The organism is Haloferax massiliensis, assembly GCF_001368915.1.
Lineage (GTDB): Archaea > Halobacteriota > Halobacteria > Halobacteriales > Haloferacaceae > Haloferax > Haloferax massiliensis.
Map to the genome: position 1 here is coordinate 162248 of NZ_CSTE01000002.1, position 226801 is coordinate 389048.

Annotated in this window: 215 protein-coding genes, 9 tRNA genes, 3 rRNA genes and 5 pseudogenes (1 of these 232 only partly in view); 107 read left to right on the forward strand and 125 right to left on the reverse strand. The window is 64.9% G+C overall.

The genetic code is table 11. From position 1 onward, the window contains the following. A pseudogene (tmcA, locus tag BN996_RS04930) lies at positions 1 to 774 on the reverse strand (tRNA(Met) cytidine acetyltransferase TmcA); the annotation flags it as partial. A 369-nt stretch (positions 775 to 1143) separates the two neighbouring features. Here tmcA and rpl7ae point away from each other — a divergent pair. The 5 genes from rpl7ae to BN996_RS20775 all read left to right on the forward strand — a co-directional run bounded on the left by rpl7ae (position 1144) and on the right by BN996_RS20775 (position 3024). Further along, the gene (rpl7ae, locus tag BN996_RS04935; RefSeq protein WP_004042964.1) at positions 1144 to 1506 is read left to right on the forward strand and encodes a 50S ribosomal protein L7Ae; all 363 of its coding nucleotides are present in this window, start codon (positions 1144 to 1146) and stop codon (positions 1504 to 1506) included. 6 nt (positions 1507 to 1512) lie between these two features. Further along, entirely contained in the window at positions 1513 to 1737 is a 225-nt protein-coding gene (locus BN996_RS04940) for a 30S ribosomal protein S28e (protein ID WP_004042966.1), read from the forward strand. A 2-nt stretch (positions 1738 to 1739) separates the two neighbouring features. Next, complete coding sequence (locus BN996_RS04945; RefSeq protein WP_004974594.1) at positions 1740 to 1940, forward strand: 50S ribosomal protein L24e; 201 nt, start codon at positions 1740 to 1742, stop codon at positions 1938 to 1940. Next, on the forward strand, positions 1940 to 2404 hold the full coding sequence (gene ndk / locus BN996_RS04950) for a nucleoside-diphosphate kinase (protein ID WP_089777438.1): 465 nt from the start codon (positions 1940 to 1942) through the stop codon (positions 2402 to 2404). The genes BN996_RS04945 and ndk overlap by 1 nt, the downstream gene beginning before the upstream one ends. A 215-nt stretch (positions 2405 to 2619) precedes the next feature. After that, on the forward strand, positions 2620 to 3024 hold the full coding sequence (locus BN996_RS20775; protein WP_226908702.1) for a hypothetical protein: 405 nt from the start codon (positions 2620 to 2622) through the stop codon (positions 3022 to 3024). On the opposite strand, the pseudogene BN996_RS04960 reads toward BN996_RS20775, so the two are convergent. The 8 genes and pseudogenes from BN996_RS04960 to BN996_RS04995 form a co-directional block, all read right to left on the reverse strand. Next, positions 3020 to 3946 (reverse strand): annotated as a pseudogene (locus BN996_RS04960) (methionine synthase); the annotation flags it as partial. The gene BN996_RS20775 and the pseudogene BN996_RS04960 overlap by 5 nt on opposite strands. Next, a complete protein-coding gene (locus tag BN996_RS04965; protein ID WP_089777439.1) occupies positions 3943 to 4950 on the reverse strand; it encodes a 5-methyltetrahydropteroyltriglutamate--homocysteine methyltransferase in 1008 nt (335 codons plus the stop codon). The pseudogene BN996_RS04960 and the gene BN996_RS04965, both read right to left, overlap by 4 nt. Before the next feature lie 59 nt (positions 4951 to 5009). Next, positions 5010 to 5606: a HemK2/MTQ2 family protein methyltransferase gene (locus BN996_RS04970; protein ID WP_089777440.1), complete on the reverse strand. Its 597-nt coding sequence runs from the start codon at positions 5604 to 5606 to the stop codon at positions 5010 to 5012. Further along, positions 5603 to 6841, reverse strand: a complete 1239-nt coding sequence (locus tag BN996_RS04975) for a mechanosensitive ion channel family protein (RefSeq protein WP_089777441.1) — start codon at positions 6839 to 6841, stop codon at positions 5603 to 5605. The genes BN996_RS04970 and BN996_RS04975 overlap by 4 nt, the downstream gene beginning before the upstream one ends. A gap of 3 nt (positions 6842 to 6844) precedes the next feature. Further along, on the reverse strand, positions 6845 to 7708 hold the full coding sequence (locus BN996_RS04980; protein ID WP_089777442.1) for a 16S ribosomal RNA methyltransferase A: 864 nt from the start codon (positions 7706 to 7708) through the stop codon (positions 6845 to 6847). Between the two features lie 42 nt (positions 7709 to 7750). Further along, entirely contained in the window at positions 7751 to 8344 is a 594-nt protein-coding gene (locus BN996_RS04985) for a DUF655 domain-containing protein (RefSeq protein ID WP_089777443.1), read from the reverse strand. 53 nt (positions 8345 to 8397) lie between these two features. Beyond that, positions 8398 to 8754, reverse strand: coding sequence for an RNA polymerase Rpb4 family protein (locus BN996_RS04990; RefSeq protein WP_004042989.1), 357 nt, complete (start codon positions 8752 to 8754; stop codon positions 8398 to 8400). Positions 8755 to 8757: 3 nt separating this feature from the next. Continuing rightward, positions 8758 to 9048, reverse strand: coding sequence for a 50S ribosomal protein L21e (locus tag BN996_RS04995; protein ID WP_004061361.1), 291 nt, complete (start codon positions 9046 to 9048; stop codon positions 8758 to 8760). Positions 9049 to 9171: 123 nt separating this feature from the next. Here BN996_RS04995 and BN996_RS05000 point away from each other — a divergent pair, with 123 nt between their 5' ends. Beyond that, complete coding sequence (locus BN996_RS05000; RefSeq protein ID WP_089777444.1) at positions 9172 to 10332, forward strand: cystathionine gamma-synthase; 1161 nt, start codon at positions 9172 to 9174, stop codon at positions 10330 to 10332. 167 nt (positions 10333 to 10499) lie between these two features. Continuing rightward, positions 10500 to 10757 carry a glycine zipper domain-containing protein gene (locus BN996_RS05005; RefSeq protein ID WP_089777445.1) on the forward strand — a complete coding sequence of 86 codons (258 nt, stop codon included), beginning with the start codon at positions 10500 to 10502 and terminating at the stop codon, positions 10755 to 10757. 62 nt (positions 10758 to 10819) lie between these two features. On the opposite strand, the gene BN996_RS05010 is transcribed toward BN996_RS05005, so the two are convergent. From BN996_RS05010 to BN996_RS05045, 8 genes and pseudogenes are all read right to left on the reverse strand, one after another. After that, a complete protein-coding gene (locus BN996_RS05010) occupies positions 10820 to 11086 on the reverse strand; it encodes an elongation factor 1-beta (protein WP_089777446.1) in 267 nt (88 codons plus the stop codon). Positions 11087 to 11088: 2 nt separating this feature from the next. Further along, positions 11089 to 11268 carry an HVO_2753 family zinc finger protein gene (locus tag BN996_RS05015; protein ID WP_004042997.1) on the reverse strand — a complete coding sequence of 60 codons (180 nt, stop codon included), beginning with the start codon at positions 11266 to 11268 and terminating at the stop codon, positions 11089 to 11091. Positions 11269 to 11351: 83 nt separating this feature from the next. Further along, positions 11352 to 12582: pseudogene (locus BN996_RS05020) on the reverse strand (tripartite tricarboxylate transporter permease). A 202-nt stretch (positions 12583 to 12784) separates the two neighbouring features. Continuing rightward, positions 12785 to 13123, reverse strand: coding sequence for a 50S ribosomal protein P1 (gene rpl12p, locus BN996_RS05025; protein WP_004974573.1), 339 nt, complete (start codon positions 13121 to 13123; stop codon positions 12785 to 12787). A 21-nt stretch (positions 13124 to 13144) separates the two neighbouring features. Continuing rightward, on the reverse strand, positions 13145 to 14191 hold the full coding sequence (locus tag BN996_RS05030; RefSeq protein WP_089777447.1) for a 50S ribosomal protein L10: 1047 nt from the start codon (positions 14189 to 14191) through the stop codon (positions 13145 to 13147). Next, on the reverse strand, positions 14188 to 14826 hold the full coding sequence (locus tag BN996_RS05035) for a 50S ribosomal protein L1 (RefSeq protein WP_089777448.1): 639 nt from the start codon (positions 14824 to 14826) through the stop codon (positions 14188 to 14190). Before BN996_RS05035 ends, BN996_RS05030 begins: the two co-directional genes overlap by 4 nt. 305 nt (positions 14827 to 15131) lie before the next feature. Then, positions 15132 to 15611, reverse strand: coding sequence for a 50S ribosomal protein L11 (locus BN996_RS05040; protein ID WP_089777449.1), 480 nt, complete (start codon positions 15609 to 15611; stop codon positions 15132 to 15134). A gap of 99 nt (positions 15612 to 15710) precedes the next feature. Then, positions 15711 to 16775: a zinc-binding metallopeptidase family protein gene (locus tag BN996_RS05045; RefSeq protein ID WP_089777450.1), complete on the reverse strand. Its 1065-nt coding sequence runs from the start codon at positions 16773 to 16775 to the stop codon at positions 15711 to 15713. Between the two features lie 152 nt (positions 16776 to 16927). Here BN996_RS05045 and BN996_RS05050 point away from each other — a divergent pair, with 152 nt between their 5' ends. The 3 genes from BN996_RS05050 to BN996_RS05060 all read left to right on the forward strand — a co-directional run bounded on the left by BN996_RS05050 (position 16928) and on the right by BN996_RS05060 (position 19207). Continuing rightward, positions 16928 to 17269 carry a hypothetical protein gene (locus tag BN996_RS05050; protein ID WP_089777451.1) on the forward strand — a complete coding sequence of 114 codons (342 nt, stop codon included), beginning with the start codon at positions 16928 to 16930 and terminating at the stop codon, positions 17267 to 17269. 118 nt (positions 17270 to 17387) lie between these two features. Further along, positions 17388 to 18464, forward strand: a complete 1077-nt coding sequence (gene mvk / locus BN996_RS05055; RefSeq protein ID WP_089777452.1) for a mevalonate kinase — start codon at positions 17388 to 17390, stop codon at positions 18462 to 18464. Beyond that, a complete protein-coding gene (locus BN996_RS05060; protein ID WP_089777453.1) occupies positions 18461 to 19207 on the forward strand; it encodes an isopentenyl phosphate kinase in 747 nt (248 codons plus the stop codon). Before mvk ends, BN996_RS05060 begins: the two co-directional genes overlap by 4 nt. Positions 19208 to 19231: 24 nt before the next feature. Here the strand turns inward: BN996_RS05060 and BN996_RS05065 are convergent, their stop codons facing one another. Next, complete coding sequence (locus BN996_RS05065) at positions 19232 to 19978, reverse strand: MBL fold metallo-hydrolase (protein ID WP_089777454.1); 747 nt, start codon at positions 19976 to 19978, stop codon at positions 19232 to 19234. Positions 19979 to 20082: 104 nt separating this feature from the next. Here BN996_RS05065 and BN996_RS05070 point away from each other — a divergent pair, with 104 nt between their 5' ends. Then, positions 20083 to 22839, forward strand: a complete 2757-nt coding sequence (locus BN996_RS05070; protein WP_089777455.1) for an ATP-dependent helicase — start codon at positions 20083 to 20085, stop codon at positions 22837 to 22839. 25 nt (positions 22840 to 22864) lie between these two features. On the opposite strand, the gene BN996_RS05075 is transcribed toward BN996_RS05070, so the two are convergent. Further along, the gene (locus BN996_RS05075) at positions 22865 to 25519 is read right to left on the reverse strand and encodes an AAA domain-containing protein (protein ID WP_089777456.1); all 2655 of its coding nucleotides are present in this window, start codon (positions 25517 to 25519) and stop codon (positions 22865 to 22867) included. A gap of 120 nt (positions 25520 to 25639) precedes the next feature. Here BN996_RS05075 and BN996_RS05080 point away from each other — a divergent pair, with 120 nt between their 5' ends. Next, positions 25640 to 26212, forward strand: coding sequence for a hypothetical protein (locus tag BN996_RS05080; protein WP_089777457.1), 573 nt, complete (start codon positions 25640 to 25642; stop codon positions 26210 to 26212). 103 nt (positions 26213 to 26315) lie between these two features. After that, positions 26316 to 26543: a hypothetical protein gene (locus BN996_RS05085; protein ID WP_089777458.1), complete on the forward strand. Its 228-nt coding sequence runs from the start codon at positions 26316 to 26318 to the stop codon at positions 26541 to 26543. A gap of 6 nt (positions 26544 to 26549) precedes the next feature. Here BN996_RS05085 and BN996_RS05090 read toward each other — a convergent pair whose 3' ends face one another. Then, positions 26550 to 27512 carry a zinc-dependent metalloprotease gene (locus tag BN996_RS05090; protein ID WP_089777459.1) on the reverse strand — a complete coding sequence of 321 codons (963 nt, stop codon included), beginning with the start codon at positions 27510 to 27512 and terminating at the stop codon, positions 26550 to 26552. A gap of 110 nt (positions 27513 to 27622) precedes the next feature. On the opposite strand from BN996_RS05090, the gene BN996_RS05095 reads away from it, so the two are divergent. Further along, positions 27623 to 28441, forward strand: a complete 819-nt coding sequence (locus tag BN996_RS05095) for a VOC family protein (protein WP_089777460.1) — start codon at positions 27623 to 27625, stop codon at positions 28439 to 28441. 27 nt (positions 28442 to 28468) lie between these two features. On the opposite strand, the gene BN996_RS05100 is transcribed toward BN996_RS05095, so the two are convergent. From BN996_RS05100 to BN996_RS05165, 14 genes are all read right to left on the reverse strand, one after another. Beyond that, on the reverse strand, positions 28469 to 29629 hold the full coding sequence (locus tag BN996_RS05100) for an MBL fold metallo-hydrolase (RefSeq protein WP_089777461.1): 1161 nt from the start codon (positions 29627 to 29629) through the stop codon (positions 28469 to 28471). Positions 29630 to 29806: 177 nt separating this feature from the next. Continuing rightward, complete coding sequence (gene rpsB, locus BN996_RS05105; RefSeq protein ID WP_089777462.1) at positions 29807 to 30592, reverse strand: 30S ribosomal protein S2; 786 nt, start codon at positions 30590 to 30592, stop codon at positions 29807 to 29809. Next, positions 30589 to 31788, reverse strand: coding sequence for a phosphopyruvate hydratase (gene eno / locus BN996_RS05110; RefSeq protein ID WP_089777463.1), 1200 nt, complete (start codon positions 31786 to 31788; stop codon positions 30589 to 30591). Before eno ends, rpsB begins: the two co-directional genes overlap by 4 nt. A gap of 4 nt (positions 31789 to 31792) precedes the next feature. Continuing rightward, complete coding sequence (locus tag BN996_RS05115; RefSeq protein ID WP_004043021.1) at positions 31793 to 31969, reverse strand: DNA-directed RNA polymerase subunit K; 177 nt, start codon at positions 31967 to 31969, stop codon at positions 31793 to 31795. Then, on the reverse strand, positions 31966 to 32160 hold the full coding sequence (locus BN996_RS05120; RefSeq protein ID WP_004061330.1) for a DNA-directed RNA polymerase subunit N: 195 nt from the start codon (positions 32158 to 32160) through the stop codon (positions 31966 to 31968). Before BN996_RS05120 ends, BN996_RS05115 begins: the two co-directional genes overlap by 4 nt. A 12-nt stretch (positions 32161 to 32172) precedes the next feature. Beyond that, on the reverse strand, positions 32173 to 32571 hold the full coding sequence (locus BN996_RS05125; protein ID WP_004969360.1) for a 30S ribosomal protein S9: 399 nt from the start codon (positions 32569 to 32571) through the stop codon (positions 32173 to 32175). Continuing rightward, on the reverse strand, positions 32565 to 33002 hold the full coding sequence (locus tag BN996_RS05130) for a 50S ribosomal protein L13 (RefSeq protein WP_089777464.1): 438 nt from the start codon (positions 33000 to 33002) through the stop codon (positions 32565 to 32567). Before BN996_RS05130 ends, BN996_RS05125 begins: the two co-directional genes overlap by 7 nt. Then, positions 32999 to 33349, reverse strand: coding sequence for a 50S ribosomal protein L18e (locus BN996_RS05135; protein WP_004043025.1), 351 nt, complete (start codon positions 33347 to 33349; stop codon positions 32999 to 33001). Before BN996_RS05135 ends, BN996_RS05130 begins: the two co-directional genes overlap by 4 nt. Before the next feature lie 26 nt (positions 33350 to 33375). After that, positions 33376 to 33460 (reverse strand) — tRNA-Leu (locus BN996_RS05140). 144 nt (positions 33461 to 33604) lie between these two features. Next, on the reverse strand, positions 33605 to 34384 hold the full coding sequence (locus BN996_RS05145) for a DNA-directed RNA polymerase subunit D (protein WP_089777465.1): 780 nt from the start codon (positions 34382 to 34384) through the stop codon (positions 33605 to 33607). Positions 34385 to 34390: 6 nt separating this feature from the next. Next, positions 34391 to 34783: a 30S ribosomal protein S11 gene (locus BN996_RS05150; protein ID WP_004043027.1), complete on the reverse strand. Its 393-nt coding sequence runs from the start codon at positions 34781 to 34783 to the stop codon at positions 34391 to 34393. After that, positions 34780 to 35307, reverse strand: a complete 528-nt coding sequence (locus BN996_RS05155; RefSeq protein WP_004043028.1) for a 30S ribosomal protein S4 — start codon at positions 35305 to 35307, stop codon at positions 34780 to 34782. Before BN996_RS05155 ends, BN996_RS05150 begins: the two co-directional genes overlap by 4 nt. Beyond that, on the reverse strand, positions 35304 to 35807 hold the full coding sequence (locus tag BN996_RS05160; protein ID WP_089777466.1) for a 30S ribosomal protein S13: 504 nt from the start codon (positions 35805 to 35807) through the stop codon (positions 35304 to 35306). The genes BN996_RS05155 and BN996_RS05160 overlap by 4 nt, the downstream gene beginning before the upstream one ends. 23 nt (positions 35808 to 35830) lie before the next feature. Beyond that, positions 35831 to 35915: transfer RNA gene (locus BN996_RS05165), tRNA-Ser, on the reverse strand. Positions 35916 to 36121: 206 nt separating this feature from the next. Here BN996_RS05165 and BN996_RS05170 point away from each other — a divergent pair. Beyond that, on the forward strand, positions 36122 to 36469 hold the full coding sequence (locus BN996_RS05170; RefSeq protein WP_089777467.1) for a thioredoxin family protein: 348 nt from the start codon (positions 36122 to 36124) through the stop codon (positions 36467 to 36469). Positions 36470 to 36528: 59 nt separating this feature from the next. On the opposite strand, the gene BN996_RS05175 is transcribed toward BN996_RS05170, so the two are convergent. The 3 genes from BN996_RS05175 to moaA all read right to left on the reverse strand — a co-directional run bounded on the left by BN996_RS05175 (position 36529) and on the right by moaA (position 39074). Continuing rightward, complete coding sequence (locus tag BN996_RS05175; RefSeq protein ID WP_089777468.1) at positions 36529 to 37002, reverse strand: zinc ribbon domain-containing protein; 474 nt, start codon at positions 37000 to 37002, stop codon at positions 36529 to 36531. Positions 37003 to 37187: 185 nt separating this feature from the next. Then, positions 37188 to 38057 (reverse strand): universal stress protein, encoded by an 870-nt coding sequence (locus tag BN996_RS05180; protein ID WP_089777469.1) that lies wholly within the window; start codon positions 38055 to 38057, stop codon positions 37188 to 37190. 54 nt (positions 38058 to 38111) lie between these two features. Beyond that, entirely contained in the window at positions 38112 to 39074 is a 963-nt protein-coding gene (moaA, locus tag BN996_RS05185) for a GTP 3',8-cyclase MoaA (protein ID WP_089777470.1), read from the reverse strand. A gap of 193 nt (positions 39075 to 39267) precedes the next feature. On the opposite strand from moaA, the gene BN996_RS05190 reads away from it, so the two are divergent. The 5 genes from BN996_RS05190 to BN996_RS05210 all read left to right on the forward strand — a co-directional run bounded on the left by BN996_RS05190 (position 39268) and on the right by BN996_RS05210 (position 42424). After that, positions 39268 to 40308 carry an Mrp/NBP35 family ATP-binding protein gene (locus tag BN996_RS05190; RefSeq protein WP_089777471.1) on the forward strand — a complete coding sequence of 347 codons (1041 nt, stop codon included), beginning with the start codon at positions 39268 to 39270 and terminating at the stop codon, positions 40306 to 40308. Then, complete coding sequence (locus BN996_RS05195; protein ID WP_089777472.1) at positions 40305 to 40604, forward strand: DUF7976 family protein; 300 nt, start codon at positions 40305 to 40307, stop codon at positions 40602 to 40604. Before BN996_RS05190 ends, BN996_RS05195 begins: the two co-directional genes overlap by 4 nt. Before the next feature lie 217 nt (positions 40605 to 40821). Continuing rightward, positions 40822 to 41457: a uracil-DNA glycosylase gene (locus BN996_RS05200; protein WP_089777473.1), complete on the forward strand. Its 636-nt coding sequence runs from the start codon at positions 40822 to 40824 to the stop codon at positions 41455 to 41457. An 81-nt stretch (positions 41458 to 41538) separates the two neighbouring features. Further along, complete coding sequence (locus BN996_RS05205) at positions 41539 to 42294, forward strand: hypothetical protein (protein ID WP_089777474.1); 756 nt, start codon at positions 41539 to 41541, stop codon at positions 42292 to 42294. Between the two features lie 46 nt (positions 42295 to 42340). Further along, positions 42341 to 42424 (forward strand) — tRNA-Ser (locus tag BN996_RS05210). Between the two features lie 205 nt (positions 42425 to 42629). Here BN996_RS05210 and BN996_RS05215 read toward each other — a convergent pair. Further along, positions 42630 to 43361, reverse strand: coding sequence for a GNAT family N-acetyltransferase (locus BN996_RS05215; protein WP_089777475.1), 732 nt, complete (start codon positions 43359 to 43361; stop codon positions 42630 to 42632). A gap of 146 nt (positions 43362 to 43507) precedes the next feature. Here BN996_RS05215 and BN996_RS05220 point away from each other — a divergent pair, with 146 nt between their 5' ends. Then, positions 43508 to 43828, forward strand: a complete 321-nt coding sequence (locus BN996_RS05220; RefSeq protein ID WP_089777476.1) for a DUF5785 family protein — start codon at positions 43508 to 43510, stop codon at positions 43826 to 43828. 36 nt (positions 43829 to 43864) lie between these two features. On the opposite strand, the gene udk is transcribed toward BN996_RS05220, so the two are convergent. Then, entirely contained in the window at positions 43865 to 44560 is a 696-nt protein-coding gene (udk, locus tag BN996_RS05225) for a uridine kinase (RefSeq protein ID WP_089777477.1), read from the reverse strand. A gap of 186 nt (positions 44561 to 44746) precedes the next feature. Between udk and BN996_RS05230 the strand changes: the two genes are divergently transcribed. Both BN996_RS05230 and BN996_RS05235 read left to right on the forward strand, forming a co-directional pair. Next, on the forward strand, positions 44747 to 46057 hold the full coding sequence (locus BN996_RS05230; RefSeq protein WP_089777478.1) for an ABC transporter substrate-binding protein: 1311 nt from the start codon (positions 44747 to 44749) through the stop codon (positions 46055 to 46057). 168 nt (positions 46058 to 46225) lie between these two features. Next, positions 46226 to 47404, forward strand: a complete 1179-nt coding sequence (locus BN996_RS05235; RefSeq protein ID WP_089777479.1) for an Ig-like domain-containing protein — start codon at positions 46226 to 46228, stop codon at positions 47402 to 47404. A gap of 41 nt (positions 47405 to 47445) precedes the next feature. Here BN996_RS05235 and BN996_RS05240 read toward each other — a convergent pair whose 3' ends face one another. From BN996_RS05240 to BN996_RS05255, 4 genes are read right to left on the reverse strand one after another with little or no spacing between them, the layout of a single operon-like run. Continuing rightward, positions 47446 to 48207, reverse strand: coding sequence for an ABC transporter ATP-binding protein (locus BN996_RS05240; RefSeq protein WP_089777480.1), 762 nt, complete (start codon positions 48205 to 48207; stop codon positions 47446 to 47448). After that, positions 48204 to 49067: an ABC transporter ATP-binding protein gene (locus BN996_RS05245; RefSeq protein WP_089777481.1), complete on the reverse strand. Its 864-nt coding sequence runs from the start codon at positions 49065 to 49067 to the stop codon at positions 48204 to 48206. The genes BN996_RS05240 and BN996_RS05245 overlap by 4 nt, the downstream gene beginning before the upstream one ends. Beyond that, entirely contained in the window at positions 49060 to 50427 is a 1368-nt protein-coding gene (locus BN996_RS05250) for a branched-chain amino acid ABC transporter permease (protein WP_089777482.1), read from the reverse strand. Before BN996_RS05250 ends, BN996_RS05245 begins: the two co-directional genes overlap by 8 nt. Next, entirely contained in the window at positions 50424 to 51362 is a 939-nt protein-coding gene (locus BN996_RS05255) for a branched-chain amino acid ABC transporter permease (RefSeq protein ID WP_193310942.1), read from the reverse strand. Before BN996_RS05255 ends, BN996_RS05250 begins: the two co-directional genes overlap by 4 nt. A gap of 328 nt (positions 51363 to 51690) precedes the next feature. Here BN996_RS05255 and BN996_RS05260 point away from each other — a divergent pair, with 328 nt between their 5' ends. Continuing rightward, on the forward strand, positions 51691 to 52218 hold the full coding sequence (locus tag BN996_RS05260) for a GNAT family N-acetyltransferase (RefSeq protein ID WP_089777484.1): 528 nt from the start codon (positions 51691 to 51693) through the stop codon (positions 52216 to 52218). A gap of 11 nt (positions 52219 to 52229) precedes the next feature. Further along, positions 52230 to 52303, forward strand: a tRNA-Thr gene (locus tag BN996_RS05265). 83 nt (positions 52304 to 52386) lie between these two features. Here the strand turns inward: BN996_RS05265 and BN996_RS05270 are convergent. Next, the gene (locus BN996_RS05270) at positions 52387 to 52806 is read right to left on the reverse strand and encodes a DUF8133 family membrane protein (protein WP_089777485.1); all 420 of its coding nucleotides are present in this window, start codon (positions 52804 to 52806) and stop codon (positions 52387 to 52389) included. A gap of 276 nt (positions 52807 to 53082) precedes the next feature. Between BN996_RS05270 and BN996_RS20895 the strand changes: the two genes are divergently transcribed. Further along, a complete protein-coding gene (locus tag BN996_RS20895) occupies positions 53083 to 53241 on the forward strand; it encodes a DUF7563 family protein (RefSeq protein WP_449271625.1) in 159 nt (52 codons plus the stop codon). Positions 53242 to 53253: 12 nt separating this feature from the next. Here the strand turns inward: BN996_RS20895 and BN996_RS05275 are convergent, their stop codons facing one another. The 7 genes from BN996_RS05275 to BN996_RS05300 all read right to left on the reverse strand — a co-directional run bounded on the left by BN996_RS05275 (position 53254) and on the right by BN996_RS05300 (position 58642). After that, the gene (locus BN996_RS05275; protein WP_008094913.1) at positions 53254 to 53472 is read right to left on the reverse strand and encodes a helix-turn-helix domain-containing protein; all 219 of its coding nucleotides are present in this window, start codon (positions 53470 to 53472) and stop codon (positions 53254 to 53256) included. A gap of 234 nt (positions 53473 to 53706) precedes the next feature. Beyond that, a tRNA-Cys gene (locus BN996_RS20020) sits at positions 53707 to 53804 on the reverse strand. Between the two features lie 151 nt (positions 53805 to 53955). Then, positions 53956 to 55803 (reverse strand): FAD-binding protein, encoded by a 1848-nt coding sequence (locus tag BN996_RS05280; RefSeq protein WP_089777486.1) that lies wholly within the window; start codon positions 55801 to 55803, stop codon positions 53956 to 53958. 55 nt (positions 55804 to 55858) lie between these two features. Beyond that, on the reverse strand, positions 55859 to 56740 hold the full coding sequence (locus BN996_RS05285; protein ID WP_089777487.1) for a succinate dehydrogenase/fumarate reductase iron-sulfur subunit: 882 nt from the start codon (positions 56738 to 56740) through the stop codon (positions 55859 to 55861). Then, complete coding sequence (locus BN996_RS05290; RefSeq protein WP_089777488.1) at positions 56740 to 57111, reverse strand: succinate dehydrogenase hydrophobic membrane anchor subunit; 372 nt, start codon at positions 57109 to 57111, stop codon at positions 56740 to 56742. Before BN996_RS05290 ends, BN996_RS05285 begins: the two co-directional genes overlap by 1 nt. Next, positions 57111 to 57506: a succinate dehydrogenase, cytochrome b556 subunit gene (gene sdhC / locus BN996_RS05295; protein WP_089777489.1), complete on the reverse strand. Its 396-nt coding sequence runs from the start codon at positions 57504 to 57506 to the stop codon at positions 57111 to 57113. Before sdhC ends, BN996_RS05290 begins: the two co-directional genes overlap by 1 nt. 110 nt (positions 57507 to 57616) lie before the next feature. Next, positions 57617 to 58642 carry a succinylglutamate desuccinylase/aspartoacylase family protein gene (locus BN996_RS05300; RefSeq protein ID WP_089777490.1) on the reverse strand — a complete coding sequence of 342 codons (1026 nt, stop codon included), beginning with the start codon at positions 58640 to 58642 and terminating at the stop codon, positions 57617 to 57619. A 131-nt stretch (positions 58643 to 58773) separates the two neighbouring features. Here BN996_RS05300 and BN996_RS05305 point away from each other — a divergent pair, with 131 nt between their 5' ends. The 5 genes from BN996_RS05305 (at position 58774) to BN996_RS05325 (ending at position 64401) form a co-directional block, all read left to right on the forward strand. Next, entirely contained in the window at positions 58774 to 60135 is a 1362-nt protein-coding gene (locus BN996_RS05305; protein WP_089777491.1) for a putative ATP-dependent zinc protease, read from the forward strand. Between the two features lie 115 nt (positions 60136 to 60250). Then, entirely contained in the window at positions 60251 to 60832 is a 582-nt protein-coding gene (locus BN996_RS05310) for a DNA-3-methyladenine glycosylase family protein (protein WP_089777492.1), read from the forward strand. A 141-nt stretch (positions 60833 to 60973) separates the two neighbouring features. Further along, the gene (locus tag BN996_RS05315; protein WP_089777493.1) at positions 60974 to 62950 is read left to right on the forward strand and encodes a 3-hydroxyacyl-CoA dehydrogenase/enoyl-CoA hydratase family protein; all 1977 of its coding nucleotides are present in this window, start codon (positions 60974 to 60976) and stop codon (positions 62948 to 62950) included. An 86-nt stretch (positions 62951 to 63036) separates the two neighbouring features. Beyond that, a tRNA-Glu gene (locus BN996_RS05320) sits at positions 63037 to 63111 on the forward strand. A gap of 186 nt (positions 63112 to 63297) precedes the next feature. Beyond that, positions 63298 to 64401 (forward strand): tyrosine-type recombinase/integrase, encoded by a 1104-nt coding sequence (locus tag BN996_RS05325; RefSeq protein ID WP_089777494.1) that lies wholly within the window; start codon positions 63298 to 63300, stop codon positions 64399 to 64401. 518 nt (positions 64402 to 64919) lie between these two features. Here the strand turns inward: BN996_RS05325 and BN996_RS05330 are convergent. Next, positions 64920 to 66023: a hypothetical protein gene (locus tag BN996_RS05330; protein ID WP_089777495.1), complete on the reverse strand. Its 1104-nt coding sequence runs from the start codon at positions 66021 to 66023 to the stop codon at positions 64920 to 64922. Positions 66024 to 66275: 252 nt separating this feature from the next. Here BN996_RS05330 and BN996_RS20345 point away from each other — a divergent pair, with 252 nt between their 5' ends. Further along, complete coding sequence (locus BN996_RS20345; RefSeq protein WP_209446884.1) at positions 66276 to 67202, forward strand: hypothetical protein; 927 nt, start codon at positions 66276 to 66278, stop codon at positions 67200 to 67202. Positions 67203 to 67460: 258 nt separating this feature from the next. Here the strand turns inward: BN996_RS20345 and BN996_RS05340 are convergent, their stop codons facing one another. Continuing rightward, complete coding sequence (locus tag BN996_RS05340) at positions 67461 to 68573, reverse strand: tyrosine-type recombinase/integrase (RefSeq protein ID WP_089779835.1); 1113 nt, start codon at positions 68571 to 68573, stop codon at positions 67461 to 67463. Positions 68574 to 69136: 563 nt separating this feature from the next. Here BN996_RS05340 and BN996_RS05345 point away from each other — a divergent pair. The 8 genes from BN996_RS05345 (at position 69137) to BN996_RS20475 (ending at position 86488) form a co-directional block, all read left to right on the forward strand. Continuing rightward, positions 69137 to 71695 (forward strand): N-6 DNA methylase, encoded by a 2559-nt coding sequence (locus tag BN996_RS05345; protein WP_089777496.1) that lies wholly within the window; start codon positions 69137 to 69139, stop codon positions 71693 to 71695. A 958-nt stretch (positions 71696 to 72653) separates the two neighbouring features. Continuing rightward, positions 72654 to 73922 (forward strand): DNA repair exonuclease, encoded by a 1269-nt coding sequence (locus BN996_RS05355; protein WP_226908703.1) that lies wholly within the window; start codon positions 72654 to 72656, stop codon positions 73920 to 73922. After that, complete coding sequence (locus tag BN996_RS05360) at positions 73919 to 77188, forward strand: AAA family ATPase (protein WP_089777499.1); 3270 nt, start codon at positions 73919 to 73921, stop codon at positions 77186 to 77188. The genes BN996_RS05355 and BN996_RS05360 overlap by 4 nt, the downstream gene beginning before the upstream one ends. After that, positions 77189 to 78478 (forward strand): DNA double-strand break repair nuclease NurA, encoded by a 1290-nt coding sequence (locus tag BN996_RS05365; protein ID WP_089777500.1) that lies wholly within the window; start codon positions 77189 to 77191, stop codon positions 78476 to 78478. It abuts the gene before it with no gap. Then, positions 78475 to 80346, forward strand: a complete 1872-nt coding sequence (locus BN996_RS05370; RefSeq protein WP_089777501.1) for an ATP-binding protein — start codon at positions 78475 to 78477, stop codon at positions 80344 to 80346. Before BN996_RS05365 ends, BN996_RS05370 begins: the two co-directional genes overlap by 4 nt. Before the next feature lie 91 nt (positions 80347 to 80437). Continuing rightward, positions 80438 to 81262, forward strand: coding sequence for an IS5 family transposase (locus BN996_RS05375; protein WP_089777502.1), 825 nt, complete (start codon positions 80438 to 80440; stop codon positions 81260 to 81262). A gap of 202 nt (positions 81263 to 81464) precedes the next feature. Beyond that, positions 81465 to 85670, forward strand: a complete 4206-nt coding sequence (locus BN996_RS05380) for an NACHT domain-containing protein (protein ID WP_089777503.1) — start codon at positions 81465 to 81467, stop codon at positions 85668 to 85670. Between the two features lie 449 nt (positions 85671 to 86119). Continuing rightward, a complete protein-coding gene (locus tag BN996_RS20475; protein WP_226908704.1) occupies positions 86120 to 86488 on the forward strand; it encodes a hypothetical protein in 369 nt (122 codons plus the stop codon). A 109-nt stretch (positions 86489 to 86597) separates the two neighbouring features. Here the strand turns inward: BN996_RS20475 and BN996_RS05390 are convergent, their stop codons facing one another. The 11 genes from BN996_RS05390 to BN996_RS05435 form a co-directional block, all read right to left on the reverse strand. Then, positions 86598 to 87389 carry a DUF6339 family protein gene (locus BN996_RS05390; protein ID WP_209446885.1) on the reverse strand — a complete coding sequence of 264 codons (792 nt, stop codon included), beginning with the start codon at positions 87387 to 87389 and terminating at the stop codon, positions 86598 to 86600. After that, positions 87379 to 88449, reverse strand: coding sequence for a hypothetical protein (locus BN996_RS05395; RefSeq protein ID WP_089777505.1), 1071 nt, complete (start codon positions 88447 to 88449; stop codon positions 87379 to 87381). Before BN996_RS05395 ends, BN996_RS05390 begins: the two co-directional genes overlap by 11 nt. Then, on the reverse strand, positions 88449 to 90338 hold the full coding sequence (locus BN996_RS05400; RefSeq protein WP_139043105.1) for a hypothetical protein: 1890 nt from the start codon (positions 90336 to 90338) through the stop codon (positions 88449 to 88451). The genes BN996_RS05395 and BN996_RS05400 overlap by 1 nt, the downstream gene beginning before the upstream one ends. 138 nt (positions 90339 to 90476) lie before the next feature. Continuing rightward, positions 90477 to 92000: a DUF8048 family protein gene (locus BN996_RS19715; protein WP_139043106.1), complete on the reverse strand. Its 1524-nt coding sequence runs from the start codon at positions 91998 to 92000 to the stop codon at positions 90477 to 90479. Beyond that, positions 91997 to 92773: a hypothetical protein gene (locus tag BN996_RS05405; protein ID WP_089777507.1), complete on the reverse strand. Its 777-nt coding sequence runs from the start codon at positions 92771 to 92773 to the stop codon at positions 91997 to 91999. The genes BN996_RS19715 and BN996_RS05405 overlap by 4 nt, the downstream gene beginning before the upstream one ends. A 250-nt stretch (positions 92774 to 93023) precedes the next feature. Beyond that, a complete protein-coding gene (locus tag BN996_RS05410) occupies positions 93024 to 94076 on the reverse strand; it encodes a hypothetical protein (protein WP_089777508.1) in 1053 nt (350 codons plus the stop codon). Beyond that, the gene (locus tag BN996_RS05415) at positions 94077 to 94784 is read right to left on the reverse strand and encodes a DUF6339 family protein (protein ID WP_089777509.1); all 708 of its coding nucleotides are present in this window, start codon (positions 94782 to 94784) and stop codon (positions 94077 to 94079) included. It abuts the gene before it with no gap. Then, positions 94781 to 95764, reverse strand: coding sequence for a hypothetical protein (locus BN996_RS19720; RefSeq protein ID WP_139043107.1), 984 nt, complete (start codon positions 95762 to 95764; stop codon positions 94781 to 94783). The genes BN996_RS05415 and BN996_RS19720 overlap by 4 nt, the downstream gene beginning before the upstream one ends. Further along, entirely contained in the window at positions 95761 to 97713 is a 1953-nt protein-coding gene (locus BN996_RS05425) for a hypothetical protein (RefSeq protein ID WP_139043108.1), read from the reverse strand. Before BN996_RS05425 ends, BN996_RS19720 begins: the two co-directional genes overlap by 4 nt. 228 nt (positions 97714 to 97941) lie before the next feature. After that, on the reverse strand, positions 97942 to 98571 hold the full coding sequence (locus BN996_RS05430; RefSeq protein ID WP_089777512.1) for an HhH-GPD family protein: 630 nt from the start codon (positions 98569 to 98571) through the stop codon (positions 97942 to 97944). A gap of 10 nt (positions 98572 to 98581) precedes the next feature. Continuing rightward, a complete protein-coding gene (locus BN996_RS05435) occupies positions 98582 to 99697 on the reverse strand; it encodes a DNA cytosine methyltransferase (RefSeq protein WP_089777513.1) in 1116 nt (371 codons plus the stop codon). A gap of 191 nt (positions 99698 to 99888) precedes the next feature. On the opposite strand from BN996_RS05435, the gene BN996_RS05440 reads away from it, so the two are divergent. The 10 genes from BN996_RS05440 (at position 99889) to BN996_RS05485 (ending at position 112342) form a co-directional block, all read left to right on the forward strand. Then, on the forward strand, positions 99889 to 101790 hold the full coding sequence (locus tag BN996_RS05440; RefSeq protein ID WP_089777514.1) for a hypothetical protein: 1902 nt from the start codon (positions 99889 to 99891) through the stop codon (positions 101788 to 101790). Further along, positions 101787 to 102827, forward strand: a complete 1041-nt coding sequence (locus BN996_RS05445) for a hypothetical protein (RefSeq protein ID WP_089777515.1) — start codon at positions 101787 to 101789, stop codon at positions 102825 to 102827. Before BN996_RS05440 ends, BN996_RS05445 begins: the two co-directional genes overlap by 4 nt. A gap of 1 nt (position 102828) precedes the next feature. Beyond that, on the forward strand, positions 102829 to 103518 hold the full coding sequence (locus BN996_RS05450; protein WP_089777516.1) for a DUF6339 family protein: 690 nt from the start codon (positions 102829 to 102831) through the stop codon (positions 103516 to 103518). 535 nt (positions 103519 to 104053) lie between these two features. Continuing rightward, positions 104054 to 104356 (forward strand): hypothetical protein, encoded by a 303-nt coding sequence (locus BN996_RS05455; protein ID WP_089777517.1) that lies wholly within the window; start codon positions 104054 to 104056, stop codon positions 104354 to 104356. Next, the gene (locus BN996_RS05460) at positions 104353 to 104736 is read left to right on the forward strand and encodes a DUF7344 domain-containing protein (RefSeq protein ID WP_089777518.1); all 384 of its coding nucleotides are present in this window, start codon (positions 104353 to 104355) and stop codon (positions 104734 to 104736) included. The genes BN996_RS05455 and BN996_RS05460 overlap by 4 nt, the downstream gene beginning before the upstream one ends. Continuing rightward, complete coding sequence (locus BN996_RS05465) at positions 104726 to 105520, forward strand: HNH endonuclease (protein ID WP_089777519.1); 795 nt, start codon at positions 104726 to 104728, stop codon at positions 105518 to 105520. The genes BN996_RS05460 and BN996_RS05465 overlap by 11 nt, the downstream gene beginning before the upstream one ends. A 58-nt stretch (positions 105521 to 105578) precedes the next feature. Next, positions 105579 to 106397: a hypothetical protein gene (locus BN996_RS05470; protein ID WP_089777520.1), complete on the forward strand. Its 819-nt coding sequence runs from the start codon at positions 105579 to 105581 to the stop codon at positions 106395 to 106397. Positions 106398 to 106498: 101 nt separating this feature from the next. Next, the gene (locus BN996_RS05475) at positions 106499 to 107635 is read left to right on the forward strand and encodes a PD-(D/E)XK nuclease family protein (RefSeq protein WP_226908705.1); all 1137 of its coding nucleotides are present in this window, start codon (positions 106499 to 106501) and stop codon (positions 107633 to 107635) included. Further along, complete coding sequence (locus BN996_RS05480) at positions 107625 to 111152, forward strand: UvrD-helicase domain-containing protein (protein ID WP_089777522.1); 3528 nt, start codon at positions 107625 to 107627, stop codon at positions 111150 to 111152. The genes BN996_RS05475 and BN996_RS05480 overlap by 11 nt, the downstream gene beginning before the upstream one ends. Positions 111153 to 111391: 239 nt before the next feature. Next, on the forward strand, positions 111392 to 112342 hold the full coding sequence (locus tag BN996_RS05485) for a hypothetical protein (protein WP_089777523.1): 951 nt from the start codon (positions 111392 to 111394) through the stop codon (positions 112340 to 112342). 291 nt (positions 112343 to 112633) lie between these two features. On the opposite strand, the gene BN996_RS05490 is transcribed toward BN996_RS05485, so the two are convergent. From BN996_RS05490 to BN996_RS05505, 4 genes are all read right to left on the reverse strand, one after another. After that, positions 112634 to 113251, reverse strand: coding sequence for a tyrosine-type recombinase/integrase (locus BN996_RS05490; RefSeq protein ID WP_089777524.1), 618 nt, complete (start codon positions 113249 to 113251; stop codon positions 112634 to 112636). Positions 113252 to 114780: 1529 nt separating this feature from the next. Further along, positions 114781 to 115677 (reverse strand): hypothetical protein, encoded by an 897-nt coding sequence (locus BN996_RS05495; RefSeq protein WP_089777525.1) that lies wholly within the window; start codon positions 115675 to 115677, stop codon positions 114781 to 114783. Then, on the reverse strand, positions 115678 to 116628 hold the full coding sequence (locus BN996_RS05500) for a winged helix-turn-helix domain-containing protein (protein WP_089777526.1): 951 nt from the start codon (positions 116626 to 116628) through the stop codon (positions 115678 to 115680). 116 nt (positions 116629 to 116744) lie between these two features. Next, complete coding sequence (locus tag BN996_RS05505) at positions 116745 to 117383, reverse strand: HhH-GPD family protein (protein ID WP_089777527.1); 639 nt, start codon at positions 117381 to 117383, stop codon at positions 116745 to 116747. Between the two features lie 597 nt (positions 117384 to 117980). Between BN996_RS05505 and BN996_RS05515 the strand changes: the two genes are divergently transcribed. Both BN996_RS05515 and BN996_RS05520 read left to right on the forward strand, forming a co-directional pair. After that, the gene (locus BN996_RS05515) at positions 117981 to 119354 is read left to right on the forward strand and encodes an MgtC/SapB family protein (RefSeq protein ID WP_089777528.1); all 1374 of its coding nucleotides are present in this window, start codon (positions 117981 to 117983) and stop codon (positions 119352 to 119354) included. A gap of 164 nt (positions 119355 to 119518) precedes the next feature. After that, positions 119519 to 119947: a disulfide bond formation protein B gene (locus BN996_RS05520; protein ID WP_089777529.1), complete on the forward strand. Its 429-nt coding sequence runs from the start codon at positions 119519 to 119521 to the stop codon at positions 119945 to 119947. On the opposite strand, the pseudogene BN996_RS20780 reads toward BN996_RS05520, so the two are convergent. From BN996_RS20780 to BN996_RS05550, 6 genes and pseudogenes are all read right to left on the reverse strand, one after another. Further along, positions 119889 to 120044, reverse strand: a pseudogene (locus BN996_RS20780) (deoxyribodipyrimidine photo-lyase); the annotation flags it as partial. The gene BN996_RS05520 and the pseudogene BN996_RS20780 sit on opposite strands and share 59 nt — an antisense overlap. A gap of 104 nt (positions 120045 to 120148) precedes the next feature. Continuing rightward, on the reverse strand, positions 120149 to 120688 hold the full coding sequence (locus BN996_RS05530) for a DUF7344 domain-containing protein (protein ID WP_089777531.1): 540 nt from the start codon (positions 120686 to 120688) through the stop codon (positions 120149 to 120151). Positions 120689 to 120696: 8 nt separating this feature from the next. Further along, the gene (locus tag BN996_RS05535) at positions 120697 to 122706 is read right to left on the reverse strand and encodes a SpoVR family protein (RefSeq protein WP_089777532.1); all 2010 of its coding nucleotides are present in this window, start codon (positions 122704 to 122706) and stop codon (positions 120697 to 120699) included. After that, positions 122703 to 124022, reverse strand: coding sequence for a YeaH/YhbH family protein (locus BN996_RS05540; RefSeq protein ID WP_089777533.1), 1320 nt, complete (start codon positions 124020 to 124022; stop codon positions 122703 to 122705). Before BN996_RS05540 ends, BN996_RS05535 begins: the two co-directional genes overlap by 4 nt. Next, positions 124013 to 126286, reverse strand: coding sequence for a PrkA family serine protein kinase (locus BN996_RS05545; protein ID WP_089777534.1), 2274 nt, complete (start codon positions 126284 to 126286; stop codon positions 124013 to 124015). The genes BN996_RS05540 and BN996_RS05545 overlap by 10 nt, the downstream gene beginning before the upstream one ends. A 2-nt stretch (positions 126287 to 126288) precedes the next feature. Continuing rightward, a complete protein-coding gene (locus BN996_RS05550; RefSeq protein WP_089777535.1) occupies positions 126289 to 128361 on the reverse strand; it encodes a PrkA family serine protein kinase in 2073 nt (690 codons plus the stop codon). A 545-nt stretch (positions 128362 to 128906) separates the two neighbouring features. Between BN996_RS05550 and BN996_RS05555 the strand changes: the two genes are divergently transcribed. Genes BN996_RS05555 through BN996_RS05565 form a run of 3 tightly spaced genes read left to right on the forward strand, consistent with a single transcriptional unit; the run spans position 128907 to position 130442 of the window. Beyond that, positions 128907 to 129287, forward strand: a complete 381-nt coding sequence (locus BN996_RS05555) for a DUF5820 family protein (protein WP_089777536.1) — start codon at positions 128907 to 128909, stop codon at positions 129285 to 129287. A gap of 24 nt (positions 129288 to 129311) precedes the next feature. Then, entirely contained in the window at positions 129312 to 129761 is a 450-nt protein-coding gene (locus BN996_RS05560; protein ID WP_089777537.1) for a UPF0179 family protein, read from the forward strand. 33 nt (positions 129762 to 129794) lie between these two features. Then, a complete protein-coding gene (locus tag BN996_RS05565; protein ID WP_089777538.1) occupies positions 129795 to 130442 on the forward strand; it encodes an HAD family hydrolase in 648 nt (215 codons plus the stop codon). A gap of 23 nt (positions 130443 to 130465) precedes the next feature. Here the strand turns inward: BN996_RS05565 and BN996_RS05570 are convergent, their stop codons facing one another. Together BN996_RS05570 and BN996_RS05575 are read right to left on the reverse strand one after the other, a co-directional pair. Further along, positions 130466 to 131335, reverse strand: coding sequence for a M14 family metallopeptidase (locus BN996_RS05570; RefSeq protein WP_089777539.1), 870 nt, complete (start codon positions 131333 to 131335; stop codon positions 130466 to 130468). Between the two features lie 119 nt (positions 131336 to 131454). Then, positions 131455 to 131940, reverse strand: coding sequence for a DUF309 domain-containing protein (locus BN996_RS05575; protein WP_089777540.1), 486 nt, complete (start codon positions 131938 to 131940; stop codon positions 131455 to 131457). Between the two features lie 88 nt (positions 131941 to 132028). On the opposite strand from BN996_RS05575, the gene BN996_RS05580 reads away from it, so the two are divergent. The 3 genes from BN996_RS05580 (at position 132029) to BN996_RS05590 (ending at position 133100) form a co-directional block, all read left to right on the forward strand. Then, the gene (locus BN996_RS05580) at positions 132029 to 132217 is read left to right on the forward strand and encodes a hypothetical protein (RefSeq protein ID WP_089777541.1); all 189 of its coding nucleotides are present in this window, start codon (positions 132029 to 132031) and stop codon (positions 132215 to 132217) included. Between the two features lie 94 nt (positions 132218 to 132311). Next, positions 132312 to 132971, forward strand: a complete 660-nt coding sequence (locus BN996_RS05585; RefSeq protein ID WP_089777542.1) for a sulfite exporter TauE/SafE family protein — start codon at positions 132312 to 132314, stop codon at positions 132969 to 132971. 45 nt (positions 132972 to 133016) lie between these two features. Next, a tRNA-Leu gene (locus BN996_RS05590) sits at positions 133017 to 133100 on the forward strand. 802 nt (positions 133101 to 133902) lie between these two features. On the opposite strand, the gene BN996_RS05595 is transcribed toward BN996_RS05590, so the two are convergent. Then, positions 133903 to 134172 (reverse strand): DUF8101 family protein, encoded by a 270-nt coding sequence (locus BN996_RS05595; protein WP_089779837.1) that lies wholly within the window; start codon positions 134170 to 134172, stop codon positions 133903 to 133905. A 91-nt stretch (positions 134173 to 134263) separates the two neighbouring features. Here BN996_RS05595 and BN996_RS05600 point away from each other — a divergent pair, with 91 nt between their 5' ends. The 3 genes from BN996_RS05600 to BN996_RS05610 all read left to right on the forward strand — a co-directional run bounded on the left by BN996_RS05600 (position 134264) and on the right by BN996_RS05610 (position 136856). Next, entirely contained in the window at positions 134264 to 135061 is a 798-nt protein-coding gene (locus BN996_RS05600) for an inositol monophosphatase family protein (protein WP_089777543.1), read from the forward strand. Between the two features lie 87 nt (positions 135062 to 135148). After that, positions 135149 to 135619 (forward strand): Lrp/AsnC family transcriptional regulator, encoded by a 471-nt coding sequence (locus BN996_RS05605; protein ID WP_089777544.1) that lies wholly within the window; start codon positions 135149 to 135151, stop codon positions 135617 to 135619. 118 nt (positions 135620 to 135737) lie between these two features. Continuing rightward, entirely contained in the window at positions 135738 to 136856 is a 1119-nt protein-coding gene (locus BN996_RS05610; protein WP_193310943.1) for a DUF63 family protein, read from the forward strand. A 239-nt stretch (positions 136857 to 137095) separates the two neighbouring features. On the opposite strand, the gene BN996_RS05615 is transcribed toward BN996_RS05610, so the two are convergent. Both BN996_RS05615 and tbsP read right to left on the reverse strand, forming a co-directional pair. Beyond that, positions 137096 to 138784, reverse strand: coding sequence for a YcaO-like family protein (locus BN996_RS05615; RefSeq protein ID WP_089777546.1), 1689 nt, complete (start codon positions 138782 to 138784; stop codon positions 137096 to 137098). A gap of 49 nt (positions 138785 to 138833) precedes the next feature. Continuing rightward, on the reverse strand, positions 138834 to 139661 hold the full coding sequence (gene tbsP, locus BN996_RS05620) for a transcriptional regulator TbsP (protein WP_089777547.1): 828 nt from the start codon (positions 139659 to 139661) through the stop codon (positions 138834 to 138836). Between the two features lie 367 nt (positions 139662 to 140028). On the opposite strand from tbsP, the gene glyA reads away from it, so the two are divergent. The 5 genes from glyA to BN996_RS05645 all read left to right on the forward strand — a co-directional run bounded on the left by glyA (position 140029) and on the right by BN996_RS05645 (position 143760). Further along, on the forward strand, positions 140029 to 141276 hold the full coding sequence (gene glyA / locus BN996_RS05625; protein ID WP_089777548.1) for a serine hydroxymethyltransferase: 1248 nt from the start codon (positions 140029 to 140031) through the stop codon (positions 141274 to 141276). A gap of 106 nt (positions 141277 to 141382) precedes the next feature. Beyond that, a complete protein-coding gene (locus BN996_RS05630) occupies positions 141383 to 141682 on the forward strand; it encodes a DUF211 domain-containing protein (protein ID WP_007273284.1) in 300 nt (99 codons plus the stop codon). Continuing rightward, complete coding sequence (locus BN996_RS05635) at positions 141682 to 142251, forward strand: VIT1/CCC1 transporter family protein (RefSeq protein ID WP_007273285.1); 570 nt, start codon at positions 141682 to 141684, stop codon at positions 142249 to 142251. Before BN996_RS05630 ends, BN996_RS05635 begins: the two co-directional genes overlap by 1 nt. A gap of 99 nt (positions 142252 to 142350) precedes the next feature. Next, entirely contained in the window at positions 142351 to 143244 is an 894-nt protein-coding gene (gene folD / locus BN996_RS05640) for a bifunctional methylenetetrahydrofolate dehydrogenase/methenyltetrahydrofolate cyclohydrolase FolD (protein WP_089777549.1), read from the forward strand. Positions 143245 to 143253: 9 nt separating this feature from the next. Then, the gene (locus tag BN996_RS05645) at positions 143254 to 143760 is read left to right on the forward strand and encodes an NUDIX domain-containing protein (protein WP_089777550.1); all 507 of its coding nucleotides are present in this window, start codon (positions 143254 to 143256) and stop codon (positions 143758 to 143760) included. Between the two features lie 37 nt (positions 143761 to 143797). Here the strand turns inward: BN996_RS05645 and BN996_RS05650 are convergent, their stop codons facing one another. Next, entirely contained in the window at positions 143798 to 144031 is a 234-nt protein-coding gene (locus BN996_RS05650) for a DUF7385 family protein (RefSeq protein ID WP_089777551.1), read from the reverse strand. Between the two features lie 59 nt (positions 144032 to 144090). Further along, positions 144091 to 144801, reverse strand: a complete 711-nt coding sequence (locus BN996_RS05655) for a DUF7117 family protein (RefSeq protein ID WP_089777552.1) — start codon at positions 144799 to 144801, stop codon at positions 144091 to 144093. Between the two features lie 124 nt (positions 144802 to 144925). Here BN996_RS05655 and BN996_RS20025 point away from each other — a divergent pair, with 124 nt between their 5' ends. Together BN996_RS20025 and BN996_RS05660 are read left to right on the forward strand one after the other, a co-directional pair. Next, entirely contained in the window at positions 144926 to 145072 is a 147-nt protein-coding gene (locus BN996_RS20025; RefSeq protein WP_004061251.1) for a hypothetical protein, read from the forward strand. 629 nt (positions 145073 to 145701) lie between these two features. Beyond that, a complete protein-coding gene (locus BN996_RS05660; protein WP_004044685.1) occupies positions 145702 to 145989 on the forward strand; it encodes a PadR family transcriptional regulator in 288 nt (95 codons plus the stop codon). A 15-nt stretch (positions 145990 to 146004) separates the two neighbouring features. Here the strand turns inward: BN996_RS05660 and BN996_RS05665 are convergent, their stop codons facing one another. Then, the gene (locus BN996_RS05665) at positions 146005 to 147273 is read right to left on the reverse strand and encodes an AI-2E family transporter (protein WP_089779840.1); all 1269 of its coding nucleotides are present in this window, start codon (positions 147271 to 147273) and stop codon (positions 146005 to 146007) included. Between the two features lie 220 nt (positions 147274 to 147493). On the opposite strand from BN996_RS05665, the gene BN996_RS05670 reads away from it, so the two are divergent. Continuing rightward, positions 147494 to 148846, forward strand: a complete 1353-nt coding sequence (locus tag BN996_RS05670; protein ID WP_089777553.1) for a class-III pyridoxal-phosphate-dependent aminotransferase — start codon at positions 147494 to 147496, stop codon at positions 148844 to 148846. 9 nt (positions 148847 to 148855) lie between these two features. Here BN996_RS05670 and BN996_RS05675 read toward each other — a convergent pair whose 3' ends face one another. The 3 genes from BN996_RS05675 to BN996_RS05685 all read right to left on the reverse strand — a co-directional run bounded on the left by BN996_RS05675 (position 148856) and on the right by BN996_RS05685 (position 151975). Beyond that, a complete protein-coding gene (locus BN996_RS05675) occupies positions 148856 to 150280 on the reverse strand; it encodes a transcriptional initiation protein Tat (RefSeq protein WP_089777554.1) in 1425 nt (474 codons plus the stop codon). Positions 150281 to 150346: 66 nt separating this feature from the next. Next, on the reverse strand, positions 150347 to 151327 hold the full coding sequence (fen, locus tag BN996_RS05680) for a flap endonuclease-1 (RefSeq protein ID WP_089777555.1): 981 nt from the start codon (positions 151325 to 151327) through the stop codon (positions 150347 to 150349). Between the two features lie 27 nt (positions 151328 to 151354). Beyond that, the gene (locus BN996_RS05685; RefSeq protein ID WP_089777556.1) at positions 151355 to 151975 is read right to left on the reverse strand and encodes a GNAT family N-acetyltransferase; all 621 of its coding nucleotides are present in this window, start codon (positions 151973 to 151975) and stop codon (positions 151355 to 151357) included. Between the two features lie 60 nt (positions 151976 to 152035). Between BN996_RS05685 and BN996_RS05690 the strand changes: the two are divergent. Together BN996_RS05690 and BN996_RS05695 are read left to right on the forward strand one after the other, a co-directional pair. Then, positions 152036 to 152462, forward strand: a pseudogene (locus tag BN996_RS05690) (class I SAM-dependent methyltransferase). Positions 152463 to 152483: 21 nt separating this feature from the next. After that, positions 152484 to 152900, forward strand: coding sequence for a DUF3054 domain-containing protein (locus BN996_RS05695; protein ID WP_089777557.1), 417 nt, complete (start codon positions 152484 to 152486; stop codon positions 152898 to 152900). An 89-nt stretch (positions 152901 to 152989) separates the two neighbouring features. Here BN996_RS05695 and BN996_RS05700 read toward each other — a convergent pair whose 3' ends face one another. Further along, positions 152990 to 154369, reverse strand: a complete 1380-nt coding sequence (locus tag BN996_RS05700) for an MFS transporter (protein WP_089777558.1) — start codon at positions 154367 to 154369, stop codon at positions 152990 to 152992. Positions 154370 to 154595: 226 nt separating this feature from the next. Between BN996_RS05700 and BN996_RS05705 the strand changes: the two genes are divergently transcribed. Together BN996_RS05705 and BN996_RS05710 are read left to right on the forward strand one after the other, a co-directional pair. Next, positions 154596 to 154844, forward strand: coding sequence for a DUF8015 family protein (locus BN996_RS05705; protein WP_089777559.1), 249 nt, complete (start codon positions 154596 to 154598; stop codon positions 154842 to 154844). 72 nt (positions 154845 to 154916) lie between these two features. Then, positions 154917 to 155915, forward strand: coding sequence for an ornithine cyclodeaminase family protein (locus tag BN996_RS05710; protein ID WP_089777560.1), 999 nt, complete (start codon positions 154917 to 154919; stop codon positions 155913 to 155915). 102 nt (positions 155916 to 156017) lie between these two features. Here BN996_RS05710 and BN996_RS05715 read toward each other — a convergent pair whose 3' ends face one another. The 6 genes from BN996_RS05715 to rqcH form a co-directional block, all read right to left on the reverse strand. After that, positions 156018 to 156569 (reverse strand): hypothetical protein, encoded by a 552-nt coding sequence (locus BN996_RS05715; RefSeq protein ID WP_089777561.1) that lies wholly within the window; start codon positions 156567 to 156569, stop codon positions 156018 to 156020. A 182-nt stretch (positions 156570 to 156751) separates the two neighbouring features. Further along, entirely contained in the window at positions 156752 to 157186 is a 435-nt protein-coding gene (locus BN996_RS05720; RefSeq protein ID WP_089777562.1) for a DUF8215 family protein, read from the reverse strand. Positions 157187 to 157275: 89 nt separating this feature from the next. Beyond that, complete coding sequence (locus BN996_RS05725) at positions 157276 to 158346, reverse strand: mRNA surveillance protein pelota (RefSeq protein WP_004969282.1); 1071 nt, start codon at positions 158344 to 158346, stop codon at positions 157276 to 157278. A gap of 67 nt (positions 158347 to 158413) precedes the next feature. Further along, positions 158414 to 159109, reverse strand: a complete 696-nt coding sequence (locus tag BN996_RS05730) for a DUF4013 domain-containing protein (RefSeq protein ID WP_089777563.1) — start codon at positions 159107 to 159109, stop codon at positions 158414 to 158416. A gap of 63 nt (positions 159110 to 159172) precedes the next feature. Then, entirely contained in the window at positions 159173 to 159880 is a 708-nt protein-coding gene (locus tag BN996_RS05735) for a DUF4013 domain-containing protein (RefSeq protein WP_089777564.1), read from the reverse strand. Between the two features lie 180 nt (positions 159881 to 160060). Next, positions 160061 to 162169, reverse strand: coding sequence for a ribosome rescue protein RqcH (gene rqcH / locus BN996_RS05740; protein ID WP_089777565.1), 2109 nt, complete (start codon positions 162167 to 162169; stop codon positions 160061 to 160063). Between the two features lie 108 nt (positions 162170 to 162277). On the opposite strand from rqcH, the gene BN996_RS05745 reads away from it, so the two are divergent. Both BN996_RS05745 and BN996_RS05750 read left to right on the forward strand, forming a co-directional pair. Next, positions 162278 to 163627, forward strand: a complete 1350-nt coding sequence (locus BN996_RS05745; RefSeq protein WP_089777566.1) for a hypothetical protein — start codon at positions 162278 to 162280, stop codon at positions 163625 to 163627. A 96-nt stretch (positions 163628 to 163723) separates the two neighbouring features. Then, entirely contained in the window at positions 163724 to 164167 is a 444-nt protein-coding gene (locus BN996_RS05750) for a GNAT family N-acetyltransferase (RefSeq protein ID WP_089777567.1), read from the forward strand. Between the two features lie 13 nt (positions 164168 to 164180). On the opposite strand, the gene BN996_RS05755 is transcribed toward BN996_RS05750, so the two are convergent. From BN996_RS05755 to BN996_RS05780, 6 genes are all read right to left on the reverse strand, one after another. After that, entirely contained in the window at positions 164181 to 165404 is a 1224-nt protein-coding gene (locus BN996_RS05755) for a mechanosensitive ion channel family protein (protein WP_089777568.1), read from the reverse strand. A gap of 264 nt (positions 165405 to 165668) precedes the next feature. Beyond that, positions 165669 to 167327, reverse strand: a complete 1659-nt coding sequence (locus BN996_RS05760) for a tRNA uridine(34) 5-carboxymethylaminomethyl modification radical SAM/GNAT enzyme Elp3 (RefSeq protein WP_089777569.1) — start codon at positions 167325 to 167327, stop codon at positions 165669 to 165671. Positions 167328 to 167456: 129 nt separating this feature from the next. After that, a complete protein-coding gene (locus BN996_RS05765; RefSeq protein ID WP_089777570.1) occupies positions 167457 to 169688 on the reverse strand; it encodes an exonuclease RecJ4 in 2232 nt (743 codons plus the stop codon). Positions 169689 to 169814: 126 nt separating this feature from the next. Further along, positions 169815 to 170342: a YIP1 family protein gene (locus tag BN996_RS05770; RefSeq protein ID WP_089779842.1), complete on the reverse strand. Its 528-nt coding sequence runs from the start codon at positions 170340 to 170342 to the stop codon at positions 169815 to 169817. Positions 170343 to 170425: 83 nt separating this feature from the next. Next, complete coding sequence (locus BN996_RS05775) at positions 170426 to 171013, reverse strand: thymidine kinase (protein ID WP_004061202.1); 588 nt, start codon at positions 171011 to 171013, stop codon at positions 170426 to 170428. Positions 171014 to 171131: 118 nt separating this feature from the next. Continuing rightward, positions 171132 to 171710 (reverse strand): NADPH-dependent FMN reductase, encoded by a 579-nt coding sequence (locus BN996_RS05780; RefSeq protein WP_089777571.1) that lies wholly within the window; start codon positions 171708 to 171710, stop codon positions 171132 to 171134. A 97-nt stretch (positions 171711 to 171807) separates the two neighbouring features. Here BN996_RS05780 and BN996_RS05785 point away from each other — a divergent pair, with 97 nt between their 5' ends. Further along, positions 171808 to 172149 (forward strand): DsrE family protein, encoded by a 342-nt coding sequence (locus tag BN996_RS05785; protein WP_089777572.1) that lies wholly within the window; start codon positions 171808 to 171810, stop codon positions 172147 to 172149. Positions 172150 to 172162: 13 nt separating this feature from the next. Here BN996_RS05785 and BN996_RS05790 read toward each other — a convergent pair whose 3' ends face one another. From BN996_RS05790 to BN996_RS05805, 4 genes are all read right to left on the reverse strand, one after another. Continuing rightward, the gene (locus BN996_RS05790; protein ID WP_089777573.1) at positions 172163 to 172807 is read right to left on the reverse strand and encodes a helix-turn-helix domain-containing protein; all 645 of its coding nucleotides are present in this window, start codon (positions 172805 to 172807) and stop codon (positions 172163 to 172165) included. A gap of 34 nt (positions 172808 to 172841) precedes the next feature. Then, positions 172842 to 173843: an alpha/beta fold hydrolase gene (locus BN996_RS05795; protein WP_089777574.1), complete on the reverse strand. Its 1002-nt coding sequence runs from the start codon at positions 173841 to 173843 to the stop codon at positions 172842 to 172844. A 108-nt stretch (positions 173844 to 173951) separates the two neighbouring features. Further along, on the reverse strand, positions 173952 to 174869 hold the full coding sequence (locus BN996_RS05800) for an HhH-GPD family protein (RefSeq protein WP_089777575.1): 918 nt from the start codon (positions 174867 to 174869) through the stop codon (positions 173952 to 173954). A 51-nt stretch (positions 174870 to 174920) separates the two neighbouring features. Continuing rightward, entirely contained in the window at positions 174921 to 175844 is a 924-nt protein-coding gene (locus BN996_RS05805; protein WP_089777576.1) for a DUF7979 domain-containing protein, read from the reverse strand. Positions 175845 to 175976: 132 nt separating this feature from the next. On the opposite strand from BN996_RS05805, the gene BN996_RS05810 reads away from it, so the two are divergent. After that, the gene (locus BN996_RS05810) at positions 175977 to 176300 is read left to right on the forward strand and encodes a ribbon-helix-helix protein (RefSeq protein ID WP_004969267.1); all 324 of its coding nucleotides are present in this window, start codon (positions 175977 to 175979) and stop codon (positions 176298 to 176300) included. A gap of 46 nt (positions 176301 to 176346) precedes the next feature. On the opposite strand, the gene BN996_RS05815 is transcribed toward BN996_RS05810, so the two are convergent. From BN996_RS05815 to BN996_RS20030, 4 genes are all read right to left on the reverse strand, one after another. After that, on the reverse strand, positions 176347 to 176802 hold the full coding sequence (locus BN996_RS05815; RefSeq protein ID WP_089777577.1) for a DUF7988 family protein: 456 nt from the start codon (positions 176800 to 176802) through the stop codon (positions 176347 to 176349). Positions 176803 to 176870: 68 nt separating this feature from the next. After that, positions 176871 to 178190: a class-III pyridoxal-phosphate-dependent aminotransferase gene (locus BN996_RS05820; protein WP_089777578.1), complete on the reverse strand. Its 1320-nt coding sequence runs from the start codon at positions 178188 to 178190 to the stop codon at positions 176871 to 176873. 274 nt (positions 178191 to 178464) lie between these two features. Continuing rightward, a complete protein-coding gene (locus BN996_RS05825) occupies positions 178465 to 179268 on the reverse strand; it encodes an IclR family transcriptional regulator (protein WP_089777579.1) in 804 nt (267 codons plus the stop codon). Continuing rightward, positions 179265 to 179429: a hypothetical protein gene (locus BN996_RS20030; RefSeq protein WP_167344109.1), complete on the reverse strand. Its 165-nt coding sequence runs from the start codon at positions 179427 to 179429 to the stop codon at positions 179265 to 179267. Before BN996_RS20030 ends, BN996_RS05825 begins: the two co-directional genes overlap by 4 nt. A gap of 106 nt (positions 179430 to 179535) precedes the next feature. Here BN996_RS20030 and BN996_RS05830 point away from each other — a divergent pair, with 106 nt between their 5' ends. From BN996_RS05830 to gatE, 6 genes are all read left to right on the forward strand, one after another. Further along, complete coding sequence (locus BN996_RS05830; RefSeq protein WP_089777580.1) at positions 179536 to 180576, forward strand: N-acetyltransferase DgcN family protein; 1041 nt, start codon at positions 179536 to 179538, stop codon at positions 180574 to 180576. Next, positions 180573 to 181628, forward strand: coding sequence for a dipeptide epimerase (locus BN996_RS05835; RefSeq protein ID WP_089777581.1), 1056 nt, complete (start codon positions 180573 to 180575; stop codon positions 181626 to 181628). The genes BN996_RS05830 and BN996_RS05835 overlap by 4 nt, the downstream gene beginning before the upstream one ends. Positions 181629 to 181706: 78 nt before the next feature. Next, positions 181707 to 181970, forward strand: a complete 264-nt coding sequence (locus tag BN996_RS05840) for a BolA family protein (protein WP_089777582.1) — start codon at positions 181707 to 181709, stop codon at positions 181968 to 181970. A 124-nt stretch (positions 181971 to 182094) separates the two neighbouring features. Further along, positions 182095 to 183504, forward strand: a complete 1410-nt coding sequence (locus BN996_RS05845; protein ID WP_089777583.1) for a class II fumarate hydratase — start codon at positions 182095 to 182097, stop codon at positions 183502 to 183504. 235 nt (positions 183505 to 183739) lie between these two features. Then, entirely contained in the window at positions 183740 to 183904 is a 165-nt protein-coding gene (locus BN996_RS20740; RefSeq protein ID WP_013035362.1) for an HVO_2901 family zinc finger protein, read from the forward strand. Positions 183905 to 183951: 47 nt separating this feature from the next. Next, positions 183952 to 185826: a Glu-tRNA(Gln) amidotransferase subunit GatE gene (gene gatE, locus BN996_RS05850; RefSeq protein WP_089777584.1), complete on the forward strand. Its 1875-nt coding sequence runs from the start codon at positions 183952 to 183954 to the stop codon at positions 185824 to 185826. Between the two features lie 43 nt (positions 185827 to 185869). On the opposite strand, the gene BN996_RS05855 is transcribed toward gatE, so the two are convergent. Both BN996_RS05855 and BN996_RS05860 read right to left on the reverse strand, forming a co-directional pair. Beyond that, on the reverse strand, positions 185870 to 186397 hold the full coding sequence (locus tag BN996_RS05855) for a hypothetical protein (protein WP_089777585.1): 528 nt from the start codon (positions 186395 to 186397) through the stop codon (positions 185870 to 185872). A gap of 1 nt (position 186398) precedes the next feature. Next, positions 186399 to 187319, reverse strand: coding sequence for a M48 family metallopeptidase (locus BN996_RS05860; RefSeq protein WP_089777586.1), 921 nt, complete (start codon positions 187317 to 187319; stop codon positions 186399 to 186401). Positions 187320 to 187492: 173 nt separating this feature from the next. Here BN996_RS05860 and BN996_RS05865 point away from each other — a divergent pair, with 173 nt between their 5' ends. After that, positions 187493 to 187954 carry a MaoC family dehydratase gene (locus BN996_RS05865; RefSeq protein WP_089777587.1) on the forward strand — a complete coding sequence of 154 codons (462 nt, stop codon included), beginning with the start codon at positions 187493 to 187495 and terminating at the stop codon, positions 187952 to 187954. A gap of 16 nt (positions 187955 to 187970) precedes the next feature. Here the strand turns inward: BN996_RS05865 and BN996_RS05870 are convergent, their stop codons facing one another. Genes BN996_RS05870 through BN996_RS05890 form a run of 5 tightly spaced genes read right to left on the reverse strand, consistent with a single transcriptional unit; the run spans position 187971 to position 192998 of the window. Further along, complete coding sequence (locus BN996_RS05870) at positions 187971 to 188750, reverse strand: RNA methyltransferase (protein ID WP_089777588.1); 780 nt, start codon at positions 188748 to 188750, stop codon at positions 187971 to 187973. Beyond that, a complete protein-coding gene (locus BN996_RS05875) occupies positions 188747 to 189337 on the reverse strand; it encodes a DUF8114 family protein (protein ID WP_007273325.1) in 591 nt (196 codons plus the stop codon). The genes BN996_RS05870 and BN996_RS05875 overlap by 4 nt, the downstream gene beginning before the upstream one ends. 44 nt (positions 189338 to 189381) lie before the next feature. Next, positions 189382 to 190389, reverse strand: a complete 1008-nt coding sequence (locus BN996_RS05880) for a PstS family phosphate ABC transporter substrate-binding protein (RefSeq protein ID WP_226908707.1) — start codon at positions 190387 to 190389, stop codon at positions 189382 to 189384. Positions 190390 to 190441: 52 nt separating this feature from the next. Then, positions 190442 to 192406, reverse strand: a complete 1965-nt coding sequence (locus tag BN996_RS05885) for a HAMP domain-containing sensor histidine kinase (RefSeq protein ID WP_089777590.1) — start codon at positions 192404 to 192406, stop codon at positions 190442 to 190444. Between the two features lie 22 nt (positions 192407 to 192428). Beyond that, on the reverse strand, positions 192429 to 192998 hold the full coding sequence (locus BN996_RS05890) for a response regulator (RefSeq protein WP_007273328.1): 570 nt from the start codon (positions 192996 to 192998) through the stop codon (positions 192429 to 192431). Between the two features lie 180 nt (positions 192999 to 193178). Here BN996_RS05890 and BN996_RS05895 point away from each other — a divergent pair, with 180 nt between their 5' ends. Continuing rightward, positions 193179 to 194318, forward strand: a complete 1140-nt coding sequence (locus BN996_RS05895; protein WP_089777591.1) for a dihydropteroate synthase — start codon at positions 193179 to 193181, stop codon at positions 194316 to 194318. A 188-nt stretch (positions 194319 to 194506) separates the two neighbouring features. Beyond that, the gene (locus BN996_RS05900) at positions 194507 to 195190 is read left to right on the forward strand and encodes a 6-hydroxymethylpterin diphosphokinase MptE-like protein (protein WP_089777592.1); all 684 of its coding nucleotides are present in this window, start codon (positions 194507 to 194509) and stop codon (positions 195188 to 195190) included. A gap of 48 nt (positions 195191 to 195238) precedes the next feature. Here the strand turns inward: BN996_RS05900 and BN996_RS05905 are convergent, their stop codons facing one another. Beyond that, positions 195239 to 196006 (reverse strand): DUF8054 domain-containing protein, encoded by a 768-nt coding sequence (locus BN996_RS05905; protein ID WP_089779844.1) that lies wholly within the window; start codon positions 196004 to 196006, stop codon positions 195239 to 195241. Between the two features lie 387 nt (positions 196007 to 196393). On the opposite strand from BN996_RS05905, the gene BN996_RS05910 reads away from it, so the two are divergent. The 3 genes from BN996_RS05910 (at position 196394) to sod (ending at position 199428) form a co-directional block, all read left to right on the forward strand. Then, positions 196394 to 197848 carry a cryptochrome/photolyase family protein gene (locus BN996_RS05910; RefSeq protein WP_089777593.1) on the forward strand — a complete coding sequence of 485 codons (1455 nt, stop codon included), beginning with the start codon at positions 196394 to 196396 and terminating at the stop codon, positions 197846 to 197848. An 84-nt stretch (positions 197849 to 197932) separates the two neighbouring features. Further along, the gene (locus BN996_RS05915) at positions 197933 to 198538 is read left to right on the forward strand and encodes a DJ-1/PfpI family protein (RefSeq protein WP_089777594.1); all 606 of its coding nucleotides are present in this window, start codon (positions 197933 to 197935) and stop codon (positions 198536 to 198538) included. 137 nt (positions 198539 to 198675) lie between these two features. Beyond that, positions 198676 to 199428, forward strand: coding sequence for a superoxide dismutase (sod, locus tag BN996_RS05920; RefSeq protein WP_089777595.1), 753 nt, complete (start codon positions 198676 to 198678; stop codon positions 199426 to 199428). Between the two features lie 116 nt (positions 199429 to 199544). On the opposite strand, the gene BN996_RS05925 is transcribed toward sod, so the two are convergent. Next, a complete protein-coding gene (locus BN996_RS05925; protein WP_089777596.1) occupies positions 199545 to 199970 on the reverse strand; it encodes a DUF7522 family protein in 426 nt (141 codons plus the stop codon). A 158-nt stretch (positions 199971 to 200128) separates the two neighbouring features. Here BN996_RS05925 and BN996_RS05930 point away from each other — a divergent pair, with 158 nt between their 5' ends. After that, complete coding sequence (locus tag BN996_RS05930; protein WP_058826157.1) at positions 200129 to 200419, forward strand: DUF5827 family protein; 291 nt, start codon at positions 200129 to 200131, stop codon at positions 200417 to 200419. A gap of 104 nt (positions 200420 to 200523) precedes the next feature. Next, positions 200524 to 201282 (forward strand): SDR family oxidoreductase, encoded by a 759-nt coding sequence (locus tag BN996_RS05935; protein ID WP_089777597.1) that lies wholly within the window; start codon positions 200524 to 200526, stop codon positions 201280 to 201282. 36 nt (positions 201283 to 201318) lie between these two features. Here BN996_RS05935 and BN996_RS05940 read toward each other — a convergent pair whose 3' ends face one another. Beyond that, on the reverse strand, positions 201319 to 201897 hold the full coding sequence (locus tag BN996_RS05940) for an MBL fold metallo-hydrolase (protein WP_089777598.1): 579 nt from the start codon (positions 201895 to 201897) through the stop codon (positions 201319 to 201321). A gap of 116 nt (positions 201898 to 202013) precedes the next feature. Here BN996_RS05940 and thyA point away from each other — a divergent pair, with 116 nt between their 5' ends. The 9 genes from thyA (at position 202014) to BN996_RS05985 (ending at position 208316) form a co-directional block, all read left to right on the forward strand. Further along, entirely contained in the window at positions 202014 to 203012 is a 999-nt protein-coding gene (thyA, locus tag BN996_RS05945) for a thymidylate synthase (protein ID WP_089777599.1), read from the forward strand. Next, positions 203009 to 203641, forward strand: coding sequence for a dihydrofolate reductase (locus BN996_RS05950; protein ID WP_089777600.1), 633 nt, complete (start codon positions 203009 to 203011; stop codon positions 203639 to 203641). Before thyA ends, BN996_RS05950 begins: the two co-directional genes overlap by 4 nt. Beyond that, positions 203634 to 203849: a DUF4177 domain-containing protein gene (locus tag BN996_RS05955; protein WP_089777601.1), complete on the forward strand. Its 216-nt coding sequence runs from the start codon at positions 203634 to 203636 to the stop codon at positions 203847 to 203849. The genes BN996_RS05950 and BN996_RS05955 overlap by 8 nt, the downstream gene beginning before the upstream one ends. 122 nt (positions 203850 to 203971) lie before the next feature. After that, a complete protein-coding gene (locus BN996_RS05960; RefSeq protein ID WP_089777602.1) occupies positions 203972 to 204886 on the forward strand; it encodes a DUF8054 domain-containing protein in 915 nt (304 codons plus the stop codon). Positions 204887 to 204957: 71 nt separating this feature from the next. Then, positions 204958 to 205140 carry an HVO_2922 family protein gene (locus tag BN996_RS05965; RefSeq protein ID WP_089777603.1) on the forward strand — a complete coding sequence of 61 codons (183 nt, stop codon included), beginning with the start codon at positions 204958 to 204960 and terminating at the stop codon, positions 205138 to 205140. A gap of 160 nt (positions 205141 to 205300) precedes the next feature. Further along, positions 205301 to 206059, forward strand: a complete 759-nt coding sequence (gene psmA2 / locus BN996_RS05970; protein ID WP_089777604.1) for a proteasome subunit alpha — start codon at positions 205301 to 205303, stop codon at positions 206057 to 206059. Beyond that, on the forward strand, positions 206060 to 206899 hold the full coding sequence (locus BN996_RS05975) for an MOSC domain-containing protein (RefSeq protein WP_089777605.1): 840 nt from the start codon (positions 206060 to 206062) through the stop codon (positions 206897 to 206899). 100 nt (positions 206900 to 206999) lie between these two features. Further along, the gene (locus BN996_RS05980; RefSeq protein ID WP_089777606.1) at positions 207000 to 208157 is read left to right on the forward strand and encodes a metal-dependent hydrolase family protein; all 1158 of its coding nucleotides are present in this window, start codon (positions 207000 to 207002) and stop codon (positions 208155 to 208157) included. An 84-nt stretch (positions 208158 to 208241) separates the two neighbouring features. Then, positions 208242 to 208316: transfer RNA gene (locus BN996_RS05985), tRNA-Glu, on the forward strand. Positions 208317 to 208455: 139 nt separating this feature from the next. Here BN996_RS05985 and BN996_RS05990 read toward each other — a convergent pair. Beyond that, positions 208456 to 209175: a helix-turn-helix domain-containing protein gene (locus tag BN996_RS05990; RefSeq protein ID WP_089777607.1), complete on the reverse strand. Its 720-nt coding sequence runs from the start codon at positions 209173 to 209175 to the stop codon at positions 208456 to 208458. 364 nt (positions 209176 to 209539) lie between these two features. Here BN996_RS05990 and BN996_RS05995 point away from each other — a divergent pair, with 364 nt between their 5' ends. Together BN996_RS05995 and BN996_RS06000 are read left to right on the forward strand one after the other, a co-directional pair. Then, positions 209540 to 210853, forward strand: coding sequence for a 5'-deoxyadenosine deaminase (locus BN996_RS05995; RefSeq protein WP_089777608.1), 1314 nt, complete (start codon positions 209540 to 209542; stop codon positions 210851 to 210853). 102 nt (positions 210854 to 210955) lie between these two features. Next, positions 210956 to 211561, forward strand: coding sequence for a GNAT family N-acetyltransferase (locus BN996_RS06000; protein WP_089777609.1), 606 nt, complete (start codon positions 210956 to 210958; stop codon positions 211559 to 211561). Positions 211562 to 211615: 54 nt separating this feature from the next. On the opposite strand, the gene BN996_RS06005 is transcribed toward BN996_RS06000, so the two are convergent. Further along, the gene (locus BN996_RS06005; protein ID WP_042664393.1) at positions 211616 to 212026 is read right to left on the reverse strand and encodes a hypothetical protein; all 411 of its coding nucleotides are present in this window, start codon (positions 212024 to 212026) and stop codon (positions 211616 to 211618) included. 54 nt (positions 212027 to 212080) lie between these two features. Continuing rightward, entirely contained in the window at positions 212081 to 213271 is a 1191-nt protein-coding gene (locus BN996_RS06010; RefSeq protein WP_089777610.1) for a redox-regulated ATPase YchF, read from the reverse strand. Positions 213272 to 213538: 267 nt separating this feature from the next. Between BN996_RS06010 and BN996_RS06015 the strand changes: the two genes are divergently transcribed. Continuing rightward, positions 213539 to 213916, forward strand: coding sequence for a DUF8124 family protein (locus BN996_RS06015; protein ID WP_089777611.1), 378 nt, complete (start codon positions 213539 to 213541; stop codon positions 213914 to 213916). Between the two features lie 16 nt (positions 213917 to 213932). Continuing rightward, positions 213933 to 214331, forward strand: coding sequence for a hypothetical protein (locus BN996_RS06020; protein WP_089777612.1), 399 nt, complete (start codon positions 213933 to 213935; stop codon positions 214329 to 214331). A gap of 139 nt (positions 214332 to 214470) precedes the next feature. On the opposite strand, the gene BN996_RS20350 is transcribed toward BN996_RS06020, so the two are convergent. The 5 genes from BN996_RS20350 to BN996_RS06045 all read right to left on the reverse strand — a co-directional run bounded on the left by BN996_RS20350 (position 214471) and on the right by BN996_RS06045 (position 221523). Further along, positions 214471 to 216027, reverse strand: coding sequence for a hypothetical protein (locus BN996_RS20350; protein WP_089777613.1), 1557 nt, complete (start codon positions 216025 to 216027; stop codon positions 214471 to 214473). A gap of 488 nt (positions 216028 to 216515) precedes the next feature. After that, positions 216516 to 216637: ribosomal RNA gene (rrf, locus tag BN996_RS06030) — 5S ribosomal RNA — on the reverse strand. Between the two features lie 113 nt (positions 216638 to 216750). Further along, a 23S ribosomal RNA gene (locus BN996_RS06035) occupies positions 216751 to 219663 on the reverse strand. A gap of 217 nt (positions 219664 to 219880) precedes the next feature. Then, positions 219881 to 219952 (reverse strand) — tRNA-Ala (locus tag BN996_RS06040). Positions 219953 to 220049: 97 nt separating this feature from the next. Continuing rightward, positions 220050 to 221523: ribosomal RNA gene (locus BN996_RS06045) — 16S ribosomal RNA — on the reverse strand. Together the 16S, 23S and 5S rRNA genes with 1 tRNA gene alongside form the textbook arrangement of a ribosomal RNA operon. A 796-nt stretch (positions 221524 to 222319) precedes the next feature. Here BN996_RS06045 and BN996_RS06050 point away from each other — a divergent pair. Together BN996_RS06050 and BN996_RS06055 are read left to right on the forward strand one after the other, a co-directional pair. Then, positions 222320 to 222880 (forward strand): TATA-box-binding protein, encoded by a 561-nt coding sequence (locus BN996_RS06050; protein WP_004970502.1) that lies wholly within the window; start codon positions 222320 to 222322, stop codon positions 222878 to 222880. 84 nt (positions 222881 to 222964) lie between these two features. Then, the gene (locus BN996_RS06055; protein ID WP_226908708.1) at positions 222965 to 223747 is read left to right on the forward strand and encodes a helix-turn-helix transcriptional regulator; all 783 of its coding nucleotides are present in this window, start codon (positions 222965 to 222967) and stop codon (positions 223745 to 223747) included. Between the two features lie 170 nt (positions 223748 to 223917). Here BN996_RS06055 and BN996_RS06060 read toward each other — a convergent pair whose 3' ends face one another. Continuing rightward, complete coding sequence (locus tag BN996_RS06060; RefSeq protein WP_089777614.1) at positions 223918 to 225123, reverse strand: Cdc6/Cdc18 family protein; 1206 nt, start codon at positions 225121 to 225123, stop codon at positions 223918 to 223920. A 1323-nt stretch (positions 225124 to 226446) separates the two neighbouring features. Between BN996_RS06060 and BN996_RS06065 the strand changes: the two genes are divergently transcribed. After that, positions 226447 to 226801: the 5' portion of a hypothetical protein gene (locus BN996_RS06065; RefSeq protein ID WP_042664402.1), read on the forward strand. The gene runs 128 nt beyond the window's last position; 355 of the gene's 483 nt are visible here — the first part of the coding sequence; the start codon lies at positions 226447 to 226449; its stop codon lies beyond the right edge, outside the window.

The window sequence follows — 226801 nt, forward strand, 5'->3', positions numbered from 1 at the left end:
GACCACGTCCGCGCCCTCGCTGGCGAGACTCCCGGCGGCGAGGCCCGCCACGCTCGACTTCCCGCGGCCGCGGTCGGCCTCCACGACGACGGCGGTGCCCGGTTCGGTCAGAGCTTCGAGCGCGGCGAGCGCGTCCGACTGGTCGGCGGTGAGGCAGTCCTCGTAGGCGCGCCGCGGGAATCTGCGGTCCCCCTCTCTCGGCACCCGCGGCGGCGCGGCGTCGAAGCTGATTCCCTGCCGGTACGCGCCGTCGCGCTCGACGGTCCCCGAATCGAGGGCGACGAGCGCGATGCCGGGGTGGTCCCGGAGCGTCGAGACGAGTCGGCCGCGGAAGCGACCGGCCACGTCGTCGACGGAGAACGGCGGGACCGCCAATCGCTCGTCGAACGAGTCGCGGCGGGCCGGCCAGCCGTCGAGAGAGGGGGTGAGCAAAACGAGCAGGCCGCCGCCGTCGACCGCGCCGGCGACGCGGCCGAGCGCGTTCGCCGAGAAGTCCTCGTGGGCGTCGAGGACGATGAGCGTCCGGGTCGTTCCGAGGAGCGACGAGGCGCGCTTCGGTTCGACGCGGTGGAAGCGAAAGCCCTCGCGGGCGGTGACGAACGTCACCTCGTCGTCGGGCACGTCGGCCCCGCGAACCGCGTCGAAGGCGGCGTCGATACCGGCGTCTCGGTCGCCGGCGAGGACGAGGAGGCGTCGCTGGTTCGTCGCCAGCGCCTCCTCGCGACGGGCGGCGGCGAGCGCCTCGACGTCGGGGTCGTCGCCGAGTTCGGTCATAGAGGCGATACGCCGGCGCGGCTATTCACTTCCTTCGGTCGGGCGAGGGCCCCGCGTTCCGGTCGACACAGCGGTGGTTCCGGTGCGGCGTCACGCTCCGCCGAAAGTGGATTGCGCGAGCAATCGACACGAAAACCCGGGCGCTGTGGTCGGCGAGAGATCGGGCGATTCGCGGGTCGTGCGGACGCGTCGCACGGCGCTACGATTTTGAAAGCGCTTTTATGGGGGCCGGAGCAAAGGATGGTTACAGCCTGTCCGGGGTTGATGAACCTCCTCGCCGTAGGGAAATCGTTGACCGGTCGCGACCGACCGACCGGTGTGATACCGGCGAGGGAGTCGAGCCCGCGAGCAGGATATAGGTGAACAACAATGGCTGTCTACGTAGACTTCGACGTACCGGCCGACCTCGCTGACAGCGCCGTCGAGGCGCTTGAGGTCGCCCGAGATACTGGTATCGTGAAGAAAGGAACCAACGAAACGACCAAGTCCATCGAGCGGGGCAACGCCCAGCTCGTCCTCATCGCGGAAGACGTTTCCCCCGAGGAAATCGTCATGCACCTGCCCGAACTCGCCGACGAGAAGGGCATTCCGTTCATCTTCGTCGAGACGCAGGACGACATCGGCCACGCCGCCGGCCTCGAAGTCGGCAGTGCCGCGGCCGCCATCGTCGACGCCGGCGACGCGTCCGACGATGTCGAGGACATCGCGACTAAGGTCGAGGACCTTCGATAACCGACCATGAGCGCGGACGAACAAGCCAGCGACTCGACGCCTGCCGAAGTCATCGAAGTCGTTGGAAAGACTGGGATGCACGGCGAGGCCATGCAGGTCAAGTGCCGCATCCGCGAAGGCTCCAACCAGGGCCGTATCATCACGCGAAACGTGCTGGGTCCCGTCCGCGAGGGCGACATCCTCCAGCTCCGCGAGACCCAGCGTGACGCCGACTCCATCGGAGGGCAGTAACAATGGTCGAGAAGCGCACGTGCGACTACAGCGGTGAAGAGATCGAGCCCGGCACGGGCACGATGTACGTCAAAACCGACGGCACCATCCTCCACTTCAAGGACTCGAAGGCCGAGAAGAACTACTTCCTCGGCCGCGAGGCCCGCGACCTCGAATGGACGGAGGCCGGCCGCCGCGCGAGCGGCAAGTCGGAGGACAACTGATGTCCGACGCTGAGCGCACCTTCGTGATGGTCAAGCCCGACGGCGTCCAGCGCGGCCTCATCGGAGACATCGTCTCCCGCTTCGAGGACCGCGGTCTCAAGATGGTCGCCGGCAAGTTCATGCAGATCGACGAGGAGCTCGCCCACGACCACTACGGCGAGCACGAGGGCAAGCCCTTCTTCGAGGGTCTCGTCGAGTTCATCACGTCCGGTCCCGTCTTCGCGATGGTCTGGGAAGGACAGGATGCGACGCGACAGGTCCGCGGCATGATGGGCGAGACGGACCCCGCAGAGTCCGCCCCCGGCACCATCCGCGGCGACTACGGTCTCGACCTCGGCCGGAACGTCATCCACGGCTCCGACCACGAGGACGAGGGCGCGAACGAGCGCGAAATCGCGCTCTTCTTCGACGAGGACGAACTCGTCGACTACGAGCGCGTCGACGAGACCTGGCTCTACGAGTAAGTCTCGTCTCGCGGTTCTCACGCTTTCTTCCGAGAGGAGCGACGGCCACGTCTCCCCTCTCGTCCGCGCTCCAGCCGTCGAGAGGGTGTTCTCGTCGGTCCAGTGTGCGGGATTCTACCACTGGTCATCCGCGGTCGACGGCGACCCTCACCGCGCCCTGACCGTCATCCCCGCGGCGAACAACGGTTTTCTCGCCGCCCGGCGAAACGTGTCACATGGTCGAAGTGGAACTCGTGCTCCTCGCGCTCGCGGTGGTGTTCGTCGGCGGTGCGGTGGCGATGCTCGGCGCGACCGCGGTTGCGGCGTGGACCGCTGCGCGGCTGGCGGCGACGCTCTCGACGCTCGTGCGGCCGGTCGTCCTCGGGCCGACCGACATCCGCGACGTGGAACTCCGCGTGGCCGGCCTGCGCGCGCTCGACCACGTCGACTCGGGGGTCGTCACGAACGTCGTCCCCGAGCGGCGGCGGGGCGCGAGCGGCCTCGCCCGGCTCTCCCGGAGCGACGGCGTGCGGTTCGACCTCGCGCTCGCGACTCCCGACGACCGGACCGCGACCGTCTGGGTGCCGGTACCGGAGGCGCTGACCGGCGGGTCGCGGTTCGAGCGCATCGCCCCGGCGTGAGCTTCTCCGGCGGGACGACCTTCAGGCCCTGCTTGATGTTCTCCTTTATCTCCTCGACGGTCTCGACTTCGGCGGTATGCACGTCCACGACGCCGAGCGCGAGGTCCGGCTCGAACTCGGGGTCGGTGAACACGTCTATCTGCTCGTAGCCGCCGTTGCAGAGTTCCACGTCGAACTCGTCGATGGGGTAGTCGTTGAGTTCGGGGTAGATGCGGGAGTAGTCGCCGTAACAGACGTGGAGGCCGATGCGGACCTCGTCGGGGACGCCCGCGACGATGCGTTCGAGACACTCGCCGACGATGGCGTGGTCGTCGGGCGTCGTCGCCAGCGCGGGCTCGTCGATCTGGATGTAGGTCGCGCCCGCCTCGACGAGCTGTTCGATTTCCTCGTTGACGAGGTCGGCCAGCGCGTACGCGAGGTCCGCCTCGGAGTCGTAGTGTTCGTTGAACGACCAGCTAGCCAGCGTGTACGGGCCGGTGATGGGCACCTTGACCGGCTTGGAGGCCACGTCGCTCGTGAACTCGAACTCGTCGACCAGCCACGGCTCGTCGTACTCGACCTCGCCGACGACGGAGGGCTTGTCGAAGTAGTTGTGGCCCCACACCTTCACCGGGCCGTTGAACTCGTAGCCGGGGATGCGGTGGGCGAAGTACTCGACCATCTCTTCGCGGCGCATCTCGCCGTCGACGACGGTGTCGAGGCCGGAGCGCTCGTGTTCGTGGGTGATGACGCGACAGGCGTCGTCGTGGGCCTCGTGGAGGTGCTCCTGGGTGAACTTGGAGTCGGGGTCCTCCGCGAGGTCGTTGGCGCGGTTGAGCCACTTGGGCTTGGGGTAGGAGCCGACGACGGTCGTGAGCAGGAAGTGCTCGGTGTCGTGGCCCTCGGGGCGGAACTGCTCGCGGTTCTCGGTGTCGCGGCTCATGCTTCCACCTCCAGTTCGTCCTCCGTGGCGGCCGCGAGCGCGGCCAGTTTCTCCGTCGCGCGGTTCTCCGGCAGGTAGAACAGTTCGGTGTTGGAGGTCACGTAGGCGGTGTCGAACGTCTGGCTCTGGATGTTGTCGAGGGTCCACTCGACGCGCTCGCGGACCGTCTCGGGGTCTTCGACCAGCGTGTTCTGGCCGTCGACGAGACCCAGGGCGATGTCGTCTTTCGTACCGTACTCGTTGATGTTGTAGAGCGTCTGGTCGCGGTCGCCGGCGACGAAGTCGAAGCCGATGGCGTCGACGTCGGCGTCCATGAGGTGCGCGTAGACCTTCTCGTCGAGCGCGCCCCAGTAGGTGTGGACGACCACGTCGGCGTCGGTCGCGTCGGAGACGGCCGAGATTGCCTCGGCGACGCGCTCGTCGACGTCCTCGCCCGGCGGCGAGAACACGAGCGAGGGTTCGAGGAGGAACAGCGTCTCGTGGTCGGGGAAGGCGTCGACCTCGCCCGCGAGGAACTCGCTGACGGCGTCGAGGAAGTCGGCCTCGTCGCCGTAGTGCTCGTCGGTGGCGAGGTCGGAAAGCGAGTACGGGCCGGGGAGGACCGCCTGCAGCGACTCGTCGCCGAGGAGGTCGGCGGTGGCGTCGAGTTCGGCCGCGACGTCGCCGGAGAAGGTGAGTTCGCCGCGGACCTGCGGGTCGCGGTAGAAGTTGTTGTTGTCGTAGTAGCGGACGATGCCCCCGGTCTCGACGTTCTCGTGGACCGTCAGCGGGTGCGCGAGCATGTCGTCCCAGCGGAGTTGCCCCTCGACGACGCGGTCGAGGCCGGCGTCGCGCTGCTCGGAGACGACCTCCTCGCGGGCGCGGTCGTACGCGCCCACGATGTCGCCGCTCTCGTTACCGGAGATGAGGTCGTGTTTCTGGTGACCCTTGAGGTCGGAAAGCTCCTGCTTCACCCAATCCGGGAGGGGATACAGTCCCGGTGTCGTCGAGACGAGTTCAGTCATCACTCCTGGCTAAGAAATGACGGTGTATAATATTTCCTGTATCAACATATGCGCATTGGTTATCCCAACGCGAGCACCGTGAGCGTCTCGTAGGGGTACGACTCCCGAACGACGACCTCGTGGTCGAAGCCGTTGGCCTCGGCGCGCGCGAGCACCTCGTCGTAGCCGGTGAAGCTACTCACGAGGAGGAAGACCGTGCCGCCCGGTTTGAGGACGCGCCCGACCGTGTCGAGGAAGGGGTCGATGATTTCGCGGCCGTCCTCGCCGCCGGTGAGCGCGACCTCCATCCAGTCGTCGCGCGCGGCTTCGAGGTCTTCTGGGAGGTACGGCGGGTTGAACGCCACCGCGTCGAAGGCGTCGTCGCGGAACGGTTCGACGAGGCTCCCGCGGACCACCTCGAACCCGCGGTGGCCGTCGGCCCGGAGGGAAGCGGCGCGGTCGGCGGCCTGCCGGCAGGCGTGGGGGTTGAGGTCGCTGGCGACCACGTCGGCGTCGGTCTTCGTCGCGAGTTGTTCTGCGACCCAGCCCGACCCGGTCCCGACTTCGAGGACGCGCCCCGAGACGCGGCCGACCGCGGCCTGTGCGAGCAGGCCCGAGTCCTCCGCGGGCTGATAGACCGAGGTGTTCATCCCGCGTCGCTCGGCGAGGTCGGTCATCGGTCCGCCTCCGCGGAACCGGGCGAGGCGTCGTCGCCTTCCCCGCCTTCCTCGCTCTCGCCGCCGCCGTCGGCCTCGGGACTCGCTTCGGGCCGCGCGTCGGTGAGCGGAACCGGACCCGAGGGGTCGCGCTCGGACAGCGCGCGCTGCGGGAACGGGATGGTGATTCCCTCCTCGTCGAACGCCTCGCTGACGGCCGAGATGGTCGCGGTGCGCGCGCGCCACCACCGGCGGGCGCTCGGGCGGTCTATCCACGGGCGCACCCCGAGGACGACGGCGGAGTCGCCGAACCGCTTTGCGACGACCTGCGGCTTCGGCACCGAAAGCACCTCGTCGAGGTCTTCGACGGCCGCCTGCGCCACCTCGGCGGCGCGGTCGACGTCGGTGTCGTAGTCGACGCCGACCTCGATGTCGAGGCGGAGCCGCCCCTTTCGGCTCCGGTTGACGAGGCTCTCCGAACTCACCACGTCGTTCGGAATCATCACGAACTCGCCGTCGAACGTCTGGATGCGCGTGTTCACGACCGTGATTTCGGTGACGATGCCCTCGTGGTCGCCGAGCTCGACCCAGTCGCCGATTTCGAACGGCCGGGAGAACATGATGACGAAGCCCGCGATGAGCGCGCCGAGAGTCTGTCTCGCCGCCATCCCGACCACGATGCCGAGGAAGCCAGCCCCGACGAGGAAGCCGCCGAGGTCGGCCCGCCAGATGCCGAGGATGACCGCGAGCGTGGCGAGGTAGGTCGTCACCTGCGCGATTCGGTAGATGACCTCGCGCTGGTGGTCCGAAATCTCCGGGCGCGTGCTCGCGATTTCCTTGATGAACCGGCCGAGGACGCTCGTGAGGACGTACGCGCCGACGATGAACGCCGCAGACAGCACGATGCGGACGAACGTCTGCCGGTTGACGTCGTACTGCTCGGAGAACGTGCCGATGTCGCCCGACAGCGACCAGACCGCGAAGACGAACGCCCCGCCGCCGGCGACGACGACGAGGCGGAGAACCGTCACCGAGAGGTGCCACACCGGCATCGAGACTGCCTCTACCTCCTTGTCGTGGAGGCGGGCACCGACCCGCCAGACGGCGACGACGGCGACGGTCACGAGGACGCTCGCGGCGACGCGGAGTTCGAACGTCGGGAACAGCGACGCGATGTCGAGGACGGCGTCGCTCTGGAGGGGCGTTCCCGTCGAGGCGAGGCGGAGAAGCACCGCGGCGAGTGCGGGGAGCGTCATGGATTACAGGCCGACCGACGCGGCGAGTTGCGCGAGTTCGGCGAACTCCGCGGGAGCCATGTTGCCGGCGCGCTTTCGGAGGACGTCTTCGTCCGCGGCCTCGACGACCGCTTCGGGGTCCGACAGCCCGGAGATGTGCGCCGTGTTACGGATGCCGTTTCTGATGGTCTTGCGTCGCTGGGTGAACAGCGCCTTCACGAAGTCGAGGAAGAACGCCTCGTCGTCGACCTCGTAGTCCGGGTCGCGCGGCGTGATGCGGACGACGACGCTCTGGACCGCGGGCTTGGGGTCGAACGCCTCGCGGGGGACGTGCTCGCAGACCGCCACGTCGCCGTAGTGTTGGGTGCTCACCGAGAGGCGACCGTACTCCGAGGTGCCCGCCTCGGCGGCCATCCGCTCGCCGAACTCCTTTTGGAACATCAACACGAGCGGCTTGCCTCGGGGGAGCAGGCGGAATGAAATCTCCGAGGAGATGCCGTAGGGGAGGTTCGAGACGCACGCCGTGAACTCGGGCAGGTCGACGTCGAGCGCGTCGCCCTCGACGACCGCGAGTCGCCCCGCGTCGACCTCGTCGGCGAACTCGCGGCGCAGGTGCTCGGCGAACGTCCGGTCCTGTTCGACGACGGTCACGCGGTCGGCGACGCCGAGCAGCCGGTCCGTGAGGACGCCCGGCCCGCCGCCGATTTCGAGGACGTGCGAGCGGTCTGCCTCCTCGGGGAGATACGTCGGGATTCGGTCGACGACGCGGTCGTCGACGAGGAAGTGCTGGTCGTGGTCCGGGTTCCCGCGAGCGCCCGCCCGCCGGATGAGGGCGTCCGGGTCGCGCGCGGCGGCCCCGCGGACCTGTTCGCTGCCGTCGCTCGTCATTGGGAGAGGTATCGTGCGGGAGCGGGTAAAAGTCCCGTTCCGCTACCGCCCGTCGCGTCCGACGAACGTCTTGTACTTCACGTCGTTGTCGCGGAGTTCGTCGAGGATGCGCTCGACGATGACCTCCTTCGGGCGGTGGAGCCCGGAGACGCGCTCTTCGAGGTCTTCGAACGACTCGAACGGCCCCTGTCGCTTGCGCGATTCGAGAATCTTGTCGCGGAGCTTCTTCCCGATGCCGGGAAGCAAGTTGAGTTGGTGGAGCCGAAGCGTGATGGGCTGTGCGTCGTTGTAGAAGTCGACGAACCGCCGTTCGTCGGCCTCGACGATGTCCTCGACGACGTAGTCGACTTCGGCCGTCGCCGTGTTCGAGAGGTCGCCGTACGAGAGTTCTTCGACGGACTGAATCAGCTCGCGGTCGGCGGCCGGCGAGACGACGAGCCGGTCGCCGATACTCACGTCGGCGTCTTCGACGAGGGTCAACTCCAGGAGACGGAAATCGGACTCTCCGAGCGCGTACGCGATGGGTGCCGCGTCGAAGCGCCGTCGGTCGTCCCCCTGACGCCCGTGGCGGAGTACGTCGAGTACGACGACGTACTCGGTCGTGGCGTCGGCGTCACCGCTCTCCGTACGTGTCATACCAGTAGTTACGGCGAGCCGATATTTAAAGAGTTGGCCGCGCCGTCACGCGGTCAGACGTACTTCGCGACGACGTTGAGGATTTCGTCGAGTTCGTCGCCCGACAGCGCGTAGCGCTGCTGAGCGAACACCGCGCGAAGCTCGTCGCGCGACTGCGGAAGGAGGTCCGCGATTTTGATGGCGGTCGGACCGTCGACCTTCTCCAGTTCGGCGAGCTCCTCGACGAGTTCGCGAGACTCCTCGGGGTCGAGGTGGGCGAACCGGTTGACGTGTTCTATCGCACGGGCCAGTTCGTAGCGCATCTCGCGCTCTTCGTCGGCGGCGCGTTCCGCCTCAACCTCGGCGAGCAGTTCCTTGACCTCGGAGGTCGTCAGATACTCCTCGTCGAGCTTTTCTTTGAAGATGGTCATCGCTTACTGCTGGGCGCGCAGGTGAGCGGGACGGACGATGACCGTCTTCTCTTTGCCGCCGTCGTTGATCTGCACCTTGAATGCGCGGCCCTGCTTCCCGGTGACTTCACCGGTGAGACCGTTGAAGCGCGGGTGGAAGCGACCCTCGCGAACGCTCGGGTCGATGTTGAGGTGGACCTTCTGGCCCTCCTCGAATTCCGCGATAGCGCGCTGCGGCGGCGAAGTGCCGCGCTCGCGCGGCTTGTTCGAGAGCTTTCCTCGCGTCCCCTTCATCGGACCGTTGGAGCTCGGCATAGTCGTGAGAACGAATACTTGCGTCGCCATTATAAATTGCACGTTACGAACCGCGCGTGTGTGTCTCCCGCGTGGTCGCGCGGGAGGGACGGACTTAACCCGAGTCGGCGCGGCGCTCTTTGTATGTCCGAAGACGAGCGACGCATCGAGACGCGCGCCATCCACGCGGGTCAGGAGCCCGACGAGGAGACGGGGGCGCTCATGACGCCCATCTACGCGAACTCGACGTACGCCCAAGACGGGCCGGGCGACCACCGCGGCTACGAGTACTCCCGCACCGGGAACCCGACGCGGACCGACCTCGAATCGAACCTCGCGGCGCTCGAACACGGCTCGCACGGCCGCGCCTTCTCCTCGGGGATGGGGTCGATAAACACCGTGCTCAACCTCCTCGAAGCGGGCGACCACGTCGTCGCCGGCAACGACGTCTACGGCGGCACCCACCGCATCTTCACGCAGGTGTACGAGAAGTACGACCTTGAGTTCGACTTCGTCGACACCACCGACCACGACGCCGTCCGCGACGCCGTCCGAGAGGAGACCGAACTCGTGTGGGTCGAGACGCCGACGAACCCCCTCATGCGCGTCAACGACATCGGCGCGCTCGCCGACATCGCCCACGAGGTCGACGCGCTCTGCGCCGTCGACAACACCTTCGCCACGCCGTACCTCCAGCGGCCCCTCGACCACGGCGCGGACATCGTCTCGCACTCGCTGACGAAGTACCTCGGCGGCCACTCCGACGTCGTCGGCGGCGCGCTCGTCACCGACGACGCCGACCTTGACGAGGAAATCGGCTTCTACCAGAACTCCGTCGGCGCGACGCCCTCGCCGTTCGACTGCTTCCTCGTCCTTCGGGGAACGAAGACGCTCCCGGTCCGGATGGACCGCCACTGCGACAACACCCGCGAACTCGCCGCGTGGCTCGACGACCACGAGGCGGTCGCCGAGGTGTTCTATCCCGGCCTCGACTCCCACCCGCAACACGACCTCGCGGCCGAGCAGATGGACGACTTCGGCGGCATGCTCTCGTTCGAACTCGACGGCTCGCTCGAACAGGCCTCGACCGTCGTCGAGGAGACCGAGGTGTTCACGCTCGCCGAGAGCCTCGGCGGCGTCGAGAGCCTCATCGAACAGCCCGCGGCGATGACCCACGCGGCCATCCCCCGCGAGGAACGGCTCGAAGCCGGTCTCACCGACGGCCTCATCCGCGTCTCGGTCGGTATCGAGCACATCGACGACATGAAGGACGACCTTCAGCGGGCGTTCGACGCGGCGTTCTGAGGTCGCCCCGCGTCCGCCGGGCGTTCGACGCGGCGTTCTGAGGTCGCCCCGCGTCCGCCGGGCGTTCGAGCCGCGCGATTTCACTCATTCCCGCGTTCAGGTTCCAGCGTTGCCGGAAACTGGGAACGCGAGTAAGGGTTATTGAATAGCACGATGAATAATGAGGTATGTCCCAAGAGACGTTCACCCTGAGCGCGGAGTCCGCACAGCGACAGAGCTACGGCGAACCCGCAGACCGCGTGACGGTCGATTCCGACGACCACGAGGGGTCGAGCCACAGCGCCGAGCAGTTCGGTATCGGGCTGGCCATCGGCTTCCTCCTCGGCGGCGTCGCGGGGGTCATCGGCAACTCCCTTCCCATCGGCGTGATGCTCGGGCTCACGTTCGGCGTCGTCCTCGGCGTCTACCTCATGGAGCACCGCTGACGGCGGGCGAGCGCGGCGGCTCCGGGGACGAGACGGAACTGCGAAAAAGGTCGGTCGTCAGTTCAGATACGGCCGACGTTCTCGACGGAGACGCTCTCGACGCCGTCGACTTCGATGAACGCTTCCTCGACGGCCTCGGTGCCGCCGGCGTCGTCGGGGACGATGACGGTCGGCAGGAGGGCGACGAGACCGAACGCGACGTCGTCGCGTTCGAAGCCCTTGATTTTCGCACCCTCGGGCAGGGAGTCTTCGAGCGCGTCCTCGAGGTTGTCGAGGTCCAGCTCGGGACTGTTCGGCATGACCTTGATTTTGGCGGCTACCTTTCCCATGATTATGGACCCATGAACCCGCAGTCGGGGCACTCGTAGAGGTTACTCTGCTTGCGGCACTTGGAACAACGCGAAATCTCCTGGCCACAGTCGGGGCACTTGAACGTCGCCGCGCTCATGCCGGCGATGTTGATGCCACAGGACACACACTGGTGCGCGTGTCGCTGTTCGGACTCGCTCATACGCTCATAAACCGGCGCGCGACTTTTAACCGTTGTCTTTCCGGGTTCCCGCGGGGGAAATCCGTGTCCCGCGTGGACACGTCTCACCCGAGTATCAGCGGCCCCATGAGGACGCACATCAGGTGGACGCGCCGACAGCCGAACCGGACGGGGATGTGACCGACGACGCCGGCGACCGCGAGGACGACGACGCCGGCGACGCCCGCGAACGCCCACGAGAGAACGACGAGGAGGGCGCAGACGGCGGCGACGAGTCGGCGCTGGTCGAGCCTCCCGACGACCGCGAGCGCCCGGTCGCCGACGACCGGCACCAACACCGCCCCGCAAAGCCCCGCGACGACCGTCACCGGCACCGCGAGGCCGAGTCCGGTCGGGAGCTCCGCCTCGGTGAGCGCGACGAGCGCCCCCGTTCTGGGCGTCCCCAGCCCGGCGAGCGCGAACAGCGCGAACACCGTCGTCGCCGTCGTGGCGGCGCTGGTCGCTGTGACGTAGGCCCGCGTCGATTCGTCGGGGTCGCGGCCGGGGAGAACGGCCAGCGCGAGCGTGCCCGCGACCCCCGCGGAGACGCCCGGGAGGTAGCCGACGAACGCGCCCCCGCCGGTCGCCCTGCGGCGGCACGCCCCCGCCGCGTCGCGCCGCCAATAGAACCGGTACGCCGAACAGGCCGGCCAACAGCGGGGCCAACACGCCGCCGACGGGGAGCGGCCCCCCGAACGACCTGTCGAGGACGGCGAGACCCAGCCCCGTCGAGGCGGCGATGGTCACGCAGGCCGCCAGCGTCGCCCGACGGCTCGGTTCGGTCCAGACGAGCGCGACGACGACGCCCGCGAGCACCAGCCACAGGTGGTCGCGGACGACGGGGTAGCCCTCGACCAGCACGTCGGTGAGCGGCACCGCGACCGGCACGGCCAGACAGAGCGCCGCGCCGCTTCCGAGCGCCGACAGCCGAAGCGCCTCTCGCCCTCGCCCGCCGAGGACGAGTTCGTGCGCCGGCAACGCGCCCGGCGCGAGCGCGGCGTCGGGCACGCCGAGCGTCAGCGCCGGCACCACGTCGAGGAACGTGTGGACCGTCGACGCGGCGAGCACGGCGGCCGCGACGGCGACGGGCGGCCCCGGCGCGTCGGACGCGACGCCGGCGAGAAGCAGGGCAAAGGCGTTCGCGTGGAGGCCGGGGACGAGACCCGAACAGGTCCCGAGCAAGACGCCGACGGCCACGCCGAGGAGGGCGGCGGTCGTCGGGTCGACCGCGGCGGGAGCCGCGAGCGCCGCCGCTCGGCCGAGGAGAGACACGACCGCCCCGCCGGTGAGGAACATCGCGCCGGAGTGGCCGCGGCCTCGGGTATGAAGCTACGGGGTCGGCACCGACGCTGACGGCGTCGTGGCCCGTATCCGAGTCGGCGGGCGTGCGACCGGGGTCGTCAGATGCGCGGACAGAACCGCCGCTGGCGGGTTGCGTCGAAAGAAAGCGGAGTTTCGAAGCGAGCGTCGCCGCGGACGCGGCGGGGTCTCGCGGGAGTTAGCCGAAGAGCGCGCCGAGGCCCTCGCCGTCGGCCTCTTCGTCGTCGTCGTCGTCGTCGCCGCCTTCGTCAGCGGCCTCTTCTTCGGCGTCTTCCTCGTCGTCGTCGTCAGCGGCCTCGACTTCGCCACCGGCGGAACCGCCCGCGGCGGGCGCGGGGGCGGCGGCGGCCGTCTCGATGGCCTCTTCGATGTCGACGTCCTCCAGCGCGGCGACGAGCGCCTTGACGCGGGATTCTTCGACATCGACACCGGCGGCTTCGAGGACCGCGGTGATGTTCTCTTCGTTGACCTCTTCGTCCGACTCGTTCAGGATGAGCGCAGCGTAGACGTATTCCATTGTTGTGTACCTTGTGTGTTGTTAGAACAGGGAGCCGAGGGCGTCGCCGGCGTCTTCGTCGTCGTCGCCGTCGTCTTCGGCGGCGTCGTCGGCGTCGGCGTCTGCCTCGTCGGCGTCCGCTGTTTCTTCGTCAGTCGATTCTTCTTCCTCGGCGGCACCCGTGTCAGCCGCGGACACGCCGCGGAGTTCCTCGGGAAGCGCCTCTTCGTCGTCGATGTTCGCCGCGAGCGCCCGAAGCTGGGCGTCCGCCTTCGAGATGAGCTCGGGCATGAAGTCCGGGCTCTCGATGTTGGCGAACAGACCGACGGCCTTGGCCTCGCTCGTCGCCTTGGCGATGAGCGTCGGCGCGGTCTGGGCGGTCGGGTAGACCGCGTTGACCGACAGGTTCGTCGCGGCGGAGACGGCCGACTGGATGTCGGCGCGGTACTCGTCCACGTCGATGGCGAGTTCGTCGGGCTCGAACAGGACGCCTTCGGAGAAGACGCCGCGGAGGTCGAGACCGACCTCCTTGGGCTCGATGCCGAGTTCCGCCAGGACGTTCGCGAGTTCCTCGGAGACTTCCTCGCCCGCCGAAAGGACGTTGGAGTCTTCCGTCACCTTGATCGAGCCGTCCATGATGCGGGCGGACGCCCCGACCTGCTGGAGTTCGCCGACGAACGGACCCGGGTCGACACCGGTGTCACCCTCGGGGATGACGATGTCGTTCGGGGCGACTTCACCGGCGTTGATGGGCGCGGGCGTCTTCGACGCCTCAAGCTCCTTGAACAGGGCGAACGGGTTGTCGTTCGTGCCGATGAGGGCGACCTGCCCGGCGATGTACTCCTTGAGTTCCTCGAAGCCGTCGTTGACCTCGTCGAGCGCGCGGTTGACGAGCGTGTTACGGCTCATGCGCACCGCGGCCGAGCCGTGAAGCTCGCGGCGCATGGCCTGGAGCTGGCGGCTCGGGATGCCCGCGACGCCGACGACGCCGACGGATTCGTAGGATTCGATGAAGTCGACGAGCTCGTCGACCTCTTCACGCTTCCACTGCGGGATGACCTCGGTCTGCCGAACCTCGGATTCGCTCATTCGGGCACCTCCACGGACGGCCCCATCGTCGTCTTCACGTAGACGGAGTCGATGTTGAGCGGGCCCTTTTCGAGCGTCGCTTCGAGACGACGGACGATGACGTCGATGTTCTCCGCGATCTCGTCGGGCGTCATGTCGTCTGCGCCGACGCGCGTGTGGAACGTGCGACGGTCACGCGAGCGGAGCTGCACCGTGTTCTTCATCCGGTTCACCGTCTCGACGACGTCGTCGTCGGGCTGAAGCGGGGTCGGCATCTTACCACGGGGACCGAGCACGGTACCGAGGTAGCGACCGATGTCCTGCATCAGTCCAGCCTCGGCAACGAAGAAGTCGGTCTCGTCGGCAAGGTCTTTCGCCGCATCGGTGTCGTCGCCGAAGTCTTCGAGCTCGTCGGGCCCGAGAACTTCGTCGGCGACATCCTCTGCGCGGAGCGCGGTTTCACCGGTCGCGAACACCACAATCTGGGTGTCCTGGCCGGTGCCAGACGGGAGCACGATGCTCTCGTCGACACGCTTCGACGGGTCGTTAAGATCTAAGTCTCGCAAGTTCACGGCGAGGTCAACCGTTTCGCGGAAGTTCCGCCCGGGTGCCTCGTCGAGTGCGCGAGAGACTGCGTCAACTATTGTGTCTGCCATTATTCACCTCCGTAGTACGCAGGATTGCTCCTACGGGTCAGTGAAACAGGCTACTGCCTGCCTCGTCCGGCAGGACGAGTAGGCTCAACTTAAGTCCGTCGAACCACGGGAGCCGAAACCCCCGAATTCGGGGGTTTCGCGTGCCACAGCCACACATGCGAACCGGCGGGCACGCGAGCGACGTGAGGCCGTCGACGGTCGGGCCGCTCCGGGTCGAGTCGGGTCCGTGGAGAGAAGAAAGCGGGCCGAGTCGGCTCGGCCCGACGGAAAGGGCGGTTCGAACCGCCGAGGCGGGTCCGAGACGATTACTCGTCGTCGTAGTAGTCGTCGAACTCGCCGCCGTCGATGCGCTCTTTGAACGTGCGGGCGTCCTCGCCTTCGACGGTGACGCCGAGGGACGCGCACGTGCCGGCGACTTCCTTCGAGGCGTTCTTGAGGTCGTACGAAAGCAGGTCAGAGGACTTCTGCTCTGCGACCTTCTTCAGCTGTTCGATGGACATGTCGGCGACGAAGTTCTCCTGGGGTTCGCCGCTGCCGGTGTCGAATCCGACTTCGTCCTTGATGAGGGCGGCCGTCGGCGGGACGCCGACCTCGATGCTGAACGAGCCGTCGTCGTCGTATTCGACGGTGACGGGCACTTCCATGCCGTCGAACGCGGACGTCTGGTCGTTGATCTGGTTGACGACGTCCTGCACGTCGACGGGGGTCGGGCCGAGTTCCGGGCCGAGCGGCGGACCGGGGTTCGCCTTCCCGCCGGGAACGAGTACTTCGATAGTTCCAGCCATACGTGGAAACACCGTGTGGCGACTTTTAACGGTTTTCTTTCGGCCGGAGCCGTATGCGACAACTACGCACAGGCGAGACGCCGCTCGGCGACGTCCCGCTTAGAGGTCGACGCCGAACGAGTCCACGTCGCCCGCGAGCGCGGCCATCGACCCGAGGAGCGCGGCCACGTCGTCGAGGTCGCTCGTGGAGACGACCTCCACGGGCGTGTGCATGTAGCGGTTCGGGATGCCGATGTTGAGCGAGGGGATGCCGGAGCGACTCGTGTAGAAGGCGTCCGCGTCGGTGCCCGTGCGGACGCCGGCGGCCTGCAACTGCACGCCGATGTCGGCCTCCTCGGCCGCGTCGCGGGCGAGCGAGACGACGTTCGGGTGGTTCGCGCTCCCGCGGGAGACGACCGGTCCCTCGCCGAGTTCGACCGGGCCCTTGCGCTTGCCGGGCACGTCGGGGTTGTCCGTGGCGTGGGTCACGTCGACGGCGACCATCGCGTCGGGGTCGAGGTCGTAGCCGACCATCTTCGCGCCCTGCACGCCGACTTCCTCCTGTACCGTGCTGACGGCGTACACCGTCGCGTCCACGTCGGCCTCGACGGCGGCGCGGAGGCCCTCCGCGGCCGACCACGTGCCGACGCGGTTGTCCATCCCGTTGGCCGCGACGCGGTCGCCCGCGAGGTCGCGGACCCGCGCTTCGACCGTCACGGGGTCGCCGACTTCGACGTGGTCCTTCGCGTCGCCCTTGCTCGTCGCGCCGATGTCGACGAACTGCTCTTCGAGGTCGTCGTACTCCTCGCTCCCCACGTCGCGGAGGTGGATGGCCGTCTGGCCGATGACGCCCGCCACGTCGCCGTCGTCGCCGTGGACCGTCACGTGCTGGCCCTTCGAGACGGTGCGGTCCGCGCCGCCGATGGGGCCGATGCGGACGAAGCCGTCGTCGTCGATGTCGCGGACGATGTAGCCGATTTGGTCCGCGTGGCCGGTGAAGGCGATTTCGGGGCCCCCGCCGGTTCCCTCGTGGACCGCGACGGCGTTGCCGTAGTCGTCGACCGTCACGTCGTCGGCGAACTGCGAGACGTAGTCCACCCACACGCGCTGGCCGGCGACCTCGTAGCCGGACGGACTGGGTGTGGTGAGCAGGTCTTCGAGGAAGGCGCGTCGGTCGTCGTCCATACCGGACGTTCGCGGGCGGCGGGACAAGAACACAGCGAATCCAGCACACCCCACCGGAAGCCGGTCTGGGCGTCGCGGTTCGGAGCGTCCCGCGAGGCTCGAATCCCCCCGTCGCCACAAGGCATATCCATCTTGTGAGCGTACTGATGGGTATGGCCGACTTCACCCTCTTCGAGGTTCACCTGCACGACGGCTTCGAGTTCAGCCCGACCAACAGCGCGCCGCTGCTCTCCAAGGGCGCTGACGCGGAACTCGAAACCGACGACGAATCGAACGACGACTACGACGCCGAATTCGACGCCGACGAGGCTGACGAGACCGACGAGGCCGAGTCGGGCGGCCGTCCCGGACTGGGGCTACTCGTCGGGCTGGTCCTGCTCGTCGGCATCGCGGCGGCGGTCCGCTACATCCGCGGCGACGGCGACGACCTCGACGAACTGGCCGACCTCGACGATTCCGACGAGGAGCGCGACGAAGTCGAAGTCGACGCCTGAACCGGCGTCCCGAACACCGTTTTTCCGCGGCCGTCCCCCGACCGTTACCGCCGACCACCACCGCCGAGTTCGGCCGCGGTCGGATACCCTTAAGCGAATCCCGTAGCAACTCCGGGGTATGACCGTTTCGAGCGCTCCCGGCAAGGTGTACCTGTTCGGGGAGCACGCAGTCGTCTACGGCGAACCGGCGGTCCCCTGCGCGGTCGAGCGCCGGGCGACCGTCACCGTCTCCGCCCGCGAGGACGACCACGTCCGCGTCCGCGCCGAGGACCTGAGTCTCAACGGCTTCACCGTCGAGTACCGCGGCTCGACCGGCGACCGGCCCGACGTGGACGTTCCGGCACCGCTCGTGGAGGCCGCGATGGGCTACATCGACGCCGCGGTCGACGAGGCCCGCGACGCCGCCGACGCGCCCGACGCCGGCTTCGACATCACCGTCGAAAGCGACATCCCGCTCGGGGCCGGCCTCGGCTCCTCCGCGGCGGTCGTCGTCGCCGGCATCGACGCCGCGACCCGCGAACTCGGCGTCGAACTCGCGCCGCGCGAAATCGCGGAACGCGCCTACCGCGCCGAACACGAGGTCCAAGACGGACAGGCGTCCCGCGCCGATACCTTCTGTTCGGCGATGGGCGGGGCCGTCCGCGTCGAGGGCGACGACTGCCGGACCATCGACGCGCCGCCGCTCCCGTTCGTCATCGGCTTCGACGGCGGCGCGGGCGACACCGGCGCGCTCGTCTCCGGCGTCCGCGCGCTCCGCGAGGAGTACGACTTCGCCGCCGACACCGTCTCGACCGTCGGCGACGTCGTCCGCCGGGGCGAGGAACTGCTGGCCGAGGCGGTCCCCGACGCCGACGAACCCTCCGAGGAACTCCTCTCCGAACTCGGCCGCTTCATGAACTTCAACCACGGCCTGCTCGAAGCTCTCGGCGTCTCCTCGCGCTCGCTCGACTCGATGGTGTGGGCCGCCCGCGAGGCCGGCGCGTACGGCGCGAAACTGACCGGCGCGGGCGGCGGCGGCTGTATCGTCTCGCTCGACCCGACGCCCGAGACCCAGACCGCGCTCCGATTCACCCCCGGCTGCGAGGACGCCTTCCGCGCCGAACTCGCCACCGAGGGCGTCAGAGTCGAGGTGCCGCCCGGGGCCGAGGTTGACGCCGAGGGCGACTCCGAACCCGACCGGGGGGACTCGGCGTGAGTCTCGTCGTCCTCAAACTCGGCGGGAGCGTCGTCACCGACAAGGACGAACCGGAGACCGTGGACGAGGCGGGGCTGGCGGCCGCGGCGGACGCGGTTTCGACCCTCGCCGAGTCGGGCCGCGTCGTCGTCGTCCACGGCGGCGGGAGCTTCGGCCACCACCACGCCGCCGAACACGGCGTCTCCTCGGACTCCGGGAGCCGCGACGCCCGCGGCGTCCGCGCCATCCACGACGCGATGAAGCGCCTCAACGACGCCGTCCTCGACGCCCTCGCGGACCGCGGCGTCGCGGCCCTGCCGGTCCACCCGCTTTCGGCCGGCGCGCGCGAGGCCGACGGCTCGCTGTCGCTTCCTCTCGCGGCGACCGAAACGATGCTCGACGAGGGCTTCGTCCCGGTCCTCCACGGGGACGTCATCGCGCACGCGGGGAAGGGCGCGACCATCGTCAGCGGCGACGACCTCGTGGTGTCGCTCGCGTCCGGTCTCGGCGCGGACCGCGTCGGGCTCTGTTCGACCGTCCCCGGCGTCCTCGACGCCGACGGCGACGTGATTCCCGAGATTACGGCGTTCGCGGACGCGGCCGACGCGCTCGGCGGGTCGGACTCGACCGACGTGACCGGCGGCATGGCCGCGAAGGTCAGAAAACTGCTCGCGCTCGGCGCGCCGGCGCACGTGTTCGGCCCCGAGGGGCTGTCGGCGTTCGTCGCCGGCGAGTCGCCGGGGACCGTCATCCGCGGGGAGTAGCGCGTAGCCGGCGTCGAACGCGACTCAGAGTTCGACGACCAATCCGTCTTCTGCGACTCGGACCTCGCCGTCGAAGCGCTCGCTCACGCCCGCCCGGAGGTCGTCGGTGACGCGGTCGGCGTGGGGGTAGAGATGCGTCAGGAAGACCGAATCGATGTCCCGACCGGCGAGCGCCTCGCCCACCTGCGACGGCGTCGGGTGGTTCGACACGTCCACGTCGTCCGGGAACGAGCAGTCGTGCGCGAGGACGCTCGCGCCGTCGGCGAAGTCGCCGAGGGCGGAGAACGCCTCGGTGTCTCCGGAGAAGACGAAATCGGCCTCGCCCCGCTCGTTGCTGAAGCGGTAGGCGAGCGTCGGCATCGAGTGGCGGACTTCGAACCCCATCACGTCGAAGCCGGCGACGCCGAACTCGGTCGGGCCGACCTCCCGAATCTGCACGTCGAGGCGGCCCCGCAGGTAGTCGTGGACGTCGAACAGCCCCTCGACGAGGGCTTCCGTCCCCTCCGGCCCGACGATTTCGAGGCTGTCAGCGCCGGCGAGCCACCGGGCTTTCACGAGCGCCATGAGGTCCGACACGTGGTCGAGGTGGTGGTGCGTGAGGAGGACCGACGAGACGCCCTCGTAGCCGACTTCCGTCTCGGCGAGGCGGGCGAGGACGCCCGACCCGCAGTCCACGAGGAGGGCGTTGCCGTCCGATTCGAGGAGGAGTCCGGTCTGGGCGCGGCCGGTGACGGGCATCGCGCTGCCGGTGCCGAGGAACGTGACGCGCATGCGCAGAGCTACCACGGCGGCGGCGTTAGTCCTTGTGCTCGCCGGGTCGGTCGTCCGCGGGGACAGGCACAACCCTCATACCCGCGCGGGCTAACCCCGAGGTAATGACCCGGCGCGGCCGCTCGCTTCTCGCGTCGAGAGGCGGCGACTACGAGTTCGACCCCGAGTCGGTGTCCGTCGCCGACGAGGACGTCCTCGACCTGCTGGAGCCCGCCGTCCAAGCGTGGTGGGTCGACCGGTTCGGGGAGTTCGTCCCCGGCAACGGCGGCTTTTTCACCCCGCCGCAGCGCGGAGCCATCCCGCACATCCACGACGGCGACAACGCCCTCATCTGCGCGCCGACGGGGTCGGGAAAGACCCTCGCCTCCTTCACGGCCATCATCAACGAGCTGTTCCGCCGCGACCGGGGGTCGCCCGACGGCCTCGACAACTCGGTGTACTGCCTCTACGTCTCGCCGCTGAAGTCGCTCGCGAACGACATCCACCGGAACCTGACCGAGCCGCTTTCGGGCATCGCCGACATCGCCGAGGGCCGCGGCGAGACGGTTGACATCAGACACGCCATCCGCCACGGCGACACCTCCTCGGCGGACCGCCAGAAGATGCTGTCTGAGACGCCGCACATCCTCAACACGACGCCCGAGACGCTGGCGATTCTGCTCAACTCGCCGAAGTTCAAAGAGAAGCTCCGAACCGTCGAGTACGTCGTCGTCGACGAGATTCACAGCCTCGCGGAGAACAAACGCGGCACGCACCTGTCGGTGTCGCTGGAGCGACTGGAGGACCTCGCCGAGTCGTCGCCGACGCGCATCGGCTGTTCGGCCACCGTCGAACCGCTCGACACGGTCGCGGAGTTCCTCGTCGGTTGCGAGGGCGGCGACCCCCGCGACTACGAACTCGTGGACACGCGGTTCGTCCGCGACTTCGACGTCCGACTGGAGTGCCCGACCGACGACCTGATTCGGACGCCCCGAAGCGAGGTCCAGAGCCGGTTTTACGACCGCCTGCACGACCTCGTCGCCTCGCACACGAACACGCTCGTGTTCACCAACACCCGGTCTGGCGCGGAGCGCGTCCTCCACAACCTCCGCGAGGAGTTCGACGACATCGACGAGTCGAACTCGGGCTGCCACCACGGGAGCCTCTCGAAAGAGCGCAGACAGGAGATCGAGTCGAAGCTGAAGGCCGGCGAGCTTCGCGTCGTCACCACCTCCACGAGCCTCGAACTCGGCATCGACATGCCCCACATCGACCTCGTGGTGCAGGTCGGCTCTCCCAAATCCGTCGCCGCGCTCCTCCAGCGGGTCGGCCGCGCGGGCCACCAGCTCGGCCAGACGGTCGAAGGCCGCGTCATCGCCCTCGACAGGGACGAACTCGTCGAGTGCGCGGTGATGCTCTCGAAGGCCGAGTCAGGGTTCGTCGACCGGGTGTTCATCCCCGAGAACGCCTTCGACGTGGCCGCCCAGCAGGTGTACGGCATGGCCATCAACGCGATTCGCCCCGAGTCGGAACTCCGCGAGACGCTCCGGCGGGCCTACCCCTATCGGAACTTCTCGGACGACGACTTCGAGCGCCTCTTTCGCTATCTCACCGCCGACTACGACGGCCTCGAAGACAAGAACGTCTACGCGAAAATCTGGCGCGACACCAACGACCCGCCGGACGGCGAACACCACTACGAGGAGTACCCCGTCGGCGAGCCGCTCATCGGCAAACGCGGTCGGATGGCCCGCGTCATCTACATGACCAACATCGGCACGATTCCCGATTCCTTCACCTGTGACGTGCTGGTCCGCGGGGCCGACCAGTGGGTCGGCACGCTCGACGAGGGCTACCTCGACACGCTGGAGAAAGGCGACGTGTTCGTCCTCGGCGGCGACCACTTCGCGTACCGCTACCGCCGCGGGTCGAAGGTGTACGTCGACCGCACCGCCCAGCGCCCGACGGTCCCCTCGTGGTTCTCCGAGCGCCTGCCGCTTTCGTACGACCTCGGCCGCGAACTCGCGGCATTTCAGGCAGACCTCGTGGACCGACTCGACGCCGGCGGCGCGCCCGCCGTCAGGTCGTGGCTCCGGGAGTTCCCGCTCGACGAGAACAGCGTCCGCGCCGTCACGCGGATGTTCGACGAGCAGGTCAGATACGCCGGCCCCGAGAGCGTGGCGACGCCCGACAGACTCGTCGTCGAGACCGAACTCGACCGCGAGGCCTACCGCCGGCATTTCTACGTGCATTGCACCTACGGCCGGCGGTTCAACGACGGGCTCTCGCGGCTCCTCGCGTACCACGCGGCCCGCCGGACGAACGCGAACGTGCAGGTCGCCGTCGCCGACAACGGCTTTTCGCTGTCGATGCCGCTCAACCGCAAGGTCGACCTCGCGGGCGTCCTCCGCGACCTCAACCCCGAGGAAGTCGAGGACGACCTGCGGGCCGCCCTCGACGGGACCGACCTCCTGAAGCGCTACTTCCGCATCAACGCGACGCGCTCGCTCATGATTCTCAAGCGCTACAAGGGCTACGAGAAGTCGGCCGCCCAACAGCAGGTCTCCTCGGAGATGCTGCTGTCGTTCGCACAGGACCTCGACGAGTTCGCGGTGATAGAAGAGACCTACCGCGAGATTCTCGAAGACAAACTGAACCTCGACGCCATCGAGGACGCGGTTGCGGCGATTCGGGCGGGCGACGTGGACGTGGTCGGCCACCAGGTCTCGTCGCCGACGCCGCGGGCGTTCGGCCTCGCCACGCTGACGGCGAGCGACGTGGTCCTCGCCGAAGACGAGAGCGCGGCGCTCAGGGAGTTCCACGAGCGCGTCAAAGCGGAAATCGACGACGACGAGGCGGACCTCGATATCGACGTGAACTGAGAGTCGATTGGCCGCCGAGACGCCCTTACCGCCGCGCCCACGCGAGCATCCGGTCGTAGAACGGGTCGGATTCGAGCGCGTCGGCGTCGCCGACGAGACACAGCGCCTTCTTCGCCCGCGTGAGGGCGACGTTGATGCGGCGGTGGTCCTCGAACAGCGGGCCGTCCAACTCGCCGGTGGCGACGAAGGAGACGACGATGACCTCCTTCGAGGAGCCCTGGAACCGGTCGACCGTGTCGACGGTGGCGTCGGTTCGGCGGGAGATTTCGGCGACCTGCGCCCGGAACGGGGCGATGACGCCGATGTCGTCGGTGTCGACGCCGGCGGCCTCGTAGGCGGCGACGACCTCGGCCACGCGGTCAGCCTCGACGGGGTTCGTGTTGCCGACGCGACGGCCGTCGGGGTCGACGAAGGAGACTTGGTCCGCGAGTTCGGCGGGGAGGTCCGCGGTGTCGACGCCGAGGTCGCGGAGGTGCTGAGCCGCGACGGCCCCCGTGGCCGGGCGGAGCGCGCCGTCGTAGAACTCCTTGGAGGCGAACGCCTGAATCCGCTGGGACATTCGGTACTGGCGGTCGAGCATGACCGAGGCGTCGGGGTAGGTCTCGATGAGCCGCTGGAACAGCGATGTCTGGAGGTCGTTTTCGGCGCGGACGACCGGCGGAAGCTGTTTGTGGTCGCCGACGAGGACGAACCGGTCGGCGAGGTTGACGGCGGCGAGCGTCCCCGGTTCGGTTATCTGCGACGCCTCGTCGACGAGCGCCGCGTCGAACGACTGCTCGCGCATCACGCGCGACCCGCAGGAGGCGGTGGTCGCGGCGACGACCGGCGCGTCGCGGAGGGCGGCGGCGAGCGCGTTCGGGTCGCCGCTCCGCGAGAGGCGCACGTCCTGCATGTCCTCGCGGACGCCCGATTCGGTGCCGACGCGAACAATGTCCTCGAAGCCTTGGTCGCGCAGGGCTTCGAGCGCGTTGTCGACCGCGCGGTTCGTGAAGGCCGAGAGCAAGACGCGGTTGCCGTCCTCGACGAGCGCGCGGATGGTCCGGGCGATGGTGTAGGTCTTGCCCGTCCCCGGCGGCCCGTGGATGAGCGCGAGGTCGTCGGCGTCGACCGCGAGGCGCACCGCGTCGTCCTGCGCGTCGTTGTTGTCGATGAACGTGCGACCCGCAGAGCGGTCCGCAAACTCGGGGTCGCGGCGGCCGAACAGGGCGTCCTTGCGCTCGGGCGAGCCCTTGAGCACCGCGTCGTGGAGGGCGGTGAGCAGGCGGTCGACGGTGAGTTCGGAGGGGTAGGCGTCGAGGCGTCGGAGCGGGACGGGCTCGTCGGTCGTGACGACGATTTCGTCGCCGAGTTCGACGATGCGCGCGAGTTCGGCGTGCCCCTCGACGGGGTGGCCGTCGCTGGCGAGCGCCACGTCGCCCGCGCGGAGTTTCGACACCGCGTCGTCGGTCTGCTCCGCCCGGAGTTCCCACGTGCCGTCGGGGCGCTCGGTCCGGCCGAGTGGTTCGAGGCCGATGAGCGCCCGGTCGTCGTCGGCGCGCTCCTCGGCGCTCTGGTCCCAGAGTTTGCGGTACTCGTTGTGGACCGCCCGGCGCTCCTCCTCGACCGCGCGGTAGAAGCGGTCGAAGTAGTCGCGTTCGTCATCGGGAACCGGAGTCCCGATTGCGCCGGCTTTCGACTCCTGTCCGAGCCTGCCGGAGACGACCATGCAGGTGTCCTTCTCGAAGCAGTACTCGCACTTCGAGTTCACCTCGTAGCCGGTCGGCACCGACATGTCGTGTTCCATCGCCGCGATTTCGTTGCGGGTGCGGACGACGAATTCGAGGAGGCCGCGACCGATGGAGAAGTCCTTCGCCGGCGAGAGGTCGCCCGACTCCTCGGTGCGGTCGAGCGTCGTGTTCTTCGTGTAGAGGAGCGTCCCCGTGTCGACCGGGACGCCCCGCTCTTCGAGGATGAGCGCGTAGGAGGCGGCCTGAATCTTGTCCTGAAACCGCGGGTCGCGGTTGAGGTTCTTACCGGTCTTGAGTTCGACGGGCGACCCCCGGCGGAGGGCGTCGGCGCGGCCCTTGATGCCGAACGTCGGCGAGATGAGGGTGTACTCCGAGCGCCACTCGTCCTCGTCGGTGAGGACGCCCTGCGAGAGCCAGCCCTCGATGGCGGCGGCGTTGCGGCGCACCTCGTCCGCGACCTCGTCGACCTCGCGGCCGAGCAGGCCGAGTTCGAGGCCGCGCTCGTCGATGCGCTCGTCGATGGACGAGTCGAGGTCGCGGCCGCGGAGGAGGTCGCCGAACACGTCGTGGACGATGGTCCCTTTCACAACCGGGTAGTTCAGCGGGATGCCCGAGAGCTTGTTCAGGTAGTACATCCGCGAGCACTGCACCCACGAGCGGACGTCAGTCACGTCCACGAGGAAGTCGGGCTCGACGACGACGAACGACTCCGAGCCGGTCGAATACGTCGTCTCGCCGCGGTACTCGGACTCCTCGGCGTCGGTGACGAGGAGGTCCATGCCCGGTTCGGCGTGTTCGGCGGCGTGGGTCCACTTCCCCCAGAGGGTGACGGTCACCGGCTCTCCGGTCCCGCGCTCGGGGCGGAGCGTCACCTCCGCCAGCGAGCGCTCGCCGTGCTTCGTTTCGACGTCGCGCGGCTCGCCGACCTCGACGAGCGGACCGCGAAGGTTCACGTCGAAAGCGTGGGTGAGGCGCGGGCAAATAGCCGTCGGTGGGCGCGGGCAGTTCGGCAGGTCGCGTGTGTGAATCCCCCGACCGTCACGCTCTTTCTCTCTCGCGCGGTACGCACTCCCATGCGCGTCAGAGATTGGCAGGACATCCTCTCGGAGGTCGTCGACGACGACCGCAACCGCGACCCCGACGGGTGGCGGGCCGTCGCGGGGAGTCGCCGCCGAAGCCTCGGCGAAGACCTCTTTCTCGCCCACCCCGACGCCGGCGTCTACCAACTGAAGACGTACGCGAAGAACCCCTACGAGGTCCGCGGCGTCGGCGCTCGCGTCGCCCGCCGCGTCGACGACGACCTCGACCCGCTGTTCCCGCGCCGGCGCGACGGCGGCGAGGGCGACGCCGGCCGGTTCGCCGTCCAGCGACCGCCCGAAGACGAGTCGCAGGCCGAGTCGATGGCGCGGCGACTCGAAGAGACCGTGAAGGTCCACGCCGACGCGCCGACCACCGCCGACGACTTCTTCACCGACGTGATGGAGGCGCTCGAAAGCCCGGCGTTCGGCCCGATGGACTACGAGTTCGACGCCCGGCCCGACCGCCTCGACGACCTCTCCGATGAGTTCGCGGACGCCGACGAGTTGCTCTCATCGGACCTCGACGACCTCATCGAGTCCGACGGCATCGACCGCGGCTTCCAGTAGGAGTCATCGGTTTCAAACCCTCGCACTCCCATTAGCCACGCATGGACGATAGGCTCCGCGGGCGGGCGCGACGACCGCCCCACTGCGGGACTTCGGAGGGACGATGGTCGGGTCGAGCATGAGCGACGACGAGACGCGGCTCGCCAACAACCGGCTCAAAATCGGCTTCACCCTGCTGGTCGGCGTGTCGGCCGCGCTCGTCGCCGCGCAGGCGGGCGCGACGCTCGTTCAGGGCGCAATCGCGCTCCTCGCCGGACTGGTCATCGGCGGCCTCCTCACGTGGTACATGAGCCGGTGGGCGCGCGAGTTCACCGCCGTGAACCGCCGGTAGGGGGACTCAGGGCGACACCCGAGCGAGCCATCGCTCGGGGGCGTCCAGTTCCGCGTCGGTCGGTAAGTTCTCCGGATGGTCCCACACCCGCGACGCGGCGGCGACGCCGCGCTCGTCGGCGACGTGCTCGAAGAAGCGAGCGCCGCGTTCGTACTGCCGGCGCTTGAGTCCGAGGCCGAGGAGTCGCCGCGCGAGTTTGGCGACCGGGCCGCCGCCCTGCCGACGCTCGTCGAGTTTCCGGCGGAGGTCCTCGTAGTCGTCGTCGAACGCTCGGTCCATCAGCAGTTCCGCGTAGCCCTCGACGGCGGTCATCGCCGTGTCGAGTTCGCGGAACGCGTCGCGGTCGATGTCGCCGTCGACGAGGGCGTCGACGCCGCGTTGCATCCGCGATTCGAGGTGCGTCGAGAGCCACGGGGCCGCGCCGAACTCCGCGGCGTGCGCCACCTCGTGGAAGGCGATCCAACGGCGGAACCGCGGGTAGTCCACGTCGAGGCTGTCGGCGACCCGGCGGATGTTCGGGTGGACGAAGTACAGGCCGTGGTCGTCGTCGCCCTCGGCGAGGAGGAGCGGGTCGTACTGCCCGAGGACGTTGTTGCCGAGAAACGAGAGGACGAAGGCGAACGACCCGGTGTTGACCGCGCGCGTGACGCCGGGGAGGACCGCGGGACCGTGTTCTTCGAACGGGGCCATCACCCGGCGGAACGTCGCCACGTTCGCGTCTATCCAGTGGTGTCGGTTCTGGACTTCGACGACCTCGGGCACGTCGAACTCGACCTCGGCGACGGCCGACAGTCGGTCGCGCGCGTCGCGAACGTCGGCCGCGTAGCCCGCGCGCTCGGCGTCCGTGAGGTCGAGCGACCCGGGCTCGGTCGCTGACTTCGCGGCCTCGGTGACGGCGTCCCAGTCGATGGTGCCGGAGCCGGTCGCCGAAGCGTCCGCGACCGCTCTGACGCTCCGAAAGAGGTTCATACCGTATCGTGGCGGTCCGGACGCAAAACGCTTCGGTCGGGGTGTTCGAACCCGCCGATTCGCAGACACGACGACCCTAGACACTATATCGAGTCAGACGTGGGGGGCGTATGGACCGAACCATCGACCACGTCGCGTTCGGTGGTACCGAGCTGTACGAACTCCGGGCGGCCGCGAACGAGGTCGGTCTCACGCCGACCTACGGCGGCGAACACGGGACCGGAACGACCCACATGGCCGTCGTTCCGTTCCCCGACGGGTCGTACCTCGAACTCATCGCGCCGACGCTCGGGACCGACGCCGAGGACGCCGGCTTCTGGCCCGACCACCTCGCGACCGACGCCGGCCCCGCGGCGTGGTGTCTGGAGACCGACGACGCCGCCGCCAGCGCCAAGGCCGCCATCGACGCCGGTCTTCCAGTCGACGGCCCGCACGAGGCCTCCCGCGCCCGCCCGGACGGCCGCCTCGTCGAGTGGGACATGTGCTTCGAGGGCACAGACCAGCGACTCCCCTTTTTCATCCGCGACCGCACCCCGCGGGGCTACCGCGTTCCGACCGCTGTGCGAAACGCCGCCGTCCGCGGACTCCGCACTGTCGTCGTCGCAACCGCCGACCGCGAGGCGACCGCGGCGCTGTTCGCCCGGCGACACCGCTACCCCTCGCCGGTCGATATCAACGGCCCGTTCTCGGCGTTCGCCACGCTTCCCGGCACGCCGCTCGCCCTGTGCGAACCCGGCGACGGCGCGCTCGGGGAACGCATCGAGGCGGTCGGCGAGGGGCCGTGCGCGTTCCTCGTCGGCGTCACCGACCTCGACCGGGCACGGAACTCGCTGTCGCTCGGCCCCGAGATTCGCTACAGCGACCGCCGCATGGCGTGGTTCGACCACGACCTGTTCGACGGTCGGTTGGGTGCGGTGGAACTCCCCTGAACCGCCGATTGAATCCGGACGACGGGCTCAGGCGGCGCAGTTGTTCGGGCCGAGTTCGAGTTCGGTCGCCTCCTCCTCGTCGCCGACCGCGGCGCGGCCGGTGTTGATGTCGATGACGCGCTCGTAGTTCGCCGGCTTTTCCGGCGTGTCCTCGGAGACGCGAGAGACGAACGCCGCCTCGTCCATCGACAGGAGGTCGAGTTCCGAACGCAGGTCGCCGAGCGTCGCGCTCACGAGTTCGCCCGGCGCGGCGACCCCGTAGCGCCCGTCCGCCCCGACGGAGACGTGGCCGGGGAGGACGCGCGTCTCGTCGGGAAGCGACAACAGCGTGTCGTGGAGCGTCTCGTAGAGGAGTTCCGCGCCCGTCGACGCGTCCGCATCGCCGAACTGGAGTTCCGTCCGGCCGACCGACTCGACGAACAGCGTGTCACCGGTGCAGAGGAACCGCCCGTCGACGAGGTAGTTCGTCATGTCCGAGGTGTGCCCCGGCGCGTGAATCGCCTCGACCTCGTAGTCGCCGACGGCCAGCGTCTCGCCGTCGTCCAGCGCGGTGAACTCGTAGGCCACGTCGCGGTCGGTTGCCTCCGACCCGAGGTAGTACGGCACGCCGAGTCGGTCGGCGAGCGCGCGTCCCCCCGAGACGTGGTCGGCGTGGATGTGTGTGTCGAGCACACCAGTGATCGTCAGCCCCGCGTCGGCGGCGACGAGTTCGAACTCGTGGGTCTGACGGGTCGCGTCCACGACGACCGCCTCGCGGGCCGACCGCGAGCCGACGACGTAGCCGAGACAGCCCTTCGCGCGGCGCTGGACCTGCGCGACGAACAGGTCGTCGTCGCCGGTGTCGAGTTCGACCACCTCGTACAGTTTGCTCCAGTCTTCCATGCCGCCTTTGACGACCTCCACGTCGTCGTAGTCGCGCGCCGCGAGTTCAAAGCCGAACGACGTCGAGGACAGTCCTTTCCCGCAGATAGCGACGACCGGCCCCTCCGCGGCGAGGTCGCCGACGCGGTCCCAGTCCCAGTCGCCGCCGAGCCCGTCGACGGGGTGGAAGGGGACGTTGACCGCGCCCTCGATGTGCCACGACTCGAAGCTCTCCGGCGGCCGCGTGTCGATCACGGTGAACGAGTCGCCCGCGTCCAGTCGGTCGGCGAGTTCGCCCACGGTGAGCTGGTGGAGGAGTTTGCTCATGTGCCTAGCTATGGGAACGACGCACAAAACCGTTTGTGGCGGGCGCGGCTGACACGGCTCTCGCGCGGCGGCGAATCGACGCGCGGTCGGCGTTTCGCAACCGCGGCTGACCCGAAAGAGAGCGCCGCCGCTCACCGGGCGGGCGTCAGAAAAGTCGAATCGAAAGGTCGTCCCGAACTACAGTTCGGCCTCGAAGTCTTCGAGGGCGTAGACGGTGTCGGAGCCGCGGCGGTCGAGCGTCTCGTTGGCCAGCAGCCAGTAGACGACCGACAGCGCGCGCCGACCCTTGTTGTTCGTCGGGACGACGAGGTCGACGTTCGACGTCTGGTTGTTGGAGTCGCACATCGCGATGACCGGGATGCCGACCGTGATGGCCTCCTTGACGGCCTGCGCGTCACCGATGGGGTCGGTGACGACGACCACGTCGGGTTCGATGTAGCCGGCGTAGTCCGGGTTCGTCAGGGTTCCCGGGATGAAGCGGCCCGTGCGGGCGCGAGCGCCGACGGCGTCGGCGAACTTCTCGGCCGGGAAGCGACCGTACTGGCGGGAGGACGTGACCAGAATCTGCTCCGGACTGTAGTTCGCGAGGAAGTCCGCGGCGGTGCGGATTCGCGAGTCCGTCTGGCTGACGTCGAGCACGTAGAGCCCGTCGTCGCGGACACGGTGGATGAACCGGACCATGTCCTTGGTCTTCTGCTGGGTACCGATGTGGACACCGGCGGCCAGGTAGTCCTCGACCGGGATGAGCAGGTCGGCGTCTTCGTCGGGCATGACGTCCTCGTCGAAGGCCGGTTCCGGCTCTGCTTCTTCTTCGGCCTCGGCGGCGTCGTCGGCCGCCTCGGCGGTCTCTGCTGTCTCGTCTTCGGTGGCGGCCTCGGCGGGTTCCGTCTCGGCGACCGCTTCGGTCTCCGTCTCGGGTTCCTCGTCGGCGACCTCCACCGCGTCGTTTTCGTTGTCGCTCATACTGCGTCGTCCGCGATGCGGATGAGTTCGTTCAGTTTGGCGGTTCGCTCGCCCTGCACCGTGCCAGTCTTGATGAACGGCGCGTCGGTTGCGACGGCGAGGTGTGCGATGGTCGCGTCTTCCGTCTCACCGGAGCGGTGAGAGATGACGGCGTCCATCCCGTTTCGGGAGGCCAGTTCGACGGCGTCGAACGCGTCGGTCAGCGTCCCGATCTGGTTCGGCTTGATGAGGATGGAGTTCGCGGCGCCCACGTCGATGCCGTCCTGCAGACGGTCGACGTTGGTGACGAACAGGTCGTCACCGCAGATGAGCGTGCGGTCGCCCACGCGCTCTGTGAGTTCCGCGAAGCCCTCGTAGTCGTTCTCGTCGAGGGGGTCTTCGACGTAGACGAGGTCGTACTCGTCGACCATCTCGGCGACGTAGTCGATCTGCTCGTCGGTCGTCTTCGTCTCGTCACCGTAGTGGTAGACGCCGTCTTCGAACATCTCCGAGGCCGCGATGTCGAGACCGAAGCCGATCTCGAAGCCGAGTTCGTCCTCGACGTCGGAGACCGCTTCGCCCATGATTTCGAACGCGTCGGCGTCCGACACCGGCGGCGCCCACGCACCCTCGTCGCCCTTCGCGGCGGGCACGTCGCGCTCGTCGAGAATCTCGGACGCGCGGGCGTGGACCTTCGCGTTGGCGAAGACGGCTTCGGAGACGCTCGGCGCGCCGACCGGCGCGGCGAGGAACTCCTGGATGTTCGTCGCTTCCTTGGCGTGTTCACCGCCACCGATGACGTTCCCGAGCGGCGTCGGGAAGTTGTCGCCGCGGAACGCGCCGCCGAGGTGCTGGTACAGGGGCGCACCGAGCACGTCGGCACCGGCCTTGGCCGCCGCCATCGAGATGGCGACCGCGCTGTTCGCGCCGATTTCCGAGAAGTTCTCGGAGCCGTCGGCGGCGCGGAGCGTCGCGTCGACCTCGCGCTGGTTGCCCGCGTGGACCTCGTCCACGAGTCGGGGAACCGCGTGTCGCCGCGCGGCGGCGATTGCTTCGGTCGGCGGCAGTTCGATTGCCTCGTACTCGCCGGTGGACGCCCCGCTGGGGGCCGCAGCGCGACCGAACCCACCGGATTCGGTGAGCACGTCGGCTTCGACAGTCGGGTTCCCACGGGAGTCGAGCACGCGGCGCAGAGCTACGGATGTGATTCGTGTCATGTTGTCACTTACCCTCTCGTTTGACGGTGAACGGAAGTACACCTGCGTCGTACTCCTCGGCAGCGATTAATATCGGTTCTGTCTGTTCCGAATCGACGAGAACCGGTGCCCCGTAGGAGACCTGCAGCGCTCGCGCGCCGAGGATGCGTGCCTTCTCGTATCGGTTGTACCGTTGCATCATTGGTAGGGGGATACGACGTCCACGAGGTCCTTGTGCGACACCATCATCCGCCGGCAGCAGGCACGCGTGACCCCGAGGTCGTCGAGGACATCAGCGGGGTCCTCGTCTCCCTCGCGAGCACGGGCTTTGAACTCGTCCCAGTGTTCGCCGATCACTGTGCCGCAGGTGAAACACCGGACGGGAATCATCATGGTTAGATCACCTCAGCGGTAGGACTTCTGGTAACGAGCGCGCGCGCCCGGTCCGCCCCACTTCTTGGGTTCGGACTGGCGAACGTCGTTGACCAGAAGCGAGCGGTCGAACTCCATGTACGCGTCGCGAAGCTCCGCGTCGTTCAGGTGCTGCACCAGCCCACGAGCGAGCGCGGTGCGGACTGCGTCGGCCTGACCGGCCACGCCGCCGCCGTTGACGCGCACGTCGATGTCGACCTGCGAGCGGAGGTCCTCGCCTGCGATGCGGAACGGCTCCAGCATCTTGAGGCGGGCCATCTCCGGCTCGACCAGCTCGACCGGCTGGGAGTTGATTCGGACTCGACCCTCGCCCTCGCGCACGGTGGCGCGGGCGATTGCGGTCTTCTTCTTACCGGACGTGTTCGTTACCATGTGACGTTAGCACCCAGCTTCTCGGAGACCTCTCCGAGCGAGATGAACTTGATGTTCGAAAGGCGGTCCAGCGAGGTGTCTTCGAGCATCTCGCCGTCTTCGTCGTACGGATTGCCGACGTAGACGCGGACGTTCGAGAGCGCCTCGCGGCCGCGGGGCTTCTTGTACGGAAGCATGCCGCGGATGGCACGCTTGAAGATGCGGTCGGGACGCTTCGGGTAGTACGGACCCTGGTCCGAACCGACTTCGACGCGCTTTCTGTACTTGGCCATCACGTCCTCTTCCGAGCCCGTGATGACGGCGTCTTCCGCGTTGACGACGGCGACCGTATCGCCCGCGAGGGCGCGCTGTGCGACCTCCGAGGCGACGCGGCCGACGATGCAGTTTCGAGCGTCGACAACGACGTCTGCGTCGAATTCTGCGAGGCTCATCGGATCACCCGTACGTTGGACCCGTCGGGGTTCTGTTCAGCGAGTTGTTCTAGCGTCACGGTGTCGCCGACCTGCTCGATCTTCTTTCGAGCGGTGGACGAGAAGTCCACGGCCGCGACTGTGACGTTCTTCTGCAGCACACCGCTACCCAGCACCTTGCCGGGCACGACGACGGTCTCGTCTTCCTGAGCGTATCGTTCGATACGACCAAGGTTGACTTCCGCGTGGGTGCGCCGTGGCTTTTCGAGACGGTCCGCGACATCCTGCCAGACGTTGGCACCGGACTCACGCGAGACCGCCTTCAGCTCGGCGATGAGACTGTTGAGTCTCGGGTTCGTCTTACTCATTGTCTACCTCCAGAGAGAAAGCGGAGTGCAGGGAGCAGGATTTGAACCTGCGGACTCCTATGAGACAGCGCCCTGAACGCTGCGCCGTTGGCCAGACTTGGCTATCCCTGCAAGCATTCCGCTGTACTTCATGCCCCGTAAAAACACCTTCGGTCCGACCCGCCGTCGTGAGGGAGTCACACGCCACGCTATCGGTGGCAGTGACCCCTCGCGGGGCGGGCGAACGTCGGTGTTGAGACGGGGCAGCGTTCATTCTTACAGTGCGACCTTCTCTTCGAGTTCGGCCGCGCGGTCGCCCAAGGAGGCGACGGCGCGCGTCACGAGCTCGTCGACGTCGAACGAACCGTCCGTCTCCACACTGAAGACGAACGCTCCGGGCACGTCGTGTACTTCGACCTCTTTACCGGGGTACCGCTCCGTCAGGTCGTTGCCGAACGTCTCCGTCGCGACGAGGTCGCCGTCTGCGGCGTCCCCCTCGGCGTGCTCCGCCGCGGCCTCTTCGATGACGCCGCGGAGGATGTTCGGCTCCTGTTCATCGAACTCGCCGGCGTCGCCGACGACCTCCACGCGCTGGAGGTGTCGGTAGCCGACGGCGACCCCGCCTTGGTTCTTGGCGTGGTCCTTTCCGTAACCGAGGACGGCGTCGGCCTCAAATTCGAGGCGCTGGCCCTCCTTCAGCTCGATAATGGGGATGTTCTCGTCCGCCGGGACGACCATGTCGTCCGCGGATTCGATGTCCCCGGAGTAGGCGGTTGCCGGCCCGTCGACTTCGAGCGCGACGGTGACGGTGTCACCGGGCTCGAAGTCGTCGAGAGGCGTGGTCAACGGAACCAGACCGAGACGAAGCCCGATCATCTCGTCGAACATGACCGAGGTGTTCTCCACGAACCGAACGGTGTCGATGGAGAACGTCGGCACGTCGGCGACCATCGCCCGGCGAATGCCGTTGGCTAGCGCCGGGGTCAGACCGCGCGCGACGAAACGGGCGCGTCGGTCTTCGCGTTCGATGAACTCGACCTGGAAGTCGTTTACCATGGTGTGTTAGAGTCGGCTGTTTTTCGGCGCGCGAGTTCCGTCGTGCGGAATCGGCGTCACGTCCTCGATGCGACCGATTTCGAGACCGGCGCGAGCGAGGGCGCGAATCGTTGCCTGTGCGCCGGGTCCGGGGCTCTTGTTACCGTTGCCACCGGGACCGCGAACGCGGACGTGCAGACCGGCGATGCCCGCCGCCTTGATCTGGTCGGCGACGCTCTCTGCCATCTGCATGGCCGCGTACGGAGATGCCTCGTCACGGTTCTGCTTGACGACGGAACCGCCGGACGACTTGACGATCGTCTCGGCGCCCGTGATGTCAGTCACCGTGATGAGCGTGTTGTTGAACGATGCGTGAACGTGGGCGATGCCCCACTTGTCACCGGTTTCGGATTCGCTCATTCTTGGGCCTCCGCGCGCTCAGGGTGCAGTTCGTCCGCGAGCTTCGACGTCTCGTCGAACGCCACGGTGTCCTCTTCGTCGACCTCGACCTTGCGGGAGGGGACGGTCGTCCGCGCACCGTCGACGGTCACGTGACCGTGGACGATGAACTGACGGGCCTGCTGGGGCGTCTGTGCGAGCCCCTTGCGGTAGGCGACCGTCTGGAACCGACGTTCGAGGATGTCGGTCACGTCGAGACGCAGCGTCTGGGAGATGTCGTCCTCCGCAGAGAGGATGCCGTAGCGGCGCATGCGCGCCATGAACTCGGCACCGAGCGACTCGGCTTCTTCGACGTCACCCTGGGCCTCGCCGAGGAGGCGTCGCGCCTCGCGGCGGAGGTTGCGCAGTTCGGACTGCGCGCGCCAGAGTTCTTCCTTGTTCTTGAGACCGTACCGAGAGAGGAGGTCCGATTCCTGCGCGATGCGCTCGCCCTGGAACGGGTGGTTCGGGGTCTCGTAGAACTTGGTGTTGTTACCCGTCGTCATTCTTCAGCCTGCGCCTCCTTGATCTCCTCGACGTTGACACCGATGGTGCCTTCGGTACGTCCAGTGGACTTCGTCCGCTGGCCGCGAACCTTCTGGCCGCGCTGGTGTCGAACGCCCTTGTAGGAGCTGATCATCTTCATGCGGTTGATATCATGCCGCCGCTTCTCTTCGAGGTCCGAGCCCGTGATGTGGTCGGTCTCACCGGAGAAGAAGTCCTTCCGTCGGTTTGCCATCCACTCGGGGGCGTGGTCCTCGAAGTTCTCGACGACATCGACAACGGAGTCGATCTCGCCTTCGGGGAGCTTACCGAACAGCGCCGTTCGGTTCACTTCCGCGGCGTCGGCGATGATGCGCGCTGTGCGCTTGCCGATACCCTTCATGTCCGTCAGACTGCGCTCTACCGTCTTCGTTCCGTCAAGGTCGGTCTGACCAATTCGGATGAAGTAACGGAGGTCCTCTTCCTCCTCCGGAGAGCCGTCCTGTGGTTCTTCTGCACTCATGACTTTGGAAGTCGTGTTGTGAGCGTTGCGGCGGGGATTCGAACCCCGGGGGCTTGACGCCACTGAGTTAGCAACCCAGCGCCTTGGGCCAGGCTTGGCTACCGCAACACTTCGGTCGTGTTAGTTTCGCCCTTCCGGACTCGGGGACGACATTCCCCTACATCGATTGCATCCGTTACGAGACGGGGGCATTACTTAAACATCACGAAAGGGACCTCGCGTGACAGCCCGAGTCACCGCCGCTCGCCGCCGAACTGTGGCGTGTTACACAATCTCACCAAAATCATAATAACTGCGGTTACGTATTCCCGCCAATGAGTTCGACAGAGTCCGCGACCGCGCCGACGAAGCCCGTGCGAATCGACACCGCCGAGGAGCTCGACGCCCTCGTGGCCGAACACGACCGCGTCCTCCTCGACATCTACACGAAGGGCTGTACGCTGTGTCAGAGCATCGAACCCGTCCTCGGCAACGTCTCGAAAGCCACCGACGTGGTCGTCGCGATGCTGAACCCGCAGACGGATATGTCGGTCGCGGAGCGGTACACGATTCGGAGCGTCCCGACGCTCCTCCTGTTCGAAGACGGCGAACTCGTCGACCGCCTCGCCGACGGCTTCCAAGGGGCGCAGGCGGTCGTCGACTTCGTCGAGAAAGAGCGGTAAGGTCGGTCGCGTCGGTTCGGCCTCCGTGGGGGCGCTCTTTCGACCCCGCGGTGGCAGTCTCAGCGGTCGGTCGGTTCGTCGAGGCGGGTCGTACACCAGTGACAGAAGCCGAGATCAGCGTCGACCTCACGGCCGCACTCGGGGCACGTGACGGTGTCCGAATCGGGGTCGGCGACGGTCGCCGCCGAGGCGTCGGTGTCGGCGTCTTCGGCGGCGGAGCGGTCGGCCTGCGCCTGCGCTTCGGCGGCCTGTCGCAGGCCGAGGAAGAAGGCGTCGAGGACGCTCACGAAGCTCACCGCGAGGATGGGCACCAGTTCCGAGAGGACCGCGACGAACTCCGACGGCGGTATCGCCTCCCCGACGGACAGCGGGTCGAACGCCTCCGGCGGAACGAACAGCGCGGACACCGCGAACGTGAGAAGCACCCAGAGAGCGGCCCGCCGCCAGCGTCGCAGATACAGATGCCCGAGCCCCGTGAGTATGAGGCCGAGTATCGCGGCGAGCCAGGGGCGGTGTTTCGTGAGTGCGGACATACGTGGATTGGGTTGGTTCTCGCTCATGAGAGTTCCGTTCGTGAGACGCGGCGAGCGAACGCGGTCGCACGTCCGCCTCTGACGCCGAGTGACCGAACGCACATGGACACGTGAACCGACGTGGAGCGGACACATAAAGTGAGCCACGCGAACCGGCGCGGCGCTCCCGAAACAGTCTCAGCGAGTTATCGTCGCCCGGGCGAGTCGATGGTATCGCCGTCGCCCGCGCTCGGAACGACGAGCGCCGGAACCCCGACGTGGCGGACGATTCGCCCGGCAACGGTTCTCGCGGTGCGGTCCCCGCCGCCCTGAGCCTCATCGGCCCCGTCGACGCCGACGACGACCACATCGGCTCCCGTCCGTTCGACGTGCGCCAGCAGTTCGGCCGCGGGAACGCCGGTTCGGACGGTCCCACCGGACTCGACGGCGTCTCTCGCGGCCGCGGCAGCGACGGCGTTCACGCGGCCTCTCGCCTCGGTTTCGAGCGTCCGGCGCGTGTCGGGCGACGCCGTCTCGACGGCGCGCTCGTCGATGACCGCGAGCGGTTCGAGAACCCCGCGAGTCGCCGCGGCGATGCGGCGAGCGAACGTTGCGGCCGGCTCCGCCGAGGGCACGTCGTCGGCGAAGAGCGCAATCCGTCGGTACGTCGGTCGAGGCGACGCCGACGGGACCACGAGCGTCGGGACCGGCGGCGCGTCGAGGACGCGCTCGGCGACCGACCCGACGAGGAACCGACCGGGGCCGGACCGGCCGTGGCGACCGAGGACGACGGCCGGGCCGCCGACGACTGCCGAGGTCAGACGGACGCCCGCGAGGAGCGCCCGACGCGTGACCGCGCCGACGGCCTCCTCCGCTTCGACGGCGGCGCTGGCGGACGGCCCGGCGGTCTCGGTTTCAGTCGTCCCGGACGCGGCGGTGGACGGCACACCGGTCGCGGAGACGACGTGGAGCGGCGCATCGAGGACGCCGGCGAGAAACAGCGCGTGGGCCGCGGCGGTCGCCGCGGCGGCGCTTCCGTCCGTCGCGAGGACCACTCGCTCGGCGGTGACAGTCATGCGCCCCGAGAGGTCGTCGGAGGAGAAAAGTTCGCGCGTCGGGGCGACCGACGCTCAGGCGCCGATGTACTCCTCGTTTATCGTCCAGCCGTCGTCGCCGTCGCGGACGAGGTACTCGCCGTAGTACGGGACGCGGTTGGCGACGACCGCCTCGAACGTCTCGCGGATGTCCTCCCGGGTCATCTCGCCCATCGGGCGCAGGTCGTCGTTGCGGTTGAGACAGCCCTTCAGGTATCCCTCGTGCGTCACGCGCACGCGGTGGCAGTTGGCGCAGAACTCGGGGTTCTCGACGGGGTCGACGATTTCGACCATGCCCTTGCCGACGTAGTAGCGGCGGCGGTGGTGCATGTCGCGGACCTCCACCTCGTCGGCGAGGTCGGCCAGCCACCGGTGGACGCGCTCGATGTCGATGTTCCACTCCGGGCGGCCCGTCAGTTCGGGCATGTACTGGATGAGTTGGAGCTGTAGCCCCTCGTTTTCGGCGACGTACTCGACCATCTCCTCGACGTGGCCGGCGGTCTTCGTGAACACGACCATGTTGAGCTTCACGGGCGTGAGGCCGGCGTCGACCGCGGCCTTGACGCCCTCCATCACCTTGTCGTACGCCCCGGACTTCGTGATTTGCGCGAACGCCTCGGGGTCGAGGGCGTCCTGCGAGACGTTCACGCGGTCGAGGCCGGCCGCGACGAGGTCCTCTGCGCGGTCGCCGAGGAACGTCCCGTTGGTGGTAAGCGAGGTCTCCATCGAGTCCGGCGTCCGCCGGATAATCTCTTCGAGGTCCGCGCGGAGCATCGGCTCGCCGCCGGTGAATTTCACCTTCTCGACGCCGTACTCCTCGACGACTTCGAGAAAGCGGACCACGTCGTCGGCGCTCATCTCCTCGTCGGAGGCGTCCATCGGCCCGCGGGTGTCGCCCAGTCCCTCGTTGTGGCAGTAGACGCAGTCGAAGTTACACCGGTCGGTCAGAGAGATTCGAACGCCAGTTACCTCGCGGTCGAAGTCGTCCACCAGCACCATATACCGAATCCTGGGAGTGTACGTTGATAAATTCGCTGTCGATGACCGGAACGGAGTAACTGGAACCCGTTACGTTCTCGGGGTCTCGAAGTCGGTGGCGGTGTGGGCGGCGATGCGGGTCGCCACCTGCGACCGTCACCGCGCGACGAGACCTTACAAAACCCTTATCGGCCGCACCGCCGGAGTGACGGACATGGACGAAGCCGACGTACGCGACCGCTTGCGGTCGGTCGAGGACCCCGACCTCGGAGACGATATCGTCTCGCTCGGACTGGTGAACGCCGTCGAGGTGGACGGCGACACCGCCCGCATCTCGCTCGCGCTCGGTGCCCCGTACTCCCCGGCGGAGACGGACATCGGCCGTCGAATCCGCGAGGTCCTCGCCGAGGACGGGTTGGAGGCCGACCTCACCGCCAAGATTCCGACCGACCGCGACCCCGACGAGGAGGTGCTCCCCGGCGTGAAGAACATCATCGCCGTCGCCTCCGGGAAAGGCGGCGTCGGGAAATCGACGGTCGCCGTGAACCTCGCGGCGGGCCTCTCGAAGCTCGGCGCGCGCGTCGGTCTGTTCGACGCCGACATCTACGGACCGAACGTCCCGCGCATGGTCGCCGCCGAGGAAGCGCCGCAGGCGACCCAAGACCAGACCATCGTCCCGCCAGAGAAGTACGGGATGAAGCTCATGTCGATGGCCTTCCTCGTCGGCGACGACGACCCGGTCATCTGGCGCGGCCCGATGGTCCACCAACTGCTCACGCAACTCGTTGAGGACGTGGAGTGGGGCAGTCTCGACTACCTCGTCCTCGACCTGCCGCCGGGCACCGGTGACACACAACTGTCTATCCTCCAGACGCTCCCGCTCACGGGCGCGGTCATCGTCACGACCCCGCAGAACGTCGCCCTCGACGACGCCAACAAGGGGCTTCGGATGTTCGGCAAGCACGACACGAACGTCCTCGGCATCGTCGAGAACATGAGCACGTTCCGGTGTCCCGACTGCGGCAACCGCCACGACATCTTCGGCGCGGGCGGCGGCCGCGAGTTCGCCGCGTCGAACGACCTGCCGTTCCTCGGGGCGCTCCCGCTCGACCCGGCCGTCCGCGAGGGCGGCGACGGCGGCAAGCCCATCGTCCTCGAAGACGACGACGAGACGGCCGACGCGTTCCGCGTGATGACCGAGAACATCGCCGACATGGTCGGCGTCGTCCAGCGGCGGACCGTCAGCGAGCGATGAGCGACGACGGCCGACTGGACGGTGACGCCGACGTGAACGGCGACGCCGACGAAGTCGACTGGGAGATGGCTCCGGACTCGGACGCCGATTTCCCCGCGGACCCCGAGCGCGTCGCGTTCCTCCGCGACATCGCCGACGACATCTACGGCGAGTCCTCCGAGAGCCGACAGGTGTCGGCCATCCTCTACCGCGTCAGCGACCTCTACGACCCCGACGGCGACACCTCGCCCGAGGAGATATACCTGAACGTCCGTCACATCATGGACATCAAGGCCCAGGGCGGCATCGACCGCTGAAGCGTTCGAAACCACGTCTCCCAAGCCCCCGACGGGCGTCCGCCCCCGGACGTTCACTTCCGCTTTCTTCGAGTCCGTGATTCGACCGCCAGCGTCGCCGCCGGCGACTCATCCGCCCGGTCGCCTCGTGTTCACTTTCACCGCGGACTGGAGGTCGGACGAACTGAGAACCTGCGCCGACCGGGCGGGTTTTGGTTCCGGAGCCGAATTCGAGGGTGTGGACGCACACCAACGCCAGTTCCGGAACCCCTTCTCGATGGACACCGATTGCACGAACTGCTCGGCGCTCTGCGAGACGCGCGAGCGGGTCGTCCACGGCTACGGCGACGTGGGCGCGGAGTTCCTGTTCGTCGGCGAGGCTCCGACCGCGGCCGCGGAGCGGGCGGGCGTTCCCTTCACCGGCGACGAGGCCGGCCAGCGCGTCCAGCGCGTCCTCGGCGACCTCGGGTTCGTTCGCTCCGACCCGGACGCCGACGAGCCGGACGTACAGAACGTCTTTTTCACGTACCTCACGCGCTGTCGACACCCCGACCGCGGGCCGACCGACGACGAAGTGGCGACCTGCGAGCCCTACCTGAACGCGGAGATTCGGATGATAAACCCGCACATCATCGTCCCCGTCGGACAGGCCGCACTGGAGGCGCTCGCCTTCGATTACACCACGCGCGCGGCCGACAGTTTCGACGTCGACGCGGAGCACGCGACGACCATCCGCGGCCGCGGCTTCGAACTCGTCCCGATGAAGGAGCCGGAGCGCCTGACCGACGCCGACGCCGAGGCATTCGTCGAACACGTCCGCGAGTCCGTGTTCGCCCGGGACTACCGGCAGACGAAGGGGCGGCAGAGTCGCTGAGGCGGCCCGCCGGGTTCGAGGCGTCCGCGACTGCGCCCCGCAAGCGGCGGGTTCAAGGGTTCCCCGGCGCGAGGGGAGGGTATGACGGTCATCGCCGTACTCGCCGAACCGCCGCGGCCGGGACTGGTGCTTTCGGAACTCGCTGAGACGAGTCCGCTCTCCGAGTCCGAAGCCGCGGAGCTCTACGCCGCGATGCTCAAAGACGTCTGTATCGCCGTCGAGCGGTCGGGCGGCGACCTCCTCGTCAACTACCGCGCCGAGGACGACATCCCCGACGAGTTCGCCGGGGACCACGACTCGGAGGCCGAGGTTCGGAGCGTCGTCGCCGACGCCCTCGGCGGCACCGACGACGCGCGGTTCGAGCCGCAGGTCGGCTCGACGTTCTCCGCCCGAGCGGGCAACACCGTCTCGCACCTCCTCACCGAAGAGGAAGTTCACTCGGTCGCCGTCGTCCGCCCGGTCGCGCCGCTTCTCGGCCGCACCCATATCGACAGCGCGGCGATGAAGCTCCGGAGCACGCCGGTCGTCCTCGGTCCCTCGACGGAAGGTCGGGTCTACTTCTCGGGCTTCCTCGACCCAATCGACTTCACCGACGCCTACGCGGAGCCGGAAGTCGAGACGCTCGCCGAGGCGGCCGACGACGCGGGCCACGGCCTCGACTACGTCCCGATGTTGCCCGTCCTCGAAACGGGCGCGGACCTCGCCACGGTCGTCCCGATGCTCCGCTCGCGGGTCGAATCCGAGCGGCTCGTCCCCGAGCACACGACGACGTTCGTCTTCGAGAAGGGGCTTCGGGTCGAATCGACCGACGGCGTGTTGGAACTCGTCCGCGACTGAGCGAAGCGACAACACTTAGGTGTCCGACTCAAAATTCCCGTGTGAAGGTGGGATGGCGGAGTGGCCTAACGCGCCTGCCTTGAAAGCAGGTTTCCTCACGGAATCCTGGGTTCAAATCCCAGTCCCACCGCATTCTCAGAGAACCGAGACGCGCAGGTTTAGCTGCGCGTCTCCGGTGAACGCGTGACGCGGAGACGGACTGTGATTTGAACGAGACGAGTCGCAGCCCGAGCGGGGCGAGGGACCGTCTCGGCGTTGTTCAAATCCCAGTCCCACCGCACTTACTACGCGACACCAACGACCCCACAAAAAGCGACTAACAGCCCCCGACCAACTCAGAACTGATACGCCATCATCACCTCGTCGATGTGTTCGTCGCCGATGGTGTAGTGGTCTCTGCGAATCGCCTCGGTCTCCCAGCCGTGGTCGCCGAGGAACTCCAGCGCGCGGTCGTTCGTCATCGGAACGCTGTTGTACACCTTCCGGAAGCCGTTGGCCTCGGCCCAGTCGAGGCCGCGACGAAGCAGGAGGCTCCCGATGCCCGACCCGCGGTAGTCCTCCTTGACGCCGACGGTCTGCTGGGCGGTCTCGCGGATGCGCGACACCTGCGGGAGGTCGAGATGCGTCCAGCCGACGACCTCCTCGCCGATGGTGGCGACGAAGAACACGCGGGACTCGACGCGGTTGTGGCGCGTGACCGCCTCGTCGTAGAGGAGCTGTTCGGCGATGGTCTCGGCGACGACGTACGTCTCCTCGGAGGTCACGTCGCGAATCGCGTCGATGAGGCCCTCGAAGTCGCGCTGGCGGCCCGGCCGGATGGTGACGACGCCGGCGTCGGTCTCGTGTTCCTCGATAGCGCCCACGTCGAGCGCCAACTGGAGCGTGCCGCCGTCTTCTTCGAGATAGCCGCGGGACTTCAGCCGGTCGAGTTCGCTCCGGAACTCGTCGGAGGGAACGGGCGCGACGTCGAGGAGGACGTTTCGCTTGGCGGTGCCGTGCCGCTCGACGTACTCGTAAATCAGCTTGCTGGCCTCGGATTCGAACGTCGGGCGCTCGGTCGCTCGCATGACTCCAAGAACGATAGTGTGCCACGCGTATATTTCTTGTTCATGGATAGCAAACAGCATAGTCGGCGCGGCTCGGCAGCGGCGTCCCGCATGACAGATATCAACAGATGCGTAACGGCTTTGAATCGGCCTGCCAACACTCGGGTATGGATTGGCCACACGACCCGGACGGCGAAGAGGGGAGCGAAGGCGGACGCAAGTACGGCCAGGCGGTCATCGCGAAGAAGATCGACGAGGACGAGGACTTCCCGCTGAACAAAGCGGCGTTCGTCGAGGAGTTCGGCGACCACCCCATCCGACTCGACTACGAGCGCGTCGTCTCGCTTTCGGACATCTTCGAGCACGTCGAAGGCGAGGAGTTCGGCGACTTCGTCGAGCTCCACAAGGCCGTCGGCAAGGCGATGCGCGAGAACGGCTTTTGGTTCTACGAGGGCGCGGAGCAGTTCGTCACCGGCAAGAAGGCGTAATCTTCGCGGCCCGGACTTTCGACCCGCGACGGCGAGTTAGTTGCCGGACCCGCGGAACGAGGTCCGCTCTTTGACCTCCCGTTCGATAGCGTCGCGCTCCCACGTGCGCGTCTCGTCGCCCTCCACTTCGGCTTGGACCTTCTCTTCGAGCAGCGTGACCGCGACGCTGTTGGCTCCCTCGGGGATGATGAGGTCCGCGTGCTTCTTCGTCGGCTCGATGAACTGCTCGTGCATCGGCTTGACCGTCGAGAGGTACTGGTCGATGACGCCCTGCAGGTCGCGCCCGCGGTCGATGGCGTCGCGTTGGATGCGCCGGAGGATGCGCACGTCGGCGTCGGTCTCCACGTAGAGCCGGAGGTCGAGCATCTCGTTTACGTCCTCGTCGTAGAGCGCGAGAATCCCTTCGAGGATGATGACGTCGGTCGGCTCGACGGTCTCCCGCTCGGGCTTCCGGTTGTGAATCTCGAAGTCGTACTGGGGCATTTCGACCGCTCTTCCCTCCAACAGCTCCGAGAGCTGTTCGTACAGCAGGTCCCACTCGAACGCCGAGGGGTGGTCGTAGTTCAACTGCTCGCGTTCCGCCATTTCGAGATGGCTCCGGTCTTTGTAGTAGTTGTCAATCGGAATCCGCGTCACGGACTCGCCGACGTTCTCCGTGATGAGTCGGGCCACGGTGGTCTTTCCGGCACCGCTCCCCCCCGCGATACCGATGACGAACGACGGGATAGTCATTGTCCCAAAGACGCCCGCGAACGGGTTTGAACGCAGCGGTTCGCCGGCTTCACCGCCTTGGTACTTAAAGGAGGATGTGTGGTAGTTTCACGCAACCGATTCTCGCACCGCCGTCGGTCGCAATTATCATGGCTTTTCAAACGCAGGGAGTAAGGCTTATAAGTAGTAGTTGCTATTGCCTTTCACATGGTACGTGATATCGTACGCCGCGACTTCCTCAAGGGAGTGGGAGCCGCGGGCGCGGCAGGCTTGACTGGCTTATCCGGATGCATCGGTGGCGGCGGCGGCGGCGGCCCCGAGGGGCTCGTCGTCATCGGCTACCCCGAAAGCGGTATTCAACTGTTCCGTGACTACTACAGCGCGTCCGACGGGAGCCAGGAGATTCTCGTGCCCGACGGGATGCGCTCCGGGTCGATGCCCGGGCAAGTCGGTAACGACATGGCGAACGTGACCGGGACGGCGCCCGCGGCGGGCGGCCCGAATCAAGACACGTTCAATCAGCTGTTCGAAGACGAGTACGATGCGGCACCGGGCGTCTTCACGTCGCAGACGTACGACTCGGTCGCGATTCAGTTGCTCGCGAACGCCGCCGCCGGGGAGAACTCCGGGCCGGCCATCAAAGATCAGATGCGCCGGATGGCGAACCCCGGCGGGATGACCGTCGGACCAGACAACCTCGTCGAGGGTATCGAGGCCGCCGCGAACGGCGAAGACATCGACTACCAGGGCGCGTCGTCGTCGGTCAACTTCGACGAGAACGGCGACCCGGCGGAGGCCGCGTACGCCATCTGGACGTTCGACGCCGACAACAACGCGACGAGCCAAGAGGACGTCCAGAGCTTCGAGGGCGAGAACCCGGACGGCTCCGGGCCGGCGGCCGACAGCGGCCCGGGCGGTTCCGACCGCGAGATGTCGATCGGTATCCTCCTACCGGAGACCGGCGACCTCGCGGCCGTCGGTGCGCCGATGATTCAGGCCGGACAGATTCCGGTCATGCAGGTCAACGACGCCAACCCGGCCGGCCTCTCGGTCAACGCGCAGATCGAAGACACCCAGACGTCCCCTGACGCCGGTGTCTCCGCCGCGAGTTCGCTCGTCTCCGCGGGCGTTCCCTCGGTCTGTGGGTCCGCGTCGTCCGGCGTGAACGTCCCCGTCTCACAGCAGGCGTTCATCCCGAACGAAATCGTCGGCTGTTCGCCGTCCTCGACGGCGCTGTCCGTCTCGAACCTCGACGACAACGACTTCATCTTCCGGACCGCGCCCTCGGACTTCCTGCAGGGCCGCGTCATGGCGCAGGTCATGGCCGAGCGCCTCGAAGCCAGTTCGGTCTCGACGCTGTACGTCAACAACGACTACGGCCAGCAGCTCTCCGAACGCTTCGCGAACGTGTTCAGCGACTCGTTCGACGGCGAGGTGTACAACCAAGTCGCGTTCAACATCGGCGAGTCCTCGTACTCCTCGGTCATCGAGACGGCGCTGTCCGGCCCGGAGAACTAACCCGACGACAACCCCGGATTTTCTTTCGTCGCCGCCGACGCGAGCGGCCGCGCCCGGTCGTCGCGCCCGCGTTCCGGTTCGCGTCTCTGTTCGTGATTCTGTTCCGCTCTCGCCACACGCCCCCGGGGGACACAAGACATACATACCCCCGTTGACAGATTCGAGTCGATGAAGCGACGCGCCCTCCTCTCGACCGTCGCCGGGTCGGCTCTCGGACTCGCCGGCGGCTGTCTCTCCGACGCCGACGAAGCGACCGAGACCCCCGCGAACCCACAGACCACCGCGACCGGCTCTCCGACCGGTTCGCCGACCGAGACGGACACGTCGGACCCGGAGGCCGACCCCGACGTCGGCCTCTCGGTCGTCAACGAGGACGACGAACCGCACGCGCTGTCGGTTCGAGTGACCGACGGCGGCGGGACGCGCGTCGACAGTTCGCTCGACGTCGGGGCCGGGCCCGGCTACGGGCGGAACGTCGCGAACGACCTCGTCGGCGACGGCAGCTACCGCGTCGTCGCGGAACTCGAAACGGGCGCGACGCTCGACTACGAGTGGACGGTCACGAACGAGGCGCGCCGCCTCGAACTCGTCGTCACGCCCGACGCCGACCTCGAACCGCGGCAGCGCGTGACGCCGGCATTCGACGACGCCGACCTGCCGTACTCGGTGCCGGATGCGGCGGACATCTTCTCGCCGCCGACCGCGGGGATTCGGAACCGGAGCGACGCCGACGCCCGGCTTACGGTCGCCATCGAACACGACGGGACCCTCTTTTTCGAGCACGCGTTCGACGCGGCGACCGACAGGGAGATTTCGACGCCGTCGCTCGTCGAGTCCCACGGCACCTACGAGGTGTTCGTGGAGGCCGAAGACGGGCGCACCGCGACCCACGAGTGGCGCATCCCCGAGAAGTGGGCGTGGCCGACGCTCGCGGTACTCGTCGCGGACGACGGCTCGCTCCGGGTCGGCTCTGGATGGCCCAAGATGGCCTCGGTCCACGTCGAAAACGAGGGCGAGGCGGAACGCGACCTGACGGTGACGCTCGTTCGACCCGACGACGCGGACGCCGCCGGCGACGACGCCGGCGGGACCGGCACCGGCTCTGGTGGCACGGTCGTCTCGGAGACGAGCCGGACTGTCTCGCCCGGTGAGTCGAATCTCGCGTTCGACGTTCCCATCGGCGACGAGTACGAACTCAGTATCGAGACGCCCGCGGGCTCGGAGACGGTCGACTACCCGGCGTGTTACTGCTGGAGCACGAACGTGACGGTGACGCTCGAAGGTGGTTCGAGCGGCGGTAATGGCGGCGGCCCGTCGGTCGAGTCGTCCCAGTACGTCTGCGAGTGACCGCCGAAACATAACGCGGCCTCCCGGAGGCGGGAGACGGACTATCCGCCGAGGAAGTCCTGCCGGACCTGTTCGTCTTCGAGGAGCGCGGTCCCGGTGTCCATGTAGCGGTTCTGCCCGTTGGCGAGGACGTAGCCGCGGTCACAGCGCCGGAGCGCCTCCTTGGCGTTCTGTTCGACCATCAGGATGGCCGTGCCGGCCTCGTTGATCTCGTCGATTTTGTCGAACATCTCCTCGACGAGGTCGGGCGCGAGCCCCGCCGACGGCTCGTCTAACAGCAGCAGGTCGGGGTCGAGCATGAGCGCGCGACCCATCGCGAGCATCTGCTGTTGCCCGCCGGACATGGTGCCCGCCTTCTGGTCTTTCCGCTCTCTGAGGATGGGGAACCGCTCGTAGACCGCCTCCATGGCATCCTGCGGCACCTCGTCGAGGATGTACGCGCCCATTTCGAGGTTCTCTTCGACCGTCAGCGTCGGGAAGATGTTGTCGTTCTGCGGGACGTAGCCGATGCCGACGTGGATGATGTCCTCGGGGCGACGGCCGGTGATGTCCTCGTCTTTGAACCGGACGTTGCCGCCCATGTGGGCGGTCAGTCCGAAGACGGATTTCATCGTCGTCGACTTGCCGGCCCCGTTCGGCCCGACGATGGTGACGTACTCGCCGTCGAACACGTCCATGTCGACGTCGGTGAGTATCTGGAGGTCGCCGTAGCCGGCGTCGAGGTCGCGGACGCGCAAGAGCACGTCGTCGCGGCCCTCGACGCCCGCGCCGCTCGTCGCGTCGGTGTTGGCGTCGACGCTCATACGTTGCCTCCGAGGTAGGCCTCGATGACCTCTTCGTTGCTCCGAATCTCGTCGGGCGTCCCCTCGGTGAGCACTTTGCCCTGGTGGAGGACGATGACGTGTTCACAGTTGTCCATGATGAGGTCCATGTCGTGTTCGACGAGCAGGAACGTGTAACCCTGTTCGCGGAGTTCGTGTACGTGTTCGAGCAGCTTCTTCTCCAGCGTGGGGTTGACCCCGGCGAACGGCTCGTCCAAAAGCAGCATGTCGGGGTCGGTCAGAAGCGCCCGCGCCATTTCGAGGAGTTTGCGCTGACCGCCGGAGAGGTTGCCCGCGTACTCCTCCGCGATGTGGGCGATGTCGAAGAAGTCGAGCACCTCCCAGACGCGTTCGAGCAGTTCTTCTTCCTGTTCGCGGACGTCGTCGCGGACGCCCGGCATGACCGAGCGCCACAGCGCCTCGCCGCGCTGGTGTTTCGGCGCGAGCATCATGTTTTCGAGGACGGTCATCTCGCTCAGTTCGCGGGCGATTTGGAACGTCCGGACCATCCCGCGGTTGGCGATTTGGTGGGGTTCCTCGCCGGTGATGTCCTCGCCGTTGAACGTGACCGTGCCGGCATCGGGCTTGAGCATCCCCGTGATGAGGTTGAACGTCGTCGACTTACCGGCCCCGTTCGGCCCGATAAGCCCCGTGAGCGTCCCGGATTCGACCTCGAAGGTCGCGCCGTCGACGGCGGTGATTCCGCCGAAGGACTTCTCCAGTCCCTCGACCTGAAGCGGGTAGTCGACCGACGTGTCGACGCCGGAGGCGAACGCGCCGAGCGCGCCCTCGTCGACCTTGTTCGCCACGTCTTCGACGGGCTGGTCGGCGGCGTCACTCATCGGTCTCACCCCCCTCGGCCGCGGCGTCGACGCCGCCGTCGGTGCGGACCGAGTCGTCGTCGCCGCCGTCCGCGGCCATCGACTTCGGCCGCGACAGCGGGATGACGGACGCCGTCTCCTTGCGGTAGCCGAGCATCCCCTCCGGCCGGTTGTGCATCAGCCAGATGAGCACGAGCCCCATCACGACCAACTGGAGCTGCCGGATGCTGTCGACCGTGTACAGGAGGAACGGCACGGGGTCGAACTGCGAGATGAGCGGCGAGATAGCCTGTCCGAAGCCGGACGGCGAGTCGAGGTTGGGGAACACCGCCGTCACGAGGTTCTGGAAGTACCGCGGCCCCTGGTAGAGCACCGCGGCGAAGACGGCCCCGCCGAGGACGCTCCCCGTGTTCGAGCCGGCACCGCCGATGATGAGCGCGATCCAGACGAAGAACGTCACGCGCGGCCGGAAGAAGTTCGGCGTCACCGCGCCCTGCGGGACGAGCCAGAGGATGCCGGCGAGCCCCATGAGCGCACAGCCGAGCATGAACGACTTGATTTTGAACCGGTCGGTGTTCTTGCCGAGGGCGTTCGCCACGTCCTCGTCCTCGCGGATGGCCTTCAGGACGCGACCGAACGGCGACTCGCCGGTGCGCTTGAGCAGCCAGTAGAACGCCGCGACGAAGCCGAGGAGCAACAGCCCGTAGATGAGGCCGTCGACGACCGGCTTGGGGTTCCTCGGCACCACCACTTGGAAGGCGTCGACGAAGCCGAGGTACGCGTTCCAAAGGCCGACGCCGCGGAGCAGCGCCTCCAGCGGCGGGGCGAAGTCGAGGATGAGGCCCGACCCGCCGCCGAAGCCGACGCGGTTGCCGAACAGCTGGAACTGCTGGAGTTCGCCGGAGAGGAAGCTGAACCGGACGATTTCCGACATGGCGATGGTGACGATAGCGAGGTAGTCGGCCCGCAACCGGAGCGCCGGGAGCGCGACCACGAGCCCCAAGAGCGCGGCCGCGAGCATCCCGGCGAGGATGCCGACCCAAAGCGGCAGGCCGAGGCCGCCGACCTGCGCCGCGCCGCCGGCGACGTACGTCGGTTTCGTCACGATTGCCGTGACGTAGACGCCGACGGCCATGAAGCCGACGATGCCGATGTTGAACAGCCCGGTGTACCCCCAATGGAGGTTGAGCGCGAGCGACAGCATGGCGAAGACGCCGATGTAGAACGTCAGCGTCGCGATGGAGTTGAGCTGTCCGCGGAGCGTGTAGCCGAGGACGAACCCGGCGAGGACGTACGCGAGGTACGTCGCGAGGAGGACCAGCACGATGAGGCCCGCGTCGCCGCCCGGAATGCGGTCGGTGAAGTCGTCGCGGACGCTCATGCGGTCGCCCTCCCGCTGAACAGCCCGGACGGTTTCACGAGCAGGATGACGATCATGACGACGAAGGCGGCGGCCCGCGAGAACGCCGAGGGAATCCACAGGACCGACATGGACGCCGTCAGCCCGATGACGAGGCCACCGGCGATGGCCCCGTAGATGGAGCCGATGCCGCCGAGGATGACCGCGGCGAAGATGAGAAGCAACAGGAGCCACCCGTCGTTGAACCCGAGTGTCCCCTTCCAGAGGATGAACATGTACCCGGCGACGCCGGTCAGTCCGCCGCCGATAATCCACGTCGCGCGGACGACGCGCTCGGTGGAGATACCGGTGATGAGCGCGAGGTCCTTGTTGTCGGCCATCGCGCGCATCGCCTTCCCGAGTTTCGTCCGCTGTAAGAGGACGTGAACGCCGAGCATCAGACCCGAGGCGACCACGAGGAGCGTGATGTCGTGGGCGTTGATGAAGACCGTTCCGTCGACGAAGTACAGCGATATCGAGGGCGGCTGGGCGGTCGTGCCGCGAACGTCGGAGCCGAAGACGAACTGCATCAGGTAGCGGAGCGCGAACGCGACCCCGATACTCGTGATGAGGAGCGTGATACCGTCCTCGTTCCGAATCGGTTTGAAGATGGTTCGGTCGACCGCGAGCGACAGCGCGATGGCGAAGCCGCCGGAGACGACGATGCCGGCGACGACCGCGAGCGGCGTCGAGAGCATCCCGATGCCGAGCGTCCCGCCGTAGACCGACCCCCCGGCCCCGACGAGCAGGAGCGCGCCGACGTCGGCGCGACCCAGTCCGGCGATGAGATACGTCGTCGCCCACCCCGAGAACGCTCCGGCCGTGATGTAGTCGCCGTGCGAGAAATTAGCGAAGTTTAGAATGCTGTACGTCATCGACAACCCGATGCCCGCGAGGCCGATTACGAGCCCCCGCATCAGACCGTCCCAGACCAGCGTGCCAATGTCGGCAAACTGCGTCTGCCCTGTTGCTAACCCGAGAAGCAAGTCACCGAGTAGTACGACTGCGATGACCGCCAAGACGAGCGCGAACGGACGCTCGATGGCGAGCTGCCTTCCCCGAGTGTAGGTTTCGGCAATACCCATTGATAACTATCCTCATGATATGTGCGGACCATAAACATAGATAAATCTTTCCTCATCGGTCGTCTTTACTGACCCCACTCGGCACCCCGCAGGAATGCGATTCCCCGATTTGGAGTCGAATCGTCGACACTTAAAAGCGGATAGAGCCACGACAGACACCATGCGCGTCAGTTCGGCGGCGTTTTCGGACCTCGACGCCCTCGCCGACCTGTGGGTCGAACTCGCCGCGGACCAGCGGGCGTTCGGGTCGCACCTCCGGGCCGACGCCAACCGGACGTCGATTCGGGAGGCGCTGGCTCGGCACGTCGCCGCCGACGGCGTGCTCGTCGCCCGGGAGGGCGATGAGGCGGCCGGTTCGGGGTGCGGGACGGAACCCGCGGACGCGGACGGCCTCGTCGGGTTCGTCATGTTCGACATCGAGGCGGGGGCGTACGAACAGGACGCGACCCGCGGGATGGTTCGGAACCTGTTCGTCCGTCCGGCGTACCGGAACGCCGGCGTCGGCACGCGACTGCTGGCGGCCGCGGAGGACGCGCTCGGCGAGGCTGGAGCCGACACCGTCGCGCTGGACGTGCTGGCGGCCAACGACGCCGCCCGCCGGTTCTACCGACGACACGGCTATCGACCCCACCGCGTCGAACTGGAGAAATCGATGCGAAGCGATACACACTCAAAGGAGGACGGGTAACCGGCAGACGCGCCAGGAGAGCATGGGCGGTTCATGCACTCGACTTGTAATCGAGACTTCGTGGGTTCGAATCCCACTCCTGGCTTCCCTCGGCGGTTCGCTCGGTCCTCTTGCGTCTCGTCGCCCACCGCGAGCCACCGCCGCGACCGGGGCCGAACCGCCGCGCCGTCAGTTCCGCCGGGCGGGCGACCGCACGCGGATGAGGAGGAGCGTTCCCGGGACGCCGAGGACGAGCGCGCGGAACGGGTTGTGCTTGATGATGACGTCGGGGTCGAGCGGCTCCGACTGGAGGTCGGTGATGCGGATACACGAGTAGTAGACCGTGACGTGAGTCAGTACGTACGCGAACGCCGCGGGGACGACGACCGGATACCGGATTCCCAGCATCATCAGCCCCTCGAACGCGAAGGCGGTGAGCGCCGAGATGAAAAGGAGATTCCCCAGTTGGAGCGTGACGCCGGTCAGCGCCGTTATCGCGGTGTCGAACAGCGACGCGCCGTAGGGCGTGTACGTGAGCGCGGTGACGACTGCCACCGCTCCGAGGAAGAGCCCGGCGAACAACCCAGACAGCGCGTACACGAACTCCATTGGAGGACCGTTACGGGACCGACGGGTGCGAGGAATTTAGTTCTACCCCCCTCGTTATCGCGGTCGAAAATCAGAGAACCCCCACGAGAGCGGCGTGGACGCGGCGTCGAGACGGAATTTTATCTTTATCGGGAACGTCGTGCTCGGTATGAACGGGACCGACCAATTCATGCTCGCCGTGACGCTTCTCATCTTCGCGCTCCTCGTCGTCGGCCTGCTTCTCGCAGTCGCGTAGGGAGAAAACTTATGTGATATTCATGGAGGATACTAGATACCATGCCGGAATGTCAGAACTGTGGTTCGTTCGTGACGCCCGCATACGCCCGAGTGTTCGCTCCAGATGGCATGGAGAACCCGCGTGTCTGCCCGAACTGCGAGGATATGGTCCGCGACGGCGCACAGGTGCGGGCGGCGCGTTCGCCGAGAAATCACTGACTCGCCGAGCCGTCACTGCGCGACGTGGTAGCGTTCGGCGTCCTGCCGGACGAACCCGCGCTTCGAGAGCGTACTGAGGATGCTGTAGAGGGCGATTTTCTTCATCTCCAGCCCGTTTTGCAGGTCGGTGATGGACGCGCCGTCGTGCGTGGTGAGATAGAGGTACACGAGCTTGGCCGAGGGCGATTCGAGTTCGCCGGGGACTTCGATGGTCGGAACCGTCTGTTGCATGGTCGTTGTCATCCTGTTTGCTTCGACGATAATAAAACTCTCTTACAACAATCGTCGAAGAACCGAGGTTGGGGGTGAGGCGGCGAACGTCTCGAATTCGGGAGAATCGTCGAATTCGTCACGAACGTACATCGGGTGAAATCCGCCGTTCGACGGCTCCAACTTCGACTGTCGTCGAAGGAATCGGGCCGGGGCGGTCGAGGAGCGAACGCCCCGAAGCGTCCGGTTCCGAGACGGAAGGGGCGGGAGTCGAACCACGCGAAGCCATTGAAAACCACCGGTCCGACCGCGAGGGCCTGTACCGGTGTGCTCTACCACTGAGCCACCCTTCCGGCCGGGCGTAGGGGTCGAGCGGGCAAATAGCCGTTGGTGGTCTCGGTCGCTGTCGCGCGGTTCGGCGGCGGTGAGCGCCCGCCGATGCGCCACTGAGCGGTCGAAGTCGAAAGAGACGTCGGTCTGGGACTCTGAGCGGTCGAAGTCGGCTCAGTAGCTCCGGACCTTCGGCTCGTAGGTCTTGTTCTCGCCTTCGAGGATGACCGGCTTGAACCAGAGTTCCGGGCGGCCGTCGTTCCACGAGAGCATCGTGTGCTTGAGCCACTCCTCGTCGCGGCGCTCCTGGTACTCCTTGCGCCAGTGGGCACCGCGGAACTCGTTGCGCGCGAGCGCGCCGAGCGTGATGGCCTCCGCGATGTCGAGGATGTTGCGCGTCTCCAGCGTCTGCAGCAGGTCGGTGTTGAACGTCCGCGACTTGTCGGCCACGAACACGTCCTGATAGAGTTCGCGCGCCTCGCGGATGTCGCGGAGCGCGTCCTTGAGGGCCGACTCCTCGCGGAAGACGTTCACGTTGCGCGTCATCGACTTCTGGACGCGCTCGCGGATTTCGGCCTGCTGGATGCCGTCGTCTCGCTCCAGGAGCGTCTCGATGGTCTCGCGCTCGTCTTCGACGGCGCGCTGGACGAGGTCGGTCCCGGAGGCTGACGCGCCGGCGTCGGCGGCCGTCCCGCCGTCCGCGACGGCGTCCTCGCCGATGCCCGCTTCGCCGAGTTCGACCGGCGAGTCGACCTCGCCGAGTTCGTACTCGCCTTCTTTGCCGGTCGTGATTCTGGCCTCCTCCATGTCCTTGCCCGCGGCGTGGTGGCCGGCGCGCTTGCCGAAGACGATGAGTTCGGGGAGCGCGTTGCCGCCGAGGCGGTTGCCGCCGTGGACGGAGGCGCAGGCGCACTCGCCGGCCGCGTACAGGCCGGAGATACACGTCTCGCCGTTCTCGTCGGTCTCGATGCCGCCCATCGCGTAGTGCTGGCCGGGCTTGACCGGCATCGGCGCTTCGAGCGGGTTGACGCCCTCGAAGTCCTCCGAGAGGTGGACGATGTTTTCGAGGCGGTCGATGATGCGCTCCTCGCCGAGGTGGCGCATGTCGAGGTGGACGTACTCGTCTTCGATGCCGCGGCCCTCGTTGACCTCGGTCAGTTCGGCCCGGGAGACCACGTCGCGGGACGCGAGTTCGCCGAGGTTGTTCGCGTAGCCGTACTCGAACATGAAGCGCTCGCCGTTCTCGTTGTAGAGGATACCGCCCTCGCCGCGGACGCCCTCGGTGATGAGGACGCCCGTCGAGGGGAGCGTCGTCGGGTGGAACTGGATGAACTCCATGTCCTCCATCGGCGCGCCCGCGCGGTAGGCCATCGCGACGCCGTCGCCGGTGTTGGCGACCGCGTTGGTCGTGTGGTCGTAGACCTGTCCGAGACCGCCGGTGGCGAGGATGACGCCGTTGCGGGCGCGGAAGCCCTCGACCTGTCCGGTCTGAACGTCGTAGGCGACGATGCCGTGACAGTTTCGGTCCTCGGGCTTCTCCTCGTCGGAGACGGCCAGTCGGGTCACGTGCCACTCGTCGTACACCTTGATGCCGCGCTTGACGAGCTGCTCGTACATCGTGTGGAGCAGTTGGTGGCCCGTCTCCGCGCCCGCGTAGGTGGTCCGCGGGAACGAGAGTCCGCCGAACGGCCGCTGACTCACGCGACCGTCGTCGTCCCGGGAGAACGCCATTCCCCAGTGTTCGAGCTGGATGGTCTCTTTCGGGCTGTCCTTACAGAGGGTCTCGGCCGCCGGCGCGTCGGCGAGATAGTCCGAGCCCTTCATCGTGTCGTAAGCGTGGTCCTCCCACGAGTCGCCTTCGCGGAGCGCGGCGTTGATGCCGCCCTCCGCCGCGCCCGTGTGACTTCGGACCGGGTGGAGCTTCGACACGATGGCCACGTCGGCTCCTTCTTCGTGTGCCGCAATCGCCGCGCGCAGGCCCGCCCCGCCCGCGCCGACTACGATAACGTCGTGTTCGTACATGGTGTGTTTGGGTGTGTCGTAGGGTTGGTCGAACTTCAGGGTTTCACCGGGAAGTTCACCAGAACTTCAGGTTGTTCTTGATCGCCTCGCGCTTGAGCTCCTGGATGTGCTCCGTGAGGGGGATGTCCTTCGGGCACACCTCGGTACAGGAGAACTGGGTCTGACAGCGCCAGACGCCGTGTTCCTGTTCGAGGATTTCGAGGCGGCGCTGTTTCATGTCCTCGCCCTCGCGTTCGTCCATGGCGAAGCGGTAGGCCTTGTTGATGGCCGCGGGACCGAGGTACTCGTTGTCGCCGGCGGCGATGTTACACGAGGACATACACGCGCTACACCAGATGCAGCGGGTGGACATCTTGACCTTCTCGCGGTTCTCGCGCGTCTGCCGCTGCTCGTCGAGTTCGTCGTCCGGAAGCGAGTTCGTCTGGAAGTACGGCTCGACGGCCTCCATCTGGTCGTAGAAGTGCTCCATGTCGACCACGAGGTCCTTGACCACGTCGGCGTGCGGGAGCGGTTCGACCCGAACCGGCTCCGAGAGGTCCGACAGTTGGGTCTTACAGCCGAGTCGCTGCGAGCCGTTGACGAACAGCGCGTCGGACCCGCAGATCGCCTGCCGGCAGGAGTGCCGGAAGGTAAGCGAGGAGTCGTAGTGGTCCCGCGCCCACATGAGGGCGTCGAGAATCGTCATCCCCTGTTTGTACGGGACGTGGAAGTCGTCGAAGCGGGGCTCCTGTTTCTCCGGCACCTCGGGGTCGTAACGGAAGACCTTGAGGTGGTAGGTGTCGTCCGCGGAGCGCGCTTTCTCGGCCGCCTCGGCCTCGCGCTGTTCTTGGACGCGCTCGGCGCGCTCGCGCTTTTTCGCGTCGCGCTTCTGCTTGCCGGCGGACGCGGTTTCGGTGGCCGATTCCTCTTCGACTGATTCGGGAACTTGCGTGCTCATTAGATGGGAACACCTCCGGCCCACGCGAGGGCCGTGCGGACGCCCTGCACGATGAGGAGGACGCTCGCGAGACCGAGAATCGCCTTGACCGCCGTCTTCCGGGTGCCCGAGAGGCCCTGGTTGACGAGGGCGTTGTAGACGCCGTTGACCCCGTGGAACGTCGCGGTGACGAGGAACAGGATCATCAGCGAGAAGTACGTCAGTCGCTCCATGCGCGCCTGCGAGAGCGCGAACGTCACTTCGTCTGCGTGGTTGAGGAAGTGGAGCAGGAAGAAGTGGAACGCCAGCACCACGACGAGGAACGCGGCGGTCAGCCGCTGCCAGAGCCACCGCCGGCCGCCGGGCTCGAAGGACGTGTATCGCTCCGCCATCAGAGGCTCACCCCCGAGAGGAACGTGGGGACGCTCGCGACGACGATGACACCCGTGAGGATGAGCGACGCGTAGAAGCTCCTGTCCTGTGCTTCCAGCCCGACGCCCAGGTCGACGAACAGCAGTCGCAGTCCGTTGAGGATGTGAAACACCGCCACAGCGAGCAGTCCGACTTCGAGAATACGCACGACCAAGAGGCTCTCCAGCGCCTGAATCGTGTTCGTGTACGCCGTCGCGCCCGAGAGGGCCGTCGACAACACGGCGATGTGGGTGAAGAGATACCCCACAAGCACCCAGCCGGTGAACTTGTGGAATATCCAGGCCCACATACCGGCCGAGAACTCCCGCCATCTGCTGAAGTCCTCGATGAGGCCCCGATTGTAAGACTGACTCATGCTCTTGTGAGTGTCGGGAAGGGGAGGGTATAGAACTTACGTGTATGGAGTTTCGTGAGGGTCGGCAAAAATCGCCGGACTCCGTGTGTCTCGGTTCGGGTCGAACGGTCTCACCGCGTCGTCTCGGGGGAGCCGGACTGCTCGCGCTCGACGACGCGCCGAACCTTGTCCTTCAGTTCGACGAGGTGGCAAAGCGGGTTGCCGGGGTAGACGACTGGGTTTTCGAGGACGCCGACGAGCAGGCCCGTGAAGGGGGCGACGACGGTCACGTTGTCGTCCTTGAACGGGTTCGTAATCGTACAGATGCGGTCGCCCTCGTGGACGAGCGCGCCGCGGTCGTGGTGCATGTCGACGATGCCGCCCACGTCGGCGCGGAGCCACGTCTTTTCGTTTTCGTCCGAGATGACGGTCCGCCAGCCCGGCCAGTTGACCGTCGAGGTTCCCCGGAGGCCGTACTCGGCGAAGACGCTCTCGACGCCCGCGAGCGCCTCGTCGATGAGTTCGCGCTGGAAGCGGTGGGCCTCGCCCATCTCGACGGTTATCGCCGGCGTCCCGTTCGCCGACGACTCGGTTCGGAGCATCCCGCTGGACCCGGAACTGTCGATGATGACGTGCGAGCCGAAGGCGTTGGCGAGGCGCGCGACCGCGGGGTCGGACATGTCGGCGCGGACGTGGAGCATGTTGGTTCGCCCCCGCGTCGAGGTGTGGAAGTCGATGCCGAGGTCGCAGGGCGCGATGAAGTTCTGGTAGATGCGGTGGGCCATCCGCTTTGCCCCCGTCGAGGTCTCGGAGCCCGGAAACGACCGGTTCAGGTCGCGGTCGTAGATGGGGAGGTACCGCTGTTGGGCGAGGAAGGCGGGGACGTTCATCACCGGCATGCAGACGAGCGTGCCCGCGAGGTCCGCGAGGTCCCACTCGTAGGCCACCTCGCGGACGACCTCGATACCGTTCAGTTCGTCGCCGTGGGCGGCGGCGGAGAGGAACACGGTCGGCCCCGCCCGCTCCCCGTTGATGATGGTGACGGGGATGCGAACCGGGTCACCGAGATACGTCTCGGAGATGCCGTACCGGATGTCCTGTGTCTCGCCCGGCTCGACCTTCCCGCCGTTGTAGGTGAAGGCCTCGTTGTCGGCCATGTGATGCGATGGGAGGGCCGGGGTTATAAACGGTCGCGACGGACCGCCCGACGCCGTCCTCGCGGGGTCGAACCACGGAGGCGCGGGTCTCGACCGTCATGTCTTTGAAACCGGAAGGATATCAACTGAGTATGTCCACCACAGACGACGCCGTGCGTGTCGGCGTGCTTTCTCTGCACAACAGCAAGGAGACGAAGGCAATCCTCAACGCGGTCGAAGACCTCGGCCACGAGCCGGTGTGGCTCCGTCGGGAGAACGCGGCGGTCAGCATCGAAGACGGCGAGGTGACAGTCGAGCCTGAGGTGGACATCATCGCGAACCGACTGCTCCTGTCGAACACCGAGGAACCCGCGGAACTCCTCGGGCTGGCGACGACGTTCAACCGCATCCGACCGATGCTCAACGAGCCGGACGCGGTCCTCGCCGCCATCCACAAGTTCGCCACGGCCGCGACGCTCGCCAACTGGAACATCAAGGTGCCCGACGCGCTGCTCGCGCTCTCGAACGACCGGCTGAACAAGGGCCGCGAGCGCTTCGGCGACGTGGGCGTCTACAAGTCCGCCATCGGCACCCACGGCGGCGGGACGTGGAAGGTCGACCTGACCGAGCCCGTCAACCCGAAGGTCGGCAACCGGCAGGCGTTCCTCCAGAAGCTCATCGACCGCGACGGCGACCGCCACCGCGACCTGCGCGTCTACATCGTCGACGGCGAAATCGTCGGCGCGATGTACCGCTACGCCCCGGAGGGCGACTGGCGGACCAACGTCGCCCTCGGCGGCGACGTACTCGACGCGACCGACGAGATGCCCGAGGAGGCAAAGGAGACGGCGCTCTACGCCGCCGAAGTGATGGAGATGGACTACGTCGGCGTCGACCTCGTCGAGGGCGACGACGGCTGGTTCGTCCTCGAAGCCAACCCGACCGCCGGCTTCAAGGGCCTCTATCAGGCGACGGGCAAGAGCCCCGCGCCGCACATCGCCAAGCTCGCAATCGAGCGCGCGGGCGGCGAGGTCGACGAGACGCGCGTCGAGGAACTGTCGGCGACGCTCGACGACTCCGTCCCCTCGTGTGCCCCCAACGAGTCGCCCATCATCGACGGCGAAGCGCCCCTCATCGGCTACATCGAGGAGGTCGTCGTCAACGGGACCAGCGGCTCCCAGCAGACTCTCGCCAAGTCCGACACCGGCGCGACCCGGACGAGCATCGACACGAGCCTCGCCGCCGAAATCGGCGCGGGGCCGATTAAGAGCATGACGCGCGTGAAGTCCGGGAGCCTCAAGAGCGGGAAGGCCCGCCCCGTGGTCGACCTCGTCATCGGTATCGGCGGCACCCAGCACACCGTGACCGCCAGCGTCGAGGACCGCTCGCACATGGACTACCCGCTGCTGCTCGGCCGCGACATCCTCGAACACTACCGCGTGGACGTGCGCCGCCGCGCCAACGCCGACCGCAACGACAGCGACGACGAAGAAGAGGAACTCCTCGAAGAGTAAGTCGGTCCGCCACGCCGCGGCCACCGGCGCGGTCACCGCCGTCGAACCGACCGGCGCCGCATCCGAACAACCGAGACACGCGCACTTTTCTCCCCGACGGCCCAACCACGAGTCGATGAGCGACGACGCCTACCGCGAACTCCGGGCGGACCCCCACCTCGGCGACGTGGTCGACGAACACGGCCCGCTCTCGCTCGACCCGGCCGACGACCCCTTCGAGCGACTGGTCGTCTCGATTGTCAACCAACAGCTCTCGACGACCGCGGCGGCGACGATTCGGGACCGCCTGTTCGACCGCGTCGAGGTCACCCCCGAGGGGATACTGGCCGCCGACGAGGCCGTTCTGCGCGACTGCGGCCTCTCGAACCAGAAAGTGGGCTACGTCCGTAACGTCGCCGACGCGTTCCGAGACGGACTGTCGGCCGAATCGCTCCGGGCGATGGACGACGACGAAGTCGTCGCGGCGCTCACCGAGATTCGCGGGGTCGGCGACTGGACCGCGAAGATGTTTCTCATCTTCGTGCTCGCCCGCGAGGACGTGTTCCCGGTCGAAGACCTCGGGATTCGCCGCGGCATGGAACACGTCTTCGGGTTCGAACGCGACGCCGTCTCCCGCGGCGAGATGCGCGAGCGCGCCGAGCGATGGGCCCCCTATCGGAGCTACGCCAGCCGGTATCTCTGGCGGTGCGTCGACTAACCGTCAGTCGGTGGAAAGCCGACTCGACCGGAGTAATCGACAGACTGCGTCGGGGTTACCCACCGATAGAATAAACGCGAGTTTTGTTTATTTTTCCTGCGAGGGAAACGTTGAAACCGCGACGCAGTATAACGTTCTTCCATGAACGTAGATGACGTCGACAGCATCACCGTTCTCGGAGCGGGCAACATGGGCCACGGCATCGCGGAGGTCGCGGCACTCGCCGGCTACGACGTCGTGCTGCGCGACATCGAAGACGAGTTCGTCCGAAAGGGCTACGACCAAATCGAGTGGTCGCTGAACAAACTCGTCGAGAGAGACCGACTCTCGCAGGAGGACGCCGACGCCGCGCTCGCCCGCGTCTCGACTGCGGTCGACCTCGGCGAGGCCGTCGCCGACGCCGACGTCGTCATCGAGGCCGTCCCCGAGAAGATGGCCATCAAAAAGGAGGTGTACACCGAGTTGGAGGACCACGCCCCCGACCACGCGGTGTTCGCCACCAACACCTCCAGCCTCTCTATCACCGAACTCTCCGAGGTGACGGCGCGACCCGAGCGCTTCTGCGGGATGCACTTTTTCAACCCGCCGGTCCGCATGGACCTCGTCGAGGTCATCTCCGGCGCGCACACCGCCGACGAGACGCTCGACCTCGTCGAAGACCTCGCCGAGTCGATGGACAAGACGCCCGTCCGCGTCCGTAAGGACAGCCCCGGCTTCATCGTGAACCGCATCCTCGTCCCGCTGATGAACGAGGCCGCGTGGATCGTCCACGCCGGCGACGCGACGATGGCCGAAGTCGACGCCACGACGAAGTACGACATGGGCCTCCCGATGGGGAGCTTCGAACTCGCCGACTACGTCGGCATCGACGTGGGCTACCACGTTCTCGAATACATGCACGAGGTGCTCGGCGACGCCTACGAGCCGTGTCCGCTCCTCTCGGAGAAGGTCGAGGCGGGCGACCTCGGCCAGAAGACCGGCAAGGGCTTCTACGACTACGAGGACGGCGAGGGCGCTGAGGTCCCCCACGACGAGGGGAGCGAGGCCGTCAAGAACCGCCTGCTGGGCGTCATGGCGAACGAGGTCGCCGGTCTCGTCGAAAACGACGTGGCCGACCCGGCCGCCATCGACCGCGCGGTCAAACTCGGCGGGCGCTTCCCCGACGGCCCGGCGAAGATGGCCGACGGCGCCGGTATCGACGCCCTTGTCGACGCGCTCGACGACCTGCACGACGAGACCGGCGAAGAGCGTTACGAGGCCGTCGCGTACCTCCGCGACCTCGCGCAGTCCGGCGAGGGCTTCTACGGCGGCGAGGGGTCGTCCGACGACGCTCCCGCGTTCGACGACATCTCCGTCGAGGTTCGCGACGGTATCGGCCACATCACCCTCGACCGCCCGCACCGTCTCAACACGATTAGCATCGAACTGATGGACGAACTCTCCGAGGCGCTCGACGCCCTCGCCGACGACGACGAGGTCCGCGCCGTGCTTCTCACGGGGGCCGGCGACCGCGCGTTCTCCGCCGGGGCCGACGTGACGAGCATCGCCGCGGGCGGCGGCGACGCCGTCTCGGGCGTGGAAATCTCCCGGAAGGGCCAACAGACGTTCGGAAAGCTCGAAGCGCTCGACAAGCCGGTCATCGCCGGAATCGACGGCTTCTGTCTCGGCGGCGGAATGGAACTCGCCATGTGCGCCGACCTCCGCATCGCCACGGAGCGCTCCGAACTCGGCCAGCCAGAACACAACCTCGGGCTCCTCCCCGGCTGGGGCGGCACGGTCCGTCTCCAGCGCATCGTCGGTACCGGCCGCGCGAAGGAGATTATCTTCAGTGCCGACCGCTACGACGCCGAAACGATGGCCGATTACGGCTTCATCAACGAGGTCGTCGAGAACGACGGCTTCGAAGAACGGGCCTACGAGTACGCGAAGCGGTTCGCACAGGGACCGCCGGTCGCCCAGCGCTACACCAAGCGCGCCATGCACAACGGCTGGGAAGACACCGACTCCGGACTGGAAGTCGAAGCACAGGCGTTCGGCCTGCTGTTTACCACCTCCGACCTGATGGAGGGCATCGCGGCCTTCACGAGCGACCGCGACCCCGAGTTCACGGGCGAGTAAGCCGCCGTCGTGGGTGGGTTCCTCTCACTTACCCACGATGGAACGCAACGCTTAAAATAGTCCAACGACCACTCGTGAATGCAGACGCTCGGTTGGTGTAGTCCGGCCAATCATCTTGGCCTTTCGAGCCGAGGACAGGGGTTCAAATCCCCTACCGAGCATACCATTCTACCGCCGTCCCGCGTTTTCGAGCCGTGAATCCGGTTGTGATAGCCAATGTTTCAGGCCAAGCCGATTCACTCGACTCGACGAACTCGACGCCGTCTTGCGATTAGCCGTTTTGTCCGGCCACGTAGATTCGCCGGGTTCAAACAGAACCGCAGGTACGGCCGCTGGAGGCGGCGTTCATGAGCGATCTGGACGAGCTACCGGTCGTCACCGACGCCTCGAAGGAGTACCTGAACCCCCGCCAGTTACTCGACTACCGAGCCGAACGAGAGGCGTGTCTCGACTGGCTGCTCACCTTCGGGAAGAAGCCCGACGAGGCGAAGGGGTACGCCCTCGGGACCATCAAGACGGGTGCATACCGGATGGACCGATTCTACCGGTTCGTCTGGGAACGAGAGGGTGGGTACACCGCGAACGTCACCCATGAGCACGCCGACGCGTGGATGAAGCACCTCGCACGCGGCGAATCCGGTGCGGCGCACAAGCGCAACTGCCAGAAATCGACCAAGCGACTGTTCAAATGGCGACAACACGAGCACGGCCTCGGAGAGTGGAAGCCCGATATAACGTTCGCCGCCGACTCAAGCACGAACCCTCGTGACTACTTGACACGCGACGAGCGCTCGGCCGTGCGTGAAGCGGCACTCGAATACGGATCCGTCCCACACTATGACAGTCTTACACCAGCTGAGCGTGACCGCTGGAAGCGGTACCTCGCCCAGCGGTTCGAGAAGCCGAAGTCCGAGGTGACGCCGGACGACTGGGGCCAAGCAAACGGGTGGAAGATTCCGTCGCTCGTCTGGACGAGCCTCGACGCCGGACTCCGGCCCATCGAGGTAGAACGCTCCACGGTTAGTTGGATCGATACGGACAACGCGGTGCTCCGAATCCCGAAAGAGGAGAGCTCGAAGAACCGCGACCACTGGGTCGTCGGACTCACGTCACGTACCGCGCAGGCGCTCGACAACTGGCTCGAAGAGCGCGAGACGTACCCCGTGTACGACGACACGGACGCGATCTGGCTGACGCGGAAGTCGAACCCGTACAACACGAAGACGCTCGCGTACCTCTTGCGGCAGCTCTGTGACATCGCCGACATCGACGCGACCCACCGGCAGATGTCGTGGTACGCGATCAGGCACTCCGTCGGGACGTACATGACCCGTGAGGAGGACCTCGCGGCGACGCAGGCACAGCTCCGCCACAAGAGCCCCGAGACGACGATGAAGTACGATCAGGTGCCGGTCGAAGACCGGCAGGACGCGTTGGACCGGATGGGGTAGCGCTGGACGCGAGAAACAACGTTTCCTATCATAACTATTACTTGATGTGGTCACGGGGGGTGTCCAGAATTATTTTGGGTCTACAGCCGTTTTCAAGCGATACCTATCGGTAGTCTCACGGGGTTGTCCAGAAAACCTCCCAGATAGCTGTTAGAAAATGGTGATTCTACGCTGGGCGATTTCGAGCATTCCGCTGTAGGACCGCGTAGGACGAATCACGCGTCGGTGGAATAGTATTATTTTGAGTCGATCTCCGCTCTAGAATTGGTAATTCAGGTAGGCTACAGATGTTTGTTGGCAGAACTTTGAACCAGGAGATCTGTTGAAAGCCACAATCGGTGATAGTTTTTCGAGGCCGTGCTGAATACAGCGCGCGTACCTTGTACCCGAAGTCTGTACGAAAACACCGATTCCTAAGCCTACATAGCGACGACACATTATGAGATGAGCCGGACTAACAGCACTTTAGTGAGGTACTGGATGAAGTAAATGCATAACGAGACCCCAAAATTATTGAATTACTCAGCTGGGTCATCCGATGAAAGACTCGACACCTTGTCGAGCGTAATAAACAAGAACCCCATCGCCGCTGCAATGTTTCCAGTGTATAAGAAGAGAATCGTCGTTATCGCAGCAATCGCTGCGATTCTACCGTCGGAGATATGGGATCCAATTGCGGCGGCACCCGCATGGGTTGAGCTCCAAAAGGTCAAATACAATTTCCCGGCTGTTTCCCTATCGATGTTGCCGAGCTGGGCAACGGCCTTCGCCCCCTGTTCCTCGTAGCTTTCTCGAACCTCTGGTTCTTCCTGAAGTTCCTCTTCGTCGATCTCATCGATAACTGAGTACGCTTCCCAATTATCGGGTGGGGACGACGCTGCAGTGGAAATCGCTCCAATGAATTCTTCATCGAAGTTGAGATTGGCTTCTTCGAAGACGCGTAACGTGGGAAGAATTGCTTCCCGCATCTCTTCAACTTGGAGACTAAAGCTTTCAATAATCGGTGCGACCGGAAACTCGATTTCCGGCATTATCACGGGGAGAATTGGTTCAATTGTCGGTATTTCAAATCGGATTCCTTCCAAAAAGGAACCCATCATGTCCTGTAGTGGTTCGAAGAGTTCTCGATATGGGCGATATGGATTGTTGGGGAGTGATTGATCCAGGTCAATCCCGTCAACATCGTGTTCCCGGAGATATGCACCAACGAACTCCACTACATCCTCCCGAGCTTCCTCGTGAGTTCGATCGTTGTTCTCGGCGATCTCCTCTATGCTCCGCCCCGAAAAGAATTCCCGACCGGCGGTATCAGCGTGACCCGAAGCGTAGCCCGAGAGTTCGGTGAAGATACGTGCATAGATTGAAAGGAGCCAGGTAGCTTCCTTTTGATCGAGTTCTAGAATCTCGCTTACGAGGTCAATCGCATCAGCGGGGCTTTCAAACTCTGATTTTTGGTACAGGTCCCCCGCTTGCCTTATTAGTTCACAATCCTCAAACTCGGCGTAGGCCAGGTTCTCTTTTCGACGTTCTTCAAAGTTTGAATCGAGCAATTTGTCCGCAACCTCTTCCGGGGTGGATTCCAATTCTTCCTCGTCTTCTGGTTCCTTATTCTCGTCTGTCATTAAAGGCCGGTCACATCCAAGTTGGGAAAATGTTTCTCTCAACCATTCTTCATTTACTGGCTGATCTCGTTCCCAATTTCTACTCCACCTATTGATCCCACGTTGCTGAATGTATCCTCTATGTGTCAGGCACTTCCTATCAAGGTCCAGAGGATTCAACAATGCCTCGATTCTCTCTTTTCTCGGTCATTGGACCTCTGAATCTGTCTGTAGAGCATGATTAATCCGTGCTGGACTGTAGATTCATGCTAGATGCTACTCGGTACGTACAAGCAGTCTGGGGGAAGGCATCACGACCACCTCGTCTTCGTCATACTGAACGCCGAGGGCCACGGCCTTCGTCGAACCGAACACAGATACTACAAATGTGACTGCGGTAATCCGCTAAGCCCACGAGAACTGGACCTCGGGGACCGTCAGAAGCAGTCTTGGCCGGATTGCATGCCGTGGCGAGAGGGTGGACAAAAGCGGTGTCCAGAATGTGGCGAACGGTTTTCCACGTCTCAGGAGCAGTGGGTGCGACCGCGTGGATACGACGTCGTCCCGGACGACGAGTACGACGAAATCACCGACGAGGCTCGGGGCGTTGTCTTCGACCAGTACGATGGAGAGTGTATCGCCTGCGATCAGTCCGCCGATGCGGTTCACCGGATAGTTCCCCCGCGGTACGGGGGGTCTGGTGACCCCGACAATTTAGTCCCGGTATGTGACGAACATCGTCACCGGCGAGGGCACATATTCCTCGACATTCTAATGCCGTGGGAGTGGGAGGACGTGAGCGGTTTAGATTGGGAGTCGTACGTGGAGCGTCTGCGTGAACAGTATTCCAGCGGCGACTCGACCGCCGCAAATAGAGTTGTGAGCCTCTGTGATGACATGCTCGAACGGGGAAAGCCACAGAATCCGAACCCCTACGCCGAGAGCAATCTCGATGACCCGGTCGAGATCGACGACGCGGTCGACGAGGGTGAGTCAGCTACTCCAGAGAACGTCAAGGTCATCATCAAACGCGTCGGTGAGCAGTATCCCGACGCTGCTGGAGCACCTGAGCGAGATGTGTTGTTCGTAATGCGAGACCGATTTGACATGGATAGAGAGAGGGCGTCATCTACCATCGAATCGCTGCAGAGTAAAGGCGAGGTCTATCGTCCAACCGACACGACTCTGGAAGTCGTATAGAGGGCGAGAAACACGTTGACGGGTCGAATAGACGATTTATCGGTTCTAGGCACGTCGCAACAGATCAAACATTGACGGCCTAACTTCGTCGAGTGGTTTACGCCGCAAGGTCGATGATTACGGCTTTGACGGTCCGATAATTCAGCACGGACTCTCTGGGCTCTCACCTACCGAGGATTTCGATGGCATTCTGAGTACCGGATTACCGGTGGACAACTGACCTCACGGTTAAGCGGATGAGGTCACCGAGGGCCCGCATCAGAGAATGCTCCCGACTTCACGCTTCATTTCATCAGTCGGGTGAACGTACCGCGCAGCCGATTCCGTACTGTTCTGTCTGAGCGTTTCGGCGACGATTTTCAGATCCCGGTACTCCTCGTACGTGTACGTGGCGAGCGTGTGCCGGAACGAGTACCACGTGAGCTTTCGGCCTCGCTCGCTAATCCCTGCCTCTTCCATGAGGTTACGGAGGAGGTAGTTGAGGTTCTGAGACGAGTACGGGTTCCCCTTCCGATTAAGCCACACGTGGTCGTCGTCGTCGTATTTGGCGATGTTCGACCGCTGCTCCAGCCACCACTCCAGCGTGTTGGCCGCTTCGTTCGGAAGGGGCTGACGCCACTCCGAATCGTTCTTCACCGCGTACTCTCCCGGGATTACAATCGCTTGCGTACTCGGGTCGTACCAACCCGCACGCATTCGTCCGACGAGCGCAGGTCTCCAAGCGGCGGCTTTCTCGGTCGCAATCAATGACGGGATTTTCCAATTCTCGTTGAGCTTGTTCCAGTCCGCCGGTCGGACGTCGGCCTTCGGTTTCCCCAGCTCTTGGGCCAAGTACGCGTACCACCGGTCCCGTTCGTCGGGGGTGAGGTCGTTGTACTTCGGGATGGATTTGTACGTGAGCGAGGTCTCGTACAGCAATCTCACTTCTTCCCGCGTGAACGGATCCGAGTTGTTCTTCGAGGGCTCGTCGCGGAACACGATCTTGGGTTCCCAATCGACTCCCCGGAACTCGAACCAGGTCACCAGCGCGTTCGAGATCTTGCGCTTGCTTCCCTCGAAGTATCGCTCACCGTCCCGACGGCGGAATTCGTCCGTGTCGAGCGCTTCGATCGCTCTGTCCGCCTGATCTGGATTGATTTCCGTGGACACCTCGTCCTCGACTTCCCAGAGCCACCGGACGACTTGTAGGACTCGTGAGACGCGTGTCTCGACTGATTTATCCGCGTAACCTATCCGTTTCCGTGGATTCCTTCCCTCCGACCGGAGGTACCGCTCGAACTCCGAGAGCGTCGATCTGAACACCGTCTGTTGCCGCGAATTCAGCTGCGGGAACGTCCACCTCTCGTCGCGGTCGAAGGGACCGGTCACCATCGTGACCACCGAGAGTTGCCTCGCCTCGGCTGATGGATGACCGTTTTCGGTTCCGCGTGTGGGAATCGGATCTCTCCCGACCCCGCGCGGTTGCGGCCACCAGTTCGATTATACGCTGTATACATTGGAGTGAAATTCTTCAGAAACCTGCCCGGTTTAAACGTTAGTGTTGGCTGGCTGATTGCTCCCGATTGGGTGATAACTGAATTCCACGGAATCAAGGAGGTAGAAGCAGTTTACCGGGAGATATCATATTGAACGAACGATGCCGCGGAGGGGAATCGGCTCTCGATTCTGCGGGTCCTTTCCACGGATACTGCGGTCTACAAACGATCCATCAACGCCAGCACTACGTCCTCTCTAATACCGGCACGAACTGCGATCGTCCCGCGCGTTCAATTAGTGGATTTCGCTGGCATCCACGATATGGTCGTGCTGTCAGTCTGTCGGTCGGGCCGTCAGTGCGGATTTCGGTTTCTGCTCCCCTTTCCCCCTCCCTCTCGGCGGGAAATGGCCGAGTCTGGGGCGAGGTTTCTTCCCTGAGTGGCGGTTTTGCCGGTGTGATGAATCACGCACTCGACGGTGACGTCGTCGGTGAGTCCGAGCACTCGACCGAACCCGCCGTCAACGGCACACGTCTTCGCAGAACGAGTCGCGCCCAAACGTACCCCTCGGGTGGTACCCCGAGACTCACAACGACCGGAGAAATAGACGATTCACCGGTCTCGCCGGCCGGTCTGGAAGCATTGAGACGCGAACAGATAGACGGCGTCATCGACCGTCTCACGGGAGACGACCGAGAACTTCCACCGCCATTCTCGAAGTTTGAGCTCTACCGAGCCGCCGCAGAGATCGGCGTCCCCGTCTGGGAACCAGACGCGAAGAGTCAGTTCAAGGACCGCGTCCTCGACCGCCTCGATTACGAGTGGGACTCGGCGTCGGGGTCGTTCGTCCCGATCGTCGGAGACCGACTCGTCGAGAGCATCGAACGCGTGGCTGAGACCGTCGTCTCGGCTCTCGATTCCGACCTGCCACAGTCACTCAGCGAGCAGCTCGACAAGTGGTGCGACCTGCACGGGTTCGATTCGGTCGAGAGCGAGACGATACGAACGACCGTCGCACGGCAAGCAGTTTTGAGTGTCCTAGTCAAAGCGACGTTGTACGAATGGTACCACCGGAGGGGCGACGTCTCGCCCCTGTCGAGGGACCCGCGGCGAGACTTTCAACGGGCCCGGCACCGAACGGACGATCCGGCTTTCGAAGAGTTCGTTCTCGACCGAGTCGCGGCGTTCGCGGACGATGACGCACTGGAAGCCGTCTTAGGGGGCCGATTCCGACTGCTTCACTCCGTTCGACCAGCTGACGACTTCGGGTCGGTCTACGAGTCCGTAACTCCGAACGAGGCTCGAAAGGCGGCGCTCGGCCAGTTCCGAACTCCCGCCGAGATCAGCGACGCTATGTACTCGTGGGTGACGAACGGTGACGCCACCGTTCTCGACCCGGGGATGGGAACGGGCGCGCTGTCGGTCCCGCGCCACTCGCGCTGGTCTCTGTCCACGGACCCGTCACACGTCGACGGGATCGACCGCAGCCCGCTCTCGCTGTTGATGGGTCACACGGCACTGACGCTGTGCGGACAGGACGGCGAGATGCGCTCGACCGATTTCCTGGACCTCGTTCCGGAGGATCTTGGGACTGACATCGACGGGATCGTCAGCAATCCTCCGTACACGGCCGGCGACGCGCTCCCGCCCGCGTACAAAGAATCCATCAACGCGCGGCTGGAGCAGTCCACCGGCCTCGATATCAGCGTGCGGTCGGCCCTGTACGCGTACTTCGTGTACCACGCCCGCGAGTTCCTCTCCGAGGGAGACCGGGCGGTGTTTCTGACTCCGCAAAACTACCTGTGGAACGACTACGGGAAGTCCCTCAAGCAGTTCTTGCTTGATGAATTCGCCATTAAAGCGCTCGTGCAGTTCGATTCGGACGGCGATTCGGTATACGATACCGCCCAGTCCACCGCGCTACTCGCGTTCTTAGAGGTGCAGTCTGAAGGCGAGAAAGACGAGCTCACTCGTTTCGTCCGGCTCGACGAGTCCGTCGACGAGAGTACGCTTCGAGACGCTGTGAGAACAGATAACCACGGAGAAACTGAGTGGGGGTTCGTCAACTGCGTTAAACAGGCGGAGCTCGACCGGTGCGAGAACTGGGCACGGTTTTTCGATCCGTGTCCGATCGACACCAGCGGTCTTCCGTCGCTCGGGGAGTTCGTCGATATTCACCGGGGAAAGACGACCGGAAGCACCGCGGCGTTTTGCTTGTCACAACAGGACGTCGACGAATACGGAATTCCGGAACGCCACCTGACCAGACTGATACGTCGTCCAGAACTCGTTTCGGGGTACGATTTCCGCGAGGAAGACTGGGAAGCGTTACGAGAAGACGGAGATGATGTCTGGTTGCTGGACCCCGACGATCTCCCCGAAGTACCGGAATCGATAGCGGAGTTCGGTGAGGAAATCGCGTCCGTGACGGAATTGGACTTGGAGACCGAATCCACCGGATCGAAAAATACGGTTCAGTACTTGCAACATGCGGCGGTCGAACACGACCTGTTCGAGACAGAAGCACTCGAAAACCGGGCGTGTTGGTATCGTCCTCGTCGTCAGGCGTCGCCCCGAGTTCTAGTTCAAGACGCCGGCCGAGACGGGTTCGATTTCGTCTCAAACGAGACTTGCGCACGGAACATCAACAACTTCCGCGGGATCTACAACGCGAACCTCACTGACATGGAACTCAAGGCCTTACTCGCGTATCTCAACAGTCACATCGGTCAACAGATCATCAACCATCACACGGAACCGAAGCAGGGAGGATACGAGAAGCTCAGCATCTCGGCACTCAAGGAACTACCCGTGATCGACCCCACCACCTTGGACGATGAAACCGCGAGAGACCTCGCGGCGGCGTTCGACGATCTGTGTCAAGCAGCTCGGTTTGAGGTCGATCAAGAGCCGGTTATCGATCGCGTCGACAAAATCCTTGATCGAGTACCCGAGATAGCGTCTGCTTCTTCTATTGAGGAATCTCCTATCGAGTATCCGATCGAAGAAACCCTGTGAGTCAGGTCTGTCGTCGTCTTCCCCATCACTTGTCGAACAAACCTGGCCCTTGGCTCTAGCACGATACGCTAAAGCCCAATACGACCTTGTCTTGGGGCTCTCCGAACTTTCACAGCCATATCTATAGATGTTGATAAGAGAAACTGGTTTCTAAAGGACGGCACTCGCTGCGACCAGCGTGAGCAAATCCCACCTTGCAGAACTCTCTTCCATTGATAAGTACCTACTCACGTACGTCTGTACGTACGCTCGTGAGTACACGGACGAGTATGGAGAAAAACAAGCCCTCTACACGCGACCCGTAGGGGAGATTTGTTACGTACCGTGAGTCACCACTTGTCTTTGGGATACCTGATTCCCAGCCGTGCCACGATTTCCTCGTGATTGTTTAGCCACTGAAGCGCTTGATCGATCCCATCTAAAGCTGCCTGGATCTCAGTCGTGTCGACGGAGTCTAGATCCTCAGCTAGCAATCGGTCATCCTTACGAACGTACGACGCACAGAGTTTCGTGATGAGCTCATCCGCTTGACGATGGAGAGCCTCATCTAGAGTTTCTCCGTAGTCTGCGATGGAGTTTCGCATCGAGTCGCCGTGTTCCACCTGTGGCTCACGGGCGGTAACAAACTACCGAGATTGTTCTGACAACACTAGGAGACCACGGAACTGCTCGTCGCTCCTCAGTTCCTCAGCAATAGTCTCGCGCAACGGCCGATAGCAGAACTTGTCCTGTTTCAACTCGACGAGCTAATTAAATCGATCTTGGTCCTGGTCCGTTGATCTAAAACTCATCGCTGACTCACCTCAAACGCGGTTCTTTCGCGTTCCAGTGAGTGCATCTGGCTCCGGTTTTCTTTCCTCATATGAGCGGTCCCTCACTATGATTAATAAACTACGCAAAATACCGACGGCCTGCCTCCTGCGACTCACTTGCCAGAAAAATACTGTAGAGATTACTGTTGACACTCGTATATTCTAGTTCTGTAGCTATTACTTTCACTTCGGTCACCACACGTTATTGTACCTTCAACTGTCAGGTTAGGGTAGTTCAGAAATCTATGACGAGGATCCTCCATCTAAGCGATACACATCTCGGGAATCGCCAGTACGGAAGCGATATCCGGCGAGACGACTTCACGAACGCCTTCGACGCGGCCATCAACCGCGCAGTCAGTGAAGACGTGGACGCCGTCATACACACGGGCGATCTGTTCCACCGTCGGACGCCCTCACTGCCGGTCGTCACGGACTGCATCCAAACCCTCCGGAAACTCTCCGACGCGGACATCCCGTTCTACGGGATCGTCGGGAACCACGACCGGAAGATGGACGAACAGTGGCTGGACCTCATCCGAGAGACAGGCACGGCCGAACGCCTAGACCGCACGCCGACGACGGTAAACGATGACGTCGCGCTCTACGGGATTGACGCCGTCACTAAACCCGCGTGGGAGGCCACTGACTTCACGCTTGACGAGCCCGAGAACGACGACACGTTCTGCCTGCTTGGTCTCCATCAACTGTTCGAGCCACTCGTCCCCGAGTTCTACGCCGACCACGACCTCGTAGAGGTGCTCGAACGAGTGAACATCGATGTCGACGCGCTCGCACTCGGTGACTATCACCAGACTGAGAGCGGCATTATCGACGGCGTCCCTGCGTGGTACGCTGGCTCGACCGAACGCTGTGCGACGGACGAAGTAGAGCCGCGGACCGTCAGCCTCCTCGAAATCGAGGACGGTGAACTCGACCGACGAGAGATCGAACTCGACACGCGGGAGTTCGTCTCGATCCGAATCGAGTTCGACGAGGAGGACAGTCACGGGTACGCACGCGACCAGATCGCACGACACCAGCTCGATGACACGGTTGCTATCGTCACGCTCGCCGGTGAGCGGACACCCGTCACGTCGAGCGACGTCTACGAGATGGTCGTCGATAACGGCGCGGCGGTCTGCAAGGTCGACGACCGTCGTGGCCGAACACAGTTCGATCCCGAGGACGGCCCGCAGGGCGCGATTCAGAGCGCAGACAAACTCATCGAGGAGAAACTCGCCGAGCAGAACCTAAGCGAGATCACGACCGCCGTCGAGGAACGCATTCGGAGCGATGACGATCTGGCGACCAACGAAATCGACGACGTCATCGAAGGGATGATCCAAGACGCCCAGACGGACGCCTTCGCGGATTTGGACGACGCGGATAATGACGAGGTGAGCGAACAGTGAAGATCAACTCGCTCACGCTCCAGAACATCCGGAGCTACGAGGACCAAACCGTCGAATTCCCGGAAGGAACGATCCTCATCCACGGTGAGAACGGAGCCGGGAAGACCTCGCTCCTGATGGGAATCTTCGGCGGGCTGTTCCTCTCGAAGATCCGCAACGTCGGGACGAGTAACTTCACGCTCGACGACCTCGTGCGACGCGGCGAAGACAAAGGAACGGTAGAGCTCGTCTTCGAGATCGACGGCACCGAATACACCGCGACGTGGAAGCTGTACACCACAAGCACGCCGAACAGCGCCACACTCGACGCGCCTTCGTTCTCCGAGCCAATCACCGGGATTGGTCCAGTCCGCGAAGAAGTCATCAGCCTCCTCGGCATGGATGAGGACGACTTCTCCAGTTCGGTCTACGTGAAACAGGGCGAGATCGACCGGTTGATCGACGCCGGCAACCGCGCCGAAATGATCGACAGCTTGCTCGGCCTCGACGAGATCGACGAATACATCGACCGGATGAAACTCGCGCGCCGCGGAGCCGGGCGCGTCCAAGAGCGAAACAAGAACAGCCGTGAGAACTACCAAGAGGACCTCGACGGCTTCGAGCACACCGAACCGGAGTACGAGGACGAAATCCAGTCACTCACCGACCGCATTCAGGAACTGGAAGACGAGATCGAAGAATACGACGAGTTCATCGACCAACTCAAAGAGCAACGCAACCGCATCGAGGGCGACATTGAGGATTACGAAGACCTCGAAGCACGACGCGACGACAAGATCGAACAGATCGAGTCCGCACAGGAAGACCGCACAGACGCGCAGTCCACCATCGACGATAGCGAGTCCACAATCGAAGACGCCCAGGACGACATCGAAGCCCTTGAAGACGAGATCGCCGCCCTCAACGACGAGGTCAAGTACGACCTCACCACGGCAGATAGTGCTCGTGACGCCCGCGAGGAGGCACAGAGCGAGTACACGACCGCGTCCACAGAGCGGACGGAGCGGAAGAACGACTTCGAGAACGCACAAGCCGAGCTAGAACGCCTCGAAGAACGCCTCACCGAAGCCCGCGACGAGCGCGAAGCACGCGTGAACGAGCTCGACGAACTCGAAGCACGCCTCGAAGAGGCAGAGGCAGACCTCGAAGACGCCGAATCGGACCTCCATACTCGGCTCAACGACCGGAACGAGCGCGTCGCGGCGTTCCTCCCTGCGGTCGACGACCCCGACGAGGTCACTGACGAGCACGAGCGCGCCGTCACGGACCGTATCGAGGAGCTCCGCGAGCAGCGCGAAGACCTGACCGGGACGAAACGCGAGGTCACAACGACACGCGAGCACACCAGCAAGGATCTCGAAGACGCGCGGTCTGAGCGAGACGACGCCGAAGACGAGTTAGCCGATGCCGAGGTCGAACTCGCTGACATAGAGGACGACATCGAACGCGCCGAGGACGACCTCTCGGAAGCCGAGGACGAGTTCGAACGCCGTCTCGACGAGCTCGCTTCGCTCGGCTCCGACCTCGATATCGACGTTACCTCGGAGAACCTCGGCGAGCTCCGCGACACGGTCCTCCCGACCCGACTCGAACAGGTCAACACCGAGTTGAACGACGTCGGGAACACTATCGCCGGCCACGAGAACGACATCGAGCGCTACGAGGAGGAGATCGCTGAACTCCAAGCCCTCGAAAACGAAGGGACGTGCCCGAAATGCGGACAGTCGGTCGACGAAACACACGTGACTGATGAGGTTGCGGACCTCGAAGCGCAGATCGATAACGCGGAGTCTGCCCTCGAAGACACGAGAGAGACCGAGGCAGCGCTCCAGTCGGAGAAAGAGTCACTACAGGACCTCCGTGATGATGTCATCGATGTCATTCAGTTCCGCGAGAACACGCTCGTCGAGGCACGGGAGGACGTGACGTCGCTCCGAGACGAGGCGGCCGACGTAGAGAATCACATCGATGATCTTGAAGAGACTATCGAGGCCCGTGAGGCGACGATCACCGAACTGGAGGCTGAAATCGACGAGTTCGACGACCGCGTAGCGGACCTTGACGACGAGATCGAAACCGTCACCGCTGACGTCGAGACCGGGGACGAGGTGCTCGGCACGTTCGACGCGGTCCGTGAGCAGCGTGACGTGGTCGACACGCTCGAAACCGAGATCGAAGACCTCCAGAGCGATATCGAAGACGTGGTCGATACCATCGACACGCTCGACGAGGACATCGCGGACCTCAACGGCGACATCGCTGACCAGGAAGCGGCTGTCGAGGACGCGGAAGCCGCCCTCGAAGCTGCGGACGAGCGCGTCGAACAGCTCGACGACGCTCGGAAGACGGTCGAAGACGCAGTCGAACGCTACGACGACATCGCCGACCTTCGAACCACGATCCAGCAGGAACAGCAGTCTATTCAACACGCGCGTGACCGGATCGAGGATCTCAACAGCCAGATCGCCCGTCTCCGCGAGGAGAAAGAGGACATAGAGGACAACCTCGGCGAGAAGGATATCGAGGATCTCCGGGACGACCTGGACCAAGTCGAGGAACTCGTCGAGAAGCGCCAGGACCAGCGCGACGACCGGCAAGAGGAACTCCAAGATACCCGTGACGAGCGGACACGCCTGGAAGCAGACCTTGAGAACTTCCGTGGGAAGAAGGCGCAGATCGACCTCTTGGAGCGGAAAGAGCGCTGGGCGCAGGAAGTCCACGACGAGCTGGACTCGACGATTGCCATCTACGAGAGCACGAAGTCCGACCTCCGCGAACAGTACCTCGCGTACATCAACGAGTACACGAACGACATCTTCAAAGAGATCTACAAGAACAGCAGCTACCAGCAGGTCCTCATCGAGGAAGCGTACAACGACCGCAGCGGGAGCTACGAGTACGACATCCGTCTGCTGCGCGACGACGGAACGACCGAGGACCCGAGCAACGCCAGCGGCGGCGAGCGCGCCATCGTGAATCTCGCGCTCCGCGCCGGCATCTACAAGCTCATCGCTGAACTCCACGGCGGCAACCAGGGCCAGCTCCCGCCGTTCATCCTCGACGAGCCCACGACATTCCTCGACGAAGGCCACGTCGGCCAGCTCGAACAGATGCTGACGACGATCCAGGAGTGGAACGTCCCGCAGATCATCGTCGTTTCACACGACGAGAGCCTCATCCACGGCGCTGACCACGAGTGCTACATCACCATCGACGAGGCGTCGAACACGAGTCAGATCACGATGCGGACTGCGGGGAACGACTGAATGGACGCGGACGCGCTCGGCATCGTCCGCGAGATGTTCGACCACATCGACACGAACATTCCGCGCGACGTCACGTCACAATCCGAGTACGCGCGCGAGCTGTTCGCTCACCTCGCACTCGACGGCGGCCGCGTGAGCGCGCTCGACGACCCGTCATACCGAAAGACACGGATCGACGAACTTGGGACGTGGACTGGCGACCCGTGGGGCAGTCCAACGTACGGGCTCGACGCGAGCACCACCCGGCCCTTAGAATTCAACAACGGACTCATCGTGGACACAGCGTACGCCAAGATCGGCGTCGCCGGCGCGAACGCGGACAAACGCATCGAGGACACGGGCACCATCGAAACCGTCGTCTACCTCGCCGACAGCGAGAGCACGCTCCACCCCCAGCAGTTCGAAACGAACCACGTCGCCGGTGAAGTCGTCCAGTTCCCGTCGACCCAACGCTCGGCGACGCTCTCGAAGTCCGTCGCCACAGCCGCACAAGGCCTCGCGGAAAGCTCGCACGCCGCTGCGAACGTGGATGCGTTCGATGGCGTGTTGTTCATCGACGGCGCGGTCTACCCGCTCGGCGTGCTCTACTGGGTTCTTCTCGACAAAGTCGGCCGGACGACACCCGTTGGGACGTGGAAGAAACCCGACGAGATCGTCCGCAACTACATCGACGTGATCGACACCCAGTACGAGCAGGGATTCCCCGTTGTCGGCGTCGTCAAGACCTCCACCATCAGCCAACTCCTCGACGCCCTCGACGAGAAACTCGGGGCGAACGATATCACGGGTGAGCGCGGGACAACTCCGGACGTGCCGTGGACGCGCGACCACCAGTTCATCGCAGAGGTACTCCGCGACGAGAGCCTCGAACACCTCACGTACACGTCCTGGTTCGTCCACGAACAAGCCCCGGTCAACGGCGAGGCGTTCGAACTCCTAGAGCCCTACAGCAGCGAGCTCTCGCACGGCGCACCGGAAGACTACCGCCGTGCGTTCTTCTACGTCCGACTCCCGAAGACCGGCGGTGTCCTCCGCGTCGAAACGCCGCAGCTCATGATCGCCGACGCGGCGACACGCGACGAACTCCAGTACAAGGTACTGAAAGAGATTGCACAGACGCAAGACGTGCCGCGTGCCGTCAAGCGCGCCGACCGCATCGCCCGAGTGAGCCCCGAGAACCGCGACACGATACGCGACTTCCTCACGACCGCCGACTACGCCCACGACTACAACTGGGACGGCCGCTGGAACGACATCGAACAACCACCAGAAACCCAATTCCAACAATGAGCGACGACCTAGACGATCTCCTCGAAAACGACCCCGGCGCAGACGACGAATCAACTGAAACCGAATCCACCGCCATGACCAAACAGGCCACGGATGGTAGTGCTGACGTCGAATCCGAAGCGAACGTCCCCGAGACATCCGTCCCGAACGCGCTGACCGATTCCGACGAAGACGAGCTCGGCCACATCGTCGCCAGCGAAGAAATCCACGTCACCCGCAGCGACTACAAAGTCAACGCGTTCGTGAAAACCAACTGCCGTGACGACGTCCGCGTCGGCGACTACGTCCAAATCCCATACCCCGAACCAGACCCGACCGAGCAACCCGACGAACTCTTCGCCATCGTCGACGGACTCCGATACGAACCCTACACCGAACTCGACGATAAATCCGACACCCACAACCGGATTACGGCAGCCCACACCCTCGACGAGACAGAATTCGTCCTCGTCGCCGAACTCGAACCAATCGCCATCATCTCCGCCACTGACGATGACCTCGAACGCAGCATCGTCAACAAAATCCCGAAACCCAATACGCCCGTCGCACTCTCCCTCGACGAAGAATACCTCCGAACCGGCCTCAACATCCCGCACGACGGCGTGTTCGCCGGATACCTCTCTGTCGGCGGCGACCGAATGACCGTCGACGGCGACCCACTCCCCTACTTCATCAACAACCCCGGCATCGACCCCGTAACCAATGAAATCGAATCCGGTGAACCCGCGATCTTCCGGCACACCCTCGTCGCCGGCTCAACTGGGAAAGGGAAAACACACTTCACGAAGAACCTGCTCCGCCAGTTCGCCACCGATAAGCGATACCCGATAGAGAACCACCAGACCGGCGACACTGAACACAGCCGCCTCAACCTCGTCATCCTCGACCCCGAAAACGAATACTCCGAAATGCGGAACGACAACCCCGAACTCCGCAACGAGGACGAACTCATTCAACGGCTCGAACGGCAAGGCATCGAAGTCGGCGGCATCGACAACTTCGAGACATTCATCCCGGACATCGGGAACACCAACGACCCGAGTACCGGTGAGAGTCGAAGCCTCACGATCCCCTTCTCGCTCGTCGAGCACCGCCCGCAGCTCCTCATGCCGTACTCTCCGACGGAAGTCACACGCGGTGCCCTCGAAAACTGCATCGACGCGTACTTCTCCGACACTAACACGCCGACGTACGACGGGTTCCTCCAGTACCTCCGCACCAACGAAGACTCGGAAAGTCCGCTCCGCCAGCGGTACAACATCGAAGACGGCACATGGGGCGCAATCATGCGTCGCGTCACCGACGCCGCCTACCGCGACGTCTTCGACCACGGCACCAACCCCCTCCCCGACGTGTCAAACGCCGTGTTCCGCGAAGGCCAAGTCACCGTCATCCCAACCAGCCACCTCCACGGCGCAAAAGAAGAACTCACCGTCCTCTCCATCCTCTCCTACATCATCGACAACAAAATCGACGACTACGACGTTGATCCCAACGTCAAAGACACCCCACTCCTCGTCGCCGTTGACGAAGCCCACAACTACGTCTCAGACCCGGGAACCCTCCGCGAACAATACATCGTCAACCGCGCCCGCGACGCCGTCAAACAAGGCCGCAAAGACAAACTCGGCCTCTTCATGATCACCCAAAACCCCGAAGACATCGACGGCGACATCCTCAAACAAACCAACACCAACATCTTCCTCGGCCTCCGCGAAGAAGTCATCACCAAAGTCCCCTCCATCCCCCGCGGCTACGAACAAGACCTCCAAAAATACGGAAAAGGCCAAGCCGTCATCAAAGCCCCCGACGTCGAAGCCGTCGAAGTCAAAGGCCTCCCCTACTGCCTCACCCAACACAGCAACTGAAAAGCCTTGGAAGGGCTCTGGTGAATCACTAGACGGCGTCGGTTTCGGCCGTTAGAATTTGGAAGATGAAGCGGGAAACCGTCGATGCTCTATGTCGAAAATTTCCCGCTTCACGAGCAAAGCGGTCACGTTGGCTAAAAATGTTGTTGGTGACCGAGGCGAAGTCGCCGCCCCCGAAGGGGGTGGCGGCTTCGCCGACTACGCCCTTGTATCGCTCCACTGTCTGCGGATTTACCACGATGAGTCGTACCGCAACGCCCTCGATCTGCTGAGCGAAATGCCGCATATTTGTGGGGAGATCGGCCTCGAAGAGGGCGATCTCCCTGACCACTCGACGTTGGTTAAGGCGTTTGATAGGTTTCAGATGAAGGTCTGGCGAGTGCTGCTGCGCCTGTCGGCGCAGCTGCACGACCCCTCGGGTCACGCCGCCATCGATGCCACGTTTTTCGACCGCGAAAACGCTAGCAAGCACTACTGCCGCCGCACGAATCACCGCGTTCAGACACTCAAAGCGACGGCTCTCGCCGATACGCAAACCCAAGCTGTTCTCGACGTTCATTGTACGACCGAGAAAACCCACGACACACAACTCGGCTGGCAGGTCGCCTCCCGCAACGCAGGCGACCTGCACAGCCTCGCCGCCGACAAAGGCTACGACTGGATGCAGTTACGTGAAAGACTCCGCGAAGAAGGCGTGAGACCGCTGATTAAACATCGCATCTTCCGGCCCATCGACCACGCGCATAACGCGCGGGTCGATGGGCCTCGATACCGTCAAAGATCGATGTGTGAGACGGTTTTCTCGTCGATCAAGCGCACGCACGGCGACGCCGTGCGAGCGCGAACGTGGTACCGTGAATTTCGTGAACTCGTTTTGAAATGTGCCGTTCACAACATCAAGCGTGCCGCAACATAGCCAAATCAACCGCTGTATGGCGATTCACCAGAGCCCTTGGAAGGAGTTTCTCTATTGCAGCATCTATATTCTATCAAAAACCGAGAGTTCTGAAAGAGTCAGCACATCCTCTTTTCTTAGAAGTGTGAGTGACTGGCGGTCGGACTTTTTATACTCATTGACGAGAAAAAGTTTGCCGACAATATCAATTCAGGTTACCTCCATGAGTGTCTCTGTAGACTTTAGCAATATTAGACCGGTTGAAGACTCGCGTAGGAAGGGGTTTGAAGAACTGTGTAGCCAGATAGCACATCAGTTCGAAGAGGTGTCTGATTCTTGGAATTATACACGTCTTGGAGATCCTGATGCAGGGATTGAATGTAAGTGGGAATCTCCCAGGGGCGAGGTCTGGGGGTGGCAAGCCAAATATGTCGACAGTATTGACAGCAGTAGTCTGTCACAGATTGATGATTCAATTGAGAAGGCATTAGATACGTATAACGACCTAAGCCGGTACTTTGTATGCGTCCCTTGTGATCGACCGCATAGTCCAGACGACGACGGCAGAACAAAGACCGCTCTGCAAAAGTGGAATGATCGAAAGGAAAAGTGGGAGCGATGGGCTGATGAACGGGACATGGATGTTGAGTTCGTTTTCTGGGGTCAGTCACAGCTCTACGAGTTTTTAAGCGATGAAAAGCACAAAGGTCGGCTTTACTTCTGGTTTGATTCGGAACAACTCACAGAACCCAAGCTGAGTGAAGAACTGGAGGTGACGATCTCAAATGCTAATGATCGGTATAGTCCGGAGCTTCACGTGGATACCGGAAGCGCAGATATATTTGAGCCATTAGGTCGGACCCCCTGTTTTGTTGAAGATGTTGAGGAGCGCTTGGAAGAACTGAATAATAAAGCAGGAGACTTGTTCACAGAAAGTTCGATTGAGAGATTGAAAGAAGCTGATGAAGAGGCATTCCTTGACCTGCGTGACGCTATTGAGAAGATCCCCGTTCTGCTTGAAGATATTGAAGAGATTCAAAAGGAGATCCCAATTTCAGAGTTACAAGATGTAAGTGAGACTGCTCATGATGCAATTTGGGATTTGGATTCTGCACTGCAAAAGTTGCAGGAGGAAGGCGAAGAAGGGGATGAAAATGCTTCAGATGACTATACATCCTACTCTTTCCGCCAGCTTCGGAGTGAAGTCTATAATTTCAATAATTTTGTAGAAACTAGTGATTTGGAGGTGGCAGAAACGGCAGGACTGAAGCTGCTCGGCGACGCCGGTATGGGGAAGACCCACCTACTATGTAACGTAGCTAAAAGGCGAATGAAGAACGGTCACCCCACCGTTCTAATGTTAGGAGAGAATTTCACTAACAGGAGTATCTGGTCACAGATAATTGAACGCTTAGGGTTAGACTGTACTACTGAAGAGTTCCTGGGTGCGTTAGATTCCTTTGGGGAGTCGCGCGGTGTCCGATCCCTGCTAATGATTGACGCCCTGAATGAGAGTCCTGATCCACGGATTTGGAATAGTCGGCTTCCGGGCTTATTGAAAAAGCTTGATAGCTATCCACACATCGGGCTGTGCGTCAGCTGCCGGTCAGGGTATGAGGATCTGGTCATCCCTAGTAGCATTGGTGATGGCTTAGTGGAGTCCCGACATTACGGATTTCACGAGGTCGAATATGAAGCGGTGCGGAAGTTCTTTGATGAACACAGCATTGAGCATTCCTCGATTCCTGTTCTCCAACGTGAGTTCCGAGTTCCTTTGTTCTTGAAGTTGTTCTGTGAGAATCTGGAAAATCAGGGGAAGAGCCGGGTATCCCACGGTCCAGAGGGTCTGAGTGAGATCTTTGAGGGCTATATTGACGGGATCAATGAGCGGCTACGCTGGCGATTGGATTATGATCCCCGCGCTAACCTGGTCAAGCGATCCGTCGAAGCATTGGCTAGAGAAATGGCAGAGCGAGGAAAAGGGACAAAGCGTCTACCCAAAGAGGTGGCGAAAGAGATCGTTGATGATATCTTTTCTGGTACATCCTACTCTGAGAGCCTCTATGGGAATATATTGAGTGAAGGTTTGATCTCGGAGGTCGTTAATCCGATTGGGGGCGATGTGAGTGAAGCAGTCAGATTTTCCTACGATAAATTTGCGGATCATATGCTGGCGCAGCAGTATTTAAAGATATATGTGGACGGAGACTTTGAGCAGGCTCTTGCAGAAGAGGAGGAGTTACAGAAGATCTTTGAGAGCCCTAAGCAGTATCCTGGCTTGATCCAGGCATTTGCAATTCATCTTCCTGAGCAGGAGGGCGTCGAAGTCTTCGAGTTTATTGATTCAGAGGAGGTTCTAAAGCCGTTTATCAAGAGCCTGGGGTGGAGACATCCTCAGTCACTAACGGGTTCTGACGGTGAGTTGAAAGAGGATATAGAGGAGTATCTGTGGGAGGAGATGCATCTTTTAGAGGATTTGTATGAATTATGGCGTGTTCTTCTCACATTAGCCACCAGCCCGGATCACCCAATGAATGCAGAATATCTCTATCAAGTTCATATGGGGCAAAAAGTGGCTCAACGCGATTTCAACTGGTCTACGTTCCTTCACAAGGAGTGGAGCGATGACACTTCTGAGGTGTTCCGTTTGGTAAACTGGGGATTCTCCTTGGAGAACAACCCGATTGAGTCACGCGAGTCAAAGCGTCTGATCTCACTTACTCTTTCCCTGTTCCTCAGTTGCCCTAACCGGTTCGTCCGCGACCGTGCGACTAAAGCAATGGTCAATGTCGTAGGGTCCGACATTGACCTGTTTATTGAACTGATCGAACGCTTCCAAGGCGTAAGTGATCCGTACATCTTGGAGCGTGTTTATACAGCTGCATATGGTGCCGTCCTCCGCAACAAGGACCACGATGCAGTAGCTGAAATTGCCAATACAGTATTTGAGATAGAATTCTCAGAGAACGACCCTATCCCGCATCTACTGGCAAGGGACTATGCACGAGGAATAATTGAATTAGCGGATTACCGGATCGGTGATTTCGAGGTGGACATAGAGAAGGTGAGACCGCCTTACGATAGTTCGTTCTCTATTGAGGTGCCTTCACCGGAGGAGTTGCAGGAGAAAGTTCAGACGTGCCTTGAGGAGTCTGAAACGGATGTGAATGCGCGGTTCTGGTGGGGATTAGTGGGATCTGATTTTGAGGGTAGAGGATCGAGTGATTTTGCCCGGTATATCGTTGGTAGTAATCATAGTGCTGGCAAGGTCCATGGGTTTGACTTTCCTTGTGATAAGGCTCTTCGCTGGATAACTAAACGAGTATTTGACCTCGGTTGGACCCCTGACAACTTTGGACAATTCGATGACCGCGTCAACAGAGGCTTCCATGGGAGAATGGGAAACAGGAAGCCTGAGAAGTTCAGTAAAAAGTATCAGTGGATCGCGTACCATGAGTTAGTTGCCTGGGTTACCGATAACTATGGTCTCTCTGATTCTCGAAGAGGAACTCCGTACACCGGTCCTTGGACGTATTTCCGGAGGGATATCGACCCATCTGTTCTAGACCCTGTTTCGGAACCGGAGCGATCTCTGGACAACGTCGTTGATTTTGACTGCCTTGTTGATGAGGTGCCACTTGATGAGTGGGTCTCAAATCACGAGGATTTCCCGGAGCTAACAGATCTACTTGAGGTTTCTGTGGATGGTGGGGAGTGGCTGCCATTAGATAGTACGTATAAGTGGAGAGCCGATGAGAGTCCTGAATCAAGTATAACGCGGGAAACGGTTGTTTGGATTGAATCTGTTCTCGTTCACGAGGATGACGAGGAGACTCTTCGAGATTGGATTAGAAGGGATTGGATTGAGAGTGGTGAGATTGAGAGTAACTTGGTGTCTCTCGGTCAGGTGACCCAGATTCTTAGAGGAGAATATCCATGGCATCCTGTAGTTGAAGACCGGTGGGAGGAGAGTGGTGATGCAATTAGAGGTGCTCCGATTGATACGGAGAACACCACGCTTGACCTGATCTGGGAGGCGGAATATGATTGTTCTATTCAGGAGAAATACGGGATGTTTGCCCCGACTCCGTATCTCTGTGAATTACTGGATCTAGAATGGATCATAGATACGAGAGAATTCACGCAGGATACGGAAGCTCCAATTCGGGTAACCGATCTCTCTGAATCAGGGGGTTTGATGGGGAGAGTAGATTCCTTATCGATGCTTGCCGCAGAGAATGGCATTCGCGGTGAGTTAGAGAATGAAGGGTTATCGCTTGTCTGGATTGTGAAAGGTGAAAAGAGAGTGTTAACCGGGGATCCCGCAGGCAACCAGCTCGGTAAGAGTCAAATCCGGGCAGCATATTCACTTAACGCTGACGGGGAGTTCGTTGGAGAAGCGACAAGCGACTTCCATAGCTGGGATTGATCTGATGACCGCTACGCTCACTGAACCGACTGTTCTCGCTGCCGCGAAGGACACGCTCTACCCGACTCTCCATGATAGCGCAAATCACTACGCTGTCACGGAAACACAGTTCACACAGTCAACTTGGGGCGGATGGACAATCCCGGAAGAACTCCGAACCCGACTCTCACCTTACAATACGATACGTCTCGCCGAAGGTGAGCCCGATTTGCTCGGGGTCGGTATGCCAGCACTCGAAGTGTTGAATGGGGACGCCGCATCCACTCCTGTCGCAGTCATCGAAGCGAAAGGCCACAACTCAGACCCAGGTGCAGCGGACGTGACTCGCGGTATTAACCAAGCACACGCGCATCTCTCCGAAGTCAACCTCGGGTACGTCGCTGCCCCGATCCAGAGCATTACTGACACAGCACGCGCACTCGCCCGCGATCTCAACGTCGGTATCATCGGTGTCGAAAACCGCTCACGACGCAACACTTGTCGAACCCGCTCGCGTCACCGGAGCCGGTGACTTCTCAACCACCATTGACGCCATCCGGTTCCAAGCAACCACGCACCACCTCACCGAAGGCAGCTTCCCAGTCAACCACCCGAAAAACTACCTCGGCTGCGTCCTCGCCCTCACCGCAGACGGCAATACACGAGACATCTACGCCGATAAGATAATCAACAGCGTGTCAGGCGGCCGCCGCGTCGCAATCCTCCTCGGATTAGTAGATGATCGTCCCGATGGAGAGACGCTGACACACCTCGGGCTTGACCGGATGCGAACAAACGGCCTTGTCCGTCCCGTCGTTCGCCCTAGTATCTCTTGTTGACGGAGTACAGTCTGAACCAAATTTCATCCACAGCACTCTCAACGAACTTCCATCAATATCTCACTCTGCTATATGAGACCACTGTGAGAGAGCACAAACCACCAGCCCGTTACGACCAACCCGCATCTTTACGCATCACGTCGTCACGGAGATTCTCTATCGTCTCTACGACGTCATCTTCCTCCATCATCTCCACACGCCGAACCGTCAGTTCCTCCCGTAAGAGCGTCGTCGTCCGGCTCACGATGTTACTGTTAGACGGTGGGTCGTCGTACGTACCTTCTTCTTTGATTTCGTTCAGTGTGTCGTGACATAGGAGATCACCGCAAGTATGTGTAACGGGGACGTACCGTGCAAAGTCGTGGTCCAAGATGTCGTTGGCGAGTTCCTGGAAACTGAGGACTTGCTTCGTTCTACTGTAGTCTCGATCATCAACGTCTCCTGATTCACCTTCCTCGTAAGTGAGCTCAGCACCCCACCAGATCCGGTGAAGTGCGTTGGAGTAGGCGTCGGTCCCTGCCTTCAGGAACTTCTCCTCCATGTTGCCCGGACTTTCTGGATTGAAAACGTGGTCCCACCGATAGTGGACGAACTCCGGAAACCGAACGACACAGAGGTAGTGCCACAGGCCCGCGTCTGCCGCCTCGTTCCGCGTTAGATCGAGAGTACGGTGAAGTGTTGGTGCTAGCTCGGCGTCTATCAGCGAGTCCTGAGCGTCGATATCTTCGTCAGCACGGATCTCCTCAATCCGCTCGTCAACCGGACTCAAGTCTATGGAGCGACCGAGCGGTTGTAAGTACGGACGGAGGTCATCCTCCGTGAGGTTTCGCTCGCCAGCGAGGAACCGATTGTCGATCATCGGATGGGCTGCACTCTGCAGGTGGAAAAGCTCAGTCGTCACTTTGGATCGCCTCCTCGATCAGGTTCGTCGTATCGGACGGAAGGTTGTACTGCTGATGCACCGCACGTTCGATCCGCTGAACGAGGTCTGGGACATCAACGTGACTACGAACGTCCTCGGCGAGTTGGATCTTCGCCTCGTCATCACCGAGATCTGGGTACAAATCGTCCAAAAAGATGCCCAATACGTCTTCCTGCCAACTGTACTCTGGTTCGCCCGTGTCAGGGCTCGTGTCACGTGCCGTCTGCATCAGTAGTTGCGTCCAAACGGAATGTTCGACGTAATCGTAGAGTACGTCACGCAGCCGGGGTGGTCCGCCTGTCGCCCCCGTGTTGTTTAGAACATTGATTATTTGCGGGTGTTCCTTGTTCAGATATAGCTGTGGGTTCCGAGGTGCCTCCAAGCTAAGGTAGTGGATATGGTTCTCGTCGGGGAAGCGGTCGTAGTCGCTGAAGTCTTCGATGATCGGCATGAGAAGACTTCCACCGTCGTCCCTCTCGTCAAGTCGAACGATCCACGAGAGCCCGTCAGCGACTCGCGCGCCGACCTTGGACGCGTGCTTCGATCCACTGGAACCACCTTTCTCAGTTCTTGTGAGGAACGGCTTGATCTTCACTCGTCCACGGTGGTCGTCACGGTTGATGGACAAGGTGAACTCGTGGGTTCCTCCTTCCAGCGGTGAGTCCGTGAGGATCTGCCGGTCTCGACTCATTGCGAGTGGATTCTCCTTCACTAGTGCAAGCCGCCCCGGCGTCTCATCCCACTCGTTGAACGGGAATACGTCTTCAACAGTGTCCTGATTGATGGTCACGGCACCTTCCAGCTCCAACGTCTCCCAGTTACTCTCGTCCACCAGCGATAGATATTGGTCTTCCTCGTCAAGATCGCCTCTCTCACCGAGAAGAGCGCCATCCAGGCGGAACGATTCGACGTTGAATTCGAGCGCCTCTTTTTGATACTCGTGCGGGAGTGATTGGCTGACTAAACTACCCGTCCGGACGTCTTGTTCCTCTTTTTCGTCCGGCTCAGCTCCTTCAACCTCTCCGTTGACCGTCGCCATTACTTGTCCCTCCGTTCTGCTACGTCAACCGACACTTTCATTCTGGTCTCTACCTGTCTGTGATCTTCTGTCGACACGCCCTCGAAGGACACCTTTGACGTGCCAGGAACTGGCTCCAGCCGTCCCACTTGGACGCCCTTCTGCTCGGGGAGCGATATCGAGACACCCGCCGTATCTGACGAGATGTTCTGGACGGGCAAGCGATCCGACGTTGCTCTCTCCTCTGCCATCCGGATCAACGAAACGGTGACCGCTCGTATCTCGTTACTATCGCTCAGAGGCTCCACCTCTCCGTCGAACGACCAGTGTGTGTACACCTCGTCGAACGAGATGTTCGTATCTCCGGTGACGCGCTGACTGCTAGGCGACTCACGCTCAGCACTTCCCCCTCGTGATTCGTTCCCGATCTTGAATCGGTTTCCCAGACGCTGAGGTCCGGTCGTGCCTCGGTCTACGTTGGGTGCGACGAGTCCGCGTAAGGTCTCCGTCACGTCAGATTTGATACCCTCTACTGCGGTTCTGAATCCCCGAGAGTAGGTGTTGGCCAGTGTCTCAGTTCGCACCCATTCGTCGTGCTGAGGTGGCTCTGCAGCAGTCAGGAACTCCTCTACGATAGTTTCTGCCTTTCCTGGAGCTTCGTCGGTTCCCCACGGTCGCGCGCGCCCACCGAGTAGAACTGCGTGGAAGTCTTGGTTCCCTACGACGACTCGATCTCGGTCGTAGTACTCGACGACCATCCCCGCACCCCGGACGAACGCCACCTGGTTCCGATGCTGATACTCACCCGTATCTGCACGCCGAACCAGCAAGTCCAGTTGGCCATCTGTACCGTCCCCCCCGTCGCTCTTTTCAGGTACATCGAGCGATATGCTCGCCTGCGCGACGTCTTCTGGATCGTCCAACTGGCTGACCGAGTCGTCACGGTCGTCCAAGCAGTCCGTGAAGGGCTTGTACTGTGGATACTCGCCGATACTTGCTTGCTTCGTCTCACCGTCCACTTCGACTGCGACCTCTAAGTCACCACGATAGACTGCAGGCCAGAACCACTCGATTGCCATCTCCGTGATCTGGTTTGCTAACTCCTCGTCGTCAAGTCGTTCTTCGGCTGTAGGCACGCGGAAATCAACGACCTGGATGCTCGTTCCCGGTGCGTCTGGACGCTCCAACTGGAGGTTGTCCGCTATCGATTCGGCTTCGTCTCCCCAGATGGACTCCGGCCTCGCACCCTCCTCGTCCCCGTTCAGATTACCGTACCAACCGTGTCCTTGAAAGACCGTATCGCCGTCTTCGGACTTGTGCGTCGGCAATCGCGTTCGACCGATCAATCGGGGGGACTGGTCTGTCGGGTCGGGTTCGCTCAGCGTCGAATTGAACATGACGAGTGAGAGGCCCGAGTACAGCCAGAGGACAGCCTTCCCCAGACCGTAACTCCCCCCGGCGGTGTCCCCCGACTTACTGCTGAATAGCACGTCACGGACCAGCGCGGTGAAGTTCGACTCGTCGGCGTTCTCCTCACCGAGGAGTCCCTCCGTGTTCTCGTCCTCGATGGTCAGAATGCGGATTTCCTCGTCGTCCTTTATTCGCTGGATCGCCTCAGCGATGTGTTTCCCGCTCTTCGTGTCTGTCGCTAAGTTGGCGTGCTCGGACCACGTCTCGATGTCGAGTGCTCTGAGGTACTCTATTGCCTCGTCACCCTGTAAAGATTCCAGCTTGAACGTCACCCGTGCCGGTTGATCGTTTTCCAACCGTGCGTCGTTCGAGTTCTGCAACACCTCCCGAACGAAGGTCTTCAGCCCGGGTTCACCGTGTGACATCGCGTACTTTGCGACGTCGTCTCCGTATCGAGCATCAGTCGGTCGAGACGTCGTGAATCCCCACTTACCGCTCATCACGACTGCTCACCGGTACTAGCGAATGTGGCCGCAGACATATCGGAGAAGCATGCGATACGATTCATAATTGGCACAAATCTCCCGTGCCGACATAAATGTGTGCGGTGTGTTGTCGGCGTAGTCACTCGATTAAGTTCAGAACTGTGCCTTTGGGGGAATGCCGGTGGCCAAGTAGTGTGCGCCGACGAGGTCGTGACGGACTTCGCTGAGCTCACGCGACCGACGGTGGGTGTCAGAGCTTAGCCCGTCAAGGCTGACGACAGAGAAACGCATATCCTCTCCGTATTCACCCTGCAACTTGAAGAGGCGGCTTGATATCGACCCGGTCGTACCCACCTCTTGAACCGTTCGATTCCACCGTTCCCCGGTTCCCTCCCACCACAGTCGAAACGCGTGTACTCCACTACTGTCAATCACGCCCCGCTCGGAGAGTGGGCGACTCTCGGTCCAGTTGAGTCCCAACCAGTTCTGGGCGGTCACGTCACGCCAAGGTTGCCACGACGGGATGGTGTACGATGACCGTTCTGCGGCGTCCTTCAGCTCCCGGTGCAACTTGCCGTGGGACCTGCTTACGTGTTCAACTGGCTTTCGGTTCAGTTGGACCATAGGAGTCCAGCCAACCTCTCGCCGACAGATGGCCACCAGGGTTGCTTCGATTGCACGCCGATGCCTCCGATTTGACGATATCGGGGGTGTCGTGACAGAAACCTCCATCTCACCTCCCACAAGATCAGTAATCTGCCGAAGGGCACGGGCCGCGCCGTGTTTGTCTCCAGTCTGTTGATTCGATCCGCTCACCCCAGCTGACAGACCAAGCCCTACGCGCTGTCGCACACCTCCTTCTGATCCCGACTCTCCGACGTACATCAAACCCGGAATTTCTGAATGGCGAACTCGGTAGAGACCTGGGCGGCGTGGCAGTTCGTTACGAAGCGTTTTGTGGTCCCGAAGGTCGAACCATCTCGACCAATCGAGTCCCATCCAATTCGGGGACTGCGGTTCCGGTTCAAGACGGGTGAGTGGTCCAGGGACGTCTAGGGTTCGTGTCTCCACCGCAATCCGCCGGGTAGCCCGGTCAACAGTAGCGATTTCCGACTGAACAACTGATTGAGGAATCGAGAGTAAGCGGGCGATTGCGCCACTACCTGGGACGTACTGTGAGAGGATCCATATCGTCGCCTGCCGATTCGTCAGTCTGGTCCTGTCCGACACCGCTACGATGTCACCGATAGCGTCTGCAGGGAACTCTGAACACGAGACGACGAACCCACCACTGCTCCCCTCAGTTCTGTCTCTAACTACTTTTTCGACCTGCTGGTCGTGAGCTGCCGCCACGGCGTCACGACCGCCTTCGGTGAGTCCGATTTGACTGGCAGCAGCATCCCAGCATCCGTCACCCTCGGCTAGTACGTACAACAGCCCGTCGTCACTACGTCCTACCGGCAGAGGGTCGAACCCCGTGAAGAGAGTCTCAACATTGATGGCGGGCGCATTTCGTACTTCTCGAAGCGCTCTAGCAAGTGAATCGGCCTTGATGGAATACTGAGTTGCGACGGATTCGACGATGTCACGAGACACGGGTACCCCTACGAACGGATCTCCAACGTACGACGTGTTGGACCCCCGGTCCAAATACACGTGACACTCGTCGTCGCTCATCGGAACTCGTCTAACTGGCGATTGTCCGCACTTTTGCGTTTAGTGTCCATCCGCTCGTCGTAGTCGGAGTAGTCAACCCGACCTTCCGAGATGCCTTGCTCGTCCTCGTACACCATCAGCCACAACCGAACCAGATAGTAAATGTACGGTGCAGGTATCGCGTTTTTCGCCAGATGACTCTTCGGATACGGCCCCGGTGGGTAGTTCTTGACTGCCGCCCACCACTCTCTGGAGCGCTCCGAAAAAAAGAACGACGAGGTTTCCGCCTTATTAGACGATCCATCTGTCGTCAAAAACTGGCGCTCACGAGGGGGTTGTGGCACCTTGAACGAGGTCTCGAAGGCGCGCTCGTACTCAATCGGCATACCGAACATCCGCCCATTCAGAACGGCGGGGTCGTTGAGTGGTGCGCGCGGAACGTTTTCGATGATATGGTGGTCACAGTACTTCTCCGCGAGTATCCGCGCACTCGGGATCATGTTTTCGTGCTTGTCGGGGTCTCCTGAGATGCTCGTCGTCGCAGCCCATCGGGAACAGACCGGGTGGAACAGCCCTAAATCGAACGTGACGTCGTCCTTGACAGGAAGGTCCCACTCCTTGTCCTTGATGTGGGCATCTGCTTTGATCGGTGTGCTCTCGTTCGTGTCTTTGGGATCGATCCCGACACGAATTACATTCCCGAAGTCGCTGAGTACCTCTGATTCCGTGCCGTAGTCCGCGAAACAGTGGAGGATGAGTGGTTCTTCACTCGGTTGGCCCTCGTTAGACGTCATTGGCGATCACCGACCGTTCGCTCGTCACAACGGTCCATGTTGAGAGGACCGCCCCGAAACCACAGATGTACAGCAGTTGCGTAGATAGTCACTGGCTGGCAATAAAACACGCGAGCGAATAAAAACCACCATATAGAGACAGCCTTCCGCCCTCCCTCTATTTGATTCCAGAGGCTAATTTCGGATTTATTCCAATACAAGATCGTTCAGAGTTCAAATCCTTCGCTACGAGTCGTGGTCTCGATATTGGTTACAACAATTCTCGCTCACCATCCACCGTTAACTCGTACCCGACACCCCGAGTTCCGACGCGCTTTCGAGAGACTAGACCGAGCTCGTTCATTCTGCCGATGAGTCCAGAACGGATTGTACTTGCCTGTGCCGAGGTCCAGTCTTCGGAGAGTTCTGCCACACGCTCACTGAGGGGATCTGGTCGATTGACGCCTCCTACAATCGCTTCGGCGACCAATTCCATTGCGTTGTACTCCGCGTGTAGTTCACTATTTACGTGGTCTAAGTAGAATCGTCGCTCACTTTCGGAGAGTGGGTTATCGCTCCGAAGACTCTGGTCAAGGACGGGGTTTTCGACTCGGGCGAAATCGAGGCCTGCATCGGAGAGGCCGAACTCACGCGTGCTTGGGGAGATGTTCACGAATTGGAGGTTGGGTAGCGAACCAGTTAGGCTGCCAGTCGAATCGATTTGGCCCACGAAGTGTGTTTTGAACCGATTCAGGGAGCTCTCAACTTTATCACCCGTCGGAAATCCAGCCGAGAACTTTTCACCACGACCTCGGCCCGCTTCCTTATCGATCTCTTTCAACTTGTGACCATACGCTCGCGCAACCGCTGCTGTCTGCTCACGAAACTCGTCGTAAGCGATCCCCCCCGCACCCGCCTTATCTAATTCGATGGCGAGTCTCCTTACAGAGACCTTCATCGGGAGGATGCGGTTGTACTGTCCCCACAGCGGACCAGTATCGATTCGACTCGGAGAGGGTGGATCAACCGTCAAGACGTCGAAATCACGAACGGAAAGATCTTCGAGTTCAGAACTATCCTCGTTGGTACCGGGCGTTTGCTCGCTAGCCAAAGTCTCTCCGAAGGAACTTTGCTCAACCTCCTGACTTCTGGGTTGAACAGCCTCACTGAACGACATCAGTGTCTGTTGTTCGTCGGATTCTAGCCTCAACTGTGTGTGGAGTGCCTGCTCCAGAAACTCCTCCGGACCCGCGTAATTACCCTGCTCTATCGCGGATCGAATCTGATCGACGAGTTCTGAAGGGATATCTACAACGACTCGCATTTATTTGCTCTCTTGATATATTTCGCCGATAATCTCTCTAAGTTGCTGATCTGTGAGGTGTTCCTCACTCGTCACCGACCATTGATGACTGACTGCTTTCGCGGTTCTTTCGACGATCTCGTTATCCGATTCGCGGTTCGCTATTCGAGAGAGAACGCGACCAGTACGAGGTCGCCTGAGGTCCATCCTGTCGAATATGCGTTCGGATTTGTACGTCGTTTTAAGTATCGCCTCTGTCTCGCTATAATCCTCGCCATCTCTGGTAAACTCGGCCATGAACCAGAGGCGTGAAAACGCGTTCGTGTAGAGATCTTGGGTCGAGCCGAGGAACTTCTCAGTCATCGACTTCTTAGTCCGGTTGGGACCTGTGCGTGGCCAGCGGTACCGAACGAAGTCTGGACGCCACCCAATCGACAGATAGTGCCAGATCCTTGGATCGCCGGCATCCCGGAGCGGAATATCGATGTATTTTCGCACAGCCGGTGCGACGACCGCGTCTATAGCTTCTTCACCGGGATCTAGGTCACTCTCGGTGATGACGTAATCAAGGACTCGTCCAAGGTTTGTAAGATTCGCAGTGTGTCCGGTGTCTGTACGATACTCTCTGAGGCGGTCCTCAGAGTAGCGAGGCGTGTCTCCGTGCATCAGATCCTCTGTGACGAGGACTGAGGCGTCAGTACCCAGTCTGTAAAGTGTTTCTTGGCTCATATGTTTAGGTCAAGGACGCGTTCGAGGGATTCGTGTGGAGCGCGGCGGCGCTGAACAGTCGTGGTGATTGAATTGAGCGTGTCCGATAGATTACCCGGCTCGATCATCTCGCTGACCTCGTCCGGAGTCTTCCCTTCGAAAACATCACTGCACACGTCGGTCAGCATGCGGTCTTGCCAATCGAATCTCGTTTCGCCGTCGATGGCGTACAGTTCTGCTGCTTGAAGCACGAACTGTGTCAGGATCTGGGTTCCCTGAAGATCGACGACTAGCTGCCGAATCCGACCGCGAGAGTGTTGTCCTTCGTCCTCAAAGAATGACTGAAGGAACCCGTGGTCGGAGTTAATGAAGAGCTTCGGTTTGGCTGGGTCGGTCAACTGGAGGTACCACATATTCCCATCATCGGCGGGGAAGGGAGCATCAGCAAACGACCGGGGGATAGTCGGCAGATTCTTCGACCGACCGCCAAGTGGATCGTCGATATCGAGGTGTCCCGAGATACCGTGGGCGAGTTTTCGTCCTACGCGCTCCGCGAATGGTGGTCCTGAGTGGCCAGATGGTTGTTTCTTCAGTCTCTTCGTCCGTACCAGTAGCGGTGTGAGTTCAACTCGCCCCCGGATGCTATCGTACTCAAGATCGATTGTGTTGCTGTAGGTTCCGTCAGTGAGTGGTGGACCCTCAACGACAGTCTCGAACCGATGGTGATTCGTGGGGCAGTACGCAACGACGACTAACGCTCCGTCGTAGGGGTCAGAAGAGGGGAACACCCTGTTTAGACTATGCTGAGTGACCGACACTTCGACCGTAAGTTCGCCCGTAGCCCAGGTTTCCTCTGATGCGAGATTTAGATTCAGAGTGTCACCGAGGGACCGACTCACCCCGGTGTTAAGATCGTACTTTACGAAGTCGAAACCTAATACTTCACCGGCGTACCGATAGGGGTACGCGTCTACACGTTTGTGGCCAGAGTTCGTGCTCATGGTTGACCTCCCGGGGAGAGGTCGTACTCAAAGTCTAGACGAGTTCGTCCTGCGAGAATCTCGTCACCGATAGCGACCGACGAAAGCTCGAAAGTGGTTCGAGTCGTGTGCTTCGTGAACTCGTAAGTTATCTCTCCGTCACGCACCGTGGGTGCCGAGTCGTCGGGAGACGACCCCCTATCGATATCGATTTGATCGATGGTCTTGTTGGACCCATCAACTTCGTCAATCGAGATCGTCAGCGTCCAGTTGTTCTCCGGTTGTGTATCGAGTTCTATCTCCCCTTGATAGCGATGTGCACCGTCGAACCAGCTGTCCAGCTGGACGACGTTGAATGGTGAGTTTCCGCCCCCGCCCCCGCCACCGTTTCTTTCACCAGAGGTCCCGTGATCGTCTTCGAAAAACGGGAACTCCTCCCCCAGGTTCTTGACTCGTTCGTCATCGTCGGTTTGAGCGCCACCGAGTATCTGTTGTAGCTCTTTCTTTACTGTCGTCTTGAGGAAGGAGACGATACGTTTAGAGGGATTTTCGTCGTCGTAGGCGTTCGCCAATCTCGGTGTGGGCTCTTCCCAGGTATCGTGGGCCTCGGGCTCGGCATCACGGAAAAAGAACTCGATGGCTTGGTCGCCTGGATCCGGTATGTCTTCGGCTTTGAGGCCCGGTGGATGTTTGGCCCCTCCCGCAAGCAGGAGTGCGTGGAAGTCTTTGCCCGTTGTGCGAGAGGCTGACCCGTAGTTCCTATACTTCACGACGTGACGTGGACCGCGGAACATCGCCACTTTGTTCCGATACTTTTCGAGATCGTTCTCGTCAACAAGCCTGACCACAAGGACGAGTTCTCCCGTTATCTCTGGTTCTGAATCGGTTGGGGGGACCTCAAACTCAATTTCTTCGACCGCGACAGTGCCTGGATCACCAAAGTCGTCGTCCGGGTTCTGCCAAGCCTCGTAGGCTTGGGCGTAGGGAGACACGCGTGGGACTGACTTCGGATTGACCTCACGGGGTGTTGAGTCGTTCGGGCCTTCAACAGTTACCTCAATGCCGTCATCAACGATGAGTGGCCAGTAGTAACGCGCTGCGGCTTCATAAATAGCGTCAACGATATCTTCCGGCTCTCTCGTCGCTCGTGTTCGCTCTCTGAAACCGACGACGAGCGAAGTCGTCCCGTTTTCGCCAGTTCGGTCCAGCCTAAGCGTCTCGGCGAGGTTACTTGGGACTGGCTGAAGTGCGACCGACCGGTCGTGCGAACCGTCGTCAACACCGAGCCAGCCGCCGCCCTTGTACTCTTCGCCTCCGAGTACGTGGTCAGGGAGGTCTAACCGGCCAACGAGTTTCGAATCCGTTTCAGATGCGGCGAGACTATGGAAGAGAACGAGTTTGAACCCAGAGAACGCCCACAAAACCGAGGCACCGACACCGTGGATGCCACCACCTTCTTTCTTGCCAGAGCTAGCGAAGTCTTTGACGAGATCTGCGTAATTGGTGTCTCGACTATCGTCGTCTCCGTCTAAACCTACTGCGTGAGTATCTTCGATGCCGAGTATGTAGAGTTCCCCTTCGTCAATCTGGTCAAGGGCTTTCTGGACGCCGAGCTTCTCGTCGTTCTCCGCGACGGCTTCGAGATGGGGCCGAAGTTGTTTCCAATCGATTGCATTTTTGAAATCCTGCAGTTCACTTCCCTCAAGACACTCGAAAAAGAAGTTGATCTGTGGTTTCTCACCGGTCTCTCTCGCGTCGTAGGTGTTCTGGATGAGTTCTCTGGGGAGGGTTCCCAGTACTGAATTTAGTGCGAACTCGGTTTGTGGTGTCCCGACGAACGTCTCGTCCGAATCCAACTCCTTGAACGTTGCATCGAGCTTTGTGTGCGCCATGTGTTTTGTGTGTATGTCTGTGTGAACCGTGAATATATCAATGTTTGCCTGAACTACATGAGACCGGAATATCACCATACCCACCCGAAGATCGGCTAATATCGGTTATTCTGTCGATTCCAGAGCCCGTGAGGTTGTCAACGCTTCAGTGTATCGGGTTGTTCAACTAACCTGATTGCCGTAGACCAATCTACACATAGGATTATGGTGTGTTTGTCGGGTTTCCCATTGTTGGCACGTACACTGAGACTCAGTCGTCAAAGTGCTCACAACCTGTGGGCGTGCCCACACGGTAGAACAGCTGGCTCACTCCTGTAAAGATTGGAAATAGACGCAGTACTCGTTAGCGAAACAAGCACCACACAATGGATCTGGCCCACATACTATCGCTCCGAAGTCTAATAGCGCAAGGTTGTATGCTCGTGCGTCTCCGGGGACCAACCTCTCAGTATAACTGAGTTGATCTGCTTCTGTCTCGGGCCACGCGTCTCGAAATACCCGACTGTACACCCTCTCGACGTTCCTATCAAGTATCGGCAACTGGTCCCCACGGGCGAAGCACAACGTGGCGTTCGCCACGTAGCGGCCCACTCGCGGAAGTTCCATCAGTAATTCTGGTTCAGCAGGGAGGTGGTCGTGTGTCGAGGCAATTTGCTTCAGTGCCGCTGAGCGCATATTTTGGAATCCGAGAGGCTCGATAACTTCGACGAGTTCGTTCTCGTTGGCCTCCGATATCGAGTCCAGCGTGGGGAACCGTTCCAAGAACCTCGGATAGACCGCTGCGACGTTGTCAGCCGGCGTCTGGGTCAGGAAGAACTCCGCTACGAACACTTCGTACAGCGTTCGGTTCGATTCGCGCCACGGGTACTCACGACGGTTCTCCTGCCACCATTCAAGCAGGTTCGTCCGAAACCGGCGCTCCGCCTCAGACAACATCGGCTCTCACTCAGTCGTCGGCGACAGAGGACTCGACAGACGGAGTTGCGGCCCCGACGTGCGAGAAAATCGCTTGTCCCATGTACTCACCGAGCTTCGGGGGGACAGCGTTTCCGATCAGTCGGCCCAGATTCGACACACCGACGTCTTCCCACTCGTCGTAGAAGTCGTAGTCTTCCGGGAACGTCTGCAACAGTGCACCCTCAAGCAACGAAAGTGCCCGGTTCTGGTCTGTATCGTAGTGACCAAAGCGGCCGCTGCCGTAGTTGTAGAACTGCGTCGTGATCGTCGGAGAGGGTTCGTCGGGCCGCATCCTGCTGTAGGGGGCTTTGTACGAGCGTCCGCTCGCTTTCCGGTGGCAATCCGCCAAGAGATGGTTGAGGCCTTCCTTCTCCCAGAGAGTCCAGTCTCCACCAGGTTCCATATTGTCGATACGCTCTAAGTTCTTTGCCGAAAGGGAACGTGCTCTATGTACGTCGTTCTCGTCGCTGACTTCCCCTGCTTCAAGTGGTGGCAAGTGATCAATCGTATCTCTGACCGTAGGATAGTCATCCTCGCTCTGAATCGGTGGATCGGGCAGCGACAGAGGCCCTCGCTTAGACGCCATGACCACCCACCGCTTCCGCTTCTGTGGGATCCCGTACTTTGGGCAGTAGACGTTCTTGTTCTCGTCGCTATTGACGTGGTAGCCCTGTGATTCCAAGCTCTCGATGAACGCGTCGTAAACGCCGTCCTCCTGCTTAACTTGGAGTACGTTCTCGGTGACCACCACATCCGGCTCGACGTACTTTGCGATTCGTGAGACCTCGTTCAATAGCCCCCACTTTTGATGATCTTCGTGACCTTTCCCCTTCGAGTGCCCCATCGTGGAGTACGGTTGGCAAGGCGCACAAGCCGCGAGGACCTTCAAATCCGCATCCCACGGGTACATCTGTGCGATTGGTTCTGGATCCTTTGCCAACGAGCGGATGTCCGCTCTGACGTACTTTCCGTCGATGTTCTGCTCGTACGGGTACTTGCAGTCCCGATCCTTATCGATCCCTGCAACGACCGAAACACCGGACTCCTGGAGGCCATAACTGAGGCCGCCTGCTCCGCAGAATAAATCCACCGCAGCTACCTTCATAAGCATCTTTCTCGCGTATCGTCACATAAGCGTTCGGCAACTACACCATTCTGACTACTCCCACCGCAAGAGGAGCACGTCGGAGTGACCCGGTTAGAACTGGTATCCGTTCCGAGGGACGGATCTCATCGACGCGTAACAGTAATACTAACTAGGTGGTCTTAGTTCCGTACAGACATACCGGTTTATACATGGACCAGGAACAGATTCAAATCAACGAAGCGGCTAAGTGGTTCTTCTTTAGTGGTGGGCCAGGAGCCCCACGCTACGGCGACGACCCCACAAAACACGCCGTAGATCACGATTCGGAGGCATTCGTCCGTGAGGTCCTTCAAAATGCGAACGACCAGGGCCTCCCGAACGGAGATCCAGTCGAAGTGACGTTCCGTTTCGTCACGCTAACCGGTGACGAGAAAGAGGTATTCCTTGACGGACTCGGCTGGTACGATGGGCTCGGAGAACGGATGCGAGCAGTCGCGGACACACACAATGGCCATCGTTACGAACGTGTCGTCAAACGGGTCAACGATCCCGAGGCCGAACTCCGCCTCCTCGTCGTCGAAGACAGAAACACGACCGGATTGACTGGAAGCTGGAACGGAGATTCCAACTACGCTGCACTGGTGCGTGACGAACTCTACAGCAGTAAGCAAGACGACACTGCAGGCGGCTCGTACGGCCTCGGTAAGTCCGTTCTCTGGACGTTTTCGGGGGCTTCGACAGTCGTCTTCAATTCACATCTCACTAGCAAGCGTCAGGACGACTCGCCCCGTCTCATCGCCCGTTCTAAGTTCCCCACGCACCAACTTCGGGAGGACGATACGACGTACCAAGGTGCGGGGTGGCTCTGCAAACCAATCGAGACCGACGACGGACCCCGCCCGGAATCCTTCTGGGGAGAGCACGCGTCGCAACTTGCAGAACAACTGCACGTGGAACGGCCCGCAGTCAGCGGAACGAGCGCCATGGTCGTTGAGTTCCAGGATCCGACTCGGGACGAGCGACCGGACGTCGAAGATCTCGCACAGGAGTTCGTTGACGCCTCTGTCAAGTACTTCTGGCCAGCCATCTATCGAGGCGATCTCGAAGTCACGGTCGAAACGCCCGAGGAAACACTGGCCGCCGACGTCGAGAGCGTTCCTGCGATCCGACCGTTCGTCGAGGCTTATGAGGAGAGAACTACGGAGGTTCAGACGCTGGTGAACCCAGGAGACGTTGCTGGACTCGATATCCCAGTCAATCTCCCGCCTCGTGCCGATGGAACCGAGACCCCCGACGGATCGGTTCGGTTGTCGGCTCGCCTCGCTTCTCCCGCGGACGACGATTCGTATCTGAATAACATCGCATTGTTCCGAGGGGCGGGAATGGTGGTCAAGTACTACGACCAGAGTCGTGTCGCCTACGGTGACCGGAACTTCTTCGGCGTGATAGCCGCTGGCGAAGCGCGGTCAGAAGGGATCCCCTCGGATAGTGATCTAGAGATCGACCGATTCCTGCGGTTCGCCGAACCGCCAGAACACGACGAGTGGGAATCCACTGAGAACCTCCGTGAGCAGTACCAGCGTGGATTCCGGATGGCACTTGACGATATGTTCGGAACGCTCCGTGACGGGCTCCGTCACCTGATCTCGAAGGGTAACAGCGGCGACTCACTATCCGACAACGTTCTGAATCGGTTCCCTATCCACGGGAGCGGAAATCCACGGTCCACGACGTCGCCCGCCGATCCTGTCTTCGAAATCGACAGTTCGTCGCGCTTCGACGGCGATGCGTGGGTGATCTCTGGTCGAATTAAAACACTCCCAGAACAGTTCGACGGGTGGAGTGCCGACATCTCACTCACCGGTGTTGGTGAGGACGGATCCCGTTACGACGACATCCCCATCGACTACGTCGAAATCGAACAATCCGGCGTAACCGTGTCGCAAGACGACGGATGTGTTCGCCTGGTCGCCGATGAAGACGTCGATGATCTCTCGTTCTCGGGCCGTTCTCATTCCGACGAACATGCTGACTTAGTGCACGGTGATGTCGGTGCAACACAACTGGAGATACTCGCTGAGTTACAGACTTCGGAGGAGGATCAAGCGTGACCAGACACTCTCAACGACACCGTACTACGACACTTCCGTTTAGCTACCGAGATAAGGGGATAGACTTTGATCTGGACTCGTTCGCAGTTGATGATGGGGAGCGAACAGTACTTGACCTGAATCCATCACAGACAGAGATCAACGTCGCATCGGCTGTATCGTCGTCTGGCAGTAGCAGTGACGAGTCGGATTGGGACACTATTACTCTCCACGGAAAACTGCGCCTAGCCGAAGAGACGGTTCAAGCAGTCTTTCCACGGGACGAGTGGGCACAGCCTCCAGCCAAGCTCTACGTTACCCTCCGCTGTCACGAGACAATCTATCGTGACCGAGTCGTCATCTCCGAAGCTCCCACCACACCCGGTGAATACGAGGTCAGGCTAGAGATTCCGAAGAATATCGTTCGCGGGACCGTCGAACTGCGCCCGTATCTGGTTCGCACCGATGCTCGTCCGGGAGAAGAACCGAACGACTATGCCGATCAGAAGAACTTCCGCGTTGCCAGTGGGACGCTGTACTACGTCGTCGTTGACGGCCACGAGGAAGAAGAGCGAGCCGCCATTGATGGTGAGCGAGTCCGGTTCTCCCAAAACGCCCACCTCCCAGATGGGAACAAGCTGTACTATCTCGACTTTCGGAACGAAACTCGACCTAAACTGTGGATCAACTCCGACCATCCCCGTATTGCCGAAGTGCTACAGAGTAGAGGATCTGTGGGTGCTGAGGCTCGGATGCGTGACGTGATACTCGACCAGGTGAGCTACGGCGTGTGGGTACAACTACTCGTTCGTGCTGGGAGTGTTGTAGACGCAGAGGGCGAGGTTGAACACGAGTGGCAGGAGATGGTACTCCAAACTTTTGCTCGAAACCTCTACGAGACCAATGAGGTATCAGAAGCGATTCACCGTCTCAGAGACGACCTCTCTGACCCACAAACCCTACCCCACGTGATGCAGAAGATCGATAGCGAACTTCAAGAGTATATAAATCCCCGAGAGCAACTGATCCATCTCATGGAGGAGGGCCTCCAGATCTAACGTGACTGAGACAGAATTACAGCGACTGACCGAAGACGGACGTCGCCTTGTGGGGCAGTCGTTCATGAAAGGTGAGGCGACGTTAACCGAGGAACAGCTGAACGAGTACGTAGAGCCTATGCCGGGACGTCCGACGGCCGACCTTGACAGGATCGATTCCGCAGTACAGGACGTTCTGGAGGGGTACCCAGAGTACGAGACAGCTATAGATGGCGCACTCGCTGAAGAAATTCACCGTTCCCTCGACATCACGAGACGAACTGCCGGTGATCCGGGCCTCTGGCATTGGCTAGCAGTAGTCCGATACCCAGATCTCGTCCGACACCGATGGGAATATCGCTCCGAAGAGGCGATGAGAGAGAAGTTCCTCGGTGCGGGCTCCGACTTGTACTCGAACGCCATCCACAGGCTCTGGTGGATAGCGGAGCTCACTTCGCGTGGCAACGATTATTCGACGACTGACGCGGTCTTTGCCAATCAGACGATGGTCAACAAGGTGTTTGACCGCTGGTTCGCGCGCTACCAACCCGCCGTTCGAGCTATGTGTGACGAACTCGCAGACGAACCGTCGCGTGTCATAGACGAAACGACACGGCGGTTCAACCACGCACTGACGAACGTGCAGCTTGAAGGGCTCTCAGAGACCGAGGCACGAGAGATGATTAGACAGATCGTCACCGAATCTCGATAAACGCCTCTTTACCGGTGTCGTCACAACTACGTTTCCGAACTCATTCTTGTAACGGAGCGTTCACGAGACCCTGGTTTGACCACACGACATTAGCTGGTATGGACGTACTCTTAATCAGAGTGCTTGACTGTGAGTCCCAGTACATCACAACGCTGGTTAGTTGAGACGGCTGCTGAAGGTGTGTCTACGACCAAGCAAACACACAGTGAACTCCATGGGGCCAACTTCTTAGCTCACTCGTCCTCATCTATGAGGTGGAATTTCCTCTCAATCTTGCAAGCAATACCGAATTTGATTCTGAGGGCCTAGATTTCGATGCCGTGAGATTCTATGTACTCTGAGTATTTCGACAGACCACCTGACTATAGACTTCTCCTTAGCGACGACGGCGGTCCGACGCGCACGGCCCTTGAAATGGCTGTTTATCTTACCACTCACTAATTATACAAATAGTTTTTATACTCCATCAAGTACCCTGAGATGGCGCAAAACCGCCGCCCGGTGGTGTGACACCGGGCAACAGGTGCTGCCTGGTATGACAGCAAGAGACACTAATCGTGTCGGGAGTGATAACTCTGACCCTCGGTCGGTCGAGGACGCGGAGATCGTCACCGAGCACGATACGCGAAACAGGCGAATCGTCCAACACGCGCGGGAGAACGGCGGTACGACGACCCGCAGAGACCTCGTTGCGAAGACGGGTCTCACCGCGAGTGAACTCGAAGAACACCTACAGACGCTCGCAGACGGCGGGTGCGTGGACCTGATCAGCGACGGGGAACACGAACTGATCGCGCTGACGTTCCGCGGAGAACACCTCGCCGGAGGGTACCGATGAGTGAGGCCGACCACGCCTACGCGATCCCAATCGACCCCGACGACGCGTTCCGGGCGATCTCGAACGGCAGGCGTCGGCAAGTGATCCTCTCGCTCGCGCAGTCGGAGAGCGCGCTCACCGCGTCGGAGCTCGCGGTGGAGATCGCCGCAATAGAGAACCTCGTCGATCCGTCCGAGGTGACGAGCGAGCAGCGGACCCGAGTCTACGTCTCGCTGGTCCAGTCTCACCTTGAGACGCTCGACCGGGCGGGCGTCGTCGAGTACGACGAGCGGGGGAAGCGAGTCTCGCCGACCGACGCCACGGAACCGGTCGCCGGACACGTCCGCCGGATCACGACGGCGTGTTACAGGCCGGACGCGGGGAGGGTCGATGAGTCGTAGCGACGGGTACCGAACCTTCCCGACGAGCGTTCGGAGAGAAATCCTGAAGCGGGACGATTTCCAGTGCCAGGTCTGCGGACGCCTCGGCCCCGAGCGCGGCGGGAACATCGACCTCGAAGCGCACCACATGCGGGAGGACCCCGAGTACGTAGATCGGGACCACGCGGACAACGGCACGACGATGTGCATCCCGTGTCACCACCTGATCACCCACCGGACGACGGCCGACGACCTCCCGTTCGCCCTCGACGACGTCGCCGCCGAGGTCAACCTCCTGTACAAGGACATCGAGATCCTCGTGTACCTGTACGAGCACGGCCCCGCGACGACGAGCGAGATCCGCGAGGCGACGAGCGGTTCCGCCCGGACGTCGATCATCGAGCGGCTCTGGACGCTGATGTCCATAGACAGGGACGTCGATTCCCTCGACGGGCCGCTCATCGACAAGGACCTCGACACGGACGAGTGGGGGTACCCCGGCGACATCGGTCGGACCGTCCGCGGACGCGTTCCCGAGGGTGAAGAGGAGTTAGTCAACCGGTTGCGGGACGAACTGCTCCGGCGGCTCCTCGACGCGGGTGTGAACCGATCGACCCTCGCGCTGTTCTTCGGACGTTCTCGGAGGGCCACCTTCTACATCGCCAAGCGGGCCGGAGCGATCCGGGTCCCGTTCGACGACGAGTCTCACCCTGACGCACTGATGGACGAAGACGAGTTCGACCGGGTGGTCGATGGGATGGAACGACTGTTCAGGGGAATCGACCGGAGTCGGGATGACCGGTAATTGTTCAAGGGTGATGTGTGTAGCGACTGAGAGAACGACAACGAGTCGGAGCCGATCGATGGAACACGTACACGCGCGACACGACGAACTGCCCGGGCAGTTGACGCTGCACGTCGGCGACGAGGAACTGCTGTTGGACCGGGCTCGCCCCCGCGTTCGACCGAACGAGCTGGTGGTCGCGCCCGTCGAGTTACACAAGCGGAACGTCCAGCGGAGACTTCGTGAGCGGAGCGCGTCGAAGGGTGCGTTCGAGTTCGAGGACCCCGTCGGAGCGAGCCGGAGCGTTCTCGACGAGACGAACGTGCCGAGCAAGGCGATAGACCGAATCGACCGCCTCGCGCTCGTGCGCTCGCTTCTGACGGAGAGTGAGTCGCGGGAGGCAGCCAGGGTATCGTTACCTCCGGGAGTCCCCTCGCGCGACCCGCAGTCCGTCGAACAGCTTCGCACCGAGGTGGAGGCGTTAACCAACTTCCACCCGGAGCGGGTCGGGGCGTGGAGGAGCGGGGCCGAGAGCCTGTACGAACCGATCGACGCCGAGAGCGAGAGGCAACTAGACGCCGCGCTCGACGTGGAGCGCGCGCTCCGTGAGCGGACGTCCAAAGCGGTTTCCGAGGCGGAACTCGTCCGGCGAGCGACCCGAGCGATCACGGCGACTGAGGGCTCCGCGTGGAGTGACGCCTACCCCGAGATCGAGCGCCTCACGCTCGTCGGAGTGAGCAGTCTCTCCGCGCCGCACGCCGACCTCGTTCACTCGCTGCTGCTGGCGACGTCGCTGGAGATTCACGTCCACTTCCGCCGAGGAACCGGCGAGTTCCTCCGAAGTCGGACGCCGGCGTTACTCGACGTCACCAGTCCCGGTAGGGAGGTGTTCGAATGACCTCGTCGAACCGACTCGCGCTCTCGCGTCCGCTCGAAGAGACCGAGACGCCGGTCGTCGAACTCGTGGCGACGACCCGCCGCGAGGAAGCGCGGAGCGCGATGGCGGTCGTCGCGGCGCTGCGCGACCGGGACGTACCCGTCCGCGATATCGCGGTGGTGGTTAGAGACCTCGACGCGTACGAACCGCCGTTCTTCAGGGCGGCGATTCAGTACGGGATTGCCCCGGTGTTCTGGACGCAGCTCTACGTCACCAGGACCCGCCCGTACGCGCTCATCGAATCGGTCTGCGACGCGCTCGACGCGGAGGAACTCGACTCGGACGCGCTCCTCCGCCCGCTCGAACACCGGTGGGCACCGGTGGAGACGACGACGGACGAGTGGCCCGTCGAACCGGCGGCACTCGACCGGGTGAGACGAGCCCTCCCCGGGGGCTCTCGGACGCTCGAAGAGTGGACCGAGGTGCTGGAGGCGAGCGGCGCGGACCCCCGCGTTCTGACGTTCGCGGACTGGCTCGATACCGCTCCGGACCCGAGTCCTGAAACCGTTCGGTCCGTCCTGAGCGACGTCGTTGAGGGGTACGCCGAACACGGGCTCCCCGTGACGAAGGAGGCGGACTCACCGGCACTGCTCGACACGGAGACCGACGCCCGGGCGGTCGTTCGGGTTCGGACCCTCGTCCAGCAGCTCCGTCACAAGTTCGACGACAGGCTCGACGAGGGAGCGGTCGAACGCTCGTGGGGCGACGTGGCGGAACTCGCCAACGTGATCGCCACGCAACGCCCGGGGCGACGCGAGCACTCCAACGCCCGCGCGCTGGACGTACTGGAGGCGAACGACGTGTGGGCGCTCGATGTCCCGTTCGTCGTGGCCGTCGGTCTGACTGCCGACGACTGGCCCAGAGTGACCGACTCGATGGTCCCACCGGAGTTCCAAGAGACGGTGTTGAGGGGAGACGGCGACGTCGGGAAGCTCGCGCCGAGACCTTCGTGGGTGAACGGACGCGACCGCGACCAGTTTCTTGACATGCTCGGTGCTGCCGGCGAAGCGGTCATCGTGACGCGGCACACGCAGACCGTCGACGGGAACGAAGTCTACCCGTCGCCGTTTCTCGACCGGATAGACGCCCGGAGGATCAACGAATCCGACAGACAGCGGCTGGTGAGTGAGGAACGAGAGCTGCCACCGGAGATACGACGGTTACTGCCACCGCAAGCGGAGGTGAGCGATGGTGAGTGAGGAGGAGGAGGCGACACCCGACGGCCCGCTCCGGTTGAAAGGGGCACAGCGGGAGATCAGGGACGAGTACTTCGCCTGCGACGCGGGGCTGTTCACGCTCAGCTGCGTTCCCGGTTCCGGGAAGTCGGCGACCGCAACTCACATCGCCGCAGAAGACCTCCTCCGTCGGTACGTCGACGGTGATCCGACCCCCGAGCTGCACGTCGCGGTGGTCTCGTTCAACAGGGACGAGGCCGCCTCGATCGTTCCCGCGGTCTGTGAGCGGCTCCGAGTCATCGTCGAACACGAGCTCGTTCCGGCCGCGTCGGAGGTGTCCGAACCGGAACTGGAGTACCTCCTCCAGCGGGTTCGTCGAGCGCCGTTCATCGGGACCATCGACAGCCTCCTCAGGGGAGTCCTCCGAGAGGTCGTTCACGACGTTGGGTTCGAGACGATGCCGTCGGTCGGAAACGAGGCGCTGTTGAAACGAGTCCACGCAGAGTGTTACGACCGAATCTCCGACGACCCGGCGTGCGCACGCCGACTCGAACGGCTGGAAGCCGCGTATCCGCCGGGCGATCACGACGCCGGCGTCGCGGAGATGCTCGAACGGGCGCTGACGTACTGCCGCGACCGGGGGCTCACGACGGGAGCGTTTCGGGTCGAGCTCGAACGGACGCGCGGCGCGGTGTACGGAGACGGCCAACCGGACTCGTTCGAGGATGTCGTATCGAGCGTGGAGCGCTGTCTGGGCGACGACGAGACGGCCGGAGAGCGAGTCCGCGATTCGGTCAGCGACGTGGACCGTGGCCGCATCGTCGAGGCGGACAACGCGCTGTACCACGCCTGGGGCGCGCGTATCGAAGACCTCTGCGAGGCGCTCTCGACGTACCGGGAGACCTATCAGGACGCCGTTCGTGAGTTCGGCGTCCTGTCCCACATCGACGTCTCGTACCTCGTCGACGCGTACTTCGGCGGCGAGTTCGACGACTTCGACCGCGAGCTCCGGGACCACGTGCTCGGGAAGTACCGGTCCCGGATTCGGAGCCTCATCGTCGACGAGGCGCAGGACGTCTCCGAGATTCAGCACGCCGCGCTCTCGCACCTCGTCACGCCCGAAGTGCGCGTTCTCGGCTGCGGGGACGTCCTGCAGGGAATCTACCTGTGGCGGCACGCGGACCCGTCGCTGTTCGAGTCGGCCACTACGTCCGGTCGGTACCTGGGTATCGACTGGGACGTCCACGAGAACCGGACCGCGGCGACGACGTACCGCTGCGTGCCGGCGATCGCGTCCGCCGTCAACACCGTCTCGGAACCGATATTCAGCGATCCCGCCCGCGGGAACATCGGCGACCTCGATGCGGGATACACTCCGCTGGAGGCCGCGCGAGACGAGGTCGACGAGACAGCGGTGCACGTCTCCTCGTTCACCGGCGTCGGCCATCCCGGGACGTCCACGTGGGCGAATCCCGAGGGAGGACAGGGAGAGGCGAACCTTTTGGCGACACACCTCTCTCGCGGTATCTCCGACGGGACGTTCGCCGACGAGAACGGAGATCCGCTCGGGATCACCGTCCTGTTCAGGCGCAAATCGAGGATGAGCGATTACGAAGCCGCGTTCGAAGCGGAGGGGCTCCGCGTCCGAAACGCGAGCGAGAACCTCTTCGACTGCCCCGCGGTTCGGGCCGTGTTCGACGTCTGCGACTGGCTCGTCGATTCGGCTTCGCCGGAGGGAACGAGGCGACTCATAACGGAGTCGGGTCTCGGGCTCGAATCTCTCGAAGGGATCTTCGAAGCGAACGCGTGGAGTGTCGATCGCGTGCTCGACAGCGCCGACGAGGGCGCTCTCACCGAAGCACAACGAGAAACGCTCGCGGCGCTTCGTCGGCTCCGCGACCGCCGCGACGTCTTCGAGACGTTCCCCGCTCGGACGTACGTCGAGGAGGTCGTCGGAGCCCTCGCGCTCAGGGCGGACCCTCACGGTGACTTCGGAGACGTCGATCCCGCGCAGCGGGTCGCAAACGCGGACGCGCTCGTCGAGACGATAGCGCAGTGGGCGGGTGACGAGCACCACTCTCTCCCCGATCTACTGGAACTCGTCGAGCCGTTCCGAGAGGAACCGGACGCCGGGCCGACACGGCCGAGTTCCGTCGACGCCGATTACGACGTGCTCTTCCAGACGGTGCATCGCGCCAAGGGCGACCAGGACGACGTCGTCGTTATCGCGGACCCAGGGTTCGATATCTGGACCCAGGGCCCCCACGCCCAGCGCTTCGTCGCACAAGGCAACATCGCGGGGCTCGCGCCGCCGACGGACGCGAGCGCTCCCACCGACGTCACGATCCCGCCCTTCGACGGTGGGCTGTACGACCCGAGCGACGGGTGGCAGCGCGACGTCGGGCTCCGTTGGGCGACCGCTCGATGGCGTGATACGGCTGTCCCCACTGCAGATCCCGACGTCCTCGTCGGTCCTCCGAGACTCCGCCGGTTGGCCGAGAACGAGCGGGCCGAGTCCTGGCGGCTGCTGTACGTCGCGCTCACGCGTGCGATGGACCACTTGATAATCCCGTTACCGAGGACTTTTCCCGGGGGACGCCCGCGAGACCGCTGGCTCGACTCGATCCGTGACGGGCTCCGCTTCCCGGACGGGTGTACAGAGACGTACACGCTCGCGCCGATCGAGTCGGACCTGAACAGCGAGCGGATACGGATCGGCGTCAACGACGCCGACCTGCTGGCCCGTCGGCACAGGAAGGGGAGCTCGACGCCGCTTCCCGAGGTCGCCGTGAGAGCTCCCATCTCCGATCGACTGGCTCCGTGGGTTCCTCGTTTCGTCAACCCGAGCACGATGTATCCCCTCACGAAGGACAAGGACCGATACGCGCTCGCTCACCTGCTCGGAGAACCGCTCCACACCGAGACGAACGACGTCGCGGAGGACCTGCCACTCGTCTTCGAGCGGATGGGCCCCGACGAGGTCGGGTCCTGCGTGCACGGGGTACTGACCGAACTCGTCAAACGCGAGGTGTCGGAGCGCGCCGTCCGATCGATGGGCGACGAGGTCAGAGACGTGTTCGACGAGGTCGTTCACGAACGCGAACCGGGTATCGGCGTCGACGAGCGGGACGGGCTGTTCGCCTTCTTCTCGGATGTGCTCGACGATTTCTTGGAATCCGACCTCTGGGCGCGGATCGCGGAGGCGGAGACAGTCGTCGTGGAGCGACCCATCGACGGCCTCGTGTCGGTCGGGGACGTCGAGATCGAAGTTCACGGGGAGGCGGACTTCCTCACCGTTTCACCCTCCGGTGAGCGCCACGTCACCGACGTGAAGGTGTCGCTGACAGACCTCACAGAAGAGACCCGACGTCGCTACGAGCTTCAGGTAGCCGCCTACGGATACCTCTTCGACCAGCAAGGAGACTCGGGGAGACAGGTGCGACGGACCGTCGAGACGTTCGGCGCGAAACGCGAGACCGTCACGTCGTCGTGGTCGCCGTCGGTCGTCGAACGCCGATTGTCCATGCTCACGGACGACTGACCGGTACATGACCGATAAGGAAATCGAGATTGCGGAAATCACAATTTCTAAATCCGGGCCATCGGCCCGGAACGGTCTCTGGAGGCGAACGTTCGAGAGACGGTTCTCTCCGAGCGTGGACCCCTTTACCCGGAGTCTGAGCTCCTGCTCCGTACCCAACTCAGCCAGCCGAACACGCACTTCAGTAATCCGGTTTCGGGCGGTCGTGGACTTATGACCGTTCGGAAGAATTAGCGTGTATGACCGAATCGGACCCCGCGGAACTCCCACCGCTGAACGAGGGGACGCCGCCGCTCGACGCCGCGGTCGCGGTGGAGTGGTGGTTCGAATTCAAGGAGGACGGAGGGCCGAAGCTCGATACGTTCCACGGCTTTCACGACGCCGAGAAGATAGCTGACGGAGACCCCCCGGAAGTCGAAGACGGCGAGGTCGTCACCGCGACCGGTGACCCCGTCGATTCGGACGGTGTGCTCGAAGGGGACGCGGGAGACTCCCGCCACGTGTTCCTCACGCACCGAGACGCGCTTTCGCGCGGTATCGACCCGTGTACCAGTTGTTTCCCGCGGTACGCGACCGACCGTCGTATCGAGAGGGAGCGAGGAGACGACGGGCTCCTCACCGAGCCGGGCGTCGAGGGTGTCGTGTTCAAGCTCTCCACCCGGTACGACTTGGAGTCCGACTGGACCGTCGATTCGGTTCACGACTCCTACACGTCGATGCTGTACCGCGCTCGCGCGGTTCGCAAACAAGTCGGGTCCGCCGGTGGGCGGCTTCGCGTCTCGTACATGCCGATTCGTCGGTGTGACTACGCGTCGTTCTCGGAGGCGATGGCCGCGGAGCCGTCGATGGCGCACGTGTCCGAACTCAGGTCGATACAGCCCGACGAACTACCGGCAGTTCGTGATCGACTCGGCGACGACGCGCTTCGAACGCAGGTTGTCCACGAGCACCGCGTCACGGACACGGCCGACACGAGACCGCCGATACTCCACGAGTCGGAGAGTCCGCCCTGTGGATACGAACGCGATTCGCCCCTCTGGGGCGGGGAAGAGGACGAAGATATCCGGGAGATGTTCGAGGATGTCCGACCGACGGTCGCCGACGTCGTCGAACAGGGTAACGTGGTCCGGTTCTGTGAGACGTGTTTCCCGGAGCTCGCGTCGTGGGACGAGGACGCAAGGGACGATTAGTTCCCTCGACCGCTCCCGTTTGATAGAAGAGCGCACCTCGTTTCCTCACTGAGGGGTAACCCCGTTTCCGCACTGAAGACGATGTCAGGTACTCGACGCCCCTCTGAAGGCATGACCTCGTTTCCGCACTGGGGGTTTTTTGGCACCTTGTTTCCGCACTGAAGGTAACCCCGTTTCCTCACTGGAGGTTCTGGGGCACCTCATTTCCGCACTGAAGCGTGACCTCGTTTCCGCACTGGAGGTATCCGGGCACCTCGTTTCCTCACTGGGACATCGAGTTCAAGCGCACGATCACACTTTCAACAGATGGTCATAGATGCGCTCGGTCGTCTGGATGCTCCTGTGCCGGAGACGGTTCCGAACGTCGTAGAGCGTGTTCCCCTCCTCTTCGTTCATCATCCGGTAGGCGACGCCGTGTCGGAGGGCGTGCGGCGTGACGTCGTCGGGAGTACCCCTACTCCCATCAAGCCTGAAGGGGCGAACCTCTGCCTTCTCGGCTATTTTGTGGATCATATTACGGACACCCTGTTCGGAGATGCGGTCGGAAGAGCGCGACGGGAAGAGCGCCGGCGTGTCTTTCCACCGGTTGGTGAGATACGAAGACAGCAGTCGCGTGGTGTCGTCGGCGAGCACGAGCGTGACCGGCGGCGGCGAGTGCTCGTTGGGGTAGTCCTTCTGGACCTCCGTCGGCAGGTAGAGTTCCGAGTTGTCGTTCCGGAGGAACTCAACGTCGACGCTGACGAGTTCGCCGACGCGGAGTCCCGTGTCGAACATCGTGGTCACGATGGCTTCGTTGCGTTGCTGTAGGTACTCGGCACCGGTCTTGTAACACGCCGAGCGGAGTGACTCGACTTGGTCGGGCGTCACCCACACTTTCGCTCGAACTTTGGAGTTTGCGTATTCGCTCATTCTGGCACACCGACTTTATAAACAGTAACGCTCCAACCCTCTTTGAACTTTGGAGTCTACAAGAAGATTCCAAAGTTCAGTATGTCTCCGCTGGATAAGAAAGAACACCGCGCCGAAAAAGAGGACATCCACATAGCCTGTCCAGACGAAAGAGTGGACTAGTTGAATCAACCATCAACTTTCCGGGAAAGATACCATGGATCACCACGCCAGAAAATTCAAAAGAAACAGACAGGTTCGACGATCGTTTGAGCCGTCACTGTCTGGCGCTCGAAGGACGGTAGCCATGCTGGCTTGAACGTAATCCCGGTTGGAGGGTAAATCCCTCAGGGTATATCACCGTACGTCTTAGGACGATACACCCCCCTGAGCGGAGTGTCTACAGACCGATTCGCAAGTTCATATCTCCGTAGACACTCTCTAAGGAGTGTAGAAAGTGTCTACGGTCTTTGAGCAAACATCAATGTATTGATAAACATCCTGGAAATGTACATTGAAAAGTGCACGATCTATTTGGAATCGTAGGACGGCAAGGGGAGACGTTTCTGAAAATCCTCTGTATGTGTGAGAATTTTTAGTTTATCTGGGTCGAATTTGAGTGGAGTCCGCAAATCCGCAGGTCAATCCATGCAACGAAATCACGATGATCTGTTTGGAACCAAAAGACGGCGATAGATCCGTCCATCACATTGATTTCTGCACGTGTTCTTTGGGATCGAAAGACGGCGGAGAGGCGGAAAGAAAGTTCCATTTCCCGGCCGAACTCCGCTTGTGCGGCTACTTTCGGTGTCAATCCGGATCTGACCCTTCTGGACGCGATTATAGTCAAATTACTGAACTTTTGCCTACATTGAAATCCGCACGATTGATTCGTAATCCGGAGACAGGGCTCACTTCACGCTTCGTTGTAAAATCGACACGATCCGTTGGGAATCGCTATCCCGCAGCTCGGATACCGGATCTCGACGTGGCATCGGAATACTGATGATTGAGATGATAGGTTCCTAAACCACGGATCTCCCGGGTACTACCGGCGAATACTTACATTGAATTTCGCACGACTTTTTCGTGTGGCAAGTAGAAGCGCCAGCATCCCCAGCTAGCGGTGTTTGAATTTCTGCCATCCGTATCAAATATTTGTCTTGACATAATTCTACCATGTAATCGAATAACTCTCTCGAATACCATCATAGAACCCGCGCAACTGCTGAGTGGATATATAACATAGATGTGTGTTCTTATCAAGAGTTTTGACGGATTCAATAAGAAATCTGATAGCTTGTCCGAGCAGACCGGAGTTGGTGGGATTCTAACCAATCATCGAATTTGAAATACCAACAGAGAGTGTTCTGAAAATATGTTCTCTGCTGGTATGCAGAGTCGGTGGTCGCGGTTGGGAGGTTCGATGCGCTTAGTCGAACGCCCCATCTTCGACGTCCGGAACCCCCCGAACGAATTGACGCGACGGATGTCTCAATGGTTTCGTTCTCTATTTGGTTGGCTGTACTGGTCCGGTCTCTGCTGCGCAGTCATTCTGTCCCGGGGTTCGATTCCGTGGTCTTGAGACGCAGCGAGTCGCCGTCACGTTCGATGACCTGCTTATCGACGAGGCGGGTGATCGCATCGGTCACCGCCCGTTCGTCACCGTCCGAAAGCGACCGCACGTTCGACAGGACGAAGGACCGAATCGAACTCGTTTCGCGCCTCCCGTCGTCGATCGCCCCCAGAACGAAGTACTCGGCCTCGAATTCGGTTGCGAATTCCGAAACGCGTTCAGTGAACGACGCCGGTAACCCGGAGAGCATCTGCACCGCGGTCTCGATGGCGAATAGCGGGTGAGATCGGTCGCGGATGTGTCGCGCCTCCGTCGAACCCGTATTGAACGGGCGCTGTTTCTCGATCTCCTCCAGGATCGACTCGTACTCCAGCCCGCGTTGCGCGTACAACCGCATGTCCTCGATGTCCCGCCGCCTTCCGCTCCCCAAGTCACCGCCCGAGACGGCCTTCAGCAGGAACATGTCTTCGTCGGAGAGTACGTACGCCGTCGCGTGCTCGCCGACCCAGAACTCCTCCGCCCGCTCGTGCATCCGAGTCGTGATCCACACCTTCCCGACTACCTGCCGTTCGAACAGGTCGATTCGGAGCCCTCGCTCGGGATGACGCGTCTCGACCGTTTTCCCGACGCCGTCGAAGGGCTCGGTGGGCTCGTCAATCACCTCGAACCCGTTCCGTTGCAGCGCTTCGTACACGTGCTCGAATTCGGTCGTCACGGCGAGGGCCAAGTCGATGTCCTCAGTCTGGGCTTTGAGTCCCTGAACCGTCATCGCCGACCCACCCAACAGGTACACGTCGACGGGTTCCGAGAGCCATCCGTCGAACTCCGACAGGAACTCCCTGATGGCGTCGCCGCCGGTGAAGACCGCCATTCAGGCGACCCCGTACTGGTCTTTCAGCGCCGCGTACTCTCCGGGACTCGGTAAGCGAACTCCTCCCTCATCGCCCGCCTCGATGTTCTCGTCGATGAAAGCGTACATCTGAGAGATCGTCTGCTCGACCCCGTACCAAGTCGCGGTCTCCGTGAGCGCTTCCCGGTCGATCCCCTTCTGTTCGATGAGGAGTAACGCGTAGCTCGTCCGCCGCGAGTCCGCGTCTAGAACGAGCGTGTGGCAGACGACCTCTGCGGGGGTGAGAGGTTCGTCCGGCGCGTACCAGAACGCCGGCTCGCCCGCGAGGAAGAATCGCAGGCCGTACGCCCGAAATCTCGCCAGCCCCGTCAGTTCCCAGTCTTCCGCGCTCTGGAGCGTGTCCGTGTCCTCCGGGTCGTGGACTCTGACCAGAGCCCGCTTCGGGTCGCACCACTCCACGGTCGCGCTCGGCGCGAGAGCGCGAACTCGGACTCGGTGTTCGTGCGCGACGACCGCGCGAGCGAATTCGAGCAGCGGTCGCAGGTCGTCGGCGAGCGCGTATTCCGGCCCTGCCGGATCTAACATCGCCCGGTTCTTCAGCGGTGAGAGGGCTTTGTGAACGGCCTGTCTCGTGATCCCCAGACGGTCGGCGATCGCCGTGACGCGACGCGGTTCGTCGAGGAACCAGCAGACGCGTATCGTCGCGGGGGAGAGGAGCTCAGGCCATTCGACGTGTGCGAGTTTCGAGGCGAGGCGGCGGTACGCTTCGACGACCGGATCGTCCGTCGCTCTCACGACGCGCAGGTTGTGATGGCCGCGCGTCTCGCGCACCAGTCCCGCCTCGATCATTTCGTCGACGACGCGATAGACTTGCTTCCTGCTGTTCCCCGTGTCCGCCGCGAGTTCCCGGGCGGTGGCTTCCCGACCGGAGGAGAGCGCGTCGAGAACAGCGATCCCGGTCTTCGAGAGCATCTTTGTAAACCATATTGTCCGAACACTCAAAGGTGTTCCCACGGTTTGGTTTACGATTTGGCCCATAGTCTGAGTGCTCCCGGTGCGGGCAGAGCTATATTGCGTCACGCGCCAGCTCAGACCGCGCGCTCGGAGCTTCGGCAGTGTTCCCCGAACGGGCACGTCTCGCACTGCGGAGTGCGTGCGGTGCAGACGTCGGCCGCGAAGTCCAACATAGCGTGCTGGAAATCGCTCCCGCGTCGAGAGGGTACGAGCCCGTCGGCGAGATGCGGGAGAGTCCCCGAGTCCGGGGGTAAGTCGAAGAAGCGGGAAATCAGACGCCGAACGTTCGTGTCCACCGCCGCGATGTCCTCGTCGAACGCGTGTGTCAGGACCGAGCGCGCGGTGTACGCGCCGACGCCATGGAGTTCCAGAAGGTCAGCGTATCGGCGGGAGACGTCGCCCGAGTGCCGCGCGACCAACTGCTGTGAGGTCCGTCGGATGAACTCCGCTCGTTTCGCCAGACCGAGCGGAGCGATTCGTCGTTCGATCGCCTCCGGGTTCGCGGCGACGACGGTTTCGGGCGACGGGTACCGCGCGACTATCGGGAGATACGCACCGGAGACTGACGCGGCGGTCGTTCGCTGAAGCAGTATCTCCGCGATCAGGATCTCGAACGCCGACCGGCCGGGCTCGCGCCAGGGTAGCCGATGCCGGCCGTTCTCTTCGTGCCAAGCAAGTAGCGGTCCGACGAACGACTGCTGAGGGTTCAACACGTGACGCTCTGCCGCGTCATCGATGAAATACGTTCGTCGGGGACGTCGGTAGTTCGATTCTCCTCGATGGTGGGTTCAGCTTCGCCCGGATCGTACTTCAGAGTATGATACTTTGAAGTACGATAATCGTCTCGCGTCGCTACCGGGACCACCCGTTCGACGACACAGAGACAGAGATATCAGGTCGAATCGAACTTGGCCGGTGGACAAGCGTCTGGTGATTTAAGTAGATAGCCCGCGTTTGTCCAGCCAGTAGCGGCCGAAAACCGCAGATGCGCGGAGGCGGGATGCGCTCGAACGGGCCGAGCTCGCGGCGAACGGGGGAGCCCTTTCGAGCCGAGGACCAGGGTTCAAATCCCTGACCGAGCACTTCTCTGAGGAACAATGTGACGAAGAAGAGCGCACAGTGTAGGGATTTGAATCAGGGAGCAGCTTGCTGCGACTGAGGTTCAAATCCCTGACCGAGCACTTCTCTGCTGAACTTCCTTTCAAGCGACCGCCATCTCCACGCCCAATTAGCTTACACGTTTTTAACGATAGCAATTAAAATACGAACGATAGCATGGAACACGAACGTCCCGAGACGAGGGGTCGGTGATGCTCGAAGAGTTCGTCTCGCAACTCGACCCCGTGGTCGTCCGCCTGTTCGTCGCGGCGGCGTTGGGTATGTTCCTCGGCTTGGAGCGCGAGCGGTCGAAAAAGAGCGCCGGCGTTCGGACGTTCACCCTGACGAGTCTCCTCGGAGGCATCGCCGTCGCGGTCGGGAGCGACGTGCTCCTCGCGGCCGGCGGGTTGTTGGTGGTCGTACAGGCGGTGTTGCTCGGGAGTCGCGGGCTGTTCGACCGCGGGCCCCACGAAAGCGACGCCGGCGGAGCCGACTCGCGGGACGACCGCGACGCCGTCGGTGCGTCCGATTCACACCGCGATGGGAACCACCGCGACGACGCCGAAGTCGCCCGGTTAGACGACCTCGGCGTGAGCCTCTCGCTCACCACGTCCACGTCGCTTCTGGTCGCGTACGCGGTCGGCGCGGCGGTCGTCAGCGGCTTCGTCATCGAGGGGGTCGTCGTCGCGCTCACCTCGTCGCTCCTGTTGGTCCTGCGGCGCGAACTCCACGGGTTCGCCCGGCGACTGACGGCGGACGAGGTCCGAAGCGCCGTCGAGTTCGCCATCATCGCGTTCGTCGTCTACCCGTTGCTCCCCGAGGGGCAGGTCGGCCCGTGGGACGCCGTCAGCCCCCGAACCGTCTGGCTACTCGTCGTCGCGGTGAGCGCCATCGGCTTCGTCAACTACGTCATCATCCGTCGGTACGGCGAGCGCGGCATCGCCATCACGGGGTTTTTCGGCGGGCTGGTGAACTCGACGGCCGTCATCGGCGAGATAGCCGGACGGACCAGTCGAAACCCGTCGATTCGGCCGCTCGCGGCCGGCGCGATTCTCATGGCCGACGCGGCGATGGCGCTCCGGAACCTCTCGCTCGTCGCCGTGTTCGTTCCGGAACTCGCGGTCGAGGTGGGCGTCCCCCTCGGACTCATCGCGCTCGTCGGGGTGAGCTACGCGCTGCACTCCCGGGAGTGGGGCGTCGACCTCGACGTGGCGTTCGAGTCGCCGTTCAGCCTCGAAAGCGCCCTCCGGTTCGGCGTCTTCTTCCTCCTCGTGTTGATCGCCTCCGCGGCCGCACAGGAGTACTTCGGCGCGACCGGGTTCGTCGTGACGAGTTTCCTCGGCGGACTCGTGTCGAGCGGGTCGGTCGTCACGACCGCCGTCACGCTCTACGGCGGCGGCACCATCGGCGAGACGACCGCCGTCGTCGGCGTCCTCGCCGGCACCGCCGCGAGCATCGCGGTCAAAGTCGCGCTCGCGGCGAGCGTCGACCGGGAGCTCCTCGGGCCGGTGGCCCGCCGGAGCGCGCTCCTCGTGGCCGCCGGCGTCGTCGGCGTCGTCATCGTCACCACCGTCGCCGTTCGCTAGGCGAGCCGATGGCTTGAGGTACGCCGGGGGCTATCGTCGCTCCACGTCCAACAAGCGATGATACTCGACTCGACTCGACGTGACCGTGGCGAACCGCGGGGGGAGCGACAGCTACCGGCTCCGGAGCCGAACGGAACGAGGCACGTCCTCGGGAGCGCCTGACCGTGTCGGACGCGACGCGCGCCGCGCTCGCCGCGGGAACCCTCGTCGCCCTCGCCGCGACGAGCGGGAGTCTGTACTTCAGCCTCGGCCTCGGACTGACGCCCTGCGACCTCTGTTGGTACCAGCGCATCCTGATGTACCCGCTCGTCGTGGTGCTCGGTGTCGCCGCGGTCGAGGACCGACCCGGCGTCTGGAAGACGGTACTGCCGCTCTCGCTCGGGGGCCTCGCGCTCTCGGGGTATCACTCCTATCTGCAGGTCGCGCCGGGCGCGACCTGTACCGTCGGCGGCCCGTGTACGTCTATCCAGTATCCCATGCTCGGCGGTCTCCTGACCATCCCGCGACTCGCGTTCATCGGGTTCGCGCTCGTGACGGTCCTCGCGGTCGCCGTCGCCCGCCTCGGCGGGGCCGACGACGCGTGGGGGATGTGACGTGACCGCGGTCGGCCGCACAGGCGGCCGCGAGCGCCGCGTTGTCGTGCAGGCGGAGGTCGCGGCGGAACCACGCGAGCGAAGTTGACTCGGACATCGTCGGCGGCGCTTAGGATGGGGGTGACTTGAGTCGAACGGCAGATTCGGGGCTGGTGGAATCGGGGCGGGTGGAATAGGACGGACCGCGACCGCGTCACCGACCTATGTCCGGCTTCGCGTCTGTAAGCCGAGTTCCGCGCCGGCGACGACCGCGACGGCGGTGAGCGCGAGGCCGGCGACGAGTCGCGGGTCCACGCCGTCGATGACGGGGACGCCCATCCACCCGGCGACGAGGAGCGCGAGGCCGGCGAGACACGTCGCCAGCGACAGGAGCGCCAGCGGCGGCTGTGTCGGCTCCGGGTCGGCCAAGAAGTGGTCGAGTTCCGCCGCGGCCGAGCCCAGCGAGACGGTCTTCGCCCGCGAGTCGTACGCGACGATTCGGAGCGAGTCGAGTTTGGGGAGGTGCGTCTGGTGCAGCGAGATGTAGACGCTCTGCCGGACGTTCTTGGGGGGCGGCGACTCGCCGGACTCTACCTCGGCGATGTGTTCCGCGAGGTCGCCGACCGACTCCGGCCCCGGCGCGTCTCGCAGTCGGTCGAGCGCGAGCCGTCGCCGCTCGTTTCTGAGCACGTCGTGGATGTCGGCCTCGTCGAGCGAGTCGTCCGCCGGCTCGTCCACCGACGGCGGCTCAGCGTCGCCCATCGCCCCGCTCAGAGCCAGTCATCGGGCTTCGTGTCGTAGTCGACCTCGCCGGCGGCGATGCGCGCTTCCAGTTCGGCGTCGAGGTCGTGTTCCTCGAACGACTCGCCGTCGTACCGAATCCGGATGGCCCGCTCTTCGGGCGTCGGCTCGCGCCCCCGTCGCCGGGCGACTTCGACCTCGTGTTCGTCGAACTCCTTCGTGATGGTCATCAGGTTCACCGGGCGACCCCAGAGGTGGTAGACGCGCTCTAAGACGCCCTTCGCCTGCTTCATGTCGAGGATGACGCCGTTGTACTGGTGGCCCAAGAGGAGCTCCCCGCGGTTGTCGAAGTTGCCGTCGTACACCGCGATGGTCGGCTTCCCGAAGTTGGTGAACTGGAACAGGAGCTTCTTTTTCACGTCGCGGTACTCCGACGACGAGACGCGGAACTGCTGGGACGACTGGGAGTACTCGTAGGCGAAGTAGTGATTCGCGCGGACGAACTCCTCGGAGAGGAACGCGTCGAGGAACGTCACGTCGTTGTGGCTCTCGCGAATCTCGCGCATGCGGTCCCAGCCGGCGGTCTTGTCCACGTCGGCGACGGCGTCCGCGACGCTGTCGTACACCTCGTCGTCGAACATGTACCGCGAGAGCTGTTCGAGCTCGGAGCGCCGAATCCGGCTGAGGAACCCGCGGTTCTGCGCTTTGACCAGCGAGTAGTGTCGCTCCGCGAGCCCCTCGTAGGTGAGGAGCTTCCACGGGTACGCGTCGAGGTCGAGCGACTCGTCGCCCGACAGCGCCCTGTCGAGGGTCTCGTGGTCGACTCTCGGGTCGTCGGGGCCGAGTTCGGACAGTTCGTCGAGGGAGTCGGCGCTGACGCCGTCGATAGCTGGGTGTGCCCGGAGGAGTTCCTGCACCTCGTCGAAGTCGATCGTCTCGCGGAAGTTGCGCCACGTCACCCCCTTCACGCGCAGGAGCTTGTCGGCGACCGCCGCGCGGTTCGTCGAGTTCTCGATGTACTCCCACAGCTCCTTGCCGAGCTTGTAGGGGTTGAGCCCGGGCGACCCGAGGACGCGCGATTGGTGGTCGGCGTAGGTGATGAACTCGTCCGTGCCCGCGAAGCGCTCGTCGCCCATCATGAGCGACTCCCAGTAGGCCGCCCAGCCCTCGTTCATCACCTTCGTCATCTTCTGGGCGGCGAAGTAGTACGCCTCCTCGCGGAGCATGTCGAGGACGTCCTTCTGCCACGGCTCCATCTCCTCCGCCTTGCCCGTCTCCTCGTCGTACCGCATGCCGTGTTCGCGGACGTACGCGAGCACGTCCTTCCGGGGGTCGGTGAGCTTCGCGGCCTCGCGTTCGGCCTCTTCGACCCCTTCGAGCCACGCGTCGTCGAAGACCTCGCGGCGCACGTCGTCGGAGATGTCGAGGCTGTCCAGTTGGGCGCGGATGTCTCCGGGGATGCGGCCGTCCTCGTCGGCGGCGGCCTCGCGGATGGTCCGGTGCTGGTCGATGGTGTCTTCCAGACAGAGGACGGCGTCGATGAACTTCTCCACGTCGTCCCGGCTGATTTCGGGGTTTTCCACGTACCGCTCGATGGTCTGGGCGTGGCGTTCGAGCATCGCGGCCGCGGCGAACTGCCCCTCGTCCGAGAACAGCCCGAACCACTGGTTGTTCTTGAAGAAGTCCGAGTGCGCCTCGACGTGGGTGATGACGGCCTTCTGGTCGGCCAGCGAGTTCGACTCCTGCAGGAAGGCGTTCGCGGGGTCGTCGTTGTTGACGATTTCGAACGCCTTGCCCATGCCGAACTGGTCGGTCTTGCGCTGGCGGTCGTAGGTCATCCCCCACCGCCAGTGCGGGTAGCGCTCTTGGAACCCGCCGTAGGCGATGAGCTGGTTCATCTCGTCGTAGTTGACCACCCAGTAGTTCACCGGGTAGGGGTCGAGTCCGAGCTTCTTGGCGAGCGCGCCGGCCTCCCGGACGGGCTCGTCGAGTCTGGCGGCCTCGCGCTGTGCGTCTCTGCGGTGTCGTCTGAAACTCATTCTGCTGTCGCCTCCGTGCTGAGGATGGTGTAGATGGCGTCGATGACGTCGTCGGGCTCCGAGACGTACGCGACCACGACGTTGCCCTGCTCGCCGAGGCTCCGTTCGACCTCCTCGGCGTGCGTGGCGTTGATGGCGGTCCCGCCGGGCTGGGTCTCCACGTAGGCGTGGAGGTTCGCGTCTATCTCCTGCATGAGCGGGACGACACGCTCTTTCGTGTCGTTCGAGGAGTTCTCGGAGTCGCCCGCGGCGAAGACGTAGCGGTTCCACTCGCGCCACGGGTAGCGCTCGTCGAGCACTTCCTTCGCCAGCTCGTAGGCCGACGAGATGCGCGTCCCGCCGCCCGAGCGGATGCCGAAGAACTCGTCGCGTTCGACCTCCCACGCCTCGGCGTCGTGGGCGATGTAGACGAACTCGGCGTGGTCGTACTTGCCCGTGAGGTACCAGTCGAGCGGAGTGAAGGTGCGCTCGACGAGTTCGCGCTTCGTCTCCCGCATCGACCCCGACACGTCGCGGATGTTGACGACCACGACGTTCGACTGCTTCTTCTCGATGACCTCGGGGTGGCGGTAGCGCTCGTCCTCGCGGCGGAACGGAATCTCGCGGAGCCCCTCGCGGCGGATGCGCTGGGTGGCCGTCGTCCGCTCGACGTTCTCCTCCATCTCTTCGAAGGAGGCCCACGCCCCGCGCTCGTCGTCCGGGATGCGACCCCACTCGTCTTCGATCCACGCCATCGAGACGAGGATGTTCTGCTCGCGGCACCACTCGAACACCTCGCGGGCGGTGGTGCCCTCGACTTTCATCGCCTCGCGGACGAACTCCTCGTCGAAGTCCATCGCCAGCTTGCGCTTCAGCCCCTCCTTGAACAGGCGCTCGAAGTCGAGGGTGCTGTGGGGGCCGCTCCGGGTGATGTCGGTGAAGTCGCCTTCGACCTCTTCTACGACCTCCTTGCCCTTCGGTTCGAGTTCGAGGCCGAGTTCCTCGTCCAGCGCCTCGGCGAACTGCTCGGGGTCCATCTCGTAGTACTCGTGTTCGGCCCCCTCCTCGCCGGGTTCGCCGTCTTCGCCGTCGCCGTCGCCGGGTTGCGGCTGGCCGAGCGGCTGGCCCACGTCGGGCGTGCCGCCCTTCCCCTGCCCGACGCCGCCCATGTCGAGGCGGTCGTATTTGAACTCCGGCAGGTCCACGACCTTGATTGGAATCTTGATGTCTTTCGAGCCGGACGCGCCGAGGTCGCCGTAGGAGATGAACTCCTTGAGGTCTTCGCGGCGCTCTTCGCCCACTTCGCGGAATCGTTCGAGGTCGTCTCTCAGTCCCATGTGTGGCTCACCTCCTTCATCACGGCGCGGCTGGTCAGTTCGGCCGACGCGGCGGTGTAGCCGCGGTCGACCAGTTCGTCGATGGTGCGGGCTTTCACCCGCGCCGTCTCGGTGTTCGCCGGCGGGTCGTCCCACTGGCGGGGGTCGAGGTCGGAGAACAGCCGGCGCACGTCCTCCCAGTCGTGGGTTTCGAGCACCGTCCGGATGACCGGAATCTCGGTGAGGTCCACGTCGGAGACGGTGAATCCCTCGTCGCGGTTCTCCCACGCGTAGCGGTTGAGCGCGGTGATGACCTTCTCGTTGCGGAACTCCTCGACCGACTCGGAGGGCTCGTTGCCCTCGTAGTCGTCCGGCGAGAAGCGCCCGAGGTGCTCGGTCTCGAACAGCTTCATCAGAAGCGGGTCGGGGTCGACCGGCCCTCGCTCGGTCTCTATCTGCCCCTCGGACGCCCACGCGTAGACGTGTTCGACGTACTCCTCGACCGTCTCGCGCTCGACGCCCTTGTCGGCGAGGAGCGCGTCGAGCACGTCGGCCTCCTGTCGGTCGAAGATGTACTCTTTGACCATCGCGATGCGGCCCTCGTACTCCGAGGACTCCGCCCGCGAGAACACCGGCGCATCGGAGAGTTCGGCGACCATCTCGTCGAGCACGTCGGTCGGCATCACCACCGACGACACGTCGAGGTCTGGATGCCTGCGGTCGACGCGGTCGTGCAGCAGGTCGGCGATGACGTCGCGGGTGAACGTCACGGGAATCCCGTGGGTCCCCTCGGCGTCGCCGACGAACTCGAACGCCGACACCTCGCGGCGCTGGTCGCCGACTTGCAGGTAGCCGCGGTCGAACAACAACGCCTTGTCCACGAGGTCGAACTCCATGTCCGGGTCGCGCGGCACGTCGTCGCCGTCGAGACGGGTCACGACGCTGTAGAGCGCCGCGGCCTCGACCGTGTGCGGGGCGAGTTCGCGGGTTCGGACCTCGCCCGGCCCCTCGCGGACGTCCAATGCGACGGCTTCGGCGACTCGGTCGGCCATCGCCTCGGGGTCGTCGGTCCAGACGCTCGTCTCGTTCGTCAGCTCGCGGCGGATGAGTTCGGCCTCCAGCGAGAGGTTCGTCAGGTAGCGGAACTCGTGTTTGTTGAGCCGGCGCTTGAGCGCCTTCAGCGGGTCGCGGCCGTTCCTGTCCGCGTACTTGTCGAGTTCGGCGTCGAGGTCCGGGTTCGAGATGATGACGAGCTGGGTGTCGATGTCCATCCCGATTCCCTTGTCCAGTTTGACGTGGCCCTCGTCGGGAACGTTCAGGAGTTTCTGGAGCAGGTCGGCGTGCTGGGTGGCGTCCTCGACGATGGTGAGGAGTCCGTTGCCCTGCGAGAGCACGCCGTCGTAGCTGAACGCCTGCGGGTTCTTCCGGCCCCGGGAGTTCAGTTCGCGGAGCATGCTCGGCATCCACGACCCGACCAGTCGCTCCTTGGGCGAGCCGTCGTCCTCCGAGTGGAGGACCCCGACGCCGCGGCCGACGTCGACGACGTAGTTCTTCACCCGGAGGTGTTTCGGGTCGGTGACGGCGCTGAACAGGTCTTGCTTGCCCGCTCTGCGGAACTCCTCTTCGAGGTAGGTGTACGCCTCCAGACAGAACGGGTCGAGGTCCTCGTCCACGTCGACGGGGATGTGGTCGCCGTTCCTGCTGTTGAGGTCGGACAGCAGTCGCTTGCGCACGTCGGCGGGGAACACCGAAAGCGGGTGCGACTGGACCGGGCTCTCGTACCAGTCCTCGTCGGCTGCGTCGACCTCGCCGCCGTAGGACAGCCCGCGGGTGTCGTCGGCGTTGGCGACGTTCCACTCGACGGTGTAGCGCCGCCCCGCGTCGGTCTTCGAGTACTCCCGGAGGCCGTTGATGAGACAGCGTTTCAACTCGGATTTCCCCGTGGCCGTCGGGCCGTCGAACCAGATTATCTTCTCGGCTTTGCCGCGGTCGGCGGCGATGGTCCGCAGGTCGTCGACGAAGGCGTTGAGCACCTCCGTGTTGCCGAGGACCGCGTGCTCGCCGTCGTTGGCGGGGTCGTCGAAAAAGCGGTAGCGCTCTTTCTCTTCGCCCTGTTCGACCACCTGTCTGGTCCCCATCGACTCGATGGCTTCCAAGAGGTACTTCGACGCGTGGGAGGCGATAGACGGCGACTCGAACGCGGCGTCGACGTACTCGCCGAGGCTCATCGGCTCCTCGTAGGTGCCGCGGAGCGCCTCGTCCGCCTCGCGGATGTAGTCTCGCATGGTCACCCTTCGAGCTCGGTCTTCGCCACCTCCGCACCGGCGAACTCAAGCACCTCCCGTGCGCCGTCGCGCGAGTAGCCCTGGTCGACGAGCGCGTCGATCCACGCGTTGCGCTCGTCGTCGTCCAGTTCGTTCGCGCTCACGAGCGCCGAGAAGTTGATGTTGTGCTTCTTGTCCTCCCAGAGCTTGCGTTCGAGGGCGCGGCGGAGGCGGTCGTTGTCCTGCGGGTTGAACGACGTTCCCTCGCGGGCGCGCCGGGAGACCCAGTTGGAGACCTCCTGTCGGAAGTCGTCCTTGCGGTCCTCGGGGATGTTGAGTTTCTCCTCGACGGCGCGGAGGAACTTCTCGTCGGGGTCCTGGTCGCGCCCCGTCAGTTCGTCTTCGACCGTCGCGTCGTCGATGTAGGCCATGACGTGGTCCATGTACTTCTCGCCCTGCCGGCGAATCTCGTCGATGTCGTAGGCGAGGGCGTGGCGCACGTCCTCGATGGCGCGCTCTTTGTACTCCTCGCGGACCATTTCGAGGTAGCGGTGGTAGCGTTCGAGGTTCTCCTCGGGAATCGACCCGTGGTTTTCGAGGTTCTCTTCGAGGTGGGTGAACGAGGACAGCGGCGAGAGGTAGCCCCGGCCGCGGTGGGTCGCGTCCATGATGGCCTCGGCGATTTCGTCGCCGATGAACCGGGCGGAAACGCCGTCCATCCCCTCTGCGATGTCGGCTTTCTTCTCGCCTTCCTCGCGGAGTTTGCGCACGTCGACGTCGTCGCCGTCGTCCAACTCGCCGTTGTAGGCCTTCGCCTTCTGAACGAGCGAGATGGTGTCGGAGTCGGGTTCGACGATGCGGGTGAGGACGCCGAACAGCCCGGACATCTCCAGGGTGTGGGGCTCGACGTGGATGTCTGGCACGTCGGCGTTCCGGAGCATTTTCCGGTAGATTTCGGCCTCCTGTTCGTATTCGAGGACGTACGGGAAGTCGATGCGCTTGGTCCGGTCGTTGAACGCCTCCATCTTCTCGTCGCCCTTCTTCTCGCGGTATTCGGGCATGTTCGTCCGCCCGACGATGACCTGGTCGATGTCGATTCGGGGGTTGTTCTTCGGCTTGATGGTCTGTTCCTGCGAGGCGTGCAGGAAGTCGTAGAGGAACTCCCGCTGGAGCTTCAGCAGTTCCTCGCCGGAGAAGATGCCGCGGTTCGCGTTACAGAACGCGCCGGCGTAGTCGAACGCCCGCGGGTCGGACTCGCCGTACACCGCGAGCTTCGAGTAGTTGACGTCGCCGGTGAGTTCGGTCTCGTCTTGGTTCTTCTTGTCCTTCGGCTCGAACGTCTCGATGCACTGGCGTTTGTTCTCGGAGGCGACGAGCCGGATGATTTCGATGTGGTTCTCGACGACCTCCTCTAGGTCGTCGTCGTAGTGGGCGAGCAGTCGGTCCATGTAGAACTCCGAGGCGGGGTCCAACGCCTGGTCGTTCCGGATGGTGTAGGGCGCGTCGAGGTTCTCGTTCAACTGCTCGATGACCACGTCGCGCTGTTCCTGCGGGAGCAACACGAGCGGGTCCTGATTCATCGGCGACTGGACCACGTCGTCGGACGGGTCCTGGTCGCGGATGACGTCGCCGAGGTTCGTCCACCGGAAGGTGTACATCCGCCCCTCGTCGGACATGGTGTAGTCCTCGAAGTAGCGGCGGGAAATCCAGTCGAAGTGCGACTTCCCGGAGCCGACGGGACCCAAGAGGAGTTTGATGCGCTTTTCGGGGCCGAGGCCGCGGGCCCCCGATTTCACCTTGTTGACGAACTCGTGAATCGACTCGTGGACTTCGCGGCCGTAGAAGACGTTCTCTCCGTCGTGAAGGGGGTCTTCCGAGGCCATGAGGTACTCCACGACGCCCGCGTCCTCGTCGTAACGGGTGCCGTAGAAGTCGAACATGTCCGCCACGCGCTGGTGGGCGTTGCGAGCGATCTTTGGGTGGGCGTAGACCTCTTCCAAGTACCACTCGAAGCTCTTCGCCTCGCGGAGGTCCGCGGGCACGGAGTCTTTGTAGTGCTTGCTCAGGTCTGCGAGTGTTTCAATTTCGCCGGTCATTGTTCGTGGAGCCTCGTCGGACCAGCCGTCCGGAGACGACCGAGGGCGACGCGCCCGCGTTCGCGGGTCGCAGACGACACACCGCGAGCCACGGACCCGCGGCGACAGACCGCGGGGGGTGAATCGAAGTGCGCCGCCGCCGCTACACGCTCACGACGGGTCGGCGACGGGCGACAGAATCGGCGATTTGCGGACGATGCGTGACGGCTCGCTCGGCCCGGGGACCGAGACTACCAATCAATGAGAGACGTTAACATATAACGCTTTCTGTGAAAGTAGTCAACTGATTGTCTCGAACGCCGACCAATCCAGATACGTACCACCTCGGGTGACCCTCCGACTGGCCAACGTATGTCGATTTAATCGGCGATTCAGTCGGTTGGCGGTCCCGTTAATCGGGTCGGTTGGGATTCATGTCGTCTGCGACGGGTCGCTTTCGAGGGGGAAACCACCCCGGTCGAGGCGGCGTCGCGGCGAGCGCGAGCGCGACCAGCGGGCGCGGCGGAAGCGGGAAGGCTTAGGACGCGCGGCGGACTAGCACGCCCATGACCGACCTGCCCGACGGGTGGACCCTCTGGAACGACGAACCCGAGGGGCGGCGCATCCTCGCGTATCGCCCGGACGTGTTCAACGAGAGCGCCTTCCCCGCCGAGTGCATGCCGACCGTCTTCGTGTGGAACGGGTCGCGGGCGAACCGTCCGGGCGCGACGCAGATACGCACCGATACGTGGCACGCCGTGCTCTCTCTCGAACCCGAAATCGAGGTCGTCGTCGAGGCGTTCGACTCCCGCGAGGCGGCCGTCGAGGGCGCGGCCGACATCGCCGGGCGGTTTTCCGACGGCGAGATAGACTACCGGAGCGCCTACCAAGTCCCCCGCGAGGAGTACTTCGAGAAGCTCGACGAACTGACCGGGCGGGAGCCTTAACCGCCTCGCAGGAGAATCCCCGCTATGACCTCCGTCACTCTCGTCGGTGCCCGCCTGACCGACCCCGGCACCGAGTTCGTCTACCACGGTGAATCGAGCGCCTGCGAGGGGTGTCCGTATCGCCGCCAGTGTCTCAATCTCACCGAGGGCGTCCGCTACCGCGTCCTCGGCGTGCGCGAGAACACGCAGGTCCTCGACTGCGCCGTTCACGACGAGGGCGTCCGCGCCGTCGAGGTCGAACCGGCCCCGGTCACGGCGAACGTCCCCTCGAAGGGGGCGTACGCCGGGAGCAAGGCCAGCCTGCAGGGTCCCTGCCCGCACACCGAGTGCCCGAGCCACGAGTACTGCGTCCCCGAGGGCGCGGAGTTCGACCAAGAGTACCGCATCCGCGACGTGGTCGGCGACCCGCCGCACGACCACTGCCACCTCGACCGGAACCTGACGCTCGTCGAGTTCGAACCCGCCGACGAGTAGGGGTTTTTGTGCCCTCCGGCCGCCGGCCCTGATATGACGACCGCCGTCTTCTTCGACCTCGACCTGACGCTCCTCCGCTACACCGCCGACTTCGAGACCATCTTCGACCGGGCGGTCCCGGACGCTCCGGACGGTGCCTACGACCGGTATCTCTCGGTCTTCTTCGACGCGTTCGAGGACCTCGCCGTGGACCCCTACGCGGTCGGCTTCGAGGCGATCACCGACGAGTTCGACATCGGCGACGACCCGGAGGCGCTCGTGGCGCGCTACGCGGAGGCCGAACTCGCCGCCACGACGGTCCCCGCGTCGGCCCGCGAGGCGCTCGTCCGCGTCGCCGACCGCCGACCGACGGGGATTCTCACGAACGGCGCGCCGGCGGTCCAGCGGGCGAAACTCGAACGCCACGGCCTCGCGGGCGTCGTCGACGCCGTCGTCGTCTCGAACGACCCCGCGGTCGCCTCGCGGAAGCCCGACTCGGGCATCTTCGAGGCCGCGGAGACCGCCCTGCCGGCCGACGGCTACGTCTACGTCGGCGACACCTACGACGAGGACGTTGTCGGGGCGCGAGACGCCGGGTGGGAGGCACACCACGTCGGCGACGACGGCCCCGACGACGACCCCGCAGCGGTCGAATCGGTCGCCGACGCGGCCGCTCGAATCCTCGGTGAAGACGACGCGTAGCGCGGGAGAAGCGAGAGAACCGACTACGGGAGCGTGCCGACCTTCTCGCCGGCGTAGCCGAAGATGTCCGCGTAGCCGTACGCCGAAAGGAGAATGGGGTAGAAGTCGCGGTCGGCGACGAACTGCTCGGCGTCGGCGCGGGCGAACGTCTCGCCGGCGGCGACGGGTTCGAAGTTGGTCGCGTGGACCTCGTACTGGTCCGCCGGCGGCTTGGGAAGCCGTTCGAGCAGGCGGAACACGTCGAGGCTGCCCTCCTCGGGGATGCCGAGTTTCAGGCGGTCGTCTTCGGTCTGCGACTCCGACTCCTCGTCGGGCCCGCCGCTCTCGTGACCGCCGTCGCTCGCGACGGCCGGCGCGGGGAGGACGTTCGTCGCGGTGAGGAACGCGCGGATGAGCCAGTATGCGTTGTCGGCGGCCTCGGCGGATTTCTGGAGGCCGGCTTCGACCTCGATAGTGTGGGCGTGTTCGATGAGGCGACCCTCCGCGAAGTGGTTCGTCTCGACGGCCACGTCGACCGGGAGCCGGGGGAGAATCGACCGAGAGATGGCGTCGACGGCGTCCACGATGGCGAAGGGTTCGGCGTACGACTGGGTGGAGTGAAGCGAGAAGGCCGTGGTGCCGCGGACCTCGCGGCCGAGGTCGTGGGCGAGGCGTCGCTCGTGGCTCTCGGCGTTGGGGTCGCCGGGGAACGCCCGGTTGAGGTCCTCGTCGAGATAGCGCGCGTCCGCCGCCAGCGCCTCCTCGTTTGCGACGATGAGCTTCACCGGCCGCTCGACGTCGGGGTCCTCCGCGACGAACCGCTCGATGGCGCGAGCACCACAGGGCTCGTCGCCGTGGATGGACCCGACGACAGACACTTCGGGCGTGCCGTCACCGAGTTCGTAGATTCGCATTGCCGGTTCCTAGAACCGGACGCTAATGGACCTTTAGATTCTCCCGGTTCGAGCCGCTTTCCCGGACGCGCCCGCCGAGGCGGGCGGGGCGGGACCGCCGCGAGAGCGCCCTGACGCGGTCAGTGGTCGAGTCCCTCGACGTACTCGTAGTCGGCGGGGTACGCGGTCGCGCAGTGTCCGTCGAGTTCAATTTGCCAGCCGTGGAGCGCCGTCGGGTCGTCCAGCGCCGCCCGGAGGGTCTCGCGCACGTCGTCCACGTCGACGCCGTAGAAGTCGCCCGGGACGCCGCGGATGTACTCCAGCGCCGTCTCGAACAGCGACCGCATCCCCGCGTCGTTCTCGAAGTCGAAGTGCTTGTACGCGCCGGCGGCGACCTGCACCATCCCGTGGAGGAAGGCGCTTTCCGCGGTCCCCGCGCCGTAGTTGTACCACTCGTCTTCGAAGCAGTCGTGGCTCTCGTGGAAGTCGCCGGCGTTGAACAGTCGGACGCCGTGTTCGACCGCCCGCCGGAGCGTCGCGTGCTCCCACGCCCGCAGTTCGTCGTTCCACCCCGACGGGTTGCCGAGCGGCGGGGCGACGCTCGGGTCGCGGGTGTGTTCGTCCATGTGAGTCAGGGCGACCGGGAGACCGGTAACTCCATCGGTGGGGTAATCGGTCGCGTTGTTTTTCGTGCTGGCGCGGCAACGGTCGGACGTGACGGACGCGATAGAATGCACCTACTGCGGGAGCGACGTTCGGCGTCACGACCCCGTCTTCGTGGAGGAACTCGAAGCCGGCGAGCGCGTGCCGGCGGGCGCGTTCTGCAACTACGCGTGCCTCTCGTCGCACATCGACGCGGCGGGACTCACGACCGGCGCGTCCTGCGAGTGGCGGCCGGAGTAGGAACCGGACTCGCTCGCTCCGGACGACCGGACCGAGAGCTGTGGTCGTCGCAGCGACCCCTGACCTATTTATCCCGATTCGTCCTTTCGAGCGTATGGCACTCGCATCTGCGCTCGTGGCCGGCGGGGTCGTCGGCGTTCGGCACGCGCTGGAAGCCGACCATCTCGCCGCCGTCGCGACGATGGTCGAAGACGACGACCGACCGAGCATCGTCGGCGCGTCGTGGGGCGTCGGCCACTCGATTCCGATCGCCGTCGTCGGTCTCGCCTTCGTCGCGCTCGGCGTCCGCCTACCCGAATCGGTGACGCACTTCTTCGAAGTCGTCGTCGGCGCGGTTCTCGTCGTCCTCGGCGCGCGGATGCTCCTCCGAGCCGCCGGCGTCTCGGTGCCGACGCTCCGCGACCACGACCACGACAGCGGCGTCCACCGGCATCTCTCGCTCGGGAACGTCGCGTTCGGGACGAAACACACGCACGTCCACGACGAGTCGTTCGGGGTCGGCGTCCTCCACGGCTTCGCCGGCAGCAGCGCGCTGGTCATCGCGATGGTCTCGACCGCGCCCGCGGTGGGCCAGGCGCTCGCGTTCCTCGCGGCGTTCAGCCTCCTCACCATCGCCACGATGGCGACCGTCTCGTTCCTCTGGGGCCGCTCGATGGCGGTCGGCGGGACGCGCGTCCTCCGCGCCGCGGCCGGCGTCGTGGGCGTCGCAGTCGGCGGTCTCCTCGTCGCAGAGCAGTTCGGCGGTCTCGTCTGACGTTTCGCAACGTTTTAGCGGTCCCCCTATCGTACTTGAGTACGCGCGAGGGTAGCTAAGTCAGGAAAAAGCGGCGGACTCAAGATCCGCTCCCGTAGGGGTCCGTGGGTTCAAATCCCTCCCCTCGCACTTGTCCCGAGAAACGACGCGACGAGTGGCGAGTGCGTCCCGAGGGAGCCGAGTCAGAGCGCGTACGCGACGCGGTTCGACCCGCTCTCGGGCGGGAACGCGGACGCCGACGCAGTCGGCCGTCAACGTATAAACCCGCTCGCTCGACCGGCGACGCGTCTCCATCGAGCCTCGGCGGTTCTCCGGTCACGCAGCCACCGAAGCGCCGCTGTCCGCATCCCGAACAATTCATCATGAACAGACCGGGTTTCCGGTGAAAACCACCGGAAGCGGCCTATCCGAGGACGACATTGACCGACGAGCGCGTCTGACCGTTCCGCCGGACGGACAGTCAGGGTCCCCAGACTCTCCGAGAAATATCAGAAACGTTCATTATGGTTTCGGACCTACTGTAGTGTTGCCGGAAGCGCAAGGACGCACCGGATGACCAAACCGAATCTGTCGGGCGACGTGAAAGGCGTCGACGACGGTACGCATCGCAAGACGCGGAGGAATGGAATCGACACGAACACCGAGTCTTTCGTAACAGGAAGACGAGGTCAAAGTGCCGAAGAGGAACCGAATCAGCCCCGTAACCGCTCTGCGAGCGAGTGGCAGGAAGACCAAGTACCGGACCACGAGGAATCGGAGTTCGGGAACTCGGCGCAAGCCGAAACGGTCGTGAGGGCTGTGGAAAACGTCTTCCGTCCGGGTTCTAATTGCGGATTCTGGCTTTTCTGATATCCGCCCGCCGAGCGGACAGTCCGCCTCACGGTGCGTGCGGTTCACGACTTGTCGAGTCAGCGGCGCGTCGGCGACGACGTCACGGCCGGACCAACCGGCTCATCAGTCGGAGATACTCCGAGGCGACGAGCGGTTCGGCGGCCGCGGTTCGCTCGACGGCCGCCACGCCGTGTCGCAGTTTCTCCTTGAGCGGACTCGGCGGTACCTTGTGGCCGAGCACGCGCGACGCCGCCTCGACGTGTTCCAGCGCGACCTCGGCGTCGCCGGCTCTGACCGCCGCTCTGGCGTCGTCGAACGACGCCGCGAGCGATTCGCGGACCCGAGCCGGGAGGTCGATAGCGTCTGACACGTCACGAAGTAAACCGTCCATCGACATAAGCCACCGGGCCGCGCCGCCGCCGGGTCGGTGGATATAGGCACCTGCCGGTCCTGCCACGTTCATGAACGAACTCGACGCCCGGGCGGACCGGGCACAGCGCGCGGCCCGCGACGGCGGCGCGGTCGCGCGGCGCGCCTTCAGAACCGGCGTCGCCGTCGAGACGAAAAGCGGGAAGACGGACGTGGTCACGCAGGCCGACAGGGACGCCCAGCGCCGCGTCGTCGACCGAATCCGCGGGGCGTTCCCCGACGACCCCATCGTCGGCGAGGAAGCGGACGAACTCAAATCGGTTCCCGAGTCGGGACCGGCGTGGGTCGTCGACCCCATCGACGGGACGAACAACTTCGTGCGCAACGTGCCGATCTGGGCGACCGCGGTCGCCGCCGTCCGCGACGGGGAACCGCTCGCGGCGGCTAACTACCTGCCCGCGCTCGGCGACTGCTACGCGGCCGACGACGAGACGGCCTACCGAAACGGCGAGGAAATCTCGGTGAGCCAGCGCGACGACCCCGAGACGTGTACGGTCTGTCCGACATTCTGGTGGGACTACGACGACCGCGACGAGTACGCCGCCGCGGCCCGGGCCATCGTCACGCGCTTCGGCGACCTGCGTCGCTACGGGAGCATGCAGGTCGTGCTCTCGTACGTCGCCGACGGCTCGCTCGACGGCGTCATCACGAACAAGCGGGCGAACCCGTGGGACTCGGTCGCCGGCGTACACCTCATACGGACGGCTGGAGGGACGGTCACAGACCTCGACGGCAACGAGTGGCGACACGACTCGGAGGGCCTCGTCGCCTCGAACGGCCGCGTCCACGACGTCGTGCTGGAGGCGGCACGCGAAATCGACGGGCGGTAGACGGACGAAAGCCAGACGGCGCTCGTCGCCGACGCGAGCGAGTCCCCATCCGCAAGTGCGAAGTCACCCCCCATCAGAAGGGATAGCATGGACCTCGACGCGACGGACCGGGCGATTCTCCGGATTCTGATGGAGGACGCGCGGACCCCGTTCAGCGAAATCGCCCGCAGAATCGACATGTCGAGCGCGACGGTTCACGACCGGGTCGGTCGGATGGAAGACGCCGGCGTCATCGAGGGCTACCACGCCCACGTCGACCCGCGGGAGGTCGGACTGGGCACCTCCGCGCTGGTCGGCTTCCGGGTGAAGCAGGGCCGCGAGAAGGAGGCGCTCCAGCAGCTCCGCGACATCGAGGGCGTCCAAGAGATCAACCTCACCACCGGCGAGTGGGACGTGATGCTCCGGGTGTACGCCGAGGACACCGACGCCCTGCGCGAACTCATGTTCGACCACATCGCCGAACTCGACGGCTTCTCGCGGTCCCAGACGATGGTCATCCTCGGAACCGAGTACGACGACCCGGTGTTGCCGATTCGCGAACCGGACGACAGGGACTGACCCCCGCCCGTCGCGGAACTGAGTCGCCGCGCCGAGACCTGCGCGAAGCGTGCGAGAGACCGGAACCCTCAACAGGCCCGCCGTCGGGGTATCGGCTATGGCAACGGTAGCAGAGCGAATGGGTCTCGACCCCGAGCGCCTCTGGGGGCTCGGCGTCGCGGCCATCCTCGTCGCCCTCGTCGGCGGGTCGCTCGCGTTCCCTCGCGTCGTCTACGACGGCTTCATCTGGCACTACTTCTGGGGCCCCGTCCAAGCCGACGCGAACTCGGCCGTCTGCGCGGTTCGGGCGAACGGCGTCACGCAGTACCTCGACACGGCGTCGGCCTGCGCCGCCGCGGCCGAACCCGTCGCGTACCCCGGCTACACGCTCGTCTCCGAGGTCGGGTACATGGTCACGCTCGTCATCGCCCTCTCGGGCGTCGTGTTCCTCCTCCGCCGCCTCGACATCGGCGAGAGCCCCCGGTTCTTCTACGCCCTCTTCCCGTTCATGCTGTTCGGCGGCGCGTTCCGCGTGGTCGAGGACGCCAACGACGCCCCCGGCGTCGCCGACGCCCTCATCACCTACCCGCTGAACACGCTCGTCATCAGCCCGGTCATCTACGTGACCGTCTTCGCAATCACGCTCGTCGCCGTCGTCGGGAGCGTCCTCGCCGAGCGTCGGGGCCTCGTCGACGACTACGTGAAACCCCTGTTCGGGGCCGGTCTCGCCGTGCTCGCGGTCACGCTCGGCTACCTCCTGTGGGCCGGCCTCACCGGCGCGCAGGGCGCGACGTTCTACCCGCAGGTGCTCGTCGTCATCCTCGTCGGCGCGACGCTCGCCGCCGCCGCGACGTGGTGGCTCGTCGAGCGCTTCGCACCGGAGATTAACGAAGGAACCGGCTACATCGGCCTCGTCGTCATCTGGGGCCACGCCATCGACGGCGTGGCGAACGTCGTCGGCCTCAACTGGATGGTCGCACTCGGCGCGGGCAACAACCTCGTCCCGAAGCACCCGGTGAACCAGGCGGTCGTCGACTTCACCGCCTCCACGCTCCCCGAGTCGGTGCTGGCCGTCACGGGCGACGCGTGGCCGTTCCTGCTCGTCAAGCTCGTGGCCGCGACGGCCGTCGTCTGGGTGTTCGACGAGCAGATATTCGAGGACAGCCCGCGCTACGCGATTCTGCTTCTCATCGCCGTCCTCGCGGTCGGTCTCGGACCGGGGAGCCGCGACATGCTCCGCGCGACGTTCGGCGTCTAATCGGCCCGCCGTCGCCTCCTCTCCGGCCGCTCGTTCCCGCTCTCCGACCCCCTCGTACCCCTACCCGGCGAAGCTTCAAGTACCGAGCCGCGGCCACCGCCGCTATTCTGTGACGCACGTCGCACGGCGGCTCGCGGGTGTCCGGCACACCGCCGCGCGGACTCGATTCGGCCCGCCTGCCGCGCGGCCGCCCGTGCCGGCTGTCAGCCACGAACCCCACGAGACGCGCGACTCGCCGGCTACGGGAACGGGTGGAACTCGCGGTCCAGCCGCGGTTCGAAACCGAGGTCCCGCGGTACCGACTCGGCGCGGTCGGCGAAGTACGGCTCGCCGATAAACAGCGGCTGGGCCTCCGGAACGACCGTGCGAACCGCCTCGAAGCCGAGGCGGTCCACGTCGCGCGGGGTGGTCCGCGCCGCGTAAGCGTCGAGGCCGGCGTCGGCGACCGCCGAGACGACGGCGTCGAGTTCGGCCGCGCCCTCGGGAATCTCATCGGGACCGACCGAGTCTGCGGGGATGGTCGCGTCCGGCGAGACGAACGTCCGTGCGGGCTTCGGGAAGTCGGCGTAAGTCGCAATCGCGCCGCCCTGCGTCGCGGCCTGCTCCGGTCCCATGGCGCGCAGTTCGGTCCAGTTCTGAAGCGCCTCGGCCAGCGCGGAGCGAGCGGCGCGGTTCGCGTCGAGGTCCGCGCCGGAACCCATCGCGAACTTCGGCCACTCGGTCTCGCGGTGGACGGCCACCGCCACGACCGGCACGTCCACGTCCTGCGTCACGAGGAGCGCGGTTACCTCCAAGGACTCCGAGCGGGCGCGGGCCGCCAGCGTCTCGAACGTCTCGTCTGTCACGTCCAGCCCGAGCGGGTCGAACGTCGAGTACCACGCGAGCATCGTCGCGTCGCGCTCGACGACCTCGTACAGCCCCGAGAGAATCGCCTCGGTCCCGGAGTTGCCGAGACCGAGACCGGTCGTAATCGACGGCTTGTGTCGCTCCGCCGGCGGGGGATAGTGGACGAACTCCGCCGGGAGCGAAACGGTCGCCCCGGTAGCGAGGTCCTCGCCTTCGACCCACTGAATCGGCTCGTCGGGGTCGGGGTCGCGGAACGAGTCGGGTCTGACGAAGCGACTCGGCGGCACCGCGGCCGGCCGAGACGCCGCGGGAGCGACGGCGAACTCGCTGGTGCGGTAGACGCCCGCCGAGTAGCGTTCCAGCGCCTCGCCGAGCGCCTTCATGTAGGCCTCGTCCCAGCCGGCGGCCGCGCCACCGGCGAGTTCGGCCGCCCGAGCGTCGGCGTACACCGTCGTGTCCGCCGTCTGTGCGACGTAGTACGGAAGCGGGAACGACTCGCGCTCGCCGACCTGCGTGACGATGCCGACGCGGTCGTCGACGGCCGATTCTGCCCGCGCGAGCGCGTCGTCTAACTCGACGGCGCGGAAGTCGCGGTCGAGGGTCCGGTCACGTTCCGTCGGCGACGGCGCGGGGAGAAACGACCGCTCAGGGCCGGGGACTTCGACGACGGTCCCGGCCACGTCGTCGCCCGAGAGGAGTGCGATGCCGCGTCGCCCTGCCACCGCGCCGGCGAGTCGGACGGCCGCGCGGTCGCCGCCGGGGCGGCCGTCCGACTCCGTGGTGGACGCGACCCGCGCCCGGAGGTCAGCGAAGTCGGCGCTTTCGGGGTCGAACGCCGAGACGGCCGCGTCGAGGTCGGCCACGGGGTGACCGCCGACACCACCGATTTCGACCGCGAGCCACCGCGAAGCGGTTTCGTCGGCCGCGTCGAAGGCGTCGCTGCCGACCGCATCGACGACGAAGCCGAGGTCGAACGAGTCGAGCGAGTCGGGGGCCGTCTCCGTGACCGTCGCGTCGATATCGGCGCACGCCGCGCGAATCGACTCGGCGGCGGGGCCGCTCCCGACGAGTCCGATGTCCATGCGCGCGACGAGGAGAGGTGGAGGGAAAAAGCGAGGGGGTCGCGGTCGGTTACGCGTCGAGCAGTTTCTGGGCCTCGTCGGCCAGTTCGTCCGCGCTGGCGGCAACGAGTTCGTCCGCGCCGAGCTTCAGGCGGAGCCGCGGGCGGCCGACGTCGATTGGGACCTTCTCGGTGTCGATGAGGCCGAGTTCTTCGAGCTTCGTCTTCGTCCGGGAGAACGTCGCCTTGCTGGCGATACCCACGTCCTCGCCCCACTTCGAGATGTCGTAGAGGAGGACCTCGTTGCGGGCGGCGACGAGAAGCGAGATGGTAACCTCGTCGAGGCCGTCGCCGTCGCCGCGGGCCGACGGGAGCGAGGCGAGCACGGCGTCGAAGTCCGCGAGGGTCTCCTCGCCGATGTCCTCGCCGAGCGTCTCGCGGACGCGAGCGAGCGGCGGCGTCCGGAGTTTGAACTCGGGGGCGTTCTCCCAGTGGGCCTGGTGGGCCTCGAACGCCGTCTCGACGAACGCCTCGTCGTCGGTGACGAGACCGGCGACCTTGCCCCCGGCGGCGACGAGCGCGACGACCGAGTTCGGCGTGACGAACAGCGTGTTCTCGACTTCGTCCGCGGCGGTCCGCAGCGAGAGCGCGCCGTCGGCGACGAGGTTCGCGGCGTTCGAGGCGACGATGAAGTCGTCGAGCACGTCTTTCAGGATGCCCTCGTCGGCGACGAGACGGATTTCCGGCAGGTCGTCGTCGACGTCGGTCGCCACGGCGACGAGCCCCTCGATGACTTCGGCGGTCGGGTTCGCAACTAACACCTCGTCTTCCGACGAGGAGAGGACGGACTGGATGATGTCTTCTACCCCCTCAGCGAGTAGATTAGAACGAATAGCCATAGGTTGAATATCGCCAGTAATATATTTAATATTAACGCAAGACGACCGGCAGAACGTATTCGAAATCGAGTTGTACCAACGCTGTATCGAGCGAATTGAGAAGCACGTTTCAGAAATTTTACTCCAGCGCGTAACTGGGAAAATCGGATTCGAACCGGACGACTCAGCCGGGAGAAGGTCGTCTCCCGCGAGGGCCGTTCCGAGCGGTCCACTCGGCTCGGAGACACGACGGAGTGAATCGGGCATCGCGCGTTCGTGTATCTGTTCACGGTAGCACGCCACAGAATATACACGGGTGTGCAACACAACACCGGCAGGCGTAGCCAAATGGGACACATTTATGCCGTAATTGCCCCGGATACTACGTATGGACTACAGCCACGTCCGCGACGTCGACCCCGCCGTGGCAGACGCCCTCGACGGCGAGGTCGAACGCCAGCGCGACACGCTCGCGATGATCGCCTCGGAGAACCACGTCAGCGAAGCGGTCCTCGAAGCGCAGGGGAGCGCGCTGACGAACAAGTACGCCGAGGGCTATCCCGGCAAGCGCTACTACGCTGGCTGTGAGTACGCCGACGACGTGGAGAACCTCGCCATCGAGCGCGCGAAGGAGCTGTGGGGCGCAGAGCACGTCAACGTCCAGCCGCACTCCGGTACGCAGGCCAACATGGGCGTCTACCTCGCCATGCTCGAACCCGGCGACAAGATTCTCTCGCTGGACCTGACCCACGGCGGCCACCTGAGCCACGGCCACCCGGCGAACTTCACGGGCAAGCTCTACGACGTCGAGCAGTACGAAGTCGACGCCGAAAGCGGCTACATCGACTACGACCAGCTCGCGGAGAAGGCCGCGGAGTTCGAGCCGGACATCATCGTCTCCGGCTACTCCGCGTACCCGCGGGCCGTCGAGTGGGAGACGATTCAGGAGGTCGCCGACGACGTGGACGCGCTCCACCTCGCCGACATCGCCCACATCACGGGCCTCGTCGCCGCCGGCGTCCACCCCTCGCCGGTCGGCGTCGCCGACTTCGTCACCGGCTCGACCCACAAGACCATCCGCGCCGGCCGCGGCGGCATCATCATGTGCGACGAGGAGTACGCCTCCGACATCGACAGCGCGGTCTTCCCCGGCGGTCAGGGCGGCCCCCTCATGCACAACATCGCCGGCAAGGCGGTCGGATTCAAAGAGGCGCTCGAACCCGAGTTCGAGGAGTACGCCCAGCAGGTCGTCGACAACGCGAAGGTCCTCGCGGAGACGTTCCAGGACCACGGTCTCAGCGTCGTCTCCGGCGGCACCGACACGCACCTCGTGCTCGTCGACCTCCGCGACTCGCACCCCAACCTCACCGGCGGCACCGCCGAGGAGGCGCTCGAATCGACGGGTATCGTCCTCAACGCGAACACCGTCCCCGGCGAGACGCGCTCGGCGTTCAACCCGAGCGGTATCCGCGCCGGCACGCCCGGGCTCACCACCCGCGGCTTCGGCGAAGACGAAATCCGCGAAGTCGGCGAACTCATCGTGAAGGTCGTCGACGCCCCCGAGGACGACGACGTGCTCGCGGAGGTCTCCGAGCGCGTGCAGGAACTCTGCGACGCCAACCCGCTGTACGAGTAGGCGACGCCCGCGGGCGACCGCCGCGGTTCGGCGGCCGGCGCGTTCGGTTTTTCAAACCCCTCTGCCGAGTAACACTATTAGCCGCGCCGCCGTATCGTCGACCGACATGGCTCCGATTCGTCGGCTCGTTCTCGACGTGTTGAAACCGCACAGCCCCTCGACGGTGGCGGTCGCCCGCGAGGTCGCCGACGCGCCCGGCGTGGCCGGCGTGAACGCGACGCTCCTCGAAACCGACCGCGAGGTGCAGAACCTCAGACTCGTCGTGGAGGGCGAGGCCGTCGACGCCGACGAGGTCGAGCGCCGCGTCCGCGACCTCGGCGGGACAGTCCACTCGGTGGACGAAGTCGTCGCCGGCGAGACGCTGGTGGAGTACCGAACTCAACCGCAGGACCCGTCGCCGTCGTGATGTCGGCTCGGCTCGCCTCGCTCCTGCGCGACGACCGCGTCCGCGCCATCTCCCGTCGGTACTTCGTCTCGAACGGCTTCGACGGCGCGCTGACCTGCATCGGCCTCGTCATCGGCGCGTACCTCACCGGCGTCACGGACGGGGTGACGGTCGTCGAAATCGGCGTCGGCGCGGCGGTGGGGCTGACCACCTCCGGCGTCTGGAGCGTCTGGGAGATAGAGCGCGCCGAGAAGCGGGCCGAACTGGGCCGCATCGAGGACGCCATGCTGACCGACCTCGACGGGACCGCGGTCGAACGCGACAAGGTCGCGGCGCGGGGAATCAACGCGGTCGCCAGCGGGCTCGGCCCGCTCGTCGGCATCGTCATCCCGCTCCTCCCGTTTCTCGCGGTCGGCACCCTCCTGTCGATGACGTGGGCGACGCTCGCCTCGGTCGCCCTCGGGACGGCCATCCTCTTTGCGTTCGGCGCGTACATGGGGTCGATATCGGACCAGCGGTGGTACGTCGCCGGCCTGCGGATGGCGCTGGCGGGCGTCGCGGTGGCCGCCGTGAACCTGCTGTTCGGCTGAGAGACGATAGCCACATACGTGCATATTTCTGCTATCTCAAGCCCTAGAATACGCACGAATCCGAATCTTTGAAATGGTCGGGGCGCGCTGTCTGAGACAATGACGACCATCATCGACGGCAACGCCGTCGCCGAGGAGATTCGAGACGGGCTGGCCGACGCCATCGACGCGCTCGACGAGGCCGGCGTGAAGCCGGGTCTCGCGACCGTCCTGATGAGCGACGACCCCGCCAGCGAGACGTACGTCTCGATGAAACAGCGCGACTGCGAGGAGGTCGGCATCGAGGCGTTCGACTACGAACTCGACCCCGAGACGCCCGCCGAGGAGCTGTACTCGCTCGTCGACGACCTCAACGACGACGACGAGGTCCACGGTATCCTCGTCCAGATGCCCGTGCCCGACCACGTCGACGACCGGACGGTCCTCCGCCGCATCGACCCCGCCAAGGACGTCGACGGCTTCCACCCCGAGAACGTGGGCCGCCTCGTCGCCGGCGACGCCCGCTTCAAGCCCTGTACGCCCCACGGCGTCCAGAAGCTCCTCGCCGCCGCCGACGTGGAGACCGAGGGCGCTGACGTGGTCGTCGTCGGTCGCTCGGACATCGTCGGCAAGCCGATGGCGAACCTGCTCATCCAGAAGGCCGAGGGCGGCAACGCCACGGTCACGGTCTGCCACTCGCGCACGGACGACCTCGCCGCGAAGACCCGCGAGGCCGACATCGTCGTCGCCGCCGCGGGCGTCCCCGAACTGGTCACCGGCGACATGCTCTCGGAGGGCGTCGTCGTCATCGACGTGGGCGTCAACCGCGTCGACGCGGACAACGAGAAGGGCTACGAACTCGTCGGCGACGTGGAGTTCGACTCCGCGAAGGAGAAGGCCAGCGCCATCACGCCCGTCCCCGGCGGCGTCGGCCCGATGACCCGCGCGATGCTCCTCTGGAACACCGTGAAGGCCGCCGCCGAGGCCGAGGGCGTCGACGTCGACCTCCCCTGAGTCCGGGTCGTGAGCGACTCGTCAGACGCCGACATCGACGGCGAGTGGACGTGCGACCCCGACGGCGTCATCCGGCGTCGAAATCGCCGCGACCTCGACGCCGAGGCGTTCGCCCGCGCCGTCGAGCGCATCGAGGGCGGCCTCGACTGGGGCGTCGGCGCGCTCTGCGAGCGCGACGGCGCGGTGCTTCTCGTCCGGCAGGACGGCCAGTGGGTTCTCCCCGGCGGTGAGGTCGAAGTCGGCGAGTCGAGACGCGAGGCGCTGGTCCGCGAGGTCGCCGAGGAGACCGGCCTCGCCGCCGACGTGGGCGCGCTTCGGGTCGTCACCGAACAGTCGGTTCACCACGGCGACGACGCCGCGAGCTTTCGGTTCGCGATTTACGAGGCGACCGTCGCGGGCGACCTCACCGACGACCCCGGACTCGAAGGCGAGGCCATCGCCGACGTGTCGTGGTTCGAGACGCTCCCCGCGGACACGCTCGACCGCGGGCTGATTCGGTTCCTCCGCGGGCGCTGACCGGCCGCGCGTCCGACTGCGCTTTTTCTTACTCTCTTCACTCGTGGGTCGCCACGAGCAGTCGGTCGCCGTCCCGTCGGACGCAAAAGCGGGTACCGGCGTCCACGTCGAAGCTGTGGGCCTCGCGGCCGGAGATGAGCAGTTGCGAGAAGCCGTCGCCGCAGGCCGGACAGGCCACGTCGTCGCGGTTCTCGACGAGCATCGTGTCGCCGTCGTCGCGGAGCAGTTTCACCCGGTGGCGCACCTCGTGGACGTCGAAGCCGGCAGTCATCGTCGGCGAAGGGTCGCCGCGGGGCAAAAACGTTCGGTGAGCGCGGCGGTCGGGCGGCCTCAGAACAGCGACGCCAGCGTGTCTCGGGCCGACGCGAGCGCGTCGGGGTCGTCGTCGACGAGCGCGGCGTGAAGCTCGCGGGCGGCCTCGACGAGCGCCTCGGACTCCGACAGCGAGACGGCTCCGTCGAGCGCTTCGACGCGCTTGCGGTGGTTCGAGAGGGTTTCGAGCGTGGTCCTTCCCTCGGGGTTCGGGTTGTCGTCGAGCCACGTCGAGAGGTCGCGGCAGTAGGCGTCGATGGCCTCGGCGTAGGCGAGGCCGCGGGCGTCGGCCATCGAGTCGGGGACCGCGTCCGACGCGAGGCGTTCGCCCTCGTCGGCGCGTTGGAGCAGGGAGATGACGTAGAGCTGTTCGTCGTCGGTGGGTCGGTTCGACCGGGCGACCACGTCGACCGCGTGGAGGAGTTCGTGGGCCGCCAGCGGGGTGTCGCCGAGGGGGAGCAGTTCGCCCCCGCGGATGTAGCCCGTCTGCCGGACGTAGTCGCGGAGGTCGGACTTCAGCGCCGGCGCGGCGTCCCGAATCGACCCGTCGCCGACGGCGGCGCGGTGCGCCGAGAGGTCCAGTTCGGCCTGCATGGCGGTGTGGCGCTCCCTGTCGCCGACGCCGACGCTCCGGAGGCTCCCGCACTGCGGGCACGACACGCTTCCCGTCTCGTAGTACGACCATCGGTGGTCGCACTCCTTGCACTCGCGCTCGCCGCGTATCTCCATGCGGTGCGGTTCGTCCCGACGGCGCAAAAGCACGGCGACCCGGAGGGCAGGCCCCACACCGAAACGAGCGGTGCCCCCGAAGCGACCGCCGGGCTACATACGTCCGGGGACCCACCATCGACGCATGCGAAGCGAATCCGAGGTCCGAGAGCAGTACGAGTTCCTGAAGGACGAACTCGACTCCGAGGAGATGCGACACGAGGGCGTCAGAAAACTCATGACGCACTACAAGCGGGCGCTCGGCTGGGTGCTGGAGGAGGAACACATGTGACTTCCCAAACGGAACCGCCGGTCCGGTCGCTTCGCTCACGCCTTCCACGGAGTTCGCGAATTTGGGAATTCGGCGCGCACGTGCCACTCAGATAGACAGTTAGCCGCGTTGTCAACGTTTGGCACGCGTCGTTATCTTTAAGTGAAATCGAACAGTAGCCGTAAGTGACGCTTCGCTTTGGAGGGCCGAAGCGTCAGCGGGGACCAATTCAGGGCGGCATGCCGTGCCGGAGATTTCCGGCACGGCTTGCTTTCCTTCTGTGCGAAACTACGACCCGAGACCGAGAGGTCCGTCTGCCCCGCCGTCCGTGTACGGTGTCCCGTCGTACCGAATCTGTCGAGAAACACACAGGAGAGCCGCGAGTTACTTCGACGCCACGGAGTTCCGGTTCTGACAGCCGAACCATGTTCATAGATAACAATTAACAACATAGTCGCCGTAATTCGTTCGAGTCGTCCATCTGTGGACATATCCAGTCCTCGAAACGGACAGTTCGACAGATTAGTAACTTGGTCAACATAATTGCGGCCGGAAGATTTCGGGGACTGGCGCGTTTTCGAGGGTAAATCGTCGGCCGAGGCCGATATGTTTATCTGAATTAGACAGTAACATACGAGTCGAATTTACCGATGTACGACCTGACAGGATTCCAGCGAGACCTGCTGTACGTCATCGCCGGTCTCGAAGAGCCGCACGGACTCGCCATCAAAGAAGAACTCGAAGCCTACTACGAAAAGGAGATTCACCACGGGCGGCTCTACCCCAACCTCGACACGCTCGTCGAGAAGGGGCTGGTCGACAAGGGCCAGCGCGACCGCCGGACCAACTACTACACGCTCACCCGCCGCGGTCGCCGCGAAATCAAGGCCCGCGACGAGTGGGAAGCGGAGTACGTCCCCGAAGACTTCGAGGCGTGAGCGGGGCGACTCGGGCTACCCGTCCGCGCCGGCGTCGGACGGCGACCGTGAGTCTCGACCTGTTCTCGTCTCGTCTCGGTCGGTAAACGTCTCCGAAGCGCCGGACTCGCCTTCCACCGACCGGTCGGTTTCGGCTGTTTCTCGCGGCGCGTCGTCGCCCTCGTCAGCGGTCAACTCCTCCACCGGTGGCCCGTCGATCAGGTGTCCCGGGTCGACCATGTACGGTCTAATCGGCTTTCCGGCCAGTAGCTCCGGCAGGACGAGTCGGACGAAGTTCACGAACAACACGAGTATCATCGGCATCAGGAAGATGCCGTACCAGCCGAAAAGCAGCGGGCCGAACGTGTACGCGAGCATCACGGCCCCGACGTGGAGGCTCCGACCGGAGACGTACGGCCGGAGCACGAGGTCCGGAATCGTGTCCACGATGACGAACGAGACGGCGGCGAAAAGCAGGACGAACCAGAGTCCGGGCGGGTTCGCAATCGCCGCTTCGATGCCCATGTAGCCCGCGACTGGGACGTAGACGAGTTTCATGCCGACGACGGGGATGAGGCTCGCGACGCCCGCGAGCAGACCGATGAGCGCCGGGGCCGGAATGCGGACGCCGGTCGGCGCGAGGACGTTCAAAAGCGAGTACGCGATGACGCCGATGGTGCCCGTGAGGATGGCGTTCAGGATGTTGCCGAAGAAGATGCTGTTGAAGTCGCGGTCCACGCCGCGCATGTAGGCTTCGAGGATACCGTGGTCGTCGGCGAACATCGACTGGCCCCACCGTCGCAGGAGGTGGCCGTCGCGGAGGAGGTAGAACGCGAACGCGATCATGACGAACAGGTGAATCGCGCCGACCCCGAGAAAGGCGAAGGTGTTGGCGGCGACGCTCAGCGAGTCGAACACGGAGCCGAGGGCCTCGGGCGTCAACACCGACCGGAAGTCGTACTCCAACAGCGCCTGCGGGCTGGCGATACCCTCCACCAGCGCGGGGTCGATGCCGTAGGCTTCGAGGTCGATGGGCACCTCGTCCGACGAGAGTCGGTCGGCGTACCGCAGGAACTCGCGGAGCGCGATGGTCGCGGCGTAGGTGACGAGTCCGAGCACTGGAAGCGCGAGGGCGAAAAGCGCCACGGCGGCCGCGAGGCTCGGGGGCTTCACCCGGCGACGAATCCGCCGGTAGATGGGCCGCGTGGCGTAGTAGATGAAGAGACCGAAGACGAACGTCCCGATAAAAGAGTAGACGACGTAGGTGAGCGCGCCCGCGAGGACCAACGCGAGCGACCACCACATCGCCCGGGAGCGCTGAATGTCAGGGAGAGCCATACCCAATCACGCACGCGGAGGCGTCAAAAGCCTACCGCGGGAGCGACAGGTCACGACGGAACACCGTCACGACCGGCCGGCGAACCGTCGGCCCCCGCGTCGAAACCGACCGACTCGGCCGCGGCGCGGGAGATATTACATCAATAATAACGAACATCTTAACTCGCGCGTCGCCGTACCGAACCGCATGGACCGAGAGACGGCGGTGCCACGCGTCGATTCGATGCCCGGCGAGAAAGCCCGCGAGTGGGTCGCGTACCACCACGAGCACGCCGCGCCGAGCACGTACGTCTACGACTTCGTCTGGGACATCACCGCGGAGTCGGAAGGTCCCTTCTGCACCGACGTCGACGGCAACGTCCTCCTCGATTTCACGAGTCACGTCGCGGCCGCGCCGCTCGGCTACAACAACCCGAAGCTCATGGACCGCATGGCCGAGTTCGACCTCGTCGACCCGACGAAAATCGCCGGCCAGGACTTCTACGTCAGCGACGGCTCCGCACCCGGCGAGGAGCGACTCCCCGGCCCCGCCGCGCTCATGGACAGACTGACCGACCTCACGAGCCACTACGGGATGGACACGGTGTTCCTGTCGAACTCCGGGGCAGAGGCCGTCGAGAACGCCATCAAAATCGCCTACGACCACGCCGACGGCGCGAAGTACGGCATCACCTTCGAGGGCGCGTTCCACGGCCGTACCCTCGGCGCGCTCTCGCTCAACCGCTCGAAGTCAGTCTACCGCCGCACGTTCCCCGAGATTTCGGGCGTCCTCGACGTGCCGTTCTGCGACGACCGGACCTGCTCGCCCGCGACGTGTTCCTGCGGCTTCTTCCCCGACGCCGACTCTGCGGTCTCCAAACTCAGACAGAAGCTCCACCCGAAGAAGGGTCACATCGACGCCGACGAGGTCGCCTACGTCATCGTCGAACCGATTCAGGGCGAAGGCGGCTACCGCTTCCCGTCGGACGCCTTCGCCGAGGAGCTCGCCGCCGTCGTCGACGACTACGACCTGACGCTCATCGCCGACGAGATTCAGACCGGCGTCGGCCGCACCGGCGAGATGTGGGGCTCGGACCACTACCCCATCGAACCCGACATCATCACGGGCGCGAAGGGCCTCCGCGTCGGCGCGACTATCTCGAACGACGAGCTATTCCCCGACGAGACCTCGCGGCTCTCCTCGACGTGGGGCGCGGGCGACATCGTCGCCTCGATGCAGGGCGTGTTCACCCTCGACGCAATCGAGGAGTACGACCTGCTCGACAACGCCGTCGCCCGCGGCCGGCAGTTCATCGAGCGCCTGCGCGACGACGCGCCCGACACCGTCGTCGACGTGCGCGGCAAGGGCCTGCTTCTCGGCGTCGAATTCGACACCAACGCACGCCGCGACGCCGTGCAGGAAGCCGCCCTCAAGCGCGGCCTCCTCACCCTCTCGTGCGGCTACAAGGTGCTTCGAATCCTCCCGCCGCTCGACGTGACCGCCCGCGAAATCGACCTCGGCGCGACGATGCTGGTAGACGCCATCGAGGACGTGTCGTAACGCGGTCGGTCAGGTCGCGTCGCGGCTGACGAGCGGTTCGACCACGTTCCCGAGTTCGCGCATCATCCCGGCACCGACGAGGTAGTACACCGCCGATTCGACGCGCTCTTTCCACGCGGGACCGTCGCCCATTTCGAGACTCACCTCGCCGGCGCGGATAATGCTCGCCGCCTCGTTCGCGACGACGCCCGCGAAGTTCGAGTCGTATTCGTCGCGCGTCGCCCGAAAGTCGCGCATCGCACGGCGTTTCGCCCGGAACGACCGGCCGGAGTCGTAGTCGGTATCGCCGGGGTCCACGTCGAGGGCGTCGAGCGCGAAGTCGTGGGCCCGTCGCGCGAGGAGGGCCTGACCGGTCTTCACGACGCGAAAGACCGTCAGGTCTCGTCGGAGGTCGTTACCGTAGAATCTGAAGCCGTTGTCGAAGCAGAGCATGTACAACCCCCAGCGGGCAGCACCGTAGGGCGACGACCGGTCGAGTTCGAGTTCGTCTTCGAGTTTCGTCCGCATCTCGTCACGTCTCGGGAACCGGTCGGTTTCGGCGAGGAGGCCGCGAAGCGCGTCGTCCAGTCGCTCGCGACGTGGCTGTGGGTCGTCTCCGAGACCCGAGCGATACTGCTCTCGGTAGTGTCGTGCGTTTGCGAGTCGTTGTTCCGCCCGCAACTGCGACCCCCACGTGCTCGCGAGTCCGTGGGGCGAGTACTCGTCTACCGAGTCGGGGTCGCCGCCGACGGACGTCCCATTCCAGTGCGAACTGATTCGGACAAAGGCCAGTTCGCGTTCGATGGCGTAGAGATACCCGAGGTCACGGCCGGGGGCGGAGACACGGTACGCAGAGATGGAGTCCGCAACCGCGTCACTCGCCTCCCGCAGTTCACGGCCGCGTTCGAGACGGGCCTCCGGGTCCTCCTCTCCGAGTGCAATCTTCGCGTAGCCGACGGCTTCGCCGGCGAACAGCATTCCGTAGGTTGCCGAGAAGAGACGGTCACGGGTGTCTCGTTCCTCTTTGGCGGATTCGAGGTGACCGCCCGCCGGCGACCCGCGAAGGTGAAACCGCATCTCCTCGTCCACCGAATCGAGGTCGATGCGCGAGCGGAGTTGCTTCGCCTGCTCGACGGTCTCTTCGAGTCGCCGCACCGCCGCGTCGGCGTGCTCGTCGCTCACCGGCGGCCGCCAGACGTAGTTACTCGGCGGATTGGGATACACCGTCGTCAGCCAGTCCGTAATCGGGTCGGGGAGCCACGTCGGCCTGAACCAGCCGATACCGCCGACCGCGCCCGCGCCGCCGACGAGGCCGAGCAGTTGGCGACGCGAGAGGGAGGAGCGGTCGTCAGAGCGGGGCGCGTCGGAGGGCGAGTCGGAATCGGATTCGGAGTCGTCGCGGGCGCGGACGGCCTCGGAATCGTCGTCCGCGGGCGGAACGTCGTCGGGGGACACACGCCGGAGTTCCGAACCGGCCCGTGTAAACGTGTCGGCGGGCTGTTGGCTCGGCGCGAACGCGGCCTACGTCCAGCGGTCGAGGCCGGTCTGCGTGACCGACTCTTCGATGCGCTCGAAGCCGCGTCGGACCTCCTCGGGGTCGACCTCCCACGTCTCGGTGACGAACTCGCGGGCGGCGGCCACGTCGGGGTCGATGTGGGTGTCGTAGCCGTAGTCGTCGGTGACCGGCGGGTCCAAGAAGAACTCGCGCACCCGGTCGGCGTTGGGGATGGTGTCGCCGCGGGCTTCGAGGACCGACCAGAGGTCGCCGTGTTCCTTGACGACTTTCACGGCCGTCTTCGGGCCGATGCCCGTGATGCCCTCGTTGAAGTCGGTCCCGCAGAGCATGGCGATGTCGACGAGTTGCTCGTAGGTGATGTCGTGTCTGTCGAGCGTCGCGTCGAGGTCCATCAGCTCGGGGTTCCCCTTGCTCGTCAACTGTCGGAGCGTGTACGGTGCGCCGAACAGGAGCGTGTCGTAGTCCTCGCTGCCCACGTAGTCGGCGTCGCCCTTGCGGGCCATGTAGGACGCCTGCGCCTCGCCCTCGGCGGGCGCTTCGACCACCGGCACGTCGAGCAGCGAGAGGAGTTCGCGGCTGGTGTCCTGAATCGTCTCGGTGAGCCGCTGGGTCCGGGCTTCCATCCGGGCGGCCTCGACCGCGTCGCCTGCCTCACGCGCCGCTTCGAGGCGTTCTTCGGCCTTCTCGCGCTGTTCGCGGCGCTTGGCCACCTCGTCGTCTTTCATCTCGGTGACGCCGCCGTCGAAGACGAAGACGGGCGTCAGGTCGTGTTCGAAGAACTTGGGGAGCCCCTGGACGATGCCGACGAGGTTGGCGACCTCTTCTCCCGCGTCGGTCGTGTACTTCTCCGAACTCGTCCACTTGACCGTCGTCGTGAGATACCGGTACAGCCAGTTGTGGGCGTCGACGGCGACGACGCTTCCGGCCACCTCCTCGAACGACACCTCGGAGAGCGCGGCGAGCGTCCGCAGGTCTGCGTTTCCCATTTGCTCGGCCTTCGGGACCCGAGGGTTTCAATCGTGCGAGTGAAGGCCGTCGGTTTCGGGGGGTCCCACGCCCTCGCGCGACGCGAGAAACGCCCGTTCCGGGTCGCCGAGGTCGCGGGCGCGGTAGCGGTCGAGTCCCGACTGGTAGGTCTCGCGGGAGACCGCGGCGGGCGCGTCGGCCGGGCGCTCCAACACCAACTCGGCGACGCCCGTCTCGCGGCCCGTGAAGCCGAATCCGGCCTTGTGGCACGCCTCGTAGGCGAAGGGGTTGTTCGCGGCGATGCGGACCGTCTCGTAGCCGCGGTCGGCGGCGGCCGCGCAGGTCCGGCGGAGGAGGTCGGGGCCGAGACCCTCGCCCCGGCGGTCCCGCCGGACCGTGACGTACCGGAGCCAGAGCGTCGTCGGGTCCGTCCGGTCCTCGTTGAACGCGACGGCGGCCACCACGTCCTCGGCCAACGGCGGCAGGGAGTCGGGGCCGCCGGTCGGCGCGGGCCGGTCGTCGTCGAGCGGCGGGAGGGACGCGCCGGGGTCGCGGAGCACCGTCTTGCCCGTCGCCGCGGTGACGAACTTCCCCGCGTAGGCGAACCGCCGGTAGTCGAGGCGGAGTCGCGGGCCGTCTTCGGGCCACCCGAGCAGGTCGAACTCCATACGGCCGAACTGGGATCGCCGCGCGCAAGAACCTTCCCCGTCGGGGTCGTGGCGTCGGCCATGCACGGCGCTGGCGACGTTCGGTTCTTCGACCGCTTCGCACCCGTCTACGACCTCGTGATGCCGCCCGCGGACCCCGGCGCGCTCGCCGACGCCCTCGGCCGCCCGCGGGCTCCCCTTCGCCGACGGCTCCCTCGACGCCGTGACCGTCGTGGACGCCTTCCACCACATGCCGAACCAGCGGGGCGTCGCCGAGGAGGTTCTCCGCGTGCTCGCGCCCGGCGGGGTGTTCGCCGTCAACGAGTTCGACCCCGAGACGCTCCTCGGCCGGGGGCTCGTCGCCGCCGAGCGCGTCGTCGGCTTCGGGTCGGCGTTCGCCGCGCCCGACGAACTCGTGCGCTTTCTCGAACGCGTCGGGTTCGAGGCCGAGGTGGTCGAACGCGGCTTCGAATACACGGTGGTCGGAAAAAAGCGGGAAAGCCATTAGGGGGGCGACGAATCCACGCCTATGGCAACCTCGACGTCGTTCTTAGAGGAGCGACTCGATGCCGGGGCGTTACCCATCGCCGTGGGCGACGTGCTCGCCATCTTCCTCCTCGTCACCGTCGGCGTGATTCAGCACAACGGAGTGTCGTACCTCTCGGCCGACCCGGTCGGGTGGGTGCTCACCGCGGTCCCGTTCCTCATCGGATGGCTCGTCACCGCCCCGCTTTTGGGCGCGTACTCGCCGGGCGCGGCCGAGTCGGCGAAGTCGGCCGTCCCGCTGGGCGTCCGCGCGTGGCTCGCGGCGACCGTCGTCGGCATGGCGATTCGCTGGACGCCGCTTTTCGAAGGCGGCGTCGAACTCACGTTCGTCGCGGTCATGCTGGTGCTCGGCTCCGTCGCGCTCGGCGTCTGGCGGACGCTGTACTTCAAACTCGTCTGAGCGTCGAACGCCGAGCGCCGCGAACCGAACCGAAGAACTGACCGAATCGAACACGGATTTTCTCTCGGCCGTCCCCGCCCGACCCGGAGTCAGGCGGGGGTCGGCCGCCGCCGCAACAGCGTCACGCCGAGGAGCGTCGCGACCGTCGCGAACCCGGCGAGGACCAAGAACAGCGCCGTCGAGTCGGCGACCGTGAGGATGTAGCCGGCGATAGCGCCGCCGAGCGCGCCGACGCCGAACACGCCGAGGTAGGTAAAGCCGTACGAGAGGCCCCGCAGACCGGCGGGCGTGTACTCCGCGACGGTGGCTTGGTAGAACGGCTGGACCATGAACAGGAAGAAGCCGAGCAGCGCACAGATGGCGAGGAGCGGGCCGACGCCGAGGCTCGCCACGGGGAGGAAGGCGACGGCGATGACGGCGAGGGCGGCGAAGCCGGCGACGATGCCGCGTTCGGTCCTGATGCGGTCGGTGAGCTTGCCGCCGACGTACTGCCCGAAGACGCCGACAGTCAGGAGCCCGGCGTAGACGAACAGCTCCACGTCGAGGGTCGGCGCGCCCCCGGCCGACCCGGACGCGAGGGCGACGGGGAGGAGCTCGGAGACCGGAATCGGCTCGATGCCGATGACCGAGCCGAGGAGGTCCGGCAGGAACGTCGTGACGCCGCGGTAGTAGAGCCCCGAGAACATCACGAGCGCGAAGACGAGCGCGAACCCGCCGGCGAAGAGGTGCTTCGACTGCGAGACGAACTCGGCGAACGAGGAGACGCCCGCGCCGGCCTTGTCGTCGCCGCCGGGGTCGGTGTCGGTGCCGTCGTCGCCAGTGTCACCACCCTCACCGCCGTCGGCGGCGGTGACCGCGGCCTGCTCTTCGAAGTTGGCGCGGGTGGCGAGCGCGGCGGCCGCGAGCGCCGGGAGCGCGAGCACGCCGGCGACGAGGTGCCAGTCGAAGAACAACAGCAGGAGCGCGGTGAGGAACGGGCCGAAGCCGATGCCGAGGTTCCCGGCGATGCCGTGGTACGCGAACCCGGTCCCGCGTTCCTCGACGCCGGTGCTGATGAGGCGGAGCCCGGCGGGGTGGTAGACGCTGGCCGCCGCGCCCCAGACGACGAGCGCGAGGGCGACGACGACGAGGTTCGGCGACAGCGCGAGCAGGAGGAACGACCCGGCCATCCCGAGGAGACAGGCGACGATGAGGCGCTTCGAGCCGACCCGGTCGACGAGGATGCCGCCGGGGAGCGCCCCGAGTCCGAACAGCGCGAAGCCGAGGCCGGTCATCACGCCCAGCGAGGCGGTCGTGACGGGAACCGACGCGAGACCGAGGTCGATGCTGGCGAACTCGCCGAGCCAGATGGCCACGAAGATGGGGATGGACAGTTCGTAGGTGTGGACCATCCCGTGGGCGAGCATCACCAGCGCGACGATGGAGCGGTCGTTGCGGTTCACGTCTCCGGCCACGGTACCGACTCCCATAACCGTGTGGAGTTCCGGCAGGCGACGCGAGCGCCACCCGACTGTTCGAACGAGAGGCACAACCCGCAGTATCGGATTTGTGATGTTCTCTCGGCGAGCAAACCCGACGCAGTCCTGCGATTCTCCTCTCATAAGTTATGAGAACGTTATCGAGAGGCCACAAAGAGAATATCAGTCATCTATGGGAAAGAATTATACCACTTACGTCCGTAGTATGGTATATATTATGACCGGATATTACGACTACATTCTTGGGCTCATCCCGCTCGCACTCCTCGGCATCACCGGCACGCTTACCGTCGCCGGGTTGCAGTTGACCACGGCAGTGCCGATGGCCGCGGGCGTGGCCGCGCTCCTCACCGGCCACGCGCTCTTCGTGAACGGGCCCTCGTCGCCGTCCCCCGCTCGCTTCGACGAACACGCCGGTCCCAACGCCGCTGACGCGCCTTCTCCGTCGGTCCTCGACGCCGACTAATCCCCATCGCACGCCCGCCCGGCCGGTTCGCCGGCCCGCAGGGTTTTGACCGCAGGTCTCGTTTTTCCGACCATGACAGCGACGTTGTTCCTCACGAGCGACGAGGTTAGTGGACTGGCGACCCCGGCCGAGTACGTCGAGGCCGTCCGCGAGGGCTACAGACAGCGCGGCGAGGGCGCGCCGGCCGAGCCGCGAACGAAGCTGTTCAACCGCGAGCCGCCGGGGATGCTCACCTCCTACGCGGCCGTGTTGCCCGAGACGGGCGCGATGGGCGGCTACATGTACTCCGCCGGCTTCGGCGCGGAGGACGCGTGGTTCATGACCCCGCTTTTCGACGCCGAGAGCGGCGAACCGCTGGCGCTCCTCGACGGCGCGAGCATGAACCCGTTCAAGACCGGGGCGGCGGGCGGCGTCGCGGTCGACGCGCTCGCCCGCGAGGACGCCTCGACGCTCGCGCTCATCGGGAGCGGCGCGCAGGCCCGCGGCCAGCTCCGTGCGGTTGCGACCGTCCGCGACCTCGACACCGTCTGGGTCTACTCGCCGACGAAGGAGAGCCGCGAGTCGTTCGCGGGCGAGCTGGACCGCACGCTCGACGCCAGCGTCGCGGCCGTCGCCTCCAGCGCCGCGGCCGTCGAGGGCGCGGACATCGTCGTCACGGCCACGACCGCCACGGACCCGGTGTTCGACGGCGACCTGCTCGAACCCGGCACGCACGTCACCGCGATGGGGCAGTACCACCCCGAAAAGCGCGAACTCGACGAGACGACCATCGAGCGCGCGACGTACGTCCCCGACCTCCGCGAGCGCGCCACGATGGACGCCGGGTCGTTCCTCGCCGCCGTCGAGGCCGGCGTCGTGGACGAAGACCACATCCACGCCGAACTCGGCGAGGTCGTCGCGGGCGTCGCCGCCGGCCGCGAGGACGACGAGGAGATAACCGTCTTCGACAGCGGCGGCACGGGCATCGAGACGGTCGCGGCGGCGCACATGCTCTACGAGAAGGCGCGCGACGAGGGACTCGGGACGACCGTCGACTTCTCGCCGGCGAGCGAGTCGCTCACGGGGGAGTAGAACGGACGGAGGTGTCTCGATTGGCGAGCGACTGCTCGCCGACGCGGTCGTCACGGCTTCGCGGCCGCGGAAAAACCGCCGGTAACCGGCGTTCGTGCTCGCTCAGAACGTCGTCGGCCACGGACGGGGGAACGCCTCCGGCAGTTCGGCGTTTCCGGGTGCGTCTGCGACGCGTTCCGGAACGATCGGGCACAGGACGACAACACCGGGTTTCGACACCGTGACCAGTCCGGCGTCCGCCGCCGCCCGAACGTCTTCGACGTCGTCGAACAGCGCCTCGGGATAGTGTTCCGAGACGTACGGCGAGGCGACGATGTCGGCCACCGTCTTCCCCGCCGCCGTGTTGACGAGGTTGACGTTCCAGTGGGGAGAGTACCCGGACTCTCCGGGGACGAACTCGACGACCTGTGCCTGCAACGTCCTGTCGCCGCCGACGAGGTAGATGTCGTTTTCCCCGCGTTCCGTCACGCCCTCCTCCACCCCGTGAGCGACGTAGTATATCTCTTCTTCTTCGTACCACCCGTTCGCGACCGAGACCCCCGCCGCGGCGGTTCCAGTCGCGCCGACGCCGAGGGCGAGTCCGCCAACGAGCAGTCCGGTCGTTCGGAGGAACCGGCGACGGGTCGGCCCCCCGCGATATGCTGTGTTCGTCATGGTTTTCCTTCGGAATCGACGGGTCGGGAGCGGTCCCACCAGACTCGGCGATTCGACCGAACGAGGGACGAGAGAACAGATAGCGGTTTTTCGATATCTCTCACCACTCCGTACCGGGTCTCTTCCAAATCTGGTGTGAATGTCGCCTCACTGTCGGCATCGGGTCGCGTGTCGATACCGAGTCACAGCGTCAGTCGCGCGGCCCGCTCGGTGCCGACGAGGACGACCGGGACGAAAGCCAACGCGCCGACACCGACGACCGCCGGAACGACGACGCCCGGCCAGAACGCGCCCAGTTCGGTCTGTGCGAACGCGCCGAGGAGCGCCGCCCCGCCGACGACGAGGCTGTAATAGGCCGACCGAATCGGGAGCGACGGCAGGTGACCCGGCCGCGGCCACGACCCGGTTCGGACGTAGCCGCCGCGGAACGTCCCGACGGCGACGGCGCTCGCCGCGAGAGCGGTGAGGCCGGACAAAGACACCGCGGCTCTCGGAGTCGCGGCGAGCAGGAACCAGAGCGTCGGAATCGCCAGTACCGACACCTCCCACGCGGCGAAAAACACCTGGTCGAGCCAGCGGTCGACCCGCTTCGTCGCCTCCGAAAGCCCACTCCGCATCACGACTAGACGTGGGTTTCGGGCGGCTAAACGGTTTCTCCGGCGATGGCGGCGATGGCGGCGGTGGTGGCGATGGCGGCGAACGTGGTCTACTGCAGTCGGTACCGGAGGACCGCCGCGATGCCGCCGAGGTTCTTCAACTGCTCGCCGGGCTGGAACTCCGCGGAGAACACGGTGACCTCGCCGCCCTTCTGTTCGACCGAGTCGATGATGTCGTTCACGTCCACGTCCCAGTCGCCGTCGCCCTGTCGCTCCGCGCGGAGCCGCGAGTCGAGGAGAAGCAGGTGTTCGACCGCGCCGAAGTCCGCGGCCTCCGCGACCTGTTCGACGCCGTAGGCCGCCTTCGCGCCCGTCGAGATGTTCTCCATCAGTTCGTCGATGAGGTTGGCCTCCTCGGCGATACGGGTCTGTTTCTGCACGTCGTCGACCGCGCCGCGCTTCAGCACCTCGTGGACGCCGCGGTCGCCGACGCCGGCGGTGTCGACGGTCGTGACGATGGTTTCTGCGACCGCGGGGAAGTTGTCCTCGAAGTAGTCCATCGCGTCGTTCTTCGTGAAGCCCGGCCCGGCGAGGATGATGGCGTCCACGTCGAGATGCGACAGCGCGGAGCCGAGCTCGTCGAACAGTTCCGAGCGCGGGCGGGCGTACTCGCCTTTCCCCGTCGGCTTCGTGAGCGAGGCGTACTCGTCGGTGCCGTACTGGGCGACGGTGTGGATGTAGGCCGCGCCCTCCTCGACGGTTGCGATGGCCACGTCGGGGTTTTCTGCGGCCTGTTCGGCCGTCTCGATGCGGTCTATCTGGTCGGCCTTGAAGTGCTTCTCGATGGTTATCTCGGCGCGTTCTTCCACGTTGAGCGTGTGGTGGTGGCCGAGTTGGTCCTCGCGGGAACAGGAGACGATGACGCCGCCGACGCGGAGGCGGTTGGCGAACCGCGCGAACTCCACGTCGTCGACCTCGATGGTGACGTTGAGGTGCTCGCGCTCGCCGCCGGTGTCCCGCATCTGCTCGTCGTCGCGCTGGATGCGGCGGGTGGTGTCGCCGGAGACGAGGTCACCCGGTTCGAGGACGTACGAGAGGTGCCAGAGGTCGTCGACGTTCTCGGGGACGAGCGTGATTCGCTCGCGCCCCTCCTCGCCGCGACCGCGGCTCGAAATGCGCATACACGTCCGGTCGTCGGGGAACGGAAAAGAGTCCTGCTATCGCGGTCCCCCCGCAATCGCCGCCGACTTACCACCCGGCCGACTGCCGACCCTTGCCGGTGGCGTCGGCGAACCCGCGCGCCCACAGGTAGTACGTCATCACCTGCACGTAGAACAGGATGAAGAGCCCGACGACGATGACCGAGAGGATACTGCCGATGAGGCCGAGCACGGCCGCGACGACGAGCGCGAGCAACCACGCGACGGCGTACTCGCCGGTGAACGCGCCCGAGACGATGGTCCGCACGTCGAAGCCGGCTCCGAGGTTCCCTTCGATGGCGAAGTTCGCCCCGGCGGCCGGCGCGAGGTAGGCTACGAGGAGGCCGAGCGCGAACACGAGGAGGCCGAGGACGACCGAGACGATACCGAGCCCGACGCCGCCCGCGGAAGCCGCCGCCGCGCTCCCCGTCGCCGCCTCGGAGACGGTGAAGGTACTGACGCCGACGATGACCGTGAGGAGCATCGCCGGGACGACAGCCAAGAGCGCCCAGACGAACGTCACCACGAACAGTTTCAGGCCGTCGACGAACAGCCCGCCCCAGTCCGTGAACGAGGGGGCGGACTGCTCGCCGTTCGCGGCCGCCTGCATCGCTCTGACGAAGTAGCCCTGTAGGATAATCCCCGGGAGTATCAGCACAGAGAGCAACGAGAGACCCCCGCCGATAATCGTCGTTGCGAACCAGTCGTCGCTTCGCTTGAGAAACCACAGCGCGTCGGAGAGCATACGTGGTCTCGCGGCGCTATCGGCTTAGATATTCCGTCGAAAAGTCGAATTCTCGCTGATAGTTCAGACGGCGGGCTGTTCGCCCGGGGTCTCGCCCTCGTCCATCATCTCGACGTCGTGGAGTTCGCCCCACGTCCTGCCGATGATGTAGTAGGCGGCGACGGCCGCGTAGAACGTCACGAACGCCCCGACGACGAAGCCGAGAATCGGGATGACGTTCAGGACGCCGACCACGATTGACGACGCGAACAGCACCGCGAACGCCGTGAGCCACGCGGTGGCGTACTTGCCCGAGGTCAGGATGGGCCGGAGCGTACCGACGTCGAACGCCGCGCCCATGCGGTCGGTCTCGGCGTAGTTCGACAGCGCCGCGGGGATGAGGTACGCGGCGAGCAGACCGAGGACGAACGCGAGCAGGAGCCCCACGAGCGCCACGATGCCGCCGACCGCGCCCGCGGCGTCGGAGCCGCCGGCCATTGCGCCGACGATGCCGGCGAAGCCGAACACGCCCGCGATGATGAGCGGGACGATACTGTAGACGAACGCGATGGCGAAGCCTTTCACGCCGTCTATCGCCATGTCGCCCCAGTCGTCGAACACCGGGGGCTCCTCGTCGCCCTTCATCGTCGCGCGAACGACCCGAAGGAGATAGCCGATGACGAGGAACGTCGGGACGATGAGGATGCTCAACAAGCCGAGGACGCCGCCGATGAGGACCGTCTTTACCCAGTCCTCGTCGTTTCGAAGGTAATTGAGGGATTCTGAAATCATGATGTTTCACCGAGCGCCACCACCCACCCACCGGCCGTTCGACCGGGTGAGAACCGCGGGTAGACACACGCGCTCGAAACTACATTACGACGAGAAAGTATATAATCTTGTACCCGATGCGACCGAATAATTGAATATTAAGCCATCTAGCGTTCGATTACCGGAAGGCTGCGGCGACGTTTACTCGTCGACGATATCGCTCCCGCCCGGCGGGAGGAACTCCTGAATCTGGTCGGGTGATGCGATTTTTCTGACGAACGACTTGTCGGCGAAGCGCTCGCGGAGCCGGCGGTAGCACAGTTTCGCGGCGTCGTTCTGGGCGTACTGCCCCGGCGTGAGCGTCAGCGTCGTCTCCGCGCGCGCCTCGATGGCCGACGGCGGGCCGCCGATGACCCGCGTCTCGCCCTCGCACTGGATGCCGACCGCGACCTTCGCGGCCACGTCCTCGAAGTACTCGCGGTCGCCGCGGATGACGAAGCTCCCCTTTTCGATGTACTCGCCCGACTCGGGCGTCTTCGACACCTGCGAGGGTTCGACCATGTAGGCGTCGTCGGCGAAGCGGCCCTCCTTCCAGATGGAGGAGTACGAGACGGCGAACTGCGCGGCCTCGCGGAGCGTCTCGTCGGAGAAGTCGACCGCCTGCGCGGGCTCGCTCGGCCTCGTCGCCTTCAGGAGCGTGACCGGCCCGCCGTGGGCCTGCGTGTGGAAGAAGCGGTCGTGCTTGCTCATGTACTTCTTCACCAACTCCTCGTTCTGGTCGGCGTTGCGGCCGCCGACGACGAGGTAGCCGCTTGAGGTGTGGAACCAGCGGAACCGCTCGAACCAGTGTTCCGTGGACTTGACGGGGACCGAATCGAGCGCCAGCCAGTCGGTCTCCTCGGGTTCTTCGTCCTCGTCGTCCTCGTCGTCCTCGCCGTCGTCGGCCTCCCACTCGTCGCGGCGGCGCTTGGCGGCCTCCAACTCCTCGCGGGTGTCCTCGATGGCGGCCAGCGCGCCCTCCTTTTTCTCCTCGATGCGCTTGGCCTCGGTGTAGAGGCGGTCGGCGTTCTTCTCGACGCCCATCGACACGTCGAGGGTGACGGTCGCGTCGTCGAGGTCGACGGTGACCGTGCCGTTCGCGCCGTCGACGTTCGTGACGGCCTCGGCCTCGGGGATGCCCTGTTCGGCACCCTCCGCGAGCGTCTCGCCGATGTCGTCCCACGGGACGCCCTCCTCGCGCGCGCCGCGGACGGTCGACAGCACGTCGTCGACGAGGTCGTAGTTGGCGTACAGCAGTTCGGCGCGCTCGCGCTCGTCTTCGGCCTGCTGTTCGAAGCCCTCGATTGCGCCCTCCTGTTGGTCGATGATGCGCTCTTGTTTGGCGATTTGCTCCTCGAAGTCCGGGCGGTCCGAGGTCGCCTCCTGCTCGTCGGCGGTCAAATCGAGACGGAAGAAGTACTCGTCGAGCGCGTCGTTGAACGTGTCGTAGGCCTCCTCGTCGAGGCCGGCGTTCTGGTGTTCGCGCAGGGGGAAGGGCGTCACGTCGACGACCTCGCCGTCGTCGTCGAGGTAGAGCCGCGGGTCGAACTCCCCGGCGCGTACCTGCTCGCGGAGATCGACGATGGCGTCGTAGATGTCGTCGTAGTCGTCGTCGGTGGCGTCGGCGATGTCGAGGGTCTTCTCCACGCCGGCGCGGGTACACAGTTCCTCGGCGTAGAGGCCGCCGAGGTTCAACTGGGTGGCGAGCGTCCGCACCACGTCGGTGTCGGACTGCTCCATGTTCCGGCCGAGGGCGTCGCGGCTGACGGTGAGAGGGTCGAGCCGCGAGGCGGGGTACTCGTACTGCGACCCCGGCGCGACCGTCCGCGACTTGAGCCGCACCGTCTCCAGACTGCGGACGACTTCGCCCGTCTCGTCGAGCACCGCGATGTTGCCCTGTCCGAACAGCTCGACGACGATTTTCGTGTTCTCGTCGCCGCGCTCGAACGTGAACGTGAGGATGCGGTCGAACTCGTACTGCTCGACGCCCGCGAAGTCGGCCCCGTTGAGCCGGTTTCTGAGCATCATCGCGAAGTTCGGCGGCCGACCGGGGGCGTCCGGCACGTGCTCCTGTGCGGCGAGGTGCGCGCGCTTTATCTCGCCCACTTCGAGGAGGAGTTCGAGCCGACCGCGGTCGAAGTCCCGCATCTTGAGGCGAAGCAGGTCGTCGCCGTAGAGGTACGCCTTGTCGACCTTCGCGCCCTCGTACCGGTTCAACTCGGTGACGAGGGCCGCGAGGTCGACGCTCGTGAGTTCCCGCTTCGGGTCCATGGACTCGCTTTTTGGCGGCGAACGAAAAGGGGTGTCGTTTCCGCGGATGCGACGCCCGTCCGAATCGGGGAGAAGATTCTTGTCAATCAGTCCGAATGTGTCCGGTGAATGCGTCCTCGCACCCTCGCGCTCGCCGCGCTCGCCCTCCTCGTCGCGCTGGCCGGACTCCCGGTCGGAAGCGCCCCGGCCGAAGCCCGGCCCCCGCCCGAAGCCGTCTGCGGCGTCTGCGGCGAGGCGTTCGAGGAGTCGGCCGCCGCCGCCGGCGTCCCGCTTACCGTCGAGTCGAGCGCGCTCCGAGTCCGCGTCGGCGACGACGGCGTCGGCGTGTGGACCGCCCGCGTCGAACTCGACGGCGAGTCGGCCACGACGTTCCGCGAGAACCCCGACCGACTCGAACGCGTCGTCCGGCGGACCTTCGAAGACTACCGCGTGTTCACCGACGACCGCCGACGCCTCGACACCCGGATGGACGGCGACACCGCGGTCGTGACGTTCGAGGTCCCCGACATGGCGTCCCGCGGCTACGGGGACGTGCTGGTCGTGGACTACTTCCACGACGACGGGGTCAGGGGCACCGTCTACGTCGACGCCGACCGGTTCGTCGTGACCGGCCCCGAGGGGTCGTCGCTCCTCACCGCACCCGCCGAGACTCGGACCAACGAGACGGCCGCCGTCTGGAGCGCCGCCGACGAGGACGCGTCGAGCGTCGGGAGCCAGACGTACCTCACGTTCGGCCCCGACGCGGGGCTGGCGACCACGGCCGCGGCCTACGCGAGTCTCGCCGCCGACTCGGGGCCCGGCGTCCTCACGAACCTCGCGTGGGTCGCGTTCGTCCCGACGCTCGTGCTCACCGTCGGCGTGCTCCTCATCCGGCAGTTCGACCGCCGGTTCGATAGCGGTCGGGGGGCGCGACGCTTCGGCCCCGTCGTCGCGGGACTCGGCGTTCTGTGGGGCCTCTGTCTGCTCGTCCTCCGGGCGTTCTCCGGGAGCGTCGCCGCGATGGCGTGGCTCCTCGCCCTCCAACTGGTCGCGCTCGGCGTCGCCTCGGCCGTCCGCCCCGGGGCGCTCGGGTTCCGTCGCCTCGTCGCCGCGACCGTCGGCCCGCAGGTCGCGCTCGCGGTCGCCACCGCGGTTGCGATGCCGGGACCGAACCCGTGGTTCTCGGTCAGCGCGCTCGCGTTAGAGGTCGCCGTCGTGCTGTTTCTCCCCCTCGGCTACGCGGCCCGGCGCGACGGCGACACGCGCCCGCTGTCGCTCGCCATCGTCGCCGCGCCCGCGGTCTTCGCGCTTCCGCTGGTCCCCCTCGGCGGCTACGGCGTCCTGTTCGTCGGGATTCTGCTCGTCGTCTGGGTGCTGGTGACGCTCGCGACCGGCTCGCTCGTCTACCGACTCGGCTGGGCGCTCGGCGGTGACTCGGCGCGGGGGCAGGTCGACGACGGCACGCGAGCGACGGCGTAGCGCCCGCCGAAGCCGAGCGCGAACCCGGAGGCTCGCGAGTCCGACGTGAGAAACTCGCTCCGCAACCGTCAGGTAGACCCCCGCGGAACTGCCCTCATGAGCGAACCCGATGTCCGCGTCGCGGTCACCGAGGGCGAGCGCGACGACGCCTTCGCCGTCCGCAAGGCCGTCTTCGTGGACGAACAGGGCGTCGACGAGGAACTGGAGTGGGACGAACACGACGACCCCGACGCCGAGGCCGTCCACTTCGTCGCCTACGGCGGCGGCGACCCGGTCGGCGCGGCCCGCCTGCGCGAGTACGAACCCGGCGTCGGCAAGGTCGAACGCGTCGCCGTCCTCGAATCGACCCGCGGCGAGGGCTGGGGGCGGCGACTCATGGACGCGCTCGAAACGGAGGCGCGCGAGCGCGGCTTCGACTCGCTCGTCCTCCACGGCCAGACGACCGCGGAGGGGTTCTACCACGGCCTCGGCTACGAGACGACGAGCGACGAGTTCGACGAGGCGGGGATTCCGCACGTCGAGATGCGGAAGTCGCTGTAGCCGACGCGGACGCCTAATCCTCCGAGACCGACGTCTCGACCGGTCGACTCCGGCGGTCCTCCCGTAGCTGGAAGCCGTCGGCCTCCTCGCGGGCGAGCAGTTCGCGCTGCGGGTAGGGTATCTTGATGCCCTCGCGGTCGAACGCGAGTTTCACGCTCCGCAGGACCTCGGCTTTCGCCTGCGCCCGGCGCGGGGCCGAGGGGTTCGTAATCCAAAAGCGAAGTTGGAGGCCGATGGCGGAGTCGCCGAACGTCGTCGGCATCACCTGCGGCTTCGGCACCTCCTCGACGAACTGGAGGTCCGTTAGCGCCTCGTCGGCCACCGACTCGGCGTGTTCGATGTCGGCCTCGTAGTCGATGCCCACGTCGAGGCGGAGCCGGAGGCGGTTGCGCTTCGTCCGGTTGGTTATCTTCGCGTTGGTCACGCGGTCGTTGGGGAAGACGACCGTCTCGCCGTCGGCGTTGCTCAGCCGGGTGTTGATGATGGTGATGTCGGTGACGATGCCCTCGGCGTCGTCTATCTCCACCCAGTCGCCGAGTTCGAACGGCCGGGAGAACATCAGCACGAAGCCCGCGATGAGCGACCCGAGGGTCTGTCTCGCGGCCATGCCGACCACGATGCCGAGGAAGCCCGCGCCGACGAGCAGGCCGCCGATTCTGACCTGCCAGACCGTGAGCGCCGCCATCCCGACCGCGAGGAGGACGACCAGTTGGAGGACGCGGAAAACGATGCCCTGCTGGTGGGCGTTGATGTTGTCCGAGGCCCTCGCGTACGAGTCCAGTTTCTCTTCGAGGACGTTCGTCCCCACGAGCGCTCCGGCGAACAGCGCGACCGTGGCCCCGAGTTTGGCGGCGTTCGGCACCGCGACGGCGAGCACGTCGGCGAGGTCAGCGGCGAGGCCGGTGTACCCCCAGAGGAGTAACAGCGACAGCGCCGCGCCGACGAACACCGCGAGTTGGAGCGTCCGGATGACGACCGTCGCGGGAAACAGCCACGCCGCGTCGGTGACGGCGTCCGGGACCCGCGGGTGGGCCAACACCCGCGCTCGGAGTTCGGCGGTCGCCCGCGAGACGAGCCGCGGCGCGAGAAAGACCGCGATGCCGAGCGCGAGCGCCACGAGCGCCGCCGAGATACCGATTCGTTCTTCCGTCGAAACGAACTGTGCGAGCGTCGAGCGGAGGTCCTGAAGCCACGTCGCCGCCTGCCCCGAACCCGCCGCACCCCCCTGAGGTGCCATCCTACCGTGTGCGATGGGTCAGACAGTAAAAGCGTGACGGAGCGACAATCAGCGGTGAGAATCGGACGGGACGTTTCGTCGGTTACAGCCGCTTCGACACGTAACGCCCACCTTTTTCCGAGGCTCGCTTCGCTCGCCTCGCAAAAATCTGGACAAAAAACAGCCGAACTAGCCTACAGCCGCTTCGACACGTAACACCCACCTTTTTCCGAGGCTCGCTTCGCTCGCCTCGCAAAAATCTGGACAAAAAACAGCCGAACTAGCCTACAGCCGCTTCGACACGTACGGGCCGTCTTGGTGGTAGCCGAGTTTCTCCTTGTAGTACTGCCGGACGCCGATGCCCGAGATGACCGAAATCTTGTCGTAGCCGGCGTCTCGGGACAGTTCCTCGGCGTGCGCGAGGAGCTTCTTCCCGTAGCCCTTGTGTTGCCAGTCGCCGTCGGCACCGATTCCCGCCTCGGAGCCGTACACGTGGAGTTCGCGGACGAGCGCCGCGTCCCGCAGTTCGCGGCGGACCGGATTGCCGGGGAACCGGAGGCGACAGAAGCCGACGAGCAGGTCCTCGACGGGGTCCTCGAACGAGATGAAGTGCTCCGTGCCGCCGGCGACCTCGTAGGTCATCACGTCGAGTTCGATGCGCTCCGGGTCCGGGTCGGCCTCGTTCATGCCGACCTCGCGGGCGCGGATGTCCCGCTGGACGATGCCGCGCTCCTCGGCGCGCTGGGCGGCCAGTTGCCGGAGGTTGGACTTCCAGACGCCGGCGTCGATGAAGTCCGCGGGGATGTCTCGCTGGACGCGCTGGAGGCGGGTGTACTTCGGAATCATGCCCATGACCTCCGCGACGATGTCGGCGGCCTCCTCGTTGTTCAGCGGGTCGTACTCGTCGCGCCGCCACATGTCGTAGGTGACGGTGTCGCGGACGATGAGCGTCGGGTAGATTTTGAGGTAGTCGGGCCGCCAGTCGCTGTTTTCGAACAACTGGCGGAAGTCCTCCAGACACATCTCCTTGGTCATGCCCGGCTGGCCGGGCATCATGTGGAAGCCGACCTTGAACGCCGAGTCGCGGAGCCGGCGGTTGGCGTCGATGGAGGCCTGCACGCCGTGGCCGCGGTGCATCTCGCGGTTGATGCGCTCGTAGGTCGTCTGGACGCCGACTTCGACCTTTGTCGCGCCCAAATCGAGCATCCGGTCTATCTGCTCGGGGTCGCACCAGTCGGGCTTCGTCTCGAACGTCGTCCCGATGTTCCGGATGTCGTTCGTCTCGTTTTCCGCGATGACGTCCTCGATGTACTTGAACTCGACATCTTCGGGGTCGGGCTTGAACGACCTGTCTTCCGCCGGCTCGGGCTCCTTGTCGAGGTCGTAGTCGTTCATGGCTTCGAGCGCGCGCTTGACGAACCACTCCTGGTAGTCGTGGCTCCGGGCGGTCATCGTCCCGCCCATCAGGATGAGTTCGACCTTGTCCACGGGGTGGCCGATGTGTCGAAGCTGTTCGAGCCGGAGCGTGACCTGTCCGTAGGGGTCGTAGTCGTTCTGGACGCCGCGGGCGGCCGCGGGCTCGTGGCCCGTGTACGACTGCGACGAGGAGAACTCGCTCGCGGGGCCGCCGGGACAGTAGAGGCACTTCCCGTGGGGGCACATGTGCGGCGAGGTCATGATGGCGACCGGCGAGACGCCGGAGGCGGTGCGGACGGGCTTGCGCTGGACGACCTCCTTGACCTCCTCGCGGCGGTCTTCCGGGGCGTACTGCAGAATCTCGGCGTTCTTCGGGACCTTCGGCGAGGAGTGTTCCGAACAGGCGTCGAGCTTTGCCGATTCGAGGTCGTCGCGGTCGACGTCGCCCGCGAGGATGCGCTCGACGAGCGCCTCGCAGGTCCGCTCGAACGCCTCGGACTCCGTCTCGGTCTCGGCGCTCACGGACACACCTCCCGTTCGGCGACGCGGTGACGGTTCATGGGCGCGAATCGGGTCGTTTCGTGGATAAGCGTGTCGCTCGGGAGGCTGGAATACAGCCCTCCGTCGAACCGCGCGAGGAGGAGTCTGGATTGCGGCTTAGAACTGCTCGGCGGCGGCGTCGAGGACGGCTTCGAGCGCCTCGTCGCGCGCGCCGGTCAGGAACTCGATGCGACCTTCGCGGATGCCCGCGGCGGCGAGGCCGGCGGCGGGCGCTTTCTCGGCGGCCGACTCGACGACCGCGCGGAGGTCGAGGTCGCCCGTGGCGCGGAGGTAGAGTTCGTCCATGCCGAGCGCGACGGTCACGAAGGCGTCGCCCTCGCGGGTGCGGCGGTGGAGTTCGTCCACGAGCAGGCCCGTCGGCGGGAAGTCGAAGCGGTGACTGTAGGCGTCGGAGTCGAGGACGGCCGCGGAGATGGCACCGACCTCGCGGCGTTCGAGGTTCGCCTGCGCCGTCTCGATTTCGGCTTCGAGCTTGATGCGGAACTGCTCGGAGACGTGGCCGGCGAGGCCCTCGTCGGCGTCGAACAGCAGGTCGGCGATGAGTTCGCGCTTGTCCTGATACGACTGGTAGTAGGCCTCCAGCGCGACGGCCTCGCGGAGTTCGCTGACGCGGTCGGCGTCGAAGCCGTGCGACTCGGCGAGGTCGAGGTACTGCTGCGGGCAGTTCTCCCAGTAGCTGACGGCGGGGAGGTGCGACACGTCGTCGCGCACGTCGTCGTTGACGGCGACAGAAAGCGTCGAGGCGAGCGCGCCGACCGAGAGGTCGCGGGCGTCGGCTCCCTCGCGGGCGGGGTTGACGAGCACGTCGACTTCCTCGGCGACCTCGTCGTCGGCGGGCGCGGCGTCGACGACGACGCGCTCGGAGCCGTAGACGCCGAGCAGGCCGAGACCGTCGAGGGACTCGGCGGTCGAGCCGGCGCCGAGGAGAAGCACGAGCGGGAGCTTCTCGTCGTGGCGGTCGCGGTCTTCGAGCATCCGCGTCACGTCGTTCGTGGCGGCGTCCATGCCGTAGACGGCCTCTTCGAGCGGCCGGCGGGTGAAGTAGTGGTACTCGGCGTCGTCGCGGGGGTGCTCCTCGCGGATGAGCGGGAGCACGGCGCGCTCGACGGCCGCGCCGGCGACGTAGCCGTCGGCGGTGGCCGTGTGGCGGACGACGATGGGGCGCGATTCGAGGACGGCGCGGCGGATGGCCTCCGCGGCGTCGAGCAGCGACTTGCCGACGGCGGCGACCGGCTCGTGGGCCGCGAGGGGCGCGACGGCGTCCGGGCGGGCCTCGTCCGAGAGGGCGTCCGCGAGGCGCTGGGCCACGGTGTCGGCCTCGTCGCCGCCGAGAATCGTCAGCTCCTCGGTCTCTATCTGGAGTTCGCCGCGGCGGCGCTCGACCTCGCCGTCGATGCGGACGTAGTCGCCCACTTCGACGTCGGGGTACGCGCGGACGCCGGCCTCGACGAAGGCCGCGCAGTCGGCGATGGCCGTCTCGTCGCGGAGTTCGAACACCGTCGGGCCGCCCGTCTGGCGGACGCTGGCGATTTCGCCCTCGACGCGAATCACGTCGCCGACGCGGTCGTCGATGCTGTCGAGCGTCACGCGCGCTGCCTCGGCGTCGTCGGCGTCAGCGTCGGACTCGACTTCCTGCTCGGCGTCGGTGTCGTCCTGCTCGGGCTCCGACTCGGGTTCGCTCTCCGATTCCGTCTCGACTTCCTGCTCGGGCTCGCCGTTGGCGGCGATGTCGTCGACGACGTCGCCGGCGGTCGGCGCGCGGTCCTCGTCTCCGGCGTCGGACTCGGACTCGGACTCGGACGCGGCGTCCTGCTCGGGTTCGGGTTCGGGTTCGGGTTCAGCTTCCTGTTCGGGTTCCGATTCGGGCTCAGACTCGGATTCGACCGTCTCGGACGACGTGCTCGCGCCGGCGGGCTTCGTCGTCTTGCCGGTCTTGGGGCGCGTCTTGACGGTCGCCGGGCCACTGCTCTCGGCTTCCTTCTCGACGGGCTGGCCGTCGGCGTCGCCGTCGGGGTCGTGGATGCGAGCGCCGCGGAACTCCGAGTCGGACTGGCGAATCGACCAGCCGAGGTCGATGTTGCCGTTGTCGCGGACGTTCTTCACCTGGACGAACACCTCGTCGCCCGGCTCCCAGTCGAGGGATTCGAGGCGGCGGTCGAGTTCGCTGCGGTGCAGTAAGCCGGTCACGTTCGAAGCGAGGTCGACGAAGACACCGAAGTCGGCGTAGCCGTCGACGGTGCCTTTGTAAAATCGGCCGGGGACGAGCTGGTGGGGGCTATTGCCCCGGAATTCGAACCAGACGTCCTCCTCGTGCGTAATCCAATCCATTGCGTTGAGCAAACAACCCCTAACTAAAACGATTGTCGAAAAACGCTCAGGCGAAATTCGCGCGTTCGCGGGCGGAAAAACGGCGTTCGGTCGGTCGAAACGGGCGAAATACGGGGGGAGATTGGCTCAGACGAGCGCGAGCGCGGCGGCGAGTTCCGAGAGGGCGCGGAAGCCGCCGAAGGCGTAACCGAAGACCAGACCGGCGGGGACGGCGGCCGCGACCGCGGCCTTCGGAACCGTCGTCCGGTGGACCTCGCTGATGCCGACGACGAGGAGTACCGCCCCGTAAACCGCACAGAGCGCGCGGACGCCGGGAATCGGGAGGCTGGCGAAGGCACAGGGCGCGGCGGCGTAGGCGATGACCTGCACCGTCTCGCTCACCCCCGCGCGGCGGGACAGAAGCGGGATGAGAAGCGCCGTCTGGATGGCCGCCGTCAGGTGGAGCAGCGCCGGCGCGACGAACAGCGCGACGACGAGCAGGGCGACGAGCGCCGACACGAGCGGGCCGCCCTCGATGGCCGGAATCGTCGCCGGCGCGAGGGCGAACCCGAGGCCCTGATAGACGAGCGCGACCGCGATGGCGAACACGAGGCCGGGCGCTTGGTCGCCGGGGGCGACGCCGTCGCGGAAGAACCGGCGGGGGCGAACGACCACGGCGACCCACGCGCGCAGGAGGCCGGTCAGCCCGCGGTCGCGGCCCTCCCGTGGGGTTTCGACCCAAGTAGTCACGCTAGCCTCTAGTCCCGCCGGAGGGTATGACAGTTCCGACACCGCGCCTCGTAGGACTCCTCCGCGCCGACGAGGATGGTGGGGTCGTCCACGTGGGCGGGTTCGCCGTCGATGAGTCGCTGGTTCCGGGTCGCCGGCTCGCCGCAGACGGTGCAGATGGCTTGGAGCTTGTCGACGTACTCGGCGAGCGCCATCAGTTGGGGAAGCGGGTCGAACGGCTCGGCGCGGAACGTCTGGTCGGTCCCGGAGACGACGACGCGCTTGCCGTCGGCGGCCAGCGCCTCGCAGACGTCGACCAGTTCGGCGGAAAAGAAGTTCGCCTCGTCGATGGCGACCACGTCCTCGCCGTTGAGTTCCTCGGCGATTTGCCAGACGCCCTCTCCCTCGGAGGGGACGACGCTCGCCTCCCACGAGCGACCGGCGTGAGAGCCGACCGTCGTCTCGCCGTAGCGGTCGTCGAGCTGGGGCTTGAACACCGAAATCTCCTGTCCCGCGATTTCGGCCCGGCGGAGGCGTCGGAGGAGTTCCTCCGTCTTCCCCGAGAACATAGAGCCGGAGATGACCTCTATCCATCCGCTCTGCGTGATGGCGTGCATATCCTGACTGGGGGACGAGGAGAGTCAAAACGATTGTTCATCTGCCGCGACGGGCGGGAGTCAAGACGGGTCGGTCCACCGAACCCGCGCCGCGTTCGAAACGGCGCGTGGCGACTGCTCAGTCGTCCGCGCCGACGTTCTCGCCGCTTTCGAACGTCGGGGGCTCGGGCTCGATGTTGGCGTAGACGACCGCGTCGCGGCCGAGTCGCTCGACCCGCTCGCGCAGGTCCTCGCTCGCGAGGTCGTCGCCGTCGAACGACGAGGAGACGCGGGGGATGGCGACCTGATGGGGGAGCACCCACGAGTTCAGCGACCGACAGACAGACCGGAGGTGTTCGAGGGCCGTCACGGGGAACGAGCCGCCGGCGACGGCGAGGAGGCCCACGGTCTTCTCGCCGAACTCGTCGAAGCCGCAGTAGTCCAGCGCGTTCTTGAGAACGCCGGAGTACGAGCCGTGGTAGACCGGCGTGCCGAGGATGACCGCGTCCGCGCCGTCGACGACGCGGACGAGTTCGGCCGAATCGCCCTGCTCGTCGAAGTCGGCGTCGAGCGGCGGGAGGTCGTACTCGCGGAGGTCCACGAGCTCCGTCGTGCCGCCGGCGGCCGACGCGCCGGCGAGGACGTGTTCGAGTGCCAATCGGGTGTAGCTGTGGTCGCGGAGACTGCCGCAGACGGCGACCACGTGTGGTTGCGTCATACCCTGTGTCTCCGTGACTGCGTGAAAACCTCGTCGGCCGCACCCGGTCGTGTCGGACGGGCGCAACACACAGGGAGCCGGGGGACGAAAGCCGGATATGAACGTCGTCTTCCACGTCTCCAGCGCCGACCTCGGCGACTGGCGACACGCCATCCGCAACGTCCGAAACCTGCTCGACGACGAGACGGTCGAGACGGGGAACATCACCCTCCTCGCCAACGGCGACGCGGCGCTTCTGTTCCTCGCAGACTCTCCGGTCCGCGACCGTCTCGACCCGCTGTTCGAGGCCGGCGTCCGCTGTTGCGCCTGTCGGAACTCCCTCGACGGCCGCGGCGTCGACGCCGACCGACTGGCCGACGGCGTCGAGGTGGTCCCATCCGGCGTCGGCGAACTCGTGACGCGACAGGCGGCGGGCGACGCGTATCTGAAAGTGCCGTAGGCGTCGGCGCGCGTCACCCCGAACCGGCGAACTCCCGGAGCACCGTCGCCTCGGCCTTTCGGAGTAGCTCGCCGGCCGTACTCGTCGAGCAGTCGAGTGCGTCAGCCACGTCCGCGACCGACCCCTCGCGAGGGATTTCGTAGTAGCCGGTCGAGACCGCGGTCTCCAGCGCGGCCCGCTGTCGGTCGGTGAGCTGTGAGGGGGACCGCCGCCGGTCGAAGGGCCGCACGCGTTCGACCGTGACGTCGCCGAGCGCCGCGATGTCGTCGTGAAACGCGCTAAGCGCCGATACCTCGCCGACCGCCTCGAACCGGACGGAGCCGGTGGCGTGGAACACCACCGGCGGGAGGAATATCACCCGCGAGTCGGCGATGACCCCGAGAAGCGGGTCCGCGAACTCGTAGTCGCGCTGGTGCAGGAAGCCGTAGGTCCCTCCCGCGCCCTCGACGAAGTGCGCCCGCACGAGCGAATCGACGCCCGAGACGAGCGCGTCGGCCGCGTCTCGGTCGCCGTCGAACCAGAACAGCGTCGTCGCGTCGGCGGTCGGACTCCACATCAACAGCTCCGCCCGGTCGACCGGCGAGTCGCGTATCATCCCCCGCTGGAGCGGATGGACCAGTCGGTCCGGGTAATCGACCGAAAACTGGGCGTGTTTCATTCCGTTTCGGAGAACAGTTCCGCTGACCGATACATCAAACGCGGTGATGCGATTCGGCGGGGGCCGTCGGTTCCGACGGGCCAGCCGAATCGACCGGGTCGAGCGACCGCGCGGCCCGGCGCTGTTCGTCCAGCACGCCGGGAGCGCTTCGGAGGAGCGTCCGGAGGTGGTCCGCGCCGCGTACTTCTCGAAGTCGCGCGCCGGATATCTCCGATTCGAGGCGTCTCACGCCGGCTATCGGGACGTTCGTGTCGGCGTCACCGTGCCACAGGGACACGTCGGTCTCGATGTCGTCGAGGGGGACGTCCCACGGCGCGGCCGCGGTTCGGAAGTCGTCGACGACGCCACGTCGCGACCGACTGACCGCCGCCACGAAGTCGTCTCGGACCACCACGGCGACCCCGTCCGGAACCGTCTCGGCGTCGTCGGCCGTGTACTGCGCGACGACGACTGAGGGGTCGAGCACCCCGGCGAGCCACGCCTGTCCGCGGAAGAGATAGCTGAGGAGCGCCGGCGCGTTCGTCGCCAACCACGACAGGAACCGCTGTGTTCGGGGCGTCTCCTCGCGCGTTTCCGGTGGGACCGCCCCGGCGACGACGCTCACGTGTCGAACCCCGTCCGGCCGCGCCGCCGCGACAGCCAGCGCGTCGCGGCTCCCGCCGGAGAACGCGACGAGCCCCGCCGACTGCGCGCCGATGTCGTCGAGAAGCGCGTCGAAGAAGTCCCCGGAGGGAGTCGGCGCGGACCCCTGGCTCGGGTCGCCCGGTTCCTCGGACGTCGGGCGCGACGACGAACGACCGTAGCCGGGTCTGTCGGGGGCGAGCACTCTGATTCCGCGTTCCTCGGCCGCCGCGTCGAACAGCGCCCCGAGCAGACGCGACCCCGGCGCGCCGTGGAGGAACACAACCGGAACTCCGTCGGAATCGCCGTACTCGGCGTACGTGAGTCGCCGTCCGCCGTCCAGCGCGAGGGTCTTCGCTTCGGCGGACTCGGCGGCTTCACGAGGGTCGGACGGCGACGCGTCAGGTGTTGCCATCGACTGTACGTAGTCGGAGACGGGGAGTGCGACTGGTGCCGGACTAGTGCGGTGGGATAAATGCGGGCGGCGAGTCGGTCGCGGCGAGAACCGCCGGCGGAGCGCGGGCTACTTCGCCAGCGAGACGCGGACGCCGTCGTCACCTTCTGCGACATCGACGAGGCCGTCTGATTCGAGGTCGTCCACGAGGCCGCGGAGCCACTCCGCGCCCGTGTCGCCGCCGTAATCGACGCGGACCCGCGGCCCCAACTCCGAGAGGCCGAGTTCGTCGTACTCGCCGAGCACCCTGACGACCCGCCCGCGGAACTGCCGGCGGCTTCCCTCGAAACTCGGTTGCGTCGGCACGTCGGGCGCGGTGAAGTCGCCCGTCTCGTAGGCGTGGCAGAACCGCCGCCACGGGCAGCCGGACTCGTCGCAGGTCGGCGTCTTCCCGCAGGCGACCCCGCCGAGTTCCATGATGGCGTTGTTCCAGACGCGGGACTCGCCGTCGGGCATGAGTTCCGAGGCGGCGGCCTCGAACGCCGCGTCGTCGTCGGGGACCGCGAAGGCGCGGTGGAGCACCCGCTTGACGTTGGTATCGACCACCGCGTCGCCGTTGTTGAACGCGAAGGAGGCGACCGCGTTGGCGGTGTACGGGCCGACGCCCATCAGTTCCGAGAGGCCGTCGGGCGTCCGGGGGAACTCGCCGCCGTGGTCTTCTTCGACCTGCCGGGCGGCCTCGTGGAGGTACTTCGCGCGGTTGTTGTAGCCCAGTCGATGGTCCGTCCAGAAGCCGACCACGTCGGCGCGGTCGGCCGCCGCGAGGTCGGCCGCCGTCGGCCACTCGTCGAGGAACGCCTCCCACGCCTCGACCACGCGGCCGAGTTGGGTCTGCTGGCTCATCACCTCGGAGACGAGAATCTCGTAGGGGTCGTCGGTGCGCCGCCACGGGAAGTCCCGGTGGTCGGCCTCGTACCACTCGGTGAGCGCGGACTGGACTGCTTCGCGGTCGAGGTCGGCGGGGAGTTCGGACGGCGCGTCGCTCATCGCCCCGGCTTGGGACGGCCCGCGTTTAGCCGTGGCGATGCCGAACGGTCATCAGACGACCGTGTTTACGAGGTCCACTTCGTACGTGGTTCCCTCGTACTCGACGAGCGGGGGACCGCGGCCGGTCGCCCGATTCTCCGATATCTCGTATAGCCGGTCTTTGAGCGCGTCGAAGTCGTCGGAGAGCGGTTCGCACTCGTCTACCTCTCCCTCGATTGCGCGTTCGAACACCGCGCGCTCGGCGTCGGAGAGGTCGTCGAGCGGAACGACGAGTTCCTCGTGAACGAAGGCGGCGAACGCCGCCCGGTCTTCGCCGACCTGTTCGAGCGTGTATCTGAAAGTCTCCTCTTCGACGGTTCGCGTCTCGCCGACGGTCACCTCGAACGGTCGCCCATCGTAGCGTACCCAGACGGTTCCGGCGTCGATGAGTCGAGAGTCGGCACCGTCGGGATAGACGTACGCGTATCCGCCGACCGAGAATCCTCGCGGGCCGTCGCCGTTCTCGAAATTCTCGCTCGGATACGCGGCGAGGAACGCCTCGCGGTCGGCCTTCGGGAGTTCGGCGAAGTCGAAGACGGTCGCTCCAACCGTCGGCGGCGACTCGTTTCGGTCGTATTCGATTCCGACCTCGCGGGCGGTGCGTTCTCGCGTCTCGGTTCGCTCGCGTTCGACGCGGTAGTACGCGCCGTCGTGTTCGACGTAGTCGCCCGAATCGAGCGGGAGATGGCGGTACGTACTGTACGTAGCCTCCCCCTCGTTGGCCGCAGTTGCGACGAGATTCGACACCGTGTCTGCGTGCTCGTGGAAGTCCTGCGTCACGGTATCGACCAGTTCGGGGTCGGAGAGTGCCGTCGCTTCGAGCGAGTAACTGGAGGGACAGCTACTGCCGGGGAGCCCGCCGAGACAGCCCGAGAGAAGGGCCGAACCGGCCACGAGGCCGCCGAGGAGGGAGCGGCGAGAGAGTTCCGGGGACATGCGCGGAAATTGCCGAATCACCAGTAAGTGTCTTCTGTCGGGGACCGCCACCACCGACCGACCGGCGGGACGCACAGCGAACAGCTACCGCGGTCGAAACGCGTATCCCCGTGACGGCCCCATCGCCGGGCGATGACGCTCGACGAACTCACAGACGACGTTGACGCGGCCTACGGAGACCTCGGCGACAGCCTCGACGTGTCGCTCGACCGCGAGACGCGACACGAACTCGCCATGCTCGTCGCCCTGTTCGACCCCGACGACGCGGACGAACTCGTCCGCCGGGCGGTCCACGCGCTGTTCCAGTCGGAACTCGACCGCGGCCAGCTCGACTTCCACCTCCGGCAGGGCTACGACGTGACCTACGACGAGTACCTCGCGGGGATGACCTACGAGGAGATGACCGGGCAGTCGCAGGCCCCGCCGCGGGACGACGTGCGACGCTACCAGATGTAACCGCGGCCGAGGTTGGGTATCTGTAATCGCGGTCGAGACGGGGCGTTCAGACGATTTCGGCCTCGATTTCGACGCCGTCGATGCGGCGGTAGCGGTGGGCTCCGTCGTCGCCGTCGCCGTCGCTGTCGTCGCCCCGGACGACTTCGAACGCCCGGAGGAGCATCACCAGTCGCTCCTCGCCGAGGGTGGCGCGGAGGACGACGCCCTCGCCGGTGACGACCACGTAGGGCGGTGCGGCGACCGGCGGCGCGGCCATCGGCCGGCCGGTGGCAGTCACCGCGTCGGCGAGCGCCCGCGGCAGGCGAGAGAGCGCGCCGGAGCCGTCGAGGGCGCGCCTGAACGGGGGTACGACGCGCTCGCGGTCGGTCACCGAGTCGCCGTCCCACTCGGCGGCGACGGCGATGGCGCACTGGCCGACGACGGTCAGCAGTCGCTCGTGGTCGTCGCGGAGCACGCGGACGGCCTCCTCGGCGGCCCCGGTGGCGGGTGTCACGTCAGTCACGACCCGAGGTGCGTCGTCCCCGGATAAAAACCTCCGTCGAGTCGTCGGGTCGGGCGGCGACGGCGGCGCTAGGGTGCGGCCACGCCGACCACGTCCGACAGCGCGGCGTCGAGGAGGTCGACCGCGAGGTCGAGTTCGCGCTCGGTCACGTCGAGCGGCGGCAGGAGTCGGAGCGACCGCGCGCCGCATCCGAGGGTGAGCAGGCCGCGCTCGAAGGCGGCGTCGACGACCGCGTCACGGCGCTCTTCGGTGTCGAACTCGACGGCGACCATCAGTCCGAGGCCGCGCACGTCGACGACTTCCGCGAGCGACTCGGTCGCCGATTCGAGGCGTGACCGGAGGGACGCGCCCTTTTCAGCCGCGTTGGCCGCGAGGTTCTGTTCCTCGATGAGTTCCAGCGTGAGCGCCCCCTGCATCGCCGCGAGGACGTCGCCCGCGCCCCACGTCGACGAGAGCCGAGCCTCCTCCTCGGGGAAGACGTCGCTCCGCGAGATGGTCGCACCGACCCGGAGCGCCTTGGCGCTGGTGATGACGTCGGGTTCGAGCGCGTAGTGGTCCGAGGCCCACATCTCGCCGGTCCGCGCGACGCCCGACTGAATCTCGTCGGCGATTATCGTGATGTCGTGGGCGTCGCAGAGCGCGTTCACCTCGCGCATGAACTCGTCGCTCGGGACGCGGTAGCCGCCTTCGCCCTGCACGGGTTCGAGGATGAGAAACGCAACTTGGTCGGCGGGGAGATGCCCGTTCGCCCCGTCGAGTTTGGCGCGCAGTCGCTCGACGCCCTCCATGGAGTACGGCACGTCGACGATGCCCGACACCTCCGGGAACTTCCGGCGGTGGACCGACTTCGAGCGGTTGAGCGAGAGCGCGCCGAGGGTGCGGCCGTGGAACGCGCCCTCGAAGGTGATGCCGTACTTCGGCGTCTCGCAGTTGTCGTAGGCGATTTTGATGGCGTTCTCGACGGCCTCGGCCCCGGAGTTCGACAGGAACACCGTGTCCATGTCGTACTGGCCCGTGACCTCGGTCAGGAGGTCCATCAGGTGCGCCGGCCCCGGGAGCGACGTGTCGTCGGGCGTGCCGCCCGTGCTGACGTAGAAGTCCTGACCGGCGATTTTCATCGGATCGACGAGGTCGAACTCCCGCAGTCGGTCGATGAGGTCCGGGTTGTTGTAGCCGAGCGGCGCGGCCGCGACGTGGCTCGTGAAATCGAGGAGGACGTTGCCGTCGGGGTCGGTACAGAACGGACCGACCGCGTCTCTGGTCACGTCCCAGACGAAGTCGTAGACGTACGTGCTCGGCGCGGCGGACCGCTGGTGGTACGAGACCCACTGCTCCGCCTTCGGGCCGGGGAACTCACCGACGCTCGGCTCGACCGTGTCTCGGTTCATACGCAACAGATTGGACATACATACATAAAATTTTGCTAAGCAGGCGTATTAGAGCAAGTAATTGTCCGAATGGGTGTTGTTTGTTTCTAAATATCGGAGATGTATTTGATATATACAGGCGGTTCGTCGAGCGTCGACCGGTGCGTTCGTTCGACGGTCGGACGTGGGTCCGGGCGAACAGCGACCAATCGCGGGGGACGGTGTCACACGACACGGCGCGCGCGGTCGCTCTCTCGTTTGATATATCCAGACGCGGCGAACTCGAACGCCGGGGTCACCGATTTCGCTCGAAAACCGCGGTTTCGAGGTTCAGTTCGATGAGATTCGCCGTCTCCGTCACGAGTTCGGGAACCTCGGTCTCGAACCGCTCGCCGGTGAGTCTGCTGGTCGGCGCGGTCACGCTGACCGCGCCGCAAACCGCGCCGTCGACGCCGCGAACCGGCGCACCCACCGAGCGCATCCCGCGGATTTCCTCCTCGTCGTTGACGGCGTAGCCGCGTTCGCGGACCCGTTCGAGTGCTGCGAACAGTTCGTCGCGGTCCGTAATCGTGTTCTCGGTCTGGCCGACGAGGCCCTCGCTGTCGAGTATCGACCGGACCCGGTCGTCGTCGAACTGCGAGAGGAGCGCCTTCCCGCTGGCGCTGTAGTGGAGGTGTTGGGGCGTCTCCCGCATCCTGAGGTGGTAGTCGGTGGCGACGGCGTCGTCGCCGCGACTCTCGTAAATCGTCACCTCGCGGCCCCGGTGTTCGACCGTGAGATGGGCGTACTCGTGGGTGGTGGCGGCGAGCGCGTCGACCTCCTCTTTGCCCGCGCGGTACAGCGGCGTCTCGTTTCTGACGCTCTCGCCGAGGGTGACAAAGCGGAAGCCGAGCCGATAGGACTGCCCCGTTCGCGTGAGGAACCCCTCGTCTTCGAGCGTGGCGAGGTAGGTGTGTATCGTCCCCTTCGACGCGTCGAGTTCCGCGCAGATCTCGCCGAGCGTCGGGTTCGAAAGCCGCTGGACCACGGAGACGATTCGGCTCGCGGTCTGGACCGACTTGATTCGCCGCGGCTCGTCTCCGGCGTCTCCCTCGCTCATCGCTCCTCGACGTGGAACGTCACGCTGTCTGCCAGTGCCTTCGGTTCCGCGTCGGCGACCAGCCGGGCGTTCGCGCCGGAGAGGTACGGAGCGACGAGGTCCGCGGCCTCGGACCCCTCCGCAGCCGCCCCGCCCCGACTCGCTGTGTCGTCCGGACTCATGAGACGACCCGTCGAGGCGCGCCGAGTTATAGCTATCCGAACCCCGACGACGGACCCTCTCATACGAGGGGGCTGACTTTTGCCCGAAAGATGACCCAGCTACAGTATGCATCTGACCGAACGCTACGAGGGCCCCGTCGAGACCATCGTCTTCGCGGAGGGGGCCTTCGGTGAGACGGCGGGAAAGACCGCCAACGGCGTCGTCGCCCACGGGACCCTGTTCGACGTTCGGGCCGTCGTCGACTCCGAGAAAGCCGGCCGCGACGCCGCCGACGTGCTCGGAACCGACCTCGCTGCGCCGCCCGCGGTCGTCCCCTCCGTCGCGGCCGCGTTGGAGGAGGCCCCCGACGCCGAGGCGCTCGTGCTCGGCGTCGCGCCCGTCGGCGGGAGCCTCCCGCGAGACTGGGTTCCGGACATCGAGGCCGCCATGGACGCCGGCTGTGACGTGGTCTCCGGCCTCCACGAGTTCCTCAGCGACGACCCCGAGTGGCGCGAGCGGGCCGCCGCCGCCGGCGTCTCCCTCGTCGACGTTCGAAAGCCGCCCGAAGACGACCTGCGCGTGGCCGACGGGCGCGTCGACGACTGCGACGCCGACGTGGTGTTGACGATGGGGACCGACTGCGCCGTCGGCAAGCGGACGACCACGTTCGAACTGTATCGCGCCGCGCGCGAGGCGGGCCTCGACGCCGGCTGGGTCGCCACCGGGCAGACCGGCGTGATGATCGGTGCCGACGCCGGCGTCGTCATCGACCGCGTCCCGGCCGACTTCGTCGCGGGCGTGGTCGAAGACCTCGTCTGCGACGTGGCCGAGGACCGAGACCTCGTCTTCGTCGAGGGGCAGGCCGCGCTCTCCCACCGCGCCTACTCGGCGGTGACGCTCGGACTCCTCCACGGGGCGAACCCCGACGCGGTCGTCGTCGCCGACGAACCAGGCCGGGACTCGCGCGACGACTTCGACCGCTTCGAGGTCGAACCGCTCGCGGACGAAATCTCGCTCATCGAACACCTGTCTCCGGCGACGGTGGCCGCGGTTTCGACGTGGGGCGACGCCGACGCGGTGACCGCCGAAACCAGCCTCCCAGCCGGCAACGTGTACGCGGACGGCGGGTCCGAGGTGCTCCTCGACGCCGTGTTGGAGGCGCTGTGAGCGACATCGTCTCGGTCGGCGTCGAGGCGCTCGACCTGCCGCTCGTCGAACCGTTCGAAATCGCCCTCGGAACGCAGTACGAGGCCCCGAACGTCCTCGTGACGGTCGAGACCGAAGCCGGCGTCGTCGGCTACGGCGAGGGGTCGCCCGACCACTACGTCACCGGCGAGACGCAGGGCGCGACGCTCGACACGGCGAGGCACGCCCGCGACCTCCTCGTCGGCCGCGACGTGGCGGACTACCGCGCCGTCATCGAGTCGTTGCACGCGACGTACCCCGGCGCGGTGTCGGCGCTGTTCGCCCTCGAAACCGCGATTATCGACGCCTACTGCCGGGAGCGCGAGCTACCGATGTCGGAGTTCTTCGGCGGGACGCCCGACCCGGTGCGGACCGACATGTCGATACCGATTCACCCGCCGGAAGTCGCGGCCGACCGCGCGGCGGCCGCCGCCGAAGCCGGCTTCGAGACCATCAAGGTGAAAGTCGGACAGCGCGTCGAGACCGACCTCGAACGGCTCCGCGCCGTCGCCGAGGCCGCGCCGGACGCGACGCTCACCGTCGACGCGAATCAGGGCTGGTCCGTCTCGGAGGCCGTCCGGTTCGACGACGCCGTTCACGACGCCGGCATCCCGCTTTCCCTGCTCGAACAGCCCGTCACCAAGACGGACGTCTCCGGGCTCGCGAGCGTCAGAGACCGGACGAAGACGCCCGTCGCGGCCGACGAGACCGTGTTCACGCCCGAAGACGCCGTGCGCGTGGTCCGCGAGGACGCCGCCGACGTCATCAACGTCAAACTCGGGAAGTCGGGACTCCTCGGCGCGGCCGACATCGCCGCCATCGCCCGCGCGGCGGGCCGCGACCTGATGGTCGGCTGTATGCTGGAGAGTTCCATCGGCATCCACACCAGCGCCCACCTCGTCTCCGGTATCGGCGGCTTCTCCCACGTCGATTTGGACGCGACGCGACTCCTCGCCGAGGACGTGGTCCCGAAGGAGACCGGCCCCGTCCACGCGCTCGACGGTCCCGGCCACGGCATCACGCCGAGCGTCTGAGCACCGCTCGTTCGCCCGCGACCGATGCACCGACCGCTTCCCGGACGCTTTTTGCCGGCGCGGGCCGCCAGTTGGGACATGGAACTCTCCGCAATCGAGGACCTCATCGAATCGCACATCGAGGACGCCGACGCGACGGTCTCGCGGCCCCGGACGGTCGATCAGGACCACGAGGACGACCACTACGCCGCCGTCGTCGTCTCGCCCGCCTTCGAGGGGAAGTCGCTCGTCCAACAGCACCAGCTCGTCTACGACGCCCTCGGCGACCACATGACGACCGACATCCACGCGATGGAACTGAAGACGTACACGCCCGAGGAGTACGCGGCGCGAGAGGAGTAACTGCGCCGTCGCGGTCGGCGCACTGACGGACGCCGACGGACGCCGACGAGCGCCGGCGGTCGCGGCTGTCAGCGGGGCGCACGGACCAATGGATTTTACCCCCTGCCAAAACGACCCCCGAATCATGGGCGACGATGATTATCGAATCGAGCGGGACAGTCTCGGCGAGATGGAAGTGCCTGTCGACGCCTACTGGGGCGCACAGACCCAGCGGGCGGTCGAGAACTTCCCCATCTCCGGTATCACCTTCGGGCGGCGGTTCGTCCGCGCGCTCGGCGTGGTGAAGAAGGCCGCCGCGCAGGCCAACCGCGACCTCGGCATGATAGACGAGGACGTCGCGGCCGCCATCGTCGAGGCCGCCGACGAGGTCATCGCCAGCGAACTCGACGACCAGTTCCCCGTCGACGTGTTCCAGACCGGCTCGGGCACCTCCTCGAACATGAACGCCAACGAGGTCATCGCCAACCGCGCCGCGGAGATCATGGGCGAGGGCATCGGCGACCGCGTCGTCCACCCGAACGACCACGTCAACTTCGGCCAGTCCTCCAACGACGTGATTCCGACGGCCATGCACGTCGCCTCCCTCGAAGCCGTCGAGAAGGACCTGCTTCCCGCGCTGGAGACGCTCGCCGAGGCGCTCGGCGACAAGGAAGACGAGTTCGACGGCGTCGTCAAGACCGGCCGCACCCACCTGCAGGACGCCACGCCCGTCCGCCTCGGACAGGAGTTCGGCGGCTACCGCACGCAGGTCGAAAAGGGCATCCGCCGCGTCGAGAACGTCCGCGAGCACCTCGGCGAACTCGCGCTCGGCGGCACCGCGGTCGGCACGGGACTCAACACCCACCCCGAGTTCCCGGCGAAGGCCGCCGAGTACATGTCCGAGGAGACCGGCGTCGAGTTCCGCGAGGCCGACAACCACTTCGAGGCGCAGGCGGCCCACGACGCGATGAGCGAGGCCCACGGCGCGCTCCGCACGGTCGCCGGCTCCCTCAACAAAATCGCCAACGACCTCCGTCTCTTGGCGTCCGGCCCGCGCAACGGCCTCGGCGAACTCGAACAGCCCGAGAACCAGCCCGGCTCCTCCATCATGCCCGGGAAAATCAACCCGGTCGTCGCCGAGGCGGTCAACCAGGTCCACAAGCAGGTCGTCGGCAACGACGCCGCCGTCTCCGCCGGGGCCGCCGAGGGCCAAATCGACCTCAACCTCTACAAGCCCGTTCTCGCGCACAACTTCCTCGAATCGGCGAAACTGCTGGCGAACTCCTCTGAAGTGTTCGCCGAGCGGTTCGTCGCCAAGCTCGAAGCCAACGAGGAACACTGCGAGACGCGGGTCGAACAGTCGATGGCGCTGGCGACGGCGCTCAACCCCGCAATCGGCTACGACAAGGCCTCGAAGGTCGCGAAAAAGGCGCTCGCTGAGGACAAGAGCGTCCGGCAGGTCGCCGTCGACGAGGGCTACCTCACCGAGGCGGAAGCCGACGAGGTGCTCGACCCCGAGAAGATGACCCATCGCGGCATCCTCGGCGACGACTGAGCGGGCCGAAAAAACAGTCCACTTTTTGATACGTCGGGGTGAGCGGGTGAACCGCTCTGTTCGGGTCGCGTTCGCGTCGATTTCGGTCAGTTCAGCCGCGGAGACGGTTATATTTACTCGGCTTGCGGTAGCAATCGCACCCCCGTGACGCCGTGACAGTCGCTCCCGAGTGAAGAACTGTCACGAAATCTCGAAAACCGGTATTTTGAAGCTTGATTTTGACGATTATACCAGTATGGCCGGACTGCAACAGCAGCGGGCCCGCGGGCGAGACATGTTGGAGTGTCGAGGTTGTGGGGCCGTATTCCCGGAGGGACGAGCGACGAACGACGGGTGGACGTACGTCTGTCCCGAGTGTGAACAGGTGGAAGGTATCGGCGAGGGTCTGCGCCGTCTCTGACGGCAGACTGAATCCTTTTTTACTCCCCCCGAACGCAGGGAGTACCAATGACCGAGTACGACTACGACTACGAGGACCTCGGCCTCGTGGCTGGGCTGGAGATTCACCAGCAACTCGACACCGAGACGAAGCTGTTCTGCGGGTGTCCGACCGACCTCCGCGAGCCAGACGAGGCGGCGCGCACGTTCTCGCGGTTCCTCCATCCGACCAAGAGCGAACTGGGCGAGCTCGACGACGCCGCGCTCGAAGAGAGCCGCGTCGAACGCGAGTTCGAGTACCTCGCCTACGACTCGACCTGTCTGGTCGAAGAGGACGACGAGCCGCCGCACGAACTCGACCACGAGGCGCGCACGGTCGCCATGCAGATCGCCGAACTGCTCGACATGAACGTCGTCGACGAGGCGCACGTGATGCGCAAACTCGTCATCGACGGCTCGAACACCTCGGGCTTCCAGCGCTCGTCGCTCATCGCGCAGGAAGGCGAGATTCAGACCAGCGACGGTCCCGTCTCCGTCGTCGACCTCATGCTCGAAGAGGAGTCCGCCCAGCGCGTCGAAGAGCGCGATGACGGTGTCCTCTACAGTATCGACCGCCTCGGCATCCCGCTCGTCGAAATCGGCACCGGTCCGGACATCTCCTCGCCCGAGCAGGCGCGCGAGGCGGCCCAGACCATCGGCATGCTCCTGCGCTCGACGGGCAAGGTCAAACGCGGCCTCGGCACCATCCGACAGGACGTGAACGTCTCCATCGCCGACGGCGCGCGCGTCGAAATCAAGGGCGTGCAGGCGCTCGACCAGATCGACGAAATCGTCCGCTTCGAGGTCGGCCGACAGGCGGAACTCGTCGAGATTCGCGACGAACTCCGGTCGCGCGACGCTTCCGTCGGCGACGTGGCCGACGTGACCGACGTGTTCGAGGACTCTGACTCCGGCGTCATCCGCGGCGCGCTCGACGCCGGCGGGAAGGTCACGGCCGTCCCCCTGTACGGCTTCGACGGCCTCGTCGGCCGCGAACTCCAGCCCGACCGCCGCCTCGGAACCGAACTCTCCGACCACGCCAAGCGCCACGGCGCGGGCGGCATCTTCCACACCGACGAACTGCCGGCTTACGGCGTCACCGAGGCCGAAGTAGAGGCGCTCCGCGACGCCGTCGACGCCGGCCCCGAGGACGCGGTCGCCATCGTCGCCGACGACGCCGAGACGGCCGACCTCGCCATCGACGCGGTCGCAGAACGCGCCGCCGTCGCCATCGAGGAAGTCCCCGAGGAGACCCGCGGTGCCAACGACGACGGCACGACGCGCTACCTCCGCCCGCTCCCCGGCGCGGCCCGGATGTACCCCGAGACGGACGTGCTCCCCGTCGACCTCGACCCGAGCGACGTGGAGACGCCCGAACTCCTGACCGAGAAGGTCGACCGCTATCAGGCCGAGTTCGGCCTCGACGCCGGCCTCGCGGAACAGGTCGCCTACGGCCGGAAGATGCCGCTGTTCGAGGAGGCGGTGGACGCCGGCATCGACGCGACGTTCGCGGCGGGCCTGCTCGAATCGACGCTGACCGAACTCCGCCGCGACGACGTGGCCGTCTCCGAACTCACCGACGACCACCTGCTCGCGGTCATGCACCTCGTCGAGGACGGTGACCTCGCCAAGGAGGGCGTCAACGACGTGCTCGCCACCATCGCCGCGGACCCGAGCCTCACGGCCGAGGAAGCCGTCGAGGAGGCCGGCCTCTCCGGCGTCTCCGAGGACGAGGTCCGCGAGGCCATCGCCGAGGTCGTCGAGCGCAACGCCGACCAGGTCGAACAGCAGGGCATGGGCGCGTTCTCCGCGCTCATGGGCGAGGCGATGGGCGCGCTCCGCGGCAAGGCCGACGGCGAGGTCGTCAGCGACGTGCTCCGCGAGGAGATTCAAAAGCGCGCCTGAATCGGCCCCGACTGTTCTCGCCGACCGTCTTTTCTCCCCGTTCTCACGACGTCGAGCGCCCGCCGTCGCGGACGAACCGCCGCCGGACCCACCGACCCGCGTACTCGACGCCGGCCGCGGCGACGAGGAGGACCAACAGCGCAGGTCCGAAGATGAGGAACATCCCGAGCGCGTCCGTCTCGCCGCGGACGTGGAGGAACGCCCACCAGACGAGTTCCGTGACGCCGAACAGGGCGACGAGCGGCGCGACCAGCCCCCGGCGAGCGAACAGCAGGGCCGCGACGACGACGAACCCGGCGAGCAGGAGGAACGAGAACCCGAGGAAGCCCGCCGCGGCCAGCGGGTCCTCGACGAAGCCCGAGGGGAACGCGTCGGTGACGAGTCGCGCGACAGTCCAGACGGCGAGCGCGGCGAGGGCGTAGCCGCCACCGAGGAGCGCGGGCGTCAGAAAACCGCGGGCGCTCCGAGCGCGGGTCGCGTAGACGACGCCGACGGTCGTGAGCGCGGCGGCGACGGCGACGACGTGGGTGAGAAGCCAGTCGCCGAGCACCGGGTCGGGCGAACCGGGCATCTCACCGCACCTCGATTCGCGTCATCGACTCGTCGGCCATCGCGGCCAGCCGCTCGACGCGCTCGTCGGTCGAGGGGTGGGTCGAAAGCAGGTCCGACACCGGGTCTTCGACCTCGACCTCGCCGTACACCCACAGCGGCGACAGCCCGAGTTGCGGCCGGGCGGCCCGCTCTAACTTCCGCAGGGCCGACGCGAGCGCCATCGGCTTGCCCGTCACCTCGGCGGCCCGCGCGTCGGCCGCGAACTCCCGCTTTCTCGACTGCGACCGGACGAACACGGTGAGGCCGAAGCCGAACAGGCCGACGAACTCGTCCAGTCGGAGGCGAATCCGTCCGGCGAGCGTCTCGGGCCACGACCCCGGTCGGCCGCGCATCCACGCCGAGCCGAGGGCGAGCCCCGTCGTCAGGAACGTCACCGGCGAGACGAACAGGTAGCCGACGCCGACGACCGTCTGGAGGACGCTCGCCACGAGCGACTGGACCAGCCCGTCTTTCCGTTCGAGGTGCGCGAGTTCGTGCGCCAGCAGGGCCTCGAACTCGTCGGCGTCGAGGAGGCGGAACAGCGCGGCGTCGAAGACGACCACGTCGCGGCCCATCGGGTCGAGCGCCAGCGCGTTCGGCGCTGAAAAGCGCGCGAGCTTCAGCGTCGGCGGGTCGATGTCCATCCGCTCGGCGAGTCGGTCGCGCAGGCGGTGGACCGACGGCGACTCCGCGGGCGACATGTCCCGCGCGTCGAGTTGGCTGAGCAGGCGCACCGTGCCGAAGCGGAAGCTCAGATAGCCGAGGACGACGGCGACTGCGACGCCGACGACGGCGGCGGTCAGGGGGTCGGGGCGGAGTCGCCAGAGCGTCACCACCGCGAACGCGCTGAGCGCGCTGAGCGAGAGGTAGAACGCGAGGACGACGACGCCGACGGCGACCATCGGGAGGCGAGAGCGACGCGGGGACGTTGCCATCTCGCGTGAGGGTAGGACGCCGGGTCGCAAAAGCTGTCTGGCGCGTCGGGGAAGCGAAGTCGCCGAACGCGACCGGGGGAGCGCGTCGCCCGGACCGCCGGCACCGCTACTTTCTCCACGGGGCCAGTCGAAGTGGGGTCATGCAGTTCTTCGAGGATTTCGCGGTCGGCGACACTCACGAGTTCGGCGCGTACGACGTGACCGAATCGGAGATTCTGGAGTTCGCCGAGCGGTACGACCCGCAGTGGTTCCACACCGACACGGAGCGCGCCGAGGCCGAATCCATGTACGGCGGGGTCATCGCCAGCGGCTGGCACACCACGGCGATGACGATGCGCCTGCTCGTGGACGGCTTCCTCGCCGACTCCGCGTCCCTCGGCGCGAAGGGCGTCGACGAGCTTCGCTGGTGGAAACCGGTGTACCCGGGCGATACGCTCGTCGTGGAAGCCGAAGTGCTGGAGACGACCGTCGAGACCGACAGTCGCGGCCTCGTGGAGATTCGGACGACGACCCGCGCCGAACGCGAGTCGGGCGAGGTCGAGAAGGTCTGTTCGTTCGTGAGCTACGTGATGTTCGCCCGCCGGGACGGCGACGCGGAGTAGCGCGGGGCGCGCCGCGTCAGTCCTCGTCGTCGCGGAAGCGGTCCGGGTCGCGGACGGCCTCGGCGGCCCGGCGGAACACGCCCGTCAGCGTCGCGGCCTCGCGCTCGGTCGGGTGGGCGCGCCCGAGCAGTCGGCGCATCATCCGCGAGGTCTTGGTCCGCTTGTGCTCGCGGTAGTCCACGGCGTCGAGCAGGTCGTCGAAAAAGCGATAGACGACCTCGATTTCGTCCTCGGAGGCGCGCTCGCGCTCCACGTCGGGGAGTTGCGTCTCCTCGACCGTAAAGCGGCGAAGCTCGTACATGAGAATCGTCGCCGCCTGCCCGAGGTTTAACACGGGGTAGCGGTCGTCCGCGGGGATGCAACAGACCTCGTCGAGCATCGCCAACTCCTCGTTGTCGAGGCCGGTTCCCTCGCGGCCGAACACGAGCGCGGTCTTCGTCTGCACCGACTCCAGCGAGTCGGCGATTTCGACCGGCGTCTTGAACGGGTAGCGGACGTGCCGGGTGGAGTCCTCGTGGGAGACCGCGGTCGTCCCGACGGTGTGGAACTCCTCGACGACTTCCTCCAAGGTCGTCTCGGTGGCGTTCGGGAGCACGTCCTCGCGGGCGTGGCCGGCGAAGCCGTACGCCTCGCCGTCGGGGTCCAGTTCCGGCGGGTCGACGAGGCGGAGGTCGTAGATGCCGAAGTTCTTCATCGCCCGCGCGATGGTCCCGACGTTGCCGGGCGTCTCGGGTTCGACGACGACGACGACGAACTCGCGGCCCCGGTCGGCGTCGGCGTCTCGGTCGCCGCTCATCTCGTCGGGTAGTCCGTGTCGAGGTCGACGCCGTCGAGGTCGTCTTCGGTCAGGGGCGTCGCGTCCTCGTCGTCGTCCGCGTCGGGACCGTAATCGCGGAGGTCGATGCGCTCGCCCTCGACGAAGTTCTCCTCCAGCCGGCGCTGTATCTCGTTCGCGTCCGGCGGCGACGGCAGTTCGTCGGGTTCGGTGTCGACGTACTCCAGTCCGCCGTAGCCCTCGGGGGCGCGGCCGCCGTCGGCGAACCACTCGTGGAAGGCGTCGGCGAACACCGCGTCGCCGACGAGGTCGCGGCCGTCCTCCTCGCGGAACCAGTAGAGGAAGTCCGGCTCGTGGTGTTCGCAGAGGAGCACCTCCTCGCGGGGCTCGCCGTAGACGATGGACGCCTGTCGGCACTGCTGTATCTCCTCGTCGCCGTGAATCAGATAGCAGGCGTCGCACGGCTCCTCGACGAGCGAGACGAGGCGCACGAGTCGCTCCCGCGGGTCCTCGGGAATCTCGTCGAGCGGTTTGAACTCGCCCTCGTCGGTGAATATCTCGGCCTCCTCGAACCGCCATCCGCGGAGTCCGACGCTGACCTTCGCCATGGGCCGAGATAGCCGAGCGGCGGATAAAAATGGCGTGATGCCGGTCAGCCGTCCGCGAGGAGCGCGTCCAGCCGGTCGAGGTTGTCGGCGGCCGCCTCCTCCGTGACGGGCACGTAGCCGACGACCGCCGGCTCCGACGTGGACCGTTCGAGGTAGTAGCGGACGAACGCGGCGACCTCCGGACGCGACAGCGCCTCGCGGGCGACGTAGACGTACAGGGGTCGCGAGAGCGTGTCGTAGGTCCCGTTCTTCGCGTTCGCGGGCGACGGGAGGGCGCATCCGTCGGGCTCGGAAATCGGGACCGCGCGGACGGTGTCGCGGTTCTGGAGGTAGTACGCGAGGCCGAAGTAGCCCATCGCGTGCGGGGAGTCGCCGACGGTCTTGGCGATGACCGTGTCCTGTTCGGTCGTGAGGTGGTCGGTCCGCTGGACCGCGCTCGGGAGGACGGCGTCGGAGAAGTAGTCGAACGTGCCCGAGGCGGTCGTCGGGCCGGCGAGGCGAATCGGCTCGTCGGGCCACTCGGGTCGGACGTCGCTCCACGACGAGGCCCCGCCGACGCGCCATATCGCGGCGAGTTCGGAGAGCGTGAGGCAGTCCACCCAGTCGGCGTCGGGGTTGACGACGACCGAGACGGCGTCGGTGGCGATGCGGAACTCCACGGGGCCGATGCCGGCGGCCGCACACGCGTCGCGCTCGTCCGCCTCGATGGCCCTGCTCGCGTCGTTCACGACGGTCCGGCCCGCACAGAAGAAGTCGGCGAACCCCCCGCCGGTCCCGGTCGAGGCGACGGACACCGTCACGTCCGGGTGCGCCTCCGAGAACGACTTGCCGAGCGAGAGCGTCAGCGGGTAGACCGTACTACTTCCGGCGATAGCGATACGCCCCGAGAGCGCGTCGTCGGCCGTCGCGGTCGCGGTCCGACTCGCGGTCGGCCCCGGCACCGACCCGACGCTCCCGAGACAGCCCGCGAGCCCGACTGCCCCGGCCGCCCCGAGCGCGCCGAGGAACCCGCGCCGACTCGCTCCGTCTCCGCCCCGACAAGGTGGCTTCACGGTCGGTCGTTTCTCGCGTCCGGTCATGGTGGTTGCTAAGTGGGGTATATAGTCACACGAGGGAGACGGCGTCGTCGGCACCGCCGCCGACATGCTCGACGCCGCTGAGTTCGAACCGCGCGCCGCCGGTCGCCGACTCGCAGAGCGCGAGGTCCCAGCCGTGGGCGTCGGCGACCTGCAGGACGATTGGGAGGCCGAAGCCGGTCCCGCCGCCGGCGCGGTTCGTCGTGTAGCCCGGTTCGAGCACGCTCGCCCGGTCGGCCTCCGGGATGCCGGGGCCGTCGTCTTCGACGTAGAAGCCGGGGGCGTCGCAGAGCGCGCCGACGGTGACGGTCACTCCGTCTGGGTCGCCGTGCTCGACGGAGTTCCGAAACAGGTTCTCGAAGACGTGGGCCGCGAGGTCGGGGTCGGCGGCGAACCGGGCGTTCTCCTCGACGACGAGCGTCGCGTCCCCCGTCTCCACGTGCCCCCACGCCCGCCGGGCCGCGTCCGACAGCGCGACCGGGAGCGTGTCTTCGACCCGCCGCTGGAGCGCCAACACGAGCGCGTCGTCGATGATGGCGTCGATGCGGTCGAGCGACTCGACGAGCGGTTCGACGTGGTCGCTTTCGGTCTCGTCGGCGAGGAGTTCGGCCCGGCCGACCGCGACGTTGAGTGGGTTTCGCAGGTCGTGCGAGAGCACGTTCGAGACGGTTCGGAGCTGTTCGTTTCGCTCCTGTACGTCGGCCATCATCTCGTTGAACGAGCGGGCGACCTCGGCCATCGCCTCGCTCTCCTCGTCGGGCTCGATTCGCTCCGCGAGGTCGCCGTCGGCGCAGGCCCGCATCACCTCGCCGTAGGCCTCCGCGGTCCGTTCGAGGTGGCGGCGGCGGCGCTCGGAGGCCTCCTTTTCGGCCCACGCCACCCCTCTCGCCGCCTCGGCCTCCTCGCGGGCGCGCTCGGCTTCGAGAATCTGGTCGCGCAGGGAAACCCGCATCACGTCGAACGCCTCGTAGAGGTCGCCGAACTCGTCCTCGCGGTCGCGGTCGATTGAGACGTCGAGGTTGCCGTCGGTGAGTTCCCGCGCGTTCGACCCGAGGGTCCGAACCGCGTCCACGGTGTCCCGACCGATGGTGACCGCCAGCAGGGCCGCGCCCGCGCCGACGACGAACAGGGTCGCGAGTATCTGCGTGAGGATGTCCGTCCGCAGGGCGTACGCCTCGCCCGTGGGGACGCGGGAGGTGACGACCCAGTCGTGGGTCTCCATCCGGGCGAACCCGACCTCGGTCGACGAGCCGGCGAGCAACTGCCCGGGGACGAACCCCGACGCGGCGTCGTATCGGGTCGTGTCGAGCGCGTCGGTCTCCAACAGCCGCGACTCGTCCTCCGCGAGGACGACCGTCCCCGCCCCGTCGACGACGACGAACCGGCCGGCGTCGATGTCGTGGAGATGCGTCTCGGAGATGTCTCGGAGGTTCGCCACGGCGATGACGGCCCGGTTCGGGCGGTCGGGAATCGTCGTCGCGAAGAGGACGACGGGCGCGGCCCCCTCGGAGGGGCGGAACGGGTCCGAGACGACCACGTCGCCGTGGGACTGCTGGGCGAGCGCGGTGAACTCCCGGCGGCCGTAGTACGTCGTCACCGACTCGGCCGAGGCGACGCTGGCGCTCCCCGTGCTCGTGAGAACCGTCTCGTTTCTCGTGTCGATGTAGTACGCGGCGTCGATGTCGCGGTCGCGTTCGACCACCGACCACAGATAGAGGTTGATGTCGCGGTCGTCGCCGGACTGGAACGCCGCGGACTCAGATATCGACCGCATCTGCACCTCCATCCGCGTGAGCCACTCGTCGAGGTTCTGCGCCTGAATCTCGGCGTTCGTCACGAGGTCGTCGCGCGTCTCGTCGCCGATGACCTCGTTGGCGTGGAGATACGAGTAGCCGCCGACGGCCGCGATGGCGAGCGTGACGAGACCGACCGCGAGCGCGAACTGCACCGCGTACCGCTTCCTGACGAACCGCGGCAGGAGGCGTCGCGTCACGGCCGGTCGAGCCTCCGGTCAGTCATCCGAAGTCGAGCGCCGCCTCCTCGAACGCGTCGTCGAGCAGTTCCGCGCGGGCGTCGTCGGCGCGGGCCGCCGCGTCATCGACCGAGGCGGTGAGTTCGCGGTACGACGCCGACTCTTCGAGCGTCTCGCGGTCGTAGGTGGACTCCAACACGGCCCGCTTGCGGGCGAGCGCGAAGTACTCGCGGAGCAGGTCGTTGTACGACCCGCGGACCACGAGCGAGCGGACGGCGCGGCGGACCTCCAGTTTTCCGACCGGCTTGACGAGGTAGTCGTCGAACGGCATCTCGACGATGTCGGTGTCGGGGTCGACGCCGGTCACCATCACGACCGGGAAGTCGTGGTCGCGCGCCCGGAGTTCGGACAGCACCTCGTCCCCGGTGCCGCCGGGCATCTGCCTGTCGAGCATCGCGGCGTCGAACGACTCGTCGGCGACGAGTCCGAGCGCCTCCTCCGCGCTCGAAGCCGTCTCGACGCGGTAGTCGTCCGCGAGCCACGCCTCGTACAGCGTCGTCAGGGACGGTTCGTCGTCAACGGCGAGTATCGTCGGTGGTCCGTCGCCAGTCATAATCCTGTGTGGGTGCGCCCGGAAGGCACCCGGTTGGCTGTGTAGTCCAGAGAGCGCTATTAAGCGGTTGCTATGAGGACTCAATAGCCCTCAATTCCGTCGCATGCGGCTTCGTACTCGACGAACTCGCCCGCCTTCCGCGACCGGTCGGCATATAATCGTGTGGTCCAACCGACGGGTATGCGAACCGTCGATGCGGCAGGACTCGAAATCGGCGACGACCACCCGCCCCGAATCATGGGTGTGCTGAACGTCTCCAAGGAGTCCCCGTACAAGCCGAGCGTGTTCAACGACCCGAGCGAGGCCGCCGAATACGTCGACCGCGAGCTCATCGACGAGGGGGCCGACATCGTCGACGTCGGCCTCGAATCGGCGAACAAGCGCCTCGACGTGCTGTCGGCCGAAGACGAACTCGACCGCCTCGACACGGCGCTTTCGGTCCTCGACAGCGTCTCCGGCGACGCCGTCTTCTCCATCGAGACGCGCTACCACGAGGTCGCCGAGGCGGCGCTCGACGGCGGCTTCGACATGGTCAACGACATCTGCGGCTTCGCCGACCCGGAGATGCCCCGCGTCTGCGAGGAGTTCGACGCCGCGGTCGCCAAGATGGCCAGCCCCCCGGACCTCACTCGCCCCGGCGCGATAGAGGAGGTCGACGACATCTACGACGCCCTCGAACTGAACGGCTTCACCGACAAGACCATCGTCGACCCCGCCTTCGGCGGCTGGTCGGAGGCGAAGACGCTCGAACACGACCGCGAGACGTTCGACCGCCTGCGGGAGTTCCGCGGCTACGGCCACCCCATCTTGGTCTCCATCAACCGCAAGAACTTCCTCCGCGACGTGGCCGGCCGCCCGACCGAGGAGGCCTTGCCCGTCAGCCTCGCCGCCACGTCGATGGCGGTCGAGCGCGGCGCACACGTCGTCCGGACCCACGACGTGAAAGAGACCCGCGACGCCGCCCTCATCGGCCACGAGTTCAAGCGCCGCCGCGTCCGCGAACCCGGCGACGTGTCGGTCGAGGAACTCGACGTGACGACGCCCGGCGAGGCCGCGAGACACCTCGACCGCGTCGGCGCGAACCGCGAGGTCGCCGCCGAGAGCGTCACGCGCGTCTTCGAACTGGAGGGGCTCGGGGCCGACGACCGGGAGGCCCTCGCCGCCGCCGCCGGCGACGCGGGAGCCGTCTTGGCCGGCGGCGACACCGGCGCGCTTCTGGTCGGGACGCCCGCCGCGCTCGCCCGGCTTTCGGCGCTCGTCACGGACGCGTCCGACGCCCTCGAATCCGCCCTCGAAACGGTCGAGCGGGCGACGCGTTAACCGGTTCGAGAACCCTTCACAGACCCGTCTGCCCGTCTGACGTTCGGCAGACGTTGACCGTTCTACTAAGAGAAAACTTATACCATCCGACTCTAAAACGGTCCTGTGGACGCCGGAAGGGCACGCGGGTAGGGGTACACGAGTGCCGTTCCGGCCCATACAGTTACATTCTGAGCGACAGCTACACCATGGATTTCACCACGTGGGAACCCGTCTACGGGCGGATTCTCGATGACTTCGGCTTCGACCGAACCGGCGACGAGCGCGCCAGAGACGCGCTCGCGGACCTCGTGGAACCGTTCGACCGCGACCGACTGGACTGGGCGGGCGCGACCGTCGCCGTCTGCGGGGCGGCCCCGACGCTCGACGCCGAACTCGACCGGCTCGACGGCCCCGACGTGGACGTCGTCGTCGCCGCTTCCACCGCCGCCGACGCGGTTCGAGACGCCGGGTTCGACCTCGATTTGATGGTGACCGACCTCGACAAAAACCCCGAGACGGCGGTCGAACTGACCGAATCGGGCGTGCCCGTCGCGGCCCACGCCCACGGTGACAACCTCCCCGCGGTCCGCGAGTGGGTGCCGCGGTTCGATACCGACCACGTCCTCGGGACGACGCAGGCGGCCCCGGTCGGTCCCGTCGTCAACTGGGGCGGCTTCACCGACGGCGACCGGGCGGCCTTCACCGCCGACGAACTCGGGGCGGACCGGCTCGTCTTCGTCGGTTGGGACTTCGACGACCCGACCGTGGACGCCATGAAAGCGCAGAAACTCCGGTGGGCAGAACGACTGCTCAGGTGGCTCGAACGACGCCGCGGGGAGCGGTTTTCGGTGCTCGACGGGCGACGCGACGGCATCGACCCGCTCCCCTGAGAGCGCCCGCGCCAACGCGTCCCCGGCGAGCGGTGAGCGGTCGCCCGGCTACCTCGTGTTCTGCGGATGCACGCCGGCCCCCTCCTCGGACCCGGACTGCTCGCCCGCCGACTGCTCGACGACGCCGTCGAACAGGGACGCGTCACAGCCGCGGCAGGTCGCCGAGACGCGCCGTTTCGTCCCACCGCGTTCGGCGCCCGCAACTCGCTTCGTCTCGACCGAAACCGCGCCGTCGCAGGTCGGGCAGGTCCGGAGACACAGCCGAAGCGCTCCGAGGACGCGGTTCCGGTCCGCCGTCGAGAGCCGCCACCACTCGGGGTAGTACCGCCGGAACGTCGCGACCGCCGTGAGGTCGGCGACGAACGCGGCGCGAGAGGCCCACCGGCCCACGGTCCCGCGGTCGAGGCGCGCGAACAGCCCCCGCTCGTCCCACCCCAGTTCGATTCTGTCCGGATCGACGCCGAGGAGTCCTGCGAGCGCCTCGCGGTCGTGGTCCCGCCCCTCGGTGTCGAGCACGCGGGCGCGCCACTCTTCGGCGAACTGCGGCGACAAAGAGAGCGTGCCGTCCGCGTCGGCCGAAAAGACGCCCGCGCCGTGCAGGGCGGCCGCGAGGTCGACCCGGCCGTCGAGCGAGAGCGGCGGCGACGGTCGCGCCGACGGGAGTCGCGGGGGCGACGGCGGCGGCGACGAGAGTTCGGCGAGCGCGAAGCCGAAGACGACGACCGGCGGCAAGACGCCGAGGAACACGCCGTAGGGGACCCAGACAAGCCACCCGAGCGTGCCGCAGACGAGCGTCAAGAGGAAAAGCGGAAACACGAGCGGGGAACGGAGACGCGGCTGTCGGACCCCGGAGTCGGGAAGGAAGCGATGCCCGGACATACCAGAACCGTGGGTACGACGCCGTATAGGTATGAACCGGGTACACCAGATAGCAAGAACGTAAACGTGCTCCGGTCCGGGAATTCGGTCGATAACATCACATTACCCGCGACAGTCGCGTCGCCGGGAGTGTCGGCTGTCGTACCACATTCATGCCAACGGGCGTCCGAAAACGAGCGACTGCCGCCGCGAGACGCGGTAGGAAGCCGTTTCCAGCGTCTCCGGGCGATTAAGCTCAGTCGAACGAGCCGGTCGAGCGGTTTTCCCGCCTGTCGGCGGCCGACTGCCGCTACATTGACATAGACGCCGTCCTGAGGCGCGGCTATGCAACTGCACTGGCACCGCCGGGACCTGCGCGTCGCGGACAACCGCGGCCTCGCCACGGCCGCGGAGGCGGGGCCCGTCGCCCCGCTTTTCGTCTTCGACCGGGACGTGCTCGACCACGCCGGCGCGCCCCGCGTCAGGTACTTGCTCGACGCGCTCGCCGAACTCCGCGAGGCGTACCGAGAGCGCGGGAGCGACCTGCTCGTCGCCCGCGGCGACCCGCGGACGGTCGTGCCGGCGGTCGCGGCGGCGCTCGATGCGAAACGGACCGTGTGGGGCATCGACTACTCCGGACTGGCCCGCGAGCGCGACGCCGACGTGCGGCTCGCCCTCGACGACGCCGGCGTCGCCCGCGAACCGGTCCACGACGCCATCTTCCACCCGCCGGGGAGCATCACGACGAACGCGGGGGACACGTACTCCGTCTACACCTACTTCTGGAAGAAGTGGCGCGACCGCGACAAGCCCGAGCCGTACTCGGAACCGGAGGCCGGAGACCTCGCCGACGCCGGAACGCTCGAATCCGCAGCCGAACGCCTCGCCGACGGAGACGCCGAGTTCGACATCGCCGTCGGCGACCTGCCGACCGTCTCGGACCTCGGCTTCGAGGAGCCGACGGCGGCGGTCCAGTCGGCGGGGACCGAGGCGGCCCGCGAGCGCCTGTCGGCGTTCTGCGCGGACGCCATCTACCGCTACGCCGACGACCGCGACTACCCGACGCGGGACGCCACGTCGCGGCTCTCGGCGGACCTCAAGTTCGGGACCATCGGCATCCGCGAGGTGTACGCGGCGACCGCGGCGGCCCGCGAGGGCGTCGGCGGCGAGCGAGACGAGTCGGTCGAGGAGTTCCAGTCGCAGTTGGCGTGGCGGGAATTCTACGCGCACGTCCTCCGAGAGCACCCGAACGTCGTCACGGAGAACTACAAGGAGTACGAGGAGGACATCGCGTGGCGCGACGACGCCGAAGAGCTCGCGGCGTGGAAGGCGGGCGAAACCGGCTATCCCATCGTCGACGCCGGGATGCGACAGCTCCGCGAGGAGGCGCACATGCACAACCGCGTCCGGATGATCGTCGCGTCGTTCCTCACGAAGGACCTCCTGTGCGACTGGCGACACGGCTACGCGCACTTCCGCGAGCACCTCGCGGACCACGACACCGCCAACGACAACGGCGGCTGGCAGTGGGCCGCCTCGACCGGGACCGACGCCCAGCCGTACTTCCGCATCTTCAACCCGATGACGCAGGGCGAGCGCTACGACCCCGACGGCGAGTACATCAAGCGGTACGTCCCCGAGCTATCGGACGTGACGGCCAACGCCATCCACGAGTGGCACGAACTGACCGACCTCGAACGCGAGCGCCTCGCGCCCGACTACCCGGCCCCGGTCGTGGACCACTCCGAGCGCCGCGAGCGGGCGATTTCGATGTTCGAGGCCGCCCGCGGCGACGACTGAGCGTCGGCCGAATCAGTCCGCGTTTCTCCGCCCGCGGTCGCCGCGGCACGAACGGCTTTCTCCTCGGGCACCGACTCCGGAAGCGTGCACGTCTCTATCATCCTCTACGACGGCTTCGACGAACTCGACGCCGTCGCGCCGTTCGAGGTGTTCCAGAACGCCGGCGCGGCCGGGGCCGACTGCGCGGCCGAACTCGTCGCGCTCGACGACCGCGAGTCCGTGACCGCGAACCACGGGATGCGCGTCGGCGTCGACGGCGTCCTCGACCCCGAGACCGACCGCCCGGACCTCCTCGTCGTCCCCGGCGGCGGCTGGAACTCCCGCGCCGAACAGAGCGCGTGGGCCGAAGCCGAGAAGGGCGAGATTCCCGACGCCATCGCCGCGCTCCACGAGGCCGGGACCACCGTTGCGGGCGTCTGTACCGGCGGGATGCTCCTCGCCCGCGCCGGCGTCCTCGACGGTCGCCCCGCGGTCACCCACGGCGGCGCGCTCGCCGACCTCCGAGAAACGGCCGCGGAAGTCGTCGAAGCGCGCGTCGTCGACGACGGCGACGTGCTCACCGCGGGCGGCGTCACCTCCGGACTCGACCTCTCGTTACACGTCGTCGAGCGCGAGTTCGGGTCAGACATCGCCGACGCCGTCTCGACCGAAATCGAGTACGAGCGCCGGACGGACCCGTTCGACGGCTGACACGCTCGCGCGAACCGGAGTTTCTCGAACGGGAGAAATCGACCGACAGCGGTCTCTATACCGTGGTTTGTGCTAGCATACCTCTCCTCAAGTTTTAACAGGATTCCGCCCCACCCGTGATACGGAGGTTACACATTATGAGCTACGAACTCGACCCGCTTCCGTACGAGTACGACGCCCTCGAACCGCACATCTCCGAGCAGGTGCTGACGTGGCATCACGACACCCACCACCAGGGCTACGTCAACGGCTGGAACGCGGCCGAGGAGACCCTCGCCGACAACCGCGAAGCAGGCGAGTTCGGCTCGTCCGCCGGCGCGCTCCGCAACGTCACGCACAACGGCTCCGGTCACATTCTGCACGACCTGTTCTGGCAGAACATGTCGCCGGAAGGCGGCGACGAGCCCTCGGGCGCGCTCGCAGAGCGCATCGCGGAGGACTTCGGCTCCTACGAGGCGTGGAAGGGCGAATTCGAAGCGGCGGCCGGCGCGGCCGGCGGCTGGGCGCTCCTGGTGTACGACTCGTTCTCGAACCAGCTTCGGAACGTCGTCGTCGACAAGCACGACCAGGGCGCGCTCTGGGGTAGTCACCCGATTCTCGCGCTGGACGTCTGGGGGCACTCGTACTACCACGACTACGGCCCGGCCGGCGGCTGGGCGCTCCTGGTGTACGACTCGTTCTCGAACCAGCTTCGGAACGTCGTCGTCGACAAGCACGACCAGGGCGCGCTCTGGGGTAGTCACCCGATTCTCGCGCTGGACGTCTGGGAGCACTCGTACTACCACGACTACGGCCCGGCCCGCGGCGACTTCGTGAGCGCGTTCTTCGAAGTCGTCGACTGGGACGAACCCGCCGCTCGCTACGAGCAGGCCGTCGAACTCTTCGAGTAAACCCGATACATCCCGACTTTTCTTTCGGACGCCACGCCGCCAGCGACGGCGCTATTCGCGTCGAATAGAGTGTTGAGAGCCGTCAGAGCCGTCTCTCTCGGATTGCGGTCCGCCGCTCAGAACTGTCCGTCGCGGGCGGTCGGGTCGGAGAACAGCTCTGTGCCGCCGAACTCCTCGTTCAGCGCGCAGACCCGGTCGTACAGCGCGGCGAAGTCGCGGCCGTCAGTTCCGCGGTCGAAGCTGGCGAGGACGCCGGTGGGGCGGTCACCGACGAACGTCCGGAACTGCTCGAACGAGTCGAATCCGCGGACGGTGTAGCCGTAGTCCGCGTAGTACAGCGTCTCGTAGGTGTCTCTCGTGACGTAGCCGAACCGCTCGTTGTCGATAAATCGGGAGACGTCGAGGCATTCGAGCGCATCGGACACGTCCGCCCTGAGATAGAGGTGTTCGTACCCGTGGTGGTCGAAGACCCAGAGGTCTCGGAGGTCGTCCCCGCCGAAGCTTCGGAAGGCCTCGACGAGTCGTGCGGCGGCGTCGCTCATCGTTTCGGGTCTCGCGGCACGGATGATAAGCCTACTCATGGGCCCGTGGAGGCTCGTGCGGGCGTCACGGGGGCGCTCACCGCCCGCAGTGCCGTCGTCTCCCCCGCGCGTCGCCCGCTGTCGTCGGGGTTTTGACCGTCGGCCGAGAAGCGTGCGGTATGCCCAAGCCGAAAGACGAGTTCGACACCCTCTACGGGTATCTGCTGTACGAACCCGCCGACATCCTCGACCCCGACTACATGTACACCGTCGGCGAAATCGCCCGCCTGATGCAGGGGCTGTCGCCGCAGGACGACCTCAGCGAGGAGACCGAAGACCGCATCGTCCAGTGGACGATTCCGTGGATCGTCGCCAATCAGGAGGACTTCGTCATCAACGACCCCCGGAGCGACGAACCGGGCTACTTCGGCCTCCACCCCGACGCCGTCCCCGAAGAAGACGAGGAGTAGCCGCCGCCACACACTCACCGCGCTGGTCGCCGTCCCCGACATTCTCCCGACGCGAGAGTCGCACAAACGGTTATCTGTCAGGTTGTTGTGTTCTCTATCGTACTATGGCTCAGTTCGACACCGAAGTCGCGGTTGTAACAGGCGCTGGCTCTGGAATCGGTCGCGCGACGGCGGAGGCGTTCGCCGCGGAGGGCGCGCGCGTCGTCGTCTCCGACGTGAACGTCGAGGGCGGCGAGGAGACCGTCGCGCGCATCGAGGAGGCCGGCGGGACGGCGACGTTCGTCGAGACGGACGTGACGGACGGCGACGCCGTCGCCGCGATGGTCGAGACGGCGGTCTCGGAGTACGGGCGACTGGATTTCGCCTGCAACAACGCGGGCGTCGGCGGCGCGCAGAAACCGGCCGCCGACCTCTCGTTCGACGAGTGGCAACAAGTCATCGACGTGAACCTCAACGGCGTCTGGCGGTCGATGCGACACGAGATTCCCGCGATGCTCGACGGCGACGGAGGCGTCGTCGTCAACATGGCGTCGATTCTCGGAAAGGTCGGCTTCGCGAACGCGAGCCACTACGTCGCCGCGAAACACGGCGTCCTCGGGTTGACGAAGACCGCGGCCATCGAGTACGCCGAACAGGGCGTCCGCGTCAACGCGGTGTGTCCGGGGTTCGTTGACACGCCACTACTCGGCGAGGGCGGCCTCGACGACCCCGAAGCCCGGAAGGGCATCGAGTCGCTCCACCCGATGAACCGCCTCGGCGACGTGGACGAAATCGCCTCCGCGGTCGTCTGGCTCTGTTCCGACGGCGCGTCGTTCACGACGGGCGAGGCGCTCACCGTCGACGGCGGCTACACGAGTCGGTAAGAGGCGTCGGGGCGTCGGTAACGTCGATACGGCGACTCACCTCGTCCGCGCCGCGCGCGCCGCGAGTTCGAGGTCCTCGCTCGGGCGAGTCGTGACGCTCGGGCCGTGGCCGGTGTGGAGTTCGGTCAGGTCGTCGCCGACGACCTCGCGCAGGCGGTCGATGCTCTCGACGAGCGCGCCGCGGTCGCCCTCGGGGAGGTCGGTTCGGCCGAAGCCGCCGTCGGCGAAAACGAGGTCGCCCGCGAAGCAGACGCCCGACCCGCGGGAGAAAAAGCACAGGTGGTCGTCCTTGTGCCCCGGTGTGTGGACCGCCTCGAACACGTCGTCGCCGATTTGGACGCGCTCGCCGTCGTCGATACGCTTATCGACGGCGAGGTTGCCGGTGTCGTAGCCCCACGTCTGTACGTCGAACGCCTCGCGGACGGCGTCCACGTTTCCGATGTGGTCGGGGTGCGTGTGGGTGAGGTACACCGCGTCGAGCGAGTCGGTGACCTCCCGGACCTTCGGCACCACGTCGAAGTTCGCGCCGGCGTCCACGAGCGCGGTGGTCTCGCCGTCGACGAGGAAAACATTGCTCGTGAAGGCCCGGATATCCCCTGCGAGGTTGCGAATCATGGGCACAGGTACGAAAAGCGGGGTATTCGGTGTTGTGGGCGTCGCGGAAATCCGCGCTGATACGGGGAAGTTTAGTATGGTCCGACCACGACCAACAGCCAATCAGGGCACCTCTCATGCGCCAATATCTCGACCTCGTGACAGACGTTCTCGGCACCGGGCGACACAAACCCAATCGGACCGGAGTAGACACCATCTCGGGCTTCTCGAAGCACTACACCGTCGACCTACAGGAGGGTTTTCCGCTGCTCACGACCAAGGACCTCTCGGGCTTCCGCTGGAACTCGCTCATCCACGAACTGCTGTGGTACCTCTCGGGCGAAGAGCACATCCGCACCCTCCGCGAGGAGACGGGCATCTGGGACGCGTGGGCCGACGAGGAGGGCCACCTCGACACGGCCTACGGTCGGTTCTGGCGGCGCTACCCGGTCCCCGAGGAAGAGCTTTCGGGCGAGGCGTGGCCCGACGACGACCACCGCTGGATGAACGACGAGGGGACGTTCGACCAGCTCGCGTACGTCCTCGACACGCTCGAAGAGAACCCGAACTCCCGACGGCTTGTCATCAACGCGTGGCACCCCGCGAACGCGGCCGTCTCGACGCTTCCGCCGTGTCACTACACGTTCGTCTTCAACGTGCAGGGCGACGAACTCAACCTCCACCTGACCCAGCGCTCCGGCGACATCGCGCTCGGCGTCCCGTTCAACCTCGCGGCGTACGCCATCCTCGCGCAGGTCGTCGCCCAGCGCGCCGGATTCGAACTCGGGTCGTTCGCCCACACCATCGTCGACGCCCACGTCTACTGCGGCACGGGCGAGCGCGGCGCGTGGTACGGCGACCACCTCGACGAACTCCAGTCCCGCCTCGCCGACGTGGAGTCCCCCGAAGGGTACCTCGACGTGCGCGAGTGGCTCCTCGACGCGGCCCCCGAGGAGGCCGACGGCGAGGAGGACTACGACCACGTTCCCGGACTGCTCCTGCAGGCCTCGCGCGAACCCCGCGAGCGCCCCGCGCTCGACGTGGCCGACGTGCCGCTCGAAGAACTCTCGTTCGAGGACATCGTCCTCCGAGACTACGACCCGGCCGACGGGATTCGCTTCGCGGTGGCCGAATGAGCGGCGAGGAGTCCGGCGAGTCTGGGGCCGCCGTCGACCCCGCGGCCGACGTCGCCACCGCCACCGACGCCGCGGTCCGGTTCGTCCTCGTCGCCGCCGTCGCCGACAACCGCGTCATCGGCCGCGACGGCGACATGCCGTGGCACCTCCCCGAGGACCTCAAACACTTCAAGCGGACGACGACCGGTCACCCGGTCGTGATGGGTCGCACGACCTACGAGAGCATCGCCCGCCAGCTCGGCGGCCCGCTTCCGGACCGTCACAGCGTCGTGCTGACGACCCGCGACCTCGACCTCCCCGAGGGCGCTGAAGCGGTCGATTCGGTCGACTCCGCGGTCGCCGCCGCCGAGGCCGCGGCCGCCGAGATGGGCGTCGAGACGGTGTACGTCGTCGGCGGCGCGACCGTCTACGAGCAGTTCCTCGACCGCGCGGCGGGGCTGATTCTCACCGAACTCGACGCGGCCCACGAGGGCGACACGCGGTTCCCCGAACGGGACCGCGAGGAGTGGGTCGAGACCGCCCGCGACGACCGCGACGGCTTCTCGTTCGTCACGTACGAGCGCCGGGAACGCGGGGACCCCGCCGCGGCCGGTGGAGCCGAGTGCGACCCGGAGGAGTCCGATGACTGACCCCACCGCCCCCGGCGGCGAGTGGGAGTACAAAATCGTCCGCACGGCCGACGGCGGCCTGTTCAGCGGCGATACCGCGCCGATGGAAGACGCCCTCAACTCCCTCGGCGGCGAGGGGTGGGAGCTCGTGGACACGATTTCCGACTCGCGCGGTGCCGGCGCGAACAGCGGGCAGACGGCGCTCGTGTTCAAGCGGCCGACGCGCTGAGACGCCGGGCGTCGCGTCTCGCGGCGACACTCGTGAACGACCCGTGCTCCCCGCGACGTGTCACGAGTAGCTTTATTGACGCGAACGACCTCATAGGAGGGAACGAAGCTTTCCCGCCCGCCATGACAACCTCGACACTCGCAGACCGACTCCGCCAACCCGAGTACACCGGCGAGAACCGGTGTACCCCGTGTACCATCGTGAACGTCGTCATCGCCGCCGCGTTGAGCCTGTTGCTCGGCGTCGCGTGGCCGCCGCTCGCGCTCGTCTCGTTCGCCCTCTTCGCGGGCGCGATTTATTTCCGCGGCTACCTGATTCCCGGCACGCCGACGCTCACGAAGACGTACTTCCCCGACCGGGTCCTCCGGTGGTTCGACAAGGAGCCGACGCCGGCCCACGTCGGGGCCGCCGCATCCGCGCCGGCCGCCGGTGACGACGTTGACGCCGAATCCCCGAGCGAGGAGGTCGAAACGGGGCAGTTAGACGGCGATGGCGCGTCGGCCGCGGCGTTCGACGTGGAGGCGGCCCTGATGGACGCCGGCGCGTTGGAGTTGGACGAGAGCGGCGACGAACTCCGCCTCGCACCGGCGTTCGAATCGGCGTGGAACGACGAGATTGCGCGCACCGACGAGGACGTCGCGCGACGGTGGCTCGCCCGCATGACCGGCGTCGACGAGGCCGACGTCACGCTTGAATCCCGGGCTCGGAGCCGGTGGGTCGTGGCGATGGCCAACGGCACAACACTCGGCACATGGGAGTCGGACGGCGCGCTCGTCGCGGACGTGGCCGCCGACGCCACCCTCGACGGTCGCCTCGACGACTGGGACCGCCTGACGGCCGAGCAGCGGAGCGCGCTGGCGAGGGGGGTCCGCATCTACCTCGACCGATGTCCGACCTGCGGCGGCGACGTCCGGTTCGGCTCGGAGACCGCCGAGTCGTGCTGCCGGTCGTGGGAAGTACTCGCCGTCCGCTGTGAGGACTGCGAGGCGCGACTGCTGGAAGTCGACGCCGAGTCGCTCGAACCCGAAGCCGCCTGAGGCGACCGGGCCGACGCGTCCGCCGCGACGCTCGCAAGTACACTTTTGTTCGTTGACAGCAATTTCACGGTATGAGCAAGGCGCACTTCGAGGTGTTCGTCGACGCGGCGGACAAGTACCGATGGCGGCTCGTCCACGACAACGGGAATATCCTCGCCGATTCTGGCGAGGGATACGCGTCGAAGCAGAAGGCGAAACAGGGCATCGAGAGCGTCAAGCGGAACGCGCCCGACGCGGCCGTGATAGAGGAGTAGCTCCGGGGAACTGCGCCTCCGAGTCGCCGTGCGTTCGCGGGACGGCCGCCGATTCGAGAGTGAACCCCACACCGCTGCCGGGTGTGGAGGCTTTTTCCGCCTCCGGGACTGACCAGAGAGTAATGACGAACGCCGCCGACGCGAGCGAGGAGGTCGCACGATGAACCGAAACGACAAGCAGGCCTACGACCGCGGGACGTCGCTTTTCTCTCCCGACGGTCGCATCTATCAGGTCGAGTACGCCCGCGAGGCCGTCAAGCGCGGCGCGCCGGTGCTCGGCGTCCGCACCGCCGACGGCGTCGTGCTGGCGGCCCTCCGGTCGACCCCGTCGGACCTCATGGAAGCCGAAAGCATCGAGAAACTGCACAAGCTCGACGACGCGCTCGGCGCGGCCACGGCCGGCCACGTCGCCGACGCGCGGAAGCTCGTCGACTTCGCGCGGACGACCGCCCAGCGCGAGCACCTGCGCTACGGCGAGCCCATCGGCGTCGAGACGCTCACGAAGACAATCACCGACAACATCCAAGAGAGCACGCAGTCCGGCGGCACCCGCCCGTACGGCGCGTCGCTCCTCATCGGCGGCGTCGAGAACGGCTCGGGTCGCCTCTTTGCGACCGACCCGTCCGGGACGCCCCAGGAGTGGAAGGCGGTCGCCATCGGCGGCCACCGCGAGGACGTACAGGCCGCCCTCGAAGACGGGTACGCCGAGGACCTGTCGCTCGAAGACGGCCTCGCGCTCGCCGTCGAGGCGCTCGTCGCGGCCGACGACGAAATCGAAAGCGACGAGCTGAACCTCGTCACCGTCTCCGAGGCGGGCTACGAAATCGTCGACGAGGAGACCATCGCCGAGCTGTTCGCCGACGCGACCGCGGACGCCGAGTCCGACGACGCGGACGAGACGGGCGAAAGCGAGGAGTAGATGACAGACGGGAGCCCGGTTGACGACGGCTCGCCGGCGACGACGACCGCCGGCGCGGCGGCCGTGACGCTCGACCGCATCGCGGTGTATCCGGTGAAGTCGCTCGACGCCGAGTTCGTCGACGCCGCCGACATCGTCGAGAACGGCGGGCTCCGCGGCGACCGCGAGTACGCGATGTTCGACGAGGACGGCGAGTACGTCAACGGGAAGCGCGAACGGGCGGTCCACCGCATCCGAAGCGCCGTCTCGCTCGCCGACGGCACGGTCGAACTCTCGGCCCCCGAGATGGACGACTACGACGGCCCGATAGACGAGGCCGACGGCTGGCTCTCTGAGTACTTCGGCTACCCGGTCGAACTCCGCCGCGACCCCGCCGGCGGGTTCCCCGACGACACCGAGGCCAGCGGGCCGACGGTCATCTCGACGGGGACGCTCGACGCGGTCGCCTCGTGGTTCGACGGCGTCGACGGCGGCGAGATGCGCCGTCGCCTCCGGCCGAACCTCGTCCTCGACGCGACCGAACCGTTCTGGGAGGACCATCTGTTCGACCGGCGCGGGAGGGTCGTCGAGTTCAGCGTCGGAAGGGTCGCCTTCGAGGGCGTCAACCCCTGCCAGCGCTGTGTCGTCCCGAGCCGCGACCCCGACACGGGCGAGGAGACGCCCGACTTCCGGACGACGTTCATGACGAAGCGCCGGGAGGCGCTCCCCGAGTGGTCCGGCGGCGACTGGTTCGACCACGACTTCCGACTCATGGTCAACACCGCCGTCCCGGAGTCGTCGTGGGGCGAGACGCTGTCCGTCGGCGACGTCGTCACCGTCGGCGACGTCGTCCCCGAGTGAGTCGGTCAGTTTTTACGTCGCGTTCGAACGCCCCGCAGTCGGGCGGTTCCACCTCGCCGACACCCGCGGCTTTACGTCGTCTGCCTCGGTTGAGAGAGGCATGTTCACGCTGACCGGCGTGCGGGTCGTCGACGCCGACGGGGCCCGCGAGGCGAACGTGGTGATAGACGAGTCGACCGGGCGCATCGCGTCCGTCGGCGACGAGACAGAAGGCGAGACGCGGAACCTCTCGGGTTCGGTCGTCGCGCCGGGGCTCGTCGACGCCCACGTGCACCTCATGATGGACGGCCGCCCCGACGTGGCCGCCTACCAGTCCGAACCGGTCGAACGCGCCTGCTATCGGGCCGCGGCCAACCTCCAGAAGACGCTGGAAGCGGGCGTCACGACCGTCCGCGACCTCGGTTCGCCCGGCGACCTCGCGACGAGCGCGAAGGCCGCCGTCGCCGACGGCGAACTCGACGGGCCGCGCGTCCTCGCCGCCGGGGAGAACGTCACCATGACCGGCGGCCACGGCCACTGGTTCGGCCGGGAGGCCGACGGCCCGAACGAGGTTCGCAAGGCCGCCCGAGAGCAGCTGAAACGCGGCGCAGACGTGGTGAAGTGCATGGCGACCGGCGGCGTCCTCACCACCGGCGCGGTCACGGGCGCGCCCGAGTTCACGGAAGCGGAGATTCGCGCCCTCGTCGACGCCGCGAGCGCGAAGGGCGTCCCGACCGCGGCCCACGCCCACGGCGAGGCGGGTATCAAGAACGCCGCCCGCGCGGGGATTTCGAGCGTCGAACACGGGATGTTCATGGACGAGGAGGCCGCGGCGCTCATGGTCGAACACGGCACGTACTGGGTGCCGACGGCCTCGGCGGTTCGGGAGATCGTCGAGGCGGGCGTCGAGGCCGGCATCCCACCGGAGGCGGTCGCGAAGGCCGAAGACGCCGCCGAGCGCTTCGAAGTCGCGTGGGAACACGCGCTCGACGCCGGCGTCAAAATCGCCATGGGAACCGACGCGGGCACGCCGTTCAACGACCACGGCGAGAACGCGCTCCGCGAGATGGAACTGCTCGTCGAGTACGGACTGTCGCCCGCCGAGGCCCTCGAAGCCGCGACCGTCGGCGGCGCGGACCTCCTCGGACTGGACGACGCGGGGAAAGTCGCCGAGGGCTACGTCGCGGACCTCGTCGTACTCGACGCCGACCCGAGCGAGGACGCGGGGGCGTGGCGGACGGTCCGGCAGGTGTACCGCGAGGGCGAGCGAGTCGTCTAATCGCAACACGGCAGTCGGTATCACACCCGATTTGAAGCGACAACCTTTTACAATCACGAGCAATACGAAAGGATGTACCAACGTGCTCTGTTGGTGTAGTCCGGCCAATCATATCACCCTCTCACGGTGATGACCAGGGTTCGAATCCCTGACGGAGCACTTCTCTCAATCCCCGAACCGCGAGCGACAGCGAGCGTGTTCGGTTCCGAAATGCGACGAAGGGTTCGACCGACGAGCGTTCCCGCTATCGTCCGTCGTCGTTCCGGCTTCGAACCGACGGAGTGGCATCGGCCGCCGGTTACGCCTCCGGGTCGCCGAGTTGCGACATCACGAGGTCTTCGGCGGTTCGCAACCGGTACTGGACCGTCGAGCGCGGCACGTCGAGCACCCCGCTGAGGTCCTCGACGGTCACCTGCCGCGGGCGCTCGTAGTAGCCGTGTTCGACGGCGGTTTCGAGCGCCTCCCAGTGGGCCGCCGAGAGGTCGGCCGCGATGCGCGCCTCGGCGTCCCAGTTGCCGGCGTTCGTGAGATGTTCGACGTCCAGTTGCAGGCCTTCCCTGAGTTGCGCCTCGATGGTCTCGTACAGTTCGCCGAGCGGGTGGTCGCCCGGGTAGAGGATGCGCCAGCGATACGCGCCCGCGCTGCGAGACGACTCGAAGATGACGCCCGGACCGACGTGTTCGAGGACGTACCGGGGAATCGAGTGGCAGTCGCTCACCTCCTCGCGGTAGGTGTAGACGGTCATCGAGTTGTCCGAGCGGTCGAGGACGTGGTAGTCGCGGTGGGTGTGACAGTCGGGGGCGTCGAGGCACTCGTTGCACCGCGTCTCGTCGGTGAACACCCCCTCGAACGCCGACAGCGCCTCCGGCGTGCCGACGACGTGGTCGACCCGCCACATCACGTCCTCGGTGGACGAACAGACCGACGACCGGGACCGCAGGCTCGGGTACTCGTAAAACAGGTCCATCAGTTCGTCGGTCCCCTCGGAAAAGCGAACGACGAATTCGAACTCGCGCATTCGGTCTTCGTTCTGTCGCGGAGCGACTTAGCATGTACTAATCCGACATCTGTCGTTTTCGAGGCCACTTCCGGGCTATATTCGTCTTCGTCACCACCTCTCCGGCCGGAGTTAGCAGGTGCTAACGAAATCGTGAGGGATATTTGGCACGGACTGGAAGACGCAGCGAGCGGACACCGGTGCGACACGGCAGACGCGGGGTCCACCCGCGATTCGAGAACGTACGGTCGCGCGGGCCGCTCGCTCGCGGGGACGGTTCCGACCGTCCCCGCTCCACCACCGACCGCAACCGTTCACTCCAACCAACCTCGGACGGCGACCGGGTCACCACCTATTTCACGACCGGTCGTCTACCCGCACGAGGATGTTACTCGCGGGAACGGTGGTCGCCGACGCGGCCACCATCATCGAAGAGGGTGCCGTCGTCGTCGACGGCGACCGCATCGTCGCGGTCGGAGCGCACGCGGACCTCGTTGACGCGTACCCCGACCACGAGCGACGCGAGTTCGGTATCGTCGCGCCCGGACTCATCGGCGGGCACGTTCACTCCGTGCAGTCGCTCGGCCGCGGCATCGCCGACGACACCGAGCTCTTGGATTGGCTGTTCGACCACGTGCTCCCGATGGAGGCCGGCCTCGACGCCGAGGGGATGCGCGTCGCCGCCGAACTCGGCTACCTCGAATGCATCGAGTCCGGGACGACGACGGTCGTCGATCACCTCTCTGTCCGACACGCCGAAGAGGCGTTCGAAGCCGCGGGCGAGATGGGCATCCGCGGGCGCATCGGGAAGGTGCTCATGGACACGAACGCCCCCGAGGGATTACAGGAAGACACCGACGCCGGCCTCGACGAGTCCGAGCGCCTCATCGAGCGCTATCACGACGGCTTCGACGGCCGCATCCGGTACGCCGTCACGCCGCGGTTCGCCGTCACCTGCTCGGAGGCCTGTCTCCGGGGCGTCCGCGAACTCGCAGACCGGTACGACGGCGTCCGCATCCACACCCACGCGAGCGAGAACCGCGACGAAATCGCCACCGTCGAGGCGGAGACGGGCATGCGCAACATCCACTGGCTCGACGAAGTCGGCATCACCGGCGACGACGTGGTGCTGGCCCACTGCGTCCACACCGACGAGTCCGAGCGCGAGGTGCTCGCCGAGACCGGCACGCACGTCACCTACTGCCCGTCGTCGAACATGAAGCTCGCGTCGGGTATCGCGCCGGTTCCGGACTACCTCGACCGCGGCATCAACGTCGCGCTCGGCAACGACGGCCCGCCGTGTAACAACACGCTCGACCCCTTCACCGAGATGCGGCAGGCCAGCCTCCTCCAGAAGGTCGACGCGCTCGACCCGACGAGCACGCCCGCCGCAACCGTCTTCCAGATGGCGACCCGAAACGGCGCGAAGGCCGCCGGCTTCGACCGCGTCGGCGAACTCCGCGAGGGGTGGAAAGCCGACATCGTCGGCATCGACACCGACCGCACGCGAGCGACGCCGCTCCACGACGTGCTGTCGCATCTCGTGTTCGCCGCCCACGGCGACGACGTGGTGTTCACCATGGTCGACGGCGACGTGCTCTACGACGGGGGCGAACACGTCCGCGCGGACGCCGACGACATCCGCGAGCGGGCGCGGGCGGTCGCCGACGGCCTCGACGCGGCACCCACGAGCGACTGAGCGCCCCCCGCTCACGAGACCGCCTCGCACGCAGGACCGGCCGCACCCGCGAGGCCCGCCGCCATCGTCGCCTCTTTCTCTCCGCGCGACTCCACCTGTGTCATGACTGTCCCTGTCCGCCTCCGCGCGGCGACGCCGTCCGACCTCCCCGCGATACGAGAGATTTACGCGCCGTTCGTCCAAGACACCGCGATTTCGTTCGCATACGACCCGCCGAGCGTCGCGGACCTCGAATCGAAACTGGAGAAGAAGACCGACTACCCGTGGCTCGTCTGCGAACTCGACGGCGAGGTTGCCGGCTACGCCTACGCCGGCGCGTTACGAGAGCGCATCGCCTACCAGTGGACCGTCGAGACATCGATTTACGTCCGCCCGGACTTCCAGCGCCGCGGCGTCGCTCGCGGTCTCTACACGGCGCTTTTGGACCTGCTCGAACGACAGGGCTACGTCTCCGCGGTCGCCGTCATCACGACGCCGAACCCCGCGAGCATCGACTTCCACGAGTCGTTCGGGTTCGAACGCGTCGGCCGCTTCGAGCGCGTCGGCTACAAACGCGACGCGTGGCACGACGTGGAGTGGTGGAGTCTCGACCTCGGCGACCGACCCGACGACCCCGATGCGCCGCTGTCCGTCGCCGACGCTCGCGAACGTGACTGGTGGGACGATGCGCTCGCACGCGGTGCGGCGCTCGTCGAAGACAGCGCATAGCAAGCAGTCCCTCCCAAACCGGAGTCCCCACGTCTCCCGGTTCAGCCCGCGCGTTCAGACGCCGGCTTCGAGGGAGTCTTCCACCTCGGTATCCGTCGAATCGCTTCCGTCGGTCGTATCGACCTCGTCGACCGTTTCGACCTCGTCGGCCGTATCGGCCGCCCGTTCGCCGGCCCTCGCCTGTTCGAGCACGTAGCGCTCGACGCCGGCGGAGAGCATCCCCTGCCAGTCGTCGAACTCGGTGTTCGACTCGACGTACCGGTCCCACTCGTGGGGCGGTATCGACTCGAAGGAGTCCTGATCTTCGACCGCGAACCCGCTCTCTTCGAGGAATTCACTGATCGATGCAGCCTGACAATGCGACTCGACCCACGACGACGGGAACAAGTCGGCCAGCGTCACCTCGCCGCCGAGTCCCCCAATCTCGACGTCGAGTGTCGCGGCCGTCGTTTCGGCCTCACCCATACCCGGGTGCTACAGCCACGGATATAACGGTGTTGCGGTTGGCGTCCGAGAGAGTCAGTTCGTCGAGACGATTTCGACCACGTCGCGGTGTGTGAGTTCGTGGTCCGACCCGATTTGCCGCTTCGAGTGGCAGTCGATGCCGTGGAGGAGGCCGTCGCCGATGTCCGAGTGCAGATGGTACGCGAAGTCCTCGGTCGTCGAGCCCTCGGGGAGGATAAAGCAATCCCGGAAGACGCCCTGCGAGTCGCTCTTGCCGTTCGCGCTCCCGGGGAAGATGGCGATGGCACCCATCACGTCGAACAGCGCGTTTTCGAGCGACTGCTGGACGCCCGTGCCGCCGAACTCGGTGACGAACCCGCGAATCTGTTCGAGACCCGCCTCCTGCTCGTCGCTCACGTCGCCGACGATATCGAAATCGTCGTCGCCGGGGCGGTAGTCGACGACGCCGCCCTCGGCGGCCTTCTTCAGCGCCTTCTCCGCGTGCGCCGAGGTCGGAACGAACGTCAGGTGCTCGTAGTCGGGATCAGCCGTGATTTCCTCGTAGTTCTCCTGGGAGATGGGCTTGTCCATCTTGTTCGCCGCGATGATGATGGGCTTCGTCCGCTTCCGAATCTCGCGAGCGAGCGACTCCTTGTCCGCGTCGTCCCACTCGTCGGGGTCGAGCTCTAGGCCGAGCGAGAGGATTATCTGCTTGATCTCGTCTTTGTTCGTCTTGAACGCGGACATCTGCTCCGCGAGGTCGACCTCGATGTCCTTGTCCTCGCCGTGGTAGCCCGAACGGTAGCGGTCGATTCCCTTCTCTAAGACGCCGAGGTACCACATGTCGAGTTCGTTTTCGAGGAAGTCGATGTCCTCGCGGGGGTCGTGGCCCTCCGTCGCCTCGCCCTCGATGTCCGTCTCACCGGAGAAGTCGACGACGTGGACGAGCACGTCCGCCTCGTTGAGGTCGGTGAGGAACTGGTTTCCGAGACCCTTACCCTCGTGCGCGCCGGGGATGAGCCCCGCCACGTCGACGAGTTTGACCGGAACGAACCGCATCCCGTGGTCGCAGTAGCCGACCGAAGGCGTACACGACTCGTCGAACTCCGGGGCCGCACACTCGACGCGGACGTACGCCTCGCCGATGGAGGGGTCGATGGTCGTAAACGGATACGCGCCCTCGGGCACGTCGTTCATCGTCGCCGCGTTGAAGAAACTCGACTTCCCGACGGACGGTTTTCCGACGAGACCGATCTTGTAACTCATTCGTTGGTCGGACTGGTGTCTCGAACGCTAATAACCGTTCGACGTTCGTCTCGCTGTGCGTGAAATTCACACGCTATCGGGGCCGAGGAGGACGATTTCCCGCGCTCGACTCCCGGGTTCGAGCGCCGGGGACGCGACTGCGTCGGCGAGTTCGCGGCGGGTGAGAGCAAAGTTGCACCCGCGAACCGACGGCCGTTCCGCGTCCGGGTTCGGTCCCTTCGGCTCACGTCCGGTGCATCTTTGTCTTCAGGTCCCCGACTGCCGGGCATGACCAGCCCCGACGAGACGGCGAGCGAACCCGCGCCCGCGTCGAACACGGACTCCGACGCGGCGGCCACCGACCCCTCGCCGGGCGACACGACCGACGCGGACACGTTCCGCGTCGGCATCCACGTCACCGAGACCGAACTCCGATTCGTGGTCAACGTCCCGTCCGACATCGACTCCGGATGGACCGACCCCGACGCGTTCCAGCGCCTCGTCGAACGCGTCACGTGGGAACAACTCGACCAGCGGGCGACGCTCCAGACCGTCGCGACCAACGCCGACGAGGGCGAGACGGTATTCCTCGGCACGGTGACGCTCCGCCCAGACGAGACCGTCGTCGACCACTCTCTCCGCGTGCCGCCGCTCGACGGGGCGTGACCCGACTCAGCGTCAGATGACCGAACCCACGACTGAGACCGCGATTCGAGAGATTCAGGACGCCGCGCTCAGCCGCGCGCTCACCGACGACGACCACGCGCGGCAGTCGCTGGCCGTCGCCGGCGCGCTCGAAACGGCCAGAACGGAAGCGACCGATGCGGCGTTCGACGACGGCGGCGTGACGCTCGCGGCGTCGCTCGCGTTCGTCTCCACGCTGTTCGCACACCGTCGCCTCCGCGAGTCGCTCCGGTCGAGCGTCCGCGCGTCCGACGATTCGGCGTGGTATCCGAGCGGCGCGCCCGCCCGCGTCGACGACGACCTCGTGGTCGCGGGCGCACGGCTCGCGGTTCGACGGTTCGACGTCGACCCGGCGCTCGGTGACGTTTCGATAGAAAAAATCGCGTCGGGCGAGTGAGTAACCCGACCGTCAGGCTCTGACAAAACGGTCGGGGACGTAGTGGGATGGGGTGCCTCTGATCCACAGTACCCGCCCGGACGCGGACGGCTGAAACCCAAGCCCACGCTCGATGCGTGGGGAATCCGTGTCCGATTAGTTAGTTGTTGGCGTGGTCCGGCGGGCCACCGCCGTTGCCGTTGCCGTTCGATTCGTCGTCGTCCGAGGAGTCGTCGTCCGAGGAGTCGTCATCCGAGGAGTCGTCATCCGAGGAGTCGTCGTCCGAAGAATCGTCGTCCGAAGAGTCGTCCGCGGTCTCGGTCTCATCGTCGTCGCTCTCCTGGTCTTCCTCGTCGCTCACCTTGTCGTTGTTGGCGTGGTCCGGCGGGCCGCCACCGTTGCCGTTCTTGGCGTTGGCGGAGTTCCCGGGGGCGTCCCCGTCGTCGTCAGCGTCGTCGCTGTTCTTCGGACCGGCGTGGTCCGGGCGCTTGTCGTCCGCGTTACCCGGGTTGTTCTCGGTCACGAAGTCGGAGACTGCCTGCCCGAGCGGACCGTCACTGCCCGTGTCCTTGAGACGCTCGACGAAACTGCTGACGAGCTGTCCGAACGGGTCTTCCGCGGCGACCTCACCCTGCAGGGTGACGGTCGTCTCGGCGGAGAGACCGTCGTACTCGGCGGTCACGTCGACCGTGACGGTCTGCAGCGGCGAGATGAGGTCGACGGTACCGTTCGCGTCCGTCTCGTACTCGCCCGCGTCCGTGTAGTTCCCGTCGACCGCGACCGACGCGTTCTCGACGGGTTCGCCGTCCTCGGTCACGGTGATGGTGACCGACTCGTTTCCGTCCTGCGAGACGGAGACGTTGAGGTCGTCGGTCTCGACGGCGACCGTCGTCTCGGCGGTGAGGCCGTCGGCGGTCGCGACGAACGTCAGGTTCGTCGTGGTCGTCGGCTCCGCGACTTCGACGGTGCCGTTCGCGTCCGTCTCGTACGTTCCGTTCCCGGCGTAGTCGGTCCCGTTGACCTGAACCGACGCGTTCTCGACGGGTTCGCCGTCCTGCGTGACGGTAGCGACGACCGTGTCGTTGGCGTCGTCAACCTCGGCGGAGACCGAGAGGTCGTCACCCTCGACTGCGACCGTCGTCTCGGCGGTGAGGTCACCCTCCATCGCGACGAACGTCAGGTTCGTCGTGGTCGTCGGCTCTGCGACCTCGACGGTGCCGTCCGCGTCCGTCTCGTACGTCCCGTTGTCGGCGTAGTCGGTCCCGTTGACCATGACGGACGCGCCTTCGACGGCGTCACCGTACTGGGTGACGGTGGCGACTACCGTGTCGTTGGCGTCGTCGGCCTCGACGGACACGTCGAGGGACTCGTCGAGCGGGACGAGGACGACGGACGTGCTAGTCGTGTTGTTCCCCTCGGTGACGGTGAACGTCGCGTTCACGCGTTCCTGCGGGTTGGGGAGGTCGACGGTGCCGTTCGCGCCTGTCGCGTACGTTCCGTTCCCGGCGTAGTTACCGCTCGATTCGACGACGACCGTCGCGTTCTCGACGGCCGTCTCGTTCCGTGTCACGGTCACTGTCGCGTCGCCCGTGCCGGCGTCCTGCGTGACGCCGACATGGAGGGCATCGGTACTCGCTGCACCGACGGTCCCGGGGACCATCGCGACGGCGAGCATCGCAACGACCATGACTACGGTAAGGTGTTTGCTGCCGCGCATGCAAGCCTCCCTTCTGGCCCCGATACGGTAAAAGGGGACAATCGTAACCCCGGTTTTCGCTGAATTTCACCCCAATCAACGCGTTCGAAATCGGGCCTTCGTCTGTCGATTTCGTCGAGTTTCGCACCGAACGACTAACTGGCTCGTATCGGAACTCCCCCCACGTCGTATTCGAGGTGCCAGCGGAGGCACCCCGCGCTGCGAGAGCGTTGCCACTCTCGAACGACGAGGAGACGCGACCAGAACGCGGTCGCTCTGAGTGTGTGCGTGCGAGCGGACGTCCGCTCGCTGTAAATGAAAAAAGCCCACTGGACCGAAGTCCAGCGGGCTCTGTATGAGTGGGGGCGGCGAACTGGATTTCCCAGAGGATCGCTCACTCCAGTACTGACCAGAACGCGGTCGCTCTGAGTGTGTGCGTGCGAGCGGACGTCCGCTCGCTGTAAATGAAAAAAGCCCACTGGACCGAAGTCCAGCGGGCTCTGTATGAGTGGGGGCGGCGAACTGGATTTCCCAGAGGATCGCTCACTCCAGTACTGACCAGAACGCAGGTGAGCTTAACTTCCGTGTTCGGGATGGGTACGGGTGGAACCTCACCGCTCTGGCCGCCTTAATGCCGACCAACGGAATCGAACCGCTGTCATACCAATATCGGTCGGGCCGTCGTACCAATGTATACGTGCAATCCAGTTTGCGCCTGGACCCGTTCTCGGGTCTCAGTGCGTATGAATGTGGCTTGGACTGTTAGTGCTCGCGGGCTTAACAACTCGTTGCCTCGTTGCGTACACCCCGAGTCTATCGAACTCGTCTTCTACGAGTGTCCTCAGTGGAACTTCTTTTCCGTGTGGGTTTCGAGCTTAGATGCGTTCAGCTCTTACCCCGTGGTGCGTAGCTGCCCGGCATCTGCCCTCTCGGACAACCGGTACACCAGTGGCACCCATTCGTAGTTCCTCTCGTACTATACGAACGTTCACGTCAAGTTCCTTAACACCCCCAATAGATAGCAGCCGACCTGTCTCACGACGGTCTAAACCCAGCTCACGACCTCCTTTAATAGGCGAACAACCTCACCCTTGCCTGCTTCTGCACAGGCAGGATGGAGGGAACCGACATCGAGGTAGCAAGCCACCGGGTCGATATGTGCTCTTGCCGGTGACGACTCTGTTATCCCTAAGGTAGCTTTTCTGTCATCTACGGGTCCCATGAATGAACCTCGTAGGTTCGCTAGACCACGCTTTCGCGTCAGCGACACTCGTTGGGAATGTCACTGTCAGACTTCCGTTTGCTCTTGCGCTCTTCCACGAGTTCCCGACTCGCGTGAGGAAATCTTTGGGCGCGCTCGATATCTTTTCGAGCGCGTACCGCCCCAGTCAAACTGCCCGGCTACCGGTGTCCTCCGCCAGGAGTGAGAGTCGCAGTCACTAACGGGTAGTATTTCAATGTTGCCTCGGTGGCCCGCTGGCGCGGGTACCTGTGTAACGGCTCCTACCTATGCTGCACATTAGCGACCACGTCTCAGCGACAGCCTGCAGTAAAGCTCTATAGGGTCTTCGCTTCCCCTTGGGGGTCTCCAGACTCCGCACTGGAACGTACTGTTCACCGGGCCCAACGTTGGGACAGTGACGCTCTCGTTGATCCATTCATGCAAGCCGCTACTGAAGCGGCAAGGTACTACGCTACCTTAAGAGGGTCATAGTTACCCCCGCCGTTGACGGGTCCTTCGTCCCATTGTAATGGGTGTTCAGATACCCGCACTGGGCAGGATTCAGTGACCGTACGAGTCCTTGCGGATTTGCGGTCACCTATGTTGTTACTAGACAGTCGGAGCGTCCGAGTCACTGCGACCTGCTCGGTCAAGAGCAGGCATCCCTTATCGCGAACTTACGGGACTAACTTGCCGAATTCCCTAACGTCGGTTGATCCCGACAGGCCTTGGCTTGCTCTGCCAGCGCACCTGTGTCGGATCTCGGTACGAGCTTCTTGCTTGTCTTTTCACGGGCTCTAGGTACCGCCGAGTTTCCCTATCTCACCATTCGTTCGCTTCGTGCCGTTACGGCTTCCACGAATTTCGGTGATTCGACGGGGCGAAGGCCCCGCTCGGTGTTTCCTAAAGCGTCGACGTTTAGTGCAAGAAGGTACTGGAATATTAACCAGTTTCCCTTTCATCTAATTCGAATTACGGTTAGACTTAGGATCGACTAACCCTCGGCTGATTGACAGTGCCGAGGAACCCTTGCGCGTAAGGCCGTCGGGGTTCACACCCGACTCTCGCTGCTACTGAGACCATGATTTTCGTTGCTGCACGGTCCACACGAGTTCTCACCCGTGCTTCCACCCATGCAGTATGCCAACCTACGGAATCGTGTCGTATGACACGCCGCCAGGTCTCGGAGGTGGATTTGAGTCCCGATCATTTTCGACGCCTCGAACCTCGGCCGGTAAGCTGTTACGCTGTTCTTAGAGGGTAGCTGCTTCTAAGCTCACCTCCCGGCTGTTTAGGGCTCGAGACAATCTTCAATCACACTTAATCCACACTTTGGGTCCTTAACCTGGCTCTGGGTTGTCTCCCTCACGGTGCACAAGCTTACCCCGCACACCGGACTCCCTGAGTCTACGACGTTCGTAAGTTCGGAGTTTGACAGGGAAGCGAACTCCTCTCGGAGTCCGGATTCCCAATCGGTCGCTCTACCTCACGAACTATCTCATCAGAGGTCATGCTTCGACATGTTTCGGTTGGAACCAGCTGTTGCCAAGTTCGATGGGCCTTTCACCCCTACACCAGAGTCACGAGAGGGTATTGTAGGACACCAACTCTAACGGGCCTCCACGCAGCTTTCGCCACGCTTCGCCCTGCTCCGGCGTAGATCACTTGGTTTCGGGTCGCATCCGGTTGGCTCCCCGCCCTTGAAGACGGTGGCCCTGGTCAAAGACTGCGGCCGTATCGGTTTCCCTATGCCTCCGGGGGTTCTCCCCTTAGACTCGCCAGTCAGATGCACTCCATGGTTCGTTTTTCAAAACGCACGACGTAACATCGGCTTCACTTGAGTCATACTACGGGATCGCTCCCAGTTCTTTCGTCGAGTGACCTTGTATGCCACGTCGCTCTATCGCCAACTGATTTCAAGCCCTATTGCACCGCCCTTTTCGGGGTGCTTTTCAGCGTTCGCTCACGCTACTTGTTCGCTATCGGTCTCGAGGAGTGTTTAGTCTTCGCAGTTGATGCCTGCGAAATTCACGAGGGATATCCAACCCCCGCTATTCTGGAACAACCCCGGGATCTGGTTCATACGTTACGGGGTTTTCACCCTGTATCACGCTCCGTTCCAGGAGACTTCACGTATGATCCAGGTCCGTTATGGGTAGTCCGTACACCACATTGCCCGAAGGCTTCGGTTTGGACTGTATCGCGTTTACTCGCCGTTACTAACGACATCGCGGATTGCTTTCTTTTCCTGTTCCTACTAAGATGTTTCAATTCGGAACGTTCCCCATTGCGCGAGGCAATTGCGTGGGGATTCCCATTCGGAGATCTTCAGTTCTTACCCTCCATGCGGGTCCCTGAAGCTTTTCGCAGCTTGGCACGTCCGTCATCGGCTCTCGAGCCGAGCTATCCACCAGCTGGCACAGTAGCCAGTTGATATAGTCACTGTGACCCGGAGAACGGGTCCAGTGGACGCCTGGATTGCACGTACACACGGTTTCATCAAATCCCCTCGGTGACGACCCGAGGCGAATTTTCGACCCTTCCCAACCTCGCTTGCGCGGGATGGTGCATCTGTCGTCAGTATCCATTCTGTCGAAACGTCTTGCCACACTTAAGGGGCACGATCGTTTCGGAGTGGAGTACTGCTTACCATGGACCCACAGGGATTCGAACCCTGGGCATCCTCCTTGCAAAGGAGGCACTCTACCACTGAGCTATGGGCCCGTGTTAGCCCTAGTAGTTCTAAGGTGTCCGAACGGGTGTCATTGGTGAACTCGGAAGATCGCGTGTGAGCCACCCCGTCGGGGTGGTCTCGGTCGTTAGGAGGTGATCCAGCCGCAGATTCCCCTACGGCTACCTTGTTACGACTTAAGCCCCCTTGCGAAGCCCAGATTCGACCACCGTGTGGTGGCCTCATCCGGACCTCACTCGGGTGCTTTGACGGGCGGTGTGTGCAAGGAGCAGGGACGTATTCACCGCACTCTATTGAAATGCGATTACTACCGAATCCAGCTTCATGAGGGCGAGTTTCAGCCCTCAATCCGAACTACGATCGAGTTTAGGAGATTAGCGTTCTCTTTCGAGATAGCAACCCATTGTCTCGACCATTGTAGCCCGCGTGTAGCCCAGCTCATTCGGGGCATACTGACCTACCGTTGCCCGTTCCTTCCTCCGCTTTAGCAGCGGCAGTCCTTCTAATGTACCCAGCCAGTCGAAACTGCTGCTGGCAATTAGAAGTGCGGGTCTCGCTCGTTGCCTGACTTAACAGGACGCCTCACGGTACGAGCTGACGGCGGCCATGCACCTCCTCTCTATAGCGTCGTGATAAGGTCATCAACCTGATCGTCATCACTATAGTCGGAGCTGGTGAGATGTCCGGCGTTGAGTCCAATTAAACCGCAGGCTCCTCCGGTTGTAGTGCTCCCCCGCCAATTCCTTTAAGTTTCATCCTTGCGGACGTACTTCCCAGGCGGCTCGCTTCTCGGCTTCCCTACGGCACAGCACAGGCTCGTAGCCTGTGCCACACCTAGCGAGCATCGTTTACAGCTAGGACTACCCGGGTATCTAATCCGGTTCGAGACCCTAGCTTTCGTCCCTCACCGTCGGATCCGTCTTCTCGAGGTGCTTTCGCCATCGGTGGTCCGTCCAGGATTACAGGATTTCACTCCTACCCCGGACGTACCCCTCGAGCCTTCCGGTCCCAAGCCACGTGGTTTTCACCGGACGCCCGCCAGTTGAGCTGGCGGATTTCCCGATGAACCTTCGTGGCCGGCTACGGACGCTTTAGGCCCAATAATATCGGTCATCACTTGAGCTGCCGGTATTACCGCGGCGGCTGGCACCGGTCTTGCCCAGCTCTTATTCCACGACCGCCTTACAGTCGTGAAAAGCGAGGACTATATGCCCTCGCACTTGGGGTCCCCTTATCGCACTTGCGTGCAGTGTAAAGGTTTCGCGCCTGCTGCGCCCCGTAGGGCCCGGAATCTTGTCTCAGATTCCGTCTCCGGGCTCTTGCTCTCACAACCCGTACCGATTATCGGCACGGTGGGCCGTTACCCCACCGTCTACCTAATCGGCCGCAGACACATCCTACGGCGCCGGAGCGTTTGGGAGAGTCGGCATTTCCAGCGCGACTCTCCTATGAACTATTAGCCTCAGTTTCCCGAGGTTATCGTTCTCCGTAGGGTAGTTTGTCCACGTGTTACTGAGCTTTCCGCAACGAGTCTAAACTCGTGCAACTAGCATGGCTAAATCGGACCCCAATAGCAATGACCTCCGGCAGGATCAACCGGAATGGGTCGCGACCATTTAAACCTGGTCGCGGGGTGTTGGCGGGTGAATGGCAGCGTATTGCTGTCAAATCACCGTTCAAAGGTCCGAGTTCGCGTGACATCCGTTCGGATGTCACCGAACTACTAGGGCTAACATCAGATACCGTCTTGCGGCGTACCGCAGGGGCGGAATCCTCATTTCCTTCGGACCTGAATCGAAGCGGTTCGAGGGTATAAACCCTTCGAACCCCGTTCGGTTCAGGGCCGGTGAGGCAGGACGCGTTGAATCGCCCTGCAATCGCGGTGTGTCGTTCGCATTCATCCGAAATGCCTTGGACCACTTAAGGCCGTCGTATCGTGGCGACCCCCGGGAAGGTGTGTCATCCCGGTGAGGCAGGACGCGTTGAATCGCCCTGCAATCGCGGTGTGTCGTTCGCATTCATCCGAAATGCCTTGGACCACTTAAGGCCGTCGTATCGTGGCGACCCCCGGGAAGGTGTGTCATCCCGGTGAGTGCCTGACGACCTTGGGGTCGGGGCGTTCGGTGGAAGCGTTCGGGGGGAGTGCCCCCGTGCGCTTCTTCGCATTAGTCCGAATGCCGGGGATACATTTAACCCCGTTGATTTAGTGGCTCTGTGAGAAAAATAGACACGAGGCGTGCCATAACTTCACGCGCGGTCAGTTGTGACATCAATTCGGTTGAGCGAGAAATCAATGTATTAGTTTCGCGCGCGTACGAAGCGTGGATAGAATCGACCCGTTGAAGTCGGTTTATAACGGGTCGCTTTATAAGGCCGGAGGTACGATTCACGTGCGAGCAATGAGTGGGCCGGCAGACTCCATCGAGATTCAGAACGTAGTCGCATCGACCGGGATCGGTCAGGAGCTCGACCTCGAAGCCCTCGCCGACGACCTCCCCGGTGCAGATTTCAACCCGGACAACTTCCCGGGCCTCGTCTATCGCACCCAGGACCCGAAAGCCGCTGCGCTCATCTTCCGTTCGGGGAAGATCGTGTGCACGGGTGCAAAGAGTATCGACGACGTGCACGACGCACTCGGCATTATCTTCGACAAGCTCCGCGAGCTTCAGATTCCCGTCGACGACGAGCCAGAGATAACCGTCCAGAACATCGTCTCAAGCGCTGACCTCGGACACAACCTGAACCTGAACGCGCTGGCTATCGGTCTCGGACTCGAAGACGTCGAGTACGAACCCGAGCAGTTCCCCGGTCTCGTCTACCGGATGGACGAGCCGAAGGTCGTCATCCTGCTTTTCGGTTCCGGAAAAATCGTCATCACCGGCGGAAAGCGGACGGACGACGCGGAAACCGCCGTCGAAGAGATCGTCGAGCGCATCGACGCGCTCGGCCTTCTCGGATAGGCACTTCCGAACCATCGATTTTTCGCCGCACCACGGGTACGAACACCCATAAATGTAAAATACCGGATAGTCTAACGGAAGGACATGAGCGCGCGGGAGGACGTGGCGTTTCTCGTCGGGTCGCAAAGCAGGGAGGCGATTCTCCGAGCCTTGGCGGTCGAGCCACACCGACCGACAGAGCTCGCGGAACGCTGTGACTGCGCCCGAGAGACGGCACAGCGGACACTCGCGGGGTTCTGTGACCGGGGATGGGTGAAGAAGGCCGATGGGCTGTATCACCTCACGCCGGGCGGAACGATGGTCCACGAGCAGTACGAGCGGTTCACCGAGACGGTCGAATGCGCCGACCGAATGAGCGAGTTCCTGGCGGATGCCGCGGAAATCTGTGAGAACGCTCCACCCGGCGTCCTCGGTCAGATGAACATCACGACCGCCGCGGACAACGACCCGCACGCGCCGCTTAACAGATATCTCACTATCGTCGGAAACGAACCGGTCGACCGCTTCCGCGGTGTCGCGCCCATCGTGAGTCGCGTCTTCAACGAATCGGCCGAAGCGGTGCTGGGGGAGAACACCCGGATGGAACTCATCGTCGACCGCGGGGTCCTCGAACGGTCGATAGACGCCTATCCGGACTCCTTCGAGCGCGCGCGGGAACTCGACCAGTTCGAACTTCGAATCGCCGAGGAGAGCCTCGACTTCGGACTGCTCGTGGTCGACGGCCACGGCGTCGGCTCCGCCTACGACGAGCACAACAACCTGACGGCCCTCGTGGACGGCGACACGCCTGAAGTCGTCTCGTGGGTCGAAAGCCTGTACGAATCGGTCCGCTCGAAGTCGGTCCCGATCGACCGACTCGAACCGTGAGTCTCCACCGACAACCGAGAGTGTGATCGGACCGGTCACACGTGAATATTCCGGTCACGTGATGCTGCAATAAAATATAAGAGGCCGCTCTACGGAGATACGCCTGCAGCGGTGCAGCGTCCCCGCGAGTCGGTTCGGCCCTCACACGCCCCGCGAGATTCCGGTTTCAATCAGGTGTCCGTGTTCTCGATGAGGACGTCTCTCACCACGTCCGGATCTTCGAGCAGTTGGTGCTTGGTGTAGCTTCCTTCCGCACTTCCGCCGCTGTGTTTCGACTGCTCGATGATGTCGAGAAACGCGTGTTCTTTCAGTAGGTCTCGGACTCGCCGGAGCGACAGGCTGTCGGAGCCCTGCTGTCGACAGATGTTCTCGTAGACCTCGTAGACGCGACTCGTTCGGAAGCCGTCCTGCTTTTCGTTCGAAAGCGAGAGGATAGCGAGCGCCTGTAACACGTAACGAGAGTGCGGTGTCGACCCGCGAATCAGCTCTCGGAAGCGGTCGGTCTCGGCGCGCTGACGCGCCTGCGTGACGAAGTTCTCCTTGACCGTACTCGCTCCCATCGACTGTGCGATTTCGCCCGCGTACCGCAAGATGTCGATGGCTTTCCGCGCGTCCCCGTGTTCGCGGGCGGCGAGCGCCGCGGCACGCGGAATCGTCGAGGGGTCCAACACGCCGTCGCGGAACGCGTCGCTGCGGGCGTCCATGATGTCGCGGAGTTGGTTCGCGTCGTACGGCGGAAAGACGAACTCGCGCTCGCAGAGGCTGGATTTCACCCGCTCGTCCATCCGGTCTTTGTACTGGATCTTGTTGCTGATACCGATGACGCCGAGCTTACAGCCGGCAATCTTCCCCGCCTCACCGGCCCGCGAGAGCTGCATGAGGATGTCGTCGTCGCTCAGTTTGTCGATCTCGTCGAGGATGATGAGGACGACGTCGTACAGCGAGTCGAGGATGCGCCACAGCCGCTTGTAGTACGTCGACGTCGAAAGCCCCTTGTCTGGAACTTTGATCCCGGTGATCGCGGTGTCGTTGACGCTGTCGGCGATGGTCTGGACGGCCTGCGTCTCGGTCGTGTCCTGCGCGCAATCCACGTAGGCGAACGTCGCTTTCACGCCCTCTTCTTCGGCCGTCTCGACGAGGCGCTGAGAGACGTACTTCGCACAGAGCGACTTACCCGTCCCCGTCTTCCCGTAGATGAGGACGTTGCTCGGACTCTGTCCGAAGATGGCGGGGTTCACCGCGGTCGCGAGATCCGAGATCTCGTCGTCGCGACCGACGATGCGACCCTCACCCGGGAGGTGGTTGATCTCCAACAACTCCTTGTTGGCGAAGATGGGGTCCTCCCGGGTGAAGAGGTCGTCGCTGGCGTTAGGCATGTTCGCAACACACCACGTTTCCGGTGAAAGGACTTACCATTCGACGCAGCACACACACACCACGTTTCCGGTGAACGACCACAAACCCCGGGTGCCGGTCCACACGAAACGGGGGTTTCGGTTCACCGGAAACACGGTGTGGGGGTTCCTCTCAGTTCACGCGAAAACAGGGGGCTGCGCTTTGCGTCCCGGCGAGGACCGAAGATAGAACGCTCGAAACGGGCGAACAGTGGGGTAATCGTGTGTCGAAGCGACTCGCAGTCACCGCAACAGAACCGACGAGAGCCGACGAGTTCGAACCGGTTTCCGAACTCGCGAACCTCTCGAAAATGCCTGACTGAGACACTCTATTCCAGTCGAGCAGTACTCGATGTTTGAGTTCATTCTTACTTTCACGAGTGTATCAATGGACGGTAACACAAATAAACTATTTAACTGTTGTTATACGTGGTGTCCAACCCTGCCAACGTGAACCGGGTTGCCGTCCGACGCTCACTAACCGGTCCCACACGCTAACTCACCGGAAACGTGGTGTCCCGCACGGATTCTGTAACCCAAGGCGGAAGCGCCGATACGGCGTCTGAAACGATTGGTTTCACCGGAAACGTGGTGTGGCCGTTATAAGTGGTCCGATTCGGCCATAGCTGGGAGGCACGAGACAACCGCAGGTCGTCCCTCGCTTTCCGCCGCGTCTCTCGCTGCCGGTCGCTCGGTCCAGTTCATCGGAAACGTGGTGTGCGCGTGACTCCGCTCTCGGAACTCACCGACGCGCCGCGTCACTGCTCCCCGGTGTTACTGCCGGCGTTCCCTCGCGCCGCATTTCACCGGAAACGTGGTGTCTGTCAGCGCTGCTACGTTCTCCGTTGAGTCGACTCGCGGCGGCGGCTTGTGGAACGGTGCTCTCTATTTGTCCCTTCCCATCGGTCCGCGTTTCCATTCCCGATCCTTCGCGCTAGTTCACCGGAAACGTGGTGTCTCTGCCCGTCTCACACGGACTCGCGATTCACCGGAAGCGAGGTGTGGGTCGCTCGCGGCACGACTCGGTGAGGTATCGCCGGTGACCGACCGCCGACGCCGACGTTTACTGCAGTCCCGGAGCCGAGATTCGACTCCGCTCGTTCACCGGAAACGTGGTGTGCATGCGACTCACGCGCACTCGGCTGTTCACACCCAAGCGTCCGCGGCGAGCGTCCACGGACGAAACCGCCACTCGTCCCAGCGTTTTCTCGCCCCAACGTCCTCCCGTCCCAACATCCTCTCGTGACGGACTGTTTCGTTCCCGTGGCGTCAATGCAATTACCAAGGGGGACGAATTGGTGACATATGCGTGCGCTCAGTCGCGTGTGGGTGCGCCTCGGCGAGGCCGTGTTAGATCGCGGCGGCGACGAGGAGTGGTCCCTCGAACGCTCCCGTACGACGGAGACGCGGTGGTCGCGTTCGGGAGAGCGAGTCGACTGCTTTCGGTTCGACGACGGCTACGTGACCACTGTCCACTACGAAGACCGGGAGGTCACGTGGCAGTTGACGCCCGGACAGGTCCCGCTCGCGAGCGCCCTCGCGATGGCGAAGCTCTACCTCGAACACGAACTGACGCCACAGACCGACCCGGAGGGGCGACCGTTCGTGGGTCTCACCGAGCGAGGCCCGGTTCAGGTCTTCGAGGAGATACCCCCGGAAC

Bases quoted from the DNA above. Each gene is read 5' to 3' on its own strand.
- rpl7ae (WP_004042964.1), top strand. From the start codon at position 1,144: ATGGCTGTCTACGTAGACTTCGACGTACCGGCCGACCTCGCTGACAGC.
- BN996_RS04940 (WP_004042966.1), top strand. From the start codon at position 1,513: ATGAGCGCGGACGAACAAGCCAGCGACTCGACGCCTGCCGAAGTCATC.
- BN996_RS04945 (WP_004974594.1), top strand. From the start codon at position 1,740: ATGGTCGAGAAGCGCACGTGCGACTACAGCGGTGAAGAGATCGAGCCC.
- ndk (WP_089777438.1), top strand. From the start codon at position 1,940: ATGTCCGACGCTGAGCGCACCTTCGTGATGGTCAAGCCCGACGGCGTC.
- BN996_RS20775 (WP_226908702.1), top strand. From the start codon at position 2,620: ATGGTCGAAGTGGAACTCGTGCTCCTCGCGCTCGCGGTGGTGTTCGTC.
- BN996_RS04965 (WP_089777439.1), bottom strand. From the start codon at position 4,950: ATGACTGAACTCGTCTCGACGACACCGGGACTGTATCCCCTCCCGGAT.
- BN996_RS04970 (WP_089777440.1), bottom strand. From the start codon at position 5,606: ATGACCGACCTCGCCGAGCGACGCGGGATGAACACCTCGGTCTATCAG.
- BN996_RS04975 (WP_089777441.1), bottom strand. From the start codon at position 6,841: ATGACGCTCCCCGCACTCGCCGCGGTGCTTCTCCGCCTCGCCTCGACG.
- BN996_RS04980 (WP_089777442.1), bottom strand. From the start codon at position 7,708: ATGACGAGCGACGGCAGCGAACAGGTCCGCGGGGCCGCCGCGCGCGAC.
- BN996_RS04985 (WP_089777443.1), bottom strand. From the start codon at position 8,344: ATGACACGTACGGAGAGCGGTGACGCCGACGCCACGACCGAGTACGTC.
- BN996_RS04990 (WP_004042989.1), bottom strand. From the start codon at position 8,754: ATGACCATCTTCAAAGAAAAGCTCGACGAGGAGTATCTGACGACCTCC.
- BN996_RS04995 (WP_004061361.1), bottom strand. From the start codon at position 9,048: ATGCCGAGCTCCAACGGTCCGATGAAGGGGACGCGAGGAAAGCTCTCG.
- BN996_RS05000 (WP_089777444.1), top strand. From the start codon at position 9,172: ATGTCCGAAGACGAGCGACGCATCGAGACGCGCGCCATCCACGCGGGT.
- BN996_RS05005 (WP_089777445.1), top strand. From the start codon at position 10,500: ATGTCCCAAGAGACGTTCACCCTGAGCGCGGAGTCCGCACAGCGACAG.
- BN996_RS05010 (WP_089777446.1), bottom strand. From the start codon at position 11,086: ATGGGAAAGGTAGCCGCCAAAATCAAGGTCATGCCGAACAGTCCCGAG.
- BN996_RS05015 (WP_004042997.1), bottom strand. From the start codon at position 11,268: ATGAGCGAGTCCGAACAGCGACACGCGCACCAGTGTGTGTCCTGTGGC.
- rpl12p (WP_004974573.1), bottom strand. From the start codon at position 13,123: ATGGAATACGTCTACGCTGCGCTCATCCTGAACGAGTCGGACGAAGAG.
- BN996_RS05030 (WP_089777447.1), bottom strand. From the start codon at position 14,191: ATGAGCGAATCCGAGGTTCGGCAGACCGAGGTCATCCCGCAGTGGAAG.
- BN996_RS05035 (WP_089777448.1), bottom strand. From the start codon at position 14,826: ATGGCAGACACAATAGTTGACGCAGTCTCTCGCGCACTCGACGAGGCA.
- BN996_RS05040 (WP_089777449.1), bottom strand. From the start codon at position 15,611: ATGGCTGGAACTATCGAAGTACTCGTTCCCGGCGGGAAGGCGAACCCC.
- BN996_RS05045 (WP_089777450.1), bottom strand. From the start codon at position 16,775: ATGGACGACGACCGACGCGCCTTCCTCGAAGACCTGCTCACCACACCC.
- BN996_RS05050 (WP_089777451.1), top strand. From the start codon at position 16,928: ATGGCCGACTTCACCCTCTTCGAGGTTCACCTGCACGACGGCTTCGAG.
- mvk (WP_089777452.1), top strand. From the start codon at position 17,388: ATGACCGTTTCGAGCGCTCCCGGCAAGGTGTACCTGTTCGGGGAGCAC.
- BN996_RS05065 (WP_089777454.1), bottom strand. From the start codon at position 19,978: ATGCGCGTCACGTTCCTCGGCACCGGCAGCGCGATGCCCGTCACCGGC.
- BN996_RS05070 (WP_089777455.1), top strand. From the start codon at position 20,083: ATGACCCGGCGCGGCCGCTCGCTTCTCGCGTCGAGAGGCGGCGACTAC.
- BN996_RS05080 (WP_089777457.1), top strand. From the start codon at position 25,640: ATGCGCGTCAGAGATTGGCAGGACATCCTCTCGGAGGTCGTCGACGAC.
- BN996_RS05085 (WP_089777458.1), top strand. From the start codon at position 26,316: ATGGTCGGGTCGAGCATGAGCGACGACGAGACGCGGCTCGCCAACAAC.
- BN996_RS05090 (WP_089777459.1), bottom strand. From the start codon at position 27,512: ATGAACCTCTTTCGGAGCGTCAGAGCGGTCGCGGACGCTTCGGCGACC.
- BN996_RS05095 (WP_089777460.1), top strand. From the start codon at position 27,623: ATGGACCGAACCATCGACCACGTCGCGTTCGGTGGTACCGAGCTGTAC.
- BN996_RS05100 (WP_089777461.1), bottom strand. From the start codon at position 29,629: ATGAGCAAACTCCTCCACCAGCTCACCGTGGGCGAACTCGCCGACCGA.
- rpsB (WP_089777462.1), bottom strand. From the start codon at position 30,592: ATGAGCGACAACGAAAACGACGCGGTGGAGGTCGCCGACGAGGAACCC.
- eno (WP_089777463.1), bottom strand. From the start codon at position 31,788: ATGACACGAATCACATCCGTAGCTCTGCGCCGCGTGCTCGACTCCCGT.
- BN996_RS05115 (WP_004043021.1), bottom strand. From the start codon at position 31,969: ATGATGCAACGGTACAACCGATACGAGAAGGCACGCATCCTCGGCGCG.
- BN996_RS05120 (WP_004061330.1), bottom strand. From the start codon at position 32,160: ATGATGATTCCCGTCCGGTGTTTCACCTGCGGCACAGTGATCGGCGAA.
- BN996_RS05125 (WP_004969360.1), bottom strand. From the start codon at position 32,571: ATGGTAACGAACACGTCCGGTAAGAAGAAGACCGCAATCGCCCGCGCC.
- BN996_RS05130 (WP_089777464.1), bottom strand. From the start codon at position 33,002: ATGAGCCTCGCAGAATTCGACGCAGACGTCGTTGTCGACGCTCGAAAC.
- BN996_RS05135 (WP_004043025.1), bottom strand. From the start codon at position 33,349: ATGAGTAAGACGAACCCGAGACTCAACAGTCTCATCGCCGAGCTGAAG.
- BN996_RS05145 (WP_089777465.1), bottom strand. From the start codon at position 34,384: ATGGTAAACGACTTCCAGGTCGAGTTCATCGAACGCGAAGACCGACGC.
- BN996_RS05150 (WP_004043027.1), bottom strand. From the start codon at position 34,783: ATGAGCGAATCCGAAACCGGTGACAAGTGGGGCATCGCCCACGTTCAC.
- BN996_RS05155 (WP_004043028.1), bottom strand. From the start codon at position 35,307: ATGACGACGGGTAACAACACCAAGTTCTACGAGACCCCGAACCACCCG.
- BN996_RS05160 (WP_089777466.1), bottom strand. From the start codon at position 35,807: ATGAGTGCAGAAGAACCACAGGACGGCTCTCCGGAGGAGGAAGAGGAC.
- BN996_RS05170 (WP_089777467.1), top strand. From the start codon at position 36,122: ATGAGTTCGACAGAGTCCGCGACCGCGCCGACGAAGCCCGTGCGAATC.
- BN996_RS05175 (WP_089777468.1), bottom strand. From the start codon at position 37,002: ATGTCCGCACTCACGAAACACCGCCCCTGGCTCGCCGCGATACTCGGC.
- BN996_RS05180 (WP_089777469.1), bottom strand. From the start codon at position 38,057: ATGACTGTCACCGCCGAGCGAGTGGTCCTCGCGACGGACGGAAGCGCC.
- moaA (WP_089777470.1), bottom strand. From the start codon at position 39,074: ATGGTGCTGGTGGACGACTTCGACCGCGAGGTAACTGGCGTTCGAATC.
- BN996_RS05190 (WP_089777471.1), top strand. From the start codon at position 39,268: ATGGACGAAGCCGACGTACGCGACCGCTTGCGGTCGGTCGAGGACCCC.
- BN996_RS05195 (WP_089777472.1), top strand. From the start codon at position 40,305: ATGAGCGACGACGGCCGACTGGACGGTGACGCCGACGTGAACGGCGAC.
- BN996_RS05205 (WP_089777474.1), top strand. From the start codon at position 41,539: ATGACGGTCATCGCCGTACTCGCCGAACCGCCGCGGCCGGGACTGGTG.
- BN996_RS05215 (WP_089777475.1), bottom strand. From the start codon at position 43,361: ATGCGAGCGACCGAGCGCCCGACGTTCGAATCCGAGGCCAGCAAGCTG.
- BN996_RS05220 (WP_089777476.1), top strand. From the start codon at position 43,508: ATGGATTGGCCACACGACCCGGACGGCGAAGAGGGGAGCGAAGGCGGA.
- udk (WP_089777477.1), bottom strand. From the start codon at position 44,560: ATGACTATCCCGTCGTTCGTCATCGGTATCGCGGGGGGGAGCGGTGCC.
- BN996_RS05230 (WP_089777478.1), top strand. From the start codon at position 44,747: ATGGTACGTGATATCGTACGCCGCGACTTCCTCAAGGGAGTGGGAGCC.
- BN996_RS05235 (WP_089777479.1), top strand. From the start codon at position 46,226: ATGAAGCGACGCGCCCTCCTCTCGACCGTCGCCGGGTCGGCTCTCGGA.
- BN996_RS05240 (WP_089777480.1), bottom strand. From the start codon at position 48,207: ATGAGCGTCGACGCCAACACCGACGCGACGAGCGGCGCGGGCGTCGAG.
- BN996_RS05245 (WP_089777481.1), bottom strand. From the start codon at position 49,067: ATGAGTGACGCCGCCGACCAGCCCGTCGAAGACGTGGCGAACAAGGTC.
- BN996_RS05250 (WP_089777482.1), bottom strand. From the start codon at position 50,427: ATGAGCGTCCGCGACGACTTCACCGACCGCATTCCGGGCGGCGACGCG.
- BN996_RS05255 (WP_193310942.1), bottom strand. From the start codon at position 51,362: ATGCGGGGGCTCGTAATCGGCCTCGCGGGCATCGGGTTGTCGATGACG.
- BN996_RS05260 (WP_089777484.1), top strand. From the start codon at position 51,691: ATGCGCGTCAGTTCGGCGGCGTTTTCGGACCTCGACGCCCTCGCCGAC.
- BN996_RS05270 (WP_089777485.1), bottom strand. From the start codon at position 52,806: ATGGAGTTCGTGTACGCGCTGTCTGGGTTGTTCGCCGGGCTCTTCCTC.
- BN996_RS20895 (WP_449271625.1), top strand. From the start codon at position 53,083: ATGCCGGAATGTCAGAACTGTGGTTCGTTCGTGACGCCCGCATACGCC.
- BN996_RS05275 (WP_008094913.1), bottom strand. From the start codon at position 53,472: ATGCAACAGACGGTTCCGACCATCGAAGTCCCCGGCGAACTCGAATCG.
- BN996_RS05280 (WP_089777486.1), bottom strand. From the start codon at position 55,803: ATGTACGAACACGACGTTATCGTAGTCGGCGCGGGCGGGGCGGGCCTG.
- BN996_RS05285 (WP_089777487.1), bottom strand. From the start codon at position 56,740: ATGAGCACGCAAGTTCCCGAATCAGTCGAAGAGGAATCGGCCACCGAA.
- BN996_RS05290 (WP_089777488.1), bottom strand. From the start codon at position 57,111: ATGGCGGAGCGATACACGTCCTTCGAGCCCGGCGGCCGGCGGTGGCTC.
- sdhC (WP_089777489.1), bottom strand. From the start codon at position 57,506: ATGAGTCAGTCTTACAATCGGGGCCTCATCGAGGACTTCAGCAGATGG.
- BN996_RS05300 (WP_089777490.1), bottom strand. From the start codon at position 58,642: ATGGCCGACAACGAGGCCTTCACCTACAACGGCGGGAAGGTCGAGCCG.
- BN996_RS05305 (WP_089777491.1), top strand. From the start codon at position 58,774: ATGTCCACCACAGACGACGCCGTGCGTGTCGGCGTGCTTTCTCTGCAC.
- BN996_RS05310 (WP_089777492.1), top strand. From the start codon at position 60,251: ATGAGCGACGACGCCTACCGCGAACTCCGGGCGGACCCCCACCTCGGC.
- BN996_RS05315 (WP_089777493.1), top strand. From the start codon at position 60,974: ATGAACGTAGATGACGTCGACAGCATCACCGTTCTCGGAGCGGGCAAC.
- BN996_RS05325 (WP_089777494.1), top strand. From the start codon at position 63,298: ATGAGCGATCTGGACGAGCTACCGGTCGTCACCGACGCCTCGAAGGAG.
- BN996_RS05330 (WP_089777495.1), bottom strand. From the start codon at position 66,023: ATGACAGACGAGAATAAGGAACCAGAAGACGAGGAAGAATTGGAATCC.
- BN996_RS20345 (WP_209446884.1), top strand. From the start codon at position 66,276: ATGCTACTCGGTACGTACAAGCAGTCTGGGGGAAGGCATCACGACCAC.
- BN996_RS05340 (WP_089779835.1), bottom strand. From the start codon at position 68,573: ATGGTGACCGGTCCCTTCGACCGCGACGAGAGGTGGACGTTCCCGCAG.
- BN996_RS05345 (WP_089777496.1), top strand. From the start codon at position 69,137: ATGAATCACGCACTCGACGGTGACGTCGTCGGTGAGTCCGAGCACTCG.
- BN996_RS05365 (WP_089777500.1), top strand. From the start codon at position 77,189: ATGGACGCGGACGCGCTCGGCATCGTCCGCGAGATGTTCGACCACATC.
- BN996_RS05370 (WP_089777501.1), top strand. From the start codon at position 78,475: ATGAGCGACGACCTAGACGATCTCCTCGAAAACGACCCCGGCGCAGAC.
- BN996_RS05375 (WP_089777502.1), top strand. From the start codon at position 80,438: ATGTCGAAAATTTCCCGCTTCACGAGCAAAGCGGTCACGTTGGCTAAA.
- BN996_RS05380 (WP_089777503.1), top strand. From the start codon at position 81,465: ATGAGTGTCTCTGTAGACTTTAGCAATATTAGACCGGTTGAAGACTCG.
- BN996_RS05395 (WP_089777505.1), bottom strand. From the start codon at position 88,449: ATGGCGACGGTCAACGGAGAGGTTGAAGGAGCTGAGCCGGACGAAAAA.
- BN996_RS05400 (WP_139043105.1), bottom strand. From the start codon at position 90,338: ATGAGCGGTAAGTGGGGATTCACGACGTCTCGACCGACTGATGCTCGA.
- BN996_RS19715 (WP_139043106.1), bottom strand. From the start codon at position 92,000: ATGAGCGACGACGAGTGTCACGTGTATTTGGACCGGGGGTCCAACACG.
- BN996_RS05405 (WP_089777507.1), bottom strand. From the start codon at position 92,773: ATGACGTCTAACGAGGGCCAACCGAGTGAAGAACCACTCATCCTCCAC.
- BN996_RS05410 (WP_089777508.1), bottom strand. From the start codon at position 94,076: ATGCGAGTCGTTGTAGATATCCCTTCAGAACTCGTCGATCAGATTCGA.
- BN996_RS05415 (WP_089777509.1), bottom strand. From the start codon at position 94,784: ATGAGCCAAGAAACACTTTACAGACTGGGTACTGACGCCTCAGTCCTC.
- BN996_RS19720 (WP_139043107.1), bottom strand. From the start codon at position 95,764: ATGAGCACGAACTCTGGCCACAAACGTGTAGACGCGTACCCCTATCGG.
- BN996_RS05425 (WP_139043108.1), bottom strand. From the start codon at position 97,713: ATGGTGATATTCCGGTCTCATGTAGTTCAGGCAAACATTGATATATTC.
- BN996_RS05430 (WP_089777512.1), bottom strand. From the start codon at position 98,571: ATGTTGTCTGAGGCGGAGCGCCGGTTTCGGACGAACCTGCTTGAATGG.
- BN996_RS05435 (WP_089777513.1), bottom strand. From the start codon at position 99,697: ATGAAGGTAGCTGCGGTGGATTTATTCTGCGGAGCAGGCGGCCTCAGT.
- BN996_RS05440 (WP_089777514.1), top strand. From the start codon at position 99,889: ATGGACCAGGAACAGATTCAAATCAACGAAGCGGCTAAGTGGTTCTTC.
- BN996_RS05455 (WP_089777517.1), top strand. From the start codon at position 104,054: ATGACAGCAAGAGACACTAATCGTGTCGGGAGTGATAACTCTGACCCT.
- BN996_RS05460 (WP_089777518.1), top strand. From the start codon at position 104,353: ATGAGTGAGGCCGACCACGCCTACGCGATCCCAATCGACCCCGACGAC.
- BN996_RS05465 (WP_089777519.1), top strand. From the start codon at position 104,726: ATGAGTCGTAGCGACGGGTACCGAACCTTCCCGACGAGCGTTCGGAGA.
- BN996_RS05470 (WP_089777520.1), top strand. From the start codon at position 105,579: ATGGAACACGTACACGCGCGACACGACGAACTGCCCGGGCAGTTGACG.
- BN996_RS05475 (WP_226908705.1), top strand. From the start codon at position 106,499: ATGGCGGTCGTCGCGGCGCTGCGCGACCGGGACGTACCCGTCCGCGAT.
- BN996_RS05480 (WP_089777522.1), top strand. From the start codon at position 107,625: ATGGTGAGTGAGGAGGAGGAGGCGACACCCGACGGCCCGCTCCGGTTG.
- BN996_RS05485 (WP_089777523.1), top strand. From the start codon at position 111,392: ATGACCGAATCGGACCCCGCGGAACTCCCACCGCTGAACGAGGGGACG.
- BN996_RS05490 (WP_089777524.1), bottom strand. From the start codon at position 113,251: ATGAGCGAATACGCAAACTCCAAAGTTCGAGCGAAAGTGTGGGTGACG.
- BN996_RS05495 (WP_089777525.1), bottom strand. From the start codon at position 115,677: ATGGCGGTCTTCACCGGCGGCGACGCCATCAGGGAGTTCCTGTCGGAG.
- BN996_RS05500 (WP_089777526.1), bottom strand. From the start codon at position 116,628: ATGCTCTCGAAGACCGGGATCGCTGTTCTCGACGCGCTCTCCTCCGGT.
- BN996_RS05515 (WP_089777528.1), top strand. From the start codon at position 117,981: ATGCTCGAAGAGTTCGTCTCGCAACTCGACCCCGTGGTCGTCCGCCTG.
- BN996_RS05530 (WP_089777531.1), bottom strand. From the start codon at position 120,688: ATGGGCGACGCTGAGCCGCCGTCGGTGGACGAGCCGGCGGACGACTCG.
- BN996_RS05535 (WP_089777532.1), bottom strand. From the start codon at position 122,706: ATGAGTTTCAGACGACACCGCAGAGACGCACAGCGCGAGGCCGCCAGA.
- BN996_RS05540 (WP_089777533.1), bottom strand. From the start codon at position 124,022: ATGGGACTGAGAGACGACCTCGAACGATTCCGCGAAGTGGGCGAAGAG.
- BN996_RS05545 (WP_089777534.1), bottom strand. From the start codon at position 126,286: ATGCGAGACTACATCCGCGAGGCGGACGAGGCGCTCCGCGGCACCTAC.
- BN996_RS05550 (WP_089777535.1), bottom strand. From the start codon at position 128,361: ATGACCGGCGAAATTGAAACACTCGCAGACCTGAGCAAGCACTACAAA.
- BN996_RS05555 (WP_089777536.1), top strand. From the start codon at position 128,907: ATGACCGACCTGCCCGACGGGTGGACCCTCTGGAACGACGAACCCGAG.
- BN996_RS05560 (WP_089777537.1), top strand. From the start codon at position 129,312: ATGACCTCCGTCACTCTCGTCGGTGCCCGCCTGACCGACCCCGGCACC.
- BN996_RS05565 (WP_089777538.1), top strand. From the start codon at position 129,795: ATGACGACCGCCGTCTTCTTCGACCTCGACCTGACGCTCCTCCGCTAC.
- BN996_RS05570 (WP_089777539.1), bottom strand. From the start codon at position 131,335: ATGCGAATCTACGAACTCGGTGACGGCACGCCCGAAGTGTCTGTCGTC.
- BN996_RS05575 (WP_089777540.1), bottom strand. From the start codon at position 131,940: ATGGACGAACACACCCGCGACCCGAGCGTCGCCCCGCCGCTCGGCAAC.
- BN996_RS05585 (WP_089777542.1), top strand. From the start codon at position 132,312: ATGGCACTCGCATCTGCGCTCGTGGCCGGCGGGGTCGTCGGCGTTCGG.
- BN996_RS05600 (WP_089777543.1), top strand. From the start codon at position 134,264: ATGAACGAACTCGACGCCCGGGCGGACCGGGCACAGCGCGCGGCCCGC.
- BN996_RS05605 (WP_089777544.1), top strand. From the start codon at position 135,149: ATGGACCTCGACGCGACGGACCGGGCGATTCTCCGGATTCTGATGGAG.
- BN996_RS05610 (WP_193310943.1), top strand. From the start codon at position 135,738: ATGGGTCTCGACCCCGAGCGCCTCTGGGGGCTCGGCGTCGCGGCCATC.
- BN996_RS05615 (WP_089777546.1), bottom strand. From the start codon at position 138,784: ATGGACATCGGACTCGTCGGGAGCGGCCCCGCCGCCGAGTCGATTCGC.
- tbsP (WP_089777547.1), bottom strand. From the start codon at position 139,661: ATGGCTATTCGTTCTAATCTACTCGCTGAGGGGGTAGAAGACATCATC.
- glyA (WP_089777548.1), top strand. From the start codon at position 140,029: ATGGACTACAGCCACGTCCGCGACGTCGACCCCGCCGTGGCAGACGCC.
- BN996_RS05630 (WP_007273284.1), top strand. From the start codon at position 141,383: ATGGCTCCGATTCGTCGGCTCGTTCTCGACGTGTTGAAACCGCACAGC.
- BN996_RS05635 (WP_007273285.1), top strand. From the start codon at position 141,682: ATGTCGGCTCGGCTCGCCTCGCTCCTGCGCGACGACCGCGTCCGCGCC.
- folD (WP_089777549.1), top strand. From the start codon at position 142,351: ATGACGACCATCATCGACGGCAACGCCGTCGCCGAGGAGATTCGAGAC.
- BN996_RS05650 (WP_089777551.1), bottom strand. From the start codon at position 144,031: ATGACTGCCGGCTTCGACGTCCACGAGGTGCGCCACCGGGTGAAACTG.
- BN996_RS05655 (WP_089777552.1), bottom strand. From the start codon at position 144,801: ATGGAGATACGCGGCGAGCGCGAGTGCAAGGAGTGCGACCACCGATGG.
- BN996_RS20025 (WP_004061251.1), top strand. From the start codon at position 144,926: ATGCGAAGCGAATCCGAGGTCCGAGAGCAGTACGAGTTCCTGAAGGAC.
- BN996_RS05660 (WP_004044685.1), top strand. From the start codon at position 145,702: ATGTACGACCTGACAGGATTCCAGCGAGACCTGCTGTACGTCATCGCC.
- BN996_RS05665 (WP_089779840.1), bottom strand. From the start codon at position 147,273: ATGTGGTGGTCGCTCGCGTTGGTCCTCGCGGGCGCGCTCACCTACGTC.
- BN996_RS05670 (WP_089777553.1), top strand. From the start codon at position 147,494: ATGGACCGAGAGACGGCGGTGCCACGCGTCGATTCGATGCCCGGCGAG.
- fen (WP_089777555.1), bottom strand. From the start codon at position 151,327: ATGGGAAACGCAGACCTGCGGACGCTCGCCGCGCTCTCCGAGGTGTCG.
- BN996_RS05685 (WP_089777556.1), bottom strand. From the start codon at position 151,975: ATGGAGTTCGACCTGCTCGGGTGGCCCGAAGACGGCCCGCGACTCCGC.
- BN996_RS05695 (WP_089777557.1), top strand. From the start codon at position 152,484: ATGGCAACCTCGACGTCGTTCTTAGAGGAGCGACTCGATGCCGGGGCG.
- BN996_RS05700 (WP_089777558.1), bottom strand. From the start codon at position 154,369: ATGGGAGTCGGTACCGTGGCCGGAGACGTGAACCGCAACGACCGCTCC.
- BN996_RS05705 (WP_089777559.1), top strand. From the start codon at position 154,596: ATGACCGGATATTACGACTACATTCTTGGGCTCATCCCGCTCGCACTC.
- BN996_RS05710 (WP_089777560.1), top strand. From the start codon at position 154,917: ATGACAGCGACGTTGTTCCTCACGAGCGACGAGGTTAGTGGACTGGCG.
- BN996_RS05715 (WP_089777561.1), bottom strand. From the start codon at position 156,569: ATGACGAACACAGCATATCGCGGGGGGCCGACCCGTCGCCGGTTCCTC.
- BN996_RS05720 (WP_089777562.1), bottom strand. From the start codon at position 157,186: ATGCGGAGTGGGCTTTCGGAGGCGACGAAGCGGGTCGACCGCTGGCTC.
- BN996_RS05725 (WP_004969282.1), bottom strand. From the start codon at position 158,346: ATGCGCATTTCGAGCCGCGGTCGCGGCGAGGAGGGGCGCGAGCGAATC.
- BN996_RS05730 (WP_089777563.1), bottom strand. From the start codon at position 159,109: ATGCTCTCCGACGCGCTGTGGTTTCTCAAGCGAAGCGACGACTGGTTC.
- BN996_RS05735 (WP_089777564.1), bottom strand. From the start codon at position 159,880: ATGATTTCAGAATCCCTCAATTACCTTCGAAACGACGAGGACTGGGTA.
- rqcH (WP_089777565.1), bottom strand. From the start codon at position 162,169: ATGGACCCGAAGCGGGAACTCACGAGCGTCGACCTCGCGGCCCTCGTC.
- BN996_RS05745 (WP_089777566.1), top strand. From the start codon at position 162,278: ATGCGTCCTCGCACCCTCGCGCTCGCCGCGCTCGCCCTCCTCGTCGCG.
- BN996_RS05750 (WP_089777567.1), top strand. From the start codon at position 163,724: ATGAGCGAACCCGATGTCCGCGTCGCGGTCACCGAGGGCGAGCGCGAC.
- BN996_RS05755 (WP_089777568.1), bottom strand. From the start codon at position 165,404: ATGGCACCTCAGGGGGGTGCGGCGGGTTCGGGGCAGGCGGCGACGTGG.
- BN996_RS05765 (WP_089777570.1), bottom strand. From the start codon at position 169,688: ATGGATTGGATTACGCACGAGGAGGACGTCTGGTTCGAATTCCGGGGC.
- BN996_RS05775 (WP_004061202.1), bottom strand. From the start codon at position 171,013: ATGCACGCCATCACGCAGAGCGGATGGATAGAGGTCATCTCCGGCTCT.
- BN996_RS05780 (WP_089777571.1), bottom strand. From the start codon at position 171,710: ATGACGCAACCACACGTGGTCGCCGTCTGCGGCAGTCTCCGCGACCAC.
- BN996_RS05785 (WP_089777572.1), top strand. From the start codon at position 171,808: ATGAACGTCGTCTTCCACGTCTCCAGCGCCGACCTCGGCGACTGGCGA.
- BN996_RS05790 (WP_089777573.1), bottom strand. From the start codon at position 172,807: ATGAAACACGCCCAGTTTTCGGTCGATTACCCGGACCGACTGGTCCAT.
- BN996_RS05795 (WP_089777574.1), bottom strand. From the start codon at position 173,843: ATGGCAACACCTGACGCGTCGCCGTCCGACCCTCGTGAAGCCGCCGAG.
- BN996_RS05800 (WP_089777575.1), bottom strand. From the start codon at position 174,869: ATGAGCGACGCGCCGTCCGAACTCCCCGCCGACCTCGACCGCGAAGCA.
- BN996_RS05805 (WP_089777576.1), bottom strand. From the start codon at position 175,844: ATGTCCCCGGAACTCTCTCGCCGCTCCCTCCTCGGCGGCCTCGTGGCC.
- BN996_RS05810 (WP_004969267.1), top strand. From the start codon at position 175,977: ATGACGCTCGACGAACTCACAGACGACGTTGACGCGGCCTACGGAGAC.
- BN996_RS05820 (WP_089777578.1), bottom strand. From the start codon at position 178,190: ATGAACCGAGACACGGTCGAGCCGAGCGTCGGTGAGTTCCCCGGCCCG.
- BN996_RS05825 (WP_089777579.1), bottom strand. From the start codon at position 179,268: ATGAGCGAGGGAGACGCCGGAGACGAGCCGCGGCGAATCAAGTCGGTC.
- BN996_RS20030 (WP_167344109.1), bottom strand. From the start codon at position 179,429: ATGAGTCCGGACGACACAGCGAGTCGGGGCGGGGCGGCTGCGGAGGGG.
- BN996_RS05830 (WP_089777580.1), top strand. From the start codon at position 179,536: ATGCATCTGACCGAACGCTACGAGGGCCCCGTCGAGACCATCGTCTTC.
- BN996_RS05840 (WP_089777582.1), top strand. From the start codon at position 181,707: ATGGAACTCTCCGCAATCGAGGACCTCATCGAATCGCACATCGAGGAC.
- BN996_RS05845 (WP_089777583.1), top strand. From the start codon at position 182,095: ATGGGCGACGATGATTATCGAATCGAGCGGGACAGTCTCGGCGAGATG.
- BN996_RS20740 (WP_013035362.1), top strand. From the start codon at position 183,740: ATGGCCGGACTGCAACAGCAGCGGGCCCGCGGGCGAGACATGTTGGAG.
- gatE (WP_089777584.1), top strand. From the start codon at position 183,952: ATGACCGAGTACGACTACGACTACGAGGACCTCGGCCTCGTGGCTGGG.
- BN996_RS05855 (WP_089777585.1), bottom strand. From the start codon at position 186,397: ATGCCCGGTTCGCCCGACCCGGTGCTCGGCGACTGGCTTCTCACCCAC.
- BN996_RS05860 (WP_089777586.1), bottom strand. From the start codon at position 187,319: ATGGTCGCCGTCGGCGTCGTCGTCCTCGCGTTCTACCTCTCGCTCAGC.
- BN996_RS05865 (WP_089777587.1), top strand. From the start codon at position 187,493: ATGCAGTTCTTCGAGGATTTCGCGGTCGGCGACACTCACGAGTTCGGC.
- BN996_RS05870 (WP_089777588.1), bottom strand. From the start codon at position 188,750: ATGAGCGGCGACCGAGACGCCGACGCCGACCGGGGCCGCGAGTTCGTC.
- BN996_RS05875 (WP_007273325.1), bottom strand. From the start codon at position 189,337: ATGGCGAAGGTCAGCGTCGGACTCCGCGGATGGCGGTTCGAGGAGGCC.
- BN996_RS05890 (WP_007273328.1), bottom strand. From the start codon at position 192,998: ATGACTGGCGACGGACCACCGACGATACTCGCCGTTGACGACGAACCG.
- BN996_RS05895 (WP_089777591.1), top strand. From the start codon at position 193,179: ATGCGAACCGTCGATGCGGCAGGACTCGAAATCGGCGACGACCACCCG.
- BN996_RS05900 (WP_089777592.1), top strand. From the start codon at position 194,507: ATGGATTTCACCACGTGGGAACCCGTCTACGGGCGGATTCTCGATGAC.
- BN996_RS05910 (WP_089777593.1), top strand. From the start codon at position 196,394: ATGCAACTGCACTGGCACCGCCGGGACCTGCGCGTCGCGGACAACCGC.
- sod (WP_089777595.1), top strand. From the start codon at position 198,676: ATGAGCTACGAACTCGACCCGCTTCCGTACGAGTACGACGCCCTCGAA.
- BN996_RS05925 (WP_089777596.1), bottom strand. From the start codon at position 199,970: ATGAGCGACGCCGCCGCACGACTCGTCGAGGCCTTCCGAAGCTTCGGC.
- BN996_RS05930 (WP_058826157.1), top strand. From the start codon at position 200,129: ATGCCCAAGCCGAAAGACGAGTTCGACACCCTCTACGGGTATCTGCTG.
- BN996_RS05935 (WP_089777597.1), top strand. From the start codon at position 200,524: ATGGCTCAGTTCGACACCGAAGTCGCGGTTGTAACAGGCGCTGGCTCT.
- BN996_RS05940 (WP_089777598.1), bottom strand. From the start codon at position 201,897: ATGATTCGCAACCTCGCAGGGGATATCCGGGCCTTCACGAGCAATGTT.
- thyA (WP_089777599.1), top strand. From the start codon at position 202,014: ATGCGCCAATATCTCGACCTCGTGACAGACGTTCTCGGCACCGGGCGA.
- BN996_RS05950 (WP_089777600.1), top strand. From the start codon at position 203,009: ATGAGCGGCGAGGAGTCCGGCGAGTCTGGGGCCGCCGTCGACCCCGCG.
- BN996_RS05955 (WP_089777601.1), top strand. From the start codon at position 203,634: ATGACTGACCCCACCGCCCCCGGCGGCGAGTGGGAGTACAAAATCGTC.
- BN996_RS05960 (WP_089777602.1), top strand. From the start codon at position 203,972: ATGACAACCTCGACACTCGCAGACCGACTCCGCCAACCCGAGTACACC.
- BN996_RS05965 (WP_089777603.1), top strand. From the start codon at position 204,958: ATGAGCAAGGCGCACTTCGAGGTGTTCGTCGACGCGGCGGACAAGTAC.
- psmA2 (WP_089777604.1), top strand. From the start codon at position 205,301: ATGAACCGAAACGACAAGCAGGCCTACGACCGCGGGACGTCGCTTTTC.
- BN996_RS05975 (WP_089777605.1), top strand. From the start codon at position 206,060: ATGACAGACGGGAGCCCGGTTGACGACGGCTCGCCGGCGACGACGACC.
- BN996_RS05980 (WP_089777606.1), top strand. From the start codon at position 207,000: ATGTTCACGCTGACCGGCGTGCGGGTCGTCGACGCCGACGGGGCCCGC.
- BN996_RS05990 (WP_089777607.1), bottom strand. From the start codon at position 209,175: ATGCGCGAGTTCGAATTCGTCGTTCGCTTTTCCGAGGGGACCGACGAA.
- BN996_RS05995 (WP_089777608.1), top strand. From the start codon at position 209,540: ATGTTACTCGCGGGAACGGTGGTCGCCGACGCGGCCACCATCATCGAA.
- BN996_RS06000 (WP_089777609.1), top strand. From the start codon at position 210,956: ATGACTGTCCCTGTCCGCCTCCGCGCGGCGACGCCGTCCGACCTCCCC.
- BN996_RS06005 (WP_042664393.1), bottom strand. From the start codon at position 212,026: ATGGGTGAGGCCGAAACGACGGCCGCGACACTCGACGTCGAGATTGGG.
- BN996_RS06010 (WP_089777610.1), bottom strand. From the start codon at position 213,271: ATGAGTTACAAGATCGGTCTCGTCGGAAAACCGTCCGTCGGGAAGTCG.
- BN996_RS06015 (WP_089777611.1), top strand. From the start codon at position 213,539: ATGACCAGCCCCGACGAGACGGCGAGCGAACCCGCGCCCGCGTCGAAC.
- BN996_RS06020 (WP_089777612.1), top strand. From the start codon at position 213,933: ATGACCGAACCCACGACTGAGACCGCGATTCGAGAGATTCAGGACGCC.
- BN996_RS20350 (WP_089777613.1), bottom strand. From the start codon at position 216,027: ATGCGCGGCAGCAAACACCTTACCGTAGTCATGGTCGTTGCGATGCTC.
- BN996_RS06050 (WP_004970502.1), top strand. From the start codon at position 222,320: ATGAGTGGGCCGGCAGACTCCATCGAGATTCAGAACGTAGTCGCATCG.
- BN996_RS06055 (WP_226908708.1), top strand. From the start codon at position 222,965: ATGAGCGCGCGGGAGGACGTGGCGTTTCTCGTCGGGTCGCAAAGCAGG.
- BN996_RS06060 (WP_089777614.1), bottom strand. From the start codon at position 225,123: ATGCCTAACGCCAGCGACGACCTCTTCACCCGGGAGGACCCCATCTTC.